This window comes from Kiloniella antarctica, assembly GCF_042682825.1.
Classification (GTDB): Bacteria; Pseudomonadota; Alphaproteobacteria; order Kiloniellales; family Kiloniellaceae; genus Kiloniella; species Kiloniella antarctica.
The window spans coordinates 788,006-1,018,691 of the sequence record NZ_JBHUII010000001.1 but is presented as its reverse complement, the minus strand read 5'-3'; the positions used below and the strand labels follow the sequence as shown (position 1 = coordinate 1,018,691).

Annotated in this window: 218 protein-coding genes, 1 tRNA gene and 1 riboswitch (2 of these 220 cut by a window edge); of the genes, 129 read left to right on the top strand and 90 right to left on the bottom strand. The window is 44.4% G+C overall.

The window, feature by feature from the left end; all coding sequences use genetic code 11:
• From ACFSKO_RS04850 to ACFSKO_RS04840, 3 genes are all read left to right on the top strand, one after another.
• Positions 1 to 489: the 3' portion of an aminotransferase class I/II-fold pyridoxal phosphate-dependent enzyme gene (locus ACFSKO_RS04850; RefSeq protein WP_380248975.1), read on the top strand. Its footprint begins 810 nt before the window's first position; 489 of the gene's 1,299 nt are visible here — the last part of the coding sequence; the start codon falls outside the window, past its left edge; it ends in the stop codon at positions 487 to 489.
• The gene (locus tag ACFSKO_RS04845) at positions 489 to 2,873 is read left to right on the top strand and encodes a DNA translocase FtsK (RefSeq protein ID WP_380248973.1); all 2,385 of its coding nucleotides are present in this window, start codon (positions 489 to 491) and stop codon (positions 2,871 to 2,873) included. The genes ACFSKO_RS04850 and ACFSKO_RS04845 overlap by 1 nt, the downstream gene beginning before the upstream one ends.
• A 90-nt stretch (positions 2,874 to 2,963) precedes the next feature.
• The gene (locus ACFSKO_RS04840) at positions 2,964 to 3,662 is read left to right on the top strand and encodes a LolA family protein (RefSeq protein ID WP_380248971.1); all 699 of its coding nucleotides are present in this window, start codon (positions 2,964 to 2,966) and stop codon (positions 3,660 to 3,662) included.
• A 14-nt stretch (positions 3,663 to 3,676) separates the two neighbouring features.
• Here ACFSKO_RS04840 and ACFSKO_RS04835 read toward each other — a convergent pair whose 3' ends face one another.
• Positions 3,677 to 4,504, bottom strand: coding sequence for a sterol desaturase family protein (locus ACFSKO_RS04835; RefSeq protein ID WP_380248969.1), 828 nt, complete (start codon positions 4,502 to 4,504; stop codon positions 3,677 to 3,679).
• Between the two features lie 192 nt (positions 4,505 to 4,696).
• On the opposite strand from ACFSKO_RS04835, the gene ACFSKO_RS04830 reads away from it, so the two are divergent.
• Together ACFSKO_RS04830 and xth are read left to right on the top strand one after the other, a co-directional pair.
• The gene (locus ACFSKO_RS04830) at positions 4,697 to 5,464 is read left to right on the top strand and encodes a gamma-glutamyl-gamma-aminobutyrate hydrolase family protein (protein ID WP_380248967.1); all 768 of its coding nucleotides are present in this window, start codon (positions 4,697 to 4,699) and stop codon (positions 5,462 to 5,464) included.
• Between the two features lie 525 nt (positions 5,465 to 5,989).
• The gene (gene xth, locus ACFSKO_RS04825; RefSeq protein WP_380248965.1) at positions 5,990 to 6,787 is read left to right on the top strand and encodes an exodeoxyribonuclease III; all 798 of its coding nucleotides are present in this window, start codon (positions 5,990 to 5,992) and stop codon (positions 6,785 to 6,787) included.
• A 74-nt stretch (positions 6,788 to 6,861) separates the two neighbouring features.
• Here xth and ACFSKO_RS04820 read toward each other — a convergent pair whose 3' ends face one another.
• Together ACFSKO_RS04820 and ACFSKO_RS04815 are read right to left on the bottom strand one after the other, a co-directional pair.
• Positions 6,862 to 7,323 (bottom strand): cyclic nucleotide-binding domain-containing protein, encoded by a 462-nt coding sequence (locus ACFSKO_RS04820; RefSeq protein WP_380248963.1) that lies wholly within the window; start codon positions 7,321 to 7,323, stop codon positions 6,862 to 6,864.
• A 21-nt stretch (positions 7,324 to 7,344) separates the two neighbouring features.
• Complete coding sequence (locus ACFSKO_RS04815) at positions 7,345 to 10,062, bottom strand: ATP-binding cassette domain-containing protein (protein ID WP_380248961.1); 2,718 nt, start codon at positions 10,060 to 10,062, stop codon at positions 7,345 to 7,347.
• A 530-nt stretch (positions 10,063 to 10,592) separates the two neighbouring features.
• On the opposite strand from ACFSKO_RS04815, the gene ACFSKO_RS04810 reads away from it, so the two are divergent.
• The 10 genes from ACFSKO_RS04810 (at position 10,593) to ACFSKO_RS04765 (ending at position 22,079) form a co-directional block, all read left to right on the top strand.
• The gene (locus ACFSKO_RS04810; protein ID WP_380248959.1) at positions 10,593 to 11,828 is read left to right on the top strand and encodes a glycosyltransferase family protein; all 1,236 of its coding nucleotides are present in this window, start codon (positions 10,593 to 10,595) and stop codon (positions 11,826 to 11,828) included.
• Between the two features lie 97 nt (positions 11,829 to 11,925).
• On the top strand, positions 11,926 to 13,152 hold the full coding sequence (locus ACFSKO_RS04805; RefSeq protein ID WP_380248957.1) for a glycosyltransferase family 4 protein: 1,227 nt from the start codon (positions 11,926 to 11,928) through the stop codon (positions 13,150 to 13,152).
• A 13-nt stretch (positions 13,153 to 13,165) separates the two neighbouring features.
• Positions 13,166 to 14,353, top strand: coding sequence for a glycosyltransferase family 4 protein (locus ACFSKO_RS04800; protein ID WP_380248955.1), 1,188 nt, complete (start codon positions 13,166 to 13,168; stop codon positions 14,351 to 14,353).
• Between the two features lie 6 nt (positions 14,354 to 14,359).
• On the top strand, positions 14,360 to 15,547 hold the full coding sequence (locus ACFSKO_RS04795; RefSeq protein ID WP_380248953.1) for a glycosyltransferase family protein: 1,188 nt from the start codon (positions 14,360 to 14,362) through the stop codon (positions 15,545 to 15,547).
• Positions 15,544 to 16,209, top strand: coding sequence for a histidine phosphatase family protein (locus tag ACFSKO_RS04790; RefSeq protein WP_380248951.1), 666 nt, complete (start codon positions 15,544 to 15,546; stop codon positions 16,207 to 16,209). Before ACFSKO_RS04795 ends, ACFSKO_RS04790 begins: the two co-directional genes overlap by 4 nt.
• Entirely contained in the window at positions 16,199 to 17,401 is a 1,203-nt protein-coding gene (locus ACFSKO_RS04785) for a glycosyltransferase family protein (protein ID WP_380248950.1), read from the top strand. The genes ACFSKO_RS04790 and ACFSKO_RS04785 overlap by 11 nt, the downstream gene beginning before the upstream one ends.
• Positions 17,394 to 17,945, top strand: coding sequence for a hypothetical protein (locus ACFSKO_RS04780; protein ID WP_380248948.1), 552 nt, complete (start codon positions 17,394 to 17,396; stop codon positions 17,943 to 17,945). Before ACFSKO_RS04785 ends, ACFSKO_RS04780 begins: the two co-directional genes overlap by 8 nt.
• Positions 17,946 to 18,007: 62 nt before the next feature.
• The gene (locus ACFSKO_RS04775) at positions 18,008 to 19,924 is read left to right on the top strand and encodes an ABC transporter ATP-binding protein (protein WP_380248946.1); all 1,917 of its coding nucleotides are present in this window, start codon (positions 18,008 to 18,010) and stop codon (positions 19,922 to 19,924) included.
• The gene (locus ACFSKO_RS04770) at positions 19,924 to 20,922 is read left to right on the top strand and encodes an ABC transporter permease (protein WP_380248944.1); all 999 of its coding nucleotides are present in this window, start codon (positions 19,924 to 19,926) and stop codon (positions 20,920 to 20,922) included. The genes ACFSKO_RS04775 and ACFSKO_RS04770 overlap by 1 nt, the downstream gene beginning before the upstream one ends.
• On the top strand, positions 20,919 to 22,079 hold the full coding sequence (locus ACFSKO_RS04765; protein WP_380248942.1) for an ABC transporter permease: 1,161 nt from the start codon (positions 20,919 to 20,921) through the stop codon (positions 22,077 to 22,079). Before ACFSKO_RS04770 ends, ACFSKO_RS04765 begins: the two co-directional genes overlap by 4 nt.
• A 40-nt stretch (positions 22,080 to 22,119) precedes the next feature.
• On the opposite strand, the gene ACFSKO_RS04760 is transcribed toward ACFSKO_RS04765, so the two are convergent.
• The 3 genes from ACFSKO_RS04760 to ACFSKO_RS04750 form a co-directional block, all read right to left on the bottom strand.
• Complete coding sequence (locus ACFSKO_RS04760; protein ID WP_380248940.1) at positions 22,120 to 23,442, bottom strand: adenylate/guanylate cyclase domain-containing protein; 1,323 nt, start codon at positions 23,440 to 23,442, stop codon at positions 22,120 to 22,122.
• Positions 23,443 to 23,598: 156 nt separating this feature from the next.
• Positions 23,599 to 24,429 (bottom strand): MBL fold metallo-hydrolase, encoded by an 831-nt coding sequence (locus ACFSKO_RS04755; RefSeq protein WP_380249442.1) that lies wholly within the window; start codon positions 24,427 to 24,429, stop codon positions 23,599 to 23,601.
• Between the two features lie 73 nt (positions 24,430 to 24,502).
• Positions 24,503 to 25,198, bottom strand: coding sequence for a response regulator transcription factor (locus ACFSKO_RS04750; protein WP_380248938.1), 696 nt, complete (start codon positions 25,196 to 25,198; stop codon positions 24,503 to 24,505).
• A gap of 641 nt (positions 25,199 to 25,839) precedes the next feature.
• Between ACFSKO_RS04750 and ACFSKO_RS04745 the strand changes: the two genes are divergently transcribed.
• From ACFSKO_RS04745 to ACFSKO_RS04730, 4 genes are all read left to right on the top strand, one after another.
• Positions 25,840 to 26,973, top strand: coding sequence for a GTP cyclohydrolase II (locus ACFSKO_RS04745; RefSeq protein WP_380248936.1), 1,134 nt, complete (start codon positions 25,840 to 25,842; stop codon positions 26,971 to 26,973).
• A 255-nt stretch (positions 26,974 to 27,228) separates the two neighbouring features.
• Entirely contained in the window at positions 27,229 to 28,221 is a 993-nt protein-coding gene (locus ACFSKO_RS04740) for a hypothetical protein (protein WP_380248934.1), read from the top strand.
• Positions 28,222 to 28,300: 79 nt separating this feature from the next.
• Positions 28,301 to 28,831, top strand: a complete 531-nt coding sequence (locus ACFSKO_RS04735; protein WP_380248932.1) for a L,D-transpeptidase family protein — start codon at positions 28,301 to 28,303, stop codon at positions 28,829 to 28,831.
• Positions 28,832 to 28,922: 91 nt separating this feature from the next.
• Entirely contained in the window at positions 28,923 to 29,495 is a 573-nt protein-coding gene (locus ACFSKO_RS04730; RefSeq protein WP_380248930.1) for a hypothetical protein, read from the top strand.
• 1 nt (position 29,496) lies between these two features.
• On the opposite strand, the gene ACFSKO_RS04725 is transcribed toward ACFSKO_RS04730, so the two are convergent.
• On the bottom strand, positions 29,497 to 30,177 hold the full coding sequence (locus ACFSKO_RS04725) for a YggS family pyridoxal phosphate-dependent enzyme (RefSeq protein ID WP_380248928.1): 681 nt from the start codon (positions 30,175 to 30,177) through the stop codon (positions 29,497 to 29,499).
• A gap of 84 nt (positions 30,178 to 30,261) precedes the next feature.
• Positions 30,262 to 31,089 carry a sulfotransferase domain-containing protein gene (locus ACFSKO_RS04720; protein WP_380248926.1) on the bottom strand — a complete coding sequence of 276 codons (828 nt, stop codon included), beginning with the start codon at positions 31,087 to 31,089 and terminating at the stop codon, positions 30,262 to 30,264.
• A 400-nt stretch (positions 31,090 to 31,489) separates the two neighbouring features.
• On the opposite strand from ACFSKO_RS04720, the gene ACFSKO_RS04715 reads away from it, so the two are divergent.
• From ACFSKO_RS04715 to holA, 5 genes are all read left to right on the top strand, one after another.
• The gene (locus tag ACFSKO_RS04715) at positions 31,490 to 32,554 is read left to right on the top strand and encodes a porin (protein WP_380248924.1); all 1,065 of its coding nucleotides are present in this window, start codon (positions 31,490 to 31,492) and stop codon (positions 32,552 to 32,554) included.
• 125 nt (positions 32,555 to 32,679) lie between these two features.
• Positions 32,680 to 33,213, top strand: coding sequence for a DUF3576 domain-containing protein (locus ACFSKO_RS04710; protein WP_380248922.1), 534 nt, complete (start codon positions 32,680 to 32,682; stop codon positions 33,211 to 33,213).
• A gap of 139 nt (positions 33,214 to 33,352) precedes the next feature.
• Positions 33,353 to 35,914: a leucine--tRNA ligase gene (gene leuS, locus ACFSKO_RS04705; RefSeq protein ID WP_380248920.1), complete on the top strand. Its 2,562-nt coding sequence runs from the start codon at positions 33,353 to 33,355 to the stop codon at positions 35,912 to 35,914.
• Between the two features lie 10 nt (positions 35,915 to 35,924).
• On the top strand, positions 35,925 to 36,458 hold the full coding sequence (lptE, locus tag ACFSKO_RS04700) for an LPS assembly lipoprotein LptE (RefSeq protein WP_380248918.1): 534 nt from the start codon (positions 35,925 to 35,927) through the stop codon (positions 36,456 to 36,458).
• A 70-nt stretch (positions 36,459 to 36,528) separates the two neighbouring features.
• Complete coding sequence (holA, locus tag ACFSKO_RS04695; RefSeq protein WP_380248916.1) at positions 36,529 to 37,560, top strand: DNA polymerase III subunit delta; 1,032 nt, start codon at positions 36,529 to 36,531, stop codon at positions 37,558 to 37,560.
• A gap of 37 nt (positions 37,561 to 37,597) precedes the next feature.
• Here the strand turns inward: holA and ACFSKO_RS04690 are convergent, their stop codons facing one another.
• From ACFSKO_RS04690 to ACFSKO_RS04655, 8 genes are all read right to left on the bottom strand, one after another.
• A complete protein-coding gene (locus ACFSKO_RS04690) occupies positions 37,598 to 38,530 on the bottom strand; it encodes a ParB/RepB/Spo0J family partition protein (protein WP_380248914.1) in 933 nt (310 codons plus the stop codon).
• Positions 38,531 to 38,625: 95 nt separating this feature from the next.
• Positions 38,626 to 39,465 carry a ParA family protein gene (locus tag ACFSKO_RS04685; RefSeq protein WP_380249440.1) on the bottom strand — a complete coding sequence of 280 codons (840 nt, stop codon included), beginning with the start codon at positions 39,463 to 39,465 and terminating at the stop codon, positions 38,626 to 38,628.
• A 13-nt stretch (positions 39,466 to 39,478) separates the two neighbouring features.
• Positions 39,479 to 40,117 carry a 16S rRNA (guanine(527)-N(7))-methyltransferase RsmG gene (gene rsmG, locus ACFSKO_RS04680; protein WP_380248912.1) on the bottom strand — a complete coding sequence of 213 codons (639 nt, stop codon included), beginning with the start codon at positions 40,115 to 40,117 and terminating at the stop codon, positions 39,479 to 39,481.
• The gene (gene mnmG, locus ACFSKO_RS04675; protein WP_380248910.1) at positions 40,107 to 41,975 is read right to left on the bottom strand and encodes a tRNA uridine-5-carboxymethylaminomethyl(34) synthesis enzyme MnmG; all 1,869 of its coding nucleotides are present in this window, start codon (positions 41,973 to 41,975) and stop codon (positions 40,107 to 40,109) included. The genes rsmG and mnmG overlap by 11 nt, the downstream gene beginning before the upstream one ends.
• A gap of 43 nt (positions 41,976 to 42,018) precedes the next feature.
• A complete protein-coding gene (locus tag ACFSKO_RS04670) occupies positions 42,019 to 42,213 on the bottom strand; it encodes a YqaE/Pmp3 family membrane protein (RefSeq protein ID WP_380248908.1) in 195 nt (64 codons plus the stop codon).
• Between the two features lie 208 nt (positions 42,214 to 42,421).
• A complete protein-coding gene (gene mnmE, locus ACFSKO_RS04665) occupies positions 42,422 to 43,777 on the bottom strand; it encodes a tRNA uridine-5-carboxymethylaminomethyl(34) synthesis GTPase MnmE (RefSeq protein ID WP_380248906.1) in 1,356 nt (451 codons plus the stop codon).
• Positions 43,778 to 43,891: 114 nt separating this feature from the next.
• Positions 43,892 to 44,158, bottom strand: coding sequence for a DUF6489 family protein (locus tag ACFSKO_RS04660; protein ID WP_380248904.1), 267 nt, complete (start codon positions 44,156 to 44,158; stop codon positions 43,892 to 43,894).
• 67 nt (positions 44,159 to 44,225) lie between these two features.
• Positions 44,226 to 44,972, bottom strand: a complete 747-nt coding sequence (locus ACFSKO_RS04655) for a phosphatase PAP2 family protein (RefSeq protein WP_380248902.1) — start codon at positions 44,970 to 44,972, stop codon at positions 44,226 to 44,228.
• A 148-nt stretch (positions 44,973 to 45,120) separates the two neighbouring features.
• On the opposite strand from ACFSKO_RS04655, the gene ACFSKO_RS04650 reads away from it, so the two are divergent.
• Together ACFSKO_RS04650 and ACFSKO_RS04645 are read left to right on the top strand one after the other, a co-directional pair.
• Complete coding sequence (locus ACFSKO_RS04650; RefSeq protein ID WP_380248900.1) at positions 45,121 to 45,630, top strand: methylated-DNA--[protein]-cysteine S-methyltransferase; 510 nt, start codon at positions 45,121 to 45,123, stop codon at positions 45,628 to 45,630.
• A gap of 85 nt (positions 45,631 to 45,715) precedes the next feature.
• Positions 45,716 to 46,699 carry a quinone oxidoreductase family protein gene (locus ACFSKO_RS04645; RefSeq protein WP_380248898.1) on the top strand — a complete coding sequence of 328 codons (984 nt, stop codon included), beginning with the start codon at positions 45,716 to 45,718 and terminating at the stop codon, positions 46,697 to 46,699.
• Between the two features lie 71 nt (positions 46,700 to 46,770).
• Here the strand turns inward: ACFSKO_RS04645 and rho are convergent, their stop codons facing one another.
• The 3 genes from rho to hemE all read right to left on the bottom strand — a co-directional run bounded on the left by rho (position 46,771) and on the right by hemE (position 49,815).
• Entirely contained in the window at positions 46,771 to 48,027 is a 1,257-nt protein-coding gene (gene rho, locus ACFSKO_RS04640) for a transcription termination factor Rho (protein WP_380248896.1), read from the bottom strand.
• Between the two features lie 289 nt (positions 48,028 to 48,316).
• Positions 48,317 to 48,760 carry a protoporphyrinogen oxidase HemJ gene (gene hemJ, locus ACFSKO_RS04635; protein ID WP_380248894.1) on the bottom strand — a complete coding sequence of 148 codons (444 nt, stop codon included), beginning with the start codon at positions 48,758 to 48,760 and terminating at the stop codon, positions 48,317 to 48,319.
• 23 nt (positions 48,761 to 48,783) lie between these two features.
• Positions 48,784 to 49,815: a uroporphyrinogen decarboxylase gene (gene hemE / locus ACFSKO_RS04630; protein WP_380248892.1), complete on the bottom strand. Its 1,032-nt coding sequence runs from the start codon at positions 49,813 to 49,815 to the stop codon at positions 48,784 to 48,786.
• A 608-nt stretch (positions 49,816 to 50,423) separates the two neighbouring features.
• Here hemE and ACFSKO_RS04625 point away from each other — a divergent pair.
• The 5 genes from ACFSKO_RS04625 to dnaQ are packed head-to-tail and all read left to right on the top strand — an operon-like array spanning position 50,424 to position 54,135.
• A complete protein-coding gene (locus ACFSKO_RS04625) occupies positions 50,424 to 51,245 on the top strand; it encodes a pyruvate, water dikinase regulatory protein (RefSeq protein WP_380248889.1) in 822 nt (273 codons plus the stop codon).
• Entirely contained in the window at positions 51,238 to 51,867 is a 630-nt protein-coding gene (locus ACFSKO_RS04620) for a Maf family protein (protein WP_380248887.1), read from the top strand. Before ACFSKO_RS04625 ends, ACFSKO_RS04620 begins: the two co-directional genes overlap by 8 nt.
• Positions 51,867 to 52,715, top strand: a complete 849-nt coding sequence (locus ACFSKO_RS04615; protein WP_380248885.1) for a shikimate dehydrogenase — start codon at positions 51,867 to 51,869, stop codon at positions 52,713 to 52,715. Before ACFSKO_RS04620 ends, ACFSKO_RS04615 begins: the two co-directional genes overlap by 1 nt.
• A 60-nt stretch (positions 52,716 to 52,775) precedes the next feature.
• Positions 52,776 to 53,414, top strand: a complete 639-nt coding sequence (gene coaE / locus ACFSKO_RS04610) for a dephospho-CoA kinase (protein ID WP_380248883.1) — start codon at positions 52,776 to 52,778, stop codon at positions 53,412 to 53,414.
• Between the two features lie 22 nt (positions 53,415 to 53,436).
• Positions 53,437 to 54,135, top strand: a complete 699-nt coding sequence (gene dnaQ, locus ACFSKO_RS04605) for a DNA polymerase III subunit epsilon (protein WP_380248881.1) — start codon at positions 53,437 to 53,439, stop codon at positions 54,133 to 54,135.
• Between the two features lie 102 nt (positions 54,136 to 54,237).
• Here dnaQ and secB read toward each other — a convergent pair whose 3' ends face one another.
• Complete coding sequence (secB, locus tag ACFSKO_RS04600; protein WP_380248879.1) at positions 54,238 to 54,738, bottom strand: protein-export chaperone SecB; 501 nt, start codon at positions 54,736 to 54,738, stop codon at positions 54,238 to 54,240.
• Positions 54,739 to 54,888: 150 nt separating this feature from the next.
• Positions 54,889 to 55,467: a histidine phosphatase family protein gene (locus ACFSKO_RS04595; RefSeq protein ID WP_380248877.1), complete on the bottom strand. Its 579-nt coding sequence runs from the start codon at positions 55,465 to 55,467 to the stop codon at positions 54,889 to 54,891.
• Positions 55,468 to 55,678: 211 nt separating this feature from the next.
• Here ACFSKO_RS04595 and ACFSKO_RS04590 point away from each other — a divergent pair, with 211 nt between their 5' ends.
• Entirely contained in the window at positions 55,679 to 56,224 is a 546-nt protein-coding gene (locus tag ACFSKO_RS04590) for a thioredoxin family protein (protein WP_380248875.1), read from the top strand.
• Between the two features lie 92 nt (positions 56,225 to 56,316).
• Here ACFSKO_RS04590 and ACFSKO_RS04585 read toward each other — a convergent pair whose 3' ends face one another.
• On the bottom strand, positions 56,317 to 56,823 hold the full coding sequence (locus ACFSKO_RS04585; protein WP_380248873.1) for an FxsA family protein: 507 nt from the start codon (positions 56,821 to 56,823) through the stop codon (positions 56,317 to 56,319).
• Between the two features lie 114 nt (positions 56,824 to 56,937).
• On the opposite strand from ACFSKO_RS04585, the gene ACFSKO_RS04580 reads away from it, so the two are divergent.
• The 4 genes from ACFSKO_RS04580 (at position 56,938) to ACFSKO_RS04565 (ending at position 60,268) form a co-directional block, all read left to right on the top strand.
• Positions 56,938 to 57,687, top strand: coding sequence for a Tim44/TimA family putative adaptor protein (locus ACFSKO_RS04580; RefSeq protein WP_380248871.1), 750 nt, complete (start codon positions 56,938 to 56,940; stop codon positions 57,685 to 57,687).
• A gap of 62 nt (positions 57,688 to 57,749) precedes the next feature.
• The gene (mltA, locus tag ACFSKO_RS04575) at positions 57,750 to 58,988 is read left to right on the top strand and encodes a murein transglycosylase A (RefSeq protein ID WP_380248869.1); all 1,239 of its coding nucleotides are present in this window, start codon (positions 57,750 to 57,752) and stop codon (positions 58,986 to 58,988) included.
• Between the two features lie 227 nt (positions 58,989 to 59,215).
• Entirely contained in the window at positions 59,216 to 59,824 is a 609-nt protein-coding gene (locus ACFSKO_RS04570) for a Smr/MutS family protein (protein WP_380248867.1), read from the top strand.
• A gap of 54 nt (positions 59,825 to 59,878) precedes the next feature.
• Positions 59,879 to 60,268: a helix-turn-helix domain-containing protein gene (locus ACFSKO_RS04565; protein ID WP_380248865.1), complete on the top strand. Its 390-nt coding sequence runs from the start codon at positions 59,879 to 59,881 to the stop codon at positions 60,266 to 60,268.
• Between the two features lie 136 nt (positions 60,269 to 60,404).
• Here the strand turns inward: ACFSKO_RS04565 and msrA are convergent, their stop codons facing one another.
• The 5 genes from msrA to hslV all read right to left on the bottom strand — a co-directional run bounded on the left by msrA (position 60,405) and on the right by hslV (position 63,637).
• Positions 60,405 to 60,911, bottom strand: a complete 507-nt coding sequence (gene msrA / locus ACFSKO_RS04560; RefSeq protein ID WP_380248863.1) for a peptide-methionine (S)-S-oxide reductase MsrA — start codon at positions 60,909 to 60,911, stop codon at positions 60,405 to 60,407.
• Between the two features lies 1 nt (position 60,912).
• Positions 60,913 to 61,359, bottom strand: a complete 447-nt coding sequence (gene msrB, locus ACFSKO_RS04555) for a peptide-methionine (R)-S-oxide reductase MsrB (RefSeq protein WP_380248861.1) — start codon at positions 61,357 to 61,359, stop codon at positions 60,913 to 60,915.
• Between the two features lie 176 nt (positions 61,360 to 61,535).
• Positions 61,536 to 61,712, bottom strand: coding sequence for a DUF1737 domain-containing protein (locus tag ACFSKO_RS04550; RefSeq protein ID WP_380248859.1), 177 nt, complete (start codon positions 61,710 to 61,712; stop codon positions 61,536 to 61,538).
• A gap of 21 nt (positions 61,713 to 61,733) precedes the next feature.
• Entirely contained in the window at positions 61,734 to 63,080 is a 1,347-nt protein-coding gene (hslU, locus tag ACFSKO_RS04545) for an ATP-dependent protease ATPase subunit HslU (RefSeq protein ID WP_380248857.1), read from the bottom strand.
• Positions 63,080 to 63,637: an ATP-dependent protease subunit HslV gene (hslV, locus tag ACFSKO_RS04540; RefSeq protein WP_380248855.1), complete on the bottom strand. Its 558-nt coding sequence runs from the start codon at positions 63,635 to 63,637 to the stop codon at positions 63,080 to 63,082. Before hslV ends, hslU begins: the two co-directional genes overlap by 1 nt.
• Before the next feature lie 395 nt (positions 63,638 to 64,032).
• Between hslV and hisB the strand changes: the two genes are divergently transcribed.
• From hisB to ACFSKO_RS04505, 7 genes are all read left to right on the top strand, one after another.
• Complete coding sequence (gene hisB / locus ACFSKO_RS04535) at positions 64,033 to 64,620, top strand: imidazoleglycerol-phosphate dehydratase HisB (protein WP_380248853.1); 588 nt, start codon at positions 64,033 to 64,035, stop codon at positions 64,618 to 64,620.
• A gap of 72 nt (positions 64,621 to 64,692) precedes the next feature.
• Positions 64,693 to 65,334, top strand: a complete 642-nt coding sequence (gene hisH / locus ACFSKO_RS04530; RefSeq protein ID WP_380248851.1) for an imidazole glycerol phosphate synthase subunit HisH — start codon at positions 64,693 to 64,695, stop codon at positions 65,332 to 65,334.
• The gene (locus tag ACFSKO_RS04525; RefSeq protein ID WP_380248849.1) at positions 65,331 to 65,885 is read left to right on the top strand and encodes a GNAT family N-acetyltransferase; all 555 of its coding nucleotides are present in this window, start codon (positions 65,331 to 65,333) and stop codon (positions 65,883 to 65,885) included. The genes hisH and ACFSKO_RS04525 overlap by 4 nt, the downstream gene beginning before the upstream one ends.
• A 12-nt stretch (positions 65,886 to 65,897) precedes the next feature.
• Positions 65,898 to 66,623 (top strand): 1-(5-phosphoribosyl)-5-[(5-phosphoribosylamino)methylideneamino]imidazole-4-carboxamide isomerase, encoded by a 726-nt coding sequence (gene hisA, locus ACFSKO_RS04520; RefSeq protein ID WP_380248847.1) that lies wholly within the window; start codon positions 65,898 to 65,900, stop codon positions 66,621 to 66,623.
• Positions 66,624 to 66,703: 80 nt separating this feature from the next.
• Complete coding sequence (hisF, locus tag ACFSKO_RS04515) at positions 66,704 to 67,465, top strand: imidazole glycerol phosphate synthase subunit HisF (RefSeq protein ID WP_380248845.1); 762 nt, start codon at positions 66,704 to 66,706, stop codon at positions 67,463 to 67,465.
• 52 nt (positions 67,466 to 67,517) lie between these two features.
• Positions 67,518 to 67,856, top strand: a complete 339-nt coding sequence (locus ACFSKO_RS04510) for a phosphoribosyl-ATP diphosphatase (RefSeq protein ID WP_380248843.1) — start codon at positions 67,518 to 67,520, stop codon at positions 67,854 to 67,856.
• A gap of 73 nt (positions 67,857 to 67,929) precedes the next feature.
• Positions 67,930 to 68,286 (top strand): histidine triad nucleotide-binding protein, encoded by a 357-nt coding sequence (locus ACFSKO_RS04505; protein WP_380248841.1) that lies wholly within the window; start codon positions 67,930 to 67,932, stop codon positions 68,284 to 68,286.
• Between the two features lie 78 nt (positions 68,287 to 68,364).
• On the opposite strand, the gene ACFSKO_RS04500 is transcribed toward ACFSKO_RS04505, so the two are convergent.
• Entirely contained in the window at positions 68,365 to 69,921 is a 1,557-nt protein-coding gene (locus tag ACFSKO_RS04500) for a PAS domain-containing sensor histidine kinase (protein ID WP_380248839.1), read from the bottom strand.
• Between the two features lie 375 nt (positions 69,922 to 70,296).
• Between ACFSKO_RS04500 and ACFSKO_RS04495 the strand changes: the two genes are divergently transcribed.
• Positions 70,297 to 70,536 (top strand): ParB N-terminal domain-containing protein, encoded by a 240-nt coding sequence (locus tag ACFSKO_RS04495; protein WP_380249438.1) that lies wholly within the window; start codon positions 70,297 to 70,299, stop codon positions 70,534 to 70,536.
• A gap of 27 nt (positions 70,537 to 70,563) precedes the next feature.
• On the opposite strand, the gene ACFSKO_RS04490 is transcribed toward ACFSKO_RS04495, so the two are convergent.
• The 4 genes from ACFSKO_RS04490 to ACFSKO_RS04475 form a co-directional block, all read right to left on the bottom strand.
• Positions 70,564 to 72,090: a YifB family Mg chelatase-like AAA ATPase gene (locus ACFSKO_RS04490; RefSeq protein ID WP_380248837.1), complete on the bottom strand. Its 1,527-nt coding sequence runs from the start codon at positions 72,088 to 72,090 to the stop codon at positions 70,564 to 70,566.
• A gap of 181 nt (positions 72,091 to 72,271) precedes the next feature.
• Positions 72,272 to 72,739, bottom strand: a complete 468-nt coding sequence (locus tag ACFSKO_RS04485; RefSeq protein ID WP_380248835.1) for a 2-thiouracil desulfurase family protein — start codon at positions 72,737 to 72,739, stop codon at positions 72,272 to 72,274.
• A gap of 212 nt (positions 72,740 to 72,951) precedes the next feature.
• Positions 72,952 to 74,523, bottom strand: coding sequence for a SulP family inorganic anion transporter (locus ACFSKO_RS04480; protein ID WP_380248833.1), 1,572 nt, complete (start codon positions 74,521 to 74,523; stop codon positions 72,952 to 72,954).
• A 248-nt stretch (positions 74,524 to 74,771) separates the two neighbouring features.
• On the bottom strand, positions 74,772 to 75,713 hold the full coding sequence (locus tag ACFSKO_RS04475) for a nitrilase-related carbon-nitrogen hydrolase (protein ID WP_380248831.1): 942 nt from the start codon (positions 75,711 to 75,713) through the stop codon (positions 74,772 to 74,774).
• 213 nt (positions 75,714 to 75,926) lie between these two features.
• Between ACFSKO_RS04475 and ACFSKO_RS04470 the strand changes: the two genes are divergently transcribed.
• Together ACFSKO_RS04470 and ACFSKO_RS04465 are read left to right on the top strand one after the other, a co-directional pair.
• On the top strand, positions 75,927 to 76,766 hold the full coding sequence (locus tag ACFSKO_RS04470) for a glycosyltransferase family 2 protein (RefSeq protein WP_380248829.1): 840 nt from the start codon (positions 75,927 to 75,929) through the stop codon (positions 76,764 to 76,766).
• A gap of 112 nt (positions 76,767 to 76,878) precedes the next feature.
• A complete protein-coding gene (locus tag ACFSKO_RS04465; RefSeq protein ID WP_380248827.1) occupies positions 76,879 to 77,865 on the top strand; it encodes a glycosyltransferase family 9 protein in 987 nt (328 codons plus the stop codon).
• 86 nt (positions 77,866 to 77,951) lie between these two features.
• Here ACFSKO_RS04465 and gshB read toward each other — a convergent pair whose 3' ends face one another.
• The 5 genes from gshB to rsmI form a co-directional block, all read right to left on the bottom strand.
• The gene (gene gshB / locus ACFSKO_RS04460) at positions 77,952 to 78,896 is read right to left on the bottom strand and encodes a glutathione synthase (RefSeq protein WP_380248825.1); all 945 of its coding nucleotides are present in this window, start codon (positions 78,894 to 78,896) and stop codon (positions 77,952 to 77,954) included.
• A gap of 20 nt (positions 78,897 to 78,916) precedes the next feature.
• Positions 78,917 to 79,834 carry a SirB1 family protein gene (locus ACFSKO_RS04455; protein ID WP_380248823.1) on the bottom strand — a complete coding sequence of 306 codons (918 nt, stop codon included), beginning with the start codon at positions 79,832 to 79,834 and terminating at the stop codon, positions 78,917 to 78,919.
• A gap of 72 nt (positions 79,835 to 79,906) precedes the next feature.
• The gene (locus ACFSKO_RS04450) at positions 79,907 to 80,572 is read right to left on the bottom strand and encodes a BON domain-containing protein (protein ID WP_380248821.1); all 666 of its coding nucleotides are present in this window, start codon (positions 80,570 to 80,572) and stop codon (positions 79,907 to 79,909) included.
• Positions 80,573 to 80,654: 82 nt separating this feature from the next.
• The gene (locus ACFSKO_RS04445) at positions 80,655 to 81,047 is read right to left on the bottom strand and encodes a YraN family protein (RefSeq protein ID WP_380248819.1); all 393 of its coding nucleotides are present in this window, start codon (positions 81,045 to 81,047) and stop codon (positions 80,655 to 80,657) included.
• A gap of 11 nt (positions 81,048 to 81,058) precedes the next feature.
• Positions 81,059 to 82,015: a 16S rRNA (cytidine(1402)-2'-O)-methyltransferase gene (gene rsmI, locus ACFSKO_RS04440; RefSeq protein ID WP_380248817.1), complete on the bottom strand. Its 957-nt coding sequence runs from the start codon at positions 82,013 to 82,015 to the stop codon at positions 81,059 to 81,061.
• On the opposite strand from rsmI, the gene ACFSKO_RS04435 reads away from it, so the two are divergent.
• From ACFSKO_RS04435 to ACFSKO_RS04415, 5 genes are all read left to right on the top strand, one after another.
• Entirely contained in the window at positions 82,006 to 83,433 is a 1,428-nt protein-coding gene (locus ACFSKO_RS04435) for a penicillin-binding protein activator (protein WP_380248815.1), read from the top strand. The two genes, rsmI and ACFSKO_RS04435, sit on opposite strands and share 10 nt — an antisense overlap.
• Positions 83,434 to 83,497: 64 nt before the next feature.
• On the top strand, positions 83,498 to 83,917 hold the full coding sequence (locus tag ACFSKO_RS04430) for an ArsR/SmtB family transcription factor (RefSeq protein WP_380248813.1): 420 nt from the start codon (positions 83,498 to 83,500) through the stop codon (positions 83,915 to 83,917).
• Positions 83,918 to 84,049: 132 nt separating this feature from the next.
• Complete coding sequence (locus ACFSKO_RS04425) at positions 84,050 to 84,613, top strand: LemA family protein (RefSeq protein WP_380248811.1); 564 nt, start codon at positions 84,050 to 84,052, stop codon at positions 84,611 to 84,613.
• On the top strand, positions 84,610 to 86,571 hold the full coding sequence (locus ACFSKO_RS04420) for a DUF2207 domain-containing protein (RefSeq protein ID WP_380248809.1): 1,962 nt from the start codon (positions 84,610 to 84,612) through the stop codon (positions 86,569 to 86,571). The genes ACFSKO_RS04425 and ACFSKO_RS04420 overlap by 4 nt, the downstream gene beginning before the upstream one ends.
• Positions 86,572 to 86,715: 144 nt before the next feature.
• Entirely contained in the window at positions 86,716 to 89,106 is a 2,391-nt protein-coding gene (locus tag ACFSKO_RS04415) for a heavy metal translocating P-type ATPase (RefSeq protein WP_380248807.1), read from the top strand.
• 7 nt (positions 89,107 to 89,113) lie between these two features.
• On the opposite strand, the gene ACFSKO_RS04410 is transcribed toward ACFSKO_RS04415, so the two are convergent.
• The 8 genes from ACFSKO_RS04410 to ACFSKO_RS04375 form a co-directional block, all read right to left on the bottom strand.
• Positions 89,114 to 89,959 carry a phytanoyl-CoA dioxygenase family protein gene (locus ACFSKO_RS04410; RefSeq protein ID WP_380248805.1) on the bottom strand — a complete coding sequence of 282 codons (846 nt, stop codon included), beginning with the start codon at positions 89,957 to 89,959 and terminating at the stop codon, positions 89,114 to 89,116.
• Positions 89,960 to 89,995: 36 nt separating this feature from the next.
• Positions 89,996 to 90,337 (bottom strand): hypothetical protein, encoded by a 342-nt coding sequence (locus ACFSKO_RS04405; protein WP_380248803.1) that lies wholly within the window; start codon positions 90,335 to 90,337, stop codon positions 89,996 to 89,998.
• Positions 90,338 to 90,430: 93 nt separating this feature from the next.
• Positions 90,431 to 90,955, bottom strand: coding sequence for a PAS domain-containing protein (locus ACFSKO_RS04400; protein ID WP_380248801.1), 525 nt, complete (start codon positions 90,953 to 90,955; stop codon positions 90,431 to 90,433).
• A 77-nt stretch (positions 90,956 to 91,032) separates the two neighbouring features.
• Positions 91,033 to 91,965 (bottom strand): ABC transporter substrate-binding protein, encoded by a 933-nt coding sequence (locus tag ACFSKO_RS04395; protein WP_380248799.1) that lies wholly within the window; start codon positions 91,963 to 91,965, stop codon positions 91,033 to 91,035.
• A 170-nt stretch (positions 91,966 to 92,135) separates the two neighbouring features.
• Positions 92,136 to 93,347 carry a radical SAM family heme chaperone HemW gene (gene hemW / locus ACFSKO_RS04390; protein WP_380248797.1) on the bottom strand — a complete coding sequence of 404 codons (1,212 nt, stop codon included), beginning with the start codon at positions 93,345 to 93,347 and terminating at the stop codon, positions 92,136 to 92,138.
• 135 nt (positions 93,348 to 93,482) lie between these two features.
• Positions 93,483 to 94,106, bottom strand: a complete 624-nt coding sequence (gene rdgB / locus ACFSKO_RS04385; protein ID WP_380248795.1) for an RdgB/HAM1 family non-canonical purine NTP pyrophosphatase — start codon at positions 94,104 to 94,106, stop codon at positions 93,483 to 93,485.
• Between the two features lie 69 nt (positions 94,107 to 94,175).
• On the bottom strand, positions 94,176 to 94,895 hold the full coding sequence (gene rph / locus ACFSKO_RS04380; protein ID WP_380248793.1) for a ribonuclease PH: 720 nt from the start codon (positions 94,893 to 94,895) through the stop codon (positions 94,176 to 94,178).
• A gap of 177 nt (positions 94,896 to 95,072) precedes the next feature.
• Positions 95,073 to 96,488, bottom strand: a complete 1,416-nt coding sequence (locus ACFSKO_RS04375) for an MFS transporter (protein WP_380248791.1) — start codon at positions 96,486 to 96,488, stop codon at positions 95,073 to 95,075.
• 161 nt (positions 96,489 to 96,649) lie between these two features.
• Here ACFSKO_RS04375 and ACFSKO_RS04370 point away from each other — a divergent pair, with 161 nt between their 5' ends.
• The 3 genes from ACFSKO_RS04370 (at position 96,650) to grpE (ending at position 99,359) form a co-directional block, all read left to right on the top strand.
• Positions 96,650 to 97,303 (top strand): helix-turn-helix transcriptional regulator, encoded by a 654-nt coding sequence (locus tag ACFSKO_RS04370; protein ID WP_380248789.1) that lies wholly within the window; start codon positions 96,650 to 96,652, stop codon positions 97,301 to 97,303.
• 315 nt (positions 97,304 to 97,618) lie between these two features.
• Positions 97,619 to 98,650 (top strand): heat-inducible transcriptional repressor HrcA, encoded by a 1,032-nt coding sequence (hrcA, locus tag ACFSKO_RS04365; protein ID WP_380248787.1) that lies wholly within the window; start codon positions 97,619 to 97,621, stop codon positions 98,648 to 98,650.
• A 67-nt stretch (positions 98,651 to 98,717) separates the two neighbouring features.
• On the top strand, positions 98,718 to 99,359 hold the full coding sequence (grpE, locus tag ACFSKO_RS04360; RefSeq protein WP_380248785.1) for a nucleotide exchange factor GrpE: 642 nt from the start codon (positions 98,718 to 98,720) through the stop codon (positions 99,357 to 99,359).
• 60 nt (positions 99,360 to 99,419) lie between these two features.
• On the opposite strand, the gene ACFSKO_RS04355 is transcribed toward grpE, so the two are convergent.
• Positions 99,420 to 100,043, bottom strand: coding sequence for an alpha-ketoglutarate-dependent dioxygenase AlkB family protein (locus tag ACFSKO_RS04355; protein ID WP_380248783.1), 624 nt, complete (start codon positions 100,041 to 100,043; stop codon positions 99,420 to 99,422).
• Positions 100,044 to 100,055: 12 nt separating this feature from the next.
• Entirely contained in the window at positions 100,056 to 100,334 is a 279-nt protein-coding gene (locus ACFSKO_RS04350; protein WP_380248781.1) for a hypothetical protein, read from the bottom strand.
• Positions 100,335 to 100,611: 277 nt separating this feature from the next.
• On the opposite strand from ACFSKO_RS04350, the gene dnaK reads away from it, so the two are divergent.
• The 4 genes from dnaK (at position 100,612) to dapB (ending at position 105,462) form a co-directional block, all read left to right on the top strand.
• Positions 100,612 to 102,525 (top strand): molecular chaperone DnaK, encoded by a 1,914-nt coding sequence (gene dnaK, locus ACFSKO_RS04345; RefSeq protein ID WP_380248779.1) that lies wholly within the window; start codon positions 100,612 to 100,614, stop codon positions 102,523 to 102,525.
• 73 nt (positions 102,526 to 102,598) lie between these two features.
• The gene (dnaJ, locus tag ACFSKO_RS04340; protein ID WP_380248777.1) at positions 102,599 to 103,726 is read left to right on the top strand and encodes a molecular chaperone DnaJ; all 1,128 of its coding nucleotides are present in this window, start codon (positions 102,599 to 102,601) and stop codon (positions 103,724 to 103,726) included.
• Between the two features lie 153 nt (positions 103,727 to 103,879).
• On the top strand, positions 103,880 to 104,518 hold the full coding sequence (locus tag ACFSKO_RS04335; RefSeq protein ID WP_380248775.1) for a LysE family translocator: 639 nt from the start codon (positions 103,880 to 103,882) through the stop codon (positions 104,516 to 104,518).
• A 137-nt stretch (positions 104,519 to 104,655) separates the two neighbouring features.
• The gene (gene dapB, locus ACFSKO_RS04330) at positions 104,656 to 105,462 is read left to right on the top strand and encodes a 4-hydroxy-tetrahydrodipicolinate reductase (protein WP_380248773.1); all 807 of its coding nucleotides are present in this window, start codon (positions 104,656 to 104,658) and stop codon (positions 105,460 to 105,462) included.
• Positions 105,463 to 105,541: 79 nt separating this feature from the next.
• Here dapB and ACFSKO_RS04325 read toward each other — a convergent pair whose 3' ends face one another.
• On the bottom strand, positions 105,542 to 106,528 hold the full coding sequence (locus tag ACFSKO_RS04325) for a DMT family transporter (protein WP_380248771.1): 987 nt from the start codon (positions 106,526 to 106,528) through the stop codon (positions 105,542 to 105,544).
• A gap of 296 nt (positions 106,529 to 106,824) precedes the next feature.
• On the opposite strand from ACFSKO_RS04325, the gene ACFSKO_RS04320 reads away from it, so the two are divergent.
• Positions 106,825 to 107,820 (top strand): adenosine kinase, encoded by a 996-nt coding sequence (locus tag ACFSKO_RS04320; RefSeq protein WP_380248769.1) that lies wholly within the window; start codon positions 106,825 to 106,827, stop codon positions 107,818 to 107,820.
• 163 nt (positions 107,821 to 107,983) lie between these two features.
• Positions 107,984 to 109,813 carry a translational GTPase TypA gene (typA, locus tag ACFSKO_RS04315; protein WP_380248767.1) on the top strand — a complete coding sequence of 610 codons (1,830 nt, stop codon included), beginning with the start codon at positions 107,984 to 107,986 and terminating at the stop codon, positions 109,811 to 109,813.
• A gap of 733 nt (positions 109,814 to 110,546) precedes the next feature.
• Here typA and ACFSKO_RS04310 read toward each other — a convergent pair.
• From ACFSKO_RS04310 to ACFSKO_RS04300, 3 genes are all read right to left on the bottom strand, one after another.
• Positions 110,547 to 113,393, bottom strand: a complete 2,847-nt coding sequence (locus ACFSKO_RS04310; protein WP_380249436.1) for a DUF2339 domain-containing protein — start codon at positions 113,391 to 113,393, stop codon at positions 110,547 to 110,549.
• A gap of 120 nt (positions 113,394 to 113,513) precedes the next feature.
• On the bottom strand, positions 113,514 to 114,047 hold the full coding sequence (locus ACFSKO_RS04305; RefSeq protein WP_380248765.1) for a DUF4269 domain-containing protein: 534 nt from the start codon (positions 114,045 to 114,047) through the stop codon (positions 113,514 to 113,516).
• Complete coding sequence (locus ACFSKO_RS04300; protein WP_380248763.1) at positions 114,044 to 114,937, bottom strand: phytanoyl-CoA dioxygenase family protein; 894 nt, start codon at positions 114,935 to 114,937, stop codon at positions 114,044 to 114,046. Before ACFSKO_RS04300 ends, ACFSKO_RS04305 begins: the two co-directional genes overlap by 4 nt.
• A 218-nt stretch (positions 114,938 to 115,155) precedes the next feature.
• On the opposite strand from ACFSKO_RS04300, the gene ACFSKO_RS04295 reads away from it, so the two are divergent.
• Positions 115,156 to 116,532 (top strand): AmpG family muropeptide MFS transporter, encoded by a 1,377-nt coding sequence (locus tag ACFSKO_RS04295; RefSeq protein ID WP_380248761.1) that lies wholly within the window; start codon positions 115,156 to 115,158, stop codon positions 116,530 to 116,532.
• Positions 116,533 to 116,593: 61 nt separating this feature from the next.
• Here the strand turns inward: ACFSKO_RS04295 and ACFSKO_RS04290 are convergent, their stop codons facing one another.
• The 10 genes from ACFSKO_RS04290 to ACFSKO_RS04245 form a co-directional block, all read right to left on the bottom strand.
• Complete coding sequence (locus ACFSKO_RS04290) at positions 116,594 to 117,556, bottom strand: tRNA dihydrouridine synthase (RefSeq protein ID WP_380248760.1); 963 nt, start codon at positions 117,554 to 117,556, stop codon at positions 116,594 to 116,596.
• A 158-nt stretch (positions 117,557 to 117,714) separates the two neighbouring features.
• Positions 117,715 to 118,692, bottom strand: a complete 978-nt coding sequence (locus ACFSKO_RS04285; protein ID WP_380248758.1) for a hypothetical protein — start codon at positions 118,690 to 118,692, stop codon at positions 117,715 to 117,717.
• A gap of 239 nt (positions 118,693 to 118,931) precedes the next feature.
• Positions 118,932 to 119,648: a phosphate regulon transcriptional regulator PhoB gene (gene phoB / locus ACFSKO_RS04280; RefSeq protein WP_380248756.1), complete on the bottom strand. Its 717-nt coding sequence runs from the start codon at positions 119,646 to 119,648 to the stop codon at positions 118,932 to 118,934.
• 4 nt (positions 119,649 to 119,652) lie between these two features.
• On the bottom strand, positions 119,653 to 120,408 hold the full coding sequence (gene phoU, locus ACFSKO_RS04275) for a phosphate signaling complex protein PhoU (RefSeq protein WP_380248754.1): 756 nt from the start codon (positions 120,406 to 120,408) through the stop codon (positions 119,653 to 119,655).
• A gap of 11 nt (positions 120,409 to 120,419) precedes the next feature.
• Positions 120,420 to 121,220: a phosphate ABC transporter ATP-binding protein PstB gene (pstB, locus tag ACFSKO_RS04270; RefSeq protein WP_417457269.1), complete on the bottom strand. Its 801-nt coding sequence runs from the start codon at positions 121,218 to 121,220 to the stop codon at positions 120,420 to 120,422.
• Positions 121,221 to 121,250: 30 nt separating this feature from the next.
• Positions 121,251 to 122,567 carry a phosphate ABC transporter permease PstA gene (gene pstA, locus ACFSKO_RS04265; protein WP_380248752.1) on the bottom strand — a complete coding sequence of 439 codons (1,317 nt, stop codon included), beginning with the start codon at positions 122,565 to 122,567 and terminating at the stop codon, positions 121,251 to 121,253.
• Entirely contained in the window at positions 122,560 to 123,942 is a 1,383-nt protein-coding gene (gene pstC, locus ACFSKO_RS04260; RefSeq protein WP_380248750.1) for a phosphate ABC transporter permease subunit PstC, read from the bottom strand. Before pstC ends, pstA begins: the two co-directional genes overlap by 8 nt.
• A 106-nt stretch (positions 123,943 to 124,048) precedes the next feature.
• Complete coding sequence (locus ACFSKO_RS04255; protein ID WP_380248748.1) at positions 124,049 to 125,080, bottom strand: PstS family phosphate ABC transporter substrate-binding protein; 1,032 nt, start codon at positions 125,078 to 125,080, stop codon at positions 124,049 to 124,051.
• A gap of 342 nt (positions 125,081 to 125,422) precedes the next feature.
• Complete coding sequence (locus ACFSKO_RS21055; RefSeq protein WP_417457141.1) at positions 125,423 to 126,877, bottom strand: ATP-binding protein; 1,455 nt, start codon at positions 126,875 to 126,877, stop codon at positions 125,423 to 125,425.
• A gap of 245 nt (positions 126,878 to 127,122) precedes the next feature.
• Positions 127,123 to 129,402, bottom strand: a complete 2,280-nt coding sequence (locus tag ACFSKO_RS04245) for an NADP-dependent malic enzyme (RefSeq protein ID WP_380248746.1) — start codon at positions 129,400 to 129,402, stop codon at positions 127,123 to 127,125.
• A 478-nt stretch (positions 129,403 to 129,880) separates the two neighbouring features.
• Here ACFSKO_RS04245 and ACFSKO_RS04240 point away from each other — a divergent pair, with 478 nt between their 5' ends.
• From ACFSKO_RS04240 to ACFSKO_RS04225, 4 genes are all read left to right on the top strand, one after another.
• Positions 129,881 to 131,311 carry a sensor histidine kinase gene (locus ACFSKO_RS04240; RefSeq protein ID WP_380248744.1) on the top strand — a complete coding sequence of 477 codons (1,431 nt, stop codon included), beginning with the start codon at positions 129,881 to 129,883 and terminating at the stop codon, positions 131,309 to 131,311.
• Between the two features lie 268 nt (positions 131,312 to 131,579).
• A complete protein-coding gene (gene mutS, locus ACFSKO_RS04235) occupies positions 131,580 to 134,246 on the top strand; it encodes a DNA mismatch repair protein MutS (protein ID WP_380249432.1) in 2,667 nt (888 codons plus the stop codon).
• A 166-nt stretch (positions 134,247 to 134,412) separates the two neighbouring features.
• Positions 134,413 to 137,181, top strand: coding sequence for a [protein-PII] uridylyltransferase (locus ACFSKO_RS04230; protein ID WP_380248742.1), 2,769 nt, complete (start codon positions 134,413 to 134,415; stop codon positions 137,179 to 137,181).
• Positions 137,182 to 137,290: 109 nt separating this feature from the next.
• Positions 137,291 to 137,845: a PAS domain-containing protein gene (locus ACFSKO_RS04225; RefSeq protein WP_380248740.1), complete on the top strand. Its 555-nt coding sequence runs from the start codon at positions 137,291 to 137,293 to the stop codon at positions 137,843 to 137,845.
• A 45-nt stretch (positions 137,846 to 137,890) separates the two neighbouring features.
• On the opposite strand, the gene ACFSKO_RS04220 is transcribed toward ACFSKO_RS04225, so the two are convergent.
• Complete coding sequence (locus ACFSKO_RS04220; protein WP_380248738.1) at positions 137,891 to 138,511, bottom strand: LysE family translocator; 621 nt, start codon at positions 138,509 to 138,511, stop codon at positions 137,891 to 137,893.
• 300 nt (positions 138,512 to 138,811) lie between these two features.
• On the opposite strand from ACFSKO_RS04220, the gene murJ reads away from it, so the two are divergent.
• On the top strand, positions 138,812 to 140,443 hold the full coding sequence (murJ, locus tag ACFSKO_RS04215) for a murein biosynthesis integral membrane protein MurJ (RefSeq protein ID WP_380248736.1): 1,632 nt from the start codon (positions 138,812 to 138,814) through the stop codon (positions 140,441 to 140,443).
• Positions 140,444 to 140,481: 38 nt separating this feature from the next.
• Here the strand turns inward: murJ and ACFSKO_RS04210 are convergent, their stop codons facing one another.
• Positions 140,482 to 141,081 (bottom strand): 2-hydroxychromene-2-carboxylate isomerase, encoded by a 600-nt coding sequence (locus tag ACFSKO_RS04210; RefSeq protein ID WP_380248734.1) that lies wholly within the window; start codon positions 141,079 to 141,081, stop codon positions 140,482 to 140,484.
• A gap of 295 nt (positions 141,082 to 141,376) precedes the next feature.
• On the opposite strand from ACFSKO_RS04210, the gene ACFSKO_RS04205 reads away from it, so the two are divergent.
• From ACFSKO_RS04205 to ACFSKO_RS04115, 19 genes are all read left to right on the top strand, one after another.
• Entirely contained in the window at positions 141,377 to 142,147 is a 771-nt protein-coding gene (locus ACFSKO_RS04205; RefSeq protein ID WP_380248732.1) for a DeoR/GlpR family DNA-binding transcription regulator, read from the top strand.
• Between the two features lie 138 nt (positions 142,148 to 142,285).
• The gene (glpD, locus tag ACFSKO_RS04200; RefSeq protein ID WP_380248730.1) at positions 142,286 to 143,803 is read left to right on the top strand and encodes a glycerol-3-phosphate dehydrogenase; all 1,518 of its coding nucleotides are present in this window, start codon (positions 142,286 to 142,288) and stop codon (positions 143,801 to 143,803) included.
• A gap of 53 nt (positions 143,804 to 143,856) precedes the next feature.
• Positions 143,857 to 144,951: an ABC transporter ATP-binding protein gene (locus tag ACFSKO_RS04195; protein ID WP_380248728.1), complete on the top strand. Its 1,095-nt coding sequence runs from the start codon at positions 143,857 to 143,859 to the stop codon at positions 144,949 to 144,951.
• Complete coding sequence (locus ACFSKO_RS04190; RefSeq protein ID WP_380248726.1) at positions 144,951 to 146,030, top strand: ABC transporter ATP-binding protein; 1,080 nt, start codon at positions 144,951 to 144,953, stop codon at positions 146,028 to 146,030. The genes ACFSKO_RS04195 and ACFSKO_RS04190 overlap by 1 nt, the downstream gene beginning before the upstream one ends.
• A 2-nt stretch (positions 146,031 to 146,032) precedes the next feature.
• The gene (locus ACFSKO_RS04185; RefSeq protein ID WP_380248724.1) at positions 146,033 to 146,902 is read left to right on the top strand and encodes a carbohydrate ABC transporter permease; all 870 of its coding nucleotides are present in this window, start codon (positions 146,033 to 146,035) and stop codon (positions 146,900 to 146,902) included.
• A gap of 3 nt (positions 146,903 to 146,905) precedes the next feature.
• Positions 146,906 to 147,703, top strand: coding sequence for a carbohydrate ABC transporter permease (locus tag ACFSKO_RS04180; protein ID WP_380248722.1), 798 nt, complete (start codon positions 146,906 to 146,908; stop codon positions 147,701 to 147,703).
• A 12-nt stretch (positions 147,704 to 147,715) separates the two neighbouring features.
• Positions 147,716 to 147,994 (top strand): DUF2160 domain-containing protein, encoded by a 279-nt coding sequence (locus tag ACFSKO_RS04175; RefSeq protein ID WP_380248720.1) that lies wholly within the window; start codon positions 147,716 to 147,718, stop codon positions 147,992 to 147,994.
• Positions 147,995 to 148,068: 74 nt separating this feature from the next.
• Positions 148,069 to 149,778 (top strand): ABC transporter substrate-binding protein, encoded by a 1,710-nt coding sequence (locus ACFSKO_RS04170; protein ID WP_380248718.1) that lies wholly within the window; start codon positions 148,069 to 148,071, stop codon positions 149,776 to 149,778.
• Between the two features lie 159 nt (positions 149,779 to 149,937).
• On the top strand, positions 149,938 to 150,462 hold the full coding sequence (locus ACFSKO_RS04165) for a GbsR/MarR family transcriptional regulator (RefSeq protein WP_380248716.1): 525 nt from the start codon (positions 149,938 to 149,940) through the stop codon (positions 150,460 to 150,462).
• 83 nt (positions 150,463 to 150,545) lie between these two features.
• Complete coding sequence (locus ACFSKO_RS04160; RefSeq protein WP_380248714.1) at positions 150,546 to 151,274, top strand: DUF4166 domain-containing protein; 729 nt, start codon at positions 150,546 to 150,548, stop codon at positions 151,272 to 151,274.
• The gene (locus ACFSKO_RS04155) at positions 151,258 to 152,748 is read left to right on the top strand and encodes a TIGR01777 family oxidoreductase (RefSeq protein WP_380248712.1); all 1,491 of its coding nucleotides are present in this window, start codon (positions 151,258 to 151,260) and stop codon (positions 152,746 to 152,748) included. Before ACFSKO_RS04160 ends, ACFSKO_RS04155 begins: the two co-directional genes overlap by 17 nt.
• Before the next feature lie 155 nt (positions 152,749 to 152,903).
• The gene (locus ACFSKO_RS04150; protein ID WP_380248708.1) at positions 152,904 to 153,839 is read left to right on the top strand and encodes an AraC family transcriptional regulator; all 936 of its coding nucleotides are present in this window, start codon (positions 152,904 to 152,906) and stop codon (positions 153,837 to 153,839) included.
• Entirely contained in the window at positions 153,836 to 155,602 is a 1,767-nt protein-coding gene (locus ACFSKO_RS04145; protein ID WP_380248706.1) for an amidohydrolase, read from the top strand. The genes ACFSKO_RS04150 and ACFSKO_RS04145 overlap by 4 nt, the downstream gene beginning before the upstream one ends.
• A gap of 292 nt (positions 155,603 to 155,894) precedes the next feature.
• On the top strand, positions 155,895 to 156,923 hold the full coding sequence (gene trpS, locus ACFSKO_RS04140) for a tryptophan--tRNA ligase (protein ID WP_380248704.1): 1,029 nt from the start codon (positions 155,895 to 155,897) through the stop codon (positions 156,921 to 156,923).
• A 332-nt stretch (positions 156,924 to 157,255) separates the two neighbouring features.
• Positions 157,256 to 158,173: a sulfite exporter TauE/SafE family protein gene (locus tag ACFSKO_RS04135; RefSeq protein ID WP_380248702.1), complete on the top strand. Its 918-nt coding sequence runs from the start codon at positions 157,256 to 157,258 to the stop codon at positions 158,171 to 158,173.
• Positions 158,170 to 158,937, top strand: a complete 768-nt coding sequence (locus ACFSKO_RS04130) for a TIGR02186 family protein (RefSeq protein WP_380248700.1) — start codon at positions 158,170 to 158,172, stop codon at positions 158,935 to 158,937. The genes ACFSKO_RS04135 and ACFSKO_RS04130 overlap by 4 nt, the downstream gene beginning before the upstream one ends.
• 4 nt (positions 158,938 to 158,941) lie before the next feature.
• A complete protein-coding gene (locus tag ACFSKO_RS04125; protein ID WP_380248698.1) occupies positions 158,942 to 159,466 on the top strand; it encodes a universal stress protein in 525 nt (174 codons plus the stop codon).
• 115 nt (positions 159,467 to 159,581) lie between these two features.
• Positions 159,582 to 160,145: a NifU family protein gene (locus tag ACFSKO_RS04120; RefSeq protein ID WP_380248696.1), complete on the top strand. Its 564-nt coding sequence runs from the start codon at positions 159,582 to 159,584 to the stop codon at positions 160,143 to 160,145.
• Positions 160,146 to 160,169: 24 nt separating this feature from the next.
• Positions 160,170 to 161,126, top strand: coding sequence for a glucosaminidase domain-containing protein (locus ACFSKO_RS04115; protein ID WP_380248694.1), 957 nt, complete (start codon positions 160,170 to 160,172; stop codon positions 161,124 to 161,126).
• A gap of 56 nt (positions 161,127 to 161,182) precedes the next feature.
• Here ACFSKO_RS04115 and ACFSKO_RS04110 read toward each other — a convergent pair whose 3' ends face one another.
• Positions 161,183 to 162,250, bottom strand: coding sequence for a polysaccharide deacetylase family protein (locus ACFSKO_RS04110; protein ID WP_380248692.1), 1,068 nt, complete (start codon positions 162,248 to 162,250; stop codon positions 161,183 to 161,185).
• Positions 162,251 to 162,696: 446 nt separating this feature from the next.
• Here ACFSKO_RS04110 and tsaB point away from each other — a divergent pair, with 446 nt between their 5' ends.
• The 26 genes from tsaB (at position 162,697) to ACFSKO_RS03980 (ending at position 187,653) form a co-directional block, all read left to right on the top strand.
• On the top strand, positions 162,697 to 163,404 hold the full coding sequence (gene tsaB / locus ACFSKO_RS04105; protein ID WP_380248690.1) for a tRNA (adenosine(37)-N6)-threonylcarbamoyltransferase complex dimerization subunit type 1 TsaB: 708 nt from the start codon (positions 162,697 to 162,699) through the stop codon (positions 163,402 to 163,404).
• A 5-nt stretch (positions 163,405 to 163,409) separates the two neighbouring features.
• Entirely contained in the window at positions 163,410 to 163,886 is a 477-nt protein-coding gene (gene rimI, locus ACFSKO_RS04100; RefSeq protein WP_380248688.1) for a ribosomal protein S18-alanine N-acetyltransferase, read from the top strand.
• Between the two features lie 162 nt (positions 163,887 to 164,048).
• Positions 164,049 to 164,462 carry a Ros/MucR family transcriptional regulator gene (locus tag ACFSKO_RS04095; protein ID WP_380248686.1) on the top strand — a complete coding sequence of 138 codons (414 nt, stop codon included), beginning with the start codon at positions 164,049 to 164,051 and terminating at the stop codon, positions 164,460 to 164,462.
• A gap of 134 nt (positions 164,463 to 164,596) precedes the next feature.
• Complete coding sequence (locus ACFSKO_RS04090) at positions 164,597 to 165,019, top strand: Fur family transcriptional regulator (protein ID WP_380248684.1); 423 nt, start codon at positions 164,597 to 164,599, stop codon at positions 165,017 to 165,019.
• 55 nt (positions 165,020 to 165,074) lie between these two features.
• Entirely contained in the window at positions 165,075 to 165,893 is an 819-nt protein-coding gene (locus ACFSKO_RS04085; protein ID WP_380248682.1) for a GNAT family N-acetyltransferase, read from the top strand.
• A 1-nt stretch (position 165,894) separates the two neighbouring features.
• On the top strand, positions 165,895 to 166,731 hold the full coding sequence (locus tag ACFSKO_RS04080; protein ID WP_380248680.1) for a lysophospholipid acyltransferase family protein: 837 nt from the start codon (positions 165,895 to 165,897) through the stop codon (positions 166,729 to 166,731).
• Between the two features lie 62 nt (positions 166,732 to 166,793).
• Complete coding sequence (gene miaB / locus ACFSKO_RS04075; protein WP_380248678.1) at positions 166,794 to 168,200, top strand: tRNA (N6-isopentenyl adenosine(37)-C2)-methylthiotransferase MiaB; 1,407 nt, start codon at positions 166,794 to 166,796, stop codon at positions 168,198 to 168,200.
• The gene (locus ACFSKO_RS04070; protein ID WP_380248676.1) at positions 168,197 to 169,246 is read left to right on the top strand and encodes a PhoH family protein; all 1,050 of its coding nucleotides are present in this window, start codon (positions 168,197 to 168,199) and stop codon (positions 169,244 to 169,246) included. The genes miaB and ACFSKO_RS04070 overlap by 4 nt, the downstream gene beginning before the upstream one ends.
• 35 nt (positions 169,247 to 169,281) lie before the next feature.
• A complete protein-coding gene (gene ybeY, locus ACFSKO_RS04065) occupies positions 169,282 to 169,908 on the top strand; it encodes an rRNA maturation RNase YbeY (RefSeq protein ID WP_380248674.1) in 627 nt (208 codons plus the stop codon).
• Complete coding sequence (locus tag ACFSKO_RS04060) at positions 169,901 to 170,842, top strand: hemolysin family protein (RefSeq protein WP_380248672.1); 942 nt, start codon at positions 169,901 to 169,903, stop codon at positions 170,840 to 170,842. Before ybeY ends, ACFSKO_RS04060 begins: the two co-directional genes overlap by 8 nt.
• A gap of 5 nt (positions 170,843 to 170,847) precedes the next feature.
• On the top strand, positions 170,848 to 172,470 hold the full coding sequence (gene lnt, locus ACFSKO_RS04055) for an apolipoprotein N-acyltransferase (RefSeq protein WP_380248670.1): 1,623 nt from the start codon (positions 170,848 to 170,850) through the stop codon (positions 172,468 to 172,470).
• A gap of 100 nt (positions 172,471 to 172,570) precedes the next feature.
• On the top strand, positions 172,571 to 173,053 hold the full coding sequence (locus ACFSKO_RS04050; RefSeq protein WP_380248669.1) for a helix-turn-helix domain-containing protein: 483 nt from the start codon (positions 172,571 to 172,573) through the stop codon (positions 173,051 to 173,053).
• Positions 173,054 to 173,257: 204 nt separating this feature from the next.
• Entirely contained in the window at positions 173,258 to 174,430 is a 1,173-nt protein-coding gene (metK, locus tag ACFSKO_RS04045; RefSeq protein WP_380248667.1) for a methionine adenosyltransferase, read from the top strand.
• Between the two features lie 26 nt (positions 174,431 to 174,456).
• Positions 174,457 to 175,164 (top strand): tRNA (guanosine(46)-N7)-methyltransferase TrmB, encoded by a 708-nt coding sequence (gene trmB / locus ACFSKO_RS04040; RefSeq protein ID WP_380248665.1) that lies wholly within the window; start codon positions 174,457 to 174,459, stop codon positions 175,162 to 175,164.
• A gap of 270 nt (positions 175,165 to 175,434) precedes the next feature.
• The gene (gene rimP, locus ACFSKO_RS04035; RefSeq protein WP_380248663.1) at positions 175,435 to 175,980 is read left to right on the top strand and encodes a ribosome maturation factor RimP; all 546 of its coding nucleotides are present in this window, start codon (positions 175,435 to 175,437) and stop codon (positions 175,978 to 175,980) included.
• Positions 175,981 to 176,107: 127 nt separating this feature from the next.
• Positions 176,108 to 177,646 (top strand): transcription termination factor NusA, encoded by a 1,539-nt coding sequence (gene nusA / locus ACFSKO_RS04030; RefSeq protein WP_380248661.1) that lies wholly within the window; start codon positions 176,108 to 176,110, stop codon positions 177,644 to 177,646.
• A 17-nt stretch (positions 177,647 to 177,663) separates the two neighbouring features.
• Positions 177,664 to 178,323: an RNA-binding protein gene (locus ACFSKO_RS04025; RefSeq protein ID WP_380248659.1), complete on the top strand. Its 660-nt coding sequence runs from the start codon at positions 177,664 to 177,666 to the stop codon at positions 178,321 to 178,323.
• Between the two features lie 17 nt (positions 178,324 to 178,340).
• The gene (gene infB, locus ACFSKO_RS04020) at positions 178,341 to 181,037 is read left to right on the top strand and encodes a translation initiation factor IF-2 (RefSeq protein ID WP_380248657.1); all 2,697 of its coding nucleotides are present in this window, start codon (positions 178,341 to 178,343) and stop codon (positions 181,035 to 181,037) included.
• A 41-nt stretch (positions 181,038 to 181,078) separates the two neighbouring features.
• Positions 181,079 to 181,546 carry a 30S ribosome-binding factor RbfA gene (gene rbfA / locus ACFSKO_RS04015; protein WP_380248655.1) on the top strand — a complete coding sequence of 156 codons (468 nt, stop codon included), beginning with the start codon at positions 181,079 to 181,081 and terminating at the stop codon, positions 181,544 to 181,546.
• Entirely contained in the window at positions 181,546 to 182,475 is a 930-nt protein-coding gene (truB, locus tag ACFSKO_RS04010; protein WP_380248653.1) for a tRNA pseudouridine(55) synthase TruB, read from the top strand. The genes rbfA and truB overlap by 1 nt, the downstream gene beginning before the upstream one ends.
• Before the next feature lie 36 nt (positions 182,476 to 182,511).
• Positions 182,512 to 182,781 carry a 30S ribosomal protein S15 gene (gene rpsO, locus ACFSKO_RS04005; RefSeq protein WP_380248651.1) on the top strand — a complete coding sequence of 90 codons (270 nt, stop codon included), beginning with the start codon at positions 182,512 to 182,514 and terminating at the stop codon, positions 182,779 to 182,781.
• Between the two features lie 235 nt (positions 182,782 to 183,016).
• Entirely contained in the window at positions 183,017 to 185,134 is a 2,118-nt protein-coding gene (gene pnp, locus ACFSKO_RS04000; RefSeq protein WP_380248649.1) for a polyribonucleotide nucleotidyltransferase, read from the top strand.
• A 154-nt stretch (positions 185,135 to 185,288) separates the two neighbouring features.
• A complete protein-coding gene (locus ACFSKO_RS03995) occupies positions 185,289 to 186,044 on the top strand; it encodes a glycerophosphodiester phosphodiesterase family protein (protein ID WP_380248647.1) in 756 nt (251 codons plus the stop codon).
• Between the two features lie 180 nt (positions 186,045 to 186,224).
• Positions 186,225 to 186,533 (top strand): DUF1272 domain-containing protein, encoded by a 309-nt coding sequence (locus ACFSKO_RS03990; RefSeq protein WP_380248645.1) that lies wholly within the window; start codon positions 186,225 to 186,227, stop codon positions 186,531 to 186,533.
• Positions 186,534 to 186,624: 91 nt separating this feature from the next.
• Positions 186,625 to 187,242, top strand: coding sequence for a pyridoxamine 5'-phosphate oxidase family protein (locus tag ACFSKO_RS03985; protein ID WP_380248643.1), 618 nt, complete (start codon positions 186,625 to 186,627; stop codon positions 187,240 to 187,242).
• A 9-nt stretch (positions 187,243 to 187,251) separates the two neighbouring features.
• A complete protein-coding gene (locus ACFSKO_RS03980) occupies positions 187,252 to 187,653 on the top strand; it encodes a GFA family protein (protein ID WP_380248641.1) in 402 nt (133 codons plus the stop codon).
• Between the two features lie 248 nt (positions 187,654 to 187,901).
• Here the strand turns inward: ACFSKO_RS03980 and ACFSKO_RS03975 are convergent, their stop codons facing one another.
• The 3 genes from ACFSKO_RS03975 to fabA form a co-directional block, all read right to left on the bottom strand.
• Positions 187,902 to 188,678, bottom strand: a complete 777-nt coding sequence (locus ACFSKO_RS03975; RefSeq protein ID WP_380249430.1) for an enoyl-ACP reductase FabI — start codon at positions 188,676 to 188,678, stop codon at positions 187,902 to 187,904.
• 84 nt (positions 188,679 to 188,762) lie between these two features.
• Positions 188,763 to 189,986, bottom strand: coding sequence for a beta-ketoacyl-ACP synthase I (fabB, locus tag ACFSKO_RS03970; RefSeq protein ID WP_380248639.1), 1,224 nt, complete (start codon positions 189,984 to 189,986; stop codon positions 188,763 to 188,765).
• A gap of 83 nt (positions 189,987 to 190,069) precedes the next feature.
• Positions 190,070 to 190,579: a bifunctional 3-hydroxydecanoyl-ACP dehydratase/trans-2-decenoyl-ACP isomerase gene (gene fabA, locus ACFSKO_RS03965; protein ID WP_380248637.1), complete on the bottom strand. Its 510-nt coding sequence runs from the start codon at positions 190,577 to 190,579 to the stop codon at positions 190,070 to 190,072.
• Between the two features lie 484 nt (positions 190,580 to 191,063).
• Here fabA and irrA point away from each other — a divergent pair, with 484 nt between their 5' ends.
• Positions 191,064 to 191,510, top strand: coding sequence for an iron response transcriptional regulator IrrA (gene irrA, locus ACFSKO_RS03960; protein ID WP_380248635.1), 447 nt, complete (start codon positions 191,064 to 191,066; stop codon positions 191,508 to 191,510).
• A 231-nt stretch (positions 191,511 to 191,741) separates the two neighbouring features.
• Here the strand turns inward: irrA and ACFSKO_RS03955 are convergent, their stop codons facing one another.
• Positions 191,742 to 192,305: an SH3 domain-containing protein gene (locus ACFSKO_RS03955; protein ID WP_380248633.1), complete on the bottom strand. Its 564-nt coding sequence runs from the start codon at positions 192,303 to 192,305 to the stop codon at positions 191,742 to 191,744.
• 256 nt (positions 192,306 to 192,561) lie between these two features.
• On the opposite strand from ACFSKO_RS03955, the gene ACFSKO_RS03950 reads away from it, so the two are divergent.
• Entirely contained in the window at positions 192,562 to 193,548 is a 987-nt protein-coding gene (locus tag ACFSKO_RS03950) for a 2-hydroxyacid dehydrogenase (protein ID WP_380248631.1), read from the top strand.
• A gap of 326 nt (positions 193,549 to 193,874) precedes the next feature.
• On the opposite strand, the gene ACFSKO_RS03945 is transcribed toward ACFSKO_RS03950, so the two are convergent.
• From ACFSKO_RS03945 to ACFSKO_RS03920, 6 genes are all read right to left on the bottom strand, one after another.
• A complete protein-coding gene (locus ACFSKO_RS03945) occupies positions 193,875 to 194,522 on the bottom strand; it encodes a glutathione S-transferase family protein (protein WP_380248629.1) in 648 nt (215 codons plus the stop codon).
• An 80-nt stretch (positions 194,523 to 194,602) separates the two neighbouring features.
• The gene (locus tag ACFSKO_RS03940) at positions 194,603 to 195,403 is read right to left on the bottom strand and encodes a transporter substrate-binding domain-containing protein (RefSeq protein WP_380248627.1); all 801 of its coding nucleotides are present in this window, start codon (positions 195,401 to 195,403) and stop codon (positions 194,603 to 194,605) included.
• Between the two features lie 129 nt (positions 195,404 to 195,532).
• Entirely contained in the window at positions 195,533 to 196,174 is a 642-nt protein-coding gene (thiQ, locus tag ACFSKO_RS03935) for a thiamine ABC transporter ATP-binding protein (RefSeq protein WP_380248625.1), read from the bottom strand.
• Positions 196,167 to 197,879 carry a thiamine/thiamine pyrophosphate ABC transporter permease gene (gene thiP / locus ACFSKO_RS03930; RefSeq protein WP_380248624.1) on the bottom strand — a complete coding sequence of 571 codons (1,713 nt, stop codon included), beginning with the start codon at positions 197,877 to 197,879 and terminating at the stop codon, positions 196,167 to 196,169. Before thiP ends, thiQ begins: the two co-directional genes overlap by 8 nt.
• Before the next feature lie 14 nt (positions 197,880 to 197,893).
• Entirely contained in the window at positions 197,894 to 198,910 is a 1,017-nt protein-coding gene (gene thiB / locus ACFSKO_RS03925; protein ID WP_380248622.1) for a thiamine ABC transporter substrate binding subunit, read from the bottom strand.
• 99 nt (positions 198,911 to 199,009) lie between these two features.
• A riboswitch (TPP riboswitch) is annotated at positions 199,010 to 199,120 on the bottom strand.
• 79 nt (positions 199,121 to 199,199) lie between these two features.
• Complete coding sequence (locus ACFSKO_RS03920; RefSeq protein WP_380248620.1) at positions 199,200 to 200,234, bottom strand: helix-turn-helix domain-containing protein; 1,035 nt, start codon at positions 200,232 to 200,234, stop codon at positions 199,200 to 199,202.
• A 109-nt stretch (positions 200,235 to 200,343) separates the two neighbouring features.
• On the opposite strand from ACFSKO_RS03920, the gene ACFSKO_RS03915 reads away from it, so the two are divergent.
• The gene (locus ACFSKO_RS03915) at positions 200,344 to 200,748 is read left to right on the top strand and encodes a hypothetical protein (protein ID WP_380248618.1); all 405 of its coding nucleotides are present in this window, start codon (positions 200,344 to 200,346) and stop codon (positions 200,746 to 200,748) included.
• Between the two features lie 88 nt (positions 200,749 to 200,836).
• On the opposite strand, the gene nhaA is transcribed toward ACFSKO_RS03915, so the two are convergent.
• Positions 200,837 to 202,030, bottom strand: a complete 1,194-nt coding sequence (nhaA, locus tag ACFSKO_RS03910) for a Na+/H+ antiporter NhaA (RefSeq protein ID WP_380248616.1) — start codon at positions 202,028 to 202,030, stop codon at positions 200,837 to 200,839.
• Positions 202,031 to 202,159: 129 nt separating this feature from the next.
• Here nhaA and ACFSKO_RS03905 point away from each other — a divergent pair, with 129 nt between their 5' ends.
• Together ACFSKO_RS03905 and ACFSKO_RS03900 are read left to right on the top strand one after the other, a co-directional pair.
• The gene (locus ACFSKO_RS03905) at positions 202,160 to 203,098 is read left to right on the top strand and encodes a hydrogen peroxide-inducible genes activator (RefSeq protein WP_380248614.1); all 939 of its coding nucleotides are present in this window, start codon (positions 202,160 to 202,162) and stop codon (positions 203,096 to 203,098) included.
• Between the two features lie 179 nt (positions 203,099 to 203,277).
• Entirely contained in the window at positions 203,278 to 204,459 is a 1,182-nt protein-coding gene (locus ACFSKO_RS03900; RefSeq protein WP_380248612.1) for a cupin domain-containing protein, read from the top strand.
• A gap of 27 nt (positions 204,460 to 204,486) precedes the next feature.
• Here ACFSKO_RS03900 and ACFSKO_RS03895 read toward each other — a convergent pair whose 3' ends face one another.
• The 3 genes from ACFSKO_RS03895 to ACFSKO_RS03885 all read right to left on the bottom strand — a co-directional run bounded on the left by ACFSKO_RS03895 (position 204,487) and on the right by ACFSKO_RS03885 (position 207,741).
• Entirely contained in the window at positions 204,487 to 205,155 is a 669-nt protein-coding gene (locus tag ACFSKO_RS03895) for an adenylate/guanylate cyclase domain-containing protein (RefSeq protein ID WP_380248610.1), read from the bottom strand.
• Between the two features lie 127 nt (positions 205,156 to 205,282).
• Positions 205,283 to 206,668: a CoA transferase gene (locus ACFSKO_RS03890; RefSeq protein ID WP_380248608.1), complete on the bottom strand. Its 1,386-nt coding sequence runs from the start codon at positions 206,666 to 206,668 to the stop codon at positions 205,283 to 205,285.
• Between the two features lie 305 nt (positions 206,669 to 206,973).
• The gene (locus ACFSKO_RS03885; protein WP_380248606.1) at positions 206,974 to 207,741 is read right to left on the bottom strand and encodes an isocitrate lyase/PEP mutase family protein; all 768 of its coding nucleotides are present in this window, start codon (positions 207,739 to 207,741) and stop codon (positions 206,974 to 206,976) included.
• A 138-nt stretch (positions 207,742 to 207,879) separates the two neighbouring features.
• Between ACFSKO_RS03885 and ACFSKO_RS03880 the strand changes: the two genes are divergently transcribed.
• On the top strand, positions 207,880 to 208,437 hold the full coding sequence (locus ACFSKO_RS03880) for a bifunctional transcriptional activator/DNA repair enzyme AdaA (RefSeq protein WP_380248604.1): 558 nt from the start codon (positions 207,880 to 207,882) through the stop codon (positions 208,435 to 208,437).
• Positions 208,438 to 208,618: 181 nt separating this feature from the next.
• Positions 208,619 to 209,389: a hypothetical protein gene (locus ACFSKO_RS03875; protein WP_380248602.1), complete on the top strand. Its 771-nt coding sequence runs from the start codon at positions 208,619 to 208,621 to the stop codon at positions 209,387 to 209,389.
• 218 nt (positions 209,390 to 209,607) lie between these two features.
• Here ACFSKO_RS03875 and ACFSKO_RS03870 read toward each other — a convergent pair whose 3' ends face one another.
• Positions 209,608 to 209,826: a hypothetical protein gene (locus ACFSKO_RS03870; RefSeq protein ID WP_380248600.1), complete on the bottom strand. Its 219-nt coding sequence runs from the start codon at positions 209,824 to 209,826 to the stop codon at positions 209,608 to 209,610.
• A gap of 309 nt (positions 209,827 to 210,135) precedes the next feature.
• Between ACFSKO_RS03870 and ACFSKO_RS03865 the strand changes: the two genes are divergently transcribed.
• Positions 210,136 to 211,056, top strand: coding sequence for an HNH endonuclease (locus tag ACFSKO_RS03865; RefSeq protein ID WP_380248598.1), 921 nt, complete (start codon positions 210,136 to 210,138; stop codon positions 211,054 to 211,056).
• Positions 211,057 to 211,243: 187 nt separating this feature from the next.
• On the opposite strand, the gene ACFSKO_RS03860 is transcribed toward ACFSKO_RS03865, so the two are convergent.
• Positions 211,244 to 211,690 carry a hypothetical protein gene (locus ACFSKO_RS03860; RefSeq protein ID WP_380248596.1) on the bottom strand — a complete coding sequence of 149 codons (447 nt, stop codon included), beginning with the start codon at positions 211,688 to 211,690 and terminating at the stop codon, positions 211,244 to 211,246.
• A gap of 217 nt (positions 211,691 to 211,907) precedes the next feature.
• On the opposite strand from ACFSKO_RS03860, the gene ACFSKO_RS03855 reads away from it, so the two are divergent.
• A complete protein-coding gene (locus tag ACFSKO_RS03855; protein ID WP_380248594.1) occupies positions 211,908 to 212,120 on the top strand; it encodes a hypothetical protein in 213 nt (70 codons plus the stop codon).
• 90 nt (positions 212,121 to 212,210) lie between these two features.
• On the opposite strand, the gene ACFSKO_RS03850 is transcribed toward ACFSKO_RS03855, so the two are convergent.
• A tRNA-Arg gene (locus ACFSKO_RS03850) sits at positions 212,211 to 212,287 on the bottom strand.
• Positions 212,288 to 212,697: 410 nt separating this feature from the next.
• Between ACFSKO_RS03850 and ACFSKO_RS03845 the strand changes: the two genes are divergently transcribed.
• Positions 212,698 to 213,327, top strand: coding sequence for a septation protein A (locus ACFSKO_RS03845; RefSeq protein WP_380248592.1), 630 nt, complete (start codon positions 212,698 to 212,700; stop codon positions 213,325 to 213,327).
• A 27-nt stretch (positions 213,328 to 213,354) separates the two neighbouring features.
• On the opposite strand, the gene ACFSKO_RS03840 is transcribed toward ACFSKO_RS03845, so the two are convergent.
• From ACFSKO_RS03840 to ACFSKO_RS03830, 3 genes are all read right to left on the bottom strand, one after another.
• On the bottom strand, positions 213,355 to 214,566 hold the full coding sequence (locus ACFSKO_RS03840) for a serine hydrolase domain-containing protein (RefSeq protein ID WP_380248590.1): 1,212 nt from the start codon (positions 214,564 to 214,566) through the stop codon (positions 213,355 to 213,357).
• A 66-nt stretch (positions 214,567 to 214,632) separates the two neighbouring features.
• On the bottom strand, positions 214,633 to 215,688 hold the full coding sequence (locus tag ACFSKO_RS03835) for an alpha/beta hydrolase (protein WP_380248588.1): 1,056 nt from the start codon (positions 215,686 to 215,688) through the stop codon (positions 214,633 to 214,635).
• A gap of 77 nt (positions 215,689 to 215,765) precedes the next feature.
• Positions 215,766 to 216,782 (bottom strand): ABC transporter ATP-binding protein, encoded by a 1,017-nt coding sequence (locus ACFSKO_RS03830; RefSeq protein WP_380248586.1) that lies wholly within the window; start codon positions 216,780 to 216,782, stop codon positions 215,766 to 215,768.
• A 206-nt stretch (positions 216,783 to 216,988) separates the two neighbouring features.
• Between ACFSKO_RS03830 and ACFSKO_RS03825 the strand changes: the two genes are divergently transcribed.
• The 4 genes from ACFSKO_RS03825 (at position 216,989) to ACFSKO_RS03810 (ending at position 219,735) form a co-directional block, all read left to right on the top strand.
• Positions 216,989 to 217,168: a zinc-finger domain-containing protein gene (locus ACFSKO_RS03825; protein WP_380248584.1), complete on the top strand. Its 180-nt coding sequence runs from the start codon at positions 216,989 to 216,991 to the stop codon at positions 217,166 to 217,168.
• Between the two features lie 166 nt (positions 217,169 to 217,334).
• Complete coding sequence (locus tag ACFSKO_RS03820) at positions 217,335 to 218,201, top strand: DUF4344 domain-containing metallopeptidase (RefSeq protein ID WP_380248582.1); 867 nt, start codon at positions 217,335 to 217,337, stop codon at positions 218,199 to 218,201.
• Between the two features lie 200 nt (positions 218,202 to 218,401).
• On the top strand, positions 218,402 to 218,944 hold the full coding sequence (locus ACFSKO_RS03815; protein ID WP_380248580.1) for an RNA polymerase sigma factor: 543 nt from the start codon (positions 218,402 to 218,404) through the stop codon (positions 218,942 to 218,944).
• A gap of 2 nt (positions 218,945 to 218,946) precedes the next feature.
• The gene (locus ACFSKO_RS03810; RefSeq protein ID WP_380248578.1) at positions 218,947 to 219,735 is read left to right on the top strand and encodes an anti-sigma factor family protein; all 789 of its coding nucleotides are present in this window, start codon (positions 218,947 to 218,949) and stop codon (positions 219,733 to 219,735) included.
• Between the two features lie 95 nt (positions 219,736 to 219,830).
• On the opposite strand, the gene ACFSKO_RS03805 is transcribed toward ACFSKO_RS03810, so the two are convergent.
• Together ACFSKO_RS03805 and ACFSKO_RS03800 are read right to left on the bottom strand one after the other, a co-directional pair.
• Complete coding sequence (locus tag ACFSKO_RS03805) at positions 219,831 to 220,175, bottom strand: hypothetical protein (protein WP_380248576.1); 345 nt, start codon at positions 220,173 to 220,175, stop codon at positions 219,831 to 219,833.
• A gap of 108 nt (positions 220,176 to 220,283) precedes the next feature.
• Complete coding sequence (locus tag ACFSKO_RS03800) at positions 220,284 to 221,606, bottom strand: molybdopterin-dependent oxidoreductase (protein WP_380248574.1); 1,323 nt, start codon at positions 221,604 to 221,606, stop codon at positions 220,284 to 220,286.
• 225 nt (positions 221,607 to 221,831) lie between these two features.
• On the opposite strand from ACFSKO_RS03800, the gene polA reads away from it, so the two are divergent.
• The gene (gene polA, locus ACFSKO_RS03795) at positions 221,832 to 224,612 is read left to right on the top strand and encodes a DNA polymerase I (protein WP_380248572.1); all 2,781 of its coding nucleotides are present in this window, start codon (positions 221,832 to 221,834) and stop codon (positions 224,610 to 224,612) included.
• A gap of 102 nt (positions 224,613 to 224,714) precedes the next feature.
• Here the strand turns inward: polA and ACFSKO_RS03790 are convergent, their stop codons facing one another.
• From ACFSKO_RS03790 to ACFSKO_RS03775, 4 genes are all read right to left on the bottom strand, one after another.
• Entirely contained in the window at positions 224,715 to 225,488 is a 774-nt protein-coding gene (locus ACFSKO_RS03790) for an HAD-IIA family hydrolase (protein WP_380248570.1), read from the bottom strand.
• A gap of 181 nt (positions 225,489 to 225,669) precedes the next feature.
• A complete protein-coding gene (locus tag ACFSKO_RS03785; protein WP_380248568.1) occupies positions 225,670 to 226,110 on the bottom strand; it encodes a hypothetical protein in 441 nt (146 codons plus the stop codon).
• A gap of 104 nt (positions 226,111 to 226,214) precedes the next feature.
• Positions 226,215 to 227,018 (bottom strand): HugZ family pyridoxamine 5'-phosphate oxidase, encoded by an 804-nt coding sequence (locus tag ACFSKO_RS03780; RefSeq protein WP_380248566.1) that lies wholly within the window; start codon positions 227,016 to 227,018, stop codon positions 226,215 to 226,217.
• 108 nt (positions 227,019 to 227,126) lie between these two features.
• Positions 227,127 to 228,146 carry an NAD(P)/FAD-dependent oxidoreductase gene (locus ACFSKO_RS03775; protein ID WP_380248564.1) on the bottom strand — a complete coding sequence of 340 codons (1,020 nt, stop codon included), beginning with the start codon at positions 228,144 to 228,146 and terminating at the stop codon, positions 227,127 to 227,129.
• A gap of 465 nt (positions 228,147 to 228,611) precedes the next feature.
• Here ACFSKO_RS03775 and ACFSKO_RS03770 point away from each other — a divergent pair, with 465 nt between their 5' ends.
• The 3 genes from ACFSKO_RS03770 to ACFSKO_RS03760 all read left to right on the top strand — a co-directional run.
• A complete protein-coding gene (locus ACFSKO_RS03770) occupies positions 228,612 to 229,310 on the top strand; it encodes a response regulator transcription factor (protein ID WP_380248562.1) in 699 nt (232 codons plus the stop codon).
• A gap of 69 nt (positions 229,311 to 229,379) precedes the next feature.
• Positions 229,380 to 229,892 carry a hypothetical protein gene (locus ACFSKO_RS03765; protein ID WP_380248560.1) on the top strand — a complete coding sequence of 171 codons (513 nt, stop codon included), beginning with the start codon at positions 229,380 to 229,382 and terminating at the stop codon, positions 229,890 to 229,892.
• 36 nt (positions 229,893 to 229,928) lie between these two features.
• Positions 229,929 to 230,686, top strand: the start of a protein-coding gene (locus ACFSKO_RS03760; RefSeq protein ID WP_380248558.1) for a stimulus-sensing domain-containing protein. Its footprint extends 895 nt past the window's final position; only the first 758 of its 1,653 coding nucleotides appear in the window; the start codon lies at positions 229,929 to 229,931; its stop codon lies off the right edge, out of view.

Here is a 230,686-nt window from a genome sequence, read left to right as displayed (position 1 = left end):
GACGAAAAATGGATATCAATGATTAACACCACCTGTCAGGTCGGAGGAGCAGGCGTTCCTCTTCCAATTCAAGCCGCAGGGACGCGTTTATGGCAAGACGAAGAGCATGTGGTTGAAAATCGGGCTCGTTATCAACAGAACTTCAAACTGGCTCAGGAAATATTAGGAAACACGATCCCCGTAGAGATTCCCGCAGGAGGTTTTTGCCTTTGGTTGGAAGTTGGTAACGGCGTTCAGGCCACCAGAAACCTTTGGCAACAAGCGGGTATTCGTGTCATGCCCGGCGCTTATATGAGCCATAAAGACGAAACTGGTACTACCCCCGGAGATCGCTACATCCGCTTAGCGCTTGTTTACGATGTGGACTATATGGCCATTGCCCTTAAAGCAATTAAAGAAGTTCTAGGCCAAACTATCGCGGTGGGGGGCTTAGCAACAGGAATCACCCCATCTTTAACCAACAAGAAACCTAAGGGAGACAACGCCTGATGGCTCGTTCGGCAAAAACTGGGAACGTACAGTTACTTCCAGAAGGCACAGGCACATTCTTCCGACGCCGAACCATCGAATTAACAGGCCTTGTCCTGCTTGTATTGGGCATAGCTCTTGCCCTCTCCTTGCTCACCTTCAATCCTATGGATCCTGGGTTTAACAGGGCCTCCGACAGCCCTGTGACAAACCTTCTTGGTGTAACAGGTGCTGAAACTTCAGGTTTTACCCTCCCTTTCCTCGGCCTTTCGGTATATTTTCTTCCTCTGATCCTCTGCGCATGGTGTTGGCGATGCCTCATAGATCACTCTCTCACCAAACCATGGGCAAGAGTTCTTGTCCTTCCAATAGTTCTAATCAGCTTATCCCTTTTATTTGCGACCCTTCCCGGAGCTGAAGGATGGCTTGGCGATGGGCAACCCGCTAGCCTTGGTGGAGCTGTCGGGCACGGTATATTGTCTCAAATACAAGCCAATGCCCCCTTGCCCAATTGGATGATCGCGCTCATTGCGCTTCTCCCTACAATTCCGGCTTCTCTCTACGCGATCGCCCTTAATCGTGACGAATGGAAAAGCATCGGCAGAGGGCTAATGTTTGGCATTACTTCCGCCCGGAAAATTGGAAAAATCTTTAATCCTGGAAATCGCTTTAAAGACACTGATATAGAAGACGAACCCGATCCTGATATCAGAACCAAACGTAAAAAAGCTATTCATAAACGCGCTGTTAAGGATCGTATAGAGCCCGTTCTGGAAGACGATACCAAGCTAGATTCAAGAATTGAAACGGCAATAAAATCGACCAAACCAAGCAAACGTGCCAAGGAAGAAGAACAAGGACGCCTCAACCTTGGAAATAATGACGGCGAGTATGAGCTTCCCCCTATCTCTATTCTCAGCACTCCACCTGCGGATGCGGGGAAAGACAACATGAGCAAGGATGCGCTTGAGAAAACGGCCCGGCTACTAGAGACCGTTCTCGATGATTTTGGCGTTAAAGGCGAAATCGTAACTATTCGCCCAGGCCCCGTCGTCACGCGCTATGAACTTGAACCTGCGCCTGGCACAAAAACCAGCCGCGTTGTCGGCCTTGCTGATGATGTCGCCAGATCAATGTCCGCAATATCTGTTCGTGTGGCCGTAGTTCCCGGATCAACGACCATTGGTATTGAGCTGCCAAACAGCAAAAGACAAACTGTTTACCTTAAAGAACTTATGGGCTCTAGCGACTACGAAAAAGATAAGGGTAAGCTTCCTATCATTCTGGGTAAGGATATTGGCGGAATCCCCTCAATTGTTGACTTGGCCCAAATGCCTCACCTTTTGATTGCAGGTACGACAGGGTCTGGTAAGTCGGTTGCCGTAAATGCAATGATTTTATCATTGCTCTACAGATTTACTCCCGATGAATGTAAATTCATCATGGTTGACCCTAAAATGCTGGAACTTTCTGTATACGACGGTATTCCACATCTCCTCGCTCCGGTAGTAACAGAACCCAAGAAGGCTGTTGTCGCTCTGAAATGGACCGTTCGCGAGATGGAGGACCGATATCGTGCCATGTCTCGCCTCGGCGTTAGAAACATCGATGGCTATAACGCTCGAATGGAAGAAGCCAGAAAAAACGGCGAAGTCCTGACCAGAAAGGTTCAAACTGGGTTCGACCCGGAAACCGGACAGCCCATCAACGAAGAGCAGCCTTTCGATATGAACGCCCTTCCATACATCGTCGTTGTGGTCGACGAAATGGCTGATCTAATGTTAGTTGCCGGAAAAGATATTGAAGCGACAATTCAGCGCCTTGCCCAGATGGCACGTGCAGCAGGGATTCACATCATGATGGCAACACAACGCCCATCGGTTGATGTCATCACAGGTACAATCAAAGCCAACTTCCCTACGCGCATCAGCTTTAATGTTACCTCTAAAATCGATAGCCGTACGATTCTTGGCGAACAAGGTGCAGAACAACTCCTTGGTCGTGGCGATATGTTGCACATGGGTCAAGGAGGCCGCATTCAACGTGTCCATGGCCCCTTGGTCACCGATGAAGAGGTTGAAGAGGTTGTTAAGTGGCTTAAGCATCAAGCTCAGCCAAGCTACGTTGAATCAGTTACCATAGAAGATGATGATAGCCCCGGTTTTGATAGTGCAGATCCCTCAAGCAGTGGGGGAAACGGGAGCAAGGCAGATGAACTTTACGATAGAGCCGTTGCAGAAGTCATCAAAAGCAGGAAAGCCTCAACCAGTTACGTGCAACGACGCCTTCAAATCGGCTACAACAGAGCTGCTACAATTGTTGAACGTATGGAAGATGAAGGTGTTATTTCATCAGCAAACCATGTCGGTAAAAGAGAAGTGCTCATCCCCAACAGGGATGAATAAACACGCCCCATTACACCTAATTAAACTACGAATTTTAAGCTCTCAACTTTAATGACACACACAATGTTCAGAATTTTTAAGGATAAACCTTTGACTGCCGTACTTCGAAAATCCGTATTCGGCCTAGGTATAAAGCTTGGTTTAATGAGACTAATTGTCTCTTCGTTTTTAGTACTTGTTGCTTTCGAAGCGCATGCAGCTTCTCCCAACGACGAAAAACCAGCCTTTGCCGGCCTCTCTCCCGACGAAGTTTCCATTGTCAGGCGCGTTGAAGGTTACCTTAACAAGCTCCAGTCCGTTTCATCTCGGTTTATTCAAGTATCAAGTAACGGGAGTCTTTCCGAAGGAAATCTCTTTATTCAACGTCCAGGACAAATGAGATTCGAATATGACGATCCCGTTCCTATAGTCATGATTGCAAACGGTGTTACCCTACTCTATTTCGATAAAAAATTGAAACAATCCACCTATCTACCTTTGTGGAAAACACCTTTGTGGTTTCTCATCAGAGAAAAAGTCGAACTCCATAAGGATATTCACATCTTAAGGGCTCAGGCCTCTGATTCTACCGTACAGCTTGAGTTGCGTGCCGATGGTGAATCTGATGGTACTCAAATGACTTTGCTTTTCAGTGACAATCCACTTTCTCTGAGAAAATGGGAAGTTGTTGATGCACAGGGTATAACAACACAGGTTTCTCTTATTGATCCTACTTACGACGGCTCGATTAATGAAGAAGTCTTCAAAACAGATGACTTAGACATGAAGAAAAAAGATTTATATGACTAAGGTTCCTATCCCGCTTATTTCTTTTTAAAGGGTCTGATCAACAAAGACATAAACGACTTATCTCGAGTCCCTTCGACACCAATACGCATGCCTGCCTTTCGAGGGTTTTGACTTCTGGTTTGAAAGAATGGATCCCACCAACTAAAAATGGTTCCATAATTACTATCCGTATCGACCTGAATTGCATGGTGATGAACCCAATGTATTTCCGGAGTTATAAAAATATAACCTAGAATTCTCTCAACAATTTTTTTAATTCTTACATTGGAATGATGAAATACCGTTGCAATTAAAACCACAGTCTCAAACACGACAATTGAAACAAAAGGAATATTGAGCAAAATAATCACGCCTGCCCGTGCCATTGCCGACAATAATATTTCTCCAAAATGAAACCGCAAAGCTGACGTTGTATCCAACGTATCATCAAGGTGATGAATTTCATGAAATCGCCAGAGAAATGGCACTTCGTGATTCAAACGATGCCACCAGTAGATTAGAAAATCCAAAATCAGAATATCAATTATTAACTCGAGCAGCAGTTCTGGCCATTCGGCCATTGAAAAGGGACGCCACTGTAATGAATGCTCTGTAGCCCATATCGTAACCTGGAGAATAAGGAGCGGAGAGAGAACAACATTAAACACCCAAAGGCCAGAATTTCGAAACACTCGAACCGGGAAAAATCGTGCAAACTTCGTTTTGCCCTCCAAAGCTTTCGCATCAGGACTTAGATCTCCTCTTTCTGCTGGAATAAGGCGTTCCGAGAAAAACAGTAGGGCAATCCACGTTAAAACAATAACGCCTTTGTATGCCAATAACTGTTCTGTAAGTGTTACCATTTTTACCTCTTTCCATTTCTCCTCTTGAAATATGAAACAGGAAAACATGAAGTAAAAGCCTTACTATCAATTTATCACTAGAAAGTGCAGAAGGTTGATAAAAATGAGGATACAGAGCTTGCACGGCTCAAAAGAATAGTTAACATCCGAAATTAGAAATCTCGTAATGATAAATTTTCCAGACGATAGACCATGTCCTATAGATCCATGCCTTTAGTTGGTGTATCAGCCTGTTTACACAAAGCTGAAACTCCCAAACCATACCACGCTGTTGATGATAAGTACCTTCGTGCCGTTTCTGATTCAGCAAACGCGATGCCATTAATCATCCCAGCTTTAGGAAACTCACTTGATATACCCAGTTTGGTGGCTTCTTTGGACGGCATTATGCTTACAGGAAGCAATAGCAACGTGTTTCCTGAACGATATCAAGCACACCCAACATCCGAAGCTGAGCCCTACGATCAAATGAGGGATCAAACAACCTTCGCATTAATACAAGAAGTCCTAAAACAAGAGGTACCACTGCTTGCTATTTGTCGAGGTTTTCAAGAGCTTAATGTTGCCCTTGGAGGGTCTCTACACCCTCAGGTAAAGAACATAGCCGGACGCATGGACCACAGTAGCCCTGATACCAATGACATGGAAATCGACTATGGCCCAAGCCACACGATTCTACTTAATCCTAGAGGGCAACTTTACAAATTACTCAAATCGGATCAAGCGACCGTAAATTCACTTCATTATCAGGCTATCGATCGTGTTGGGAAAGGCCTTATGATCGATGCTCATGCTGAAGATGGAACCGTTGAGGCAATCTCAATGCCTGACCAAACGTCCTTTGTTTTGGGTGTCCAATGGCACCCAGAATATAAATCCAAAGATAATCATGTCTCACAAAATATTTTTAGTTCTTTTGGTGTCGCAGTAAGGAATCGTGCTGAAAATCGTATTGGATGATACAAGCTTTGCTCACTTATAAACCAAGGGATTTCAACAATAATATCCTTTTATCTTCAAGGTATTTTGAAAATTCCTTAGTTTCTGTGGAGTCCCTCAAGTGTCGGTAATATCTTGTTAATAAATACTTATATATTTAAGAATAATTTCCCGATATTTATCAATTTATATGCTTATATACCTAACACGTAAATTTTATCCACAGGTACATTGAATTCCTCCCTAGATGGCTTATCTTAGAATTACGTCGCCTACTACCTCACTCTTGGCGACGTCTAGAGAAACTGGAATCCCCCCTCTAGTTTCTTGAAACTCTGCGAAGAAGCGGGAACACCTGGTTATCCCCCCAATCGGGTGTTCCTTTCTTTTTTTATGTAGCGTTATGATATAGTTAGGTGTTATCCTAATCACATAATCGCTACTATAAATTTTTCACTGATCACTCTGATCATTTCACCTCCGGAACATTTTGTGTTTATTTGTATCGAATACGAAATGAATTCGTTTCGAATATGGAACAAATAAATGACGCTGCGTATTGCCACATGGAATGTCAACTCTGTTCGCCAACGCCTTGGACACTTAAAAGACTTCACAGATAGTCATCAACCCGATGTACTTTGTCTGCAAGAAACCAAGGTGCAAAATTCTGAATTTCCAGAACATGACATAAAATCAATGGGATATAAAACTGTACTATTCCATGGACAAAAAAGTTACAACGGCGTCGCTATTCTCTGTAAAAAAGAAATTGAAATCAACAATCAGCTAATTTGGTGTAAAAAAGACGACTGCCGACACCTGTCCATAACATTAAAAGATGGTGTTCAAATCCATAATTTCTATGTTCCTTCAGGAGGAGCTATTCCGGATCCGGAACAAAATGATAAATTTGCTCATAAACTCCAATTCATCAAAGAAATGACAAAGTGGATTTCAGATCCAGCCCAAAAGAATGAGAAACTCGTCATAGTTGGCGACTTAAATGTTGCACCACTGGTTAACGATGTCTGGAATCACAAAAAAATTCAAAAATCAGTTGGCCACACTCCATTGGAATGTGACCTTATGGAAAAATTACGTGAAGCTGGTAACCTAACCGACGTCGGGCGTCATTTTGTTTCTGCAGATCAACCTTTATATTCTTGGTGGGGTTATCGCTACAAACCTTCTTTTGTAAAAAATTACGGCTGGCGATTGGACCATATATTAACCACTGAAAGCCTTAAATCAGCTTTACAGCACTTTGAAATCGTCAAAGATACCCGCGGTTGGGAAAAGCCATCCGACCACGTACCAAGTATTGTTGATCTTAATCTCTGATCCAGGATCTAAACTTAAAAGAGCTCTCTCATGCCTGGCTCACTGTTTGATCGTCGTGGCGAATCTTAAGGGCTTTATGATTTATCAGCTATCGCATTTCGAGCATCAGTTAGTTGACTCGTCGTTTTATCAATCCTGTGGGCAAGAACCCGCATTACTTCGACGCCCATCTCGGGGAAATCCATAACCATATTGAAGAATAGCTCTTTGGTTATTTTTAGAGTTATCAATTCAGACTTGGCTTTAATTGTCGCAGTTCTTGGTACATCACACAAAATAGCAATCTCACCAACAAATTCATTTTTCCCGAATGTAGCAACAACCAAAGGCCCATCATCCGTATCGACGATGACATCGGCCTCTCCATCAATAAAGATGTAGGCTGCATCTCCCGCATCACCTTGATGAAATAGTTCTTGGCCCACCTTGAATATTAAACGCTCACTGGCAAAGGCCATCAATTTGAGCCGGGAAGGCTCTATATTGGCAAACAAAGGTATGTTTTTTAAAGCTTCAACTTCTTGCTCAATAGACATTTTAACTTACTTCCTTACCCTTTATTCTGCTGCAATTAGGCTTTTAAGAATTTTGCCTTCGACATTTAAATCATTATAAGTTCCGCTCTCCACAATCCGGCCATTCTGCATCACAATGATATGCTCAAAATGACGGGAAAGTTCAGCACGCTGTAACGTCCAAACAATTCCCTGTTCGCCTTGTGCCTCCACAATGGCGGGAACAAGTTTATTCTGGCTTTGAGAATCCATGACGGCCGCAGCCTCATTTAGAATAAGTAAATCCGGCTTTTTGATCAAAGATCGGGCCAAAGCCAGTTTTTGTCTTTGCACCGCACTAAGGCGGTTTCCACCAACTCCAACATTATAACTTAATCCGACCTCGATGACATCCGGGCGTAAACCCAAATCATCCAAGAGTTCCGTCATCACACGACCAATTGTCTCTCCAGCTTCAGCCCTGCCATAAGCAAGGCGCCCAAAGAGAATGTTATCTTGGAGACTTGCCGCCGAATTAAAACGTTCAGGATTATAAAACTCAACCGCTTCAGGGTCTCTTTGCTCTAACTTTTCTGCTAACAATTTACGTGCAGAAATTACCTTAACCTCGACCTCTTCTGTTACAAGTCCGAGGCGATGTCTGGCTTCAACGTAATCAAAAGGCAGATGCATCAACGCTTCTCGATCCGCTTTTGAGATTTCGGAGAAGCTGCTTTTATCAGCCCGCTTCACAATCATACTAAAATCGGAAAGATCGTCTGCAGAAATAAAACTAAATTGTTCAAAGAAGGGATGAGTTGGTGGCAATCCGGTAAAGAGCTCAACCATGGTACGAGCGATAGAGAGACCCATATTGTAAATTGAATCTCGAAGTCCTGCTTCTTCAACTGCTTCGCGGAGGATTGGCATCGCCAACAGGCTGTCTCCAGCGTAGTCGCTATTACGAGGTGTACCAAAAAGTAGATTTTCACGTAATGTCGCGTTATTATTATAATGCCCAGGGTCAAAGGCAATAACGAGATCTTCTGCGCCAATAGACTTTAAATGTTCTTTCAAAGCTTCGCGAGCACCCAGAATAGATTCGGCAATATCGGGACGGCTATCGCTATCAACAATACCGCTCAACCCAAAACGATAAACGTCTTCTTCTAAATCCACGCTTCTCAATACATCGGTGACACGTGGAACCAATTCTACTGGGGCAAAGATACCTGCACTTTTATAATCAACCCACTCTCCTGACGGATTAAGAATGGTATTTCCAGTCCGTTCCGCTTCCAGCTTATCAAGAAGAGCCTCAGCTTCTGTCGCAGGATCACGGGGTGAATCGCTTATCATCCAATTTCGAAGACCATAGAATAAATTATCCATCACCGATAACGGAAACAAATAGGCATCCTGGCCAACGTACGATAAACGACGCCCAGTTATGGCAGAAGGCAGTTGATCTAATGATTTTTCTGCTATTCGAACAGACCCACTGGTGGGTCGAACCAAATTGGCTAACACCAGCCCCAAATATTCCTTACCACTACTGGCATTACCAACTATTGCAACTCTTTGATTCGCACGAAAAGAGAAACTGACCCCATCAAGAAGTTTGTTTTCGCTCTCATCGATAAGGGTCAGGTTACTCACGGTAACATCCCCTTCTAGATGTTCACTATTCCCCTCTTCAAGCATCTGTTTATCAGAATCAATCATTCCCAAAGGTTGGAACTGTTCAGCTACTTGCTCATACTTAATTTGAACATCGTTTTTCTGTTGATCCCAATTGATTAAATCTTTCACGGGGGGCGGCAGGTCCTTATAAGCAGCAAGAACTGCCACTAAAGTACCGATTTCAAATTGTCCCGTGATGACGAGATAACCACCCCCTAAATAGAATATGAAGGGCGTAATTTGTGCCAACAGGTTATTCAAAAATTTTACGAAAAATTTTCGTTGGTAAATTTCATAACGAATTTTAAAAATTTTACCCAGACGACGGGAAATTTCTGCACGTTCAAAATTACTGGTGTCATGTGCCTGAATTTCTATTGCCCCCCCAACAAGCTCACTTACGCGCCCAGCTAAAGCCCGTGCAGTAACTTGTCGTTGGCGACCCAGAGTCAATATTCGTTTGCGCAACTTTGGTATTACAAACGCCTGTACCAACACGATACTCATGGCCACTAAACCAAGCCAAAAGCTCTGTACCATGATAAAAATCATCGCCGTTAGAGCCTGTCCCCCCAGGAAAAATGGCGTTACAATCGCGTCGCCAATAAAACCACCAAGAGGTTCAACCTCATCCTTAATCATGGTCGCAATTTCAGCTTGTTTAATTTTTCGACTGTGCAGAATTGGGAAGCGCAGAATGCGATCAGCCAGTTCATAGCGAAGGCGGCGCAACATCCGCTCTCCAAGACGGCCTTTTAAGGTATTGATAACAAATTTAAAAATGCCATTTATCAATACTAAACTCAAAAAAGACAAGCATAGGGCAAGTAGGAGTGCCAGTTGGGTTAAATCAAATCCTTCAAAAAGAACAATTGCCCTTCCAAAAATCTCCTCTCCATAGGGTAATTCGAACCGCATAAATGGAAGTGTCGAGTTAAATCCTGCAAAATTCTCAGAGTTAACCGCTTTATTGATAATGCTTTTAGGCAGATCAAGGGATAAAAAATAGAACGGCATAGATGCCAGAACCAAAAAAAGGATTTTGATTTGATCCTTTTTACTGTGTTTCCAAATATACTTAAAAAGCTGTGGTTCCATTACCGCTTCATTTCTCCCGCAGTCGCCTTTTAGGCGTTCCTATTTTAGGATTGATATCTTTACACAGAACAATAACAAAGACTAATACGCCAAACAAAGTAGAAATAACGATCTTTATTGATTAACCCCTGTCTATTAATCAAAAATCATTAATTTAAGCCTCATGACCATACCCTACCTGACAAGAACCCATCCAAAGTATTTCAACTTAATCCAACATACTCTCAGTAAACTCTTTGTCATTTCTTGTGTGATGTCATAATGGTCAGGACATGCTAGATTGGTTTCTAACAATCGGTTAGATAACGTAACCTTTTTTCACGTAATGCATGAGAAACCAATCATGAAACAACCGTTTCAAAGTGGTAAGGTCGATATTTTCCCAAAAACGACATTGAATTTATAAAAATAGCATATTCTTTCTTGGGTCAAAGGAATGAAATGTGGCATAGTCACCTCGATTATCGAGGGGGAGTAGACCAATCACAAAAGACTTCGATCATACAGCTGATAGCCTAGAGCAAAAAGGTATGCGCGTTCTTATCTATAGCCATGACAGCTTTGGCCTCGGTCATCTACGACGGTGTCGTGAAATAGCACATACTCTGGTACAAAATAACAAGCACCTATCCGTACTGATCCTTTCAGGTTCACCAATCATTGGCTCTTTTGGCTTCAAGGCTCGGGTAGATTTTGTCCGAATTCCTGGTGTTATTAAATTGAGAGACGGGGATTATACCTCTCTCAATCTGCATATTGATATTGAACAAACCCTGGCCATTCGGTCTTCTATTATTAAGCATACCGCCGAATTTTACGATCCTGATCTCTTTATTGTAGATAAGGAACCTTTAGGTCTAAGAGGTGAGGTAGAAGATACTCTCCGCCTTATGAAAAGCCGTGGTACCCAATGTGTTTTGGGCCTCCGTGATGTTATGGATGACCCTGACCTACTCTCAACAGAATGGGAACGCAAAAACACTGTTCCCGCACTATCGGAATATTATGACGATATCTGGGTTTATGGTCTTCCTCAAATCTGCGACCCGTTGGAGGGCATAGAGCTTCCACCTTCTGTACAGAGAAAGATGACCTACACAGGCTACTTACAAAGAACCGGTGCCCATGATGCTCCGATGCCTGTTTTAGAAAAAATAGGTGAAGACACCCCTTATCTGCTCGTAACTGTTGGCGGTGGCGGTGATGGCGAAGAAATCATCGATTGGGTGTTATCTGCTTATGAAAGTGATCCTGATCTCCCCTACCCAGCTCTGTTTGCACTTGGACCCTTTATGAACAGCGAGCTTCAGCACGATTTTCAGGTTCGCGCCAGCAAACTGGATAATGTGGAAGCCATTACTTTCAATGCACAGTTTGAAAGCCTTGTCGATCGTGCCATCGGTATTGTTGGCATGGGTGGCTACAACACTTTTTGCGAAATTCTCTCCTATGACAAAAGAGCCTTGATCATCCCAAGAACCGTTCCGCGTATGGAACAATATATTCGCGCCAGTCGCGCACAAGAACTCGGACTGGTCAAAATGTTGGAAAATACCGGAGAGAGAGATCCTCTCACCATGGCCACTGCTTTGCGTAATATTCCCCAACAAAGCTTACCCTCAAGCGTTGTTGTTCCCGGCCTTCTTGATGGTCAAGAAAACGTGCTCAAACTCGCCAATAAGTGTTTCGAAGCAAAGCTATCCAGCCTCTCTACCATCGATATTACGGACCCAATTTTAAATACAAAAACAGCTTCCGATAGCTAAGATAAGCCCCAAACAGGGTAAAACGACATCATTTCACGTGATTATTACAAATTATCGGTAGTAATCACCTGCAGCAGCGGAAATAATATCAGACGCTATGAGCAAAAAAGTCACCGTTATCCTAAAAGGCTATCCACGCCTGTCAGAAACATTTATTGCCCAAGAACTTCTGGCTTTGGAGAAGCGTGGCCTAAAGTTATCACTGATTTCTCTCAGACACCCCACCGATAGCTCAACCCACCCCATACATCAGGAAATAAAAGCGCCAGTTAGCTATCTTCCAGAGTATGTCTATCAAGAACCTTCGCGAGTGTTAAAGAGTTGGTGGAAAGTTCGAAGCCTCCCGGGCTATAAAAAAGCTAGGTCTATATTTTTCAAAGATCTTAAAAGAGATAAAACAACAAACCGCATCCGGAGATTCGCGCAAGCCTGTGTGCTTGCAGCTGAACTTCCCGACGAGGTCGACTGGCTATACGCCCACTTTCTACACACCCCTTCTTCTGTGACACGATACGCCGCATTTATGCGAAATCTACCATGGTGTGGATCTGCTCATGCCAAGGATATATGGACAACGCCCGAGTGGGAATTACGTGAAAAGCTTGCTGACATCAAATGGCTCGCAACCTGCACAAAAGTAAATGTCGACTACCTAAGCAGCCTTTCTCCAGACAATGACCGAGTAGACCTCGTCTACCACGGGCTTGATTTTGATCGGTTTGATAAGGTTGGCAATGATCAAGTTCTACGGGATGGTACCGCAACAGATCAACCAGTCACCCTGATTTCTGTGGGAAGGGCTGTTCCGAAGAAGGGCTATGATGATTTATTAAAAGCCCTCGCCGTCTTACCAAAAACATTGAACTGGCATTTTGTCCATATCGGTGGCGGAACCTTGAGCAAGGGTCTCAAACTACAATCAGAATCATTAGGATTAACAGATAAAATCACCTGGATGGGTGCTCAACCCCAAGAGATCGTCCTTGAACAGTATCGGAAGGCCGACTTATTTGTTCTTGCCAGTAGAATCACAGAAGACGGTGATCGCGACGGGATGCCAAATGTCCTTATGGAAGCACAGAGTCAGGCTCTCGCCTGTTTATCAACGAGTATCTCTGCCATTCCCGAATTGATTGTGGATGGCGAAACAGGCCTTTTAGTACCACCGCAAAGTCCCAAAGAACTCAGTCAGGCAATTGAACGCTTAATTATCGACCCCAAGCTACGCTACAAGCTAGGTCAGGCCGGTGCCAAACGGGTTAGAGATGATTTTTCTATGAAACGGGGAATTGACCAGCTCATAACCCGTTTCATGGCCAGTTAAGCGAGTTGCCGGGATGCGTATCGCTTTTTATGCCCCGTTAAAGTCTCCCCGGCATCCAACTCCCTCTGGAGACCGCCACGTCGCCAGACTCTTAATCCAAGCTCTTGAATCTTATGGTCACGAAGTTGAACTGGCTTCTCAGCTGCGGTCACGAGATGCTCTCGGCAACCTCACGCGTCAACAAAGGCTTAAAAATATTGGTGCAAAAATAGCACATCGCTATCTACGCAAACTAAAGCAACTGCCTAAAGACAAGCGGCCTGATCTATGGTTAACCTACCACCTCTATTACAAGGCTCCTGATTGGATTGGCCCGATTGTGTGTCGTGCCTTAGAGATACCCTATGTTGTCATTGAAGCCTCTGTTGCAAACAAACGCGCTGATGGGCCCTGGGATCTCAGCCACAAAGCTGTTGTTGATGCATTAAATCTCTCAGAGTGCGCAATCAGTTTGAACCCTCACGATTCTTTATGTCTGCCTCCCGATCTGCGCAACTGGTCGCTTCCTCCCTTCATCATTGCAGATCCTATTACTGCCGCTCGTGAAAATTGGTCTCAACACCGACGAGATACCGCTAAAAATTATAACTTAGATCCCAACAAACAATGGCTACTCTCTATTGCCATGATGCGTGAAGGAGACAAGCTTGCTTCCTACCGCGTCCTTGCCAATGCCTTGAGAGGATTACCTGACTTACAATGGCAGCTTCTAATTGTCGGAGATGGTCAGGCTAGATCTGACGTAGAAACGGCCTTCAAATGGGCATCTCCAAGTAAGGTCGTTTTTGCTGGAGAACGTACTACACAAGAATTGGCACACATCATTCCTGCTTGTGATATCTATACTTGGCCCGCCATCAACGAAGCCTTTGGTCTTGCATTTCTTGAGGCTCAGGCAGGTGGATTACCCGTAATAGCAGGTAACACAGGCGGAGTCCCTGCAGTTGTTACAGATGGGGAAACAGGCATATTAACTCCCCCCGGTGATGCCATTGCTTTTGCAGCAGCCTTAAGAAGTCTGCTTTCTGCACCTGTGAGGCGAAGAGCCATGGGACAAGCAGCAGCTGAAAAGGTTAAGTTGGTACACAGCATTGAAAATGCAGGACGTCGCCTTGACGAAATTCTCGCGGCATCAAGAAAAGATCATATAAAACCGGGTTTACCCTTGTTCGATTACAGCAAGAATAACAACGCATCATAGGACATAATGAGTCAAACTAATCAGATAGATGTACTGTTTTATGTACAACATTTACTCGGTATCGGTCATCAAAGGCGTGCAGCGACCTTAACCCGTGCGATGGAACGTATCGGCATGAAAGTTGCCTTTGTATCAGGCGGGCTGGAAGTACCCGGTTTAGACACAGGCCCCGCAACCTTCTATCAACTTGCACCTGTGCGGGCAGATGGCATCTATTTCACAGAACTCCTTGATCAAAAAGACCGCCCCATCGATAAGGCTTTCAAGCAAAGTCGGGCCCAGCACCTTCAGGAAATTTTTAACAAAACCAAACCACGTTTGATTCTCCTCGAGATGTTTCCTTTTGGCCGTCGACAGATGCGATTTGAACTCGTTCCTCTCCTCGAAACCGCCAAGAACTCCTCGTCCCCACCAAAGATAATCTCTTCAGTTCGCGATATTCTGGTTAAAGCCCCCAAGCAAGAACGCATCGACGAGATGTTGACCTGGATAGAAACGTATTTTGACAACGTTCTGATTCACGGCGACCCCAACCTTATTCCCTTTGATAAAACCTTTCACCCTGCACGCGAGATATCGAATAAGATCCTCTATAGTGGCTATGTCGTTGATGAAAAGGTTGATGAAGCCCCTCACCCGACTGACGGAAAAGACGAAATCATCGTTTCTACTGGCGGAGGCGCGGTCAGCGAACGCCTTGTTAAAGCTGCCATTTCTGCCCGAGAGAAAAGTTCCCTAAAAAACAAAGTCTGGCGCATTTTCATCGGCCATAGCCTGCCCGAAGATCTCTTTTCCCAATACGCAAATCTGTCAGAAGATCGCTTAATTATCCAACGTTCGAGGGCTGATTTCACATCTTTACTCCCCAATTGTGCTCTATCCATTAGCCAGGGCGGCTACAATACAGTGATGGAAGTGTTGCGGGCTGGGTGTCCCAGGGTAATCGTCCCCTATTCAGGTGGCCTGGAAACAGAACAGACTCTTAGGGCTAAACTTTTGGCCGAAACCAATGCTCTCACCTATGTAGATGAAGAAAATCTTACAGGACAAATACTGGCTGATGCCATCGAACAGACTCTAAATACCAAGCAACGCCCCCCTTCAAGTCTCGACACCAATGGTGCAGAAAAAACAGCACAAATTTTAACGGCAATATTGTCGAATCAACCTCTCGATAAGTTTAAATCTCCATGAGTGAAATTCTCATCCTTCGCCATGGTCCAACGATCTGGAACCTAGAGAAACGGATGCAAGGCCGTTCAGATATTCCGCTATCACCTGAGGGCCAGAACCAGGTGGGACAATGGTCACTGCCGGATGAATGGTACAGCGTTCCATGGTACGTTAGTCCCCTTAAAAGAGCACAGAAAACAGCTCAAATTATGGGGAAAGATTCAATAACGACTGAGCCTCGGCTTTCGGAAATGTCCTGGGGAGAGTGGGAGGGAAAGCGCCTTCCTGAATTGCGTGAGAATCTTGGACCCCAGTTACAGAAAATGGAAGATATGGGGCTGGATCTTTTACCTCCGGGAGGCGAAAGTCCGAGACAAGTACAACAGCGCCTCGCCCCCTTTTTACTCGATCTAGGTCGTCAGAACCTGTCCGCGGTCTGCGTGGCGCATAAAGGCATAATACGGGCTATTTATGCCAGTGCGTCGGGTTGGAATATGCTCGGTAAACCACCGCAAAAGTTACAAGATAATTGCGCCCATCTCTTTAAAATCACACAATCTGGTCAAGTAGAGGTTTCTGTTATAAATCTCTCTCTCATGGAAAATCCCCAACGTTTTCCCTTACCGATTCACTCCACAAGATCAGAACTCGATAAAAATACAGGTAATCATAATGCGTGTTGATGTTTTTATTTATGTTCAACATCTCTTGGGTATTGGCCATCTTAAGCGGGCTTCTCTACTTGCCAAGGCCATGCACAAAATCGGCCTGAAGGTTATTTTTGTGACCGGAGGCCGTCCTGTCCCGGATTTGAATATGGGGAAAATAGAGACCTTACAACTTCCCCCTCTTCGCGCCGCAGATGACAGCTTCAAAGTCTTGATGGATATCGATGATCAGGTTGTCGATGAGGATTGGAAAAACAGTCGCAAAGAAACCCTGCTCGAAGCTTTCAAGACAACAAACCCCAAAGTTCTCCTGATTGAGATGTTTCCCTTTGGCAGGCGCCAAATGCGATTTGAACTGGATCCTCTTATCGCACGCGCCAAAGAGCAAGGGGTGCCTGTTGTCACGTCCGTAAGGGATATACTGACAACCCATAAAACTCCCGGCAAGGGAGAGTGGATTATTGAGCGTGTTCTCAAAGATATCGATCAAGTTTTGGTTCATGGGGATTCCAGCTTTATTTCCCTGCAAGACAGTTTTCCCCTGGCAGAAAAAGTTGCCCATAAAATCACCTATACTGGTTACGTTGTCGAAACATCAAATAATGACACGGTAACAACAGAGAAAAAAATAGCCTTCCCCCAAAATAAGGCCAAAGATAACACCCAGCACGGTACCCGAAATGGTGTCCTAATTTCAGCAGGCGGAGGTGCTGTGGCTCTGCCGCTCGCAAAGGCAGTCCTTGAAGCTAAAAATCTCTGTAAGTTAAAAGATATTCCTTGGCGATTGCTGCTCGGTGACAATCTTCCGGACAGGGATTTTGATGAAATTTCAAACAATGCACCGAAAGGGCTTACCGTCGAACGCAACAGACCTGATTTTCAAGCACTACTAAAAACGTCACAACTCTCTGTTAGCCAAGCTGGATATAATACGATCCTAGAACTACTAACGACGTTGACTCCTGCCATCGTAGTCCCATTTGCAGCCGATACTCAGAGCGAGCAGACAACCAGGGCTAAAAAATTGGAAGATTATGGTGTACTTACTGTGATCTCAGAAAAAGATCTATCTCCTGTTAATCTTGCGCACGCCATTGATGCTGCTATCGATCGACCAGTTACCAAGATAACCCTTGATTTGAACGGTACTGAAAATTCAGCACTCATTATTCAAAAAATCATTCAAAAGAATAATACACATGGATAAAATTACTCCTCATACATTCCGCTACCCTCTATTTGATATTTACTGGGATTATGCAAAAACTCTTTTTGGATTGGCAATTGGTGCAGGAGGACTGATTTACGGGTCAGAGAATATAATTTCACTACTCTTTTTTGGCACCATTATTGTAATATTTTGTTTCTTTGGGCTGCAGAGTTATCGTCGTCATAAATCTTTTGTCACAGTTGATCCTAATGGTTTGAAATTCACAAGCTGGAAGCAAGAATCAATTTACTGGGAAACAATTAAAAACATAGAGTTACGATATTTTGGACGTCCTATAAAAGACAAAGAAAGCGATCAGAAGCCAAAAGGAACTTTACACTTAACTCTAAAAAACGATGATCAAAAAATTACACTTGAATCAAATCTTTACGGATTTCGTTATCTCGTATGGTGCGCAACACAGGTTGCCAAAGAATACAACGCTCCGCTTGACCAAATCACCGTAGGGAATATGCTAGATATCGGACTGGATCCAGATGGTGATAGTGAAATGCCTGACCCACAGATTTCGGGACTATAACCCGTGAAATACAATAAAAGGTCAGGTCAACAGGGTTTTAACAGTGGGGTTAGGGTTAATCCGTGAACGATCTATTACAGGTCAATAACTTACGTGTGGCCTTCAAACTCCCAGAGGGAGAATTGAATGCTGTAAAAGGCGTTTCATTCCGCATCCCCAAAGGAAAAACCGTATCTTTGGTTGGGGAATCAGGATCAGGGAAATCTGTCGTTAGTCAGGCGATTATGGGCATTCTTCCCAAAGTTGCTCGTGTAGCTGGCGGTGAGATATTGTTTACCGACCCAAAGACACCCGGCCAAATCGTAGATATTGCCAAGCTTGATCGCGATAGCAAACAAATGCGCAAAATTCGCGGCGGCAGGATATCTATGGTGTTCCAAGAACCGATGACATCGCTCTCACCAGTTCATACCATTGGAAACCAGATCTGCGAGGCACTTGAACTCCATCGATCCATGAGTTCATCCCAATCTCTTGAAATGACCACTGATATGCTGCGCATGGTGGGATTTCCAGATCCGATCAGAGCGATGAAAACCTACCCCTTTGAACTCTCAGGTGGTCTGAGACAACGCGCAGTTATCGCTATGGCACTCGTCTGCCATCCCGCCCTTCTCGTTGCGGATGAACCAACGACAGCTTTGGATGTTACGATCCAAGCACAAATTCTTAAACTTATAAAAGATTTGCAAATCGAGTTGGATATGTCTGTCCTCATGATCACTCACGATCTGGGTGTCGTGACCAATATGGCAGATGAAGTCGTCGTTATGTATCACGGCGAAATTATGGAAAGCGGTACAGCCGAAGACATTTTCCGGCACGCCAGCCATCCATATCTCAAAGCATTGTTAAACGCAGTTCCTCGATTTGATATGAAACCGGGTGAACGTTTAAAGCCGATCAGAGAAATCAACCACGACAAAAACAACCCGATTCTGAAGGCGAAGCATCAACGTCGGGCAATATCAGATGAAGATCCACCTCTTTTAGAAGTTAAAAACATCAACAAATCCTTTTCCATTAGAAAAGGTGGACTGTTTACAAAAAACACTGAAGAAAAAGCACTGGCTGTCGACGATATCAGTTTTTACGTCAGGCGCGGCGAATGTCTTGGACTCGTTGGAGAAAGTGGTTGCGGAAAAACCACCCTGTCTAAAATTATCATGCGCGCCCTGTCCCCTGATAGCGGCTCTATTATATTCAGAGACCAGGAAAACAACCCAATTGATGTCCTAAACCTCGAAAAATCAGAGCTGTTTAACTTCCGAGAGCGGGTCCAATTTATGTTTCAGGACCCCTACAGCTCCCTAAACCCAAGAATGACAGTTCAGGAACTCATCGGAGAGCCCCTTCTTATACACGGTATGAAAGATGCCAGTAAAAGACGGGAAATGGTTGAGTGTCTCATGGATGTTGTAGGGCTGGCACCAATGCACATCAATCGCTATCCACATTCGTTCTCTGGTGGTCAGCGCCAACGCATTGGGATCGCGCGAGCTCTTGCCCTTCAACCTGATCTCTTGATTTGCGATGAACCTGTTTCAGCTCTGGATGTTTCTATTCAAGCTCAAGTCCTGAACTTATTGAAAGATTTAAAAGAAGCTCTGGGACTCACCTATATTTTTATCAGTCACAATTTAGCTGTGATTGATTACGTAGCAGATCGCATCATGGTTATGTGTCGGGGTCGTCTTGTTGAAACCGCCCCAAAAGAACTCTTATTCAAGAACCCGGTACATCCCTATACCCGCGCATTGGTTTCGGCAGTTCCAGATCCAGATTTAGACCGGCCTTTGGACCTAAAGCATTTGATTTCCAGCAAGGCATCGACACCAGAACAGTGGCCCGCTCCCTTTACCGTTAATGAAACAACCGAAATGCAAATGTTTGACCTTGGTGGCGGTCATTTTGTCAGAATTGGCAAAGACACCGATGATATACTTCTGTCTCACCTTGAAACAGAGGGAGCATCATAATGCTGAGCTATATCATCAACCGCATTCTCGCAATGATTCCCACGCTCCTGATAATTTCTGCGATCATATTTGTTTTAATTCAATTGCCGCCAGGGGATTTTCTTGAGACCCAAATAGCTGAGATGCAGTCTCAAGGTGAAAATGTTGATCAAGAAAAAATCGAGTATCTCCGTACAGAATATGGATTAGACAAACCTCTTTATATTCAATATTTAAACTGGGTTACAGGGTTGGTTACAGGGGACCTTGGATATTCTTTCGAACACGAACTCCCCGTAACCGAAGTAATTGGTGATCGTATTACCTTAACAATTATCCTCGCACTGGCTGCCACCTTATTTACCTATGCCCTGTCTTTTCCTATCGGTATATATACTGCTGTAAATCAATACTCAGTCGGAGATTACGTCTTTAGTTTTGTTGGATTTATCGGGCTTGCAACACCAAACTTTCTACTCGCGCTTATACTTCTATATTTTGCAAATGTGTGGTTTGGGACTTCCATTGGCGGCCTCATGGACGAACAATTTATTGGTCAACCCTGGAGCTATGAAAAAGCCCTATCTGTCCTCGAACATCTTTGGATTCCCGTTGTTGTTATTGGCACATCAGGTACAGCAGGCATGATCCGTCGACTAAGAGCCAACCTTCTTGATGAGCTTTCAAAACAATACGTCATAACCGCAAAGGCCAAAGGGCAGTCTCCTCTTAAAATCTTGATAAAGTATCCGTTACGATTGGCCATTAACCCCTTTATAGCTGATATTGGCTCAATCTTGCCCGATCTCTTATCTGGATCAGTCCTTGTCGCGGTTGTTATGGGGTTGGAAACAACCGGGCCAATGCTCGTCAATTCGTTGCTCAGTCAGGATATGTATCTGGCTGGATCCTTTCTCATTATTGAGGCATCACTTGTGGTCATAGGCGTATTTGTTTCTGATCTTATTCTTGCGGCTGTTGACCCTCGAATTCGCCTAGGTGGGGGAGCCGTAAAATGAGTAAGAAACCTTTAGAACATTATGTAAATCCGGCACCCTTTGATCCTCTGTCTGTAACAAAATTAACCCCGCAGCAAGAACGTTATTATACGGCCTCTCAGTGGCAAATAATGTGGTGGAAGTTCAGAAAACATAAACTGGCGGTCTATTCGGGAATCATTCTAGGCTGTATGTATCTCGTTGCGTTATTTGCAGAAATTGTTGCACCCTATAACCTGCATAATCGCGAAATCGATTTTATTTACGCGCCCCCTCAGGCCGTACACTTTTTCCATGAAGACGAATTTATTGGCCCGTTTGTTTACGGGTATGACTATACCCTCAACATGGAAAATCTCAAACGGGAATACACCTCTAATCCTTCCCAGGTAAACGAGTTACAATTCTTCTGTCGTAGCAATCAAGATTATGCCTTCTGGGGCCTGATCAGCGGTGATTTTCATATCGTATGCCCACCAGAGAATGGTACTTTTTTTGTTTGGGGTACTGATCGCCTTGGCCGTGATATTTTTAGCCGCATTATTTATGGTTCAAGAATTTCACTGACAATTGGGCTAATTGGCGTCTTTATCAGCTTTGTTCTTGGAACACTTCTGGGCGGTATGGCTGGATACTTTGGCGGATTAATTGACACTTTTGTCCTCAGAGCGATCGAAATTCTGAAATCATTTCCAACCTTACCCCTCTTTATGACACTCTCAGCCCTTTTACCCGTCACTTGGAGCCCTTTAGGGGTATTTTTTGGGATTTCCATTATTCTCGGCCTTCTCGATTGGCCAGGACTTGCCAGAGCTGTCAGATCAAAATTACTCAGTCTTCGGGAAGAGGACTTTACCACCGCAGCGCAATTGATGGGGGCCTCTCACGCGCGTGTTATCGGCAGACACCTCTTGCCATCCTTTAGCAGTCATCTGATCGCTTCGGCAACGCTTGCTGTTCCCATGATGATCTTGGGGGAGACCAGCTTATCCTTCTTAGGCCTTGGTTTACGCGCGCCCATCACGTCCTGGGGTGTCCTTTTGAACGAGGCTCAGAATATCAGCGCCGTCGTTCTTTATCCATGGCTTCTATTGCCTGTCCAGCCAGTGATTTTAGTCGTGCTTTGTTATAACTTCCTTGGTGATGGCCTACGAGACGCTGCAGATCCTTACAAATAAGCTTAACAAGCAAGGTTGGATGATCGAAAACAGTAGTTGACTACTCCGCAACCACCACAAGATCAAGAGGCTTGGAGATCCCCATTATATGGTTGTTTTCAAGCCTTTTCTTCTGGCTTTTAGGTTCATATCCCTGCTCCAGAGCCCGTTTATAAGCGGTATCATCCGCAAGAGCACGGGCACCAACATCCTTGTTATGTTTTTCAAGTTTTGCCGACAGATTAACCGCATCTCCAATAACGGTATACTCCAGTCTGGAATCATCGCCGACCGCGCCAAACAGAACAGAGCCCACCGCCACAGATCCATTTACCAGTGGTACTGCCAGCCCTTCTTCACGTCGCCAGTTCTTAGTGGCCTCCATAAGCTCATCCATCGCCCGTAAAGCGTCCGCTGCATAGGTTTTAGAAGGTTCCGAAGCCCCAAAGGTTGCCATGATGCCATCGCCCATAAACTTGTCGATAGATCCGCCATGTTTTTGAATAATCGGCACACAGAGTTGCTGATATTCGGCCAGCGTCCCCATCACAACTTCTACGGTCTCTTGAGAGGCCATTTTGGTAAAGCCTCGCATATCGAGGTTCATTATTGCAGCCTCGCGACGCTCAGCTATCCCCGCCATGATTTTGTCTTCAGAGTGTGCGATTTTTGCAGCAATCTCAGGAGAGAAAAAGCGCGACAATTCCTCAGCAGCCTGCCGCTCTGACACAGAATGTATCAATAGTCTTCGCGCGCGAATAAGGGCAACAGCAAGGATAAGAGTCACGATTAAGATCGAAATAATTTTATCGAATTCTGCCCCGAGAAGAATGGAATTTGATGTCATGTATTGCACGTAATTACGGGTAATCATGCTGTCCATGGAATCAATCTTGACCACATAAAGGATCATTAAGCCCCAACCAATAGCCGCAAATAACCCCGCAATAATGACAAATTTGGCTTCAAATCTTAACGCCCGAATGGCAATAAAAATAAAGACATAAAGAAGTGTTGGCACTTTTAAATAAAAACTTGGCGGCTGATTGTACTGAATATGAAAGCTCCAAATCAAAACCATCAATAAAGTCATATCAAACAAGGCTGAAAGAGCCAGTGACCAGTCCGGCATCCGTAAATTGTAGGACCAGACAATACGAATAATAGTCAGAGCAAGATATATCGCCAGCGCCCAAGGCACAGGAGCAAAGGTTACATCTTCATTGAAGGTTTTTGGTGATATCAGATACAGGGTTCCAAAAATCGTTACGACCGCGAGCTGAATCCAACCAATAAGCTGCTCTGTCTGGTTTTCCTGTTCATGGATGGCATTAAGAACGCGCTCTGGCAAAGCAGTTTCATTGACTGAGCTAAACCACTTCATCACGAATAAACCTCTGGTGAGTATAGAAGATCTCATAGGTAAGAACATCTTATAGATATTCTATACCTCAAAAGATCAAAGTACTGTCAGTTTTCCGTGATCCGGAATTGATCGACTTTACGATCCCAAAGATTCAGACAGCAAATCTCTTTTATTTCAAAGGGAAATAACCATGCCCTCTTTAGCAAAAAGAGTTCCTGGGCGTTGTTTTTCTGCGTCCTGAGCCTGCTTGTTTAAAAATTCGTCATCATGGCAAGGGTCATGATGGAACGCGACCAGCTGCTTTACATTTGCCTTTTCACACAAACGTACACCTTCCTGCCACGTTGAATGCCCCCAATCGACAAAACTTGGAAACTCTTCGTCAGTGTAACTACTGTCATAAACCATGCAGTCTGCCCCCTCGACCAGTTCGAGAATTTGGCGATCTGGTACACATGGTACATGCTCTGTATCAGTCACATAACAGAAAGACCGTCCTTTATACTCCAGACGATACCCTGTTGCGCCGTTAGGGTGATTAAGCGGGGTTGTTCGTATTTTAAAACCGGGATAGGGCTCTAAAATCTCTCCAGCGTTAAAATCGTGGAATGTTACATTGGCAGAGAAAACTTTTGGCGGCACAGGAAAAAGAGGCTCAGCCATATAGCGGCAAAGGATTTCATGAAGATTGCTATTTTGTTCTAAAAGATGCCCGGCCCAAAGTCTGACTTTGTTTTTTGGATAAAAATTGGGTCCAAAAAAAGGCATGCCCATAATATGATCGTGATGCGTATGAGAAAAGAAAATATCTATCTGTTTCTCATCACCACCACAGCATATATCTCGACCAAGAGAACGTATTCCTGTTCCTGCATCGAAAATGAAGTGATGATCTCCACACTTAACCTCTACACAGGAAGTATTACCTCCATATTGCCTATGGCTATCTTCCGGGCAGGGAATTGATCCCCTGACACCCCAAAACGTAACCGTAAAATCATTCACTATAGACAATTCTCAAAATCTCCCGACTCCCGTAGGAATCAAATACAAAGCAATCCTTAAATGCCTTCTTGTACTATGGCACCAAACGATAGCCGCCTGTCTCTGTTACTAATAGCTTTGCATTCGAAGGGTCAATTTCAATCTTTTGTCTCAATCTATATACATGAGTCTCAAGAGTATGTGTCGTTACGCCAGCGTTATAACCCCAAACTTCGTTCAATAGGGTGTCTCTACCAACGACCTGAGATCCCTTTCTATACAAATACTTAAGGATAGACGTTTCCTTTTCGGTCAGGCGAACCTTCTTCTGAGTTTCACCCTCGATAAGAATTTTGCCACTCGGTTGAAAAGTATAGGGACCAATGGTGAAAACGGCATCTTCGCTCTGCTCATGTTGACGAAGCTGTGCTCTCAAACGCGCAAGAAGTACGCCGAGGCGAAAAGGCTTGGTGATATAGTCATTGGCCCCGGCATCGAGACCTAAAATAGTATCCGCGTCAGATTCAGCAGCTGTGAGCATAATGATCGGGCTTTTAACGCCCGCACGTCGCATCAGACGACAAACTTCACGGCCATCAACATCCGGCAAGCCCACATCCAGCAAGATGGCGTCGTAATAATCCCCCTTAGCCTTCTCAAGACCCTCCATACCATTGATAGCTTCTGTCGTTTCAAATTCTTCATGTAAACGTAATTGTTCACTTAATGAAGAACGAAGAGCGTCGTCGTCGTCAACCAGTAGTATTTTACGCCCGTTCGAAGTTGTCATCCTTAGTGATCCTTTATCCGTTCCCTGTCATGTTCCAGAGTTTTATCCCCGTTTATCACTATCCAATTCGACGATCATAAAGTCGATTGTCTGTATTTTAGATAACACTGGCCTTAATCACATTCAAGTTTACCTATAAATTCATCCTCAATTACAAAGAACAAAAAGTCTTTAATGGAAGATTATTACAATTAAACTATTTAATTAATTATCTAAATTAACGGTCCCGATTAAAAATACAGACAAAATTTGTTTTTGCCTCATGTCGCGGTAACAATTCAATTACGGTAAAAACATCAAATATAATAAAGACACTGCGTAATACGGTATTAGGTTCCATTTTCAACAACCTTGTTTTATTTGACACACCCGGTATGAATTATTCAAACGACAAGATACCCCAAAGACATAATATTGCCTATTACGTTGAAACCTAGAGAAATCTTAGTGAATCTTGTCGCAAAAGTTAATACTCGCTTCGTAATTTCGCTCTTTCCATCAATCTTGCTTTGGTATAAGGACCAAACACTTTTTATTGTATTCCACTGGAATATCGCGATAGTGCCTCCTAAATAAGGGGCTCATCATTTATCTAAGTGATACAATATCTTTAATACTTAAGCCGTCGAGAGAACAAGTCAGTGCCAGCGCTAGAAGAAAATGCCGCAAGAATCCTGCCTGCCGTTGAACGCGCCATTGCTGAACTTCGGCGCGGCGCGGCAGTTATTATTCGACGCCCAGATGGGCAAGCCGCACTGATTCAGGCCTCAGAAACTGCTTCTACAGAGATCCACAACAATCTTAAGCATATTGCACAGGCAGAACCCTGTCTCTTGCTAACTGCCCGTCGGGCTGCCGCCATCGGGATTAAAGAAGCTAAACCCCTCATTACAACGACCGAAGTTATCGCTTTTGCCTTAGATGGGATGTCTTCAGAAGCCGTCTCCTACCTAGCTGATCCAGTTCACGATCCTCTTGGCATCAATCTTCGGCACGATAACTTCCTAACCACAGACGTGCCCGAAATACTCGCAAGAAGTTCAGTGCTTTTAACTAAACTTGCCTGTCTTTTACCTGCTGCCCTGTTTGTTAGCTTGCCAGATGGAGCTGCTGAAGATTTAAGTAAAGCTCATAATCTTCTTACCGTTAATGCCGATGATATTACGGGATATCGTAGTACAGCAGCCTACAGCTTAAAAAAAGTAGCTTCGGCGCAAATTCCGCTCGATACAGCGGAAAACACAACCGTTGTTGCTTTTCGCCCCAAAGATGGCGGTGTAGAGCATCTTGCTTTGGTCATTGGAGATCCCGATCCGAAACTCCCCGTTTTGGTTCGACTGCACTCAGAATGTTTTACAGGTGATCTTCTCGGAAGCCTGCGATGCGATTGCGGTGATCAGTTAAGAGGTGCAATCAAATTAATGAATGAGAACGGCGGAGGTATATTACTTTATCTCTCTCAAGAAGGTCGTGGCATTGGCCTTGTAAACAAGTTGCGAGCCTATGAACTCCAAGATCGTGGTGCTGACACATCAGATGCAAATGAGCTGGTAGGTTTTGACCCTGATGAACGCATTTATGTCCCGGCCGCTGAAATGCTCCGCCAACTGGGATTTGATGACGTTAGGTTGCTCACAAATAACCCAGAAAAGGTCAGTGCATTAATCCAATGCGGTATTGATGTTTCTCAGACTGTTCCGCATCACTTTCCATCCAACGGACACAACGAGTTTTACCTCCAGACCAAAGCAACCCGATTTGGACACACTTTGTAATTGTGTGATCCGGGTAATTGTGTGACCTGGGGAATTGTGCAATCCGGGTAATTTGGCAGATCTGGTAATTTATACAAACTGGGTAATTTAAGTATTTTGATATCGGCAAGGTTTACCTCGACAGAGGGAAGAGTCTGCCTCATCTCTCAAGATAACAATCTCCAGAAACAAAATTTTTCATTATAAACTCTACCTCACCAGAGACTGGCCTGAAATTTGCTTACTAATCAAGAGCAATTAACAGGTGTATGCAAAATGATGGATCAACTTTACGCGAACCAAACAACGGCGGGTAAACCGGCGAACGGTATTGTTGTAAATTCGCTCTCTCAAATAGGTTCATCAAATATTCCTCCAAAACACTCCGCCAGCTTCAAAGGGCAGTTAGAAAATACTCAAACTGCAAATTTAAACACCCCGACCTCTCTTCCAAACACAAACAATACCGAAGCCATACCTGAGAACGAGCAAGAATTTGGATTTTTGGACTTTCTCGACATTATTAACCCTCTGCAACATATTCCGGTTGTTTCTTCGATTTATAGAGAAATTACGGGTGATGAACTAAAGCCTGCAGCCCGTGTATTTGGTGGTATGCTCTTTGGCGGACCATCCGGATTCGTTTCTGCAATTGCAAATTCCATTGTTGAGGAAACAACGAGTAAAGACATTGGAGCAAATATATTTGAAGCACTTTTAGGGCCAGATGAAGCTCTAGACTCCGTACAAGTTGCAAAAATTAGTTCTCCAACAAATCAAATAGCTGCCTCCTCTCCTAAAAACGTCGCTGATAATCCAGATCTTTCTAATATTTTTGCCCCGTTATCCCCAACAACCGTACCAGCACCCACTTTTCTCCAAACTACTTCTGCTGCAACCACCCACCCCTTACATAATCCCCCCTTGGAAGGTAAAGCGGCACTTGCTGCAATTTATAATGATTTAGGAACAGTTAAAACCAAGACAAATCAAGACGTAACAACAAAAGCACTTCAAGTCGCTGAAGCACTGCCTCCAACGACAATTCCGCTTAATCATGGCATCGGAAAACCTGGGAAATGGTTTCCGCTAAATGGAAATAATGTGATCATGGCGCAAACCTCTGCTCCGCCATCGGTCTCAACAATCCCCGATGCTCCTGCGGAGCCTTCAAAACCAATTCAAGAACTCGCCTCCTCAGATCAAAGTGATTTCGCCCAAAATCTTTTGACTGGCTTAGAAAAATATCAGGAGCTCAAAAAGCCCTAACAGAGATCTCGACAAGACGGAGTGAACCTGTATGTTTGGTTCAAGTTAAGAAACATATTGCAGAGCACTAGATACGCACATGGAAATTATCGTCCAAAATATTAATGGTAAATGGCAGGCGTCCTACAGAGATAAAACCTGGGCCTGTACCATCGGTAAAAACGGGACTATTGCAGCACAAAATAAAATCGAAGGGGATGGAAAAACCCCTATCGGAAAATGGGCAATTCAAAAAGTTCTCTATAGAGCCGATCGTATTTCCCTCACAGATCGTGCCGTTATAAATCAAAGTCTTGAAATATTCCCGCTCAGTCAGAGGGATGGTTGGTGTGATGAACCGGAAGATCCATATTACAATCAAGCCGTGATTATTCCTTACACTTCCCGTTTTGAATATCTCTGGAGAGATCAGGAGAATACTTATGATCTCATTGCTATCCTCAATTATAACCTCGATCCCATAATTTCCGGCCGAGGATCAGCGATTTTTATGCACGTCGCCAAACCTGGTCTATCCCCCACCGAAGGGTGTATTGCTCTTGAACGGAATAATCTTCTTGAGCTACTTTCGTTGGTTACGAGTACTTCTGAAATCAATATTATTGAATAATATTTATAGAAATTACTTCTTGGAACCAGGAATGATGTTTAAATAAGAAAACACCTGAGTGGCTTAACACAATAGAAAAGAGTCAATTGAGATGGTTTCTATATTCCGAATTTTTGCATTTAGTACGTTATTTTTAACATTGTCTGCATGCCAAAATAACGGAGACTTACTTCGATCCACCTATTTTTCACTAGCCTATTCAAAAGGTGATGCATTACTCGCCGCAAATGGGCACGCTATCAAAATTAACGTCGTTACAAAAAATAACCGTGTAAATATAGAGAATAGTGTGGCTGCAAGCCTCATTCAGCACGGTCCCAAGTGGTTAAATGCAGACTATAGTCCGCAGACTAATGATACTAAAGACGAAAGCCCTTACCAAATGAAGTGGGCTTTTAATGTGCCAGAAAATGGGAATGCACTAGCATTGTGCAGAAAAAATCATTCAAACGAGATTGAGTTAGAGGCTCAAAAGAAAACAGATATCGTTCTTGCTGCATTTTGCTTACACAACAAAACACTAACGAGCCTAAGAGCAAGAATCCAATCAGAGCCTGGATCAGATGATTTTTCCCAAACAATTGGTTTAATTGGACGTAAACTACTTCCAAGTCAAAACCCTGAAAGAATTGGGGATTGTACAAGTTTTGATGATTGCAGCTAACTTAGGTAGGATAATTACGCGCGCCAAAAATACCAGAGCCAACCCTCACATGAGTTGCACCAAATCGAACGGCGAGTTCGTAATCACTGCTCATACCCATAGAAAGTTTAGGTATACCATTTTCTTTTGCCAACTTTGCAAGGAAAGAAAAATGTAGTGAAGGTTCTTCATCAACGGGCGGGATACACATTAACCCCGTAACATTTAAGTTCTCAGACTTACAAAGCTTCAATAAATCAGAAAGACCAGAAGGTAATACCCCTGCCTTTTGAGGTTCCTCGCCAGTATTCACTTGAATATAAAACTCTACAGCTCGATCTTGCTTTTTTAATTCCTTTGAAAGCGCCATTACCAGTTTAGATCTGTCCAAGGTTTGGATTACATCAAAAGTCTGGATAGCCTCTTTGGCTTTGTTGCTTTGTAATGGCCCTATCAAGTGAAGCTCAATATCTTTTTTGCCCGTACGAAGGTCTAAAAACTTGGCTTCCGCTTCTTGAACCTTATTCTCGCCAAACACTCTTTGCCCGGCTTCATAGGCTTCAATTACAGCTTCAACAGGCTTAGTTTTACTAACAGCAACAAGGATAACCTCTTCACTAGTGATCAACCCAGTTTGCCTAATACTTTCAATACTCTTTTTAATTTCTTTTAAATTTGAAGAAATATTACATTCGGAAGCCACAGTATTTTCCCTATTAAACAACGATATTGGTACTTAATATATCTATATAAGATTGAGTTTTGTCAGATTTTTAACTAGAAATATTTAGAGGTAACCAAATTTTTTCATCTGGGTCTTATGGTCTTTTTCAATTCGATATCGTTGTTTATCCGTTAACACTTCTCTCCAACCACCTGCTTTTCCAGAACGGAAGAATTTTTCGCTTTTATGAGATCGCTCTATAAAGCCCTTTTCAGCTTCCAATGCTTGAAGTTGTTTGAAAGATGAAAATTCCACAGCACGCTTTATACGTTCGTCATCTTGAGTAATTCCAAGTTTTTTTGCCAAGGCAATAAAAACCTTATGTGGCTCGCCCAACATATCTTCATAACGAATTACAATTAAGTTTTGGTGTTTAACTTGTGACCAAGATTTAACATGATTAGACCAGCTATTATAAATTTCATAAACTAGATTTTCATCCGCTTCACTACGAGCACCCGTTTTTGCCATGAGTTCAATTGTTTCATCAATTGATACTCCAAAATGATCAGCCCCTGAAACAGCGACGTCTCTTGGGTCTCGAACAATATAGATTGCAGCAGCTGTCGAACGCATAGAGCAAAGCGGCTTATCTAGGAATTCACCTAAAAAATTATGTGTCTTTAGAAGTACAACTCTTTTGTTAACTTCAACAGCTCTACGTTGTGCCAGATCACGAACATCCGCAATCTCTTGTTCAGTTTGTTCTTCCCAAGGCTTTTCATCCAAAAATGGTTTAAACCAAACCCTATTTGCTTCACTAATACAGATTTCGTTCGCTCTATTAGGAGACAAAGGTTCCTCTGCGTTCAATATCAAGTTTGCCAGAAAAACACGAACCCATGTATTACCTGATTTAGGATAAGAAGCGATCCAGAGAATTCCTGGCATCTAATATCTCCATTTTTAAGACCTAATATGACCCCACTAAAAAATGTGGATGTCAAAGTTTGAATTTGTAGGTGATTAAATATCAGGCTGCACAAAAGCCTGCAAGCAGATCCCAAATGAAGTTTTGTTTCCTCAGATTCTAAAGTTTAAAATGTAAGGCTCTGTATATGAAGAAGCATCGTTTCACATAATTTCTTGTTCGATGTGTTAATAAGATAACTGATTTCCTTAACCTTCTATCCTTGATAAGCAGACAAATGTTGCATCAATGTCACACTAGTACCTAAAAACAACAGTTACCAAGATTCCAGTATTGCACTTCTTTTTCAGCTAGTGCTACAAAAGCACACGTTAATTGAAGGCCTTGAGCCTGATTTATTTCTTTTGGAGATCGAATATAATGAAAAAAGTTCTGCTTGCTAGTTCAGCTCTCGTAGCTGGCGCAGCTTTCTCAGCACCAGCAATGGCTGCTGACGGCGAAATCGTATGGTCTGCGTTCACACAGTTCCACGTTTCTTCTACAGGTGTAGATGGTGATTCTGCTGGTGTTGGTGGCGACACTAACAAAGGTGTTGATTTCAACACAAACTCAGAAGTTGCACTTACATATACTGCAACTGCTGATAACGGCCTAACTTATGGTCTACACCTACAGCTCGAAGCTGACCAGAATACTTCTAACAACTCAGATGAAAACCATATCTTCCTCGAAGGCGATTTTGGTCGCGTTGAACTTGGTGACCAAGATTCTGCTGCTGACCGTTTGATGGTTTCTGGTTCATCTGTTGGCTTCCAGTTCGGTATGCTCGGAAACTACACTGGTTCTGTATTATACAATACAGGTTATACAGGCAGTGGTGCAGGTGCTCGTACAGCAGCTGATCTAAACGATTCTTCTGATAATACAAAGATCACTTACTTCACACCAACATTTAACGGCTTCAAAGCTGGTGTTTCTTTCGCACCTGATTCCGATAATGGTAATACTGCATCAGGTAGTAGTGCAGGTACAGACAACCATATCGATGGTGGTATCAACTATTCTGGTTCTTTCAATGATTTCTCAATTGATGCTGGTCTAGTTGCTAGTACAGAAGAACAGTCTGCGACTGGCTCTGACGACAACACTTACTACGGTGTTGGTGGCGGTCTAAAAGTTGGTTACGCCGGCTTTAGCGCTGCTGTGGGTTACATCCACGAAGACCTAGAAGATACTGCTGAAGTTGATACAGTTGACGCAGGTATTGCTTATGCAACTGGTCCTTGGAGTGCATCACTCGGTGCAGCTTGGTCCCAACGTGACAACGACGGCGGCACTGACATTGACTTCACAGCATACTCTGCTGGTGTTGGTTATGAAATTGCACCAGGCCTAAATACATGGGTTGCTGGTACAGTTGGTGAGTACGAAGGTTTTGCTGAAGACTTCACTAACGTACAAGCTGGTGTTTCCGTATCATTCTAATTTGATACTGAATACATTTAGTTCTAAAGAAGGCCGGTCCAGTTTGGATCGGCCTTTCTTTTTTCTGTACTTCACTACAAAGATTAGGTTAAGTATTCTCAGGTTTATTTAATCCAGGAAGAAGAATGACCTATAAAACCTCTTTCGTTCGTTTACTTGTAATAACATTGTTGTCAATTTCTATTCTAGCCTGTAGCGGCGGAAAGGAATCCGACCTTATATATGATAATAAAACCCAAGAGCGATACGCCAAAAGCGGGGGATCCATTTTAGGTGGTGAAGGAGGAATAAACCTCCTGGATTTGGGTAATAATAAACCGCAAGACGGCGGCGTTGGCATCGGCGTAAACTCTTTCCTTTGGCGCGCATCTTTAGATACTATTGCTTTTATGCCTTTAACGTCAGCTGATCCGTTTGGCGGTGTTATAATCACCGACTGGTACAGTCCGGAAGAGACAAAGGCGGAACGTTTTAAGGTTAATGTCTTCATTCTCGGACGTGACTTACGTGCTGATGGTGTAAGAGCTTCCGTGTTCAAACAAAAACGTGATGTAACTGGTGGTTGGATTGACGCAAAAGTTGATCCCAAAACAGGGACAGAGCTTGAAGATGCTATTCTAACAAGAGCAAGGCAGCTTCGTATATCTTCCAGTGAATAACATGTACTCCTCATAAAAATTGAGTTGAGTTAATTATTCACTTTTAAACAAAAGAGGCCACAGATAAGGATAATACCAACTGTGGCCTTTTATCTGATTAATCATTCGCCTTTAACCGCCCGTAAAAGTTAAGAGAATTATGACACGCTATAACGTCAAGGAAACTGAAACCAAGTGGCAAAAGGCCTGGGTTGATAACAATAGTTTTACCGTAGAGACCGACACGGATAAACCCAAATATTACGTCTTGGAAATGTTTCCGTACCCGTCTGGCCGTATCCATATGGGTCACGTGAGGAACTATACGATTGGCGACGTCATATCCCGTTACAAAAAAGCAAAAGGCTTTAACGTCCTGCATCCTATGGGTTGGGATGCTTTTGGCCTCCCTGCAGAGAACGCCGCGATGGCACGCGGTGTCCATCCAGGAAAGTGGACCTATGAAAATATTGCTGCTATGCGTGAGCAATTACAATCCATGGGCCTTTCCATCGATTGGGAACGTGAAATAGCAACCTGCCACCCGCAATATTACAAGCACGAACAAAAGATGTTCCTCGACTTTCTTAAAGCGGGTCTAGTAGAGCGCAAAGAATCTTGGGTTAACTGGGACCCTGTAGACCAAACCGTACTTGCCAATGAGCAAGTTATTGACGGTAAAGGATGGCGGTCTGGTGCCGAAGTCGAGAAGCGAAAACTCAGTCAGTGGTTTTTCAAGATCACCGATTTTGCAGATGAGCTCCTAGAAGGCTTAGAATCTCTCGATCGCTGGCCCGAAAAGGTCCGCACTATGCAACACAACTGGATTGGTCGTTCCGAAGGCGCACGCGTTTTCTTCCCTATCGTAAATTCAGGTGAGAGTATTGAGGTATATACAACACGCCCCGACACTTTGTTTGGTGCGTCGTTCTGCGCAGTATCTGCAAACCATCCCCTTGCAGATAAACTCTCTGTTGAGAGTGCTGATCTAAAAAGCTTTATTGCTGAATGCAATAAAATGGGTACGAGCGAAGAAGCTATTGAAAAAGCAGATAAAAAAGGTTTCGATACAGGGTTAAAGGTTACTCATCCCCTTGATCCATCTATCGAATTACCCATCTATGTCGCAAACTTTGTCCTCATGGATTATGGAACAGGTGCTATTTTTGGCTGCCCTGCTCACGACCAACGCGATTTGGACTTTGCCCGAAAATATAATCTGAGGGTCACACCCGTCGTTTTGCCAAATGACGAAAACTTTGATAATTTTTCAATCGCGAACGAAGCCTACACTGGCGACGGCAAGATGATAAATTCTGAGTTTCTTAATGGTATGGACAGTGACACTGCGAAGAAAACTGCGATAAATCATCTCGAAGAAACCGGAAATGGTAAAGGAACCGTTCAATTCCGCTTGCGAGACTGGGGTGTCTCAAGACAACGGTACTGGGGTTGCCCTATCCCTATCGTTTATTGTGATGATTGCGGCGCAGTACCTGTCAAAGCCCAAGATCTCCCAATTGAGCTGCCAGAAGACGTTTCTTTTGACAAACCAGGCAATCCAATTGCACACCATCCGACTTGGAAACACACAGCCTGCCCTTCTTGCGGAAAACCAGCCCAGCGTGAGACCGATACCTTCGATACCTTTATGGAATCTTCTTGGTACTTTGCACGGTTTTGTAGTCCACGTTCAGAAGATGCCTTTGAACGAAGTGATGTAGATTACTGGTTACCAGTTGATCAATACATCGGTGGCGTTGAACATGCTGTTCTGCACTTGCTTTATTCCCGGTTCTTTACCCGGGGCCTAAAAAAATGCGGTTATCTGGGCATGGAAGAGCCCTTTAAAGGCCTATTTACTCAAGGGATGATTTGTCACGAGACCTATCAAGACACAAACGGCGCTTGGTTATCTCCCGAAGAAATTGAAAAAAATGATGACGGCGGATACAAAACACTCGATGGAAGTTCTGTTTTGGTCGGACCCTCTATTAAAATGAGTAAATCCAAAAAGAATACTATAGATCCTGCTGATATCATCGGCAGTTATGGTTCCGATACAGCGCGCTTTTTCATGCTCTCTGATAGCCCTCCTGATCGTGATATGGAATGGACAGAGTCTGGCATAGATGGCTCCTGGCGCTATACGCAACGCCTCTGGAGACTAATTGATACGCAGCTTGATCAATTACCTGCTGTAAATACATCACAACCAGAAAAAATATCCGAGCAAGCAGTAGAGCTCCGCCGTAAAGTCCACAAAGCTATTGCTGGAATCAGTGAGAATATTGAAAGCTTTAGATTCAATGCAGCTGTGGCGAAAATTTATGAGCTAACAAACTATATTGTTCAATTTAAAATACAAACGAGCAATGATAACTGGGCACTTCGAGAGTCTTTTGAAATCCTGGTTCGCATTATCTCTCCGATGATGCCGCATATTGCAGAAGAGCTCTGGAACCGTCTTGGTCATTCTCAAATGCTTGTAAATGTTGCTTGGCCAACGGCCGATGAAAAACTTATAATTGCTAATACCATTACTTTGCCTGTTCAGGTAAATGGTAAGCTCAGAGCCAATATCACCATGCCCGTCGATGCTTCGGAAGATGACATTAAGTCAGCAGCTACAACAGAAGAAGCCGTGCAACGTGCTATTGGAGACAAGAAAGTTCGTAAAATTATTGTTGTAAAAAATCGGATCGTAAATGTTGTCATTTAGAGAATTAACAGTGACTTTAACCTCTTTCAGCGTAAGAAAATTGGTGGTCTCACTTGGTCTTGTAACAAGTATTATAATCTTGTCTGCCTGTGGGTTTCAGCCCGTTTACCGGAAAAATGCCGAAACAGGTTATGCATCTAACCAATATTTACAGACGGTCCGCATTACGCCTATTCCTGATCGCCCAGGCCAAATTTTGCATAATATGTTACGCGACAGAATGAACCCTCTGGGACAACCCAGACAACCACTCTACAGCCTAAACACTATCGTAGAAGAAAGTACAAAGGGTCTTGCAGTAAGGCTTGATAATACTGTCTCCAGAACAAACCTTACCATTGTAGTTAAGTATACATTAATAAAATTATCAAATCGGAGCTCAGTTTATACAGGCACTGCACGCGCAACCAACAGTTTTGACGAATTAGATGATCCTTATACCAATCTCGTAGCTGAAGATACCGCACGAGAACGGGTTTTAAGGCAAGTAGCAGATGATATTTCTCTACAACTTGGTGCTTACTTCACAAAAGCTGCAAAATAAACGCAGGTATATCTGCAAATAATTCACACGTACTTTTCTTTTCTAGTCTTTATAACCACGGATTTGAGATTTGAAGGTTCCTCCAGCCAAGGCTGACACATTTTCCAAATCGCCTGATTCTAATATCAGAGCAATTCTGGTTTATGGTCCGGATGAAGGTTTGGTTCAAGAGCGTAGCAAAAGTTTAGTGTTGTCCGTTGTGGACGATCCACTCGATCCTTTTCGCATTGTTGATCTTGATAATGACCAACTCAAGAAACAACCTGCGCTTCTATCAGATGAGGCCGCCGCCATTTCCATGATGGGTGGGAGACGTGTGGTTAAGATAAGAAGTGCCGGCGACGCACTTGCCAATTGTATAAAAGATTTTCTACAAGATCCAATCGGAGATGCCCTCATCATATTTGAGGGAGGAGATTTACCTGCCCGTTCCAAGTTAAGAAAAATATTCGAGAGTGAAAAGTCTGCTGCTGCGATTGCTTGTTACAAAGATGATGAAAAAAGCCTTCCAAATGTAATTCGTCAAACCGTTGAAAAAGAAGGACTTTTTATTTCAAATGACGCTCTCAGCTTCCTCGTTACAAACCTTGGTACTGATCGACGCTTAACGCGCCGAGAATTGCAAAAATTATGTCTCTACAAAGGAAAAAATTCCGGTAATATTGAACTCGAAGACGCCATCGCCTGTATTGGTGATACAGCAACGCTTACCTTAGATGATATCGCGCTCTCTGTTGCCATGGGGAATATCAGAAATCTGGAAAATAATTTACGCCGTGCTCAACAAGAAAATCAAAATGCAATCACTATACTAAGATCTGTTTCCAGGCATTTCCAAAAACTTCATATGATTTCAGGACTGGTTACCCAGGGCATACCTTTAGACAAAGCACTCGGTACTTTGCGTCCGCCTTTATTTTGGAAAGTTGCAGAACCTTTTAAAGCACAGGTTAGAAAGTGGTCTCCAAAAGCACTCGCAAAGGCTTTGAGTATGTTAATGGAAACAGAAGCTAATTGTAAAAAAACAGGCTCACCAGCTGAAATACTTTGTGCAAGAACCCTACTCGAAATTACTGCAAAAGCCCCGACGAGAATCCGTTAGTCAATTATTATCGGTTATAAACGCTGTTCAGCTGAACTTATTCAGTTGATTGAGTTAACTTATGCAAGACATTATCAAGTTGCTCTAAGGTCTCATAAGAAATGCTCAAAGCACCCCCTTGACCATGAAAATCTATGGTTACTTTAAGGCCCAACATATTTGATAAGTCTCTCTCAAGCGCAAGTGTATCAGCATCTTTTTGGGGGCCTGTGGCTGGTTTCAGCTTACTGCTAGATAGTTTTGGCTTAATAACTGGGATTTCTTCCCCAGTAACCAGTTCTTTTTTCATCGCTTTGGCTAAACGCTCAGTCTCTCTGACCGACAAACCTTTTGAAGTAATTTGAGAAGCCAGCTCAGCAGGATCTTCTGCGCCTACCAATGCACGAGCATGGCCCGCACTAATCTCTCCCTTCTCTACCAAAGTTTGAACATCTTCAGGCAGAGTTAAGAGCCTCAACATATTTGCAATATGACTACGGCTTTTGCCAATTATTTTGGCGACATCATCTTGTTTATGACCAAATTCATCCATAAGACGACGGTAACTGGTCGCCTCTTCAATTGGAGTAAGATCCTGACGTTGAACATTTTCAACAATGGCAACCTGTAGAACTTCGGCGTCATTTAGTTCGCGGATAACAACAGGAATCTCATGCAATTGTGCCCTCTGAGAAGCACGCCATCGGCGTTCACCAGCAACGATTTCATATTCAGTTGCATGTTCAGGATGTCTCCGGACAAGAATAGGCTGTAACAGCCCGGATTGGAGAATGGAATCCGCTAGGGTCGTTAAAGCTTCTTCATCAAAGTGACGACGCGGCTGTTTTGTGTTGGGATGTATATGTTCAATAGGAACCTGTTTAGTAGAACGCACCTTATCTAATGATGCGTAATCTTCATTTTCATCGCCAAACAGAGCAGCAAGTCCGCGGCCTAGATTAGTCCGTTTATCCTGTGGTTCACCCAACACTCTACCCTCTCAAATAACTGATGGAGATAGCATCCCCAATAATACTAATACTGAACGTAACAAAATTTTGGTTTACGACTTAGAATACTAACCTACTAAGCGACCGCTGCATTTGTAATAGAGATTTGTTCATTTCTCAAAATTTCACCCGCCAGCTTTATATAGGCCTGGGATCCTGCACAGGCGACATCATAAAGAAGTACCGGCTTTCCATGTGATGGGGCCTCGGATACACGTACATTCCTTGGAATCACAGTCTTAAAGACTTTATCTCCGAGAAAAGCCCTGACATCTGCTGCAACCATTTCACAGAGATTATTACGTTTATCATACATCGTCAGTACAATACCTTGGATATCAAGGCGTCGATTTAACCCCCTCTTCACCCGGTCAATTGTTCGTAAAAGATGAGATAAACCTTCAAGGGCATAAAATTCGGTCTGAAGTGGAACGAGGACAGCATCAGAAGCAACAAGTGCATTAAGTGTCAAAAGCCCTAATGCAGGCGGGCAATCAATCAGGATGTAATCAAACTTATCCAAGAGCGGACCGATAGCATTCACCAGTTTAAACTCTCGCTCAGCCATATTCACAAGTTCAAGCTCTGCCCCGGATAACTCGACACCTGAAGAGATCACACTCATACGTGGGACATCTGTTGGTCGAATGGCACTTGTTATCTCAATTCCTTCAATCATGACCTGATAAATGCTTTTCTGGCGAGCATCAGCTTGAACACCAAGCCCCGTACTTGCATTTCCCTGCGGATCTAAATCAATGATTAAAACTCTTTTCTTACAGGCTGCCAGAGCTGTTGCAAGATTGACCGTTGTTGTCGTTTTCCCCACACCGCCTTTTTGATTTGCGATAGACCAAACCTTGGCATGGGATTTTTTCGAACTTGAAATAATGTCGATATCTTGTAGTGACACGATCAATTCCCCCAATCTATAGTAATTTGAGGTTCAATATCGTCGCATCTGGATCAGACAGAGACTTGTACCTCGACATTTTCATAGTCCACTTTTTCTCAGCTTCGGTCAATTCCTGATCTACACTTCTACCTTTTAAGAGTAAAAATTCTGGATCAATTTGAGGTTTTGATACTTCAATAAAGGGTTGAGCAAAGTCCAATATTTTGTGGAGGGGCGCAAATGCTCTTGCCGTAAACACATTAACAGGAAAAGGTGTAATTTTTTCAATACGCTCATTATGAATTATTAAACCAGCATCTGTTTCACGTGAAACTTCTCGAAGAAAAGTCGTTTTTTTCAAATCAGATTCCATTGCATGCACTTCTCCAACACCCAAAATAGCAAGAATAAGTGCTGGAAAACCTGCCCCACTACCAAAATCAACAACTACTCTTTTGTCATTTGCAGTATGATCGGGAAAATAACTTAATAATTGAGCTGAATCTAAAAAATGACGATGCCACAAATCAGGAATTGTATCACGCCCGACAAGGTTTATCGCTTTATTCCATTTTGTCAGAAGTTTTGCATAGCAAATTAACTTCTCTTCTGTTTCACGTGAAACATCGATTATCTTTTTAAAGTCTTCAACAGAAAAATTATTATGCGACATAAATTATATCTAACCGTCTTACAAAACGAAGAAGAGAAACAAGGGCAGCTGGTGTTACACCAGATATACGAGATGCTGCCCCCAAGGTATCAGGGCGTGATTGACTAAGTTTTTGTACAATCTCGTTTGAGAGGCTGGGAATAGAAGCGTAGTCAAGAGAAGCTGGCAATTTTAGAGCTTCATCCTTTCTAAAAGCTCTAATATCAGCGTCCTGACGTTCTATATAACCTGCGTAACTTGCATCAATTTCAAGTTGCTCGATAATAACTGGATTAATAGATGCCAATTCAGGCCAAACTTTACTTAATACCTCAATCGTGATTTCTGGATAACGTAAAAGGTCAAAAATACTACGCCGTTGACCATCCTTGTTAACATTAATGCCATAGGAAATTAGTTCATTAGGAGTAGCATTATTATTTAAGGCGAAATCTCGGGCTAATTCTAATTCTTTAATTTTTTTATTAAAAATTAAAGACCGTTCATTACCAACACATCCAATTTCTTGACCTAGTTTTGTTAAACGTTGATCTGCATTATCAGCCCTTAATTTTAATCGGTATTCGGCACGACTGGTAAACATCCTATAAGGTTCACTAACACCTAGACTGACCAAATCATCGATCATAACACCCATGTAAGCATCTGCACGATCCAGAACAAAATCACGATTGGACCCAGAAGCTTTAAGCGCAGCATTTACTCCCGCAAGAAGTCCTTGGGCCCCCGCCTCTTCGTATCCCGTGGTTCCGTTTATTTGCCCCGCAAAATACAAACCCTGAATTTTAAGTGTTTCAAGAGTGGGTCTTAATTCTCGAGGATCAACATAATCATATTCAATGGCATATCCATACTGAATAATCTTTGCATTTTCCAAACCAGGGATAGTTTTTAGAAAAGCCTCTTGTACGTCCTCAGGTAATGATGTCGAAATACCATTTGGGTAGACATTAATATCATCCAGCCCTTCAGGCTCTAAAAATATTTGATGCCTATCTTTTTCTTTGAAGCGAACAACTTTATCCTCAATAGAGGGGCAATAACGAGGACCTTTACTTTCAATCTGGCCTGAATAGATCGGTGACTGCTCAATATTATCACTGATAATCTGGTGTGTCTCTGGGTTGGTATAGGTCATATGACAAACGACCTGTTTTTGCGTAATTTTGTCTGTCATATAAGAAAATGGTTCAGCAGGCTCATCCCCAGGCTGTTCACTCAATTGAGAATAATCGATTGTCCTGGTATCAAGTCTGGCAGGTGTTCCTGTTTTCAAACGCCCTAGTTCGAAGCCAAACCGTGTTAATGTCCTTGATAAACCAATCGCAGGCTCATCCCCTACCCGGCCAGCAGGAATTTTCTTTTTACCTAAATGAATAAGACCGTCTAAAAAAGTACCCGTAGTTAAAACAACTGCACCAGCATTATACACTGTCCCATCAGCTGTAATAACGCCACAACAAGCATTAGTATCATCAAGTTTTAAATCTTCGACAGCTGCTTCTAAAATTGTAAGATTTTTTTGTTCAGCTAGAAGATCTTTAATGGCTTCTTTGTAAAGTTTACGATCTGCCTGTGCACGAGGTCCTCTTACTGCTGGACCTTTACTACGATTAAGAACGCGAAATTGAATCCCGCCTCGATCAATTGCTTTAGCCATTAATCCATCAAGTGCATCAATTTCCCGTACAAGATGTCCTTTCCCCAATCCACCAATAGCTGGATTGCAAGACATTACACCAATCGTACTTTTTTTGTGTGTTACCAGAAGAGTATTTGCCCCAGTACGCGCTGCTGCTGCTGCTGCTTCGGTACCTGCATGGCCACCACCGACGACGATCACATCATAATTTTGCATTACAGATTACTTTATCTATTAAGCCAAATAACACTTGGAGAAGTTATAATTGATCTCGCAGTGCGTCTTTAATTTTTTGATCCGTTTTGTACTGACTTAAAGCATAGACAGACCAAATTGCTGCTATAGGCCAGCCAATCAGAGTTATTTGTAAGATTAAACAAATGATACCTGCAATCGGCTTTCCAATAGTAAAAAATTGAAGCCATGGAACCAACAAAGCTAATAGTAAACGCATACTTTTACCCTAACCAACAAATGTAAGTGAATAATTGAAACCTTATTGTATTTCAAAATAAGGTTTATCTGATCTTTCTAAATAAGATCATAAGCCATAGGTAATTTTGATATTCTAAGCCTTAATATAAAATGATATGGCTTAACGTAGTTTCACGTGAAACATCTGACATCAAAATAACGGAAAACATTATTTAATACAAAACGAGTTATTTTCCAATGCAAAAATCACGGAATATAACATCCAGAAGATCTTCTACATCAACTTTACCAGTTATACGACCTAAATGACGTGTGGCTAACCGAAGATCCTCAGCACACAATTCAGGAAGATCTATAAGAGATGCCCGAGACAAAGCATTCGACGTATCTTGTAGGGCTGATCTATGTCTTTGCCGTGTAATACCAGATGAAGATCCAATATTACCCATATTATCAATAACGGTTTGATTTAATAAGCTCAAAAGTTCATCAATTCCATAGCCTGTTTTAGCGGAAATTTGAAGGATTTCCATTTGTGATTTTAAAACTGGGAGGGAATTTGTATCAAGAATCTTCCCATCACATTTATTCAGTAATACTAAACTATCTTGATTTTCTAAAAGCTTTAGAGTTGAACTATCTAAATCTTCGTAGTCTTTAATATCAAACACTGCCAATAACAAATCAGCTGATTCAGCATGAGATTTAGCACGGCGAATACCTTCTAGTTCAACACCATCAGTTGTGTGAAGCTCAAGATCTCTTAACCCCGCAGTATCAGAAAGCAAGACCGGATAACCAGATAGGTCAAGGTGGACTTCAATTATATCTCGCGTGGTCCCTGCAACGTCTGAGACAATCGCTACATCTCTCCGTGCCAAAGCATTCAATAAAGAGGATTTACCAGCATTAGGCGGGCCAACAATCGCTATAGAAAAGCCATCCCTTAACCGTTCGCCTTTATGACCATCTTCTAAATGTTGATTAACATCTGAAATCAATGCCACTATATTGTGCTTTACCTTCTCTGAAATTCCTTCTTCAAGTTCTTCATCAGGAAAATCAATTTCAGCTTCAAGATAAGCTAAAATACGTATAAGCCGTTCTCGCCATCCTTCGATCAAACGTGAGAGCTCACCATCCATTTGACGTATAGCTTGTTTGCGTTGAGCTTCTGTTTCCGCGGCAATTAAATCAGAAAGACCTTCTACTTCTGTTAGATCCAACTTATCATTATTAAAGGCCCTTCTCGTAAATTCCCCTGCCTCAGCAGGTCGAAACCCAGGTAGCTTTGCTAAGGCCTCAATAGCACCATTAACAACTGCTCTGCCCCCGTGAAGATGTAATTCAACAACGTCTTCACCGGTAAAGCTTGCTGGTCCTGGAAACCAAAGTCCAAGACAACGATCTATTTCTGATTGGTCATATGGATCAGATAATTTAATCAAACTGGCAATACGAGGCTTGGGTTGATGCGAACACATCTTTTCCCACACCATTTTAGCCTCTGGACCTGAAACCCTGATCACAGCAACACCAGCTAATCCCGGAGCAGTAGAAAGGGCAAATATTGTCTCTGACATTACGTTTTACATTCAGAAAGATTAAGCAAAGTCGATTAACATAGGCCTACGATAATGCCAGGTCAAAACAGATTTTGGCATAGCAGAACTGCTAATTATCAACTTCTTCCACGGTTAATCATTTTTTGGTGTATTAGGCGATTTAGGCGAAAATTGAGACCAGAACATTTTTTGCATTTGATCTAAACCTTTCATGGAATCAGGAACTGAACTTGGCATCCAGGATTTCATTAGGGCTTCAGAATCACTTGATTGGATCATCTTTAGCATTTTTGTTCGAATTTCAGAAAGGGCTTCTTCTTGTAAAGCACTTACGTCTGGAAGGCCCAAAAAATGACGCGCTTCTTCTGGGGTACAATCAACATCAACTGTAAACTTCACAACACAACTCCTGTTTGATCTTAACTGACAAGGAAAAGAATTAATGTTTCCCGTGAAACATTATACCTTAAGATAGACGAGATGTAAGTTTATGAAAAAATTTCAATTTGAGAATTTTATCAACCCCCACCCTTACTAGAGATAAAAAGGGACTATAAATCAACCAAACAGAAATAAAACAAGCGAGCAGTAAACCACCAATCCAAACATCACCAAACCAATGACCGCCGCCAACCATTCTAGGTGTTGCATTAATTAATGCAAAGATAGTTAAGAATATCCCATATTTTCGCCCAAAGAATCGCCAAGATAAAATAACTGACACAAATGAAATAGCGGCATGGTCACTCGGGAAAGATTTTCTCGTACCTGTTTTAACATCTAACCAAGAAACAAGATCATTGATATTGATAAAAGGTTTTAAAATTTGAGAAGGACTTTGGTGATAATAATATTCGAACCCTTTTGATATAGAGATCATGATCAAAATAACAGAAATAACTAATAATAATGTTCTTGATAAGCGTTCTGCAAAAACGTTTTCACGATTTTTAAGCAGATAAACAAGACAAACGAAACCAAGAAGAACAGCGCTAAACGTATCAAATAATCGACTATTTGTGATCGCCCAATATCCATTCCAAATGTCTCTTTCTTCTTGAAGAGATCCATTCAACATAAAAAATATGGCTTCATCCCAGGGGGTCTTGAAATCATTTCCTATAAACATGAAAATGATAGATATAATTAAAACGTTAAAACCTATAAGCTTTTTGAAATTCCAACTCATAGATTTTATGTTAGCACTTTCCACTTTTTAATCCTTAATATTAAGAAGATGATGTTTGTCATATTTCAAGTCATAATTCTTACACAAAAAAATAACTAGTAAATAAATCTGACTTAGGTCTGTCAATTTTTTATGTCCTAACTTCTATTGCCAGAACAATCAGGAAGATCATATGCCCCAACTGACTTTTTTATCTCCTCAAGGATATCTCAAAATCGTCGAAAATGATGGAAATATTACCCACCTGAATTGGGTAACAGAACAAAGTATAGGTTTAGAAAAGTGCGTTAATACTGATCTTTTGCTTGAAACTAAAAAACAGGTGTTAGCTTATTTTGAAGGTAAAAAAACAAATTTTTTAGATCTACCCCTTTCTCCAAAAGGTACACAGTTTCAACAAAATGTCTGGACAGCGCTCAGTAATATTCAATACGGAAAAGTCAAAACTTACGGTGATATTGCGCGTGAAGTAGGTTCAGTCGCGAGAGCCGTTGGTGGTGCTTGTGGCGCAAATCCAATACCAATTATAATACCCTGCCACCGAGTTATTGCTGGAAACCAAAATTTAGGCGGCTTTTCAGGTGGTCAACAAGGTCAGGGAGACCAATCCAAAAAAGAATTACTACTTATTGAAGGATTCAAACTGTTTGAGGATAAACAGCCAGATCTTCCCGGTTTGTGATATCTTCAAAAGATAATTGTAATTGAAAATATAAAAATACCTACGATTGGTACTATCCATATTTTATCAGGAGTATAAAAAGATCATGAGCAAGGCTGTACAATTCTATAACTATGGCGGTCCAGAAGTCCTTAAATACGAAAACGTTGAAGTTGGAACACCAGCAAAAGGAAAAATACGTTTAAAGCAAACAGCAATTGGTTTGAACTTTATTGATGTATACCACCGGACAGGTCTCTATCCACAAGCAACTCTTCCTTCTGGAATTGGTCTAGAAGCTGCTGGCATTATCGAAGAAATAGGACCAGGCGTAACTGACCTGCATATTGGGGATCGAGTAGCCTATGGCACAGGCCCTATTGGTTCATATGCAGAAAACAGAATAATCCCCGCTGATAAGGTAATATTGATTCCTGAAAGAATTTCAGACAACCAAGCGGCCTCTATGATGTTACAAGGTATGACAACTGAGTACCTCATCAGAAGAACATACTGTGTACAACCAGGTGATATTGTCCTCTTTCATGCTGCTGCCGGTGGTGTAGGTTCCATAGCAATACAATGGTTGAATGCACTGGGGGCCACTGTAATAGGAACCGTTGGTTCACAAGAGAAAGCAGAAATTGCGAAAGCAAAAGGCTGTCACCATATAATCAATTATAAAACTGAAGACTTTGTGGAAAGAGTAAAAGATATTACCAATGGCAAAGGGGTAAACGTCGTTTACGATTCTGTTGGTAAGGATACATTTATGGGGTCCCTTGATTGCCTTAAAGTTCGAGGAACAATGGTTACCTTTGGTAATGCTTCAGGACCAGTACCAGCAATAGAACCCTTGATCTTAAATGGTAAAGGAGGTCTTTATTTAACAAGACCAAGTCTCGCCCATTATTGTGGAACTCATGCTGACATGCTGGCATCTGCAACAGCTTTATTTGATGCTGTATCGTCTGGTGCCATTAAAATCGAAGTCAAACAAAGCTACTCACTCTCAGATGCAGTAACTGCACATAAAGATTTGGAAGCTCGAAAAACAACTGGGTCGACAATTCTTATACCAGAGCATTAAATCGGTTTTGGATTTAAAACTAAATAGGGCCGCTTAATGCGGCCCTATTTTTACATTCTAATCAATAAAAATTAGTTATTCATTGAATCAAAGAATTCTTCATTCGTTTTTGAAGTTTTAAGTTTTTCGACCAGGAATTCAACAGAATCTGTTACACCCATTGGTGTTAGAATACGACGTAAAACCCACATTTTGCCAAGAGTCTTTTTATCAACAAGTAGTTCTTCCTTACGTGTACCAGACTTACTGATATCAATCGCAGGGTAAGTACGTTTATCAGATAACTTACGATCAAGTACAATTTCAGAGTTACCCGTACCTTTAAACTCTTCAAAGATGACTTCATCCATACGGCTACCGGTATCAATAAGGGCCGTAGAAATAATTGTTAAGCTTCCACCCTCTTCAATGTTACGAGCAGCACCAAAGAAGCGCTTAGGACGTTGTAGGGCATTAGCATCGACACCACCTGTCAAAACCTTACCTGAACTTGGCACAACCGTGTTGTAGGCACGTGCGAGACGCGTAATAGAGTCCAAAAGAATGACAACATCTTTTTTATGCTCAACAAGGCGTTTTGCTTTTTCAAGAACCATCTCAGTAACCTGAACGTGACGGTGTGCAGGTTCATCAAAAGTAGAACTTACGACTTCACCCTTAACAGAGCGCGCCATGTCAGTTACTTCTTCTGGACGTTCATCTATAAGGAGAACAATCAAGAATACTTCTGGATGGTTGGTCGCGATTGAGTGAGCAATATTCTGCATCAAGACTGTTTTACCAGTTCTTGGTGGTGCAACGATCAAAGCACGCTGACCCTTACCCAGTGGCGTAACCAAATCAATGACGCGTGTCGTCATATCTTTTGAGGTTGGATCATCTATTTCTAGTTTAAGTTTTTCGTCCGGATACAACGGGGTCAGGTTGTCAAAGTTGATCCTGTGACGAGAAGATTCCGGTTGGTCAAAGTTAATCGAGTTAACCTTGAGAAGGGCAAAATAACGTTCGCCATCCTTTGGCGCACGTATCTGCCCTTCGACTGTATCCCCGGTTCGCAAACCAAATCTACGAACTTGGCTCGGGCTGACATAAATATCATCCGGTCCTGGTAAGTAGTTAGATTCCGGCGCACGCAGGAAGCCAAATCCATCTTGAAGAATTTCTAAAACACCAGAGCCAAAGATTGGCACATCGTTCTCAGCCATTTGTTTAAGAATGGCGAACATCATATCCTGCTTACGCAGGGTACTAGCGTTCTCTACTTCAAGCTCTTCCGCAAGCTTTAACAACTCTGCGGGGCTTTTTAATTTTAAATCTTGTAAGTTCATATGATGGAAAGGTTCGGTTCAGTCGGAAATAAATTATTGAACGGGATGATTTTTAGAATGCAACATACTAGTTAAGAATTATTCAAGGGCGCCTAGACTTTTTAGAGGGTCGAGATTGAGACGCACCTAGTAAAATTGTAATGCTACATATTCTAAAGGTAGGGCAACGGACTAAAGAAGTGGTCCGCATTCGTTAGCGGGGTGAATTATAGTACCTCAAAAAGGAAGTCAAGTAAAAGAATTCCAAAGGATTTCTAATTTTCAGGCTGATTCCAAGATTAATTAGGTCTTAAAAAGGTTTAACAACCACAAAAATTACGATCAGGATCATCAATAATGTTGGGACTTCATTTGCAAAACGATAAAATTTTTCACTTTTAGTATTATTATCCGCTTGAAAAGTTTTCATCCATTTCGAAGACGTGCCGTGAAAACCCATCAAAAGAAAAAGAAATAGGAATTTTCCATGAAACCAGCCTTCACGAAAAGCCTCGGTATCTAAGACAAGCAGAATTCCAAATAACCAGCTGGCTGCCATCGCAGGAGTCATGATGAAACGGAAAAGTTTCCGCTCCATCACTTTTAAAATTTCTGAACGTTCAGAACCCACAGGTACTTGCGTGTGATAAACAAAGATCCTTGGTAGATAAAGTAGTCCTGCCATCCATGAGATCACAGAAATGATATGCAGGGCTTTGACCCAGAGATAGCCCTCTCCCAAAAATCCAGCCATATTTATCTTTTCCTGACGGTTAATCAGCCTCTGACGCGTTTGAGCATGTGTTCGACGTTTTCTATCGGTGTTTGCGGAACAATGCCATGGCCTAAGTTGAAGATAAAGGGGCCATCACTAAGATCAGAGAGTATTTTTTCAATAGAGCGATCTAGGAGCTCTCCACCAGCAACCAGAAGCAGGGGATCAAGGTTTCCTTGCACCGTAACATGTGGTTGAAGGTGATCTCTCGCCCATTCCGTAGAAAGAGTTGTATCCAGACCTAAAGCGTCTGCACCACTCTCTTTAGCAAAAAACTTATAACTATCCCCAACTCCCCTTGGAAAGAGAATAACTGGGACATCAGGATAAACGGATTTGATTCCAGCTATAATTCTTTTACAAGGTTCTAGACACCAACGTCGTAAAGCAAATTCTGGCCATATCCCGGCCCATGAATCAAAGAGTTGTACTGTCTCTGCACCATTTTCAATTTGTTTTATGAGGTAAAGAGTTGTTGCGTCTACTATCAAATCAATAATGCGATCAAATTCTTCTGGTCTTGAATAAGCCCAGGTTTTTGCTTTTGCATAATCTTTGGAAGACCCACCTTCAATCATATAACTGACCACAGTCCAGGGAGCGCCTGCAAATCCGATAAGAGTAGTTTCCTTTGGAAGCTCTTCTTTTAATCGTCCAAGGGTTTCATAGACGGGGGCCATATGGGTATGAAGGTTATCCAGCTTGAGTTTTTCCAAGTCTTTGATGGATTTGAGAGGTTCTAATTTTGGTCCCACTCCCTCTTCGAACCATACCTTCTGTCCAAGGGCATGTGGAATCACAAGAATATCGCTAAAGACTATTGAAGCATCAAAGCCAAAGCGGCGTATAGGTTGCATTGTAACTTCTACTGCGAGGTCGGGTGTGTAACATAGATCGAGGAAGCCGTTGGCTGAAGCTCTTGTTTTTCTGTATTCGGGTAGAAACCGTCCAGCTTGGCGCATAAGCCAAATTGGGGCGCGTTCTGTTTTTTCGCCTTTTAAAGCACGTATCATGAGCTTGTTTTCGGTCTTCACGATCTTATGAACCTCGCGTTAAGTGTTATCTCTATTAATATACTAAGTTTTAGTAATTATTTGTTGTTGTTGTAGATCCCTGTGAATCACGAGGACTGTTTAGTTATTCATAACTTGTCCGCAAGCTTCAAGCTTTCAATTAAACTTTCTGTTACTTCTGTGAGTCTTCGCGGGGATCAAAATAGCGACTCGTCAGAGAGTCATGGAGTCCTTAATTTTACTTAATTGTGTGAATTATGGGGATAACTTTTTTTATTTCTGGAGTCCTTTTACAGGTTTTACACAGGTGTGGGTATTGTCGCAAATTGTCGCATAAGACTAGGGAGTGCTTGAGAGACAAGGTGTGCAAAAAAGCAGTTTGTGTAAAAAACAGATAGTTATCCACAAAGTTTTACCCAGTGCCCACAGGGTTATTCACATATGGTGTATTGTGAATAATCTGTTGTTTAAAAAGCAGAACTTTTGATTATGATCGTTGTAAAATTTAGATGTGATTCAGGATAATGAGTATTGATCTTGTTGAATTACTAGAGGTTTCCCGACAAAGTCTTAATGTGTATGTATAGCCAGCAAAGATCAGTTTAGGGCAAAGGGTTCGGAATTAGATTATGTCACAATCCCACTTACATCTTGTATCAGATTCAACCGGTGAAACGATTAATTCGGTAGCCCGGGCCTGTATGGTTCAGTTTAAGGTTGAAGAACCTATTGAGCATGTTTGGAGCTTGATCCGAACAAAAACTCAAATGGAAAAAGTTCTTTTACAGATTCGACAAAAGCCGGGACCTGTTCTTTTTACAGTTGTTAATCAAGAGCTTCGTGAGATTCTGATTAGGGAATGTCGTCGTTTAGGGTTGCCTTCAATCCCCGTTCTGGACCCTGTTATTCATGCTCTGGCTAGTTATTTCAATCTTGAAATGTCAGGAAAACCGGGCCTGCAACACACATTGGATACCGAGTATTTCAATCGAATTGAGGCAATGAACTTTGCTTTGAATCACGATGACGGGCAGCTGCCGCAAAATCTGAATGATGCTGAGATTGTATTGCTGGGGGTGTCTAGGACTTCGAAAACCCCGACCTGTATTTATCTGGCAAACCGGGGATTTAAAGCGGCGAACGTTCCCGTGGTTCCGGGCTGTCCCCTTCCGAAAGAGCTGGATAGTTTGACAAATCCACTGGTTGTTGGCTTGACCAAGGACCCGGCCAGTCTGATGCAAATTCGCCGTAGCCGATTAAAGATGATTTCTAATGAAGAAGAGACTGATTATGTACATCTTGAATCGATCAGAGAAGAAGTAAAAATTGCACGCAAGCTTTGTAATGAACACAAATGGCCCATTATCGACGTCACGAGACGCTCTATTGAAGAAACGGCAGCCACGATTATAAAACATTACCATCATCACATGGGTATGGAGGATGAGTAATTTCATAATCGGTGATAATTTAGAAAAAATGGATATAATCCTGGCTTCTGCCAGTAAGGCACGACAAGAGTTATTGAAAAATGCAGGCGTTTATTTATCAGGAACGATACCTGCGTCAATTGATGAAAGTAGTGTCAAAGACTCTCTTAAAAATGAGGGTGCAACTGCTCTTCAGGTTGCTGAAACGTTGGCTGAGCTAAAGGCGCGCAAGGTATCTATTTCTAACCCGGAATGTTTTATTATTGGTGCTGATCAGATGCTCAATTGTAATGGCATCTGGTTTGATAAACCTGAGGATATGGATCATGCCGCAGCTCATTTGAAAGCTTTATCTGGGAAAACACATACACTTGAGTGCTCTCTATGTGTCGTGAAAAACGGACAGCGTATCTGGCATCACAATGAGACAGCTTTACTAACCATGCGTGTTTTGGATGATAATTTTATCAATACTTATCTGGAAGCTGTTGGTGAAGAAGCTCTATATTCAGTAGGGGCCTATCAGCTAGAGGGACTTGGAGCGCAGTTGTTTAATCGAATTCAGGGCGATTATTTCACAATCCTCGGATTGTCTTTACTCCCGCTTCTCAATTTTTTACGGCAAAACAGGATTATCGCCTGATGATTTTAACTGGGAAAGCCCGTCTTGCGGGTGTTGTAGGTTGGCCGATATCTCATTCAAAATCCCCAAGACTTCACGGTTATTGGTTGGAAAAACTCGCAATTGATGGCGCTTATCTTCCGCTTGCGGTCGAACCCGATAATTTTGAAGAAACTCTGCACGGATTAATGAATGCCGGATTTCAGGGCGTTAACGTTACGGTACCGCATAAGGAAGCTGCTTTGAGGTTCTGTAATGAGGTTGATCCTCTGGCGCGCCGTATTGGTGCTGTAAATACAATAATTTTTAAAAATGGACGTTCCTTTGGCTCCAATACAGATGCTTTCGGGTTTATAGAAAATTTGAGACAGAACTCTGATCAATTGAACTTTTCGTCAGCAAAAGTTGTTGTGCTTGGTGCTGGTGGCGCGGCTAGAGGTGTAATTGTGGCCCTCCAGGACGCGGGTGTATCTAATATTTTGTTGGTAAATAGAACGAAGACCAGATCTGAAGCATTGGCTCAGGGGGTGTCGGAAGGTCAGAACAACAAAATTCAAGTTTGTGCGTGGGAAGATCGAAATAATATTCTTTCAGGCGCCGATCTTTTGGTGAATACGACCAGCCTTGGTATGGCAGGTCAACCGCCTTTGGATTTAGACCTCACAGGACTTCCCCTCAGTGCGGTGGTGACAGACATCGTTTACGCACCTTTGATTACCCCCTTGTTGGATATGGCCAGATCTAGAGGTAATGAGATCGTTGATGGACTGGGTATGTTATTACATCAGGCTCGTCCCGGTTTTGAAGCGTGGTTTGGTGAAAAACCAATAGTAACCCCTAGATTGAGAGAGTTTGTTCTCGATGCGTAATGGCTCGTTCCTCATAATGACGAAAGGCAGCGAACTTCTAATATTCAAGGAGCAGCTTTGATGTATGTTCTGGGGTTAACTGGCTCAATTGGTATGGGAAAGAGTACGGCAGCAGAAATTTTTCGTCGCCTGAAGGTGCCTGTGCATGATGCTGACGCCGCAGTTCATCAATTGCTTGGTTATAAGGGGGCAGCTGTTAAGTCTATAGAAGCCATTTTTCCAAATGTTGTCCAAAACGACGCGGTGGACCGTAAAAAACTTGGAGACGAGGTTTTTGGCCATTCAAAAAAATTGAAACAGCTCGAAGCGGTTTTACATCCGTTGGTGAGAAAAAAAACGCATGAGTTTTTGGGCCGTAATGCCCATCAACGCCGCAAATTAGTCGTTTTGGATATTCCTCTGTTGTTTGAGACAGAAGGTTATCGCTTTTGTGATGGGGTGTTGGTGGTGAGTAGTCCAAGCTTTATTCAAGATCAAAGAGTAATGTCTCGCAAAGGAATGACCGCAAGTAAGTATGGTTCTATCTTAAAAAAACAAATGCCTGATTCTGAAAAAAGAGCGCTGGCCGATTATGTGATACAATCAAATCAGGGCAAGCGTCATAGCTATTTAAGGGTCAAACAACTCGTTGATGTCTTGAGCACAGATGTTATAGAAAACCGTGGTTTTTCCCCTCATCTTTCGCTTATTTGCCAATAAATTTATTACCGGATGGAAATTAATGCGTGAAATCATTCTCGATACTGAAACAACTGGTTTTAAGCCAGAAGAAGGCCACCGTATCGTGGAGATTGGTTGTATGGAAGTGTATCAAAACCTTCCGACCGGAAAATCACTGCAGCTTTATATCAATCCTGAGCGCGATATGCCTGAAGGTGCTTTTAAGGTACACGGAATTAGCTCAGAATTTTTGGCTGATAAACCGCTTTTCCCGCAAGTTGTCGATGAGTTTTTAGAGTTTATTGGTGATGATCCTCTGGTTATTCACAATGCGCCCTTTGATATGAAGTTTCTTAATTCAGAGCTTAAGTGGGCGGGAAAGCCAGCTCTGAAAAACAAGCCGATTGATACGGTTATAATTGCGCGTGAACTTTTCCCAGGGTCTCCAGTTAATCTGGATGCTCTTTGTCGCCGGTTTGAAATTGATAACTCCTCTCGGACATATCACGGGGCGTTACTTGATTGTGAACTTCTCGCTGAGGTTTATCTCGAGCTCCGTGGGGGGCGGCAGCATGGCTTTGACCTGAATGCCAATAAAAAGAACGATAGAAAAACTGGAGCAAAAGCTTCAGGGACAGGGCCTGTACCTTTAAGTGGAAAAGCTATTCGGGAGGCCCGGCCACACCTTGTTCCAGAAGAGGAGCTTGTGGCACACGAGGCGATGTTAGATCTTTTGAATGATCCACTTTGGAGAAAATAATGATCCTCGGTCTTTATTCTACTTCGACAATTTTATTAATAACAGGCATAGAAAAAGGGCAGCAAAAGCTACCCTTTTAAATACAAACCGATAAGTGGTTTATTATGCTTCTGCTGTTGTTTCGTCTTTTGCCATTTCTTCATTGGCAGATTGAGCAGCAGCTTCGTTTTTGCGTTGCATGAACATCTGATGAAAATCGATTGGGTTCATAATCAATGGCGGGAATCCACCGTCCCGTGTGATATCGGCTACAATATTACGTGCAAATGGGAAGAGGTAACGTGGAGATTCAACCATCAGAAGTAGCTCAATAATTTGAGCTTCGAGACCTTCAGCTAGTGTAACAACCGCGCCGTAGTCAAGCTCAACCATAAAGGCTGTTTTGTCGTCAATCTTGGCAGAACCACGAATGTTGAGAACAACTTCGTATGCTGTATCAGATAGTTGGGTCGGGTTTACATCTATATTAATGTCAAGCTGAGGTGCTTTTTCTGACATCATTGGATAAATCATCGGAGAATTTGGGTTCTCAAAGGATAGATCCTTGATGAATTGCATCTTGATTACCAGCGGCTGTTGCTGGGCTGTATTTTCTTCAGCCATAAAAAAGCTCCCTAAAAGTTTGCCTGTTTGGCTAGCATGCTTTGAAGGCCTGAACAACCAGGGATTAATGGATGGGATAATTTATCACACCCTAAAAGCCGGTCCTTAAATGGCGTATTTATAGAAATGTCTTTTAACTTATAGATCGACTTAATCTGCTCCGAGGAGAGTGTTTTCTGTCTTGTTCTCTGGATTGATGTCTAAAGAAGCTAAATTTACGTTCAAAATTTCACCATTTATCGTTTCCTTGCCCGTAAGGCTTCGAATAAAAGCCCAATGGCTAACCACAAGGGTTTTAGACCAGTCCCCAAGATCTAACATTTTTTGCTGGAATGCATGGCACCGTAATTTTACTTGGTGTTCTGTTTCATCCAAATCGGGCCACCAGTGTTCGTTTAGATTGTCAAAATCAAGGTGCGGCCAAGCTTTGGATAATTTTGAAGCGGTTGACCCTATGTCGCAGGAAAAAAATGCATGCTCGTGCACAAGCGATTCAATTTTAATAGGAATTTTTAAAATATCAGCAACAATATCAGCAGTTTGTAATGTTCTGGTATAAGGGCTGACAAGAATGTTGGTGATTTCTTTTTCCTTGAGACTCTCGGCAGCAGTACGAATTTGATTGCGACCTATGCTTGTTAGTTCCGGATCCGGAATGTTTGGGTCAATTTTGGTCTTGGAATAAGTGACGTTAAACTGGGATTGTCCATGTCTGAGAAGATACATCATTATTCCTAAGAATACGGGTGCCACTTAATTGGGATTAAGGACATAATATAGGTGATGTCATAATAAGAAAACTGCTGTTGATATATTTTTCTTAGGAATTTGAATTCATTGTTTTTTTGTAACATCAAGTTAATTTGATTAAGGAAAATTGGTGAAATTAGAACAGGCACCTATATATTTACCTTAATTCGACACGTCATCTAGGAATAACATGCTTATAGAAACACCGATTTGTGATTTTGGATGGAAAGCACCTGCGTTTTCACTCTCTGACTTCGATGGAAAAGTGTGGACGCTTGAAGATGTAAGTGGCCCAAATGGAACTTTGATTGCGTATATTTGTAATCATTGTCCCTATGTGAAGGCGATCATTGGTAATCTCGTTGCTGATGCTGAGAGACTACAAGCCGTAGGAATTGGTGTTGCGGCAGTTATGTCGAATGATTACCAACATTATTCTTCTGATTCTCCTGAGAATATGAAGTTATTTAGTCAGGAAAACAACTTCACTTTTCCTTATCTCATTGATGAGAGCCAAGAAGTTGCAAAGGCTTATGACGCGGTTTGTACGCCTGATTTTTTCGGTTTTGATACGGGGCTTGGCCTTCAATATCGTGGCCGTCTTGATGCATCAACAGCGAAGGTCATTCCTAATGCTAAGAGGGATTTACTTGAGGCGATGCTTGGTGTTGCTGCAACAGGTAAGGGACCGAGAGATCAAATAGCTTCTATGGGCTGTTCTATTAAGTGGAAATAATTAAGCTGAAATGATGAAAATAGAACCATTGTTAATGTAACGGCTCTACTTTTTTTGGTCAATGATGAGTTAAAATGATTGTTCTAAAACGTTCATTTTAATCGATCATGGTCATTTTTGGTAACGTCTTGAAAGTCACCATCGATAATATTGTTATCATTTTTCCAGGTGTTGGGACGGGTAAAAGGTGGCTGAGGGCTTGATTGCCCCGGCGATTGTTGACGCGCTTGGGCATTTTGCATTCTTGTGGAAATTTTTTTCCCCACGGTATTGCGTAAAATCTCCCGAACAGGAGGGAGTAGTAAACTAAATCCTATACTGTCGGTGACAAACCCGGGTGTTAGCAGTAAGGCACCTGCCGCGAGCAGGCAGATTCCATCAAAAATTTCCTGAGCGGGTACAGCGCCTTGATTAAGTTGTTTTTGTGCGTTCGCAAGCGTGGCAAGACCTTGAAGACGTAACATCCAGGTCCCGATAATTGCCGTGAGAATAATTAACCCTATGGTGCTCCACAGGCCAATTTGATCACCGACTTCTATTAAAACGATAATCTCCAACAAGGGGATACCGATAAAAAGAAAAAGGAAAATAATTCCCATACTTGCTCTTTCTTAAGCACTTGCTTATTTAAAGTATATATAGTGATTATTAATATAGGGGCTAAAACGGTCTCTAACTAGTAGTTGATCAATATTTATTGGAACAAATCACCCATGGGTAACGGTTTCCCTTTTTTTGAAATTGTTCTTCTCGCTGCTGTTGCAGTATTTCTTGTCTTAAGACTTCGCAGTACATTAGGTAAACGTACTGGCTTTGAAGAAAGACCTGATCAGGATCCTTTTGTACAGGATCAAAGAGAAAATGATAACGTCGTTAATTTACCGAATCGCGAAAAACGTCAATCTACTGATTCTAAATTTTCGGATGATTCAAACGAACCAGTCAAAGAAATTCGTACAGGTTCAATGCACAGCGGTAAATTGGCAGAAGACGTTATTCCTGCGAATTCGGAGCTTGCAAATGGCTTATCCGATGTTGCCAAAGCAGATCGGAATTTTGATTCCTCTGAATTCGTAAAAGGTGCAGGGATGGCATTTGAAATGGTCATCAACTCCTACGCTTCGGGGGATAAAAATACCCTGCGTGATCTCCTTGCCGATGATGTTTATAGTGGCTTTCAAGTTGCTATTGATGAACGAGAAGCTCAAAACCACGTTCATGAAACAGTGATGGTCGGGGTTTCTGATGCAGATATTATTGAAGCAGAAATGTCCGGAGACTATGCGGTAATTACAGTGAAATTTGTATCTGAGCAGGTCAACGTTACCCGTGATGCAAACGGTAATACCGTTGATGGTGATGCCAATCATGTCGTTAAAGTTACGGATATCTGGACCTTCTCTCGTGATACCCGTAATAATAATCCAAATTGGTTACTGGTAGAAACCCGCAGTCCCAATTAGACTTTGCCAATCGTTAACTACTTTTAACAGCTGATTCGCAAGGATTTGTTGGGAGATTGACATTGTCTTTTAAGGATTTTTCTATAACGCCACGCACTTGGTTTGGCCGCCCTCTTCTCATTGCAGTTGTTTCTGTTCTTTTAGTTTCTTGTGATCAGGTTGTGAAGAAACCTGCGCCAACGGGTACCTTGAAAGATAAGATTACACTGTCCAAAATCGCCTTTCCTGATCTGCCAGGGTGGCAGGATGACAAGGTTGTTGAGGCTTTTCCTGCACTTTCAAAAAGTTGCATACGTTATGCACGGTGGCCCGATGATAAAACTGTAGGGCCTGATGCTATTGCGGGAACAGCGGCGGACTGGAAGATTATTTGTGCCTCTTTATCCGATTTTATGGCGCATCCTGAGAACCACAAAGACTTTGGTGTCTGGCTTGAAGAGAACTTTGTTCCTTTCCTAGTTAAAAATAATGATGATCAAGAAGGCCTCTTTACAGGGTATTACGAGGCAGAACTGAAAGGTTCCTTTATTCAGGACGAGATCTATAAATACCCACTTTATGATGTTCCCAAAGACTTGGTATCGGTTCGGTTGAGTGACTTTGATGAACAGTTAAAGGGCACAACATTGGTCGGCAAGATTAAAGATAATCGTTTGGTTCCATATCATGAAAGAACCGAAATAGAATCCGGCGTTCTTAATGATCAAGGCCTAGAGGTTATCTGGTCTGATGATCCGGTGGATGTTTTCTTTTTGCACGTACAGGGGTCTGGCCGTGTAATGCTCCCCAGTGGAGAGGTAATCAGGGTTGGCTATGCGGGAAACAATGGCCATAAATTTTATGCCATTGGGCGTGCATTAATTGATGAAGAGATCATTCCAAGAGACAAAGTTTCTATGCAGGCAATCAGAACCTGGTTGAGAGAGAACCCTGAAAGAGCCAATGAAATCATGCAAAGGAATAAGCGCTTTATCTTTTTCCGGCAGATCACGGGAGAAGGCCCTATAGGCGCCATGGGGGTTGCCTTGACGCCTGAGCGTTCTCTCGCCGTAGATCCCCGTCACATACCTCTTGGTGTGCCTCTTTGGCTCGATACGACATGGCCGGGTACTGATGAGCCCTTGCAACGCTTGATGGTTGCACAAGATACAGGAAGTGCGATTACAGGACCTGTAAGGGGGGATTTTTTCTGGGGCCCGGGTGAGCCTGCATTAGCTCAGGCTGGGAAAATGAAGCAAAAGGGACGATACTATTTATTACTTCCTAAAGCGGTGGCTCAAAATCATGAGATAAGCGGATAAACCTGATATTTTTGTGCTAATACTGTAGGTAAAAAGGGCTGAGTTAGACAACGCTTCTTTTTACAATGGGCTTGCATTCCGCGATGAACTTCATTACCTCCGCATCAAGTTGTGAAAGCGAGTGAATCACCTTTTCCCGGTGGTACTGTGGTTGGTACATGGGAAAGTGGAGAGTCTTTCTTAACTTTTTTTACCCGATTACTCCCTAATGATTGTTGTGAAAACACGTGGCTAAAAAAGACAAATCTAAATCTTCTGTGAAGAAAGAACCTGATCTATGGCGTATGGTCTCTAAGACCGTTAAGCCACTGGAAAATCGGGATTACTATGTCTTTGGCCGCGTTCTCCCTCAGCCAAGTTTTGATCCTGATAAATTTGAAGCTGAATTTTCTGACAGTGATGCTGAGATTCCCTTTAAGCCCTATCGATCTGCACCAGCTAAATCCAGGCCCGTACCTGAATCTCTCAAGAAGAATTTAAGCCCGCTCTCTCATGGTCAAGTAGAGAACATGGACGGCAGACAGGCAGAACGTTTTACCAAAGGCAGAATGCCTATGGAAGCGATCTTGGACCTTCATGGGCAAACTCAAATTCAAGCAATGTCTTCTTTGACTTCTTTTATCCGTGACTGCAGAGCTAAAAATTTACGCAATGTTCTGATTATTACAGGCAAAGGTTCTGGCCCCCAGTCGCAAGGGGTATTGAAGACAATGGTTCCACGATGGTTGAACGATGAGACCAATAGAGGATCAATTTTAGCGTTCAGCCATGCGAAACATCATCATGGCGGCAGTGGTGCGTTATATGTGCTCTTGAAAAGGCGGCGGGAAAGTTAGAGACTGTCTAAGGCAAATCTCGCTACCTCTCTGTTTATACTGTATAATGTTCTTATGACACCCTTTGGACACAAGCTTCGCGAAATTCGTGCGGATCGTAACCTTACTCTTAAAGAAATGGCCAAAGGCTTGGGTGTGTCCTCAGCCTATCTTTCTTCTGTCGAGCATGGACATCGTGGGCAGCCGAGCCGGCGTTTTGTTCATAGAGTATGCCAATACCTGAATATCATATGGGATGATGCTGAAGAGCTTGAGGAGCTGGCGATCCGTTCAGATCCTAAAGTTTCGGTCAATACGGCTGGTTTAACGCCGAAAGCCACTTATTTGGCGAATTGTCTCGCCGAAAAGATTACCGATCTATCAGATGAACAGATCGAGGCGATGATGAGGATTATCAATGTTGATTTTAATAATGGTTCGGACCGGAACAAAACGACGGAATAAAGCAGAGCCATTCCTGTATCGAAATGATATCGCTTAAGGGGAATAAGCTTTATACAATAAAAAACAGGCGCTGTATAACGCCTGTTTTCTTATAACCGACTTAGTCAAAACTTATCATTTTAGTACTAAATTTTGCTTATTTAGTCACATCTCGTACGGGGAGCTTCCAATTCGGCCTTGGGAAATGGCAGGTATATCCAGCTGGAAAACGTTCTAAATAGTCCTGATGCTCTGTTTCGGCTTCCCAAAATGCACCAACAGGTTCAACTTCTGTAACAACTTTTCCAGGCCATAGACCGCTGGCATTAACGTCGGCAATCGTATCTATCGCTACCTGACGTTGGGCGTCACTGGTATAGTAGATGGCTGAGCGATAAGCTGTTCCACGATCATTCCCTTGTTGATCCGGTGTAGAAGGGTCATGAATTTGAAAAAAGAATTCTAAAATTTTCCGATATGAAATTTGTTCTGGGTTGAACAAAATTTCTATTCCCTCGGCATGAGTGCCATGATCGCGGTAAGTGGCATTTTCGACATCTCCTCCGGTGTAGCCAACCCGCGTTGTTTCTACACCTGGAAGCTGTCGAATAAGGTCTTGCATACCCCAGAAACAGCCGCCAGCAAGCACAGCTTGTTCAGTCATATTAAACGTCCTCTACTTGATCTAGATATTCGCCGTAACCCTCTGTTTCCATTTGGTCCTTTGCGATGAACCTTAAGGAGGCAGAATTAATACAATATCGCAGCCCGCCTTTGTCTTCAGGCCCATCTGTAAAGACATGACCCAAGTGGCTATCACCGTGTTTGGAGCGAACTTCGACACGTTCCATTGCAAGGGTAGTGTCTCTTAGTTCCGATACATTCGCGGGAACGATGGGTTTGGTGAAACTTGGCCAGCCACAAAAGCTGTCAAATTTGTCTGATGAGGCAAACAAGGGCTCTCCAGAAACAATGTCCACATAAATCCCAACGTCAGTGTTCTTGTAGTATTCCCCTGTATAGGGGCGCTCTGTACCATTTTCCTGTGTAACTCGATGTTGCTCAGGAGTGAGCTTTGCGATCGCCTCTTTTGTTAAAGTGTAAGTCTTCATTGCGACAAGATCCTCTTAAATCACCCTTTAGATTAACTTGGATATGGGGAGCTAAGATGAGAAATGCCAATAGCTCACAGTTAAACTTTACGTGAAATGATTTTTATTGCTCTGGTATATTAAAAAAGCAGGAGATGTTAGGCTCCTGCTTTTAAATTATAGCACTGATTTAAGGCTTATTTGGTATTTTTTTGTTCAAATAAAACGACAGCCTGTCCACAGACAACATCTGTTCCGTTGAACGTTAAAGCTGGAGAACCGTGGAGTTCATAGCCTTCTTCAAGAGCTTTTGAAACACGAAGACAAAACTGATCATCGTCTTTCCCGGTAATAAAGCGATAGCGTTGTTTCATTGTTTTCTTCAATTCACAATATTAGAGAATAAACTTCGACAAATCAGTATCTTTAGCAAGACTAGAAACGCGCTCAGTGACATCTTTAGCAGATATAATAACACTTTCTCCACCACGATCTGTTGCTGTGAAAGAGATCTCTTCAAGCAGCTTCTCAAGAACGGTATGGAGACGTCGGGCACCAATGTTTTCAACAGATGTATTGATATCGGCAGCAAGATCGGCCAAAGCATCTATCGCGGTATCTTCAAAGGAAAGAGTAAGTTCTTCTGTTCCCATCAAGGCGATGTACTGTTTGATAAGGCTATTTTCCGGCTCCAACAGGATGCGTTTGAGGTCATCTCTGCTCAACGCATTAAGTTCTACCCGGATCGGAAGACGTCCCTGTAGTTCAGGTAGCATATCTGAGGGCTTTGAAAGATGAAAAGCGCCTGATGCTATAAATAAAATATGGTCAGTTTTAACGGCACCGTGTTTTGTGCTGACGGTTGTACCTTCTATAAGAGGGAGAAGATCGCGTTGGACGCCTTCCCTACTGACATCTCCACCACTGCGTTCAGAACGGATGGTGATTTTGTCAATTTCATCCAAGAAGACAATGCCATTTTGTTCTACGTTGTGAATGGCATCGTGAATAACAGCTTCTTCGTCGAGTAGTTTGTCGCCCTCTTCCGCCATTAACAGTTCGTATGAATCTTCTACCCTCATACGTCGTTTTTTAGTCTTTTGACCAAGACTTTTACCGAAAATATCACCAAGATTGAGCATGCCCATGCTTGTGCCGGGCATCCCTGGGATATCCATGGTTGGCATTTGCATGCCGCTGGTGTCGTTCACTTCAACTTCAATTTCCTTGTCATTGAGTTGACCTTCACGAAGCATTTTCCTGAATTTTTGTCTCGTCTCTTCACTGGCACCATCACCAACAAGAGCGTTGAGAACACGGTTCTCTGCATTTTGCTCTGCCTGTGCGATAACAGATTTACGATGCGTTTCACGTGAAATCAAAATGGCTGCATCGACGAGGTCGCGGATAATTTGCTCAACATCACGACCAACATACCCTACCTCAGTAAACTTGGTTGCTTCAACTTTTAGAAAGGGTGCGTTTGCAAGTTTGGCAAGGCGGCGGGCAATTTCTGTTTTACCAACGCCAGTGGGGCCGATCATGAGAATGTTTTTTGGTAGAACTTCATCACGCATTTCATCTGAAAGCTGTTGGCGGCGCCATCGGTTACGCAGTGCAATTGCTACGGCACGCTTTGCTTCGTTTTGCCCGATAATGTAACGGTCCAGTTCTGAAACAATTTCACGTGGACTAAAGGCGCTGGCATGTTGAGCTGTTTGTTGGGTGTTTTTATCTGTCATTATTCGGCGTCCATACTTTCGACGGTCAAATTGGTGTTGGTGAAAACGCAGATGTCTGCGGCAATCCCCAAAGACTTTCGTGCTATCTCTTCGGCTCCGAGACCATCGATGTCGATCAGAGCTTTAGCCGCGGAAAGAGCGAAGGAACCACCAGAACCAATCCCCATCAGGCCATCTTCTGGCTCTAACACATCGCCATTACCGGTAAGGATCAGCGAGGTTGTGGCATCCGCGACAACCATCATTGCTTCCAGTCGACGTAGATAGCGATCTGTACGCCAGTCCTTGGCCAACTCCACACAGGCGCGTGTTAACTGGCTTGGATAGGTTTCCAGCTTTGCTTCCAAGCGTTCAAAGAGAGTAAATGCATCGGCAGTCGCACCAGCGAAACCGGCGATAACATCACCTTTTCCAAGGCGACGAACTTTGCGTGCATTTGCTTTGATAACGGTATTGCCCAGGCTCACTTGGCCATCGCCGGCGATTACCACTTTGTTACCTTTGCGGACGGACAAGATTGTCGTGCCGCGCCATTTAATAGGATCGTTTTCAGACATGTTTTTGAAATGGTCCATTCATTGCGTCGCGTCAAGGGATGATCTTACGGGAAAAGTGTGTTTCTGCTGTTATGAACAAATTATTGTATCTTTTAACCAGCAAATACCTCTCCTGAAAATTCGATTTTGTGGCTATTTCATACTAGGTCCTTTTGGGGATGACAATAAAAGGTGTTGGAGATAGCTCATAGGAATAACGCGTGGATTTGTGTATGGAATTTTTATTTGCAGTGATCAAAGCGCTTTTGAAAGATAATCGTACTGGCATGAACGGGGCTGACCTGCTACAAAAGCCGCGACTTTTCTTGTACTAGAAGAAGATCGGTTATCTATACAACTTTCGTTTAAGCTCTTTCGTCAAGAGCTGCGAATCAGTCATTGGGAAGGACCCCCCCGTGCGGCAGGCAAGTATTGAACGCAATACCAACGAAACGCAAATTACCGCAACGATCAATCTGGATGGTTCCGGTACGTATGATGTGCAAACAGGCGTGGGATTTCTCGATCATATGATCGAACAGCTATCCCGGCACTCTTTGATGGACATTACTTTGCGTGCGAAGGGGGATTTGCATATCGACTTCCACCACACGACAGAGGATGTGGGGATTGCTCTTGGTCAGGCTTTCAAAGAAGCATTGGGTGACCGTAAAGGGATCAAGCGTTATGGTTCGTGTCTCTTGCCAATGGATGAGGCTTTAAGCCGTGTTGCACTGGATCTGTCCAACCGACCTTATTTGGTGTGGAATGTGAATTTTGATCGCGATAAAATCGGAGATATGGATACTGAGTTATTCAGAGAATGGTTTCAGGCGTTCTCTTTTAACGCTGGCATGACGCTCCATGTGGATCAGTTACATGGGTTTAATAACCACCATATTGTCGAAGCCTGCTTCAAAGCCTTGGCACGTGCCATTCGTGAAGCCATTGAAATTGATCCGCGTAAAGCGGATGAAGTTCCCTCGACCAAAGGTGTGCTCTGATTCAGGTATTCCTGATTGGATGCCTAAAATCATGCCTAAAATCATGAGAGAGAACTTGATGAGGTACAATAAATGACGCTCGTGATCATCGACTATGGGTCAGGTAATCTTCGTTCTGCTGCCAAAGCTTATGAGCGCGCAGCAAGAGAATCTGGTTTGAATACACCTGTGCTTGTCACCAGTGATCCTGAAGCCGTTCTGACAGCCGATCATATCGTACTGCCTGGGGTTGGTGCCTTTGCGGATTGCTGGCGCGGTCTTAACGCGACAACGGGTATGATAGAAGCTCTGCACGAACAGGTCATTCAAAAGGGGAAACCTTTTATGGGCGTCTGTGTTGGGATGCAACTTATGGCGAGCGTTGGTCGGGAATATAAAGACTGCGAAGGCTTGGGTTGGATACCGGGCGAAGTGATCAAGATGGACCCAGAAGATCAAAATTTAAAGATTCCTCATATGGGGTGGAATGAATTAAAGGTTCTAAAAAAACATCCGGTTCTTGATGGCCTGGAGGATGGAACCCACATTTATTTTGTTCACAGTTATCATTATGTCGCTGAAAACAAAGAACACGTTCTTGCTGAAGTTAACTATGGCCATGAGATCACGGCTGTTGTGAGTAAGGACAACATGATCGGTACGCAGTTTCACCCTGAAAAAAGTCAGGAAGCCGGGCTAAAGTTATTTGCCAATTTCCTAAAGTGGAAACCATGACCTCTACTCCTACGATGCCAGACCTTCCGCCCACAGTTGTGGTTAATGAGCTAACCGAATTTCGCGGACCCGATCTCTATGATCTCTGTGATGCGACTGAAGCTGCTATTGAAGATGGGGGTGGTTTTGGTTGGCTACGGGTTCCGGAACGGGATGTTCTTGAGAATCATTGGCGGGGGACGTTGCTCATTCCAGGGCGGCAGATTTTTGTGGCACGGCTTGATGGTACAATCTGTGGTTCTGCACAACTTCATTTACATCCACGCAACAATGAAGCCCAAGCTCATGCGGGTAAGTTATCCTCTTTTTTCCTGGCCCCTTGGGCACGCGGGCACGGTTTAGCTTTGAAGATGGTTAAGGCAGTAGAGCAAGCAGCAAAAGAGCGCCATCTGTGTGTGCTAAATCTGGATGTTCGTGAAACGCAAAAGCAGGCGATTCGTGTTTACGAGCAAATCGGCTTCACACGTTGGGGAACGCAACATAGCTATGCCAAGGTCGATGACCAATGGGTAGCAGGTCACTTTTATAGTAAGTTATTGAATAATTCCTGAGGACGATAGGACATGATTGTATTCCCGGCAATTGATCTCAAGGATGGTGAAGCTGTTCGTCTTCTTAAGGGAGATATGGACACTGCGACTGTTTTTAATACCAATCCAGCCGCACAGGCTAAAGAGTTTGAAGACGCTGGTTTTGAATTTTTGCATATGGTCGACCTAAACGGTGCTTTTGAAGGGCGTCCGGTGAACCGTGGTGTGGTGGAAGAAATTATCCAAACGGTGTCAATGCCGACCCAACTGGGCGGTGGGATACGGGATCTCAAGACGATTGAGCAATGGCTAGAAACAGGTGTTTCCCGCGTAATCCTGGGTACTGTTGCTGTTAAAAACCCCAATCTTGTGATCGAAGCCTGTAAGGTTTTTCCGGGTAAAATTGTGGTTGGAATTGACGCACGCGGCGGCATGGTCGCAACTGAAGGTTGGGCTGAAACCAGTGATCTGGAAGCTACAGAATTGGCCCGAAAGTTTGAAGATGCGGGTGTAAGTGCCATTGTTTATACGGATATTGACCGCGATGGCCTGCTCCAAGGATGCAACGTTGAATCAACGGCTAATCTGGCGCGCGCCATATCTATCCCGGTTATTGCCTCTGGTGGTGTTGCTTCGGTAGAAGACATTAAGCAACTTAAGCTTGTCGAGGCAGCTGGTATTGAAGGTGTTATTTGTGGCCGTTCTATTTACGATGGCCGGATTGATCCGAAAGAAGCTTTAAGAATAGCTGCTGGATAATTGATTGAGCTGTACAATTTTCAGCTTTTTGTCTGGTCGTAATATTGGTTTGAGGGTCTTTGAAACCCCTGGAGAGTAACATGCTTAAGGCACGCATCATTCCATGTCTTGATGTCAAAGATGGCCGCGTCGTAAAAGGCGTGAACTTCGTTGGCTTACGAGATGCTGGAGATCCCGTTGAACAAGCACGGCTTTATGACAAGGCAGGTGCAGATGAACTGTGTTTCCTTGATATTACAGCGAGCCATGAAAAGCGCGATATCATGCTGGATGTGGTTTCCCAAACGGCTGAAGAGTGTTTTATGCCCCTCACAGTTGGTGGTGGTATTCGTACTCTTGAGGATATTCGGGCTTTGTTACTTGCTGGGGCTGACAAGGTTTCGATCAACACAACAGCGGTCACCAAACCAGAGTTTGTGAAAGAAGCGAGCGAGAAGTTCGGCAGTCAATGTATCGTCGTTGCGATTGATGCGAAGCAAGTATCCCCTGGAAAGTATGAGATCTTTACCCACGGTGGTCGTAAGGAAACCGGACTGGATGCTGTTGAATGGGCACAAAAAATGGAAAGCTACGGCGCTGGGGAGCTGCTTTTAACCTCCATGGATCGTGATGGAACGAAACAAGGTTATAACCTTCCCTTAACACGGGCGATTGCGGATGCTGTTCGTATTCCAATTATTGCATCTGGTGGGGTCGGCAATCTCGATCATCTCGTTGACGGTGTTAAAGAAGGTCATGCCACGGCAGTTTTGGCGGCATCTATTTTTCATTTTGGCACTTACACGATTGCACAAGCAAAAGATTATATGGCAAAGGCGGGTGTCCCCGTTCGACCAGTATAAATGATCTTAAGCTGGTTGGGTGAAAAGCAAGAATGAGAGCGGAACAGAAATAATGAGTACGACAAAGATATCTGCAGAGGTATTGGATGAGCTTTATTCGGTTATATTGAGCCGCAAGGGCGATGATCCTTCAATGTCTCATACTGCGAACCTTTTTTCCAAAGGGGTGAGTAAAATCGCCCAAAAGGTTGGAGAAGAAGCCGTTGAAACTGTGATCGAAGGTGTAAGCGGTTCAAAGAAAGAACTCGCAGCGGAATCAGCGGATTTACTTTATCACCTTATGGTGCTTTGGGCTGAGCGCGGATTGAAACCCGAAGATATATGGGCTTTGCTTGAAGGACGTAAAGGTGTTTCAGGAATTACTGAAAAGGCTTCGCGACCTAATAGTTAAGGTCTTTTGATTTTGACTTGATCCAATTATATCCCATTAATTACAGAGTAATTTTAAGAGGAAGTTTTAAGCCATGGCATATGATCAAAATAACATTTTTGCAAAAATCCTTCGTGGGGAAATTCCCTGTGCCAAGGTCTTTGAAAATGATCATGTACTTGCCTTTAATGATATTGCAGCAAAAGCACCCGTTCATGTGCTTATCATTCCCAAAGGTGCTTATATCTCCTTTGCAGATTTTTCTCAGAATGCTTCTGAAGAAGAAATTGTCTCCCTAAACCGTGCCATTGGGGAAATTGCACGTGCAAAAGGCATCGTAGAAACGGGCTATAGAGTGATTTCTAACCATAGTGAGCATGCGCGCCAAGAAGTACCGCACTATCATGTACACTTGCTTGGTGGAAAAGACTTGGGTGGTTGTTTTAATTAACAAAGATAGTTTTTGCGATGCTTAAAATAGATTTTGATTAAGAAGAGTTTTCGCCCCGTTAATTACCCTTTTTAAAATTTATATTTTGTCTTTGAGTACGGCCATTTCGGAGGGGAAATGGAGAATGGCGTTTGTTCCAACTCCAGTCTCACTGATCAGTTTGAATGTGCCTCCATTGATAACGGTGAGTGATCGTGAGAGTGGAAGGCCTAGCCCTGTCCCCTCGTATTTACGCTCTAGGCTGCTATCGACCTGGGTAAAGGGGCGAAGGGCGATTTCGATTTCAGACTGATTCATACCTATACCATTGTCTTCAATTTCAATAATAAATCCGTCATGTTTTGTGTAATTGGCAGTGATATTTACGGTCCCTTTGTCAGCTGTGAATTTAATCGCATTAGACAACAAATTCAATAAGATCTGCTTTATACTACGCTCATCTATTTTCATAGAAGGTAAGTCGCAAGACACGTTTGTCTGTAAGGTAATACCGGCGCTTATGGCCTTGGTCTGGACAATTTCAAAAGAATGATCAATGGCGGATTTGAGGCATATCTCTTTTTGAGTGAGGTTTAATTCTCCGGCTTCAATCATAGATAGATCAAGAATATCGTTAATCACACTCAGAAGGTGGCTACCGCTTTTGTGAATATCATTGACGTATTCTTGATATTTTGGATGACCGAGTTCGCCAAACAATTGTTGTTCCATCACTTCAGAAAAACCAATAATGGCGTTTAACGGGGTTCTGAGTTCATGAGTCATAGTTGACAGAAAGGCTGTTTTTGCCTGACTAGCACGTTCGGCATGATCCTTTGCTACCCGAAGAGCACGTTCAACCTTTTTGATTTCTGTTAGTTCCACATCGATGCAGTACATTTCATACTCGCCTTTACAGTTTACGAGCATAACGTGGCTTGAATAAACAGCGATCGGGCTTCCCTCTTTATTTCGGAGAGTAATTTCTCCAGAAGGAATTGGTTGGTTGCACTCCAGCCAGCGTTTATGGGCACTGATTATTCGTTCGTGTAAATGTTCGGGAACGATCAAATCTTCTAATTGTCCCCCCATTGCTTCACTCAGAGTGTAACCGTAAAGCTGCGTACTGGCATTGTTCCAATATATAACGCGTCTCTCTTGGTCATAGCCCTGAACAGCTATGTTCTCTATTTGATCAAATATTGCCCTGAATCTGACTTCTGGAACGAGGTTGATTTGCTCTAGATTAGAAGATTTAGCGAGAGGCTCAACATACCCTTCAAAGGCGATAATAGAGCCGTATCGATCTCTAATGGCTACACAGCTTTCACTTACCCATTGTGTTGTGCCATCCACCTTAAAGATTTGATAGACGATATGGCTTAATCGATCTTCTTTGCGAAGCCTATCGTATGTATCGCGTCGGAAGTCCAAATCAGTATAAAGCTGGCAATTCGGAGATTGAATGTAGTCAAAAAATTCTTCTGATGTTTCTAGTCCAAAAAGTTTTGCATAAGCAGGATTTGCGGCTGAAAAATATCCATCGAAATCCGTTCTATACATCCCATACGGAGAGTTGTTGACCATACTTTCGCATGAATCTAATTCACCTGCATTTAAATTAGAGGGTGGTTGTGTGTTGTTATATGCAAGCATTGCGAGTCCTATAAATTGATTAGGGGCAAAGGCACAAGTTGTTGCTTATTATATACACACTTAAGTTGTATTTCTTAGTAAATATTTTGTTAACAATTATTTTTTTAAAACAAATAAGTAAAATTATACTATAATTTCATTGAGTTAGGATGTAAAATAATGCAGTGAATATTGAACCAATAAGTCGCATTAATTTGGATTCTATTTATCTCAAATGCAAACTATATATGAAATTTTTAAGATGAAATTAATGAATATATGAATGCATTTTGAGACTGTTTCAGTAATAAAAAAATCGATGTTTTCAAAACTTGACCAGGAAAGATAGACTGGCAAACATAACAACATAATTAAGGACAGTATCTCTTGCTCAAGGTGCATATTCTGAAGATAGAAGACATTTACGTACCTACTGAACGTCGGAAAGAGCTTGATCCTACAAAAGTGGACCAGGTAGCCGAAGAAATAATTAGTGAAGCTGAAGAACGACCAATCAGTGTACGTAAGGGCAAAGAACGGTATGTTCTTTTACGAGGTATTCATCGACTGGAAGCCCATAAAGCGTTGGGAGAAACAACGATCAAGGGTTATATAATGAACGCGTTACAGCGCTAGTTTGGTGGCTGGTATACGTACTTAAATCTACCTTGATTTGTTTCTTCTGTACCGCAGAGCCTCTGCAATATGGTTGGTCTGGATACGATCTTGACCTTCTAAGTCCGCGATGGTTCGGGAAACCTTCAAGACTCGATGATAGGAACGGGCTGAAAGCTGAAATTTATCAGCGGCTTTTTGCATTATGTTTAACTCGTCGTTACCGAGCTCGGCTATTTCCTCTAAAATTTTACCCTCGGCTTCTGCATTCGCATGGGGGCGAATTTCTTTTGGATAGCTTGAAAAACGTCTTGTTTGGACGTTTCGTGCAGCTTGTACACGGGCTGCTATTTCCGCGCTACCTTCTTTGGGTGTGGGGAGAGAAAGATCTTGGGACCTGACAGGTGGTACGTCTAGATAAAGATCGATCCTATCGTACAAAGGGGCTGATATGCGGGCTTGATATTGAAGACTGCATCGTTGCCCACGCGCACATATTTGTGTGACTGGATCAACTTCCCCGCAACGACAGGGGTTCATTGCAGCAATCATCTGGACACGTGCAGGATAGGTAATATGCGCTTCTGCTCTTGCAATTGAAATTTTTCCAGTTTCCAGTGGTTGGCGGAGACTTTCCAATACGTTGCGGTTAAATTCAGGAAGCTCATCCAAGAAGAGAACCCCTCTATGTGCCAAGGATATTTCGCCCGGTTTTGCCTTTGATCCACCTCCTGCAATGGCAGGCGCTGATGCAGAATGATGCGGGTCTCTAAATGGACGTAAACTTTTTAATTCACCGTTCTTTAGTAAGCCTGCAAGAGAGTGAATCATGCTTACTTCAAGGATTTCTTCTGGTTCAAGGTTTGGCAATATTGATGGTAATCTTGACGCTAACATGGACTTTCCAGATCCTGGAGGTCCGTTAAAAAGGAGATGATGATTTCCCGCTGCTGCGATTTCAAGAACCCTTTTGGCTGTTTCCTGCCCCTTCACATCTTTTAAATCAGGCAAATGAGCGCGTTCATTTACATTACTGTTAATTACAGGCTTGGGTACTGTTAAAATTTGCCGCCCATTGATGTGGTTTACAAGGGCGAGCAAGCTCTGAGGTGCAATAATATCTAAGCCTTTTACCCAAGCGGCTTCTGTTCCTTGGTTTACAGGGCAGATGATCCCTTTGTCAGTTGCGTGGGCGTGAAGAGCCGTGGGAAGTACGCCGTTGACCCCTCTGATCGTGCCATCTAGTGCAAGTTCACCAAGTGCGACGTAATTGAAAAGCTCATTAATAGGCATAATTTCCATTGCGGATAGGATGCCCATGGCAATTGGGAGATCAAAATGGCTTCCTTCCTTTTGTAAATCAGCAGGGGCGAGATTAACGGTAATCCTTTTGGGTGGTAATGCGAGGCCAATAGCCGTCAATGCGGCTCTTACTCTCTCACGGCTCTCTGCGACGGCTTTATCGGGAAGACCAACAATATTAAAGGCAGGAAGCCCGCTAGAGAGTTGTACTTGCACTTCGATATCAACGACCTCAATACCTTGGAAAGAGACCGTGTTTATTTGAACCGTCATATAAATAATCGCCGATTAAATAGTTCGTTAAAGAACAAAGAGGGAACTTTAGTGTAGCAGGTATATGTACATGTAAAAGTAGAAAATTAAATATAGATCGGAAGGTGTGATAAATGAGAGAGTTATAGGAAGGAGCGGAGACCTAAACCAGAATAATGTAGAGTTTAGTTTAAAGGGGAAATTAGAGCAGTTTGAGTGCTTTATCTATTTCTATTTCGCTGAATACTCTGATGCCATTTGCTTTTAAAAGCTCTGTTACTTTACCCGCACCGTTAATTTTTTTGCCAGAAAAGGAGCCGTCGTAGATAAAATTACTACCACATGAAGGACTATTTTCTTTTAGTATTGCGAGTGAGATTCCGTGTTTTTGGCATAGTTCTAGGGCTTTATGAGCACCTAAAACAAAGGCCTGTGTTAAATCTTGACCATCTTCTGTGACGACCTGGTCGTTGTTTATTTCTGCCGAGGGGCGGGGTATGGGGAGACCTGCAGCCGTTTCTGGGCATAACAGGATGACGCGACCATCTTTTTGAAGCTGAATAAGTTGATCTGGCCCTTTGGTTGCGTAACGCCCATCATAGCGGACGGGTTGCCCCATAAGACAAGCACTAACAAGGATTCGTGTTTTTAGGGTTTTAGTTTGGTTCACTGTGCGTTTCTTTATAGATTCGTGATTTTTGGCTTATTGTTTTTTTTGTGAATACGTCCTGTTTATCTCTTTTCACCATTATGCACGAAGATTTTTTATATTGGATGATTTTAATTAAAGGAAATTACTCTTAGTACGTAGATTTAATATTAGCAGAGCGACAAAAAAAGGGAGCTAGAGCTCCCTTTTTAATAAACAGATTTATTAAAACGTTAGAGGCGAGCAGCTTCTGCTTCATCGTTTTCATGATACATCTTCGTATAATCCACGAGGACGCCGTAGTGTGGATCGCCTTCTTTGTCTTCCTCAATCATGCTGACTGATTTTTCGAGAAGGTGGCTGCAATCAGGACTCAAATGGCGGAGATGCAGGACTTTCCCTCGGCGGGTGTAGCGTTCGGCCAAGGCATCAATTGCTTCTAAACCGGAATGATCCCATACCCGGGCGTTCTTGAAATCGACCACAACATCATCGGCGTCTTTTTCAGGGTCAAACAGATCACGAAATGAGCTGATTGAGCCAAAGAAAAGTGGTCCGGAGATTTCATACACAGTTGTTTTTCCGTCTTCAGTTGTACCAATACGGGCGTAAATGTGCTTGGCAGAATTCCAGACAAAAACAAGTGATGAGACTAAAACACCAACGACTACGGCGATGGCTAGATCACTGTACACGGTAACACCAGAAACGAGAATGAGGACAAACGCATCTGATTTTGGGATGCGATGCAAGATACGGAAGCTCGACCATTCAAAGGTGCCGATCACAACCATAAACATCACGCCGACAAGAGCGGCCAATGGAATGAGTTCAATGAGGTCTGAGGCAAAAAGGATAAAGAACAACAAGAAAGCAGCGGCAGTGAAGCCAGAAAGGCGTGCTTTACCACCTGATTTTATATTGATCATGCTTTGGCCGATCATCGCACAACCACCCATACCACCAAAAAAACCTGTGACGACGTTGGCAACACCCTGCCCCACGCACTCTTGTGATGTCTGCCCCTTGGTTTCTGTGATCTCGTCAATCAAGGTGAGAGTAAGCAAGGATTCAATCAAACCAATCGCAGCCAGGATAAGAGCGTAAGGAAAGATAATATAGAGGGTTTCTAGGTTATACGGTACATTTGGAATGCTAAACTCTGGCAATCCGCCGCCAATTGAGGCCATACTGCCAACTGTCGGTATGTCCAGGCCGAAGCCAATGACAACAGCTGATACAACAACAATGGCAACAAGTGGAGCTGGCACCAAGGATGTAATACGCGGTAAAAGAAAGCTTATTGCCATGGTAAGAGCGACAAGACCGAGCATAATGTAAAGTGTTGAACCGCTGAGCCACTCACTATTCGGGTCTGTAGGATTAATAGTGAATTGGGAAAGTTGTGCGAGGAAAATAACGATCGCAAGTCCGTTCACAAATCCAAGCATTACTGGGTGTGGTACAAGTCGAATAAATTTCCCGAGCCTGAAAATCCCAGCTGCTACTTGTAAGATTCCCATCAATACGACCGTTGCAAAGAGATATTGCACCCCGTGTTGTACGACAAGAGACACCATGACAACAGCTAGAGCACCTGTCGCGCCAGAAATCATACCCGGACGCCCGCCTATTAGGGATGTAATAAGACCAACGATAAAAGCTGCATAAAGGCCAACAAGAGGATCGACCTGTGCGACGAAGGCAAAGGCGACGGCTTCAGGTACGAGAGCAAGTGCAACGGTTAACCCCGAGAGTACTTCGGCTTTGATATTGCGCGGGTCGCAAAAATTGTAAGCTTTCATGGTGTTCCGATCGGATCATTTAATCAATCGTCCGAAATCGTTCGGCGCGATCAAAATTAAAGGCGATCTAATCCTTTTGGAAGAACCGCCATATCTGTTTCTGGCGCGCTTTTAACAAATTTATTGGGATTAGAAAATAACTAATCGAATGAGTCGGGTATGTGCTGAGCTCATACCGTTCCAATTCAAGTAGATGAGGAGCTGAAAGCTATATGACCGCCTTGCTCTAATCACTCTTACATTCAGGTCTAGACTTCTTCAACAACAACATGATCGGCGGTCCAGCCGCCGGGCCAGACTTCGGCAGATCCGTTTCGAAGTTTTCGGATTTCTTCGATTGGGATATCTTTAGCCACGATTAAGGGACCAAGACCGACCGTTGTATCTGAAGGTGAAATTTCGGAGGCAATGCCTTTATGACCCAAGCTTTCTTCGCAAGGTAAATAAACTGCGGCAGCGGATGTCTGATTTTGACGTTTTTCGCCCAAGAAACTCGTTGCTCCAATGGGCCCAACAACCGCCACAGCAGCTTGTAATTCGATAGCGCGGGCTTTTGCGCATCCAAAGACGCGGTTATATCCTGCGAGCTTTGAAGTCATTGAAGGAACAAGGACAAGGTCAATATTTTGATCAGCAATAAGAGAAGACAGAGCAGGCATTTCAATGTCCAAGCATACCAAAATTGCCATTCGGACTCCACGCCAGGTGAAAACCTTGACTTTGTTACCCGGCGTTAGGTTCCAGGCCTGCAGGCTTCTTTCGTTAGGAGTGAGGCTGAGTTTGTCTTGGGTAATGTAGGGGCCATCGGGAAGAAATAAGTGAGCGCGGTTGTAATACCCTCCGTTATCATTAACGGGCTCTCCGGATAATTCGTCCTTTATATCAATCGCGACAGGAAAGGTTCCGGCCAGAATTGCGATGTCGTAATTGGAAGAGAGATCTTTCAGGAGTTCAATTGCTTCTGAAGCTTGCGTGGCCATCCAAGGGATCTCTTCGTCAGGGCAGATACCTGCTGGAGCAAACGACATCCATTGCTCGGACAGGTATTCAGGCATAACAAGAAGATCTGCACCAGAACTTTTAGCGCTTTCTACCCGAGTTCTAACTTGGCCAATCCATTCTTGAAGTGACTCTAAAGGAATTTCTAAATTTACAGCCCAAAGTGCGAGGGACAAATTACAAGTGGTCACATTTACTCTCCTGTGTTGCTTCTCTTATGGCATAGATTTTCACAGAAGAGGTAATCTTTACTCAAATTTAAATACTAAAGTTAATTGGCAGATAGGAATAACTGAATTAAAAAGACGGCAGCATTTGATCGTATTTTTCAAACTTACCGATAGACAATTCATGTTACTCGGAAATACTGCCCGGAATGTTCCCGGGTTTGTCTAGGAATAGCAATGGATCCCAAGATTAAGATCAGCCTTGTCATCACTACTTATAACTGGCCGGAAGCATTGGATTTTGTTCTGCGCTCGGTAGAGCAACAAACAGATAAAAATTTCGAAGTGATTGTTGCTGATGATGGGTCTAAGCAAGAGACTACTGATCTTGTCAACGATCACATGAAAAAATCATCATTAAGTATTAAGCACTACTGGCACAAAGATGATGAGTTTCGCGTTGCGGCGGCAAGGAACGGTGCGGTTGATTTATCGACAGGTGAATACATTATTTTTATTGATGGTGATTGTTGTTTGATGCCTTCGTTTATCTCGTCACATAGAAATCTTGCGGAAAAAGGTTGGCTTGTTGCAGGACGACGAGTTTATCTAAAACGAGGATTTACGACAAAGATGTTAGAGAAGAGGTGGGATTTTTTTCGTTGGTCCCGTGCTGGTTTATTTATCATGGGGCTTACCGGACAGTGTAACAGACCTTTCCAGTTTTTACCCTTACGACAGTCGGATGAAAAACGCAAAAAACAAGCAGATAGTTGGGACAAAGTTCAAACCTGTAACCTTGGGGTTTGGAGGGATGACTTTTATAATGTCGATGGGTTCGATGAAAATTATGTGGGCCATGGCTTGGAAGATTCAGATTTTACTCTCCGCCTTATTCGCAGTGGTATAAAGAGAATTACGGCGAACCATAGTTCCCCTGTCCTTCATCTGTTCCACAGCCGATCTATACCCGAGCGTGCCGATAAAGCGTGTTTAAACCCGAAGCGTTTTCAGTCTCTTTTGGAGAGTGATCGTCATACTGCAGTACTTGGAATTTCAAGTCGAAAGAATTCCTAAAAAAGTAAGTTCTAAATCAACCTTTCTGAGTTCACGGTATTGTTTATTGTTGCTCTAGCGGGTTATTTTGTCAGTCATCATTCATATTGTAGTATAAGGTCGTAAAACGAGTATGTCCGAATTAGGTAAAACGCTTGTCGTCACAGGTGGTGGACTGGGAGATACGCTCTTTCATCTACCCTTTATTCGTTCATTACAACAGCGATCTGAGGGTAATTCTGTTGTTCTTGCCTGTAAAAAGGGTCGGGAAATCAGTGAGCTTTTTTCCGAAATGGATATGGTAAGTAAGGTCTTACCCATTGCCCGGGATCAAGATGTTTCGGGCAAGGCTGATTTGGGACGGTTACGCCGATTGACCAAAGAAGCAGGGATTGAATCAGCATTTATTTTTCATAAATCCACAGGTATTGCCTTCGCCATTATGTTGGCTGGTGTTAAAAAACGTTTTGGCTATTTTTTCAAAGGTTCCTGGAACAGATTTTTTTTGAACAAGGGAACATTGGCCCCGAAAATCGTTCCTCTCCCTGCCTTTATGCATCATGCTGCGATGGTCATGGATGATGTTGGAATTCCATATGATTATAGTGATGTTAGGTTTCGTCAGCCAGATCATGTTATCCAAACCGCATTTTCTAATCTTGGTTTGAGTGAGAAGACCCGGATGGTCGCTCTTGGGGTGAACGCGAGCGCGGCGTATAAGCAATGGGGGGCAGATGGTTATTCTGCAATTGCTGAGCGGCTTCTAAAAGAGTTTTCTGGGCAAATTTTGTTATTTGGCGCTGACGATGTAAAGCACGTATCTGAAGAGATCCTTAAACGGACCAAACAACCAGAACGTTTTATTGACCTAACGACTAAAAAAGTAGCTCTGCACCACAGCCATGCCCTGCTGCAAAGATGTGACTTTTATGTTGGGAATGATAGCTTTGGTTTGAATCTGGCCGCAATGTCCAGCTTACCAGCCGTGGGAATCTTTATTAAGAGCTATTACTTTGCTTATTCGGATTGGATAAAGCCCGTGATCTCTAGCAGTGATAATATTGCTGATATCACGGCGGATATGGTTTGGGATGAAGTTGGGAAGTTGATCGCAAAATAGTGGGTAATGAGAGATTATTGTTTGAGAATTAAAGGGCAGCACAGAAACCGTTGGTTTGGAAGGTTTTTAGAGCTGCCCTATTTGGCTTACTTACTGAGTTTACGTTCTATCGCGTCCCAAATGTCGGCTTCGAGCTGTACGTTATTGAAGCGGTTTATTTCCTGAATTCCGGTAGGTGAAGTCACGTTTATCTCTGTCATATAATCACCGATGACATCAATACCAACGAAGATCAGGCCACGTTCTTTGAGAGTTGGCCCTATTGCCGCGCAGATTTCATGGTCGCGTTCTGTCAAACCAATGGGGTCTGGACGACCGCCGACATGCATGTTTGACCGGGCTTCGCCTTCGGCTGGAACGCGGTTGATTGCTCCTGCTGGTTCGCCGTCGATTAGGATGATCCGTTTATCCCCTTTGCGAACATCTGGCAGGTAAAGCTGCGCGATGATGGGCTCACGGTAGTGTTGTTCAAAGAGCTCATAGACGGAATTTAGATTTTCATCATCTGGTTTGATATGAAAAACCCCTGCTCCGCCATTTCCATAAAGTGGCTTGACGATAATGTCTTTATATTCAGATCTGAATGCCTTTATTTCATTCAGATCAGTGGTAATGAGAGTTGGTGGCATAAGCTCAGGGAACTCTGCAATAAACAGCTTCTCAGGGCAGTTTCGCACCCAACTTGGGTCATTCACGACAAGGGTTTTAGGGTGAACGTGATCCAGTAAATGGGTTGCGGTAATGTAGGACATGTCGAACGGAGGATCCTGGCGCATCAGGATGACGTTAATATCAGCTAAATCAATTAATTGAGCATCGCCTAAACGGGCATGGTTACCCTGCTCTCTACGAAACTCTACGGGTCTCATCCGGGCATAGACTCTTGACCCTTTCATGGAAAGATCTCGAGCCAGATAGTGAAACAGTTTGTATCCCCGTTTTTGGGCTTCTAGCCCTAAAATAAAAGAGCTATCACCATTGATGTCAATGGTTGAGACGGGGTCCATCTGGATGGCAACGGAGAGAGTCATGGATTTATTCCGTAGTTAAATCAGTTCAATTGTGCTTTTAGTTGTCGCAGGAGATTAGCGGCCTCTGGATGGCCTCTTGGATCTTCTTCGATCATTAGATAGTGTTCAAGTGTGTCAATTGCAGCCAAAATATTATTTAAAAAAGCCTGCAACATCCCGGCTTCTCGCCAAATTGACGGTTCCCGTGGTGCGATGAGAAGCATCTGCTGTAAAATCAGGAGTGCTTTTTCAGGCTCTTGAGCCTCGATCAGTCGGATTTTTACATTGTTCTGCAATCGTAACAAAATCCCCCTGTTGGTTACACTCCGCGAGTAATCAGAAGTGAGCTCAGCGCTTTTGCCTAAGTAGGATTTGAGTGTTGAACGTAGCCAAGGGGTGTTTCTGACAGCACCACGTTCAAAGGGGTCGATAATTTGACGATCTTTGCCCATGACAAACCGTAACAAGAAATGACCTGGAAAATTTAAACCGTCAACATTCCAGCCTAGAGATCGGGCAATGTGCATGTACAGGATACCTAAAACGATGGGTAATCCTTTGCGTTGATCAATAACAGAGATGATGTTGGCATTTTTCAAATCATTATAGTTATCTTTATCCCCTTTGTATCCATGTAGATCATACAGAACGGTTTCAATGATTCCTAAACAGTCGTTTATTGTTGGGTTATTGTTCTCGGCTTGATTACTCGTTTTATTCTGAGTTTGATTATACTGGGTTTGATTATACTGGGCCTGAATCTGAGATTTGAGAGATTGGGCGTCTTTCACCAGACATTTTAGATGATCTCGGTAACGATCGAGAGAAGCGGTGTTTTGTTCACTTGCTGCTAGAAGTAAAGCACACTCTGCTACGTCGATGCTATCGTCCTCGGCTTGTCCAATGGCCTGCAAAAAGGTTCCGATTTCAGCCTGGTCTAATGATTTTCTATCAAGCATTTACTATACGATATTGTTTGGGGACAGGTATTCAGCAAGAATAAACCGTTCCCTCGATTAAAGAGGTGCTATTTATTGTGTACGAGATGGATTGTCTTTGAGGACAACGTAACTGACGACCCTTTTTACGTAATCAATATCTTTGGCATGTGCAATTACACGGTTGATTTCACTTTCGTCCTGCCCAATACCCAAGAGATAAACACTCTGATTGACCGTATCAATATTGTAATTGATGGACGAAATTCTCTTATCGAAAATGAGGGCAGTCTTTAATTGCGTGGATATCCATACATCCCGTGCATAGTCTGTAATACCACTATCATTATTAATTTCGATTTCGTTGATAACTTCGCGTACACCTGTGGCTTTCCAGGCTTGTTTTACGGCTGTTATACGGTGTTCGGGAAGCTCAACATTTCCGCTGAGTAAAACCTTGCCTTCACTGACTTGTAGATTAACTTTTCGGAAAAGGCTGATGTTTTCCTGAAAGAGTAAGTCATTAATTTCAATTTGAATTTGTGTGTCTGTGATCGCTTTGTTAAAGGAGCGTTCTTCGGATGCAGTCTTGGCCGCTGCTGCTCCTACGCCTATGGCAGCGCCTGTCGCACTACAGCCACTTAAGGCAATAAGCCCCAGTAAGGACAAAGATATTAGGCTGGTCGTTTTACTTGCTGTTTTGAAAGTGTTCAAACGCTCATTAGACCTATTGTTAATTAATGTCCCCTTGTTGGTCATTGTGACCTCACTCCTATTATTGACCTGATACAGTAGTAAACTTCTTTAGAATGGTTTGGCAAAACAACCCGTTGTTTTGTGTTCAGTTTGTCTGCCAAGCATTTTGAATATGGTATGGAATAACTGTGGCGCCAATAAGAACGGCATCAAATCTTTGATTAAGCGGTTGGTAGTGTGAATGTTGATTTAAAAAACATTCGGCAGCACGGATGATTCGAGCTTGTTGTTTGGATGTAATTGCAGCGGCGGCTTCTGCCTTTGTGGCCCGTTTCTTAACCTCTATGAAACACAGAGTATTGGCTTTTCTTGCAATTAAATCAATTTCACCAACTTTGGTTTTGTAATTTTGGGTCAGAATTTTATAGCCCTTTAATCGCAAATACCAAGCAGCAGCTAACTCAGCGTATTTCCCCTTTTTCTGGGCCTTAACTTTCTTATTATCTGTATTCCGGCCAGCTTGATTTCTGTTCGTCAAAGGAGGCCTCTCTAATCGGGTTTATTCTTGGATAGCTCGAGTGCGCGTTGGTAAACTTTCTTTTTAGGGAGACCCGTTGCGGTACTCACAAGAGCGGCAGCGTCTCTTAGAGTGTTGTTTTCCATCGCATATCTTATCTGAGTGTCCAGGTCATCTTCGGTTAGCTCTACGGATTCAGTTGCGGGCGGACCAACAACAACGACGATTTCACCTTTGGGGTTTCCAGCGGCTAGATAATGTTCGGCGAGTTCTTGAAGGGACCCTCTTCGTACTTCTTCATACATCTTGGTAAGTTCACGGGTAACGGCTGCTGGGCGATTCCCGAGAACCTGAGCCATATCAACAAGGCTTGCAGCCAACCGGTGTGTTGATTCGAAGAAAATCAAGGTTGAGGGTATGGAGACAAGTTCCTTTAAGGATTTACAGCGCGCGCCAGTTTTGTTTGGCAGGAATCCATTGAAGAAAAAGCGATCTGTTGGAAGACCGGAGAGAACCAATGCCGTTATGGGAGCCGAAGCACCGGGAATAGTTGTGAGTCCGATTCCTTCTTCTACAGCTGTACTGGCTAATTTGTAACCGGGATCAGATATCAAGGGAGTACCTGCATCTGAGACCAAGGCCACAACATTGCCTTTTTTTACCTTTTCAATAAGGATTGGTCTTACTTTGTCGGCATTGTGCTCGTGATAAGCTATGAGCGGGGCTGTGAAACCAAAGGCCTGAGCAAGTTTACGTGTAACCCGGGTATCTTCACAGGCGATGAGATCGGCAGCGGCAAGGATTTTTTTTGCACGATCCGTAATATCCCCTAGGTTGCCGATCGGGGTTGCAACAAGGTAAAGTGCGGCTTCTGGTTTTTCTCCGATGGGAACATCTACGCTGTTGGCTTGTTCTTCTGGAGATGCTTTATTAGCCCGTGTTGTTTTATCGGTTGGTCGATTTGAAGAGGATGAGTGTTTTGAGCTCAACGTTGGCAACTTTCTTGTCAGGATACTTAGTTGTTTGGGGTCGCAGGGTTGTTACCCTACCCGTAATCGTCGTGGTTACATTGCTTGTTTCTGCCTGTCAGACAACCATGAAAACAGGGCCTGATGCAACGGCTGAAAAAACCACGGTTGAAGAAACCGTTGCGGATAATGAATCCGTGGATGATTCTTTAGAACCAATAGAGCCAGAAGTTATTGAAGAGCCAAGCGCTTTTTCTGATATTCCAACTGAGACAGTGATTATTTCTGAGCAAAGAACAAAGGTTGGTTTTTTGCTCCCCTTAAGCGGACGCCACAAGGAAGTTGGTCAGGCGTTGTTAAATGCTGCTCAATTGGCTCTTTTTGATGTGTCGGGGGAGAAGTTTGATCTCGTTGTCAGGGATACTGCGGGTACACCTACGGGCGCTAAAACTGCGATGGAATCTTTACTTTCTGAGAAGGTCGAGCTTGTCATTGGTCCTCTTTTTGCGACGTCGGTGTCAGCCATAACTCCCCTGGCCCGATCTGCCGGAATTAATGTGCTTTCCTTCTCAAATGACCAAGCTGTTGCTGGTGATGGTATCTATGTTCTTGGGCTTACACCGGAAGAGCAAATTCGCAGGGTTGTTGAATATTCTGCAGCACAGGGTATTCGGAAAATTGCCATTTTTGCTCCTGATACTGGATATGGGCGACGGATTGTCAGCTCCTTACAAATTCAGTCATATGGGGCAAGCTTTGAAATATCACGACTGGGATTTTTTAATCCGAATGATCCGGACCTGACCGATGAGGTCAAAGCGATTGCGGCTTACGATCAACGTCATCAAGCCCTGCTCTCTCATAAGGCGAACCTAAAATCCAGAGGGGACGCAGCTTCTCGTAAAGCTTTAAGAAGACTCAAAGGCCGAGATACTTTTAGCCCTCCTGATTATCAGGCCATTGTTATTCCAACGAGTGGAAAAACGCTTCTGGCCGTTGCGCCGCTGCTAAATTATTTTGATGTGGATCCGGGACAAGTAAAATATCTGGGCACGGCACTTTGGAATAACCCAAAACTTGGGCGGGAACCGGCTTTGGTCGGTAGTTGGTATGCAGCGCCTTCTCCTGAGCATTGGGATAGCTTTAACGATCGTTACAAAGTCCTTTATGGCAAGGTCCCTCCTCGGATTGTGTCGCTTGCATATGATTCTGTTGCCCTAGCAGCCGTTATCGCCCGTCAGGCCGAAAGCCAATCCGTGGCTGTAAATTATTCACAATCAGTTCTCACAAATACGCAGGGCTTTTCTGGGTTGGATGGTGTGTTCCGTCTTCATGCCGATGGTCGAAGTGAGCGTGGATTGGCGATTTTAACACTGGAAAGAGATCTCATAAACGTTGTCGATCCTGCACCAACAACATTTGCACCTCTGGTGAACTAGGCGCAAGAACTTACGGGTTTGTTATCTTTGCAGTGTTGAAAGATTTATTTTTTAGGATCTCGGTGTGAAAGAGACTAGTCATAAAGGCTGTAAACTTGGTCAACCGCCGATCTCGGCGAGTTTACCTGCAGCGGAAACGGGGCTGTCTAATATGGTTAAGCCAAAAGCTGATTGCTGTTTTGGTCTTCCAAATCTTGGGGATACAGGGCTGGTCAACCTCAGTGTGATCTTCAGGACGCTGGGAGATGAAGGGCGGTTGAGGTTGTGTTTGTGTTGCTTTGAGAGACCTTGTTCAGTAAACGAATTATCAGAAACAACAGGACAGTCCCAGTCTCTAACCAGTCACAACTTACGCCAGTTGCGGGACGCGCGGGTTTTGATCTCGCGTAAAGACGGGCGTCGTGTGCTCTATGAGCTTGCTGACGATCATATCCGCCACGTCATCGCGGACATGGCACATCATGTTCTGGAAGAACACTGTTAAGTGTCTGTTTAACTTTGTGAATTTAGCTATAGGGACTCTACGTACATATTATCTTATCCTCTATGAATTAAATGGCAGAGCTTTACACCCTGTGTATAGTGACATCAGATTTATTTCTATCAGGGAATGAAGATGATCTCACTGTTTACCTACCCGATGATTCTATTCGGTTTGTTCTGCCTTTGGGCAATTGTAATTTACAACCGTCTTGTACGGTTTCGCCAACAGGTGTCTGAGGGGTGGAGTGGGATAGACGTACAGCTCAAAAAACGCAGCAATCTGATCCCAAATTTGGTTGAGACGGTTAAAGGCTATACCAGGCACGAGAAAAATACTCTGACCGAAGTCATCGAATCTCGGGGCCAGTGCATAAAAGTCAAAAATGGCGGGGCATTGGAACGTGGAGAGGCAGAAGGAAAACTCACCAATTCTTTGGTGAATCTCTTTGCTGTTGCTGAAAATTATCCCGATTTAAAGGCCAATGATAGTTTTCTCAATCTTCAACATTCTTTAACCGAGATTGAAAACGATATCGAGATGACCCGCAGGTATTACAACGGGGCCGTACGTATCATGAATATCGGCGTAGAGACTTTCCCGAATGTTTTTATTGCCAAACAGTTTAGTTTTTATCGCGCAGACTATTTTCAAATTGAAGATCCAAAAGACAGACTGGCCCCTGGAGTAAAGTTATGAATTTTTTATCTGTACGATTGATTACATTTTGGTCTTTGATTCTGATTGTGTTCGGTGTTTCAAGCATTGCGATAGCAAATGATGAACGCATTACCCGCTATAAATCTGATATTGTTGTGAACAAGGATGGCAGCCTTCTCGTTACAGAAACCATTACCGTTCAGGCTCAGGGGCAAAAAATAAAACGAGGCATCTACCGGGATTTTCCCACAAAATACATCGTCGCAGGTAATAACTACAGCGTTGGTTTTGAGTTAATTTCTGTTAAGCGCGATGGTGTACCTGATTCTTATCATACAGAGAATCTACGTAATGGTGTTCGCATTTATGTTGGTCGAAAAGAGTATTTTTTACCGAAAGGAAGTTACCAGTACGAACTGCGCTATAAAACAACCCGTCAACTCAGCTTTCTTGAAAATGTAGATGAACTTTATTGGAACGTAACTGGAAATGGCTGGGATTTTCCTATTGATGAGATCGTAGCAAGGGTTCACTTACCAGAAGGGGCTGATATTATTCAGTCAACAGGTTCTACCGGATATGATGGGAGGAGTGGGAAATCTTATCAGAGTTCTGTGGGGCAAAATGTATTAACCGTTGAAACTACGCGAGTTTTGAAAAGCTATGAGGGACTGTCTGTTGTTGTTTCTTGGCCGAAAGGATTCGTTCGGGAGCCTACATCCTACGAAGAAACAGAAATGCTTGTCAGAGATAACTTTGGTGTTGTTGTTGGTTTTGCAGCATTGGTCTTTATGACATCCTACTATTTAATTACGTGGTATTTTTATGGACTGGACCCTAAAAAAGGAATCATCATTCCACAATTTACGGCACCTAAAGGGATGTCACCGGCTGCTGTTGGATATGTCTTAAATCATGGATTTCGTAATGGTTTTGACGTGAGAACGGCTTTTAGTGCTGCCCTTACAAGCTTGGCCACTAAAGGTTTTATAACAATTGATCAGGAGAACAGTGACTATCGACTACAAAGGCAGGATTTAGGGAGTGCGTCAAAATTACCTAAAGGCGAGAAAAAAATCCTAGAAATTCTTGTTTCTCAAGTTGGCGAAGAATTTGTGTTGGAAAGTAAGTACAATACTACTTTTTCATCAGCCTTCACAAACTTTCAGGAAGAAGTGAGGTCCGAATATAAGGCAGGATATTTTAACCTTAATATGGGGAAATGGCTTTTTGGATTCCTGATTGGTGTAATCGGGGCATTTACATCCCTGTTTTACTCTGCTGGTGAGGCCATGATACCTGGTATTTTTATCATGGTTTTTGTCGGTGTCTTCTCTGGTGTGTACTTGCCTGGAATTAGCCTTTTGCTTGCTTGGCTTTTAACATCAATAGGATTTCCCAAGCTTTTAGCCGAGAAAATCCCGCTTTTGATCTTCTTATTGATTCCGATGTTGGCTCTTACATTGATTGAGGAGATAACGGGGGAGATCCTAGCGATAGAACTATACAGTATTATAACTTTGATTTTTACAATAGTTCTTTTGTTTAGGCACCTTCTTGAAGCGCCGACAATGAAAGGGCGTAAGGTTATGGATGCAATTGAAGGGTATAAGCACTATCTGTGCGTTGCAGAGAAGGACAGGCTTGAGGTTGTCGGCAAGGAGCCTGAATTTAATGAAACTCTCTATGAACGGCATTTGCCCTACGCGATTGCATTGGGTGTAGAAGGTCAATGGTCTAAGCGATTGAACGGCTATTTTGCCTCTATGAATAAGGAGTCTGCAGAATATCAACCGGGTTGGTACAACGGAGATATTTATTCGCACGACTCCAGCTATGGTAGTTCCAATTTTGTTTCTGGCCTGACCAACGGCATTTCTCATACGATTTCTGCCGCATCGACGCCGCCGAGTTCTTCTTCTAGCGGCAGCGGATTTTCTGGAGGGGGAGGATCTTCGGGCGGCGGCGGCGGTGGTGGTGGCGGGGGAGGCTGGTAAGCCTTCTTTATAAATTTTGGCTCCAGAAGGTTTGACCTAAAGAGCTTTGGTCTGGGATTCAGCGGCGCTGAATCGACATGGGGTTGACTAGCTTGACATATGAAAATACATTCATATGAATAACTGTTCATGTATGGGTATCTTATGTCTTATCGTCTCTCACTCTCCGATTATATGCCGGAAGCGGAAAACTGTACCGATTGCCGCAAGCGAATTTTTGATCGCCTGAATGTGTTGCCTGAAATCTCGAATCTCGAAGTGACCCGGAAGGTCATCGCGTGGGTTGGGGGTGAAGAAAGTACATCGACAATTGAAACGGTTCTAAGGGAAGTAAGAGACAGCCATCATCATCGAGCCTGGATTGTCGGTGGTATGGATTGCCCAAGCTGTGCCAAGACTATTGAAAAGGCAGTTGAGCGAGCATCGGGGGTTCACACCGCACGCATTTCTTTTGCTCGGGAAAGACTGACGACGGATTTTGATCCAGAGCAAGTTTCAGCCCAGGATCTTGAAGGCATTGTAAAAGGTCTGGGTTATAGTCTGTCGGATGAAAATATTGATAAGGCACTACCGGTAACTCGGGAAAAATCAAGTTGCTGTTCTTCTAATGTTGGCGACCATGATCACAGTGCTCCCAAATCACAAGAACTGACCCAACCCCACTCGATTTGGCTTGATCAGGTGCAAAAGGCCTTGAATCAAAGCTGGAGCAAAGTTGCGCTTGCGGGTGGGTTTTTAATAGTCGCGGTGGTTTTGAGCCAAATTTGGCCTGAAAATTCTCGAATTTTTTATAGTATCTCTGCGCTTATTGGCATGGTGCCGATTTTCTTGAATACCCTAAGATCTATTCGTTTTGGTCAGTATTTTGGTATTCAAACCCTTATGACGGTGGCGGCGATCGGTGCTTTGTTACTCGGTGAGGCACTTGAAGCATCTATGGTACTCTTTCTGTTTTTAATTGGTGAGGCGCTGGAACAACGTGCGGCAAACAAAGCCCGCGAAGGGGTAACCCTTCTTTTGGCTCTCCAGCCTAAAATCGCCCGTTTGGTAAATGGAACGGATAGCCATGAAGTGCCTGCAGAAAGCCTTGAGGTTGGGGATGTCATTGAGGTACGTCCCGGCGAAAGGCTTCCTGCGGATGGCGTGGTTTTGGATCAAATATCAGTTTTGGACGAATCAGCGCTGACGGGAGAATCGATACCGTGTAACCGAGAAGAAGGAGAAGCGGCACTAGCAGGTGCGTTGGTATTGGAAAAACTTACCAGATTTCAGGTTTCGTCAGAAGCTGGGGATAATACACTTGATCGTATTATTCGCCTGATTGAAGAATCAGAGGAGCACAAGGCGCCTGTTGCAAGGTTTATTGATCGATTCTCTTCCTGGTACACACCAACAATGATGATTGTAGCGCTATTGGTCGCAGTTATACCACCCGTGTTTTTTGCTGAAATTTGGTCGGTATGGATCTATAAGGCTTTGACGTTGCTTATTATTTCGTGCCCTTGTGCATTGGTGATATCAGTCCCAGCAGCTGTCACTTCGTCCCTTGCTGCTTCAGCCCGTAATGGGCTCCTTATTAAAGGTGGAGCAGCACTGGAAATATTGTCTCGTGCAAAGTCGATGGCTTTTGATAAGACGGGAACGTTGACTGAGGGAAAACCGGAGGTCACGGATATTCTTTCGTTGGTTGATGAGTTGGAAATGATCACGCTTGCCGCAGCGGTTGAGAGGGGATCAGGTCACCCGCTTGCAACTGCTATTGTGGCCTATGCCGAGCAAAAGGGTATTTCCTTACCTGCGGTAAAAGATGCACAATCTATCACAGGAAAAGCAGCGCGTGGTGAGGTCAATGGCTTGGACGTTATTGTTGGGTCAACAGATTACCTTGCAGAAAAAATTAATGACAACAAATCGTTATCAGATCAGGTCGCTGTTCTTTTGAAACAGGGTAAAACAGTCGTTGCGGTAAGTGTCGATGGCACTTTAAATGGTTTAATCGCCCTGCGGGATGAACCCCGTAAAACGGCACAGGATGTTTTGATTGAATTAAAAAAGATGAACATCCAAACGATTATGCTAACGGGTGACAATCCTAAAACGGGAAACGCGCTTGGGCAACAACTTGGCCTTTCAGTTAAAGCGGGATTAATGCCCCAGGATAAGCTGGCTGAGATTGAAAAGCTACGCCAGAACGGTATCGTAGTTATGGTCGGCGATGGCATCAACGATGCCCCCGCTTTAAAGGTGGCTGATGTTGGTATTGCGATGGGTGGAGGCACTGACGTTGCTTTGGAAGCTGCAGACATAGCTTTGATGCAAAATCGCTTGGAGGATTTACCGCGATTGATACGCCGAGGTCGTGATACCATGGCTAATATCCACCAGAATGTTGCTCTTGCTTTAGGGCTGAAGGGAATATTCTTGGTTACGACGCTTCTCGGTTTCACGGGGCTATGGATGGCTGTGGTGGCGGATACGGGGGCAACAGTCCTCGTTACTTTAAATGCTCTCCGATTATTGAGAGATCGCCCTTAAACCTATTCTAGTCTGTGCTCGTAATATCTGGTAGGTCCGCAATGTGTTTGTATTTTTCAAACTGTAGAAGAATGAGGTTCAAGCGATCCTCTGGCGCAGGCGGATGCTCGGGATTAAATAGAGGTTCACAAAGAGGATCCAGTGCTGCATTTTGAAACTCAAGAGAGAGGCTTAAGCGCGGAGATTTTGCTGAGGCATGGCTTTTTCCTCCCCAATGAAACAGATCCTGCCGCCACCCTAAAAGAGACCCGGCCTTTGCGGGGAGACACAGCACATCCTGAAGTGGAATTTGGGAAAGATCGGTAATGGGGTTGTTGTACTGTCGTTCATAGCTGAGCGGGAGTAATGACATACAGCTATTTTCGGGCGTTGCGTCGGTTAAGGGTAGCCACAAGCTGAGAGACACCAGCATCTCTTGACCGTAAAGGTTGATGACTGAACGGTCAGCACTATCGCGGTGAGGTGGCCAACCCTTACCTTTTCCGGGTTCAATATACCAAGCCCAAAAGTGGGGAAGTATCTGGTAGTTATCACCGAGAAAGTTGCTCAGGAGGGTGCGTGCTCTGAGGAACAGTGTCCACGTCTCATCATAAAGATAGATAAAGGCCTGTGGAATTTGGCGCTGATGGAAGAGTTCCATCGCCGTACGGATGGGGAGAAGTTCTTGCTCTGTGTAAAGCGTCTGGCAATTCAAATACCCGTCGCGCCAAAGGGTGTCTGAAACGTTGCTCAAGAGATGTTCATTAATACTCGAAAGCGAATCACACTGGAGCTTCTTATTTGTAATGGATAGCTCAGGATTTAGAGTGCGCCAAAAGGACAAATCTTTAAAATTTTCCTGGATGATTTCCATATATTTCCTCCCGGAGAGAATTTGGGGAAATCTTAGTTATGGCATGATGCGGAGAAGAGCTGCGTCCAAAATCGAAGCGACCATGGCCCGAGCTGTATCTTCGAGAAGTTTGCCGTCGTCTGCTTTAGGTCCGGCAAGTTTTTCCAATACGTAACCCGAGGGTAGATCTTCTATGCCCGCGGCAATAACTTCAGGGTGTGATTTTAATTCATCAATAAGGGCAATGCAGCCCAACCATTTATGGGTGAGGGTCAAAACGACCCGGTTTTTATCCGGAGCCATTTGCTTCAGTTTTTCGGCAGGGCTCAAATCTGAAAATCCTGGCCGGCGCATGGCTTGTGAATAGATAACTTCGGCAGCTTTTTCCAATTTGATCATCGACCATTCCTCTATTTTGGATACCTTGTCTCAAATACCTGCCAGTGAGGCAACTGGATGTATGCCAAGAGGGTAATTTTATTAGTTAAGGCCCTATTGAACAGTGGAGAGTTGCCGGAAAAATTTAAACGATCCAGTGTCAGATGTTCTGGAGTGACAGTAGGTAATAAACAGATCTGGTTTACTGCTTATTGATTGTTTGTCACGAGAGAAAGGAAGTATGACTCGGTAATAGTCAAATTCACTCTCTGGTACAACATAGGAAATCTGCCAAACCATTGGTTTCGCTGTATCCAATGCGATCTTGAACTCTTCAAAATGCGATTGGTATATTTCGTTGGGTGTACCTTTTAGAATGCTGCATCCTGCGAGATCTTCGTTGGAAGCTGCAGATATTTCTGTACCATCAAGGCGATAGATAAAATCCAACGGTTCGTGCTGAATATCTACGACGCAAAGTCGCCCAAGAAAGTTTTTGAACGTCACAGGGTCAAGTTCGCTTTTTAATGGAAAGCTACCAGATGCCTTTAAGTTGTGCCAAATGCTCAAGAGGCTATGGATAGCTTCTGGTGTGGCGTCGAACTCAGAAATAGCTGCGGTATATTGAAAACTCGACATGAATCATTTCTGAATCTAATTCGGGGTAATGTCAATATATCAGTTCGATAATCCAAATGGGGTTAAAGACAGCTAAACTATCGGCTGTTTGTGGAACCTGATGTTAAATCCATATGAGATTTACATTTTCCCTCGAGCCATGATCGCCACTTTTGGGGGTGTGTTTCAAGCCATTTTACGGCAGCTTGTCGAGGAGTATAGCCTTCAATATTCACAAGATTTGAAAGCTCTTCAATCATGCTGTTACGGGCTTCAATTTTTTGTAGGATATTGTAAGCGCAGGGCCACTGGGTGGGGAACCCATGCCAGACAACCTTTTTAAGCCATCCGTCTTTGGGGTTGCCACAGTCATAGGCAAGATCAGGGTTTATTCCCCATGCGGGATTCATTACGCATTCTTTACTGTAGGGAGGGAACTCAACAAATTGGCCAGGATAGTAATTATCGATCCAATTTGGTGTCCAATTATGAATTAGTATAGGACGCTTTGCTTCGATATGTTTTTTGATTTCTACACGGAGTTCAATTGAATTTGTCAGGCGTTTTATGGTGAAGGGAAGGTCAAGTGCGAGTATTTTAAATTGCTCATATTTATCCCAAGGGCCTGTGATATAGAGGCCTTTGTCAGGGTCAGGGCTGCCTTTGAAAATTGTCGCGCATTTTCTGAGTGCTTTCCAGTCCGGTAGGCCGGGGCATAGGTCGGTGACGTAATCGGGATACCACCATTCTTCATGGGTGGTTGCTCTGTGAGTTCCAGCTGAGACAATCAATTTTTTGGCAAGCATTTGCTGAAAACGAAGGCTTTGTGATCCTTCCCAAACTTCAACCTGAACGTGGATACGTCCTCTACCAAGTGCGCCCCATTGTTCGGTTATGTCTATGGGCGCGAATATGACCCGGTACCCAACACTTTCAAGTACATTTCGGTAAACTTCTGATAATACGATCTGGCTGGACCAGTTATTTATGGCGATTACAATGGGGGCGTTTCGTTCTGTATGATTAGCCACAGCGGATGAATGGCCCGTGATGACAAGGCAGAAGGTTATAAAAATAATAACAAGAGGTCGCCAGATATATGTAATCATCACAATCAGGATAACATCAAAGCAGTTAATAAGTATGCTTGTTAATAATTGCGGTTTTCTTAAGGGGAATCATAAGCTGCGAGGGCGGAATTTTATGAGAGCAGGTAAGATAAAAGACTGTTTAGTCTTGTCCGACCAGAAGGGGTCGCGATGATTTTACCTGTGGTTACAACGACAAGCTTCTCTGCACAAAGTTGGTTCAGTTTTTTAGCGTCAACTAAATCATGCAGATTATCCCCGGTTTCGTCTTTTATGGCCTGAAGGTTAATACCTTCTTCGAGACGGAGGCCCATCATCATCATTTCTTCAAAACGTTCCGGGATCGAAACAGTACTATAGGTACGTGTCGCGTGTTCGGCTTGTTCTACTGTATCGAGCCAAATTTCGGGTACGCGATGCTGTCTGGTGGCCATTTTTTTGCCTAATGTACTATTATCAGCCAAGGTGAGACGTCCGTGGGCACCGGGGCCAATACCAATATAATCACCGTACTTCCAATAGGTTAAGTTGTGTCTACTCTCTTGGCCGGGGCGGGCGTAGTTGGAAATTTCGTAGTTCGGCATGCCTTTGTTCTCCATGATCTCGTTCGTTAGATCGTAGAGTTCTGCTGCTTTGTCTGGGTTAAGTTCACTAAGCTCTCCACGTCGTCTGGCACCGTGGAATGCAGTGTTCTCTTCAATAGTCAGTTGATAGAGTGAAAGGTGTTCCGTTCCTTCTGCCAGTGCACGTTCCAATTCTTTTCGCCATGAGACGACATCTTGATCGGGGCGTGCATAGATGAGATCAAATGAAAATCGGTCAAAATATTTTCTTGCGATATCAATGGCTTGTAAAGCTTCTTGGGCAGAATGTTCTCGACCTAAAAACCGCAAGTCGTCGTCGTTTAGGGATTGAATGCCGAGCGATACGCGATTGATACCTGCTTGGGAAAATGCAGAAAACTTTCCAGCTTCTACAGAGGTGGGGTTGGCTTCTAAGGTGATTTCAAGATCATTGCGGCTCGGCCAATGCTGCCTAATGCGATCAATCAGAGCGCCTGCCGTCTCTGGTGCCATAAGGGATGGAGTGCCGCCACCAAAAAAGACAGAACTGACGATACGCCCTTCGCCACCGCTCTTTTTTAAAATTTCAGCATAATGGTCGAGTTCTTGTAACAATGCCGCCCGCCAGCGTTCTTGAGAAACGTCCTCTCTGACGTGGCTGTTGAAATCGCAATAGGGGCACTTCTTCAGGCAAAAGGGCCAATGAATATAGATCCCGAATCCCCGTCTGGCCGCGGCCGGTAGGAGAGTGGATGATTGCATCGATGTAACCATTTATTTGCCCGACATAGAAGGAAGCAGGAACAGTTTCCGCTTTCCTTCTGCATTTACCACTCACTCAGCAATGTACTGAGGCGTGTTTTGTAGAAAATATGTATTACGGAAACCAGATGTAGCTTACGCCTTAAACTTCTCTTCGACCAGAAGCGCAAAAGCACGTGCGCGGTGGCTCATAGTATGTTTGCGGACCGGGTCCATTTCGCCAAATGTGATGCTTTCGCCTTCAGCCTGAAACACGGGGTCGTAGCCAAAGCCGGAGAGGCCGCGGGCAGGGTGAACAATGGTGCCATCGACCCGGCCTTCATAGACTTCAGTCGTGCCATCAGGCCACGCTAGGCAGAGGGCGCAGACAAAATAGGCTGCACGACTATTGTCACCTTTTGTTGCCGCATTTTGGAGTTTTTGTTCTACCTTTTCCATCGCCAGACCGAAGTCTTTATTTGGTCCAGCCCAACGCGCAGAAAAAATACCGGGATCTCCATTCAGAGCAATAACAGCCAAGCCACTGTCGTCGGATAAGGCTGGCAGGCCTGAACCCTTTGCTGCGGCAATCGCTTTTATTTCAGCATTGGCAGCAAAGGTATCACCGTCTTCTATCGGTTCTGGCAGGCCGAGATCACCCGCTGAAACAACATCTACCCCATAAGGAGCGAGCAATTCAGCAATTTCCCTGAGTTTCCCAGGGTTATGGCTGGCAAGAACCAACTTGCCATCGCGTAGTGATTTATCGGCCTGTGCCATGACCATCTCCAATAGAAAACTTCATTGCAGCATTTTAACCTAAGCGGCTAATTAGCCAACTCAGCTTTTTTACTCTGTACCGATTGTTTGTTTTTGTAGGACGACAAGCTCTGAAATACCTTTTTCTGCGAGATCAAGGAGAGCATTGAACTCATCACGTGAGAAAGGCTTTTCTTCTGCTGTACCCTGGATTTCTACAACACCAAGATCACCAGTGAGAACAAAATTGGCATCGGCTTGGGCGTTAGAATCTTCGGGGTAATCGAGATCGAGAACTGGGGTGCCTTCGAAGATGCCACAGGAAATCGCAGCGACATGATCTGTGAGCGGAATCTTGTCGATCATACCCAGTTTTTTCATGTGTTGGAAAGCAAGGTGCAGGGCGACGAATCCACCTGTGATAGAGGCTGTACGTGTGCCGCCGTCGGCTTGTAACACGTCACAATCGATTTTGATTTGACGTTCGCCAAAGCCTGACATGTCGGCAACAGCTCTGAGTGAACGGCCGATCAAACGTTGGATTTCTTGTGTACGACCGGATTGCTTGCCGCGGGCGGCTTCCCGGTTGGAACGTGTGTGTGTGGCGCGGGGCAACATACCGTATTCAGCAGTGATCCATCCCTTACCGGAGTTCCGAAGCCAAGGCGGAGTGCTATCTTCTACAGACGCTGTACAAAGAACATGGGTATCCCCAAATTTAATGAGGCATGAGCCTTCGGCGTGCTTGCTGAAATTGGTTTCAATAGTGACTTGACGCATTTGGTCTGGATTACGGCCTGAAGGACGCATGGTATACCCTCGAATAAGAAAAGATGTTTCGCGGAAGCTACCTTATGGTTCTTGGCAGGTCCAGAAAGATCGCCACAATTAATGTTAAAGCCGGCGTTAACGTCCAAAGAGAGAGTTACTCTAAATCCTAAGGTGCTGGCCAATAGTAGATCGCAACAAACTCTTACGTGGATTTTCTTATGTGAGTTCCGGGGTTGCTGTTATTTGGTTTGTTTCCATATCTCGCCGTTTAAGGCGAACCATGTGGACGGCGAGAATTGTTGCAATGGCAAGCACGGGGATAAAGATAGCGTGGACCCAGTAGGCGGTCTGTTCAATGACTTCCATTGTCGCATTTTCTCCGAACCCTATTATGGCTGCAGGGATTCCGGCGACAGCAGGTCCAAAAGCCCCACCACACATTTGTAGTGTTGGTATTGCACCGGATCTTCGGTCTTGTTCTTCCTGATTACCTGTTTCGATGACGACAGAAGAAAGATCAGCCCAAAAAATACCGAAGCCTGCACCCGCAAGGAATATAGCAATACTCAGGAGCCATAATGGTCCCCCGTATAGAGATATCGCGATGCCATACACCCCAAGCAGAGCAATGAATACACCGATAGGAATCAGATATAACCGCCAAGAAGTATTCTGTGGGAGCTTGGCGCAAAGCATTGCAGCTAACGACCAGGACAAAGATTCGACGGCGACCATAAGGCCTGCAGAAAGAGGGGAAAACCCATGCACCTTTTGTAAAATATAAGGACCGTAGACCATAAAAGAGACGGCAGAAATCATACTCAAAAAAACGATCGCGAGGCCTGTGCCTGAGGTGTGAAGCAGGCTCAGTCCATGACGCGGCAATAAAGTTGCGACGGCTTTTTTGTCCCGGTAAAGGAAGAGAGAAAAAAGTATAAATCCCAATATTAAAAGTAAGACAGCGTATTTCGGCAATAGATTTGCCATTGCTACGACCAATACAGAACTACCTAAGAGAGCCAAACGAAATATAGGTAAGGCAGATTTGTTGGATATTTTATTTTTACTGCTAGGTGAATGGTCCTTTGGAAAGGTTGTTCTAACAAGAACGATAAATAAAACGGCAAAGGCACAAACAACATAGAAACCACCACGCCAACCGATGGTTTCTGCAAAGAGGCCTCCTGCAAGAGGTCCGCCTATTGAGGCAATGCCCCAGACAGCAGATTCCATGGCGAACACTGTGGGCCACAAGTGTCTTGAAAAAAGATCGCTAATCACTGTGTAACAACTTGCGAGAATTAATCCGCCGCCTGCACCTTGAACTATTCTCGAAAACAAAAAGAGTTCCATGGATGGCGCGAGGCTTACGAGTAGGGAACCAATAGCAAAAACCGCCCCGGCTATTGTGAGAATCGCACGTCCGCCGATTTTGGATTTAGCGGTGCCTGTTGCTAAGGACGCGATCATGGCGGCGGTGGTATAAAGTAAGGCAGACCAATTGATAAACTCGACACCGCTCAAATCGTCGACGGCTGAGGGTAACAGGGTTGAGGTAATCAGACTGTTAAGCGCATACAGAGCAACACCCATGCAGATAATGACAAGATGTACGATATTCTTTGTTGTCATTTTGGCGTCACCAGGATTTTTATCTGATGTATGGCCTGATGTGGTGGTGTTCATCATTTTGCCTTTAATAGAAAAGTAATTTCTTTTTTTATTATGTTTATACGAGGTGATTAAAAAAGCAAAGTCTTTTATATTTCTGATTCTGGTTTATACTCATAAAAATGAAGAAAAATGCCAAAACTGAAGATGCTATTTTAGCTTTATTGAAGGCCCGGGGAAGTATGTCTGCAGTTGATCTGGCGGGCAAACTAAACATAACGGCTATAGGTATGCGCCAACATCTCAAACGTATGAATGAGATGGGAATGATCGCAGCAACACCTTTGATCGCATCAAAACCTAAAGGAGCCGGTCGGCCAGCTACAAGTTGGGAATTGACGACATTATCCCATAATAAATTCGGGGATTCGCACGCATTACTGACAAAAGACCTTATCGAAAGTGCCAGAGCTGTCTTTGGCGATGAGGGTGTTGAGCAACTCGTTGCCCACAGAGAAGATCAAACTTTAAAGCTTTACCAAGAGGCTATGTCTGCTGCGTCACCTCTTAAGGTCAAAGTCGCTCAACTTGTCAGGTTACGTGAACAAGAAGGGTATATGGCTGAAGTAGAAGAAGATGGTCAAGGTGGCTTTTTATTTGTTGAAAATCACTGTCCCATCTGTACTGCAGCGACGGTGTGCCAAGGCTTTTGCCGGGCAGAATTATCTATATTTCGCACAGTTCTTGGTCCTGATGCTATAGTGGAGAGGGTAGAGTACCTTCTCGAAGGGGGCCGGAGATGTAGTTATACTATTCGACCTAAATCCTTAAACTGAAGCGTTCCCAATTTTCACAAATTTGGTAGTTATTTGGTGTTCAGCGGATGGACTGAGTGATTTTGATACCCATGGTATAATATATTCGATAAGGTCATAAGTAGAGTTTGTCTTAAGGGCGTTCCGAAGGATACATCTATGGAGATGACGGCATTGAACACTGCTTGGATCGTCCCTACATCTAAATGTGAATTTTGTCTGAGTTATTCGTCTCGGATGTTAATCCGTTTGGTTCCAACGTGTCAGAAATAAAGGTTTAAGGATAACGTGGCCAAATTTAACGATACCTCCTTGCTACCCGTAGACGCGTCGGGGATGAGCGATAGATCTCGAGAGATTTTTCGTCTCGTTGTGGATGCCTATGTTGAAACGGGTGAACCGATAGGATCACGGACTCTTTCCCGAAAATTGGGCTTGGATCTGTCCCCTGCGACGATACGAAATGTGATGGCAGACCTAGAAGATATGGGGTTGTTATTTTCACGTCACACGTCTGCGGGACGGTTACCAACTGATGTTGGGCTTCGCCTCTATGTAAATGGATTGCTTGAACACGGAAATTTGAGTAAAGACGAAAGATCACATATCAAAGCGCAGTGCGCTGCGGGCGGTAAATCAATGCCTCAGTTACTGGAAGAAGCTACAGGGATGCTGTCAGGGCTATCGCAGTGTGCTGGTCTTGTCGTTGCGCCGAAGCTTTCAGAACCTCTTAAACATATTGAATTTGTATCTTTGGCTCCGGGTCGAGCGCTCGTTGTGATGGTTACGGCTTCTGGTTCTGTCGAAAATCGGGTCGTGAATATTCCCCTGGGATTGCCGCCTTCGGCCTTGGTTGAAGCCTCGAACTTTCTGTCTGCTCGATTAATTGGAAGGACGTTGGAAGAGGCCATTGTTGAGATTCACGCTGAACTCAAGGCCCATCAGGTGATGCTGGATGAATTATCCCAAAAGGTAGTTGAGCTTGGTTTGGCAACCTGGGCAGAGGATATTAATGGCAGCTCCCACGGAGCTTTAATCGTAAGAGGGCAAGCGCAGCTTCTGGAAGATATAAATGCTCTTGAAGATTTAGATCGGGTACGCCATCTATTTTCTGCGCTTGAAAAACGAGAATCGTTAGTCCGATTGCTGGAGATGACAAAAACTGCAGAGGGTGTGCAGATCTTTATTGGGTCAGAAAATGATTTATTTGCCCAAGCAGGTTGTTCTGTAGTAATGGCTCCTTATAAAAATACTCGTCAACAAGTGGTTGGTGCGATCGGCGTCATTGGTCCTACACGAATAGACTATGCGCGGATCATTCCCATGGTGGATTATACCGCCAAGATACTTGGTCGAATGGTTGGATAAATATCAAGGCTGAAATCTTGTGATATCCAGAAGATGGTAACTTAAGATATAGATTGGTTTACGGAAAATGACCGAAGCGGAAAAGATAAATCCGGAAGAAAATGGTGTTGCCGAAGATCAGATTCCTGACGATCTGGTCGCTGAGGAAACATCCGAAGGCGAAACGTCTGAAGACGTTGTCGAAGAGGCTGGTACTTCTGATGCTGTTAGAGTTGCAGAACTTGATGCTCAAAATGCACAGCTAACCGACAAATTGTTGCGGACTATGGCGGAAATGGAAAACCTTCGCAGTCGTACACGTCGGGAAAAAGAAGATACCGTAAAATATGCACCACAAAAATTGGTGACGGACCTGATCGGTGTGATGGATAATTTGCAACGCGCATTGTTGTCTGTGTCTGAAGAAACCGCAGAAGGTAATGAGGATCTTAAGAACTTACGTGATGGCATTGATATGACCAATCGCGAAATGTTGAAAGTTTTTAGCCGTCATAACATTACCGAAGTAGAAGCTCTTGGTGCTAAAATGGACCCTCATAGCCATGAAGCTCTTTTCGAAGTTCCAGACCCTTCTCAGCCTGAAGGTACTATCGTTCAGGTTATTCAGCCTGGTTTCCGACTCCATGATCGTTTGTTGCGTCCGGCTCGTGTTGGTGTTGCCAAGGGTGGCCCCGCTGCCGGTGCGGAAAAAGTAGATACAACAGCTTAAATATTTTTGCTGATGATTTGAAAAAGCCGATACATATTATGTATCGGCTTTTTTTGTGTCCTAGAGGGTGTGGATCTTAGGAGGCGTTACTCTTCGCATGGTGAGATTGATTCTGCCGCCATGTTTTAAAAGCTGGCTTGAGCCATGAAGAATCCGATCAACACCATGGTAAGCTTTTCTCGCTTTCCCTCCAAGTATGACAACATCTCCAGATGCGAGTTTAATAAAATTGGATGGTCCTTTTCGAGTCAAGCCACCGATTTTAAACATGGCGGTATCGCCAAGTGATAAAGAAAATACTGGCGCGATTTGATCTTCTTCATCTTCATCACGGTGCAGGCCCATTTTTGATTTTTCGTTGTGGTAATAGTTTAATAAACAACATTCTGGTTCTTCAGGATAGTCTGCAAGGTCATTCCAAAGTTTCAATAAAATATCGGGAATGGGTAGCCAGGGACTTTTTGTTGACGGATGTGTTGCTTGGTAGCGATAACCCTGATTTTTATCCGAAACCCATCCTAGAGAACCAAAGTTTGTCATTTTTACAGAAAAAGGTTTTCCTGTACTTGGCATTTGCGGTTCGAAAAGAGGATTCTGTTGAATTTTATTACGCAGTTTTTCAAGCAGTGACTTTTGCTCGTCTTTATTCAGATATTCGGGAAAATATTTAAAGCCTGGAATCATGACACCTACGCACTAGTTAATTTTTCTGACATCTCTTTTTTCGAGCAGTCGTATGGTTAGGAATAATAACCCGCCAATGATGGCGACGGTAAAACCGAACCACTGAACGGATCCGGCATTAAATTTATAATAGCCAACCAGCATGACGATAATTCCAAAAAAAACATCGCCGGCGGCGATCCACTTCACCATTTTTCGTATTGAAGGACTGGCTAGAGAGTTGCCTCGGTGGTTACTTCGAGGTTCGGATTGTCGTTGGGAATCTGACTTCTTGTTGTCTTTTAGGTTCATTTTATTTGGTGTCCTCGAGGCTTTTTTGTCTCTTACTCAAAAGTGCTGAATGCCTTTGTCAGACACCGTAACTAATTACCTTTGTTTTGTAACGCGATGCTGATTTTCTTAAAAACCTTATTTTTTTAAGCATATTGCTTCTTGCAGTCCGTGCATTGGCTGCATATATAGTGCCTGAGCCCGAATAAATGGACTTCATCCCTTAAAGGGACCAGCCCGGCAGTGCTTGCCAACAAGGCTGCCAAATCGGTTTGCTAAATTAAGTGTGAGGAAAGACATGAGCAAAGTTATTGGTATTGATCTAGGAACAACAAACTCCTGTATCGCTATTATGGACGGTAAAGACGTCCGTGTTATTGAAAATGCTGAAGGTGCACGTACAACACCTTCTATGGTTGCCTTTACTGCAGAGGAACGCCTTGTTGGCCTTCCTGCAAAACGTCAATCTGTTACAAATCCAACAAATACTCTCTTCGCTATCAAGCGCCTCATTGGTCGCCGTTTTAACGATCCGCTTACGAAAAAAGATATGGACCTTGTTCCATACAAGATCGTTAAAGCTGATAACGGCGATGCTTGGGTCGAAGCTAATGGCGAAAAATACAGCCCATCCCAAATCTCTGCATTCATTTTGCAAAAAATGAAAGAGACAGCTGAGAGCTATCTTGGCGAGCCTGTTACCAAAGCTGTTATCACTGTTCCTGCTTACTTCAACGATTCACAGCGTCAGGCAACGAAAGATGCCGGTAAGATTGCTGGGCTTGAAGTTCTTCGTATCATCAATGAGCCGACTGCTGCTGCTCTTGCTTATGGTATGGAGAAAAAAGGCACTGGTACTGTTGTTGTTTATGACCTTGGGGGTGGTACTTTCGATGTTTCCGTGCTTGAAATTGGCGACGGTGTCTTCGAAGTAAAATCTACCAATGGTGATACCTTCCTCGGTGGTGAAGATTTTGATGGCCGTATCATTGGTTATTTGGCTGATGAGTTCAAAAAAGAGCAGGGCATAGACCTGCGTAAAGACACACTTGCTCTACAGCGCTTGAAAGAAGCTGCTGAAAAAGCAAAAATTGAACTGTCTTCTTCTACTCAAACGGAAGTAAACCTTCCGTTCATCACAGCTGATGCATCGGGTCCAAAGCACCTTAACGTTAAGCTTACACGTGCTAAACTAGAAGCGCTTGTTGATGATCTGATTCAACGTACAATGGGCCCTGTTAAAGCGGCTCTGAAAGACGCTGGAGTTAAAGCTGCCGAGATTGATGAAATCATCATGGTCGGCGGTATGATCCGTATGCCTAAAGTTCACGATACCGTTAAGAACTTCTTTGGGAAAGAGCCACACCGTGGTGTGAACCCTGATGAAGTTGTTGCAACGGGCGCTGCTATTCAAGCTGGTGTTTTACAGGGTGAAGTGAAAGACGTTCTTCTTCTTGACGTGACACCGTTGTCTCTCGGTATTGAAACACTTGGTGGCGTTATGACCAAGTTGATCGATCGTAACACAACGATCCCAACGAAAAAGAGCCAGACTTTCTCTACGGCTGAAGACAGTCAGAGTGCTGTGACCATTCGCGTTTTCCAAGGTGAGCGTGAAATGGCTGCAGACAATAAAATTCTGGGTCAGTTCAATCTTGAAGGTATCCCAAGTGCACCACGCGGTGTGCCACAGATTGAGGTTACTTTCGATATCGATGCCAATGGTATCGTTAACGTTGGAGCTAAAGATAAAGCGACTGGTAAAGAACAGTCTGTTCGTATCGAAGCTTCTGGCGGCTTGAGTGACGCTGATATCGACCAAATGGTCCGTGACGCTGAAGCGAATGCTGATGAAGACAAAGCAAAACGTGAAGCTGTTGAAACCAAAAATCAGGCTGAAGGTTTGATCCATCAGACCGAAAAAACTCTTGGTGAAGTTGGTGACAAAATCTCAGACGAAGAGAAAGTTGTTATCGAAGCTGCGATTGCTGAGCTGAAGACTGCTCTGGAAGGCGATGATGTAGAAGACATCAAAGCGAAAACCGAAGCACTTGGTCAGGCCTCTATGAAGCTTGGTGAGGCACTTTATGCTGATCAAGCTGGTGCTGAAGGCGATGATGCCTCTGGTGCGCCGGAAGCAGAAGCAGATGACGGTGTGGTTGACGCTGACTTCGAAGAAGTTGACGACGACAAGAACAGCAAAAGCGCTTAACGCGGTTTTGAACTTTAAGGGGTTGGCGTAAGCCAGCCCCTTTTCACCTTCTTATTGAGGGAAAATCGTACTGATGTCCAAAAGGGATTTCTACGAGATACTAGGTGTTTCACGCTCGGCTGATGCCAAAGAGCTGAAAGCCTCTTATCGAAAATTAGCCATGAAATATCACCCGGATCGCAATCCGGATAATGCTGAGGCAGAGCAAAAGTTCAAAGAATTGAACGAAGCTTATGGTATTCTCAAAGACGAACAACAGCGCGCGGCGTATGATAATTATGGTCATGCAGCTTTCGAAAACGGCGGCCCTGGTGCTGGCGGCGGCGGTGGCGGCTTTGGTGGCGGTGGCTTTGCTGATATTTTCGAAGAAATGTTCGGTGGTTTTGGTGGCGGTGGCCGACAAGCTGGTGGTGCCCAGCGCGGTGGTGATCTTCGTTATAACATGGAAATTTCGCTTGAAGATGCTTACAAAGGCAAACAAGCGGAAATTAAAATTCCAAGTGCTATTTCCTGTGATTCTTGCGACGGCAGCGGCGCAGAAAAGGGTTCAACTCCTGTAACGTGTGGTACCTGTAAAGGTAATGGTCGTGTGCGCATGCAACAGGGCTTCTTCACTGTTGAACGGACCTGTCACAGTTGTCAGGGTGTTGGTCGAGTTATTGAAAACCCTTGTGGTAATTGTCATGGTTCCGGCCGTGTTGAGCAGGAAAAAACTCTGCAGGTCAACATTCCAGCTGGTGTAGAAGAAGGCAATCGCATTCGTTTGGCTGGTGAAGGTGAGCTTGGTAACCACGGTGGAACTCCAGGGGATCTTTATATCTTCTTGTCGATAGAGCCCCATCGAATTTTCCAGCGCGAAGGCGCTGATATCTATTGCCGAGTTCCGATCTCTATGACGAAGTCTGCCCTTGGTGGCAGCGTCGAAGTCCCGACGATTGATGGGGGACGTGCGAAGGTTACTATTCCAGAAGGTACGCAGAGCAGACAGCAGTTCCGATTGCGTAGTAAGGGGATGTCTGTTCTTCGATCAAGTTCTCGCGGTGATATGTACGTTGAAGTTACTGTTGAAACACCCGTTAATTTGACGAAACGTCAAAAGGAACTGTTGAAAGAGTTTGAAGGCGAAGAAGCTGATAACTCACCTCTGAGCTCCGGTTTTTTCAAACGTGTGAAAGAATTTTGGGAAGACCTGACCGAATAAATTGATCAAGTTGATCCAAGTTTAGTTATTTTAAAAGGCCTGTTGGAATTGTAACGATTCCGCAGGCCTTTTTTTATACGAATTATTATCTCTTGTAGAATCAGTGCCCTGTTCTGCTAATCTGCCTGCGAATAAATTTAGCCTGAGAAGAAAATGACGCTTCCGCCACTCGAATATCTTTTGGCCTATTGGTTGGCGAGTACGCTACTTGCCGCAACGCCTGGGCCAACCTGGCTTTACACGCTCACCATTAATTTATCGGACGGGTGGAGGAAATCGCTATGGATTCCTGTGGGGAACGCTTTGGGACTTCTTGCGCATCTCGTTGCTGCTTTGGTCGGATTGTCTCTACTTATTCAACAATCAGCAATCGCCTATGAAATTTTGCGATGGATCGGTGCGGGATATCTTTGTTTTCTTGCTTGGAAAGTTTTGACAGGGAAAGCAGACCTTAGCGTTGATAAAGACAAACCTTTAAAGACAAATTCGGTTTTGAAGGTCGTGCTTCAATCAGCGTTAATCAATATCACAAACCCTAAGGTTATTATCTTCATGATTTCCTTTCTACCGCAGTTTGTACAGCCGGAAATGGGAAATTTTCAAGAACAGATTATGATTTACGGGGCTATACACATATTGAATGCGGGGCTTATCATCAGTTTGGTTGTCCTCTGCTCTGAGAAGATGAAGTTTCTCTTTTCCGGCGCTGGACGGATCGCGCGATCTTTCAGGACTTTGGCTTCGATGGCAATGCTTGGGGTTGCTATTCGTGTTGCGCTAACGGATAGATAAAAGCCTTGGATTTGATGCCAAAAGCTTACTCTCTTTTAAGTTTACGTACTGGCTTGGATAAATGTGACATAACTGTTATGGCTGTTAACCATTTCAAAGTGTCGCTTGGGCAGTGTTTCTTTACGGGATAATTGGATATGAGTAACAAAATCGGGATCGTTGGCTGTGCGGGCCGAATGGGTCGTATGTTGACAGAGGTCATTGGCCGCACTGAGAACTGCACGGTATCTGGCGGAACAGAACTTCCTGGAAGTCCCGATCTGAACAAGGATCTTGGGGAACTGGCAGGAATCGGATCGCTCGGCGTGAAGGTTGGAGATAACCCCAAAACACTGTTTTCATCGTGTGATGTAGTGATCGATTTTTCAGTGCCTACAGCTACTCTTAATCATGCTAAGCTTGCGGCTGAAACCGGGTGTTCCCTTGTTGTTGGCACGACGGGGATGACTAATGAGCAAGTGGCGGAACTAGAAACTGCCGGGTCTAAAACATCGATCGTCTTTGCGCGTAATATGAGCTTGGGTGTTAATCTCTTGATGTCCATTGTTGAACAGGTCGCCGCCTCCCTTGATGAAGACTACGATATTGAAGTGGTTGAAATGCATCATCGCTATAAGATTGATTCGCCCTCTGGAACGGCGTTAGCGCTAGGTGAAGCTGCTGCGAGTGGACGCGGGGTTGACCTAGATAAGGTCGCGGACAAAGTCCGAGATGGTATTATTGGGGCTAGAAAACGTGGAGACATAGGCTTTGCAACGTTACGCGGGGGGGACGTTGTTGGAGATCACTCTGTAATTTTTGCTGCGGATGGCGAGCGGATTGAACTTGGTCACAAGGCTACAAATCGTGAAGTGTTTGCTCGAGGTGCTGTTAAGGCGGCGAATTGGTTAGAGGGTAAACCAAATGGCTTTTATGACATGCGCGATGTTCTCGGGTTAAAATAATGGGGGTTGCCTTATTATAAAAAAAGGGGCTATCGGCCCCTCTTTTTTTGTTCAAATACAATATGGTATATCGAAAATTTTAAGATTGGCGTGTGGCACGTTTACGCTCGCGATAAAGGGTATAAAGGCCACTGGCTACAACGATCAAGGCACCGGTGATGGTCCACTCATCGGGTAGTTCTTTGTAAAACAACCAGCCAAACAATGTCGCCCAGACCAAAAGTGTATAGTTAAAGGGCTGGACGGCTGATGGAGTGGCGTATTGAAAAGCAAAAATCAGGAAGAGATGGCCGAGGCTGATAAAGATGCCGCCTGCGATCAAAGCAATCCACCCGTAAAAATCTGGTTGTACCCAAAAGAAGGGTACCAAAAAAGTAACGACAACAAGAGGTACAATCCCTGTATAAAATTGGGAAACCTGCCCGTCATCATAGCGGCTGCTTATTCGTAGAAGTATTTGATAAAAAGCAAAGGCGATTGCGGCTAATAAGGGAAGTAAGAAGAGTTCATTAAAGCCTTCGAAACCAGGGCGCAGGATAATCATTACGCCTGCGAAACCAATAAGCACCGCTAACCAACGACGCAATCCTACTTTTTCTTTTAACCAAAGCGCTGATAGCGCTGTAACAAATATTGGTGCTACAGCAACGATGGAATGGACATCGGCAATGGGAAGAAGCTTAAAGCTCAATGTGAAAAGAAAGGCTTCTCCTACGAGAAATATCGAGCGAAAGATCTGAAGAGATAGGTTATTGGAACGGACTATCTTAACCACACCACCGGGGCCTTCGCGGTAAACGGCCATGCCGATGACAAGCACAGATAGAATCAAATACCGGATCCAGAGCAACTGGGGCAGGGGATATGTCTGTGCCACATGTTTTACGACGGCATCGCCTGAAGAAAACGCGGCCATGGCGATAATGGCCAAAAGAATACCTTGTCGTGTTGTGTCCGCGATCGTGGTCTCTTGTTGCAGCGTAGGATGAAACTGTGATTGTAGTTCAGATGACGCACTGTTTGAGGCGGCGGTGCTTTTTTCTTCGTTGTTAAGAGAACCGTTCATCGACGGGAATACCTTTGGGTTTTTCGTTAAATGAATATGGAGAGCTTGGACATGGCGCCAACCCTTTCGGCGTGACTTTGGTCTGAAATCCCTCATCGGGCAAGAGGCTTTCTTAAGCGAGAGCCATTCATGGCCTTACAAACAATTTGATTTTTCTAGAGGTGTGCACTGCGCATAGGTGCGTTGCGGCTTTGTGCTTGCCCAGAAAATGGAAGTGGCTATACTCCGCGCAAATTGTAATACGTCTGTAATCACTCCGGGCTTACGTACCGGAAGTCATAAATCGGAAATCACGCATGAGCGAAAACGCTACTCTTGATGTTGTTGGAATTGGTAATGCGATTGTAGATATCGTCGCGACAGCTGATGATAAGCTTCTTGAAGAACAGGGCATTATCAAAGGCGCAATGAACCTGATCGATCAAGATCGTGCGGATGCTCTTTATGATATCATGGGCCCAGCCATCGAACGCTCTGGTGGTTCTGCGGGTAACACAATGGCTGGTATCGCATCTCTGGGCGGTAAGGGTGGTTACTTCGGGAAAGTCCGTGATGATCAGTTTGGACAAATTTTCCGTCACGATATCCGTGCGGGTGGTGTTGAATTTAATACGGCACCTGCTACAGAAGGCCCTTCTACTGCACGTTGTTTGATTTTTGTAACACCAGACGCACAACGTTCTATGAATACTTATCTCGGCGCATGTGTTAACCTAACAGTTGAGGATATTGATGAAGAGATGATCCGTTCTGCCAAGGTAACCTATATGGAAGGTTATCTTTGGGATCCGGAAGAAGCTAAAAAAGCTTTTATTCATGCTTCAAAAACCGCACAAACTGCCGGTCGTCAGGTGTCTCTAACACTTTCAGATTCTTTCTGTGTTGGTCGCCACCGCGAATCTTTTTTAGATTTGGTTAAAAATTACGTAGATATCCTTTTTGCGAACGAAGAAGAGGCTATGGCGCTATTTGAAGTTGATAGCTTTGATGAGGCGTTACAACAGGTCAGAGCTTGTTGTTCTATCGCAGCAATTACGCGTAGTGAAAAGGGATCTGTGGTCTGTTCTGGTGATGAAGTTCACGTTGTTGATGCCGTTCCTGTTGATCAGGTGGTTGACACAACGGGTGCAGGGGACCTATATGCAGCAGGATTTCTTTACGGATACACGAACGGCTACAGTCTTTATGACAGTGGCCGGATCGGTTCAATAGCAGCCGCCGAGGTAATTTCCCACTTTGGCGCCCGCCCGGAAACGTCTCTGGCGGAATTGGTAGAGGAAAAACTTAAGTAGGTCATCGCACTGTCACACGACTGCGCTACAGACCTTATAGGTTACGTAGAGTAGTTGATACAGGTGTATCGATCAGGACGAGATCATAAGGATCACGTCATTGGATGACTGAAGGATAATGCGGGGCGCAGTCGCCCCTCTTAATACATGAGAGAACTTGGCAATGAGTACAGCGCTTCGTAACGTGGCGATTATCGCGCACGTCGATCACGGTAAAACCACTTTGGTGGATGAGCTTCTAAAACAATCTGGTACATACAGCGACCACCAAAAGGTCAATGAACGTGCAATGGACAGCAATGATCTTGAAAAAGAACGTGGTATCACGATTCTTGCCAAGTGTACGTCTGTTACGTGGAAAGAAACCCGTATCAATATCGTTGATACACCAGGTCACGCCGACTTCGGTGGTGAAGTTGAGCGTATCCTTTCCATGGTTGATGGTGTTGTTCTGCTGGTTGATGCCGCAGAAGGCCCGATGCCACAGACCAAGTTTGTGACATCCAAAGCTCTTGCCTGTGGCCTGAAGCCAATTGTTGTTATCAACAAAGCAGACAAAGCTGACGCGCGCCCTGACTGGGTTGTGGATCAGGTTTTTGATATGCTTGTGAACCTTGACGCAACTGAAGACCAGCTTGATTTTCCGGTTCTTTATGCTTCTGCGAAACAAGGCTGGGCTATCACCAACCTTGAAGATCCAAAAGAGAACATGGACACACTCTTCAAGTTGATGATTGATGTTCTGCCTGCGCCGACTGAAGAAGTTGATGCGCCGTTCTCTATGTTGGCAACCACACTTGAAGCGGATAACTTCCTCGGTCGTATTCTGACCGGTCGTATCCACTCCGGTATTGCTAAGGTGAACATGCCAGTGAAAGTTATCACTGCTGATGGCAAAACAATTCCAAATTGTCGTTTGTCCAAACTTTTGGCTTTTGATGGTCTAAAACGTGTCCCTGTTAACGAAGCCCGTGCGGGTGATATCGTTGCTATTGCAGGTATTCCAGACGCGACGGTTGCTGATACAATCTGTGATATGTCTGTGGAAGTAGGTATTGAGGCACAGCCGATTGATCCTCCGACACTGGCGATGACTTTCTCTGTTAACGATTCGCCTTTGGCCGGTCGCGAAGGTGACAAGGTTACCAGTCGTATGATCCGCGATCGTCTAAGTCGTGAAGTTGAAGGCAACGTTGCTATCCGTATTACGGAAAACGAATCGAAAGATGGTTTTGAAGTTGCGGGTCGTGGTGAACTTCAACTTGGTGTTTTGATTGAAAACATGCGTCGTGAAGGCTTTGAACTTTCGATTTCTCGTCCACGTGTACTTATGCACAAAGATGAATCTGGCACCACGATGGAGCCGATGGAAGAAGTTGTTATTGATGTTGATGAAGAACATTCAGGCGTTGTGGTCGAAAAAATGGCCGAACGTAAAGCTGAACTTACTGATATGCGTCCTTCAGGTGCTGGTAAAACCCGCATTACGTTCCTAGCCCCATCACGTGGCTTGATCGGGTATCACGGTGAATTCCTAACGGATACACGTGGTACAGGTATCATGAACCGTCTGTTCCATAGCTTTGGTCCATACCGTGGCGCCATTCAAGGCCGTCGTCAGGGCGTTCTGATCTCTAACGGTACGGGTGCAGCTTCTGCCTACGCTTTGTGGAACCTAGAAGATCGTGGCCTGATGTTTGTGAACCCTGGTGATGCCCTTTACGAAGGCATGGTCGTTGGTGAACACACACGTAGTAACGATCTTGAAATCAATCCACTAAAAGCCAAGCAGCTTACAAACGTTCGTGCTTCTGGTAAGGATGATGCAATCAAGCTTACGCCACCACGCATTCGTTCACTCGAACAGTCTCTTGCTTATATTCAAGATGATGAGTTGGTTGAAGTCACACCAAAATCCATTCGTCTGCGTAAACGCTATCTGATCGCGCATGAGCGGAAGCGTTTCTCACGTTCGAAAGAAGTTATTGGCTAAGTCTTATTTAGGCTAAGCAATGAATAAAGAAGGGCTGCTCTCGAGCAGCCCTTTTTGTAAGCGAATTAAATCAAAAGAAACTGTGTTTCAGTTCCAAGTTTTGATCGAACAAGTGTGTATGTATTTTTAATCTCAGAAATTCGTCCTTGATTTACATCAAAGATTGCCGCAATTTCATGTTGATATAGTCCACGTTTTAACAACTTAAGTACTTTAACGATTTGTTCAGGGGTCAATTTTTTTGACATCTGAGTGATCCTTCTTAAAGTGCCTATGATGATTTGCCACTTGCGCACATTTTGAAATATGTTATTTCTTGGTGTGCGATTTTCGTACACTACTAAGATGTAATTCTCGAGGCAAAACACTTCGGCGAGTTATAGAGTAAAGGCCGGGCTGTTACCCCGGCCTTGCTTTCGTGTAGATATGATACGAGTTACCTACACCAAGAATTTAATCACAATATATAGTTGTCGTCATCAGTATTTTGCGTATTGACACCATATTTTGTGTAATAATTGACAACAAAATACCTTGAGGAAATTCAAGTATTACCTTAACTATGGGGTGGTAATGTTTTGATTTAGAATACACTTCTTAAGCGTAATTATTTTTTTCAAACGTTTTTGTTTTGTTCTAAATATTCATGTCAAAACTTTAGAGAATCCATCAATTTTTGATATTTTCAAATTGTTTTGGCGATTCTTGAATTTATATATTTGTTTCCAGAAATTTAATTCGTTCCTGGGTTCTCCGTTGCCACTGATCCAATCGGATAGACAAAGCGCTGGTAAAGAAAACCAACTCCGATCAGGCACAGGCCAAGACCGATGAACGAGGCTACACGATAAAGGCCGCTTAACGCTGCCATATCCCACAAGAAGACCTTGCTGGTGACCAGAAGTACGAGGGCGAGGGAGGCGTGGCGGACTTTAGAAATATCCCGGAAGATACCAACAGCAAGTAATAACCCTGCGTAAAGCAACCATGCAGCGGAATAGCTGTAACCTTCTGCATTGAGAATATCACCTGATGCCATGGCTTCAGGGTGGAACACTCTTCGAACTTCAAGAGTAATATCCATCAAGACCCAAACAAGGGCTGTGCCGCCAAGCCAAGGCATGAGCTGGAAGTGTTTTTGGTTGCGAGCTTCGCGGTAGATAAAGACTGTGATCAGGCCCGGTAGTAAGTAGGCGAGGGAGAGAGTATTAAAGAGGGGCCAATTACCAACAAACTCATTGGTTAGAACGGGGTTATTAAACAAACTTTGTATGAGCAAAATCTGTAAAGCAGCCACACCCAGTAGAACTTTAGAACCCCATTCACTAAAGAGGCGGGGCGTGGTTCGATTGCGGTAATAGAGGAATGCCCCCGTGATCAACCAGGCGAGGGACTGGAGACTTTGTTCAAGCAGGCTGTAATGCTGGGCGTAGATATCGTTGTCGTTGGCAAAATACCTAATCTCCAAGCTGACGAGAGCAACCCCGATTGCTAAAGCCCCTGATTCCAAAACGGTAATAAGCTGATCGTCCTTTTCCTGAACGAAATAATAAGCAGCCACGGCAAAGGCGATCGCGGGAACGCCAAAGCTATATAGCAACCAGAGGGCATCGATTTCTATTTGGGGAACTAAGGGGTCAAAGTGGTTCATTGCCGTGAGCCTGAGGGCAACGATAACAGCAATAAATATGGCGCATGGCCTGATAAAGGGAATACGAATTTGAGACGCGACCCAACCAGCTGAAGGTAGGAGTAAGGCGAGGGCAATTGTAAGACCGCTTTTTTCAAAGGCGATGGCAAAGGCCAAACCTAAAGCTGCGAGTACCGCCAGTGCATAAATACCAAGAGCAGCTTCCATGCCGGGATCTGCGCGTTTGGGTAAGACGGCCTTTGCTGCCACAAAGGCCAAGCCAGCCAAGACCAAAGCAATAAAGCTCCAACCGAGGTCTGCGCCAAGTGCGCTGATGCGTAAATAGACAAACAGTAAGGCTATAAAAGGAACGGCAACAGAGAGAGCAGCGAGATAGGCTGGTGTTTTAGTTTTTGAAAGGCCTTTGAAACCAACGCCAGCGGCAACTACTGCGATGAAAGCTGAGAGCAAGAGATAGAAATTGAGCTCAGGCGGGATGATCGGATTAATCAGAGTTCCCGCGTCTTGCCCCGAGACATAAAAAGTTTCTGGGAGTTCGATTGATCCCGGGAAGGGATAACGTGCCACAATATAGAGGGCAACAAGAGCCAAAGGCACTAAAAGGGCTTCAAAGTGGTTTAACCTAAAGGCACCGTATCCAATGCTCCCAGCGATTAGGAAGTAAAAGATTAAAGATGGAGTCGAAAAGCTGTCAGATGAAAGCAAGACCAGCTGTAAAACAAAAACGCCGAGGATGGCGCTTAATCCCAGAACCTTTTCAGGGGATAATCGCCCTAAATCGAAGGGGTGTTTTAGGTCAGCGTTTGATTTGAGGAATTCTTCGTACCGAGGCGCAATAAAGAGACCGATGATCAGGATTTGATGCAAAGCGAGCGGATAGACGTCAGAGCTTTCCCACATCGTACTAAACCAGGCAAGTTGCCAAAACAGAGATCCGGCAAGCGACATCCAGCCCAACCACCACCAGTTTTGATAGCGTACCACCGCAAGGGCAGAAGCGGTAATAAAGGTCAGATAGCTAAAGAGCGTCCAGGCCGAGGAATTTCCGGAGCTGACTAGCAACGGGATCACAAAGGCACCAGCCATGCCCATAGCCGCGATTAACGGCCCCTGGAGCAGGGACAGCCCCAGTCCGGCGATAGCAACGAGGGTGAGCAGGATAAAGGCCAGTAGCGGCGGGATTAAATCATAGAGGCCATAAGCCGAGTAAATACTGCCATAGGTTATAGCGAGCCCGGCGGCGGTAAGGGCAGGGGGCACATGGTTGGGCTTGAGCGCCGCGATGGCGAGTTCAACTGGGCGACGGCGTAACCACTCACCACCAACCATTAAAGCAATACCAAAGAGCACGCCCATGGTGATTCTAAATCCGGGAGAAAGCAGGTCATTTTCAATTGAGTATTTGATCAAAAACACACCGCCGATCATAACGGTCAGACTGCCAAGCCATACCAACCATTGTCGGGTAAAGGCTTCCTCAAAGGATTTCCAGGGGCTTTCTTTGTTTTGAGTTTTTTCGGGTGTAGACGAGGACACGGAAGGAATGGCAGAAGGCTTTGTCGAAGCGGCAATGCTGTCGGTTTGTAGTTGATCTTCTGAGGTTTCTTGGGTTACAGGTTCTTCTTCGAGCGGTGGTGTCCGGCTTTCCTCTATTTGGTCCTTATCAATAGAAGCTGGAACAGATTTCTGTGGATCTGGAATATCAGCCGGTTTTGCCGGGTCCTCAGTCGAAGGCATGGCTGTTTTTGGGGATTGCGGGCTCTGCTCAGGTTGGCTCACGGCCGATCCCTCTTTGACCTGTTCTAGTTTTCTCATCGCCAATTTAAGAGAGGTAACCTCCCGGCGCAGGCCTCCTATTTTGGTCAGAGCTACACAGGCAAGAATAGGGCCTCCGAAAATTACGGCAAGACCGAGTAATACCAACAACACTTCGTCCAAGAGACCCCCTAAAACCAGCTATTAAAAAACACGTAAGGCTGGTTAATACAGAAATAAATTCACGGGATCATACCCTTTACATACTTCTGAAAACAACAACATCTTTATAAGTTAATTTAGATGTGATTGATAAAGCATTGAAAGTTGTTGATCAGATAAATTTTCTAATTTCAAAAGGTTAACATAAGGATCGCCTTTTATATTAAGTAGGTGTGCAAAAGCGGGTTCCGTTTTAATGTTTTGATTTTTGAGAGCAATGACAGCTTTTTTAAATGGTTCTCCTAATATAGCGAGCAAGCGCTTTTCGATGTTGAAATGCCGAACCCCATTTTGTTTATGGAGGGGCTGGTTTTGGATGAAAAATTCAATCTCCCAGTCTGAAAACTCAAAACTAATAATCAATGTAATACAGGGAGAGCTATCTAAAAAATGCGCACGATAGTTCTTTGATGAACCATAGTGTTTAGAAAAATGTCCATAGAGCTTTTTGGGACTTTGTGCATAACAGGCAATATCTATGTCACTGTTCGCAACATCAATCATGAGCGGTGGAGTGCCAATAAGTGTATGATTAATGGTTTTGAGAACTATATTGAGATCTAGATCATCGATAACTTCTAGATAATTAGGGCGTACTAGGTTCATTTAAAGCCTCGAAAAGGCATATCTACACTGCGGGTTAGCCAATTGGTATCTGGGTAGTCACAGGCACCATCGATCAGGTGAAGAGTGTAGGCTTGACGGGATCTATCCGATGTATTTGGCCCACTAAGGTGTGGAAGTTGGCCATGTAGAACGATCAATGAACCTTGTTTGACTTCTAATGGAACACGGTCTTCTTCGGGCCACGGGCTGTCATCAAGCTTTTCTGTGATCAGTTTGCCGGATGCATTACGATAGTGACGTTTTTTCAAGGGCGCTTTATGGTACCCTGGCAGACCCCACATACAGCCATTTTCCAAGGTCGCATCTTCCATGGCAAACCACATCCCGATACATGAATGGGGTTCGGTATAGAGGAAGGTCGTGTCTTGATGACAAATGACTTCACCGCCAATGCGGGGTTGTTTAAAGATATACATGGACTGGCTGAGTAGCGGCTTTTCCATACCTAGATCTTTGGCGACCTGTGCCAAATCAGGATTCCGAGAAAACGCCGAAAAAACAGAATCAAGATCATGTTGGGCATGACCTATCTTGTTAATTGACAGTGCCTTTTCTTGCTTCAAATTGCCGTGGTCATCAAAAGCATCTTCTTCAAAGAAACATCGGATTTGATCGCCGGATTGTTCAAAGTAGGTGTTGCCTTCATGGCTTTTGTTCGTGGTTGAAAAAATCGCCCGAAATTCATTGGGATCAAAGGCCTCAACGATAGACCCGGCCTGCGCCATAAGTTTTTCACAGGCCTCTTTGGATACAAAATTTTCCAGAACCAGAACGCCGTTGTCGTCAAAATATTGCTTCATATCAACAGTAAGTTCACCCAGTGATGGTGCCGGAAATTTGGCAACAGCTTGTGGGGATGTGTCTGACATGAATAAAAAATCCTGAACTTTGAAGGTAAAATATTTGCTGAAAAGGGTAACATTGAGGTTCTTTTAAAAATAGATGAAATTAATAAGCTGCGGTAAATACCTTATATGAAAATTATTGTTGCGTGACTTATGATCGCCTGAATTGTTAATAACTATTAGACGTGATGAATTTTGATGCTAGCGCTCTAATCGTATAACGCTTCAAAGAAAGAGAATTAATGACTGAGCAGAATACCAAGCTGAAACGTACTTGGGGTGAATCTATCCAAATTTACTTACACCCCAGAGTGCTTGGAATGTTATTTCTTGGGTTTTCTGCTGGGCTGCCATTTCTCTTAATATTTTCAACATTGAATGTATGGCTCAGAGAAGCGGGAGTTTCCCGTTCGGAGATTGGTTTTTTTGCATGGGTTGGAATTGCTTTTTCAATAAAGGTACTTTGGGCGCCTCTTGCTGACAATTACCGCCTTCCATTACTCGGACGATTAGGACGCAGACGATCATGGATGTTCCTTGGTCAAGTTGGAATTATCGTTGGGTTAGTGGGAATGTCGATGACAGATCCTACACAAGATTTAGCTCAAATGGCGATATTCGCACTGATTGTTGCTTTTTCGTCTGCGACCCAAGACGTCGGGCTTGATGCTTATCGAATTGAGGCTATTGGCATAGAACACCAGGGAGCAATGGCGGCTAACTATCAATTAGGGTGGCGTCTTGGCGCGTTAGTGGCCGGTGCAGGGGCATTGTATATGGCAGAATACTCTTCATGGTTCGCGACATATCAGGCGATGGCCGTTTTGATGAGTGTTGGAGTTATAACAGTTTTCGTCGTGCGAGAGCCTGTGATCGAAACGAACACTGAAGAGTCTCAACTTGAGTGGGAAGTAACTCTTCAAGATCGGTTATCCAAGGGTAGAGGCGCGGTAAAAGATATTGCTGAAATTACATATAGAACAGTAGGAAGACCTTTCTCAGAGTTTGTTGCTCGAAACAGATCTACAGCGGTAATTATTTTGGTTTTCATCTGTATTTATCGGATTAGTGATATCGTTATGGGCAATATGGCAGGCCCACTTTATGTTGATTTGGGCTATAGCAAGACTGAAATTGCTGATGTTACAAAAGTATTTGGTTTTTTTGCGACCATGGCAGGCGCTTATATTGGTGGTGCATTGTTAATGAGGATGGGCATGTTACAGCTCATTTTACTAGGCGCTGTTCTAGTGGTCATAACTAATCTTTTTTATGCATTTCTTGCTCAAGCTGGACATAACATGCCTGTGCTTGCATTTACTGTCGGTGCTGACAACTTTACCGCTGGTTTGGCAGGAACAGCTTTCATCGCTTACTTATCTAGCTTGGTAAATAAAAGTTTCACAGCAACACAATACGGATTGTTTAGTTCAATAATGACATTGCCGGGTAAGTTCTTTTCCGGATTTTCAGGTTTAATTGTTGATGCCACTGATTACACCACATTTTTCCTGTATGCGTCGGTAATGGGAATTCCTGCAATATTCATGGTTTTGTATTTGATACGCTTAGAAAAAAGGCAAAAGAGAGAATCTCTTTTGGAAAGAGTTTTTAAATAAATGTTCATCCTTGCAATTGGCGCTTGAAAATCAGTTTTGGCATCTGTTGTAAGTAAAAGGCCTAACCTGCTTTTCTCAAACTCATAGAATTGAGAGTCTCTGTAATAAGCTGTGGATCTTTTATACTTCTGATTTCGTCAAACAGTATTTGTGCTTCGGGATATTGATTTCTTAAAAATTTAAGCCACTGCTTGAGACGACCGGGACCGTGTTTAGGGGGGAGTTGTTGGCTGGCTTCGTAATAGAAATTTTGAACAATAGGCAGTAGCTGTTCCCACGCCATGGGATTAAGAGGTTGATTTTTTCGGTGGTTGGTAATGACCATTGCAAGGTCCGGCCAAGCCATTAGACCACGCCCGATCATAACGTCTTCACAGCCGCTGATTTCCCGACAGCGCAGGTAATCTTCGAGAGAGCAAATATCCCCATTGGCGACCACGTTGATTTTTAATGCTTCTCGTATCCGGGCGATCCACTCCCAATGGGCGGGCGGTTTATAGCCTTCAACTTTTGTGCGGGCATGAACGCAGACCTCCGTGGCACCTGCGTCTTGAATTGCCCAGGCATTATCCAGTGCCAAAGACTTGTCTTCGTATCCCAATCTCATTTTCGCCGTGACGGGGATATGTTCGGGGACCGCTTCTCGCACGGTTTTTATAATCGAATGTATAAGTTCTGGTTCTTTAAGAAGGACCGATCCGCCCTTGTTTCTATTCACGGTTTTGGAAGGGCAGCCAAAATTGAGATCAATGGCTGGTGCACCCAGCTTGATCGCAAGTGCCGCGGTTTCAGCCATAACAGGGGCATTGCTGCCAAGAAGCTGGATGGACACCGGCGTGCCAGAAGCTGTGCGGGCATTGTTGTGTAGTTCTGGGGCAAAACGGTAAAATATTTTTGGGGGTAAGACCAGATCGTTAACCCTGATAAACTCGGTCACGCAGCGATCAACCCCACCGATGGCGGTGAGAACGGCGCGTATTTGAGCATCGACGAGCCCCTCCATCGGGGCCAGGATTAACGTCACTATGTTAACTCGCAAAATTGATGTAAGAATCGACAAATAAACTGTGGAAAGTCATCCTAATGCAGTTCTCTGTCGTGAAGGCTTTTACCGCCCTATGCGTCCTAGAGTCAAAAATCAGAACTATAAATCCGTGTTGTCCAATATCTTTGTTCTCAAATTTATGATGACGGGCTGCCATTGCGGAGGCGGTTTAGTTCTCTCAGGAGAAGATAGAGCGTGTTGATATCTGCCTGACCATTTTGAGCACCCCCAAGGTCCTGTTGAGCCTCTGACGTTGCCGTCGAGATCTCGGTTGAGCTTTGGTCCAGATATCCCAAGTCGACCAGCAGCCTTTGCACACTATCTTTGGGAATCGGGGAGACATAGTTGAATTGTGTTGGGGCTTGCGGTGAGGCTGGTAAGTTCCAAAGCGCGATGGTTTGCGCAGAAATAGGATGATTTGGCGCGAGGGAGAGGCCAGTTTCTTCTATGATATAACGGTTCAGGGGACCATCACTATGCTGGGGGCACTTATTTTTGAGGGTATCGGATGGATTACACAAAGGGAAAAGTGCCTGTACATGTTCCCATCCGCGGCGATAACCCGCCACCATAGTCAGGTCTTGTCTGGTTACCTGATTGCGAACACCGACCCATCCTGTGTGATCTCCGAGCGGGAGAGAGAGACTGATCTGTGCCCAGTTATTGAGCATGGATTTCAAGTTTTGATTCTTTGGAACAAATCCTTGTGCAATTTGGTAACTTTCAGCAGGAGAAAAAATTGTTGAATCGTCCCTTTGATAGCCCGCAACAAAAACCATTTCCTTTGGCTGAAACCATCTGCCTTCTACCAAATCATAGAGACATGAAGCAGGAGCTAAAAGTTTGTTTTTGCCGACCATCACGCCATTACAAAAGTGGCGACCTGCCACATTTAGGCGACCAAGCGCACTCCAGGGATATTCCCTTGCTTCAAGACGCGCCATTTTATTGTCCGTGAGAAAGTAAGCATTTTCTTGTTGAGCTGTATCATTAGGGGAGGAAACCGTGGCCGAGGGTTGAGCCGACGTGGCTTGGGACTTTGGTTGAGAACCACATCCGGTAAGCAGAAACAGGGAAATGAAACTGCTTATGATCAGAAAATGGATATTCTTCACGATCTTACCTCTAAGATTTTGATTAGAAGGATAGGATAACAGAAGGAGTTGGTGTCATCCATATCGAGTGCAAGAAAACAATGAGTTATGTAGTGTTCGCACTATCTTCTGTATTCTCTTAGAGTGATGAAGCCTTGCTAAACAAAGAATAAAGATAAGACCATAAAATGGCTTATAAGCAAAAAATGGCCGTGATAAACACGGCCATTTTTTAGAAATTTTGATATGATTTCAAAGGGTCAAGCGGCTTTGGCTCTATCCAGAGCGTACCCAGCGGATCGTACCGTCCGAATAAGATCGAGTTCGGGACCTTCATTCAATACTTTACGCAGACGTCTGATGTGTACGTCAACGGTACGTGGCTCTACGTACACATCATGACCCCAGACTGAATCCAATAGCTGTTCTCGGCTGAAGACACGTCCTGGGTTTTGCATCAAGTGACGTAACAGTTTGAATTCGGTTGGGCCGAGGTGGACTTCACGCTCACCGCGGTAAACCTTATAGGCTGCCAAGTCCATATTTATGTCTTCAAATGCCAAAGCTTCAGTAACTGTTTCTGGCTTGCTGCGACGCATGATGGCGCGAATACGGGCAATGAGTTCTGCAGGAGAAAAGGGTTTGGTCATATAATCATCTGCGCCAGAATCAAGACCTCTGATCTTGTCTGTTTCTTCACCGCGTGCGGTGAGCATGATGATCGGGACACCCTTGGTTTCTGGCAAGCGACGAAGTTGTCTGCAAACCTCAATACCTGAGAGCAAAGGAAGCATCCAATCTAGTAAAATCAGATCTGGAGCTTCTTCTTTTGCACGGAGTAGAGCTTCTTCGCCATCATGAGCTTCGTTAACGCGAAAACCTTCTTTTTCAAGGTTATAGCGAAGCAAGGTTGTCAGGGCGATTTCATCTTCGATGATCAAAGCGAGAGGCTTCATGGAAAGGTCCTTTTTTTCCATTGTATTAAATTTCTATTTCGCTGTCATTATTATCGGGCGCATCACTATTTGGACTGAGCACCTGAAAGGAAGTACGGTCTCCCTTTGGTCGCTTGCCTTCTAGGCGCGCACCTGTGGATAGATAGTAAATAGTTTCGGCAATATTGGTGGCATGATCTCCCATGCGTTCGATGTTTTTTGCGATAAATAACATATGGGTACAGGCACTAATGTTGCGTGGATCTTCCATCATGTAAGTGAGAAGCTCACGGAACAAAGAAGTGTACATTTCATCAACTTCTTCGTCTCGGTGCCAGACGTCAATTGCTCTGTCTTTGTCGCTGTTAGAAAATGCATCAAGAGTATCTTTGACGATTTCTTGAACAAGCCGAGACATACGCATAATGCTTGTAACCGATTTTTGCGGGGGCATCTGATTGATGGCGATGCTGCGCTTGGCGATGTTTTTGGCATAATCGCCAATCCGCTCGAGATCAGAAGAGATCTTGAGGGCGGAAATAACCGCACGTAAATCGTTTGCTACGGGTTGGCGAAGGGCGATTAATTGCACAACTGCTGATTCTAACTCTTCTTCTAAGGCATCGATTTTTGCATCTTCTGCTCTTACTAACTCTGCCTTGGCACTGTCGCGTTGAACGAGAGCGTCAACAGCTTCAGCGAGCTGGTTTTCCGCCATGCCCCCCATACGAATAATGATTTCATGGATGGTGCGTAATTCTTTATCGAAAGAACTGACGATATGGTCTTTTGTATCTGGCATATCTATAATCCTTAACCAAAACGTCCAGTAATGTAACCTTGTGTACGGTCGTCTTGGGGGCTGGTGAAGAGTCTGTCTGTTTCACCGACTTCAACCACTTCGCCCATATGAAAAAAAGCAGTTCTTTGTGAGACCCTTGCGGCCTGTTGCATGGAGTGGGTTACGATTACAATCGTAAATCTCTTGCGCAACTCATCGATCAATTCTTCGATCTTTGCTGTGGCAATGGGGTCTAGAGCAGAACAAGGTTCATCCATAAGGATGACTTCAGGGTTGATCGCAATGGCACGGGCAATACAAAGGCGTTGTTGCTGTCCGCCTGAGAGACCGGTACCGGGTTTGTCGAGGCGATCTTTTACTTCATCCCAGAGACCTGCGCGACGCAAACTTTCTTCGACACACTCTTCGAGTTCCTCTTTGTTATTCACAGTCCCATGTAATTTAGGGCCGTAGGCGATATTATCATAAATTGATTTCGGAAAGGGATTAGGTTTTTGGAAAACCATGCCGACCCTCGCACGAAGCAGCACAGGGTCCAGACCGGAATTGTAAATATCAACGCCGTCCAGATTAATCCGACCTTCGACCACGCAATTTTCAATCACATCGTTCATGCGATTTAAACTCCGTAGAAAAGTTGACTTTCCACAGCCCGACGGGCCGATCAAAGAAGTTACCTCGTTGGCCCCTATATCCAAATTAATGGACTTTAAGGCTTGGCTTGCACCATAGAATACGCTGACATCACGAGCTGTTATTTTAGGCTCAGATGTAAGGGGTTCATTGATGGTGTTAAAGTTTTGCATATCCATAGCGTAGGACATTCCTATTTTCCTTAAAGCTTACCAGCGGCGTTCAAAACGTTTACGCAATATAACTGCGATTGCGTTCATAACGACAAGGAAGGCCAGCAGGACCATTATGGCTGCTGAAGTTTTTTCTACAAATCCACGTTCAGGGCTATCGGCCCAGAGAAATATCTGTACGGGGAGGACAGTGGCAGCATCCCCCATACTACCCGGAATATCTGCGATAAAAGCCACCATTCCAATCATAAGAAGCGGTGCTGTCTCTCCGAGGGCTTGTGCCATGCCAAGAATAGTTCCTGTCAGAATACCCGGCATTGCGAGTGGAAGCACATGATGGAAGACCGTTTGCATTCGCGACGCACCAATGCCCAGAGCTGCCTCTCGTATTGATGGAGGTACTGCTTTGAGAGCTGCACGTGAGGCAATTATAATTGTTGGTAAGGTCATAAGAGCTAATACCATTCCGCCGACGAGAGGGGCAGAACGGGGTAAGCCAAAAAAGTTCAAGAAAATTGCCAAGCCCAAAAGGCCAAACACTATTGAAGGTACAGCCGCAAGGTTGTTGATGTTTACTTCAATAATATCAGTCCATCTGTTTGTCGGGGCAAATTCTTCAAGGTAAATCGCGGTTAATACTCCGATTGGAAAACAGAGCGCGAGAGTGATGGCCAGAGTATAGAGAGATCCTATAACGGCGCCGAGAATACCGGCTTCTTCTGGTTCTCTAGAGTCTCCGTTGGTAAAGAAATCCATGTTAAATTTTTTGATAATACGATCATCAGTCTCGAACGTGTCGAGCCAGGAAAGTTCAACATCCTTTATCTTTCGATTGTCTTCGGGGACATCGCGGGAAATATAGCCTTTAAAATAGCTATCGACATCGTCGGAGGCTTTCACAGCAATGGTTGCCGTCGTACCCACGAGTTTAGGATTATCGAGGACGGCATCGCGGACATCATAATCAGCTGCGGTTCCCAAAATACCATAAAGCTGACGTTTTTCACGTCTGCCATCAATACCGGGGAACTGTTCACGAAGGGCATCACGTAAGAGACCCTTGTAACTGGCGGCAGCAAGATCTTCTAACCTGTTTGTCCCTTTCGGATCAATCGTCTGAGTGTTTAGGCGCACGTCAATAAGGATGTAGGTTTGCTCAAAGGCGGTATAACCTTTGGAGATAATTGACGTCAGTAGAAGGCAGAGCACCAATACAGCGGTGAGAACTGCTGTGAGACCGTAGAGACGAAAACGAGTCTCACGTGCATTCCGTTTTTTCAAAAGTAGAGGATTAATCTTCAAGGGGCTGGCCCCTGTGGACAAATCTTCGGGGTGTGGCGTGTTATCAGTCATATTTTTCACGATATTTACGAACCACTTTAAGGGCTACTACGTTCATGACAAGTGTGACGACAAAGAGCAGTAAGCCAAGGGCAAAGGCCGCGAGGGTTTTGGCGCTGTCGAACTCTTGATCGCCGACGAGAAGGGTTACAATTTGAACTGTTACGGTTGTTACGGCCTCTAGAGGATTGGCGGTTAAATTTGCGGCGAGACCTGCAGCCATTACCACAATCATTGTCTCGCCAATGGCGCGGCTCATTGCCAATAAAATTGCGCCGACAATTCCGGGGAGTGCTGCTGGTATAATGACCTTGGTGATCGTTTCTGATTTGGTTGCGCCCATGGCATAGGAAGCATCACGCAAGGATTGCGGAACAGAGTTCATAACGTCATCTGATAAGGATGATATAAAGGGGATGATCATGATGCCCATTACTGCACCTGCTGCCAGAGCAGATTCAGAAGAAACATCAAGCCCAATAAGAGTGCCTGTATTTCTAAAAAAGGGAGCAACTGTTAGTGCAGCAAAAAAACCGTATACGACGGTTGGAATGCCTGCGAGTATTTCGAGGACTGGCTTGGCAAAAGCTCTAAATTTTTTACCTGCATATTCCGACATATAGATTGCAGACATAAGACCAACAGGAATTGCGACAACCATACAGATAAAGGTTATGAGCATGGTTCCTGCAAAGAGCGGGATGGCCCCAAAGGATCCGGAACCGCCAACCTGATCACTTCTCAAAGCTGTTTGAGGGCTCCAGTGGGTTCCAAGTATGAAATCAAAGAATGGAATTTTTTCGAAAAAACGAAGGGTCTCAAAAATAAGGGAAAGCACAATCCCAAGTGTGGTCAAAATGGCTATCAGAGAAGAAATCATCATGACAACCGAGATAACCTTTTCGACCTGATTTCGGGCGCGAAGGTTAGGATTGATTTTTTTGAGGCTGCCAAAGAGAGTTGCCAATGAAACTGATATTGCGACAACAGCCATAGCAAAGTAACTGATTTGTTTGAAGAGTTGGTAACTCTCCGCGGCTTTTAGAATACTCGCATCTGGATCTCGGGTGAGAATGCCTCCCGATGCAAAGTTGATAACATCATTGATAAAGAGCGTAAGTTGGTCAGCCGAGAGAGAGGCATTGGCTTCTTTAAGCTGAGATTTAACTAAAATTTCAGCGATCTGGGGCTCGAAAATCATCCAGCCAGCCATTATTAGAAGGCTTGGTAGCCCGCACCAGATAGCTGTGTAGAGCCCATAGTATGGCAGTCTGGAGTGGAGAGGTTGATCTGATTGTCCAGATAACGCGACTGCTCGCCCTTTTCCCAGGATAAATCCCAGTACTGTGAGGAAAAGCAAAGCGAAGAAAAGAGCCAACTGTTCCATTTAATTACATTACCCGCGAGGGAACCTAGTTTAATAACTTTACTTTATTGCACCAGAAACTGGCGACTTGCAATCAAGCCACCAGTATTCCGGAAAGATCCGCAACTTACATGCTTAATGATGTAAGGCCACGTGCAGAGTTTTTAACCTGCTCACGATCAGCAGTAGGTAGTGGGATTAGGCCTTTGTCAGCCAAGTAACCCTCATCACCCCAAGCATCTTCGCTTGTGAAGGCTTTAACGAACTCTTCGATACCAGGTACGGAACCAACGTGTTCTTTCTTAACATAGAAGTAGAGCGAGCGGGATACGCCGTAGTCTCCAGCAGCGATGTTTTCGAAAGTTGGCTCAGCGCCTTCGACGATTGAACCCTGGATTTTGTCCGCGTTCTGATCAAGGAAACTGAAACCAAAGATCCCAACAGCTTTTGGGTTAGCTTCGAGTTTTTGAATGATCAGGTTATCGTTTTCACCAGCTTCAACATAAGCACCGTCTTCACGAATAGTGTGGGCGATCGTTTTGAAAGCTTTTTTGTCGCTTTTGCGAAGCGCTTTGAGGCTTTCAAATGTCTTAGCACCACCTTCCATGGCTAGCTCAACGAAAGCGTCGCGAGTACCAGATGTCGGTGGAGGACCAAGTACTTCGATTTTGCTGTTTGGCAGGCTTTTGTCGATATCGCTCCAGTTTTGATATGGATTATCAACCATTTTGCCATCAACAGGGACTTGTTTAGCAAGAGCGAGGAAGATTTGTTTCTTCGTGAGGGTCAGGCGTTCGCTCTGTTTAGAGTTCGCGAGAACGATACCATCGAAACCGATTTTAACTTCTGTAATGGAAACGCCATTTTTTGTGCACTTTTCGTATTCAGAAGCCTTAATTCGGCGAGAAGCGTTTGTAATATCGGGGTGTTCAACACCAACACCCGCGCAGAAAAGCTTCATACCACCACCGGATCCAGTGCTTTCAACAACAGGCGTTTTGAAGCCTGTAGTTTTACCGAAGGTTTCGGCCACTGTAGTAGAGAATGGGAAAACTGTTGAAGAACCGACGATGCGGATCTGGTCGCGTGCCTGAGCGGCGCCAGCTACTGCCATCATCATTCCAGCAAGTGCTGTCGCAGTGAGAACTTTTTTGATCACGTTCGTATCTCCGCTATATAGCGTTATTAAAATCTCAATACGCACATCCCGATTTTCCAGGTCTCCTTAAAGCAACCTTGTTTTCAAGTTGCCGGAGTTTCATGCGCTGTCGATCATTCGACGAGGCAAAACATATCTACCAACGACGATACTTCTGTGACTCTACTGTGACAGTTTAATTACACGAAAAAAGGAATATTTTTTGATTCGAGAAAAGAAAATAGCAGATAATGTATTGATAAATAATAGTTTATTTTTAATTTACATTGTTTTGTGTTTGAGGAATATCAAAACATGAAATTTGAAGGTTTTGTTAAATAGTATTTTGTTTGGCTCGATTCACTAAAAATCCAACTTTCGAGATCCAAGCTGTGTTGGCTTATTTTCAGTAATTACAGCTTGAGGTAAATAGACAGTAAAGGTTGAGCCTCTACCGACCTCACTATCAATGGTTAGTACGCCGCGATGCCTATTGACGATATGCTTTACAATTGCGAGACCTAAACCTGTTCCACCGAGTTTACGAGATCGTGCTGGATCGACACGATAAAAGCGTTCTGTCAATCGCGGCAAGTGCTCCCGAGCAATCCCATCACCTTGATCTATTACGGAAATCGCAAAAGAGGGGCGCCCCAACCGGCGCATGCCCTGGCTTCCTGGGCCATAGGATTTGCACCGAATTGTCACCGTTGTTCCATTGTGGCCATATTTGATGGCGTTTTCGAGCAGGTTTTGAAATACCTGAGTAAGGGCTTCGCTGTCGCCAAGAACAGGTATGACGTCATCCATGTCCCGACGGATTGTAATATCTTTACTTTCGATTTGGGTATGCAGACCCTCTATGATGTTGGTTATGGCCTCGCTCAGGTCTGTAACGCTTGTCGGTGGTGTGTGCTCCAAAAGCTCAATCTTCGACAGGCTCAAGAGGTCTGATACCAGTCTGGACATTCTTTCAGCTTGATCCTGCATGATCTTTAAAAATCTTTGTTGGGCATCGGGATCGTCTTTTGCGGGTCCTTTGAGAGTCTCTATGAAGCCCATTAAGCTGGCGAGAGGTGTTTTGAGTTCGTGACTAACGTTGGCAACAAAGTCTCCACGCATTTGTTCGACACGTTTTGCTGAAGTTAGATCATGTAAACTGACAATGATCTTGGTGCCATCCCAAGTTTGTTCGTTCATTCTGGCAATACGGGCTTGTAGGTAGCGCTCAACCCTACCGTGGATTTTGAAATCAACAAAGCGGGACACGTCTTTTGTACTGTGCTCAATTTCATCGATAGTGCTCAAAATAGAAGGGTTACGCAGAACGGTTGATAGCTCTTTATCTGCAAGCGTATCTTCAAATATAGCTTCAGCTGCGGGGTTTCCTCGAATGATCTTTCGCTTGCTGCCCAACATAATCAGAGGATCAGGAAGAGACTTTAAAATGGCCTCATTTCCTTCGGTGACAGCCTCTAGCTGACGTCGATATTGTTGACGTTCTTGCGCCATGCGCGCGAGTGTGATGTTTAATTCGGGATAGAGAAAACTACCGACTGCCGAAGGCGTTTCAGGGAGAGATTCTTTTCCTTTAAGCTGTCGAAGCGCTGTGATGTATTCTTTCAGTCGTTCGACATGATTGTAGTGGCTGGTGAGGATGTAACCTGTGCCAAAAAGAATTACTATTCCTGCAATGACGGCGGCCTGCCATGGCACTAAATGAAGGATAACCAAAGCAAATAGTACAGCTACGCTTGGCGAAGCAAGAATGAGAGACGACGTAAACAGTCGATTATATTTATCCTGTCGAACTGGCATAATGACCCGAGTATGTTTGCAAGGAGCGGCTATTTTTAGTGCAGCCTATTACGCTATACTTAGCCTGCCTTCATGACAGTTTGAAGACGAATATAGATAATGTTTAATTTTACTTATGTTTCAGTACCTTACGTAAAGTTATTTACTAAAACGCTACTGCTTCTGGCTGTCTAATGCCAGAAGCAGTAACTGATTTCATAAACTTGTAACGTTTGACTTAGGCGGTTCCAGCTTAAAGGGATGGCTTAATCTTGCTCATTGGTTATTGATTCATAGGCACCCAGAGCAGCCATGGTTACGAGGTCCGTGACTGTGGCTCCCATAGGAACAATTTGAACTGGTTTTTCCAAACCAACCAGCATTGGTCCAATAACCGCCGTGCTTCCTCCAGCTTTTTGAATAAGCTTTGTGGTGATGTTCGCGGAATGTAGAGCTGGCATGATCAAGATATTTGCAGGACCTGTTAAACGAGAGAAAGGGAACAGCCTTTTTTGTAGATCAAAATCCAAAGCTAGGTTTGCTTGCATTTCGCCTTCATATTCGAAGTCGACTGCCATGGTGTCTAGTACTGAAACGGCACGTCTGATTCGTGTTGTTGTCTCGCGTGTTGGGTTTCCGAAATTGGAGAAACTCAAGAAAGCGACACGAGGTTCGTAACCCATTGCTTGAACGTGCGACGAAGCCTGAATTGCTATATCGGCAAGTTGTTCTGAGGTAGGAACTTCGTTTACAGAAGTATCTGCGACAAAAATAGCTTTGCCATCTATGATCATCATCGACATGCCCATGGCACGTTTGCCTGGTTTACAGTTGATCGCCCGCATTGCATCATCCAGTGAGACAGCAAAGCTTCTGGTCAGGCCTGTGACCATAGCATCGGCAACGCCGTCCGTTACCAGACAAGAGGCAAAGATGTTACGGTTTTGATTTACCATGCGTTGACAGTCGCGATACAGCTTGCCTTTGCGTTGTAGACGACTGTAAATATAATCGGTATAACGTTCACGGTGTTCAGAAATACTGGCGTTATGGATTTCAATAAAATCACCGCTAACACCGATATTTTTCATCGTACTTTTTATAATGTCTTCACGACCGACAAGCAAAGGTGTTCCGTATCCTGCATTGTAAAAGGCGACGGCAGCCCGAATGGCTGATTCTTCTTCACCCTCTGCAAAGACGACACGTTTAGGATGGCTACGTACTTTTTGCGCAATACGCATAAAGGTGGTCGCTGCAGGATCAAGTCGAGCTGAAAGCTCTCGTTCATATGCATCCAGATCGTCTATATTTTTGCCCGCAACACCACTTTCCATTGCGGCTTCGGCCACAGCACGAGGGATTACGGCAACCAGACGGGGATCAAACGGTGCTGGAATAATATAATCTCTGCCGTATCTTAATTGACGACCAGCATAGGCTTTGCCAACTTCGTCTGGAACATCTTCTTTGGCCAGCTTTGCGAGTGCTTTGGCAGCCGCGACCTTCATTTCCATATTAATGCTCGAAGCGCGTACGTCTAAGGCTCCGCGGAAAATATAAGGAAACCCGAGGACATTATTGACTTGGTTTGGGTAATCAGAACGACCCGTGGCAACAATGGCGTCATCACGGACATTGGCAACGTCTTCTGGTGTAATTTCAGGATCGGGATTGGCCATGGCAAAGATGATGGGATTTGGCGCCATGCTTTTGATCATTTCAGAAGAAAAAGCCCCCTTGACTGATAGACCAAAAACCACGTCAGCATTTCTCATCGCATCGGTAAGACTACGATCATCACTCTTGACGGCATGAGCTGATTTCCATTGGTTCATGCCCTCAACACGACCTTGATAAATGACACCTTTGGTATCGCACAGCAGGATGTTGTCGTGAGGAACACCCAAAGCTTTGACGAGTTCTGTACAGGCAATACCTGCCGAACCGGCGCCATTGACGACCATTTTTATGTCTTTGATATCTTTGCCTGCGATATCGAGTGCGCTTAACAAACCCGCTGCAGCAATAATGGCCGTACCGTGCTGGTCATCGTGAAATACCGGAATATCAAGAAGCTCTTGTAACCTTTGTTCTATGATAAAACATTCTGGTGCTTTGATGTCTTCAAGGTTGATGCCGCCAAAGGTTTTTCCAAGAAATCGAACGCAGTTCACAAATTCATCAACGTTTTCGGTATCAACTTCCAGATCGATGCCATCGACATCTGCAAAACGTTTGAAAAGGACAGCTTTACCTTCCATTACGGGTTTCGAAGCTAGGGCGCCAAGATTACCAAGCCCTAAAACGGCTGTTCCGTTAGAGATGACGGCGACAAGGTTGCCTTTTGCAGTATAATCATAAGCAGCTGCAGGATTTTTCTCTATTTCCAGACATGGTACTGCTACCCCTGGTGAATAGGCGAGCGAGAGATCTCTTTGTGTTGTTAATGGTTTTGTTGCTTTGATTTCTAATTTACCGGGACGCCCCGAGGAATGAAATTCGAGCGCTTCTGCGTCTGTAGTCCGGGAATTGTGCTTCGGCACGGGTTTCTCTCCGCTATTTAAAAATAAGTGTCGTCATCTGGGTGCTTTAGGTCTGTATTTGGTGTGAAATAAACCTGTTTAACGGTTCTTGGTGGGTATACTGCATTGCAATAACCCTATTGGGAAGGGAAATTGTTCTAAAGTGTCTGAATATATAACCCCAAAGCTAATTATATTATTTGGATTCACCTATTGAGGGTAGATAAACTGGCTTATCCTAGAGTATGAACAGTCATTGTGGGAAAATTAGTAGCTGATTAAGTAATTATGATAGAAAATATGCTTTAAAGTATGTTGAAGAAGGGCTTTTTAGTAAGTTTTAGTACATTTTCTTAATTTTTAATACAGGGGGGCACTGTAATTTATTGCTTTCAATGGACTAAACTTAAGACATACTCCTTAATCAGGGGAAAGTTGAATAGAAGAGTTCGGAAAAAAATTCGATACAATGAACATGGTAACTTTGTGAACGATTTAGATGCTTAGACCGGTTAAAACCATAAATGCAAAGCTGCTGTATTTGATTGTACCGGCAGTATTTCTTGTTTCTATGTTCGAATCCTTCATAGACAATTATTTGGACTATGAAGAACGGCAGGTTTTGGTAACTGAACAGTGGCAAAACCTTGCGACAACACAGGCAAGCGTTGTCTCCGGGTATCTTTGGAATTTTGATCTTGAAGCAATCAATTCTCACCTTGAAAGTTTGGTGGAATTTTCTGAAGTCTATTCTGCAAAGGTTTACGACGAAAAAGATAATTTGATTTCTAGTGCTGGCTTTGAAGATGGTGGTTCCTTAAATCACCAAAGTTTCACGTTGGATATTGTTTATCAGGATTCATTTGTAAATCGTCGTATAGGTAAGTTTATTCTTATTGTTGCCCACACGGACATCACAAGCAGATTGTTGGATGGGTTCCTTGATGAGATACCTGAAAATATATTGTTGGTACTGGCCCTTACAGGAATTATTATCTTTGCTACGCGGAAGTTTCTGCTCATTCCGATGAAGGATCTAAGTCAGGGTTTTTTGACATTCGATCAAAAAAAGTTAAGACATAAAATTTCTGTCAAATCTACCGATGAAGTAGGTGATCTCATCGAAGGATATAACCGGATGATTGATAAGTTGGAGCAGCACGAAAAACAGCAACTTATTTATGTTCAAGGACTTGAAGCTGCCAACCGTGCAAAGACTTATTTTTTAGCTAATATGAGCCATGAACTGAGAACGCCTTTAAACGCGATACTCGGGTTTTCAGAAATGATAAAGTACGAAATGCTCGGCAAAATTGACGAACCTCGATACCGCGAATATGCAGATGACATCTATAGTAGTGGGACATTACTTCTTGATATTATTAACGATATTCTTGATATGTCTAAAATTGAAGCCGGAGAGTTAAATCTTCAAAACGAAGTTGTGGATTTACAGGAAATCACGGCCTCTTGCTTTAAGATCATGAACGGTCGTGCAGAAAGAAATCGAATAACCTTAAAGTCCAACATTACGCCAGACTGCCCTTATCTTTATGGGGACAATACAAGGTTGAGACAATTATTGTTAAATCTGTTGAGCAATTCTGTAAAATTTACGCCAGAAGGAGGAGAGGTGGTGCTTTCCGCTGGCGTGAATGCAAAGTCTCAAATTGAGATCATTGTTGAAGATAACGGCATGGGTATACCAGACGCAAAAATCGAAGAAGTATTAAAGCCCTTTATTCAAGTTGATAGTCATTTGACTCGTCAACACGAAGGTACGGGCCTTGGGCTTCCGCTTTCCAAAAGCTTTATGGAGCTCCATGAAGGGCAGTTCATTTTGGAAAGTAAATTAAATAAGGGAACAAAGGCCACAATGATTTTCCCATCTGAGCGAACAAGAAAGCCCTCTGAAGTCTTCGAAAATTAAGAAAAAAGATCACGGGTTGTTGTGTTTTTTGGCTTGGTTACTTTGCGAAGGATTATGACTGTGTTAGTTTCGGGATCTTGATCTTAAGGCCCAGTTTTTCTTTGTAGAGTATATCTTTTCCGTGATTGAAACGACAAGCATGCCCCAACGTACCGAAGTGCAAACTCAACCTGAATCAGCACTTTCTGATCGCCCCGAAACACCCGTAAAAATCACGGAAGTCAAATCTGGGAAAAACTCCAAAAAAGCGGCTGAAAAAGTAACGCCGATGATGGTGCAGTATCTCGAAATAAAAGAAAATCATCCAGACTCACTTTTGTTTTATCGTATGGGTGATTTTTACGAATTGTTCTTTCAAGACGCAATTGATGCTTCCGAAGCATTGGATATCACTCTAACCAAGCGCGGGCACCATAATGGCGCTGATATTCCTATGTGCGGTGTGCCTTTTCACGCAGCAGATGGATATTTGTCGCGCCTTATTCGTAAGGGTTTCAAAGTTGCAATCTGTGAGCAGATGGAAAATCCTGCAGAAGCGAAAAAGCGGGGACCAAAATCAGTTGTTAAAAGGGGTGTAGTACGGCTCGTAACCCCGGGTACGATTACTGAAGACGAACTGTTGGATGCACGCAGTCATAACTATTTGGTGGCCCTGACGGATGCGAGCGGTGAATACGGGCTGGCTTGGCTAGATATGTCTACGGGTGATTTTTATACCCAGCCTGTGCAGGCGAATGAGACCAATTTATCAGGAGTTCTTCTTGCTGCTCTAGCTCGTTTAAATCCAGGAGAGCTTCTGGTTCCTGAACGGCTATTCTTACGCGAAGGTTTGTCGGATATTGTCAACGAATGGCGGTCTATTGTTTCTCCTTTACCGTCGTCACGGTTTGATAGTGAGAACGCCCGTCGACGCCTTGAGGACGTATTTTCCATCAAGGCTCTGGATGCCTTTGGTGAATTTTCACGTGCCGAGATTGCTGCTGCTGGGTCCCTACTGGATTATGTAGAGTTGACTCAAAAGGGAAAACTGCCCCGTCTGTTCTCACCAAAGAGAGTTCGTACTGGTGCAGTCATGGAAATCGATGCAGCCACAAGGCGAAACCTGGAGCTTAGCCAGTCTTTGACAGGCGGTCGAAAAGGCAGCTTGCTTGCGACTATTGATCGTACTGTCACAGGCGCTGGTGCTCGGATGCTTGGTTCCCGTCTGGCGGCGCCTCTCACAGATCCGTCAGCTATTACAAGCCGTTTGGATATGGTATCTTGGTTCGTCCAAGAAGATGGTCGTCGCATGGACCTTCGTGCCAGCTTGCGCCAGTGTCCAGATATTGAACGTGGCCTTTCACGCTTGACTGTCGGACGCGGCGGTCCCCGAGACTTGGCTGGTATTCGGGATGCTTTGCGTGAGGCTGGGCGTCTTAAATCACTTTTATCCGCTGTAAGTTCTGATCAATTACCAGTAGGGGTTATCAATTGCATCGAAGGTCTTGGTGATCACAGTACGCTGTGTGGAGTTTTACAATCTGCTTTGCAGGACGATTTACCCCACTTAGCCAGAGATGGTGGTTTTATTGCAAGTGGTTATGCATCGGAGTTAGATGAGTACAAACAGCTTCGGGATGACAGTCGAAAACTAATTGCGGGCTTACAGGCCGATTATGCGCAGAAAACCGGTGTGAGTACCTTGAAGGTGAAGCACAATAATGTGTTGGGGTATTTCATCGAAGTCAGCCCGACGAATGCTTCTAAGGTAAATACTGACGCGGATTCAGAGTTTATTCATCGTCAAACTCTGGCCTCGGCCATGCGGTTTACAACAGTAGAGCTTTCTGATCTGGAGCAGAAAATTTCAGGGGCGGCAGGTAAGGCGCTGGCAATTGAATTAGGGCTTTACGAAAAACTTGTTCTAGAAGTGCTCAATCAGGTTGAAGGTATTGCGATTGTTGCCCGTACTCTTGCGGAATTGGATGTGACCTCAGCCTTAGCTGAGCTTGCGATATCCGAGCGGTGGAACAGGCCCAAGATAGATGACAGTTTGTCTTTTGATATCGTTGGCGGACGTCATCCTGTAGTTGAGGCCGCGCTGGCCAAAACCTCGGAAGGTCCTTTTGTTGCCAATAACTGTACTTTGGAAGATCAGCAGCGCCTGTGGTTAATTACAGGCCCTAATATGGCAGGTAAATCTACTTTTTTACGTCAAAACGCATTGATTGCCGTTTTAGCTCAAATGGGATCTTTTGTTCCTGCGGAAGAGGCTCACATTGGTTCAGTTGATCGTTTGTTCAGTCGTGTTGGAGCAGCGGATGATCTTGCTCGCGGACGTTCAACTTTCATGGTTGAGATGGTTGAAACCGCAGTAATTCTTAACCAGTCAACAGAAAGATCCCTGGTCATTCTTGATGAGATTGGGCGCGGTACGGCGACTTATGATGGTTTGTCAATTGCATGGGCCTGTGTTGAGCACTTGCACGAAGCTAATAAATCTCGGGCACTCTTTGCGACACACTATCACGAGCTGACAAGCCTGACCTCACAATTGTCGTCAATGTCATGTCATTCGATGCGGGTGAAAGAGTGGCAGGGAGAAGTTGTTTTCCTCCACGAAGTAACCTCGGGTGCAGCCGATCGATCATACGGGATCCATGTGGCAAAATTGGCCGGCTTGCCACATTCAGCGATTACACGAGCTGAACAGGTTCTTGAAACCTTGGAAAGGGATGGTCAGGCCGGTAACTTGGCACATCTAGCGGAGGACCTTCCTCTGTTTGCGCATTTGCCGACGACAGATTCAACTGTTGAAGATAGTGATGGTGGGAATACCATGGTTGATCATCGTCTGAAGGAAGTTAATTTAGATGATATCTCTCCTCGGCAGGCCCTAGATTTACTTTATGAGCTGAAGGCCATTGAGAAGGAGGAAACGAAATTAAAAGCATAGGCTAGAATACATTCTGGATTACGGATTTATAAGAAACTGATATAACTAACAAATCAGCGCAAAAACCAATCACTTGGTAATGTCCGGTCTGATGGTATTCCTCCATTGTTAAGGTGGAAGGTGCCATTTAAGGAAAGATAAATGAGCTCCAGAAAAGCAGGAATGCATGCCGATCAAATCTCTCGACTACGCTTACGATCATGACGTAAAAAACAAAAACGCAATTTTTCCCGCTGTTGATCTCGCAGAGAAAATATCTCTGATCAGTGCAGAGCAAAAAAACGTTCAAGCTAAACGCAACGAAGTTCTTGTTTTGTTACGAGATGCTCTGGGTAACGGGCGTGCAGAAGTTCGCAAACGCTTTGATGAAAAAGCTTCTGGCACGATGGTGGTTAGAGCTAATTGTTTTCTCGTTGATCAAATTTTGAAATTTGTATTTCGTTTTGTTGATGAAGAGCTGTATCCCGTTGGAGTGCCATCCAAAGGGGAAAGCATTACTGTCGTTGCTGTTGGCGGTTATGGGCGCGGTGAATTGGCCCCCCAGTCAGATGTCGACCTGCTTTTTTTGATGCCCTATAAGAAAGTACCCAGAACAGAACAGGTTGTAGAAGCCATGCTGTATTTCCTTTGGGATCTACACTTTAAGGTGGGGCATTCTGTTCGAAATGTAAAAGAATGCATTCGAGGCTCTCAATCGGATTTAACGATAAATACTTCGATACTTGAAGCCAGATATCTCTGTGGAGAACCGAGCTTATTTACAAAATTACGCAAGACGTATGACCGTGTTGTTCGTTCTGGAAACGGTGCTGCTTTTATTGAGCAAAAGCTGGCTGAGAGAAGTGAACGTCATAAAAAAGTTGGTGGGTCTCGGTATATTCTTGAGCCTAACATTAAAGAGGGTAAGGGGGGACTGCGTGATCTTCATACACTGTTTTGGATTGCAAAGTTTATCTATCAGGTTGATGACATATCCAGTCTGGTGAAAAAGGGAATCTTTACCCGTCAGGAAATTCGTCAATTTGAGAAGTCTCAGGCGTTTCTTTGGTCCTTGCGCTGTGCTTTACACTATCTAACAAACCGGCCGGAAGAGCGGTTATCCTTTGACGTTCAGTCCGACCTTGCGAACTGGATGCACTATACGGATCATGCTGGCACCAAAGGCGTTGAACGCATGATGAAACACTATTTCATCGTGGCAAAAGCTGTTGGCGGGCTGACACGAATTTTCTGCGCAACACTTGAAGCAGAGCACAATCGCCGATCAGGCTTTCGTCTTCCACTTCCTTTTCTTAAACGAAAACGGGCTGTTGAAAAATTCAGGCTTGAAGGAGACCGGCTTACTTTAAAAGATGTTGATTCGATTGAAAAGTCACCAATAGAGATGTTGCGTATTTTTCATGTCGCGCAAAAACATGATCTAGATATTCATCCGGCAGCTCTTCGAAAAATTACACAAAACCTGCGATTGATCAAAAAGGAATTGCGTGAAAGTGAAGCTGCCAGCCGTTTGTTTCTTAGCATATTGACTTCCCCAAAAGATCCAGAAAAATCGCTGCGTCGCCTTAATGAGTCTGGTGTTTTAGCCCGACTTATTCCTGATTTTGGTAAAGTCGAAGCTTTGATGCAATTCAACATGTATCATCATTATACGGTTGATGAGCACACATTGTTTTCCATTGGTGTTTTGCATCAAGTCGAAAAGGGGTTACTTAAAAAAGAAGCGCCGATTGCAAGTGAGGTTATTCATAAAATCATCTCTCGTAAGGTTCTGTATGTCGCGATGTTTTTGCACGATATTGCTAAAGGACGTAAAGGGGACCATTCGGTTGAAGGGGCCAAAATAGCTCTGCGTGTATGCCCGCGTATGGGGCTTACTCCAGAAGAAACAGAGACAGTTTCCTGGCTAGTACGATATCACCTGACGATGAGTGAAACTGCTTTTTCTCGAGACATTGATGACCCTAAAACAATCCAGGATTTTTCTGAAATAGTTCAGTCTCCTGAACGGTTGCGGTTACTTTTAGTCCTTACAGTTGCAGACATTCGCTCTGTTGGTCCGAATGTCTGGAATGCATGGAAAGCATCATTGTTAAGAGACCTCTACTGGCGTACAGAAGAATTATTATCAGGAGGACTTGCGGCGGAAGGGCAAGAACGCAGAGTACAGGTTGCTTGGGAAGAGCTTACCAAAGTTCTCTCAGACTGGTCTCCTAAAGACATTGCTGAGCACCTTGAGCGTGGAACGGTTTCCTATTGGATCTCGACAGACACGGAGACCCAGCACCGGCATGCCAATTTGATTCTCAAGGCCGAAAAAAGCAAATCACCTTATACCGCTGATGTACGCGTAGATCATTATCGCCAAATTACAGAAGTAACTATTTATGCAGCAGATCACCCAGGTCTTTTTAGTCGTGTTGCCGGGGCTTTAGCTGTTTCCGGAGCATCCATTGAGGGCGCGACTATTCATACTTTACGCAATGGTATGGCGCTGGATAGTTTTTATATTGCTGATGCACATAGTAAAGGCGCTATCAACGATACTGATCGGCTTGAAACCATTGCAACAGCTATCGAGCAATCTCTCACAGGAGAGTTAAAGGCTGCAAAGCTGCTGAAAACTTTACCGACCAGGTTACCAAGCCGTGTTCATAAGGCTTTAAAGGTAAAACCACGGGTTTTAATCGATAATAAAGCCAGTGCCAGCTATACGGTGATTGAAGTTAATGGGCAGGATAGGCCAGGACTACTTTATCATTTGACTCAAGCTTTAACCAAACTTGGATTATTGGTGCACTCGGCCCGTATTGCGACTTATGGCGTTCGCGCGGTTGATGTTTTTTATGTACAGTCGGCTTTGGGAGATAAAGTCTCTAGTGAGCAAAAGCTAAAAACGATTCAGAAAAAGTTACTCGAAGTTTTAAAGGTTTAAACCCTATTTAAAGCCGTCTTAACATTCGCTTGAATAATTTAAGTTAAACTATTTGGTGTGACTTAAATTATTCAAGCGAATGTGAGGCGACTTATCTAGGGAGTTCCTGATGAAGACAGGCTTTTCATTGGAATTTGAAAGTCCGCGATGCCGGCGGCTTCATGAGTATTGGTGGGAGTTGAGATACTCATCTGATCAAGCTGTCCCTAACAAATCGAACTTCAACCCAGCAGCGATTAAAAATATTTTACCTCATATTTTGATACATGATTTGGGAACGCCTGGGCGTTCAATTTTACGGCTGGTAGGAACAGGTATTGTTGAGCGTATGGGCTTTGACCCTACAGGTCATGACTATACTGAGTTTGTGGCTGAGGATCGAAGAGATGAAGCTTACAATGAACTTTTTAAAGCAGCGTCCTATCCCTGCGGCATGCGCGTTGTGATTGAAGGCCGCTATCAATCTGGGCAAGTTCACTTATCAGAAGCGCTTGGTTATCCTTTGGTCGCGGATGATGACGGACGGCCACTTTTTGTCTTTGTCGATGATTTGGTTGAAAAGCTAGAGTGGCATCAAAAAATTGATAAGCAGCTAGAATATTACAGGGTTAGGCAGCGAGATTACATTGATATTGGTTTTGGTGTTCCCTTAGCTCAAAAGTAGAGGGGAGTAATCGCCTATTGATAGTTTCGTATGATTACTTTCGGGTTATCTGCTTGCGAGTAGGGCACTGGCACTGATCAAAGCGCCACCACTGATCCGGTTAATCAATTTTACTTTTCCAGAACGTTTTAGAATCGGAACAAGTTGATTGCCTCCTGTGGCATAACTCATCAACCAAAATAGCTCTATGAAAACAAAAGTCCCGGACATCACTGCTAATTGTGGAGCTTGAGGAAGTGTTGTGTCTATAAACTGTGGAAGAAAGGCAGCAAAGAATATCATCGCTTTTGGATTACTGATGCCAACAAGAAAGGCCTGACGGTAAAGTTGTAGTGCACTGTATTTTGTTTTGGAATGTTCTCCTTGCTCGCTAAGGCCGATAGCTGGGCTGCGCCATGCTTTAATTCCGAGATACAAAAGGTAAGCGACCCCACCCCACTTGATGAACATGAAGGCCTTAGCCGAAGTTGCTAATACAGCGCTAAGGCCAGCAACTGAACCAAAAAGCAGGATAAGCATTGCTGAAACGCCACCAATTGAGCTTGCAACTGCCGCACGCTTGCCAATGTTCATGCCGACTGTCATGGAGAGCAACATGTTAGGGCCTGGTGTCATTGATGCAATGCACGTCGTAACGGCAAAAATGATCCAAGTATCAAAAGGCATTGCACTTCTTTCTAAGGAATAGACTATGTAAACGATGTTGAATAGATATCAATTACAAAGGATTCAAGGATTAAAATAGCTGGTTCGTACTTGAGACCTTGCCTCCAGTCTTCCTCTCGATCTGGATTGAGGTTTAAGTGAATAAGATATCAATTGAATAAGACTCTCTTCCCAAGGCAGCGCGCTTCCACTAAAAAGGTCGCTAGGGTTTTCAGCCCTTAGCAGTTTGGGGGTTAATCTTGCTCTCGATAACGGAAAACAAACCAATGGCCTAACATGCTTATTGGATGAGGTATCTGAATGTCGTTGGTTAAAAATCTGGCAACCGTTAGCGGGTTTACTGGAATAAGCAGAATTCTTGGATTTATTCGAGATATTTTTATCGCTGCCTTTATTGGCGCGGGGCCCATCGCGGATGCTTTTTTTGTGGCATTTCGTTTGCCGAACCTTTTCCGGCGCCTATTTGCAGAGGGCGCTTTTAATGCCGCGTTTGTTCCTTTGTATGCCGGGAAATTAGAGGCAGAAGGGCAAGAAGCAGCGCAAACTTTTGCCGAACAGACTCACGCGGTGATGTTCACCTTTATGTTAGTCTTGACCGGAGTTGCCATGGCAACAATGCCTTGGATTACATATGCCTTGGCGCCGGGATTTGAAGACTATGCAGTCAATATTACAACCAACGAGTGGTTGGAAATCAATCCCGGAACGTTAGAGGCATTATCTGTGATGCCAGAGGGATTTATTTCAAAGTTAAAATACGCAGAACAGCTAACATTTATTACTTTTCCCTATCTGTTTTTCATGGTTTTGGTTGCTCTATTTTCAGGCATGCTCAATAGCTTGGGACGGTTTGCCGCGGCAGCGGCGGCACCAATATTACTGAATATCTTTTTTATTTTTACCTTGATTGTGATCGTACCCAGAGTTGAAGACCCAGGCATGGCCATGGCTTGGACAGTGACTGCTGCAGGCTTTGGTCAGTTAATTCTCGTTTATATTTCTTTGAAACGCGCCGGCTTGAAAATGAAAATACGGTTGCCACGCTTTAGTAATGACGTAAAGACTCTGATGCGGCGGATGGTGCCGGGCGTTTTATCTGCTGGTGCTATGCAAATCAATGTTGTTATTGGCACTGCGATCTCGACCTTTCATGAAGCCGGGGTTTCTTTTCTTTATTATGCGGAAAGAGTTTATCAATTGCCGTTGGGGATGATTGGCATAGCTTTTGGCGTTGTGCTTCTTCCTGAGTTGGCACGAAGGTTGAAAGCAGACGATCACAGCGGCGCGATGCGGAGTATGAACCGTGGAATGGAAATGGCGTTACTGCTAACCCTGCCCGCGACGATTGCCCTGGTCGTTATTCCCTGGCCGATCGTGGTAACTATTTTTGAGCGCGGCATGTTTACCCGAGAAACAAGCGAAGCAACGGCTTATGCCTTGATGGCGTTTGCTTTTGGGTTACCTGCTTATGTCTTGGTGAAAATTTTACAGCCTGCTTTTTATGCACGGGAAGATACGGTTACGCCTTTTCGGTTAGCTCTGGTTTCTATCGTTGTGAATATAGGCTTGAGTTTGGTGCTGTTTCAGTTTCTGCAATACATCGGCATTGCCTTGGCAACAGCAATATCCTCTTGGCTGAACGTGCTGATGCTTTGGGTTGTTTTAGTTCGGAGAGGCCACCTTAAGCTCGACGGTCGTTTTGTCTCACGTTTACCTAAAATAATGGCCTCTTCTTTGGTTATGGGAGGTGTTTTGTGGTCAGGAATGCGGTGGTTACGTCCTTGGTTTGACGGAGTTCTTTATGAAAAGGTCATAGCCCTTTCTGTTCTCGTTGCAGGGGGGATCATTGTTTATGCTTTGTTATCTCTCATGTTAGGCGCCGTCCGCCCTGCTGATTTTTCAGAGATGTTCCGACGAAAGAAACCATCTTGATAAGACGCTTAAAAGTTTGAGCATATTTTTGAGATGCTTTACGTTTCAATGAGGGCGCGATCAAGGAAATCAATGCGATCCTGACCCCAGTAGTTTTCTCCGTTATAGACATAAGTAGGTGAGCCAAAAACATCTCGTTCATGTGCTTCAGCGGTGGTGGATTTATAGGCTTCGATCATGGCATCGCTCTTGGCCTGAGCAATGAGAGTCTTGGGATCAAACCCGCATTGTTGAGCGATTGCAGCGAGAGTTTCTTCATCAGCAATATTGCGGTCTTCGGCCCAGACTGCTGTTAACAGGGCGTCGCTTAGTTTTCCGGCTTTCCCGTTTGCGGCATTGACAGCGAGAACCATTTGAGCGGCGAGAGCTTGGTCTGCAGGCCAAAAGACAGGTTTCAGATTTATCGGTATATTGAGGTGTTTAGACCACCGTTTCAATTCATCCATACGAAACCGTTGTCTTGAAGGATGTCGCTTTGCGGGAGGGGTTCCGCCCATATTCTGAAAGGTATCCATTACTGAGATAGGTTTGTAGTTCACAACCGCCCCATGTTTTTCGACAACATCATTAAATCGGTTGATCCCTAAGTAGCTCCAGGGTGAAAGTAAAAAGTGATAGTAATCAATGGTTTTGGTCATGTGAGTTATCCATAACGATTTGTAATGAAGAAAAGTAGTAAGTTTCTATCTTACTAGCATTAGTCCGATTTTCTCATTGGTCTAGCCTGAATCGATCATCTTTACGTGAGAAAGCAATAATTCTTTGTTTGTGGTATGGGCTTAGGGTGAAATATTTTAAAGGGCTCAACTATAATTTACTTTCGATTTTCGAAAAGCGAAACCTTTAGTCTTTCGTTTTTCGTTTTTACGGATTAAACTGCTTATTAAATATAAACATAAAAATAAATTTAGATAGATTCAGGGGGAACTTGACGTGGATACACTTAACGCTCGGCAACGGGAAATTGTTGGGCTTGCCCGGGAAGAAGGTCGTGTTTTGGTTGAGGAATTGGCCTCTCGTTTTGAAGTTTCTCTTCAAACAATCCGTAAGGATCTCAACGAGATTTGTGCGCGGGCCATTTTGAAAAGAATCCATGGCGGGGCTGTTTTCGCGGCTGGAGTTGAGAATTTACGTTATGATGCGCGCAGAATGATTGCGCAGGATGAGAAACGGGGAATTGGTTCGGCTGCAGCAGATTTGATACCGGATAATTGCTCACTTTTTATCAATATTGGCACGACAACCGAAGAGGTTGCGCAGTGTTTGTTACGTAAAAAAGATCTTTTGGTTATTACGAATAACATTAATGTTGCCAATATATTACGGCCAGCTCCTTCCATTGATGTTATCATCGCTGGGGGGATGGTTCGTCGCTCGGATGGTGGTGTTGTGGGGGAGACGGCAGTAGATTTCATCAAGCAGTTCAAAGTAGATTTCGCTATCATTGGAACCTCTGCTGTAGATGAAGATGGGTCACTGCTTGATTTCGATTTGCGCGAAGCAAAGGTCGCTCAAGCGATCATTGAAAACGCTCATCACGTCATTCTTTGTGCAGATCAACTGAAATTAAAAAGAACAGCACCTGTAAGAGTCGCGGAATTTAATCAAATAAATACTTTTGTTACAGACCGCTTGGAGTCTGAAAACTTACGAAAAATCTGTATGGATCAAGGTGTTCGCTTAATTGAAGCAGGGGTGTCATAAAATCGTCATAAAAGTTTTCACTTGCGAACCCTTCAATCTTCAAATAGCGTTCGAAACGAAACTAAAAGGAAACCAGTTTCGAAAGATTCGAAAATTGCAGTGCCTGCATATAAAAGAGCATTGCGTCGAGGAGGTATCGTGGGCGGTCAAACTTATGACCTAGTCATCGTTGGTGGTGGCGTTAATGGATGCGGCATTGCAAGAGATGCTGTTGGACGTGGATTATCTGTGTGCGTTGTTGAACAAAGTGATTTGGCGCAAGCTACAAGTTCAGCGAGTACAAAATTAATTCATGGTGGATTACGTTACCTAGAGCATTACGAGTTTCGTCTCGTACGCGAAGCCTTGATTGAGCGAGAAACACTATGGGGAATGGCTCCTCATATTATCTGGCCGCTGCGTTTTGTGCTTCCTCATAACAAATCTCAACGACCCGGTTGGTTGATTCGTATTGGCTTGTTTTTGTACGACAACCTCGGTGGCCGTAAGAAGTTGCCGGCAAGTAAGGGGCTTAACCTTCTCAAAGATGAGGCAGGATCACCCTTAAAAGAGGGCTTCCTAAAAGGTTTTGAGTATTCTGACTGTTGGGTCGATGATGCACGTCTTGTAGCGCTTAATGCGATTGATGCGCGTGACAAGGGTGCTGATATTCACTGTCAAACACGGTGCACGGATGCCACGGTTGAAGATGGTGTTTGGAACTTAACCTGTGAGAACAGAAATAACGGCGAAAAGCAAAATATCCGGGGTAAAGTTTTAATCAATGCTTCAGGGCCTTGGGTTTCAAAATTTTTAAACGAAGAAATGGAAAGCTCGTCTCGCCATTCTATTCGGATGGTAAAAGGCAGCCATATTGTGGTGCCGAAACTCTTTGATCATGACCGGTGTTACATTTTTCAAAACGATGATAAGCGTATTGTGTTTGCTATTCCTTATGAAGATGACTTCACGTTAATTGGCACGACCGATGAGGACTTCCAGGGAGATCCGGCTGATGTTGCGATTTCACAGGATGAAATTGAGTATCTTTGCCGTCTTTCCAATAATTATTTTAAAACATCGATTTCTTCTAATCAGGTGGTTCATACCTATTCAGGCGTACGTCCGCTCTATGATGATGGCGCCAGCCAGGCTCAGGAAGCAACCCGAGATTACGTGTTAAAAGTCGACGAATTGGACGGGGCGCCTGCGTTGAATATCTTTGGTGGAAAAATTACTACCTATAGACGTTTGGCAGAATCCGCCTTGGAGAAACTATCCAAATATTTCCCTGAGATGGGCGAAACTTGGACAAAAGGAGCAACCTTACCTGGGGGCGATTTCCCTTGTGATAAAGCCGCTGATCAGGTCGAGAGGTTGTTAAAGGAATACCCGTTTATCGAGAAAAATCATGCAGAAAGATTGATTCGCAGCTATGGTACGCGCTTCTCTCTTTTGCTTGGTAATTCGACGTCATCCAAAGATTTAGGTCGGAATTTCGGAGCCGACCTTTATGAAATTGAAGTCCGTTATCTGATGATCCATGAATGGGCGCAGAAAGCAGACGACGTGCTTTGGAGGCGGAGTAAACTAGGGTTGCGAATTAAGGCAGCAGATAAAGAGGCACTGTCCGAATGGATGGTGTCGGAAATAAAATTACTGGCAGAAGCCAGTTAGATAAAAAAATTAATAAGCAGAATCAACAAAAGTTGAATTCGTGTGGGGTTTGAATGACGTTAACTCTTGAAAATGTCTGGAGGACGGTCGGAGACGAGGTACATATCGCTGAGGCTAATCTTAGCCTGGAGCGGGGTACTCTTAATACTCTTTTAGGACCGACACTCGCAGGTAAAACCAGTCTGATGCGATTGATGGCTGGCTTGGATAAGCCAACCAAAGGTCGTATCTTGTTTGATGGCCAAGATGTAACTGGGGTCCGTGTACAAGATCGCAGTGTAGCAATGGTCTATCAGCAATTTATTAACTATCCAGCTTTGACTGTATATGAGAACATTGCTTCTCCTTTACGCATCGCACGGGCATCTGCTGATGAAATAGATCGCAAGGTCCGTGAAGCCGCTGCTATGATGAAGCTTGAACCGATGCTTGATCGCACACCACTGGAGCTATCCGGTGGGCAGCAGCAACGTACAGCTTTGGCGCGTGCATTGGTCAAAGGGGCGGATCTTGTTCTTCTCGACGAACCTCTCGCAAATCTGGATTACAAATTACGTGAAGAATTACGCGAAGAGTTACCGCGGGTATTTGCAGAATCAGGTGCAGTGTTTGTTTACGCAACGACTGAGCCGACTGAGGCTTTGCTTCTGGGTGGAAATACCGTAACTCTGCACGAAGGTCGGGTGACCCAGTTTGGGCCAACACTGGATATTTATCGCAATCCTGGCGACCTTCTTACGGCTGATGTGTTTTCTGATCCACCAATGAATACACTTCCGGTGTCTATTCGGGGAGGCGTGGTTAGCCACGGTGAAAGATTCTCTGCCCCTGCAACGAATGTCCTCTCTCAGGTATCCGATGGTGACTATACCTTGGGTTTCCGCCCAAATCATCTGCACTTACACAAGCATAGTGAGGATATGATCCCCTTCAGTACCCGTGTTGCGGTAACTGAAATCACAGGATCTGAGAGCTTTGTCCACGTTGATTTCGCAAGCCACCGTTGGGTAAGTTTAACGCACGGCGTTCGGAACGTTGATATCGATAGCACCATTGATGTTTATCTGGAGCCATCTAAGTGCTTCGTTTTTGATGCTTCTGGCAAGCTTCTGGCAGGCCCTTGGTCATCAAGTGGGGAACAAAGCTAATGGCTAAAATTGAACTCAACGGTCTCGCGCATTCCTATATGCCTCAGGTTCAAGAACCTCAGGATTTTGCTCTCAAAGAACTCAATCATGTGTGGGAAGATGGCGGTGCCTATGCCCTGCTTGGCCCTTCTGGTTGTGGTAAAACAACTTTATTGAACATTATATCAGGCTTGCTCATTCCCACACACGGGGAAATTTTGTTTGATGGTAATGCAGTTACTAAAAAGCCGACTGAAGATCGTAATATCGCGCAGGTTTTCCAGTTTCCTGTCGTTTATGACACGATGTCTGTTTATGACAACTTAGCTTTCCCGCTCCGCAATCGTGGTGTTGGTGCCAGTGAAGTTGATGGCCGTGTCCGTGAGATTGCTGAACTGCTTGAGCTAAGTGACAGTCTTAAACATAAAGCAAGCGGCCTTACCGCTGATGCCAAACAAAAGATATCTCTTGGTCGTGGTTTGGTTCGTGCTGATGTGTCCGCAATTTTGTTTGATGAACCTTTAACGGTGATCGATCCTCATCTTAAGTGGCAATTGCGTTCTCAACTTAAACATCTCCATAAGCGTTTTAACTACACTATGGTTTATGTAACCCACGACCAGACCGAGGCACTGACCTTTGCTGATAAAGTCGTGGTTATGTATGACGGTGCGGTTGTCCAAATGGGTACACCTGAAGAGTTGTTTGAGCGTCCAAAACACACTTTTGTGGGCTATTTTATTGGCTCTCCAGGAATGAACGTCGTGCCCTGTCACATCGATGGTGACAAAGCGATGGTTGCTGGACACGCTTTTTCTATGGAGAAAGGCTTCTCTAAAGTTCCAGAGGGCGCTTCTTTGGAAGTTGGTATTCGTCCTGAATTCCTATCGCTTTCGCGCGAGGGTGATGGGCCTGCTGTGTCGATTCAAAAAGTGGAAGATCTTGGCCGCTTTAGAGTTGCGAGTGTTCGCTTAGACGATCACGAATTCAAAGTCATGGTTGGAGAAGACCAAGAAGTACCAACAGACGGGGCTCGGCTTATCGTGGATCCTACGCATGTGAATTTATATGCCAACAGTCATTTGGTAGAGGAGGACTGATCATGAATAAATGGTCTGACAACCGTGCCTGGTGGCTCGTGTTGCCCGTGGTGTTGATCGTTGCGTTCTCTGCTGTTATTCCTTTGATGACGGTTGTGAACTACGCTTTTCAGGATACATTTGGTAATAACGAATTTTTCTGGGCAGGCTTGGAGTGGTTTAGGGAAATTCTGCGATCTGATCGTTTCCATGGAGCCATGGGGCGCCAGTTTCTGTTTTCTTTCATCATTCTTTCAATAGAAATACCCCTTGGTATTGGTATTGCGCTGGCAATGCCCCGCAAAGGATTCTGGGTACCTTTCTGTTTGATCTTAATGGCCTTACCGCTCCTTATTCCATGGAATGTAGTCGGTACGATTTGGCAAATTTTTGGTCGGATTGATATTGGTCTGCTCGGCGCTACTCTCGATAATCTTGGTATTGAGTACAATTACACTCAAAATACGATCGATGCGTGGGTAACGCTTGTCGTGATGGATGTGTGGCACTGGACTTCGTTGGTTGTTTTACTGTGTTACGCAGGTTTACAGTCGATTCCTGATGCTTATTATCAAGCTGCAAGAATTGACGGCGCCAGTAAGTGGGCAACCTTCCGCTATATTCAGTTACCTAAAATGAACCGGGTTCTATTGATTGCTGTTTTACTCCGTTTTATGGACAGCTTTATGATTTATACCGAACCGTTCGTGGTAACAGGTGGTGGTCCGGGTAATGATACGACATTCCTTTCCATTGACTTGGTTCAAATGGCAATCGGGCAGTTTGATCTTGGTCCTGCTGCGGCAATGTCCTTGATCTACTTCCTCATTATTCTGCTCTTCAGCTGGGTTTTCTTTACAGTTATGAGCTATCTAGACAGAGCGGAGAACTAAGTTATGAAAACGAAAGCTCTCGTCACCGTTCTTTACATTGTCTTCTTGCTGTTGCCGATTTACTGGCTCTTAAACATGTCGTTGAAGACAAACGAAGAAATACTAAGTACCTTTAGCCTTTGGCCTCAGGATCTGACGTTCGCCAACTACATCGTTATTTTTACGGATCCGAGTTGGTATAATGGTTATATAAATTCCACGATCTACGTGGTGTTGAACACGATCATTACGCTCTTGGTGGCGCTACCTGCAGCCTATGCTTTCTCGCGTTATAACTTTATGGGCGATAAACATCTGTTTTTCTGGTTGCTCACCAACCGTATGGCACCACCTGCTGTCTTTGCTCTGCCGTTCTTCCAGCTCTACTCTTCTGTTGGATTGTTTGATACGCATATTGCTGTGGCGTTGGCGCACTGTCTGTTTAACATTCCCTTAGCAGTATGGATCCTTGAAGGATTTATGTCTGGCGTACCGCGTGAAATCGATGAAACGGCCTATATTGACGGTTATTCTTTCCCGCGTTTCTTTACCCGGATCTTTACACCGATGATTTCATCCGGGATCGGTGTCGCAGCGTTCTTCTGCTTCATGTTCTCATGGGTGGAACTCCTGCTTGCCAGAACCCTGACGTCTGTCGATGCCAAATCTATCAGCGCAACGATGACACGGACGGTTTCAGCCTCTGGCCTTGATTGGGGTGTACTTGCTGCGGCGGGGATTTTGACCATTATCCCAGGAATTCTGGTGATATATTTTGTTCGTAACTACATTGCCAAGGGTTTTGCCCTGGGCCGGGTATAAGGAGTCCGTATCATGGAATTGAACTGGATGGCCTGGACTTGGCCAACGGCTATATTTTTTCTCATTATTGCAACAACACTTGTTGTGATGACCGTATTGGCAATCAAATTTCCGGAAAGAGAACGGGTTGGAATTCTTCATATTCCAACCACGCGCGGGGATCGATTGTTCATTACTTTGCTTGGTAGCGCTTTTATTCACCTTGGCTGGCTATTCTTTTTAGATATTCAGCTTTGGTGGGCCCTCGTTGTAAGTGCTGCCTATGCGTTCATCGTGTTTCGGTGGGTGTAAGGCAAGAGGGCAATGTGTGGGGTAGCGAGAAAATAATTCTCGTTTACTGATTAAATAAATAGGGAGATATAATAATGAAGTCCCGTTATCTTGGTGGCGCGCTGACAGCCGTTGCTTTAGTCCTCTCAGCAGGAGCAGCTCAAGCGGATTCCGCTGCAGCAAAAAACTGGGTCGACAATGAATTTCAGCCTTCGACACTGTCAAAAGCTGACCAAATGAGTGAAATGGAGTGGTTTGCAAAAGCTGCTGAGCCTTTTAAAGGCATGGAAATTAATGTGGTTTCCGAAACCATTACGACGCACGAGTACGAATCAAAAACTCTTGCTAAAGCGTTCTATGAAATCACAGGTATCAAGGTTAATCACGACCTGATCGGTGAGGGCGATGTTGTTGAGAAACTGCAAACTCAAATGCAGTCTGGCAAAAACATCTATGATGCTTACATCAACGATTCTGATCTGATTGGTACGCACTATCGTTACCAGCAGGTTGTTCCTCTTACGGATTGGATCTCTGGTGAAGGTGCTGACGTTAGTAACCCTGATCTTGATCTTGGTGACTTTATCGGTACATCATTTACGACTGGCCCAGATGGCAAACTCTATCAGCTACCTGATCAACAGTTCGCAAACCTTTACTGGTTCCGGTATGACTGGTTCTCCGATCCAGATATCAAAGCTAAATTTAAAGCTAAACACGGCTATGATCTTGGTGTTCCGGTAAACTGGTCTGCTTATGAAGATATCGCTGACTTCTTCACAAATGATGTGAAGGAAATCGATGGTAAACCAGTATACGGCCATATGGATTACGGTAAAAAAGATCCATCCCTCGGCTGGCGTTTTACTGATGCATGGCTTTCGATGGCTGGCGCTGGTGACAAGCACATTCCAAACGGTCTTCCCGTTGATGAATGGGGCATCCGCATGGAGGGCTGTAGCCCAGTTGGATCTTCTGTTTCCCGTGGTGGGGCGACAAACGGCCCAGCTGCTGTTTACTCCGTATCCAAATATGTTGATTGGCTCAAAGCCTACGCTCCCCCATCTGCACCAGGCATGACCTTTGGTGAAGCTGGTCCTGTACCTGCTCAGGGCGCTGTTGCCCAGCAGATCTTCTGGTACACAGCCTTTACAGCTGACATGGTAAAAGATGGCCTGCCAGTTGTGAACGAAGATGGTACGCCAAAATGGCGTATGGCACCTTCTCCACACGGCCCTTATTGGGAAGAAGGTCAGAAGCTTGGTTATCAGGATGCGGGTTCTTGGACTCTGATGAAATCCACACCGGTTGACCGTCGTAAAGCTGCTTGGCTCTATGCTCAGTTTACTGTTGCTAAAACTGTTTCTCTGAAGAAAAGCCACGTTGGCCTTACTTTCATTCGTGAAAGTGACATTCAGCACGCTTCTTTCACAGAACGTGCACCTAAACTTGGTGGTTTGATCGAATTTTACCGTTCACCAGCACGTCTACAGTGGACTCCAACAGGTATCAACGTTCCTGATTATCCTAAGCTGGCTCAGCTTTGGTGGCAGAATATTGGTGATGCAAGCTCTGGTGCAAAAACACCACAAGAAGCTATGGATTCACTCGCAGCAGCTCAAGATAAAGTACTGGGTCGTCTGGAGCGCGCAGGCGTTCAGGGCGAATGTGGTCCTAAGCTGAACGAAGAAAAAGAAGCCAGTTACTGGCTGAGCCAACCGGGTTCTCCAAAAGCCAAATTGGCTAATGAGAAGCCTCAGGGTGAGACTATTGATTATGACGAGCTTGTTAAAAGCTGGAACTAATCGATCGATAAGCTTTCCCTTTTAATTAAAGGGCTGAGTTAGAGGCCCGGAGGAATATTCCTCCGGGCCTTTTTTTATGCTTAAAAGGTAAATTACATAGCTTGACTTTTTTCGTGTATTCTTATATTTCTGTAATAACAGAAATTTCGGAACTTAGCTATGATACTCACACCTACCATGGAACGCTACGTCTTGCATTGGGGAGAAATGGGCTCTCGTTGGGGGGTAAACAGGTCTGTGTCCCAGATCCATGCCTTGTTGTATCTCGCTGCAAGGCCAATGCATGCAGAAGAAATTTCCGAAACCCTGAATATTGCAAGGTCCAATGTCAGTACAAGCTTGAAAGAGTTACAGGGCTGGGAGCTTATTCATCTCCATCATGTCCTTGGAGATCGAAGGGATCATTTCGAAGCGACACACGATTTGTGGGAAATGTTACTGACAATTGCAAATGCGCGTAAACAGCGTGAGATCGCACCAACACTCTCTACATTACGGAAATGTGTGCTTGATGGTTCCGAGGAAAGCGACATACCTGCGGAAAGTTTAAAGCGCATGCAAGACATGCTCGATTTTATCACGAACCTGACGACTTGGTATGAACAGATTAGCCGGTTGCCAACAAAGACATTGATAAAAATCATGATGTTGGGGGCCACGGTCGCAAGATTCGTCGGTAAATAATCTAAAGGCGGGTGCTGTACTCGCCTTATTTTAGGTTTGTTGATTTCTGTTAAGACAGAAATTACAGAAATAGAGGAAATGAAATGCCAAATAAAAAACAGCATAGAAGAACCTCTCCTGTAGATCCGATCATAGTTTTAGAGTCCTTTCCGGGTCCATGTCTCAAGCCAACTCGAGTTCAGAATGATCCTTTACATATTCGTGCCCTGCTCGGTGATGCCGCGTGGTTGAGGCTACGTCCAGCCATTCGCAAGCGTTTTGGTCGTGACGCGAAACTGGGAAGTACACATATTTATCGCGGAAAGATGGATAGGATAGAGGCGACGTTGCTTGGGTTGATCATGGCACAGGCGGCGCGTTTAATCGGTACGCCTATGGCTTGGTCCCGGGGAAAGGATGTTCCTTGCGATGTGATTACCTTTGACGATCCTGATCGTGCAGGCGGGGTTGTTTGGGAGCGTCATTACTACTTTACGCCAAACAAAATACAAATAGCGAAAACGACAAAATTGGTCAGTCAAAAAGAAGGTTTATTGGAGTGTTTTGGAAAACACTTCGGCATGAAGCTGAGACTCCTAGAGGAAGGAGGTGCGCTTCACTTCATTTCTACAAGCTTTTATCTGCAAATGTTTGGTAAGCGCATTGCTCTGCCAGGCTTGCTGAGCCCTGGTAAGTTACGTGTAACACACCGGGATATTGGCGATAACTGGTTCCAATTCATATTAGAGGTCTGCCATCCATTGTTTGGAAAGCTTGCCTTTCAAAATGGCTATTTTAAAGAAGAGGAGATGAAAAATGCTACTCGTGCTTAGCTTACTGGTTGTCCAAGGAGTGATGGGCGCATTTGATAACTTCTGGCACCACGAAATAACCGAAGCTCTTCCGTCCAAACCCGGTGCGCGAAAGGAGCTTATGCTTCATAGCGCCAGAGAATTTATATACGCGTTTCTTTTCATCATGTTGGGGTGGGCAACATGGCATGGTTTGTTTGGTATATTTACGATGGTCTTATTGGTGGTCGAAGTAGGTATTACCTTATGGGATTTTATTGAAGAAGACATGACCAGAAAGTTACCGCCTCTGGAGCGTGTGCTGCATACGGTACTTGCGATGAACTATGGTGCTGTTTTGATTCTGCTCTTGCCAATTTTGTGGGAGTGGAGCCTGGATGCAAGTATTGTTAAGCCAGCAGACTATGGCGTGCTTTCATGGGTAATGACCCTCTATGCTATTGGGGTCTTTTTCTGGGGAGTGAGAGATTTTTACGCTGTGATCAAGCTTGGGCCACTACAGACCCCTGAATGCCTAAGAGATCCTATCTATGTGGGAGAAAGTAATGCTCGAAAAACAGTATTGATAACAGGGGCAACGGGATTTGTGGGCAAAGCATTGACTCGTGATCTACTTGCTCGGGGGGAAAGAGTAATTGTCCTGACAAGAGACGAAGCGAAAGCAAAGAATGCCTTTGGATCTCATGTGAGGGTAGTGAAAAATTTAGATGAAATTTCCAATGACTTCAAAATTGATCGCATTGTGAACCTCGCAGGAGAGGCGGTGATCGGCCTTCCCTGGAGTAAAGCCCGCCGAGAACGCATTTGTGATAGTCGGATTGGTACGACGCATGCGTTAATCGCCCTTATTGCCAGATTAGAAGATAAGCCAGAGGTGCTAATAAGCGCTTCTGCTGTAGGCTATTACGGCGATGGTGGAGAAAGATTGCTTGATGAGAAAAGTGAAGGTCAACCGGTTTTCATGTCAGAGTTTTGCCAGCAATGGGAAGCCGAAGCCAGAAGAGCAAAAAAATATGGTGTGAGGGTTGCCATTTTACGGTTGGGCATAGTACTTGGACGCGATGGTGGTGCCTTACCAAGTTTAACTGCACCGGTTCGTTTCGGATTAGGCACGATAATGGGAAGTGGCAAGCAGTGGATGCCTTGGGTTCATCTCCAGGATGTACTAGGCTTGATTAACTTTGCACAGACGAACCCAAAGGTAAGTGGCGTGTTCAATGCCACAGCTCCTGACTCAGTTCGGCATTCAGGTTTCATGAAAGCGCTAGGCAAAGCTCTTAATCGGCTCGTAATTTTTCCTGTCCCTGCGTTTGTGTTGAAAACAATGCTCGGTGAAATGTCCGGGATCTTTCTGGAAGGTCAGAAGATTTCGCCCTCAAAGGCAATTGCTCTGGGGTACAGTTTTGCTTACCCATCTCTTGATAAAGCGTTAGAAAGCTTATTCCTTAATCAAGAGAAATCAAAGGTAAGTACCAATATTAAAACACTAAAATGATTTTATTGTTAGAAAAGGCGGGCACTGGTAAAGGCGTCCTTATCAGTGTCCGCCAATTCGAAGAACCAGAACGTGGTATAGTTAGCAAAAATGGTCAGGTTTTTATAAATACGATCGCCTAGGGTGCTTTCAACGAAGAGGAGTGACCCAAGTTTATGCCATTAACGCCTGTCATATCTGTTAAGCCTTTGACACGTATAGATTACGAGCGTCGTCTTCAACGGGTGTTGGGATATATTCGGCAACATCTTGATCAAGAATTGAACCTGGCTCAGCTTGCGGATATTGCACATTTTTCACCCTATCATTTTCATCGAATTTTCCGAGGCTTGGTTGGGGAGAATCTTGGCAGTCATGTGAAGCGGTTGCGGATGGAAAGGGCGGCGAGTGATTTGCTTTATACCCAACAATCCGTGACGGAGGCCGCATTTGATGCAGGGTTTGAAACGCCGGAATCTTTCAGTCGCGCTTTCAAAAAATCATTTGGTGTCACCCCTAGTCGTTATCGGAAGGAAAGTGGTTTTTGCTTTCCTGATAAAGCGCCCAACGGGCTTTGGACCACAGCGATGGAATTTCAATTTGATCGCTTGTGGGATGATAAGGATGGACCCATGAAATTAAATGTTCAGATAGAAAATCATGACGAAATGCACATTGCTTTTGTCCGCCATCAGGGAGCCTATGAAGAGGTGGAACCTGTTTTTGATAAGCTCTATGCGCTTGCCGAGAAGGCCAATATACTATTATGGGATGATGCAGAGATCATTATGCTTTCTCATGATGACTCTAACATTACAGAGAGTAAGTACTTGAGAGCAGATGCAGGGATTGTGATTCCAAATTTGGTTTGTGAGATTGGTGAAATGCAAAAGCAAACGATAGAAGCGGGTCAATTTGCCGTCGCTCATTTTCAAGGGGCTTACGACTATCTTGATGAGGCCTATGACTGGATCTATGGAGGCTGGCTTCCTGATTCAGGGCGTGAAGCTGCAGATGGCCCTGCAATTGAGATTTACCACAATGACCCAATGAACGTTGTCGTGGCAAAACTCTTAACCGAAATCCGTATCCCTCTGGTGGCAAGATCATGAAGTTGTTCAATAAAAAAAGTCTCTCCGTAAATACGATTGTCCCGGAGGTCCTTAAAATTGGAACTATAGCCTCCCTGATGACGATAGGTCTTATTTCGAATGGGTATGCTGTCGATGAAGGCTACCTTATTGTAAATGCCAATATTTACACGGTTGATCGAGGCATGCCTTGGGCAGAGGCAGTCTTGGTTGAAAAAGGAACAATTACGGCAGTTGGTTCGGAAAGTGAACTTTTAAAACAGGTCGGGCAAAAATATGATGTTATTGACCTTGGCGGGAGATTGCTTATGCCAGGTTTTCAAGACCCCCATCTTCATGCCCTTGAAGCTGGTATAAATGAGACCGCGTGTTTCCTTCCCGCAGAAGGGAGCGCGGATACTTACCGTGAAGAAATTGGATACTGCCTGGAGGAACAAGATCAATCGGATTGGTTTATTGGGGCTGGTGTCTCCATGCCAGCACTGCTTGAGACGGTTGATTCTCCGGTTGTGTTTTTAGACGAGCTTATCCCGGATCGCCCCGCGGTAATCCTGGATAATCTTGGGCACGGGGCCTGGGCAAATTCGCAAGCTCTACAAGCGGTTGGTTATAGTGATTTACCAATTGATCCCCCCATAGATCCGCCCATAAATCCCCCGGGCGGCATTCTTGATCGAGATCTGTTAAGCGGACAATTAACGGGCGTCGTTTTTGAAAATGCTCAACAAAAACTGCGTAATGCGGCACTCCCGCCAACAGACGAGAACGTTGATTTTGCCTATAATAGTCTGATTAGTGCTCTGGGTGTACTGGCCGAGAACGGTATTACCACGGTGAGCGATGCGGGTGGATATTGGCCTCGTGGCCATCAGGAAGCGTGGGTGCGGGCTGAACAAGAGGGTGTTTTGACCGTACGCGCCAGTAACGCGCTTTACCTTTATCCTGATCTTCCCTTTGAGGAGCAGATGGCTGAGTTCGAAAAACGTTATATGAATGATCCTGATGGGCTCTTGCGGTTTAATCAGGCCAAAATTTATGTTGATGGTATCCTATCTCAAGCAACCGGGGCTCTTTACGCGCCTTACGAGCAGGCATTAAATCTTCCCCAAGAATTGGAAAGAGGCTTTCTATATTTTGATAAAGAAACTCTTTTTAAGTATGTCTCAAAGTTGGAAAACATTGGGTTTCAACTTCATTTCCATGCCACGGGAGATCGCGGGGTTGGCCTCGCGCTGGATGCCTTGGAGCAGGCTAAAAAGCAAAATTCAAAAACAGGTATGCGTCACCGTATTACCCACCTTTATCTAGTTGATGAAAAAGACGTGCCGCGATTTACCCAATTGGGTGTTGTCACCGATTTTCAGTTGGCCCCGAGTTCAACCAATCCGGAAACGAAACGGTACTTGGAAGGATTTATCGGTGCACGTGCCGAGGGGTTAATGCCTGCGCGTAAGTTATACGACGCGGGTGTTGATGTGGTTTTGAGCAGTGATTGGGATGCGGAAGACTTGTCCCCGCTTCTCAAAATTCAAGCTGTATTAACTCAGGAAAAGGATGCTTTTGAAGATATTGGATCTGTCGTGGAGATGATGACAATCAATGTTGCCAAACTCTTGCACCATGAGGATGAGACAGGATCCATAGAAGTGGGAAAGCAAGCTGATTTTGTGGTTTTGGATCGCGATATTTTTAATTTGCCAGTGCGTGAAATTGGCGAGGTGAGGGTAGAGGCTACACTTCTTGGGGGCGAACCTGTTTATGATCCCAACAACTTGTTCAATTAAGCTTATTTCTATTCTTGGCAGAATTGAAAATCGGAAGATAGAAAGGAGGATTGACTTAGTACATCTGTGCCGATCTTCCCTTTCTCTTAATGTATATGTTTAGACGGTGAGCTCTTGTAATGAACTCTTGGTTTGACACTTTGCTCTTATAGCCGGTGGTCTGCAAGACATTGACCTGTTTTTACTTGCTCTATCTGTCTCTAGATCCTGCCTCTTGACCAGGTGGTTTTGAACGGCGATAAAGCCTGCTCTAAAATTTTATAAATAACCGCTATTGAACGGATCTTTTCCCATGAAGCGTATCTTCTCGGGCGTGCAGCCTACAGGGAACCTACATCTTGGTAACTATCTCGGCGCTATTCGCAATTTTGTGCGTCTGCAAGACGATTATGAATGTATCTTCTGTGTTGTAGATATGCATGCCATTACTGTCTGGCAAGATCCAAAGCAATTGGTTGATAATACCCGTGAGGTGGTTGCTTCGTATCTTGCGGCAGGTGTTGACCCCAAAAAACATATCATTTTTAATCAATCTCAAGTGTCAGCACACGCTGAGCTCGGATGGATTTTTAATTGTGTGTCTCGGATTGGTTGGCTCAACCGCATGACGCAATTCAAAGATAAAGCAGGGAAAAATCGCGAAAAAGCTTCAACGGGGCTTTATGTTTATCCGAATTTGATGGCTGCGGATATCCTAGCCTATAAAGCGACCCACGTTCCCGTTGGCGAAGATCAAAAGCAGCATCTTGAACTGACACGCGATATTGCGATCAAGTTTAATAATGATTTTAATGTAGATCTTTTCCCCGTACCAGAACCCCTTATTTTTGGTGCGGCAACAAGAATTATGTCTTTACGTGATGGCAGTAAAAAGATGAGTAAGTCGGATCCGTCTGACTACAGCCGTATTACGATGATGGATGATGCTGATACGGTCGCCAAAAAAGTTAAAAAGGCAACCAGTGACCAGCATCTTATTCCTGGACTGGATATTTTGGATGAAAACGGTGTTCTTCCAGCCGAAATCCGTAAAGATCGCCCTGAGGCCTTTAACTTGCTTTCAATTTATGCAGCGCTTCAGGATCAGGAGTTGTCCGGCGTATTGAGCGAGTTTGAAGGCAAAGGCTTTGCTGACTTTAAAAAATCTCTGACAGACGTTGCGGTATCAAAGCTGGGACCTATGGGGGAAGAAATGAAACGGCTTATGGATGATAAATCTCATGTAGATGCGGTTTTAAAGGATGGTGCTGATCGTGCTGCGGCTCTTGCTGCACCGGTTATGAAAGAAGTTTTCGATGCGGTTGGTTTCCTTCGCCCTTAACAGAGTTACACTCAAAATTATAATACTCTGGTATCTGGTATGAATTTAAAAAAGGCATTCAACTTCGGTTGAGTGCCATTTTTTAAATGGTACGAGAGAGGTGATGTTTGAAATTTTGGGTATTTCAAAATTGGATAAAATTAAAAAACCTTTAATCAAAAAGTTGAAATACAACAAAAAAATCGAAACTGACCCCTTTTCCTTTTTGGCTAAGCAGGCTAGATTCTTTATTGAGTGAGCTATGATAGATTCACAAAAAAGGTTTACCGTCAAAACAAAGCCAAAATAGAGTAAAGCCATATGCAAACCTATTGCACTAACGGCTGATCGGGATGCAAGTATATCTGCCGATCGCTGAAATATCCGTAGACATCATACTCCTTCTTGCAATGGGAGGTGGCGTTGGTCTGTTATCAGGGATATTTGGTGTAGGTGGGGGATTCCTTATGACACCACTCCTCATATTTATTGGTGTTCCCCCAGCTGTAGCGGTTGCTACTCAGGCAAATAATGTAATTGCAGCCTCTGTTTCTGGTGTTTTTGCCCACTGGCGGCGGGGGAATGTTGACTTCCTCATGGGTTGGATATTGCTCATTGGTGGTTTTATTGGCTCCACAATTGGGGTTGGACTTTTTACTTTTTTGAAAAGTCTGGGGCAAATTGATCTCGTTATTAATTTATCCTATGTTGTTTTTCTCGGTACCATTGGCTTGCTGATGATGCTCGAAGGGCTTAAGGCTGTTTTTAGACGCCGAAGATCGGGCGGGGCGAGGCGGGGTAAATTACACGAACACAATTGGTTTCATGGATTACCTTTAAAAATTCGATTTCGTAAATCGCGATTATATATCTCAGCGCTATTGCCATTTGCGATTGGTTTCTTCGTCGGTGTTCTGTCTGCCATAATGGGTGTCGGTGGTGGCTTTATTCTTGTTCCGGCTATGATTTATATGCTGGGAATGCCAACCGCGATGGTGATTGGCACATCTCTTTTTCAAATTATTTTTGTTGCGGCTAACGTCACTTTTTTGCAGGCGGCCCAAAACCAGACGGTCGATGTTGTTTTAGCACTTTTGCTCTTGGTCGGATCTGTTCTTGGTGCTCAACTTGGCACACGTATTGGTGCTAAGATGCAGGGAGATTGGTTGAGGTTGTTACTGGGGATCATGGTTGTGATGGTCTGTGGTAAGCTCTTTCTTGATTTGCTTGTGACCCCTGCTGACCTCTATTCGATAGAGGCAAGGTTATGAGGAAAATTTGCGATGTATTTTCTCTTTGCCTAACACTGATATTAGGTCTTGCCAGTTTATGGACCGTAGGGGGCGTGAAGCAGGTAAACGCCATTGAAGCAGACTTGTCGAGCCATTTGGTTGCGATCAGGGCAGATTTTTCTGGGGATCGAATTCAGCTATATGGCAGTATTAATACTCCTGGTGATGTGTTGGTTATTATGCGGGGGCCAGATACCGATTTCAAAATGTTGAGAAAAAGCCGGGTAGCGGGTATTTGGATGAACACAGCAGGTATGACATTTGAAGGTGTGCCGAGTTTTTATGCGACGGCTTCCACGGGACCACTGGAGGAGATAACGTCTTCTGCTACCCGTGCGCTTAATAATATAGGATTTAATAATATTGGGTTGGACCTACCAGTCACCAAAGCTGCGGGCTCTCTTGCGCGGGACTGGAAAAATTCACTTATTCGTAATTTGATGCGATCTGGAAATTACCAGTTGGAGAGTGCAGAAGTCATTTTCCTGGGTGAACATTTGTTCAAAACTGAGTTTGAGTTACCGTCAAATGTACCGACGGGAACTTATTTTGTAAGTGTTTATCATTTACGCGATGGGCAGATTGTTGATGCAAGGACAACGCCGCTCTCCGTTTCCAAGATTGGACTTGAAGCCGAAATTTATGACTATGCACATCTTAATGGAGCGATGTATGGTATCATTGCGATATTCATTGCATTGATATCCGGTTGGATCGGTCATCTTGCTTTCCGTAAAGGGTAATACATTGAGTGATACAGACGCTACTGATCAGACAACTAAAGAAAAGATGTGTAGGGACCACGGTGCAAAAGATCGGATCTTTCTTGTTGTGGTCGATGAAAGTGAAGAAATGCAACAGGCCATGCGGTTTGCCTGTCGCCGGGCTTTGCACACTGGTGGGCGGGTCGCGTTGCTTTATGTGATCGAACCTGCTGAATTTAATCACTGGGCTGCGGTCGGTGATTTGATGCAGGAAGAAGCACGCGCTGAAGCCGAAAACCTGATGCAAAAAATGGGGGAGGAAGTCCTTGAGTATTCTGGACAAATTCCCGTGCTTTATATGCGTGAAGGGGACCGCCGGGATGAACTGGTTAAGCTTGTGAACGAAGACGACCAGATCTCGATTCTGGTGTTGGGAGCAAGTTCTGGATCCGGGGGACCTGGGCCTCTATTAACGGCCTTGATGGGAAAGCATATTGGAAAATTAAGGGTTCCTATTACTGTTGTACCAGACAACTTGGAACCTGCTGATATTGATGAAATTAGTTAGCCTAAATTTTTGTTCTTCGTCCAAGTTGAACAATGGTTTGTCACTTGGGACTTGAATGTGCACGGCAAGATTACATATAAGAACTAGAACTCCTACGAATATAAACGAGCAAATAATGTTTATTCAAACAGAACAGACCCCTAATCCTGCGACCTTGAAATTCCTTCCGGGATGCCCTGTCTTGGATGGCGGGACGGCTTTCTTTGAAGCTAAAGAAGCTGCTAGTAATTCCCCGCTTGCACAGCGTCTCTTTGACGTTGAAGGAGTGACGGGTGTGTTCTTTGGAGCAGATTTTATTACAATCACAAAATCTGAAGACAAAGAATGGTATATTTTAAAACCGTCCATTCTTGGTACGGTCATGGAACATTTCACCGCGGGTCGCCCTGTGATGGTCGATGGTGCCGAAAGTATTTCGGGTCATGCAGAGGCATCTGGTGAAGATGACGACGAAATTGTCTCTCAAATCAAAGAGCTTTTGGATACTCGGGTGCGCCCTGCAGTAGCGCAGGATGGGGGGGATATCGTATTCCATGGCTTTGAAAACGGCGTTGTATATCTTCATATGCAAGGCGCGTGTGCTGGTTGCCCGAGTTCAACCGCAACATTGAAAATGGGTATCGAGAACATGCTGCGGCACTATATTCCGGAAGTCACAGAAGTTCGGGCTAGCGCATAGTATCAAAATTATTTTTGAACCGAAATGATCTCTCGTCAATCTGGCAAGGGTAATACGATTGGTTTATGCGCCCAGATATCTGTCTGGGCGTTGATGATCGTGCTGCCGATTTATCTCGCATATCAATTAATCCCTCAAGATAATCACTCGTTAGGCCGCGACCTAATCAGACAGCCCGCAGGGCAATTAATAACGGCAAAGTCTCGTACAGCCTTGAAGGCATTGTTTGACAGACAAGACTATCTTCTCTCGGAAGTTAGAAGACAGAAAAAAAGCGTACCTCGGCTCTTTCTTAAAAAATTACCCAATGACTTGAATGAAGAAAAAAACATTGGGCTTAAAAAGAGTCTTTTTATTAGAGCTGTTCTGCCGCTTATTCTGAGGGTTAACGAACGTATTGTGGCGGATCGAGCCCGTGTTCTTGCCATTTCTAAAAATTTGAATGAGGGAAAACCTGTTAAAAAGGACGAAATTGTCTGGTTGACGATGCTTTCTGAAAAATATGGGTTTTCTTACAATGATCCTAAAAAATTGCTCGTACGATTAGATGTTATTCCCGTTAGCTTGGCTTTAGCTCAATCTATTCAGGAGAGTGGGTGGGGAACTTCACGGTTTGCACGGCAAGGAAATGCCTTATTTGGACAAAGAACGTGGTCAAGTGAGAGTGTCGGAATGCTTCCAGAAGCTATCGAAGAAGATGCAGGGTTCAAGGTAAAAAGTTTTTCAAAACTGTATGATTCGATTCAAGCTTACGCTCATAATCTGAATACAAATAACTCTTATCAGTACTTTAGAGCGCGTCGCGCAACACTACGGGGCAATCAAAATCTAAATGGTTACGCTCTAACGGGTGCACTTCTTGCCTATTCTGAAGAAGCAGAAGATTATATTTCAGCTATTCAGGTTGTTATTAAGAGCAATCGATTACAGGACTTTGACGGCGTTAGGTTATCTGATGATCGCGCGGATCAACGTTCTTAAAGGGTTGCTCTGATTAAATATCACAATAACTTTAAAGACTAACAATTTAGATTTCTCTATTGAGGAATGTAATATTGTTGTCCGAACCAGCGCCAGCGTCCATCTGGGCCGAGCATGGTACAGTTTACCCTTGCTCTTCCTGGTTCATAGGGAGCGGAGAGGCGGACTTCTATGCGTCCAGCTCCTAGTTGCTGCAGAGATATTTCGTTCTGTGAACTGTAACAATTCAGGCCTCTATAGGTGCCATCTTCCCGTGTCTTGATGCCTTCTGAAATCGTGAAGCCAAGAGAAGGAGGGTTGTGGGCGTCAGTCAGAAAGAGATCTTCCGGCAAAACGGCAGAAACAGGTAATGGCAGGCTGTTAATGGCCAATTCAAAGCGATCAGGGGTTCCGAAGCGGTTATTAAAAGGAAAACGGGGAAGCTGCATCAAGTCAGGCTGTCGGGATATAGCCCCTGAATTTTGACCAAAGGCAGCCTTGAAGCCTTTTGCACGAAGAATATTGCTGAGTTGAAGGCTAATTTCGCCGTAAGGATAAGCAAAGAGGCGAGGTCTTTTGCCAAGTGCGCGTCGGAAAATTTGATCGGATTTGTCGATGGATAAGGTTTGAGCCTCTGCATCAAGATCAACAATATGAGTATGTTGATGGGCGTGGTTGCCTATATTGATGAGACTGTCAGCGGATAGTTCTCTCAATTGAGACCAACTCATATACCCAGGGAGGCTTTTCTCAACAGGGGCGGTAGAGGTGAAAATGGTAACTGGAAGATTAGACTCTTTGAATTCCGGCCAAGCCTTTTCGTAAAAAGAGAGAAAGGCGTCATCAATACTAATGCCGATGGTTCTGTCGGGAAGTGGTTGATTATTAGAGATCGCATCGACAATATCTTCCAACGAGAGGACGTTGTAGGGGCCGCCTTTAAGCTCTTCAATATGAGCACGCAGGGTTTCCAGGCTCGTATTTGTGCTTGGGTATTTATCCTCATCAAATCGATGATACATAATGACGACAGCGCCATTCTGGATAGAAGGTTCCTGGGCAAGTGGAGTGTTGTCAGAGATGCTTGCTGAAAAACAAAAGGCCATTGCTGCAAGGGGGTATTTTAAGAAGGAGGACTTTGCCATGGCCAGATCTATTCATTTGTTTAAATGTAGTTCCTTTTACTGGCGAACCAGCGAGAAGAAAAGTAATTGGGTTGAGGGTATAGTAAAAAGAAAATGCCATTTTCGCTATAAGCAATTATAGCATTAAGGGGTCGACTGGATGCGAGCGGCGGCTACAATTTTAATTAAGGTATTTTAAAGTGTTCTCTCGCGGGATGGATAGCACTGAATAAAATGTCAATTTACATTAAGTGGCTTGCCAAATAGCTTTAGGTGATTAATGACACAGGACATGTTGTGCTATCTGAAAATGGAACCATGATTTTTGATCAGGTCAAAAGTATACCTGCATGATGCCAAGACACGAAAGTTGGGTTAATAAATTTGGACTATATTTCGTTGAGTCCTAAGCTGCATTGTATGATTGTCTCCTGATTATTGCTTTAACAAAAATTGAATGAGTTACTATGAATATTCCTGAGCATCCCACGTTACTTGGTTTGGATACGGCTGGTTCTTCATGCTCAGTGGCTGTGATGAAGAACGGCGAAGTTGTTGCAACGCTTCTGGAAGAAATGCGTCGAGGGCAATCCGAGCGTTTATTACCTCTGATTCATGACGTGCTGGACGATGCTGGTCTTGAGTTGATGGATATGGATGGTTTTGCCGTGACAACTGGCCCCGGCGGGTTTACAGGGGTGCGTATTGGTTTGGCTGCGGCTCAGGGATTTGCACTTGCTTGTGGCAAACCGCTTGTGGGGGTGAGTAATTTTGAAGTTATGGCCAGAGCAGTACCTGATTGTGAGAAAGACTCCGATCAAGTGTTGGCAGTCCTAATTGATGCCAAGAGAGCAGATATTTTTGTACAATGCTTTTCAACTGATCTATCGGCCTTAACTGAGCCATTTTCTATAGCACCAGAGAAAATGGCTTCACAGTTACCTGAAGGTAGTTTGTTATTATTGGGTGATGGTGTTGATCAGGTAGTATCCGCCTTGAGTGAGGCTGGACGAAAGATCGTCGTTTCCAAGGTTAATCCAAGTGTTGATGCACAGTATTTGCTTAATATTGCCATAGAGAGAAAATTATTTACGCACGACCAAGGGCGAATTAGCCCTCTCTATTTGAGGGCTCCTGATGTTTCTTTGCCAAAGCCAAAGCCTCCGGTGCGTTAGTTGAGATGCCAAGCTCATCTTTAGATACAGAATTTATTGTTAATGCTGGGGTAGAGCATTCTATAGTTCTAGCTGAGTTACATTTTCGTAGTTTCCCAGAGGCTGCTTGGGATAGTAAATCGATCTCGCGAATACTTTTTCAAGAGACAAGCAGGGGGCTTATTTATTGTATTAGTGGTGTGCCAATAGGCTTTGTTATTTGGCAGGAAGTTGTCGGTGAGGCAGAGATTTTAACGATTTGTATAGATCCAGAGTGGAGAGGAAAGAAGTATTCTCGCGCCTTGATTGAGAAAATGCTATTTTTCTTAAAGCAATGTAAAGTAAGTAAATTGTTTCTAGAGGTATCTGAAGATAATTTTACAGCAATTTCTCTTTATTCAAATGTAGGATTTAAAGAAGTTGGACGTAGGTTAAAGTATTATCATAAAACGAATGGTGAACTAGTTGATGCTATCGTTATGCAACTTAATATTATGCAGTAGTAAATAATTTTTTAAGAACTCATAGAGATATTGTCTTATTTGTAATATTTCTTTCTTGAAAAGCTTGGAAAATGACTTTAATTCGATTTTTAGTATGTTATAAAACAAGTAATGAAGCTTTACAGAGCAAGATAACCTTATATTTTGAAAGAACAGTCGTTTATGTCTGAAGAAAAATCCTCATTGGAACTCGTAGACCTGACAACGCGCCTTGTCTCCGCGCATGTTGCCAATAACTCTGTTGCCGTGGCTGACTTGCCGCAGCTCATTCGTGAGGTTTATGGAACACTTTCCACTTTGGGCAAAGAAGAGAAAAAAGAACCAGAACGTCCGATTCCCGTAATCTCTGTCAAAAAATCCATTACGCCTGAATTTATTATCTGTTTAGAAGATGGTAAGAAATTAAAAATGCTTAAAAGGCATTTGAAAACGGCCTATAATATGACACCTGAAGAATATCGTGAGCGCTGGAATCTACCGCAGGACTACCCGATGGTTGCGCCAAATTATGCGAAACAACGTAGTTCATTGGCGAAGCAAATAGGGCTGGGAACTCGTGCAAACAGAACTAAATAAGTTTTTTTGGTAATTGGTCCATAAATTTGAAAAAAAATGCATTTCAGGTGTTTGCTCCGGCCAACATCTTTGTGTACATTAGAATTGTTCAAAATTGGGCTGTTGCTTAAATAAACCACGATTTTAGGGTAGTCATGACATCAAAATTGGAAGTTCTTTGCGCTGAAAGAGGTCTGAAAATGACAGAGCAGCGCCGTGTTATAGCGCGTGTGCTCTCTGAGGCCGATGATCATCCTGATGTAGAGCAGGTATACCATCGGGCGTCTAAGCTTGATTCGAAAATTTCGATCGCGACGGTCTATCGAACTGTTAAGCTTTTTGAAGAGGCGGAAATACTTGAACGCCACGATTTTGGTGATGGTAGATCCCGCTACGAAGAAGTTACTGAAGAAGATCACGACCACTTAATCGATGTAAATTCTGGTGAAGTTCTCGAGTTTACAGATGCTGAAATACATACGCTTCTAGGGAAAGTTGCTGAAAAATTAGGCTATCGGTTAGTGGATCATCGATTAGAGCTTTATGCTGTCCGTGAAGGCTGCAGTGCAATAAAATAGACACAATTATCTGGCAAAGTCCTCGCCATGTATAATTTCAAGGAACATGCTGAGCATGATTGAGGGTACAAAGCGACCCGTTGAAGTGACGGCGGGATCTCTATCCATTCGATTGGCAGAGACAGAGCAGGAAATTTTAGCCGCACAAAGTTTGCGGTATGAAATTTTTTATCAAGAAAATTCGGCTCAACCAACCCCCGAAATGGAATCGTTGGGCCGTGATTTTGATAGCTTTGATTCCTATTGTGACCATCTTTTGGTGTTTGACAACGAGCTTGGTGATGGCCCCGAGGCTGTTGTTGGAACCTATCGCGTTATGCGTAGGTCAGGCGCGAAAGCCAGAGGCCAGTTCTATTCCGTTGATGAGTTTGATTTAGACAAGTTGCTCAATTTTAAGGGAGAAATCCTGGAGTTAGGCCGATCTTGCATAAATGCAGACTATCGCCGAGGCTCAACTATGCAACTTCTTTGGCGTGGTATAGCTCAGTATGTGTTCCATTATGACATTAAATATATGTTTGGTTGCGCGAGCTTGCAGGGAATTGACCCTGAAGAGCTAAAGTTGCCCCTGTCTTACCTGTTTCATAATCATCTAGCTAATCCAGAGATTTGCCCTAAAGCACTACCGGACAGATTTAGCTCAATGAACTTGATGCCTATGGAAGAGATTGACCCGCGTGAGGCAATTAGAGAGCTTCCGCCATTGATCAAAGGCTATCTTCGTTTGGGAGGTGTGATCGGCGATGGTGCGGTCGTCGATGAGCAGTTTGGAACGACGGATGTCTGCGTCATTGTCGAAACCAGTCGTGTGACAGATAAATATTTAAAACATTATAAGCGTGAAGTGGGGACTGCTGCGCAGCAGGTGGCCTAAAATGTCTGATATTGTTGTTGCATCTGGCTTGGGGTCAAACCTTCGAGCATCGTGGCGACTTCTGGCTTATCTTGGCTTTACCTTGAGCTTAATCCCACTTCAAATGTTGTTGTTGCTCTTGCGTCTGCCAGGTCGATACAGGCTCCCGCTGTGGTACCACGGCGCAACATGTTTTTTGACTGGCATAAAGGTTGTGACCAGGGGGCAGCGAAATCGTAAACAACCCACTCTTTTTGTATCAAACCATGTGTCATATCTAGACATCTCTGTGTTGGGGAGTCTGGTCGACGGTCACTTTGTTGCGAAGTCTGAAGTGGGGAGTTGGCCGCTCTTTGGCATCCTCGCCAAGTTATCAGGAACTGTTTTTATTCAACGTCGGAGGCATAAGTCCAACGAAAGCCGAATCAGCATGGCACGACGTTTGGGGGATGGGCGAGATCTCATGCTTTTTCCTGAAGGTACTTCAAGTGATGGCACTCGAGTTCTACCCTTCAAATCGGCGTTGTTCTCTGTGGCACAAGTGGCAGAAGGTGATCGCCCCTTGATGGTTCAGCCAATCTCCATTACATACACTCGATTGGATGGTATGCCGATGGGCCGTTTGTGGAGACCGTTTTATGCCTGGTATGGGGATATGGGGTTGCCGGGTCATTTGTGGCATGCGTTGGCGATGGGAACCTTAACTGTTGAAGTTGAGTTTCTTGAGCCAATAGAAGCGAGTAGTTTTACCAATCGAAAAGAAATGGCAGCACATTGTCATCGTTTGGTTTCTGGGGGAGTTTCGAAGGCTCTTGCCGGATCGCACTCTCGGGTAGCTTCTAGTCCTACTAAATGGTAATTTAACAAGGTGTTGGGGCGGTATTTATACGCGCCCATCATTAGGCTGAATTGGTAATTACGTTGGCTAAAAAGCTCTATATCAAGACTTATGGCTGTCAAATGAATGTGTATGACACAAATCGGATGACAGATGTGCTGGTACCTTTGGGGTATGAGACTGTGGATGGCCCAGAAGGCGCAGACATGGTTATTCTCAACACCTGTCATATTCGCGAAAAGGCATCTGAGAAGGTCTTTTCCGAGCTTGGGCAGTTGCGTCGTATAAAAGAGCGTCGCGAATCCAAGGGTGAGAAAATGCTTATTGGGGTTGCCGGGTGCGTCGCCCAAGCCGAAGGCGAAGAAATTTTACGCCGAGCCAAGCAGGTTGATTTAGTTTTTGGTCCGCAAACATATCACAGATTACCGGAAATGGTTACCCAAGCTTTGGGGAACACGACAGGTCGAGGCATCTCTGATACTGATTTTCCTGTGGAATCAAAATTTGATTTCCTTCCTGAAGAAAGTTTACCGCAAGGTTCATCAGCTTTTCTATCGGTTCAAGAAGGTTGTGATAAGTTTTGTACGTTCTGTGTTGTGCCCTACACGCGTGGGGCAGAGTTTTCCAGACCGGTAAAGTCGATCATTGAAGAAGCCAAGCGTTTGGTACTGAACGGCACGAAAGAGATAACGCTTCTGGGGCAGAACGTTAATGGCTTCCACGGCGAAGCGCCTGACGGCAAAAGCTGGAAACTTGGTCGGTTATTACGCGCGCTTGCTGAAGTAGATGGCTTGGAGCGTCTTCGCTATATTACATCGCACCCGAACGATATGGATGATGAATTAATAAAAACGCATCAAGAGCTTTCAACCTTGATGCCTTATCTTCACCTGCCGATCCAAAGTGGATCAGACCGTGTGTTGGAGATGATGAATAGGAAGCATACCGCTGACCATTATCGCAAAATAATTGATAAGCTTAGGGATGCGTGTCCAGAGATAGCTCTTTCATCGGATTTTATCGTTGGATTTCCGGGCGAGTCAGATCGAGATTTTGCTGAAACCATCCGTCTTATCACTGATATTAATTATGCTCAGGCCTATTCATTTAAATACAGCCCGCGTCCAGGTACGCCTGCTGCGGGTATTGATGCGCAAGTTCCTGAAGATATTAAATCTCAACGTCTGGCAATGCTGCAAGAACTCCTGAACGCCCAACAAATTTCTTTTAATCAAAGTATGGTAGGGAAAAATCTATCTGTTTTGATCGAACGTAAGGGCCGTGAAGAGGGCCAGTTGGGCGGACGTAGTCCCTATATGCAATCAGTGTTTGTACAGGCGCCTGAGCGTCTGATGGGGCATATTGTTGAAGTCAAAATTGAATCAGCCCAACCAAATTCGTTAAATGGATCTGTGGTAACAGGTGACTTTGATACTTTAGACAGGCATACTGTTAATGAGAAACAAACCGCTATGGAGGCACGCATTTGACAGCCAGAGCTCGCAACGGACAAACCACCGGTGGTGCACGGCAAAACAAATTATTAGAATTTGATAATAACAGTCTTCTCCCAATGCTTTATGGAGAGCACAATCAAAATCTAGTTCGTTTGGAGCAGCACCTTGGAGTAGATCTCGCATCACGCGGAAATCAGGTTTCAATCAGCGGTAATAAAGATTCCGTTGCGACAGCAAAAGTTGTTTTGAAGGCGCTGTACGAGCGTTTGGAAAAGGGCTTGGAAGTCGGAAATGGCGACGTTGATGCTGTTGTCAGAATGGCGCAGATTACGCCGGACTTTGAAGAGGTCGAAAAAGCTGTCGAAAGTACCCATGGTGATGAACTTGCGATTGTTACCCGTAAGCGCCGCTTGAATCCCCGTTCTCCCGGACAGGCGGATTACATCAAGGCCATGCAGCAACATGAATTGGTATTTGGTGTTGGTCCTGCAGGCACGGGTAAGACGTATATGGCTGTGGCCTACGGTGTGTCTCTCCTATTAAATGGAGAAGTTGAACGTATCATTCTTTCCCGTCCTGCGGTTGAGGCCGGTGAGCGTTTGGGGTTCTTGCCCGGGGATATGAAGGATAAAGTAGATCCTTATCTTCGACCTTTATACGATGCTCTACATGACATGCTCCCATCTGATCAGGTCTTGAGCCGATTGGAAAATGGTGAGATTGAGATTGCGCCTTTGGCTTTCATGCGCGGGCGTACTCTTTCAAATGCTTTTGTCATTCTTGACGAGGCTCAGAACACCACACCTGTACAAATGAAAATGTTCTTAACTCGTTTAGGTGAGCGCAGCAGAATGGTTGTTACAGGTGATTTGTCACAAGTCGATCTCCCGAATGGTCAACCCTCAGGGCTTCGTGACGCTTCAGACACGCTTGCCAAGCTTGAGGAAGTGGGGTTTGTCCAATTTGCCCATGCGGATATTGTGCGCCATGAATTGGTGACCAAGATCGTTCGGGCTTATGACAATCGCTCTAAATCAAATAGAGGTGCAGCTAAAGAACGTGATTTTTTTGATGGCTGAGCTTTGCCTGGCAACACACAAAGTATAGGTTCGCAGTGTCTGACTTGATTATGACAGAGGCTATGGAACGTTCTCTTGAAATAGATAACGATGCCTTTTCCACGATAGGCTTGGAAATTGGTGTTGAGGTCCGGGATGAACTTTGGGAAGAGGATCTCCCCCATTGCCGTGCTCTGATCCACCGTGCGGTTCTTTTGAGTTATGTTTTGGGAGGCTTTTCCTCTGAGGCTTCCTGTGTTGAGATCACGTCGATTTCAGAAGCTGAACTGTCTGTTGTTCTTTCAAACGATCCTGATATTCAAAAATTAAATCTCGAATACAGGGGAAAAGGCAAGCCAACTAATGTGTTGTCATTCTCAACACTGGATGACCCTGCAGAAGAAAATTTGGCTCATCAGCGAGGTGTTCTATCTCTTGGCGATATAATTTTATCTCGAGAGACCTTGATCTGCGAAGCAAAAACGCAATCTAAGAGGTTAGAAGATCACTTTACTCACCTGTTAGTGCATGGCGTTTTGCATTTATTGGGCTACGATCACTTGTCAGAAGATGAAGCATTAGAAATGGAAAGTCTCGAAATCGAAATATTGAGCAGACTCGGTATCAAGAACCCCTATGAGCTGGATGGTGATCGGCTCATAGAAGGTGCTATTGATGAGTGAAATATCTGATAACAGTAAAGTACTGCAAGACCAAGAAGCTGATGCTCCTTCTCGGGGGGGTGTGTGGAGCTGGGTAACGGGCCTTTTTGGCATCAAAGCAAGTGATTCCTCTCTTCGGGAAACCATGGAAGAGATTATTGACGAAATTGAAGGTAGTGAGGACGAACTTGAGTCCTCAACCCCTATTGGCGCTGACGAAAAAATGATGCTGGGAAATATTCTCAAACTCCGGCATCTTACCTGTTCTGATGTAATGGTTCCCCGGGCGGATATTGTTGCTGTTGATATTGATACTTCAATTAGTGACCTCATCGATATGATGAGTGATGCGGGGCATTCCAGGCTTCCGGTTTTTCGGGAAAGTCTTGATGACGTTGTTGGAATGGTACACATCAAGGATGTTTTGGAATATTCCAAAGGATCAAGGAATCCTAATCTCTCAACTATTGTGCGGCGAGTTTTGATCATTGCTCCTTCCATGCGTGCTATCGATTTACTTTTGGAGATGCGTATGTCGCGGGTCCATATGGCACTGATTGTGGATGAGTACGGCGGTATCGACGGTCTGGTTACCATTGAGGATCTTGTCGAAGAGATTGTTGGGGAAATCGAAGATGAGCATGATACGGATGAGGGGCCTCGTCTCTTTCCTCGGCCTGATGGCTCTTATGTTGCTGATGCGCGTTGCCCGATTGAAGAGCTTGAAGCAAAAATTGGAAATATCCTCACTGAAGACGAACGAGAAGAAGATATTGATACCCTGGGAGGGGTTGTCTTTTGGCTTGCAGATCGGGTCCCAGCACGTGGCGAGTTGATCGAACATGAAGACACTGGAATCATTTTTGAAATCCTTGAAGCTGATCCCCGGCGTATAAAGCGTTTACGCGTGTGGAAGAGCGAGGCAGTAATGGCCGAAGAAAAGGCTGAGGAATAGCTGAAATGATTGTGGGGAGAGGGCTGGTTGGTTTGTTCAGCCTGAGTGTAAGGCTACGTGGGTTGACTGGCTGGAAACGATACGCAATCTCCTCTTCTTTGGGTGCTGTTTCCGCAACCGCTTTTGCTCCCTTGTTTTTGTTTCCATTGCTTATTCCTGCCTTTACGGGGCTGCTCTGGCTTTTTCAAGGTGCTGAAAACCCTAAGAAAGCAGCCTTGGTCGGGTGGGCTTTTGGTGTTGGGCACTTTGCTGTTGGTTTGTACTGGGTTGGAGCCTCCTTTCTCGTTCACAGTGCGCGCCATGCCTGGATGATGCCTTTTGCTGTGTTGGGTCTAGCTGTCGGGATGGGGCTTTTTCATTGTCTTATTGGGTATGCGTTGGCACGCTTGAAATTTCGCGGAGCCGACCGCTTGATTGCATTTGTTGCTATTTGGTTGGCTGTTGAGTGGCTTCGGTCGTGGATTTTTACTGGATTCCCCTGGAATTTACTTGGATCTGTTTGGACTTTTTCTGATTCGATGCTGCAACTTGCAAGCATCACAGGGGTCTGGGGGCTAAGCATTATTACTCTTTTTGCCGCTGCTGCCCCGGCGATTTTATTTGAAGAAAAAAATCTTGATATTTCAGAGCTAAAGCGACGGGTTGCATTTGTTTTTATTGCACTCCTGTTCCCTCTTGTCGTCTGGGTTGGAGGTACCTTGCGGCTGAACGCTGTGCCTCCTGCCGGCGTGGATTATGTTGAAAATGTAAATTTAAGGCTGGTGCAGCCAAACATAAATCAGGCGGATAAATGGAAGCCCAAATTAAGAGGGAGTCATGTCGTCAAACAGATCGACATGAGCGTCAGTGAAGGATTTAAAGATGTTACTCATGTAATTTGGCCGGAAACAGCTGTTCCTTATATTCTTTCCTCCAATAGTGAATTGAGATCTTCGATCTCTCGCGTCGTTCCCCCCTCTGGTTTTCTGATCACGGGAGCTCCGAGGATAGAGGAGGTTACTTTGTCTGGTGAAGAGGGCGGAGTTGGTCGGGAGTTTAAAAACTCAGTTCATGTACTAAACCGGCTGGGAGATATTGTTGGAACCTATGATAAGTTTCATCTGGTTCCCTTTGGTGAATATGCGCCTTTAAAAGATTGGTTACCATTTGTTGAGAAATTAACCGCGGGTAGTTCAGATTTTTCACCAGGGCCTGGACCTCAAACCTTATCCATGCCAGGTCTTCCGCCCGTAAGCATGCTTATTTGTTATGAGATTATCTTTCCGGGAGCTGTTGTCGACTCTTCGAAGCGTCCGGAATGGATACTCAATGTGACAAACGATGGGTGGTTCGGTATCACAAGTGGTCCTTATCAACATTTCGGTATGGCACAACTCAGGGCTGTTGAAGAAGGGATCCCTGTTATTCGGGTTGCGAATACAGGGATTTCGGCTTCTATTGATGCTTATGGTAGAGTGATTAAAAGTATTGGTTTAGGAGAAGCCGGAGTTGTAGATACAAGATTACCAAAAACAACCTCTGCAGTTACTGTATTCTCAAGGATTGGAAATTTTTCAGTGCTTTTTATGGTGATTTTCCTGTTACTACCATTGGTAATCAAATCTAGAATCCGTGTAAAACTAAAATAAATACACTTTTTTATAGAAATAAGTTGACGGCATACGATAGTATGCATAACTATACTCGTATAGATGGTTGCTTGTGTGTGTAGTTTAGAGAGAGTGTATAATGGGACAAGTAAAAGAAAATGTACCAGTGCGTGGTAAAGGCAAACCGAACCCGGTAGATGTTCATGTTGGTAGTCGTGTGCGGTTGCGCCGTACTCTTCTTGGTATGAGTCAAGAAAAGTTGGGTGAAGCAATTGGGCTGACTTTTCAACAAGTGCAAAAGTATGAACGTGGTGCAAATCGCGTTGGTGCAAGCCGACTTTATGATCTTGCACGTGTATTAGAAGTTCCGGTTGGCTATTTCTTTGCAGATATGCCAGACGAAGTCGCTTCTCAATCTCCAGTGCGTCTTCGCGAAATGAGTGAAGAGAAAGTGGATACTTTTGTTCATGAAGCCGACCCGATGGCGAAAAGAGAAACGCTTGAATTGGTGAGAGCTTATTACAAAATCGTTGATCCTCATGTACGGAAACGTCTTTTTGAGATGACGAAAGCACTTGGCACTGCTGCGGAAGCTTCAGCAAGCGGTGTTGCTGCGGAATAAATTCTTTAATTAGGATTTGATAAATGGTCCAAGTGTCGCTTTTTCTACCAATTGACATTTAACCATTGCATAATAAGGCGCGATCAGGCATTGCTGATCGCGCTTTTTGCATTTAATTTTGCAATTGATCTGGCATGGGTCGCATAACGTTTTAATCCGGTGTCCTGATCAAGCTATTTATAATTTTTATAGGAAGGGGTTGTCGTGCGACTTGGCAGCTATCTTTTCACAAGCGAGTCTGTGTCTGAAGGACACCCAGACAAAGTTTGTGATCGTGTATCAGATTCTATCGTAGATCTATATCTATCTCATGACCCGCAATCGCGTATTGCTGTCGAAACGTTGGCCACAACAAACCGTATTGTGTTGGCTGGTGAAGTTCGTGGTCCTGCTGAGGTGACTCCAGAAGTCATTGAAGAAGTGGCGCGTCAGGCTGTACGTGATATCGGATATGAACAGGACGGTTTCCACTGGCAAAATATGGATGTTCAAAACTACATTCATGAACAGTCAGTAGATATTGCTCAAGGTGTTGATGCCGCAGGAAACAAAGATGAGGGCGCTGGTGATCAGGGCATCATGTTTGGTTATGCTTGCAAAGAGACCGAAGCTTTTATGCCTGCTCCGATCTTTTATTCTCATAACATTTTACGCTCTCTCGCTGAGGTTCGGCACTCCGGTGAAGAGCCTGGCTTGGGCCCCGACGCAAAGAGTCAGGTAACTCTTGAGTACGTTGATGGAAAGCCTGTTCGTGCTACGTCCATTGTGGTTTCGACCCAACATGCTGAAGGTGTTTCTTCCGAGGAAATTCGTGAAATTGTGCGTCGTCACGTGATGAAGGAGATGCCTGAAGGTTGGATGTGTCCCGAAGATGAGTTCTACGTGAACCCGACGGGACGTTTCGTGATTGGTGGCCCTGACGGTGATGCAGGTCTGACGGGTCGTAAGATCATCGTTGATACCTATGGTGGTGCTGCGCCTCATGGTGGTGGTGCTTTCTCTGGTAAAGATCCAACCAAGGTTGATCGGTCTGCGGCTTATGCTGCGCGTTACCTTGCTAAAAATGTTGTTGGTGCTGGTCTTGCCGAGCGGTGTACGATTCAGGTTTCTTATGCCATCGGTGTTTCAAAGCCTTTGTCTTTGTATGTGAATACACACGGTACAGGGCTGGTAGATGAGCAGAAACTTCCAAGTATTCTTATGGATATCATGGATCTTTCTCCACGGGGAATCCGTGAGCATTTGAATTTGAATAAGCCTATTTATGCCCGTACAGCAGCTTATGGACATTTTGGGCGTCGTCCTGAAGATGATGGAGGCTTCTCATGGGAGCGTCTTGATCTTGCTGATGGCCTTAAATCAGCTTTTAATCTGTAAAAGCTGTTATTGTAGAGACTTGTGTAATGAGCGATCCTGTTAAGCGTAGTATTTTTTATGGCCGCCGACAGGGTCGCCCACTACGAAAAAAAGCAACAGAACTCGTAGAGACAGTTCTGCCTAAGATTTCAGTTCCAACAGGTGATCTGGATGATATCAAGCTGATTGATTTAGATAATTTGTTTGGTAACTCAGGCCGTGAAGTCTGGCTCGAGATTGGATTTGGTGGTGGCGAACACCTTGCTTGGCAAGCTGAACACAATCCCGAAGTGAATTTTATTGGTGCTGAGTATTTCATCAATGGCGTGGCAAGCTTATTAGGGCATCTTGATGATAATGGCGCTCAAAACGTTCGCATTTATCGTGGTGATGTTCGTGATATGTTGCCGTTCTTGCCTCCGAGTTCTCTGTCAAAAGTTTTTATTTTGTTTCCTGATCCTTGGCACAAAGCTCGGCATAACAAACGTCGTATTGTTCAGCGCGAAACTCTCGATCGGTTGGCTGAACTTTTGGTCGATGGTGGAGAGCTCCGCATGGCGACTGATGATATGGGGTACTTGCAGTGGATGTTGGAGAGAACAGTTCCACACCCGGATTTTGAGTGGATTGCAGCTTCGAAACAAGACTGGAATCAACGTACCGAAGATTGGCCAAAAACCAGGTACGAAGAAAAAGGTATCAAAAAAGGCTGTAAGCCTGGCTATCTTCGATTTACGAGATTGCCGAGAAGTTGAAACTCTCCCTCTCGCGACTTTTTTGTGGCAGGATTTCTTTCTGGGGCGCAGAAAAACTAGCTCTGGTGACTTGCTGATAAAACCACTTGCGCTTGAAATGTGCTAGAGGTACAGTGCGCGCGGGACACACTTTGTTGTAGCCCGCTACATCGAAGTTTTGACAGCGGGCCTTATGGCCCATTTTTTGTACCTAAAATCAGCGTAAATTTCTGTTTATTTGCTATATAATAAGCAGTGAGCAGGCGCTTTAATACAAACGGAGTAAAGTTTTTGTCTGACGCTTCAGGAGGTTCCATACCTCTTCTTGCTAAAACGAGTGAAGGTAAGGCTGCCCAAATTGAGCAGATTATAGCCCCGACTCTGGCATCTATGGGCTTTGATATCGTTCGTGTTATGGTTACGGGTGGTGAAGAACGAAAAACCTTACAGGTCATGGCTGAGCACAGTGACCACGAGGCGACTATGACCGTTGAGAATTGTTCAGACATTAGTCGTGCAATTGAGGCGATGTTAGAAGTCGAAGATCCAATCGCGGGTGCTTTTCGTCTGGAAGTAAGCTCAGCAGGAATTGATCGTCCTTTAACACGATTGGCTGATTTCGCTCGGTTTGCTGGTTTTGAAGCCAGAATAGAGATGTCTATTAGCGTTGAAGGTCGTAGGCGCTTTAAGGGACGACTCCTTGGTGTAAAGGATGAAGCTATTCATCTCGATCTTGAGGACGAAGACGCTGAAATTTACTTACGCTTTCAGGATATGTCGCGAGCAAAGCTCATATTGACTGATGAATTGATTGCAGCAGCACAGGCTGGCGGGTAACGCGCCACTTGTAAAGAATGTGCGTAGTGTTGGTAAATCATACCTTCGCTATAGAATGAACATAGTAAACTGACTCTCCAGGATAACAGTAGCCTGGCATCAGTGTAGATTAAGGATTTTAGGGCGCATGGAAACGACTGCTCTTTACAGAACTGAACTTCTTCAGGTTGCCGCTGCCGTTGCGCGGGAAAAAAGCATTGAATGTGACGAAGTCATAGATGCGATGGAGCAGGCTATTTCTAAAGCCGGACGTGCAAAATATGGTCATGAGCGTGATATTCGTGCTGAAATTGATCGGAAGACTGGTGAAGTGAGACTGAGGCGCTACACAGAAGTGGTTGAGGAAGTTGTAAACGACCTGACCCAAGCGACTTTGAAAGATGCAAGAGTACGCCAGGCCGACATTGAAATTGGAGAGTTCTATTATGATGAACTCCCTCCGATTGATCTGGGACGTATTGCTGCGCAAACAGCGAAGCAAGTTATCGTTCAAAAGGTACGTGATGCTGAGCGTGCACGTCAATTCCGTGAGTACAAAGATCGCGTTGGTGAAGTTATCAACGGTGTGGTGAAGCGGAATGAATTTGGTAATGTGACGGTTGACCTCGGTAAAGCCGAAGCAATTATGCGTCGTGACGAAACTTTGCCGCGTGAAAACTTCCGCAATGGCGACCGTGTTCGTGCATACATTTACGATGTGCGTGAGGAACCACGGGGACCGCAAATTTTTGTATCTCGTTCGCACCCGCAATTCATGGCTAAACTGTTTTCACAAGAAGTACCTGAAATTTATGACAATGTGATTGAGATCAAAGCCGTTGCTCGTGATCCGGGAAGCCGTGCAAAAATTTCTGTACAATCGCAAGATTCGTCAATTGATCCAGTTGGCGCATGTGTTGGTCTTCGCGGTAGCCGAGTACAGGCAATTGTGACAGAACTCCAAGGTGAAAAAATTGACATTATTCCTTGGTCTCCTGATGTCGCGACTTTTGTTGTAAACGCTCTTGCGCCAGCAGAGGTGTCTAAAGTTGTTCTTGATGAGGATACAAATCGTATTGAGGTTGTCGTGCCTGATGATCAGTTGTCATTAGCAATTGGTCGTCGCGGGCAGAATGTTCGTCTGGCATCAATCCTGACAGGTTGGGATATTGATATCATGACTGATGATGAGGAATCTCGTCGTCGTCAGGATGAAACCAAACAACGTTCACAAAACTTTATTGATGCTCTGGATGTTGATGATGTTATCGCTCATCTTCTGGTCGCGGAAGGTTTTGAAAGTGTTGAGCAGGTTGGATTTGTTCCAGTTGATGAACTGGCCGCAATTCAGGGTTTTGATGAAGAGATTGCTGAAGAACTTCGTAACCGTGCGAGAGCACATCTTGAGGTTCACGAGAAAGAACTGGAAGAATCTCGTAAGAACCTTGGTGTCAGCGATGATCTTATGTCCGCCGAAGGCCTGACGAGTGAACAACTTGTACACCTTGGTGAGCAAGGTGTTAAAACACTTGATGATCTTGCTGATCTTGCCGGTGATGAATTGGTTGAAATGCTTGGCGCGGATCTCGTGATCACAGAGGATGAAGCAAATGCTGTTATTATGGCGGCGCGTGCGCACTGGTTTAAAGATGAAACTGCAGACTCCGAAGGTTCCGAGGACGCGTAGCTCAGGGGATCGATACTGTGGTTAAATCTGTATCTGGTTCTAAGGCTGGGGGAAAAAAGAAAGTTCGATGGAAGCGAAAGAGTGACCCCGAAAGGCGTTGCATCGCATCTGGAGAGCTTTTCCCCCAATCGAACTTGCTTCGATTTGTGGTTGGACCAGACGGTTTTGTTGTTCCTGATTTGTCTGGAAAACTGCCTGGACGCGGAATCTGGTTGTCTCCAAGCCGGGATATGTTAGAGAAGGCGTGTAAAAAACAATTATTCGCTCGTTCGGCTAAAGCGAAGGTCAAAGTTGCAGACGATATGATCGATCAACTTGACGCGCAGCTAACGAAACGTTGCCTTGATGCTCTAGGTCTGGCAAAACGTGCAGGACATTTAGTAGCAGGGTTTGAGAAGACTAAAGCTTGGCTTTCCTCTGGGAAAGTCAAGGTGCTGGTTCAAGCCGCTGATGCGGCAGAAGATGGGCGCGGTAAAATTCGTGCATTGGCCAGGGCTATAGACCCTGACATGCTAACAAACGAAATTTTTACTGCGCAGGAACTAGGGCAAGCGTTGGGCCGGGAAAGTTGGGTTCATATAGCGCTTAGGCCAAGTGGAATCGCTGATAAGTTCGTCGTGGATACGACGCGGTTGTCAGCCCTAAGAGGAATTGCGGGAACCCCCGCCAAAGAGTAAGTGGACGCCTGAAAGACATGACCTCGAGCAAGGACACCAAGCAGAGCAAAAAGCCGCTGACACTTAGTCGGCCAAATTCGCTTGAGTTGAAAAAAACTGTTGAAACCGGACAGGTTAAACAGAGCTTTAGCCATGGGCGGTCTAAGTCCGTTACCGTGGAAGTCAAGCGCAGTCGTACCTTTGAGCGTGGCGAGAGTGGACGGATGGCTGAAGTCACCACACCTGAGCCACAGCTTACTGAAGCGCCAAAGCCCAAAGAGGCTGTGGTTGTTAAAAAAGCGCCTGCTGCGAAAAAGCCTATTAAGCCTAAAGCAACTCAGGACAACTTGACGAATGCTGAAAAAGCAAAGCGTATGCAGGTTCTTACTGCTGCGCGCCAAGCTGAAGAAGGTAAGCGGCAAGCTGCTGAAGAAGAAAAGCTGCGCTTAGAAGAAGAGAATAAGCGTAAGGCTGTAATTCAAGCTGAAGAAAACGCCCGTCTTAAGGCTGATGAAGCTGAAAGATTAAAGCAGGAAACAGAAGCTGCTCGTGTTGAGAATGCAAAAAGCTCAATGGAGAAAGCTGAAGACGAAGCTAAAGTTGCTGCACGCGCTACGACGGAAGCTCGTAAAAAACGTGAAGCTGCAGAACGCGCACCTGATCGACGTCCTGCGCGTCAAGAAAAGCCAAAACCTAAGAAAAAACCTGCTGCAGCTCCAACAAGTGTTGGTGATGCGATCGCTCAAGAGCTTGGTGGCCGTGTTAAGCAAGGTAATAAGCCGAGCTTTACGCCTAAACAGGCTACTGACAAAAAAGAGAGCACTGGCGATCGCCGTAATAAAGGTAAATTGACTATTTCAAGCGCGACTTCGGATAATGATGGACGTCAACGTTCATTGGCATCTGTTAAACGTCGCCGTCAGAAAAAACTTCAGCAAGAGCGTGGCGGAAACCGTGCAGCTCCTATGAAAGTTTTACGTGAAGTAATTCTGCCTGAAACGATTACAGTTCAGGAACTTGGTAACAGAATGGCTGAACGGGCTACTGATGTTATTAAAGAACTGATGAAGCTTGGTGTTATGGCCACGATCAATCAGACGATTGATGCTGATACAGCCGAATTGGTTATTCAAGAACTTGGCCATACGTACAAACGAGTCACGGATGCTGACGTTGAACAAGGCATTCTTGGTGTCGAAGTCGATGACGAAGGCGATTTGGCCACACGTTCTCCTGTTGTGACGATTATGGGTCACGTCGATCATGGTAAAACTTCGTTGCTTGATGCGATCCGCTCTGCTGATGTCGTTCGTGGTGAAGCCGGCGGTATTACCCAGCACATCGGTGCCTATCAGGTGAACTTGAAGTCCGGAAATAAAATTACTTTCTTGGATACTCCGGGACACGCGGCTTTCACCGAAATGCGTCTTCGTGGTGCAACGGTTACAGATATTGTTGTTCTCGTTGTTGCTGCTGATGACGGCATCATGGAACAAACGATTGAAGCGATTAATCACGCGAAGGCATCAGGAGTTCCTATTATTGTTGCGATCAACAAAATGGATAAACCGGGTGCTAATTCTGACCGTGTGAAACAAGAACTGCTTCAACACGAACTCGTCGTTGAAGATATGGGTGGTGATGTTCAGACAGTCGAAGTTTCAGCCAAAGCTCAAACGGGTCTGGATAAGCTTGAAGAAGCGATTATGCTTCAAGCTGAGTTGCTCGAACTTAAAGCGAATTCTGATCGTGACGCAATCGGTACTGTGATCGAATCCAAGCTTGATAAAGGGCGTGGCTCTGTTGCTACTGTTCTGGTTCAAAAAGGAACACTTGTCGTTGGTGATATTTTTGTCACTGGTAGTGAGTGGGGTCGTGTCCGTGCAATGACCAACGAGCGTGGTCAACAGATCACAGAAGCTGGTCCTGCACTTCCTGTCGAAGTTCTTGGCCTAAACGGTACGCCGAATGCTGGTGACGATTTCATCGTTGTTGAAAATGATGCCAAAGCCCGTGAAATTGCTGAATACCGTGAGCAAAAGAAGAAAGATCTTGCTGCTGCTGCAGAAGGACGTGGTTCTCTGGAACAGATGCTTGCCAAATTAAAAGAAGGCCAAGCGGAAGAGTTGCCTGTTATTATTAAGGCTGACGTTCACGGCTCAATGGAAGCAATTGCGACCAGCCTACAGAAAATGAATACCGACGAAGTTAAGGTTAACATTCTTCACACTGGTGTTGGTGCGATTAACGAATCCGATATCACATTGGCTCAGTCTACGGGTGCTTTTGTTATTGCGTTCAACGTTCGTGCCAATCCGCAAGCCCGTGAAATGTCTCGTCGTGAGAACGTCGATATTCGCTATTACTCTATCATATATAACGTTGTAGATGATGTGAAAGCGGCATTGAGCGGTATGCTTGAGCCTGAACAACGCGAGAAATTCCTTGGTTACGCAGAAATGCGCGAAATCTTTAATATTACCAAAACAGGTAAGATTGCTGGTTGTATGATTACCGAGGGTATTGTTCAGCGTGGCTCAAAAGTACGTTTGCTTCGTGATAATGTTGTAATCCACGATGGTACTCTTAAAACTTTACGCCGCTTCAAAGAAGAAGTTAAGGAAGTTAAAGAGGGTTACGAATGTGGTATGGCCTTTGAAAACTATTTTGACATTCAAGTTGGCGATCAGGTTGAGTGTTACATCATCGAGGAAATCGCCCGAAAGCTTGATTAAGCTTTCGGCAGCGATGCCCAGCGATGAAGGGATGATTTCCGGTGAGTTCAAATTCTAAAAACCGCAGTGGTACACCTAGAAGCCAAAGGCAACTACGTGTAGGTGAAGAGATTCGCCACGGTATGTCTCAAATCTTGAATCGAACAAGTTTTAATGACCCTCATCTCGAGGGGGTCATTATTACTATTTCTGAAGTTCGACTTAGCCCCGACCTCAGGAATGCAACGGCTTTTGTTGTGCCTTTGGGTGGTGCTGATTTGGGTTTGGTTACGGAGTCTTTGAATAAGGCTTCGAGTTTCTTTCGCCGTGAATTAAGCCAAATGTTACGCTTACGAAGCTGTCCTCGGATTGGTTTTGAGGCAGACACATCGTTTGATGAAGCTGCTAAAATTAACACGATCCTTCAGAGTGATAACGTTCAACAAGATCTTCGTCATGATGACGATGACTTGATGGATGATTCTAACGATATCGAGTCGCACTCTGAGGATGGCGACGCCGAGGTATAATGGCCCGTAGGAAAAAAGGCTTACCCATTCATGGGTGGTTGGTCATTGACAAACCACTCGGTGTCACATCGACTCAGATTGTCGGAAAGGTTCGTCGCCTCCTTAATGCGCAAAAAGTTGGTCATGGTGGCACTCTCGATCCTTTAGCAACCGGGCTTCTTCCGCTTGCCTTTGGGGAAGCTACAAAGACAGTTTCTTATGCTATGGATGGTCGGAAAAGTTATCGATTTGCTGTAAAGTGGGGCGAGGCAACTTCTACCGAAGATCTTGAAGGCGACGTCATCGAGACGAGTACTCATAGACCCAAAAAAAATGATATTCTTCAATCTCTTGAGAGTTTTAAAGGCGAAATAAATCAAGTTCCCCCCAGATATTCTGCTATTAAAGTTGATGGGAAAAGAGCCTATGATTTAGCCCGGAGCGGGGATGAAGATTTTGAAATGAAGTCCAGAATTGTTCGTATTGATCGATTTGACTTGATCGAAATGCGAAACAAGGACGAAGCAGTATTTGAAGTTGATTGCGGGAAGGGAACTTATGTTAGATCTCTTGGCCGCGATATTGCCAAGGCACTTGGAACTTGCGCACATGTGACGGAGTTACGCCGTACACGCGTGGGACCCTTTACTTTGGAGCATGCGATTTCACTGGAATCTCTTGAAGAGATCGGGCATAGTCCCGCTGCCGAAGAGCTATTGCTCCCGGTAGAGACCGCGCTGGACGACATCTCGGCGTTGGCCTTATCAGAAACCGAAGCGACCCGCCTGCGACATGGTCAGCCGTTATCAATGATAGCTAGGCATGATCTGGAGCGGATCGGTGACTTGGTTAACGGAGACGTTTTTCTGGCAACAGAAAACGATAAACCGTTAGCTTTGGCCCGATTTGAAAAAGGTGAGGTGAGATCGGTGCGTGTTTTAAATCTCTAGGTTTTGTCCTAGATAGCTTTTAAAGAAGGAAAAGCGATGTCGATTACGGCTGAGCGTAAGCAAGAAGTTATTAAAGAATTCGCCACTATCGAAGGCGATACAGGTTCTCCAGAAGTACAGGTAGCTATTCTATCTGAACGTATCAATAACCTGACTGAGCACCTCAAAGATCACAAAAAGGATTTCCATTCCCGTCGTGGTCTCTTGGGCATGGTTGGTTTGCGTCGTCGTCTTCTGGACTACACGAAAAAGAAAGATCAAGCTCGTTACGAAGCTCTGATTAAACGTCTCGGCCTACGCCGTTAAGGTATAGGTAGTTTCTGCGACGCCCGGCCAACAGCGAAATTGATTTCCTGTTGGCCGGGTGTACCTATATTCATAGATTGGATTTCTCTCTTAATCTTCATGAATATTTCTTTGATATTGTTTCGGGGGTCGGGGCAATATTAAGTCAGAGCCGGTCCTGCGAAAGCTGTCTAGAAACAGACAGCTTTCGTAGGCCCGGCAAAGTTTAACCGGCCCATTATTGTAAGGAAAACTGATGTTTAACATCTATACAAAAGAAATTGAATGGGGTGGTCGTACCCTTAAGCTGGAAACCGGTCAGATTGCACGTCAAGCTGATGGTGCGGTACTTGCGACTTATGGTGATACTGTTGTTCTTTGTACCGCGGTTGGCGCACGTAGCGTTAAACCTGGTCAGGACTTCTTTCCACTAACTGTTAACTATCAAGAAAAAACATATGCTGCTGGTAAAATACCGGGCGGTTTTTTTAAGCGTGAAGCACGTCCTTCAGAAAAAGAAACATTGGTTTCTCGCCTGATTGACCGCCCATTGCGTCCATTGTTCGCTGATGGTTATCTCAACGAAACACAGGTTATTTGTACTGTTGTCAGTCACGATCTTGAAAATGATCCTGATATCATTGCTATGATCGGCGCATCTGCGGCTCTGACAATTTCGGGTCTTCCTTTCCTTGGTCCAATCGGTGGTTGTCGTGTTGGTTACAAAGACGGTGAATACCTTTTGAACCCATTGATGCCTGATTATCCGGAAATGGATCTTGATCTGGTACTTGCTGGTACACACGAAGGTGTGTTGATGGTGGAATCAGAAGCTCAAGAGCTTTCTGAAGAAGTAATGCTCGGCGCGGTAGCTTTCGGTCATGAGCAAATGATGCCTGTGATCAACGCGATTATCGAATTGGCTGAAGAGTGTGCAAAAGATCCACGTGAAATCGCTCCTATTGATCCAGCCGTTGCTGTTGTTAAAGAAAAACTGATCGCAGGTGGTATTCTCGATAAGTTTGCTGATGCTTATGGCGAGCAAGAAAAGCTTCAACGTCAGGTTAATATTGCTGCGGTTAAGGCTGCTGCACTTGAGAGTCTTGAAGGCGATGAGGTTTCTATTGCTGGTGGTTTGTTTAAAAAACTTGAAGCACAGGTTGTTCGTGGCTCTATTTTGAAAACCAGCATGCGTATTGATGGCCGTAACACCAAACAGGTTCGTCCTATTGTAGCCGAAGTTGGTAAGTTACCACTCACTCACGGTTCAGCACTTTTCACTCGTGGTGAAACTCAGGCGCTTGTGACTTCTACACTGGGCACAGGTCAAGATGAGCAGATCATCGATCAGCTTGATGGTAGCTATCGTGAGCATTTCTTGCTTCATTATAACTTCCCTCCTTATTCCGTTGGTGAAGCAGGTTTCCTTCGTGGTCCTGGTCGTCGTGAAATTGGTCATGGTAAACTTGCATGGCGTGCGATCCGCCCATTGTTGCCAACCAAAGAAGATTTCCCATACACAATGCGTGTTGTTTCTGAAATTACAGAATCAAATGGTTCTTCTTCTATGGCGACAGTGTGTGGCGCATCTCTTGCGTTGATGGATGCTGGAGTTCCTCTCGGATCACCAGTTGCTGGTATTGCTATGGGGCTGATTAAAGAAGGCGACGATTTCGCTGTTCTTTCTGACATCCTAGGTGACGAAGACCACCTTGGTGACATGGACTTTAAAGTAGCTGGTACCGTCAATGGTGTGACAGCTCTGCAGATGGATATTAAAATTACATCTATCACGCAGGAGATCATGAAGGTTGCTCTTGAGCAGGCACATGAAGGTCGTCAGCACATCCTTGGTGAAATGTCCAAAGCTCTGACATCTGGACGTGAAGGTGTATCTGAACATGCACCACGCATAACGACTTTCAGTATTCCAAAAGAAAAAATTCGCGAAGTAATTGGTACTGGTGGTAAAGTTATTCGGGAAATTACCGAAGAAACTGGCGCAAAGATCGATATCGACGATGATGGAACCATCAAAGTTGCTGCTGTTGATCAAGAAGCTGGTGATGCTGCTGTTAACTGGATTAAATCTATTGTTGCTGAGCCAGAAGTTGGCGTTGTTTACGATGGTAAAGTTGTCCGTTGTGTTGATTTCGGTGCTTTTGTGAACTTCATGGGTGCCCGTGATGGTCTGGTTCATATCTCTGAACTGGAAGATCGTCGTGTTGGCAAAGTTACTGAAGTTGTAAACGAAGGTGACATGGTTAAGGTGAAGTGCATCGGTGTTGAGCGTGGTGGTAAAGTTAAACTTTCCATGAAGCGTGTGAACCAGGAAACTGGTGAAGACCTTGAAGCAAACGCAGAAGCTGAATAAATATTCTGGTTAATTGATGTAAACTGGACTCATTACATCAGTTAAACTGGTAATTGACCTGTCACAAAAAGCAGGTATTAAGAAACGGATGATCCCCTGGGATTGTCCGTTTTTTCTTTGGGGTGCTGACCCGCTTGTGACAGGGAGAAGGAGCATGGCAAACGCCACTCCGAAAGTTATATTACCAAGGGTTCAGGCCCATCGTGGGGCAAAAGGTGTCCGGCCTGAGAACACTATGGCGAGCTTGCGTGAGGCTCTTGTGCAGGGTGCTTCTTGGACTGAGTTTGACGTTAAGTTGTCAAAAGACGGTATCCCGGTGCTCTATCATGATCAGGACCTGAAACGGACCTCCGGATTAGATGGGTTGGTAAAGGATTATACCTTTGATGAACTTCAGGCGATCGAGGCTGGCGCTTGGTTCGCCCCCTCATTTAAAGGTGAAAAAATTCCTTCCTTAGAAGAAGTTTTACAATTTCATATCGACAATGGGCTGCATGCCAATATTGAATTAAAACCCTCTGATGGCGAAGAGGCTGCAACTGCACGGGCTGTCGTTACTTTGCTCAACAGAGTTTGGCCGGATGACTTGGCAAAACCTTTGTTTAGTTCTTTTAAACGTGAAGCACTCGCCGTAGTTCGGGATCTTGCGCCTAGTTTTCCGCGCGGTCTTTTGCTTTATGATGACACCAGCGACTGGCAAAAACATGCTGCGAGCTTGAACTGCACGACCATTCATCTGTGGCATAAGATGTTTACGCCTGAACTCATCACCGAGATCAAACAACTCGGGTACGGCATCGCGACCTATACGGTCAATGACGTTGATCGTGCTAAGGAACTCGTTGCTATGGGTGTTGAGAGTATCATTACTGACTTTCCAAAGGAAATGATAGAAGCGATTGGTATTTAGCCGATCTACGCGTAGTCACAGGTAGGAAATATAAAAGTTAATTCCAAGAGACCACCGGCGTTAATTTTCCGAGACGAAGGCACTTTGCAAGAGGCCAAAATGGCAACTATTGACGTGTAACTGTCATTGTTGTCATTCGATCTATTCAACATAGTGTTTAAAACTCTTAGGAGATAAAATATGCTTGATCTACGCCCCAATTGCGAGTGTTGCGACAAGGACTTACCACCAGCTACTACCGAGGCAATGATTTGTACGTACGAATGTACTTTTTGTATAAATTGTGTAGAAAGTGTTCTTTCTAACGTCTGTCCGAACTGTGGTGGTGGTTTCTCGCCACGCCCTATCCGTCCTGCTATCGAACATAGAAAAGGTCTGAGTACGCTTCATCAACCACCTTCGAACAGGCGTGTACGGACGAAATATTCCAAAGAAGAGTTGAAAGCACTCGCTGATCCGATAAAGTCTCTACCACCTGAAAAGCGATAGGGTGAAGTCGAAAATACTGGCTGCCTTAATCGCTTTAAAGGAGAGAACGTTTTCCGGGTTCCCCAACTTTTAAATAGATTGCAGAGCAGTTATGTCCCATATCATTAAAACGGTCGAAGATTTACAGGCTATTTATGGCGAAAGAAGTCCAAGGGCCGATAAAAAAGTACTTTCCCGCTTGGATAAACATTGCCGCACGTTTATTGCTCATTGCCCGTTCTTGACCTTGGCGACTTCGAGTGAGGCAACGGGTACGGATTGTTCTCCCAAAGGAGATGCCCCTGGGTTTGTTAAAGTTCTTGATGACACGCGGCTTGCAATCCCTGATCGTCCAGGAAATAATCGCATCGATAGCCCTTTGAATATGTTGGATAATCCCCAAATCGGTTTACTTTTTATGATACCAGGAGTGAAAGAAACGTTGCGTGTGAACGGTAACGTGGAAATTTCGATCGATCCTGCGCTGTTAGATATCCTGTCCGTTGAAGGAAAGCGACCTCGGTGTGCTTTTATCGTGACGGTTAAAGAGGCTTATATTCATTGTGCAAAGTCGATCATGCGCTCTGATTTGTGGAATCCAGAAAAACATATCGAGCGTAAAACTTTACCATCAATGGGAAGAATATTAGCTGACCATATTGCAGAAGAACTGGATGCTGAAGCTTATGATGCCTCGATGGAAGAACGCTATCGCAAAGAGCTTTACTAAGGAACGGGTATGAAGACAAAATTCAAAACTGGTGGGTGCCTCTGCGGTGCGGTGCGGTACGAAATAAAAGGCCCTTTGCGTGATTCAATTGCCTGTCACTGTGTACAGTGCCGAAAAACCAGTGGTCACTACGTATCTGCGACGGCAGTTCATAAACTTGATTTTGAGATTATAGAAGATACCGGACTGAAATGGTACCAGTCTTCGTCCTATGCCAAGAGAGGTTTTTGTAGCGCATGTGGTTCCAGCTTATTTTGGGATATGGATGACCGTGATCTTATGGGTGTAATGTCAGGAACACTGGATGGGAAAACCGGGATTAAAACCTCGACCCATATCTATGTCGGGGATAAGGGCGATTATTACGAGCTGACAGATGATCTCCCCAAATTTGATGGATACGAAAAATAGAAAATTCCTGAAAATAAAATTGCCTGAATATCTCTAAGTAAGGCGCAAAAAGGGATTAGAGTTACATAAGCTTCACTTATCCAAAGGGATGGCTTTTATTCGGTAAAGTTCTGCCCTGTACCTGAAGTAAAGGGGCATAATTTATATGCGGTAATACAATATTAAACGTCTGAAGGGAGTGAAAAAAAAGGCCGCCAAACAGGCAGCCTTTCCCGAAAATAGGGTAAGTACCCTAATTATTGCACGTACTAATCACGTTTTGGACTTGGAATTGCAGTTACGTTGAAACCGGCATCAACAAAATGCACCTCACCAGTAACACCAGCAGATAAGTCAGATGCGAGATAAAGTCCGGCATTACCAACTTCTTCTAACAACACGTTACGTTTCAGAGGGGAGTTGTCCCGTGTAAAGCCATAGGTGTATTTTGCATCAGCAATAGCAGATCCTGCAAGAGTACGCATTGGTCCTGCAGAAATAGCGTTGACGCGGGTGCCAGTGGGACCAAGGTCCGCTGCTAGATAACGTACAGAGGATTCAAGAGCTGCTTTGGCAACGCCCATAACGTTGTAGTTCGGTGTTACGCGTTCGGATCCGAGATAGGTTAACGTTATCAAGCTACTGTTTTCGCTCAGGAATGGTGCCGCTTTTTGGGCGACTGCAGTAAAGGAATAGCAGGATATGGACATGGTGTTACGGAAATTAGCCCGCGTGGTGTCCACATAGCGTCCCTTAAGCTCTTCCTTGTCAGAATAGGCGATCGCATGGACTACAAAATCCAGACTACCCCATTGTTCTTTCAAGGTAGAAAAAACATTTTCAAGTGCTTCGCTATCTTCTACGTCGCACGGCAGGACCAAATTTGATCCTACTGATGCAGCCAGAGGTTCAACGCGTTTTTTAAATGCATCACCTTGGTAGGTGAAAGCGAGTTCTGCGCCTTGGCTGTGTAACGCTTGAGCAATCCCCCAGGCGATGGAGTGGTTATTGGCGACGCCCATAATCAGGCCGCGTTTTCCGTCCATCAATGCCGTTGTCATCGTCACGTTATTACCTTTCAGTCTTAATACTGCTTATATCGAGCTCTATCGATGTTTCTAAAACGTTATCTATTTGTTTAAGCGTTTGAAGACCAACGAAGCATTGGTGCCGCCAAATCCAAAGCTGTTAGACATGACGCAGTTGATATTGTCATCATCTCTACGCTCTAGAAGGATTGGCATACCTTCGCCTTCTGGATCGAGTTCTTCGATATTTGCTGATGCACACAAGAAGTTGTTGTTCATCATAAGCAGGGAGTAAATAATTTCTTGTACACCTGTGGCACCCTGTGAGTGACCAGTCAGGGACTTGGTGGAAGAAATCCAAGGAACTTTTTGTCCCTCAAAAGCTTCCTTGATCCCCTTGAGTTCTATGTTATCGCCAACAGGTGTCGATGTGCCGTGTGCATTGATGTAATCTACAGGAATGTTTCCAGCCTCATTGATCGCCATTTTCATACAACGGACGCCACCTTCTCCAGAGGGGGCGACCATGTCTGCACCATCAGATGTTGCCCCGTAGCCAACGAGTTCACCATAAATTTTAGCGCCACGGGCTTTGGCATGTTCGTATTCTTCTAGAACAACAACACCACCACCACCTGAAATAACAAATCCATCGCGGTTAACATCAAAAGCACGGGAAGCTTTGGTTGGGTTATCGTTATATTTGCTGGAAAGGGCACCCATAGCATCAAATAGAACGGTCAAGGTCCAGTGCAGTTCTTCACCACCTCCGGCAAAGACGATATCCTGTTTACCCATTTGAATGAGCTCTGCACCATTACCCACACAGTGTGCAGAAGTGGAACAGGCTGACGTAATGGAGTAACTATGGCCCTTGATCTTGAAGGCCGTGCCCATATTTGCAGAGTTTGTGGAACCCATTGCGCGTGGGACCATATAAGGTCCAACCCGTTTCGGACTCTTTGTTCTAGCAATGTCTGCGGCTGCTACTTGGTTGGAAGTCGACGAACCACCTGATCCCATCACAAGTCCGGTACGAATGTTGGAGACGAGATCATCTCCAAGGCCAGCATCTTTGATGGCCTCTTTCATTGCGATATAGTTATAGGCTGATCCGTCACCCATGAAGCGCCGGAGTTTACGATCAACCAAGGCATCAAGATCAATATTAATTGATCCGTGCACATGGCTACGGAAACCCATTTCAGCATAGGTTTCACAATATTCTATACCAGAGCGACCTTCCTTAAGGGAATCAATCACTTCTTCCTTGTTATTCCCGATGCTGGAAACAATTCCAAGTCCGGTGACGACTACGCGACGCATCTGCAGTGTCCTTACATTTGTTACGCCGCGAAATTATGTTCCGCGGCTGAAGAGTCAGGTCGAAATCAAGTTACTTGAAAGGATTAATCTGCCTGAAAAAGGCCGACTTTCATGTCTTTAATTTCAAAGGCAACGTTATCATCAGCCATTATGATGCCGTCAGATACGCCCATAATCAATCTACGATTAATGACACGTTTCATGTCAACTTTGTAGGTTACTTTTTTGATGTCAGGAGTGATCATACTTTTCAGTTTCACTTCACCAACACCAAGAGCGCGTCCACGACCAAGTAATCCGCTCCAACCCAGGAAGAAACCAGTCATTTGCCATACAGCATCTAAGCCCAGACATCCCGGCATAACAGGGTCGCCCTCAAAGTGGCATTTAAAAAACCATAGATCAGGGTTGATATCAAATTCAGCAATAATTTGCCCTTTTCCATGCTCGCCACCATCTTCATTGATGGTCGTAATCCGATCGAACATGAGCATTGGAGGCAAAGGTAACTGGGCATTTCCAGGACCAAAAAGTTCACCACGCCCACAAGTCAAAATTTCTTCGTAGGAGTAGCTGTTCTGGCGTTCGCTCAAAGGTTTATCCACCGTTTTTTATGTTGTTTTCCGAACCTCAGACCTAAGCGGCCGAATCCGGGCTGACTATAACACAGGCATACCGTGCCGTGGCAATGTTCTTCAAGTTGTAACAGGTCGTTTATTAAGGAATTTTTTACGTGATGTTACATGAAAGAGTAATATTGAACTGTCATGTGTTGTCTCCAGACTAAATTATCAATTGAAAATTGTAAATATTTTGCCAATTAACCCCTCCATTAATTTAGGGAATCCTATTTTGGAGAATATCCTTTGGGAGTATGGGATTGCTTTGTTGATTAAGAGCGTACTTATTCGGCTTTGTCCCTGAAATTTTGGAAATGGTCAGTAGCTGAAAACGACAAAAACGATGTCACCTGTAAAATTAATCTGAATAACGTATAACAGAGTGAATTAGAGTGATAATGAAGCTAGAATCTCTTTTTTCCTTTAATAGTGCGGTTTCTGGCTTATATTAGTTATTATGGAAAAGATACGCCCCTATACAGAATTAATAGATACGCTCAAAACTGCTGGTCTCAGACCGACACGGCAACGCTTGGCTTTGGCTAAGTTGTTGTACGCGCAGGGTGACCGTCATATTTCTGCAGAGCAACTTCATGTAGAAGCGATGGAATCAAAAGTTAGTGTGTCACTGGCTACTGTGTATAACACGCTCCATCAATTTCATGATGCAGGCTTGTTACGTGAGGTTTTAGTCGAAGCCGGGCGATCTTATTTCGATACCAACATAAGTGATCATCACCACATTTTTTATGAAGAAACTGGTGAGTTGATTGATATTTCGCGTGATAGTGTTCAGTTTAAGAACTTACCGAAATTACCAGCAGGTAAAGCGATCTCACGGGTTGAAGTCGTTGTCCACGTTGTGGACATTGATGATAAGGCAGAATTGACAGCTGCTGAATAAGCAGTTTCATACCGCTTCTAATCAAATTGGTTAATAGAAATTTTTTCTGACAATTCTTGCAGCTGACCGCGTACAGGCGTAAGCTTTTTGTGTTGGAAAAATCCGTCGTTACGGCAGAGCTCAAAAAATGAGCCGAGAGATGAGTAGGGCCAAGCTCTGATGAGTTTGGCCCTGTTTTTTCAGGTCATTATGCGTCGGGAGGTGTTTTCCTGATACATTCTGTGTAACGTTTTAATCGAAAATTTCACCTTTATAGCTACCATAAAGGGCAGAGCGTTGTAGCCAGCCAGTAATGTCTTTTATTTCAACTTGGCACCAGTCATTAGAATTACAGGAATCTAACTCTCCAATTACACCAGCTTCTGCTTGGACGACGGGACGGCTGGTAACCTCTGGATCATCGTAAATGGTTCTTACTGCTCCAGTCACCATCATACTTCGTTGTCCTTTGAGCATACTCTGATGAACCCAGCCTTCGGTTCCTTGCCAATCTCTAATTTGGCGCCATGTATCAAACTCATCTATGATCTCAACAGGTAATCGACGTCGATGGTATATCCAACTTATGGGGTAACGCGTGCCCGGACCTGCTCGCATATTGACTTCGCCAGATCTAAAGCTAACGAATCGGGGTAAGGGGAGACCGCTCGGGCCAACTTTTTTATCACCAGATACTGCTGATGCATTTACAATAGGGCTGTCGCTTAAAGCTAAGGAGCTTGTAGAGAGAAAAATTCCTAAAAGGAACAGTCCTATAATACGTCTTGGAGAGGCTATCTGTAACCGGAAGGTCATCTCGTTATCTCCGGAGAGAAGCAGCAGGACAAGTTTTTCATCATTTAATTAATTCGGTGTACTTCAGAAGTTGGTAAGTCCGTTATCGCCGAGATTACCTTTAGAAAACCCGACTGGCTAGAATTTATCGAAACAACTCTTTCTGTCTCTTGGCAAAGCCCTTGTTCACGGCATAAACTAACTTAGCAAACATGCAGGTCGTAAATACAATGATAAGACCTGCTAGTAAGGACCAGCAACAGGGCCCCATAGGCATATGACTCAGAAAAAACCCCTTGTAATCGTCACGCGGCGGCTTCCGGATGCGATTGAAACTCGGATGATGGAGCTTTTTGATTGTCGGCTTAATTTGGACGACAAACCTTTCTCTCAAAAAGAACTTATCGCAGCGGTCAAAGAAGCAGATGTATTGGTGCCGACTGTGACGGATCGGGTTGATGCGGGGGTTCTTGCGCAAGCGGGACCAAATCTGCGCTTAATTGCTTCGTTTGGAACCGGCGTGGATCATATTGACCTTAAAACTTGCCGCCAGCGCGGTATTACGATCACGAATACACCAGGCGTTTTGACTGAAGATACGGCAGATATGACTTTGTCTCTAATTCTCGCAGTATCTCGACGTTTAACCGAAGGTGTGAAACTGATCAGGTCGGGTGAATGGACAGGTTGGAGCCCAACCGGGATGCTGGGACATCGCCTTTATGGTAAACGCCTTGGGATTATTGGAATGGGACGTATTGGCCAAGCCGTTGCTCGGCGCGCTAAAGGTTTCGGTCTTTCAATCCATTATCACAACCGACGCAAGGTTCACCCTGATATCGAAGACGAGCTTGAGGCAACATACTGGGAAAGCCTTGATCAAATGTTATCTCGTATGGACGTAATTTCTGTTAACTGTCCCCATACGCCAGCGACCTTCCATCTTCTTTCAAGTCGACGCCTCAAATTACTGAGCGAACGCGCAATTATCGTGAATACCAGCCGTGGTGAAGTAATTGATGAAAATGCTCTGGCGCGTTTGATTAAAGCGGGAGACATTGCAGGTGCAGGTCTTGATGTGTTTGAGAAAGAGCCCGCCGTAAATCCAAAATTGCTAAACAGCGATAACGTTGTATTGCTCCCTCATATGGGGTCCGCAACAATAGAGGGGCGGTACGATATGGGTGAAAAGGTTATTATTAATATTAAAACGTTTGTTGACGGACATACGCCGCCTGACCGTGTCGTCGAGGCTATGTTCTGACATGGCGATGCATTAAAAATTCATATTTGAATAGAAAAATGGGATCAATACGATCCCATTTTTTTTGCCTAAGGGCCAAACTTAAAAAACAAGCTTTGAGTAAAATGCATAACAGTACTGAAGCTTAAGCGGTTGTCAGGTTAATAAACCTTAACTATGATTCTGAGATCTTATAAAGGTGTTCTCACATATTTGTGATCAGCATCGTTTGCAGTAGACTCCAGGGTCGTAGTATCATTAGAGCCTAGGATATTTCGTTCGATCTCCAATCAAACGTACCTGGAACAGAAGGCGGAGTTGTTTAATCAGCTCCGCCTTTAGCTTAATTAGCTACTTAGTTTGATTTGGAGCCAATCGTCGACCGCCATCGCATACTTCGAAAGTATTGGTTCTGCGATGGGGTGTTCTGACATCTTCATCTGCCAGCTTTCTATTTTTTGTGACAGAGTGAGCGGCATGTTGACTGCTTTAAACATTTTTGTTGCGAGTAAAATTGTTGGAGCAAATCCACAATCGGCAAGTGAGATTTGATCACCTGCGATGTAAGGTGAAAAATGTCCCATGCGCTCTAGCAGACTTAATTGTTGGTCGAGTTCTTGGTATTTTTCTTTAATTACGGCTTCTTGACGCTGGCTTGGAGACATGTGTTTAAAGAGAGCTCTGATGAGAGGCTCAAACTTTAAATCATGAAAACGTGAGAGCATCCGTGTTGTCGCACGGTCGCCAATTGTGATAGGAAGCAAAGCAGGCTTAGGGAATTTTTCTTCCAAGTATTCGTTGATGGTTTCAGAATCACTTAAAACCAAACCTTCGTCGATAAGGGCGGGAACAGTTCCTGTGGGAACAATGACTTTATAGTTTTCACTGCCATATCCACCGGGTGGGATTTGATGAATGGCTTCTATCCCCTTAAGAGCGAGTGCAAGTTCTACTTTAGCGCAGTAGTTACTCACGGGTACTGTGTAGAAGATCATCTTTGTGGCCTATAAATAGAGATGAGCATAGTGGGCAGTTGTCAGTCCACTATGCTCATTCGCCGTTGATCAAATGCTTATTAGTCGGCAAGGTCCCATTTCTTTGCCAGTTGTTTAAAGAAACCCTGTGTTTTCTTTAGCTCAATCCAATGGTTGAGATAGTTGATCCAAACTTGGTCATCTTGTGCCACTAGCATGGCAAGAGGCGTAGGTGATCTCGCTTCTTGAACCGGGACAATAGCCATTTGCTCATATTTTTTAACCAAGGTTGCAGCCTCTACGTTTGAGGTGATGTGAACCATGGCACGGCCAGAAAGCACTTCTTGAAAGTCACGCGCAGGTGCTTCAACTGATTTTAGTGTTGCCTTCGGGAAATATTCTTTCGCCTGTTGTTCCTGAACGGTGCCCAGTGTTGTTGCAACAGTTACATCTGAGTTATTAATATCATTCCAGGAATTGAATTTGGCCAAATGTTTTCTCAAAGTGAGAGGAACAGTTCCGACGTTGTAGTAACTATCGGTGTAACCTGCAACAGCCATACGTTTTGGATTCAAAGAAGCGCTGGTGGTCACGTCGTATTTATTAGCGACAATACCGTTGATCAAAGTCTTCCAATCCGTAGGGACGAACTTAGCTTCAACCCCCATGTCGTTGGCTAGTTCTGTGACGATATCAATGTCGAAACCTTCGTAATTACCCGTTGCAGTATTTTTTACCGTCATAGGGTTCCAGTCCCCTGTTGTACCAATGCGGAGCTCCCCAGCACTCAATATTTTATTGAGACGAGATTGTTCGGCGGCATTGGCCGTTGTTAGGTTTCCGGCAACGAGCCCTGCTATAAGAAGGGTTACAGTAGAGAGTAACGCGGGGATTTTAAGCATAAGAATTCCGTTTTTACGGCTATTTCAAGGAAGGACGAGGTGAACGATTGTAGAACACCTTAGCAAATTCTGCCAGTTTTAAGCGTAGCGGGCAGGTGCTCTTCTTCTTCAAAGGTTTGTGAAGATGACTTAGGAAAGCTGGATGACGCGATCAGCGATCTCATCTGCATCATCCGATAAGTGTGTCACCATTAGCGTGAGTAATCTGTGTTCGCAGTGAAGGTTTTTTACTAACTTCAACATCTCTTTTCTTAAAGCCTGATCAAGCGCACTGAAGGGTTCATCCAAAAGCAATATAGGGCGTTGCCGTACCAGGCATCGGGCCAAAGCCACACGTTGTCTTTGCCCGCCGGAGAGTTCCGAAGGTAGGCGCTTGTTAAAGCCTGAAAGACCAACGTCATTTAGGGCTTTGCCAATGGTTTGGCGGTCGAGAGAGGATAGGCGCAGTCCAGAATTAATGCCGAGGCCAATATTATCTTCGGCTGTGAGGTGCGCAAAGAGATTGTGTTCTTGAAAGAGGCTCGTGATTGGACGTTCTGCAGGAGGAAAAGAGCTAAGATCCTGTCCATTGTAGCAGATCGTACCGGATAGCGGGGTTTCAAATCCGGCAATCAGGCTTAGTAAGGTCGATTTACCAATACCAGAAGGACCCAGGATGGCGACCAGTTCACCAGACGAGACCTGGAAGTCGAATTCAAAGATTTCTTTCTGACTTGAATGTTTGAAAGAGAGCTGTTTGATTTCAAGCCCTGATTCTATCTTATTAAACACGGTTAGGAACATCCTCTTTTTGTGGCTTTAGACTTTTGGTTTTGGGAAATCCAAAGCTTGAAAGTGACCAATGTCCTGCAATTGTGCGTTCTATTACCGTAAAAAGGAGAAGGCTTTGCGTGCAGAGGAAAAAGGCGATGATTGCGGCATCATCCAGTCGATAACTTCCCATTTTCTGGTACATGAATAAAGGTAATGTCGTGAAGTCCTGAGTGCCAAAAAGGGCGATCACACTCAAATCTCCTGTAGATAACGCTGTAGAGAGGCCGAAGGTAAGTCCAAGCGCTTTCTTGTTTTGGGGCCAGTCGACGACGCGCACCCGGTTCAGGCTGTTAATGCCAAGACTTCGGCACAAAAGATCACTATTTTGAGCCGAAGTTTCAAAGCTTGGAATGAGAATGCGCAGGGCAAAAGGTAGGGCCATCAAAGAGTTTACGGTAACGACAAGAAAAGGCGCAAGTGCGGAAAGGTTGGCCATTCCTTTGAGGCTGATAAACAGTCCGGTGGCTAAAACAAAGGGAGGTAGAAGAAGGATAATACTTCCTGAAAAATCGGTTATTGCGGACAAAGGCTTTGCATAGTTTTTTTTCCCTAGTCGAGAAGGGAGTTCAAGGCTGCGTAACATGAGGGCGATACCGATCGCGAGTAACAGGGTGAGAGTTCCTGCAGCCAGAGAGATCATAAGACTGTTAAATGAAGCGCTCCATAATTTTTCATCCCCGAGGACAGTAAAAAAACGTGTGGAGAATGCCTTTTGAGCTGTGGCAAGCAAGGGCGGGAACACCAAAAGGCTCATTGCAATTAGCATGATTGTATCGATTGCTATCGCAGCCGGCTTTTTGGCGTCAAAACGCTTTGCTGGCTGCTGCTCAGTATTTCCCAGCGGGATATTGCGAGCAAAACGGCTGCCTATAAACAATAAAGTCGCGCAGAAGAATAGCTGAGTTAGGGCAAGGATTACGGCTTTGGGGATGTCGAAATCCAGTCTTATTGCCTGATAGATCGCAACTTCAAGTGTATTGGTTGAAGGGCCGCCGCCAAGAGCGAGAACGACGGTAAAAGAAGTAAAGCACAGCAGAAAGACAAGGCCACAGGACGCTGGTAATACCCGCCTTAACATTGGCCATTCGATGAGCTTAAAAATGTCTTTGCCTGACATGTTGAGTTGTGCCGTTGAGCGCCAATACTCTTGTGGTAAAGCTTCAAGGGTTTGGAGGAAAATTCTCGACAGCAGGGGAGCATTGAAAAAAACATGGGCAATTAATATGCCGATAAGGCCATAGAGATAGTTTCCTGCCGTAAGATCGAAAAACGATAGAGCTTGATTGAACCACCCGTTTCGGCCATGCACGGCAACAATGCCAAATACCCCGACAATCGTTGGTACAATCAAAGACAGTGATGCAAGTCGCAAGAACGACTTTCGCCCAGGTAAATTGGGGCGGCGAGATAACGCGCGTGCAACGGGAATAGCGATAAATGTTGAAATAACTGTGCTGAGTAGAGCTTGGTACAGGGTAAACCTAATAACGCGAAACAGATAGCTGTTGTTATAAATCTTCGAAAAATTTATCTCAAAAATTTGACTGAATAACCCTGAAAAAGCGAGCCCCAATATCAAAGAGATTACACATAAGCTAAGAAGGCCGGGCCATAAAAAGCCAAACCAACCATGGGATGTACGTGTCTTTGATATGGGGTTCATTAGATTATTCAGGATTAACGATCGATGGCGTTAAGCCAGTTATCAATCCAGGCTTGGCGGTTATTCTGAACATCTTCTGGGCTGAAAAGAAGGGCTTTTTCTGGTTTGGGAAGCTCTTCAAATGTGCTTGGTAGACCATCACCAAGATCAATGGCTGGATACATCCAGTTGCCTGTAGGGATTTGGTTTTGAAAATCTTTGGCGGCAATAAAGCTCATAAAATCTTGAGCCAGTTCAGGCTCTTTTGAGCTGGCAAGTTGGGCTGCAACCTCCACTTGAGTATAATGTCCCTCATCGAAAATTGCTGCTTTATACCGGGTGTTTTCTTCTGCAATGATGTGATAAGCGGGAGAGGTGGTGTAGCTCAAAACCATGTCTGCTTCACCGTCCTTAAACAAGCCGTAAGCTTCGCTCCAGCCTTTGGTCACCGTGACGATTTTTGGGGAGAGTTTTTTCCAGGATTCTGCGGCTTTATCTCCATAAACATTCTGCATCCAAAGCATAAGCCCAAGACCGGTTGTTGAGCTTCTAGGGTCTTGAATAATAATCTTTAGATCCGGAAATCCATTGATCAATTGATCAAGACTGGTGGGGGCGCTGGGTAATTTTTCGCTATTGTAAACGAAAGCAAAGTAGCCATAATCAAAGGGCACAAAGGTCTCATCGTTCCAGGGTATTGGAAGCGTGAAGTTTTGTAGGGAGACATTGCTCTTTACAAATAAACCTGTTTCAGCAGCTTCGGCTGTTAAGTTGGTGTCCAGGCCGAGAACGACATCTGCAGTAGTGTCTTTTCCCTCGAGCTTTAAGCGACTGAGAATACCAACAGAAGAATCAACAGCGACAAACTTAAGGTCACAATCACAATTGGCTTCAAAAGCCTTCTTAACCTTTGGCCCTGCACCCCAATCGGCGGCAAAGGCATCGTAGGTATAAATGGTGAGAGTTTTTTTATCATCGGCAGACGCTGAGAAATTTATTCCCAGACCGAAAGTAGTGACTGCAAGTGCAGTTATCATTGTTCGCAAGATCATGCGACGCTCCATATTTAGCGGGCGAGCCCAATTTATTGTGCAGGGAGGCTCCTGAAAAATCTGGAATATATTTAACAGATAGAACCATTGGTTCGTAATCTGTGCCCAGCTCTCAATTCCCTCCGCCGGTACTAACCGGTTCAGGTTCGACGGGTTTTTTTCCTGCTTAGGAAAATTCTCAGCCCTTTATGGGCACCCCGTTGAGACCGAAGCCGAGCTTAGACATTTTTTATTGCATCAGCAAGCCATTACCCGGTGAGCAAACCAGGGGTTTTTGCCTAAAAGTGTGTCAGGTGTTCGAGTGTAAGACATCTCTATATTTAGACGGGGTGAAACCACCTAATAGTTTGAATTCACGGGATAAGTGATGTCGATCAGAATAGCCCTGATACCAAGCGATATCGTCAATAGTATGTTCATCAAAAGTCAGAGCGATGCAAGTATCACGAAAACGGATGTGGCGGATGAGGGTTGCATACCCCGTGTTTAAATTTGTTAACCGTCGGGATAGGCTACGGGTTGAGATGCCAATGTGTCTGGCGGCAAATGGCATGGGTAAGTGTCCGCCGTCTTGGGATTTGGGCAGGGAAGTTATGCGAGAGAGAAGTTCTCGATCTGAAATCAGGTGCGTAAGGTCTTGCATGGCGGCGAGGTTTTTTTCCCGTAGGTGAATTAGAGGAGTTCCTTTGATGAGGATTTCAGAATCAGGCGTGAAATTTCTGGCAAGAAGTGGGTTAAAAACGAGTGTGCTTTGTAAATTCAATTTATAAGACGGGCTGTTTGGAGGATGCACCCATATTTCGACTGCTTGAAGGTCAAACAAAGCACAGGCGACACCACCGAGAACAGCGGGGCCAAAACAGCTCATGTTTGCGAGCGGAGAGAGGAACGGCCTTATGACGATCTCTTCAGAGGAGATTTGTTCTATAAAATAGTTATACCATGCCCTGTATTTCGGATGAGAAAATTTCTTACCTGAAGCGATAAGCCTGTTATGGGATTGAAGCTCAAGACAACTCGTCCATCGTAAGACCAATTGCCGAGGAGTTCTGGCAGAGGATAACGAAAAACTTATCGGATCAAAATTTATGTTTATGGCGGCCTGATAACTTAATTGCAGCACCGATTGATAGCCATGATTTTGAGATAATTTCAACAGTTCCTGCGATGCATTCATAAATTGGTTGGGCAAGGTCTGATTTATCTTGGCAGCCATAACACCGAGATTTTGAAACCAGGTTGACCATTGACGTGCGTAACTTTCTCCAAGGGGAGGGGGATTTATCTTCTTGCTATTTTGCGTTGTTTTGGCGTGGATTTTCACAAGCTCTAACTAAATTGCACTTAACATTGATTTTCCAATTGTCGGGGATCCTCTTTCCTGAGGCAAAAGAAATCCAAAACAAAGAAAATAATGACAGGGATATAATTCAATGTTGCAGAGATTGAGAACACAAATTTGTATCGTTAGCTTGGTCGTTGTGGGTTTGGTGACCTCCGTTCAAGCTGATACGGGGAGCTATATGACTGCAAAAGAAGTATTAGTGCTTATGAACGGAAATTCAATTTCCGGGGTTTTTGGAGATAATAAAGCTTATCGCCAACGTAATCATTCCAGTGGAATAGCTGTTGTTGCGATAAAGGGAGACCCGGTTCGTTTAATCCCCTGGTTTGTCGATGATCAGGCACGTTATTGTGAAGACTGGTCAGAATGGGGCGTTTTTTGCTTCAGATTTATGCGTGGTGATAAGGGTGGGGTTTTCATTTCTGAAAGAGCCAACGGTAAGCAAATGGAAATCAACTGGCATGAAGGCTATATTGACATTAACCACGAATAATTCAGATAGCTACTCCGTTTGATTTGAAAGACAGAGCCCAGGGAATTCCTGGGCTCTGTTATTATAGGGAAGCTAATATCTGTATGGGCTACTCTGCTTGTTGTTTGTTGTTAGGGCTGTTTTGATCGTTACCAAAGCGCAACAGACAGAAACCAGCAAGCGCGGAGAGTATAGAGCCGCTTAAGACCCCGATCCTTACCTGACCAGCGACGCTCGGATCTTCAAAGGCGAGGCCACCGATAAACAAGCTCATTGTGAAACCAATACCCGTTAATAGAGCTAAGGCATAGATTTGACGCCAGTTTGTTCCTTCGGGAAGACGGCATATTTTTGTTTTTGCTGCAAACCAAATAAAGGAAAAGACCCCGAGTTGTTTACCGATGAATAGACCCGCGGCAATACCGAGTGTGAGCGGAGCAATAAGGGTTTCGACTGTAATTCCCTGAAGTGATACACCCGCATTTGCGAAGGCAAATATGGGTAAGATCATAAAAGCGACCCATGGATGGAGGTGGTGCTCGAGACTTTTCAGAGGACTTTTCTCTTCAGGTGTTTTTCCTTTCAGCGGGATGGCAAACCCGATGGCAACTCCAGCAAGTGTAGCATGCACTCCTGATTTTAGAACGCATACCCATAAGATGATCCCGACCAAAACATAAGGCATTTTTGCCGTCACACCCACACGGTTGAGTATAAGAAGGCCCAGTAAGGCAGCAGCAGCAAATGCGAGCGAGATGAGAGAAAGTTCAGCGGTGTAGAAAAACGCAATAATTATAATGGCGCCTAGGTCATCAAAAATTGCAATAGCAGTCAGCAAGATTTTGAGAGACAGGGGAACTCTGTTGCCCAAAAGAGCCATGATACCAAGGGCAAAAGCAATGTCGGTGGCTGTTGGAATAGCCCATCCGTTCATATTGCTGCCTTCACCCAAATTTATTCCCACAAAAACAAGGGCAGGAATGAGCATACCGCCAACGGCAGCGATTGCCGGTAGGGCTATTTGATCAACAGAAGACAACTGTCCTTCTAAAATTTCCCTTTTTAACTCTAGTCCGATCAGAAGAAAGAAAATGGCCATAAAGCCATCGTTGATCCAGAGGAGGACAGCTTTGGAGAGAGCCCACTCACCTAGAGCGATGGTAAAGGGAACATCGAGCATACTTGTATAATAGGATGCTAGGGGAGAGTTCGAGGCAATGAGCGCCAGCAATGCAGCAAACATGAGAGTTATCCCGCCTGCTGATTCCATCTGTAGAAAATTTCTAATCATTCTGGTTGGCATAACAGTGGCTCCCAAGTTGCCAAGAGTTAATAGGTAAATTATCGCTTTCAGAAAGTGGTACCTATTGTTTGATATGTATAATCGATTTATTACTGTATATTAATAGCCTTAAGCTATCACGAGATATTTATGCCAAAACCAACAATCCGACAACTTGAATACTTTCTGGCCGTGGCTGAAACGCTTCATTTCAGAAAGGCCGCAGAAAGGTTGAACGTAAGCCAACCAACACTGAGTGATCAAGTGAAAGAACTCGAGTACCGTTTGGGCGTGGCCTTGTTGGAACGATCTCGGCAGACGGTTCAGCTGACGTCTGTGGGTGAGGAGCTGCTTAAACGAGCGAGATATCTGTTGCGTGATCTTGATGATTTGTGTGATGCAGCGCAATCGGCAAAGGGTATGCTAGGAGGGCGGTTACGATTAGGGGTTGCGCCGACTGTTGGTCCGTATTTGTTGCCGCATGTCATTCCACTTTTGCATCAAAAGTATCCTGAACTTAAATTACATATTCGTGAGGATCGATCCAGAGCTCTTGAGCAAACCTTACGGGAAGGATTACATGATCTTGTTTTAACAGCTTTGCCTGTCGAAGATGATAGTTTTGGGGTCATGGCTTTGTACGAGGAGCCTTTACTCATCGGTATGTCGAGAGAGCATCCACTCGCAAATAAAAAGGTGATTGAACTGGAAGATCTTCGTAATGAAGAGGTGTTATCTCTAGGAATCGGCCATCGGTTATTCGAACAAATCCAGCAACTTTGTCTTGAGTTGGGAGCCGTGGTTCAAGTTGATTACGAAGGAACCAGTTTGGATACACTACGTCAAATGGTCGGGATGAAGATGGGAATTTCCTTTTTTCCAAGTCTTTATGTGAGATCGGAAATGATTAATGATCCACAGGTGGTCGCTCGTGCGGTTCCATTAAAGGCCGCGCGGCGTAAGGTGGGGCTTGTGTGGCGTAAAAACTCTCCGAGATCTTCTGACTATCTCGCCTTTGGGGCTGACATTATAGGCGGGATCAAGGATAAAATTGATCCAAGTTTAACCCTGTTGTCAGATCAGGCATAGGTTTTTGATATTTACTGCGATTAGATAAATAATGTTCTAGAGCTGTGTGATTGTGATGAAAGGCTCTGTGTTTTGAAATTGAAGCTGATTAAAATAAAACGAAGGGTTTTTAAGCCCCAGCTTTCTATGTAATAAGCCCTTCTATAACTCTTTTACCGCCTTTTAAATCGGATAGATGAATGTCCAAAAAGCTTGCCATACTTGATACGATGCCTTCGCCTGGGGATTTTTACCGGGTCTATTGGAATAACCAACCTTTCGTCGTTCGGGGCGTTATATCTGAAGAAGAGATGAGCGGTTTGATAACCGCAGATGAACTTGCTGGGTTGTCGATGGAGGAAACTCCTCGATCTCGCATGGTCAAGACAGCTGGCGAGCTTCAGGATTGGAAATGCCGCTTCGGCCCTTTTACGGAAGACGATTATGAAACGGCTGGAGATCGGGACTGGAGTTTACTTATTCAGAATGTCGAGCAATTTCATCCAGATACATCGGCGTTACTTCGACACTTTAACTTTGCACCTCGATGGCTCCTGGATGACATCATGGTTAGCTTCTCGGCCAAAGGTGGTTCTGTTGGTCCTCATATTGATAGTTACCATGTCTTCTTAACTCAGGGAGAAGGTAAACGTCGTTGGAAAATCGGGCGTGAGGCGATAGAGGAAGAGGTTTACATTAAGGGCATAGATCTCAAGGTTTTAGATCAGGATTTTGAAGGCGACGAGATTGAACTGACGTGCGGAGATGTTCTTTATGTGCCGCCAAAATTTGCGCATGAAGGTGTTACTCTAGAGAGTGCTATGACATTCTCTGTGGGATTTCTTGGACCAAAAACATCAGATTTGTTTAGTGCATATTCTCAATATCTCTCCGAGTTTGAAGACTTGGATCAACGGTATGTTGGTGCAGGCCTTGATATTGATAGCTCTGGCTTTACCATGAGCGAGAGTGCTGTCGGGGATATTCGGAACATCTTTGATATTCAACTTCGTTCAGATAATTTTACCCAGTGGCTGGTTGAGTTTTTTACTGAATCATCTCATGAAGATTTTGGAAATTATTCTGAGCGTGAAGAGATGCTTTATGACGATGAGTTTGAAGGCGAATTACAAGAAGGTGCCAGCCTGATCAAACCTGAGTACGTGAAATTTGCGATAACGACTTCAAGTACAGGTGGATTTTGTCTCGGTTTTGATAGCCAAAGCTTTACTCTGGATGAACGGCTTTTCCCACTCATCAAGATGTTTATGAAAGAAGAGGTCGTAAATTCAAAGTCCTACCCTGATCTTTTCGCAGAGCCGGCCTACCTTGAATTCTTACTTGAGCTCTATAACCATCAGGCGCTGGAGTTTGCAGAATAAGAATTTTTACATTTTAACGTGACTGGATTAAGTATCTCCAGGGGACCACTTGAAAGCTTGAACGCGGCCAATATTTTTTAATTTTAACCCGCGTTGACCGTCTTCATCTGAAAGGTCCTTACAGGCCTTTTGGTATTCCGGAGGCAAAAGGTTTTCAAAGCGGTTGGTCATAAATACTGTTCCGGGATCCGCTCGTGCCTCGAGCCGGGCTGCCAAATTGACGATCTCACTGAGAAGGCTGAATCCTGGATAGGCGGTTGGCAGAGAGAGCAGAGTTACCGGACCATAGGAGAGTCCAATCCTTGCCCCTTGGGTTTCGATGACGCGATCAATGCTGTCTTGCCAAATTTGGGCGGTTCTTTGGGCTAAGCAGTGAATGTTGGCGGCGACCTTAAGAACCTTGGCCGCATCCACTTTTTCATGAACGCCCCAGACCGCAAGTAGGCCATCGCCTTGAACCCGATCGACGAGAGCACCACTTTCGATTAATACATCCCGTGCGCCATCACAAAAAGAACTGAGCATTTTATGGGCAAGTGCAATGTCACTGGTTTCCCGGACGAATGCACTATAGGAGCAAAAATCCATGGCCATAACACAGCAGTCTTCTATGGGCTTATCAAGCTTTTCGTCGAAGTTTTCCCAACCAGCTAAAGAGCCAAAATGGAACTCGTATAGTTCCTTGTCCACAGCCATATTCTTTCCTAACGTGCTCTATCTTTTTTGACGTTCTTTGCGCCATAGTTATGCGCGGCATAATAGAGTTGAAAAGCTATGAGTAAACAGGGGAAGTTCTTGAATCACAAAAATCTGATCGAGAAATTTATTTAAGCCAAACCGGAGCCGATGACCGAAGGTCTGAGGCGGGATAATTCCAGGAAGAAGGAATGTTTCTTAGCGTGAGGGGGAATTTTATCCGGTGAGCTGGCCCCCAAGAGGTTTCCTCTATTTTTGGGGAAATATCTGCGAGGGTTTCTGGCTGTAACCCTCCACTGAGGGTCGTGCGTTTACTTTGGCAAAGAAGATGCGCTACGCGTGCAAGCGACAGCCGGGCAGAGAGTGCTTTACCTGAGATTTTGATTTCGTTTAAGGCATAAAGTACCGCGCTGGCCAACAGATATCCCGTTGCATGGTCAAGAGCTTGAACAGGGAGAGGGGTCGGTTTATATGTCTCAGACTTGTGCATGCCGTAATCAGCAATGCCGGAACTCATTTGCACCAAACTATCAAATCCGCGCCTGTGGGACCAGGGACCGGACCAACCATAGGCATTTAAGGAAACATCAATAATGCTTGGGTTTATTGTGCGGAGGGTTTCTCTGTCATAACCAAGGTTGTTTAAGGCCTCTGGTCGGTAGCCATGAAGCAGGACGTCTGCTTCGACGATTAGGTTCTCAAATATTTGGCGATCATCTGGATTTTTTAAATTGAGACCAGCACAACGTTTACCGAGTGTGACTTCTGGAATAATACCTGCTTCTTCCCATGCAGGTGGATCGATACGTAGAACATCTGCGCCATAGGCGGCAAGAAATCGGCCAGCCACGGGGCCTGCTAATATGCGAGTTAGGTCAAGCACTTTTATATTAGCTAAGGGGCGTTTTTGGGCAAGTTTGCAAGCTTTTCTCTTCGCTATACCATGAGTTTCCCAAATGATCAGAGGTTCTTGAGAAACGGCAATCCCTTGAGGATGTTGTCCCCAATCTTCGATGCTGCGCATCGTGGCGGCACAACCGTTGGCTTGTACTATTGCCGTTTCAAGATCATCGGCATTCCACCTGGCAACGACAGGTTCCAATGTTGCGCGATCCTTATAGTGACCCAAAACAGAAAGCGCAGCGGCACGGTGCAAAGGAGCATTGGTATGCAGTCTGATCCAACCGTCTTTAGCTCTGTAATCACCAGCAATAGGGTCCCATGCTGGAGCCAGTTTCCAAGCCTTAGGACGCAAAGTCATATCAAACCAAAACGAAGCGAGGCGCTGGTCAATCTGAATCCGGTTATCTGTTGTTTGAAGTCGAATGGATGGGGGGGTGTCCGTAAAACGTGAAAGCATTAGACCTGTAGAGGCCATGGATGAAGCGGCTAAGTCTGTGACCTCAAACCAGGATGGTAAACTTCCTCTTCCAGTGATTGAAATGCTCTGCCGTTCTTTTGGTATATCAATGCCGGGAAAGGCTGATAAGATTTCTTCCAATAAGACAACCATATAAATTTGCCTTTGCCATTTTAAATAATCGCTGGGGAATTAATTGAACGCGGATGGACACTTTACGGTTTTTTTTGATAATACCTGATCCGAGATCAAGTAACAGATCAAAAGTTATTGTATGGGTACGGGCATTGTCATTGTCTGCGTTATCCAAGCCACAGCTGCCGTAAAATACGAGCACAAATTTTACTCTATAAGCATTGTTTTCTTTAATAAGCATGTATTTAAATGGATGCTTGGGTTCTATCCGGGAGGGTTGAATTGGAATAATTTAAACTTCCTCCCAAATAAAACCCATTTCTCTAGCTGTACAGTTTGTGACATTGGCTTTCGAGCAATTTCATAGCTGCTTGGTAAGGTCCTGGACCATAACTAATACGGGATACGCCCAGCTTGGTGAGTTCATTGTTCGTTGGGCAATCGGGCATAACCATAATGTTGATTGGAAGCGGGCTTGATTTGCAAAGTTCTTCGATTAAATCGGCATCTATGAGACCGGGAATAAAAAGACCGTTTGCGCCAGCGGCGAAGTAGGCCTTGCTTCGGGCGACAACTTCCGTAAAAAGTTTTGCGTTGTCGTCATCGGCATTTGCCTGAAGGAACACATCTGTTCGCGCGTTGATAAAGGCGAATATTTCCAAAGCATCTGAGACAGCACGTGCAGCCTTAATTCTTTTAGACTGCTCTTCGATACTAAAAAGGCTGGAATTACTAATATTCTGATCTTCAAGGTTAAACCCAACGGCACCGTTTTGGAGCGCGAGAGTTACAGTTTTCCCCACATTCTCGGGTGTTCTTCCGTAACCTGCTTCTATGTCCATTGTCACAGGGAGGTCGACGCTATCACTAATACGCTTGATGTTGGCAAGTGCAAGGTCAAGCGGTAGTTGTTCACCATCTGCGTAACCAAAAGCTGATGCCACTGGCCAACTTCCCGTGGCAATGGCTTGGGCGCCTGAGTTCGCAACCACTTTGGCGCTACCTGCATCCCAAATATTTTGTAAAATAAGTGGATCACCTTTTATATGAAGCTTGTGGAGTGTTTGTGCTTTGTAATGAGAAGTGGTCATCAAAATAATCCTGTGAGTTTGTTCCGGGTTAATAAGCCATTGCTTGAAACGTCTTAAAGGATTGAGTTCACGTTGGCTGGTCGGAAACGGACGTGGTCATTTATTCCGCATTACAAAGGCGGACTATTTTTGTAAATTATGATCATGTTGAATTTTGATGAGTGTAATGAAGCCCGTTTAATACGAGACCCGGCTTATGATGGGGTGTTTTTTGTTGGTGTGTTCACAACTCAGATCTACTGTCGTCCGGTGTGTCCTGCGCGGTTACCCCTGACTAAGAACGTGAAATTCTTTGAGACCGCGCCGGCTGCAGAGGTTGCTGGTTTGCGCCCTTGTTTGCGGTGCCGCCCGGAAACAGCGCCCTTCAGTCCTGCTTGGGAAGGATCAAAGTCAACGGTGAACCGGGCGCTTAAATTAATCAACGATGGTGCATTGGATGAGGGATCTGTAATTGAGTTGGCTGATCGCCTCGGTATTGGCTCCCGCCATCTTACTCGGTTGTTCAGCAAACACTTTGGCGCCAGCCCGTTACAGGCGGCTCAAACCTATCGCATTCAACGGGCAAAACGTCTTTTAAACGATACAGAGCTATCTATGACAGAAATAGCCTTCACGGCAGGTTTTGGCAGTTTAAGACGATTTAATGCGGTGTTTTCAAAGCTTTATGGCAGACCACCGTCAGCGATACGACGTTAATTCCTCTTACTTACTTATCCAAAGTGTTGAGGGTGTTTATGTGCTGTCGAGTGTTACTTGCTTTATAGGTTAAATCTATCAATAATTATCAATCATTAGGTGTTTAATGTGATGAGTCACGGTAACGGTAGAATAGGTCATATTAAATGTAGTTAATAAAATGTATAGGGAGGGAAAAGTAATGGTTCTTGCTGCAATTGCTTCGGCTATAGGAGTGACGGCTCAGACAGTTTTTACGCAAATGGTAACCGATCTTGCAAGTGCTCATCGACCTGTCGGTGCGGTTGTTGTGAACCGCTCATCTCAGGATTTCGTTATCTCAAGTTTTGATGAAACCCATGGTACATGGCGAAATCACGCTGCGAACGCAATATTGTCTCAAGACTCAATCACAGAGAGCTTTCGAACTGAAGCGGAAGAGCAACTTGGTAAAGATACTCTTACCGAAGAAGAATTGATCGACTATTATAGATCTCATTATCAGGTCAAAGGTATCAAAGAGCTCGGGCAAACCGCGATAACAGAGTTTTCTTTGAGTGGGCATGTTCGGGGTGCCCAAGGAGTGATTCTTTTACGCGCGGCAACTCTAGGCGGCGGTAGCCGAAGAATGTATTGGAATCACTACATAGCACTTATGATTCAGCGTAAGTTTAAGAGCTTTAAGGCTGGTGTACTTATCATGGATCAAGACCAACTTGATCATTTTGGCGGTGTCGATGTCGATCACAAAGCCAGCTACATTTTGCGAATGATGAAAAACTCAAAAGATGCCGATAACTGGAAAAAGGGCGCTTATGCGGTTCACGGAGATCAAGTTCTTAGAGAGCGGGCTGTGATGAAACAGGGTGCTTATAGTGAAGGTCCAACAGCGACAGCAACGGGATTTGGCTTGAGTGTAAAGTTTGCTGCTGCGGAAGTTATTGAATTTACAATAAGTGACGTGGAGAGCTAATTTTACTTTGGTGAAAATTCACCATGACAGGAGCTACTAGTGGGGTGTTGACCTTTTGTGGTCCGAGTTAACTGCTGCTAGGGATAAATTTATGATTTGTGCTTTAACTAACTCTATGCCCTATAGATGTAGCCATCACGACAGTCCATGTACCTTTAGAAGGCTTTCTGATCATGGAAGCCTTCTAAAGGTACATGGAATTTCTGCAGTATTCGGTTTTATTTAGCCTTGGCTTCTTGTTCAGCAGCCAATCTCAACGCTTTCAATCTGTCGGTTTTGTCTTGTATTTTTTTCTCTCTTGCTGCTTTTTCTTTGATGAGTTTGGTATCGGCATTTTTACCTGGGTTACGATCTTTAAATTGGCCGTCATCACCGCGCTCAATAGCTGCTATCATTTTGTCGTCAGCATTGTTTGGTCGTGTCGATCCTGATCCCATTACGCTACCTTCTTTGCTAAATATTTCTTACCAAGTTTAAGAGCATTTTCTAGCTTACTTGTAAACTAATTCAACGGGGCAGACCACTGTTGATATGTTGTTATTTACAAGCCATTTCCTGTTAATAGGGAACTCGAGGAATTGTATATGGCTTGAGTGTCTGACGCTATTGGATTTTAGATAACACTGTTTTTACTCAGGTAATCCTCCTTATTATTCGGGAAAGTTTATTGCAGACATTTTTTAATCTACATAAGATGATTTTTGTTTTATTCAATTATAAGTATTTATAAGAAAGTAAATCTGTTTATGGCAAAGGGTGTGTTCGTTCATCGTGCAGATTCAATATATGATGATTTCCCAGAAGAGAAATATCAATTTCCAAAGCGCTATCTGAACCGCGCGAACAAGTTTGAGAATGATTGGATCGTTTATTATGAACCTCGCGGTGGTGGTGGACGTCTTGGTTATACAGCTATTGCTAAAATAGATAGAATTGAACCCGATAACCTAAACGATGGTATGTATATCGCCCGTATTGCGCCGAGAACATTTCTTTCCTTCGAAGAGTTTGTTTCGTTCCGTAAAGAGAACGGCTTTATGGAATCAGATTTAGGGAAAAAAGATGGTTCCTTAAACGGTGGCTTGATCCAATGGGCTATTCGGCCAATATCTGATGCTGATTTTAATCAAATTGTTTTACAGGGCTTCCCTGAAGAAACCGATTTACTGCCTCGGGTAGATGAGATTGATCGGAATAAAAATTCGTTGGAATGGGGTGGGCTGTTAGAAAAAAAATCTGGTTTCTTTCATGAAACTGAACGCTTTCGCGTCGAACAAACCATTTCACGTATTCCCCGTGACCGTGTGTTTAGAAAACATGTATTAAAAGCCTATGACAGCCGCTGTGCTATTACGGGGTTGCAACTGATCAACGGTGGTGGTCGTGCCGAAGTTGAAGCAGCGCATATTAAACCTGTCGCTCAACATGGTCCTGATACTGTTCGAAATGGCATTGCCCTATCAGGAACAGTACATTGGATGTTTGATCGTGGATTGATCTCATTGAGTGATGAGTTGGATATTTTGATCTCAAGACAGGTAAATGATCCAACACAGATTGAACGTCTTGTGAATTCTAGTGGTAAAGCTCTGGCCCCAGAAAACCCAGCATTACGCCCTCATCCTAAGTTCTTAGGATGGCATAGAGAGAATTGCTTTAAAGCTTAAGAACTTGAAAGAGGTTACGGCCATCAAGACTCGCTTTAATCTGCACGTAGCGTCCCCATAACGTCCCCAAATATCCCCGGTCAATCAAACGCGGCTGCGGTAAACGTTCTGGTTGGTGTGACTGACCATATCGATGACGCCAACAAGATGGTGCCTCGCTTCAGTGGGGTTATTTTTTGTGGCTGGATTATAATTTTTTACATTCCAGCATCCAAACATTAGTTGCAAAGGATGATTGGTGGGTAAGTGTAGCTCTATAATGGCCTAGAGTGGGGTTCTGTTCTGCTTGTATGGCGATAGAGCTCATGCCGATAATGCCAGTTGAGATACCCCGTATATCCTTAAATGATGGTTTCAAGGTGTCATATACAATTTCACTGGTTATAGGGTCTTCTGATTCTTTGAGTGCAGTTATTGTTTTAATCGCAGTTATTGTTTTTTTTGATTCAATTATTTTGAAGTGGGAATTCAAATTTCTATTTATAAAGTCTGAACGGCTTTGGGCGTATTTACCTGTTTCTACGGGAGTTAATATTTGTACAACTTCGCACGTCATTACATCTCCCTCAGCAGCAAACGTATGATTATTCCCTGAGAAGAAAATGGCTAATACAACGAATAATATTCTCGACATGATGCACACTTTGTTTTTTCAATGACTACGTGAAATTTGATTGAGCCTACCAACCCAATTTCTCTTGACCAACTGCTAATTTGTTCTCGGTACGTTTTTATTGTGCTTGCTCACAACAAGGACATAGGAAATGAAAACACACAGCATCAACTACACCCGAAAGAATGACTATTTCAGATACTACACGTTTGTGCTATTTGATGATTGAGGGGTTGCTGTGAAGTCAGAGACAATTCTAAACCACGAACTAGAGATGCCTATAATTAAGTACGCACAGATAATACTTGCTGATTACGTGGGAGCTAGCGCGTCTGGCTTGGTCCGAACCACTGGTCCGGGATTTAATAAAGTCATTTGCCAGAACGAAGGTGATCTTGAGCCGATAGAATCTGATATTGGCGAGAGAGTGGGTGAGATGGATTGGGAGTGAATTTTAATTGTGCATCGCGGTAACCTACCCGATAGCGTCTCCAATTTTGGAAATCTGGTAATTAAAAAGCTCTGTAAATGTTGACTTTATTGGTGCACCCGTCGCGATTCGAACGCGAGACCTCTGCCTTCGGAGGGCAGCGCTCTATCCAGCTGAGCTACGGGTGCACAAAGAGCGGTCAATGGGCGGACATTACTTCAAGCCTTGGTGCAGGTAAAGAGACAAAATGACCTTAGCTAATTTCTCTTGGGCGGCTCTTTGATAAGCGATATTCCTGCTAAAGTTATGGGATACACATTCAATTGTTAAATGGTGACCTGATCTTATGTTGGCATTTTTACAGGTCACAGCATATAGCAATTGTTGTCACAAATGAGGGAACAGTATTGCTATGGTTTCTGGTGTTCACAAGCCAATGGTGGTTTTTCCTGAACACGTTTTTCCTTGAAAAGAAGGTGCTCTTTGTGGCTTGTTGTCCAACACGTTTTATCTGAAGTTGTTTGGAATTATCCAAGCAGTTGTTGTGTTAATCTGTTTTCAGCCCTTATCAAGGGTGAGAACTCAAGGGAGTTAAAGTATGTCGCGTCAAAAACCAAGTTGGATGGGACCCGCAATTGAGTATGGGCCTATCGCTGTTTTTTTCGGGATTTACTATGGCTATGACAGGATTGTAGAAGCCTATCCAATTGAACTGTTGCTTGAGACAAAATCCTTTATCGCGGCAACAGCCGCGTTGATGGTGGCGACGATTATCGGTATTGGATTTTCTCTCTTCTACGATGGAAAAGTGCCCAAAGTTCCTTTGTTTACGGCGATCATCGTGATGATTTTTGGGGGATTGACGGTCTATTTTGATGACGAAAGCTTCTATAAGATGAAGCCAACGATTGTTCAGGCCATCTTTGCGATCATTCTTCTTGGTGGTCTCTTTATCTTTAAGCGTCCGTTGATTAAACCGTTGATGGAGAAATCATGGAAAATGACGGATGAAGGCTGGTATATTCTGACAATCCGATTTGGCCTTTATTTTATCGTAATGGCGGTTTTGAACGAAATTGTTTGGCGCACACAGTCCGATGATTTTTGGGTAAACTTTAAAGTATTCGGATCTATGGGGCTGATGGTTTTGTTTATCTTTAGCCAATATCCGATAATTCAAAAATACCATCTGCCTGATGAAGATCCGGATAACCAAATTAAAAATTAACGTCAGATCGCATAAAGACCTTTGGGGTTAAAGGAGAGCCGCATGGACCAGAGCTTTAAGCTCTGGTCGGCTCGAATAGGTGCTTGATGGTACAAGCTGAGTGAAGAAGATAACATTGATTTCTTCAACCGGATCGGTCCACCAGAAGGTGCTTGCCAATCCTCCCCATCCAAAATCACCGACGGAACCAGGTGTCCGTTGTCGTGCGGGATCAAGTACAACTGAACCGCCGATGCCAAAGCCCATACCGTCCATCGGTGTTTCAGCAAACGAACTTGGTCCCATAGATGAAATATCACCTGGTAAATGATTGTTGCGCATGAAATTAACTGTGTTTGCAGAAACCAGTTTGTTCTCGTTCAAGCTGCCACCAAGGCGGATCATTTCAGCAAATTTCAAGTAATCATCAAGCGTTGAGACCAAGCCGCCACCACCGGAGAGGATGTTGTTTGCGCCCGGCTGGTAACGGTCGGATAAACTTGGGTCCATGGGAGTTAATGGGTTGTTTTTTGTGTAGAGATAGCAGTTGGCAAAGCGCGCGCGTTTGTCTTTGGGAACGGTAAAGCCTGTGTCGCTCATCCCTAGTGGTTCGAATATTTGCTGGTGAAGGAATTGGTCAAGCGGTTGGCCAGAGAGTACTTCTATTAAGCGTCCAATAATGTCGATGCCAATGGAGTATTCCCAACGGCTGCCGGGAGTGAATGCCAAGGGGATTAGAGTTACCCTTTTTATACGTTGTTCCAGTGTGTCATCACCAGGACCAAAATCGAGCTTATGTTTGGCGTAAGCTGAAGCAAGAATGCCTTCGTTAAAGCTGTAACTCAGGCCGCTGGTGTGGGTGAGGATTTGGTGGACCGTGGGCGCGGGGCAGGGTTTTGTCTGCTTTATTGATGTCGCGCCTTCAATCAAGGCAGTACTGTTGGAAAATTCGGGTAAGAACTGATCAATGGGTGTGTCGAGATGAAATAGTCCACGTTCCATCAACATCATCAAGGCGAGAGAGGTGATAGGTTTTGTCATGGAATAAATACGAACGATAGTATCGCGTTCGTAGGGGGTATTCTGTTCGATAGAGCGCAGGCCAGCGGTGGAAAAGTGAGCGACCTCACCATGTCTGGTGATCAATACTGATGCGCCGGGGAACTTTTTTTCATCCACATAACGTTGCATCCATTGATCAATACGCGCTAGGCGTGAAGCATCAAATCCCAACCGTTCTGCATTATCTTCAAATTCCATTTTGTGTTCTCCTACGAAGGCCTTTGTTGGGGTTTGAGCTTATCTGTTGCCCTCGTTTTTTTTAGGTTAGTTGTCGGTAAGAATGGTACCTTCTAGTCTTAGGGCTTGCTGTGCATTTTTGTCGGCGCCTGATGGCAGTGGTGAAAGAGGGCTTTGCACCCATGCTCTAATATCAGTAAGGACGGTTTCGGCCTGTAGATCGCGCAACAGCATATGCCAGCCGTTTTCATAAAGCGCGGCACGTTGGGAATCGTCAATGCCATTAGGAAGGCTCTTCCATACATCTCTTGTGGGCTCCCACGGCACGACCTCGTCTTTCTTTCCATAAAGTAGAAGAGACGGTATGGTTAAGCTTTTGGGTGATCCGTAAGCCGCATCCATGAGATCTGTGAGGCCATAAACACTGTCGATTCTTGTGTTTTTGATAACGAGAGGATCTTTGCCGAGTTCTCTTAACATTGGAATATTATCGGAAGCCTGAATTTTAAGGCCGCTTCCGGTAAAGCTGGCCCAAGGTGTGGTATGTGCGACTAACCAGAGAGAGGCCCTTTGGTAAAATGGCATGGTCTCTCGCGCCCACACAGCAGGAGCTGAGAGAATAACACCATCGGTATCAAGGTTAACCCCTGTGGCTGTTTGTTCTTGAAGAGCTGCCATGACAACGGCACCACCCATGCTGATGCCGACCGTGTATAAAGGCGTATTGGGGTGCTGTGCCCGTAGTAAACGTAACGCCGTACGGAGATCGGCTGTCATTTGCTTATGCCCACCCCACAGGCCGGTATGGGGGGCCGTGCCAAAGCCACGTTGATCGTACGCGTAGGTGGCGATACCGGATTTTGCCCAAAAACTTCCGGGACCTTCAAATGCATTGGAGTAATCATTAAACCCATGAAGACCAAGGATTATGGCTTCAGGTTTACCTTCTGGCAGCCAGCTTTTAAAGGGGAGAGAAAGACCATCATCGGTGATGAAACTGTCGTCATTGAGCGCCGCAGCATTGAGCGTGTCGCCAAGCGGGGCGAGACGGGGAGCACATGCAGCTAATAACCCAAGTAAAGCGATGGATAAGACCAGCTTAAAGGGATTTTTTTTCTTTAACGAACCGGAAAAGATCTTCATTCACAAAACCTTATGTTATCCGGTTCGATTATTGCGCCCTCAAGGCGGGGAGGCAAGCGGTGTTACTGCTACTCTTCTTAGCTGTGAGCGCCACGCGTTAGCTGTAGGAAGATATCTTCGAGATCACCTTGGTCTGTCATTATGTCTACAATGTTGAGATCGGCATCATTGGCAGCCTTGAGAATATCGGCAAGCTGTCCATCATCTGCTTTATAGCTAAAGGTAATTTGGCGCGGCGTTTTTTGCTCAACATGGAAGCGGGTGAAGCTGTTTGGGAGTTGATTAAGATCTTCAGACAAAGAGAGGGTGAGTGTCTTGCTTTCAATTCGTGCCAAAAGTGCTTGAGTGGTGTCACAGGCAATAACTTGACCATGATTAATAATGGCGATCTCATCACAAAGTTCTTCGGCTTCTTCGAGATAGTGCGTCGTCAATAAAATGGTCGTACCACGTTTGTTCAGCTCGCGCACATAAGCCCAGAGTTGTTGGCGTAATTCTATATCCACGCCAGCAGTTGGCTCATCCAGCACCAGAATCGGAGGGCTGTGAACCATGGCTTTCGCAACCATCAGACGGCGCTTCATGCCGCCAGAAAGGCTTCGGGTATAGGTCTTGGCTTTATCTGAAAGTCCCATTACTTCGAGAATTTCTTCGCTGCGGCGCTCACTTTTAGGAACGCCGTAAAGCCCAGCTTGTAGTTCGAGTAATTCAAGTGGCGTAAAAAAAGGATCGAAGTTTAGTTCTTGAGGAACGACACCGATAGACATACGTGCGGGACGCATTTCTTCTTTGATATCATGCCCCCAGATCTTTGCGGAGCCGCTCGTTTTATTCACCAGTCCAGCAAGAATATTGATCAATGTTGATTTCCCGGCACCGTTAGGGCCGAGCAGGCCAAAAATACTGCCGCGTGGAATCTTAAGGTCGACAGAGCTGAGAGCTCGTTTTTCTGTGGCTGTCCCTGCGGCTTGATAAACCTTGGTCAGGCCTTCTAGTTCAACGGCGTATGTTGGCATGCCTGGAATATCCTTTTGTATCTGCGCGACAGTTTCTTTTCTGGGCGAAGCGGTGGTATAACTGTGATCGTCGGGCATAATATTATATGTGCTGTTCGGTTTGTCGAAAAAATGGGTTAGTAACCGGAAAAAGGGGCTGGAATATTTCCGGACTGGGCGGTAAAAGAATTTCAGCATCAATACATAGTGACTATTGTCTCAATAATAAAGACCCACACAAGGGAACGATGGTAAATGTTATTCGAATTATCAATCGTCTCAGGGTAAAAAGTCAGGAAAGCGTCATGGCCGTATACGAAACGGAAGAGGTGGAAACCACTGTTGTAGCTTGTGATGGCGGAAGTGGCCCCAACGGTCATCCCCTTGTCTATCTCAACATGGAAGGCAAGAATGAAATTTCCTGCCCTTATTGCAGCAAACAATTTGTCCTTAAAGAAGGGGCAACCGGTACTGGTGGCCATTAGGATTCTAGGGGAGTTTTCTATAAAAGTAATTCCAGCGGGAGGCGGTGGAAATTCCCCGTGAGACTTGTGAGAATAGAAAGAGTCTCATGCATTATGTGTGAGGTTTTTTTTGTTTGTAAAATTCTGGCGTATAGTTCGTGAAGGTAAATGTTTTAGGATACCTGTCATGAAGTTGAGGGCGGAGCTTTTGGAAAGTTGTCGACGTAGGGCGATACATTATTTTCTGATTATTAGTACTGTGATTGGGGTGACTGGCTTTAGTACGCTTCCATCCAAGGCACAGGATGAATCTAAGATCTCAGCTCAGGAGTTTATTGCTGGAAATGTGCTTCTTACTCTTTACCATGAAATTGGTCATGCACTGGTTTCAATCTATGGTTTGCCAGTCGTAGGCAGCGAAGAGGATGCGGTTGATGTTTTTTCGATTATTGCGCTCACAGAAGAACTTAATAAAGGTGATTTGAGTCAGGAACGTGAATCGAAATTGGATAATTATCTTTTTTCCACAGCTCTCTATTGGCTGACTTTGAGCGAAGAAGAGGATTTTGGCGATCAGAACATCACCAGTGAGCACTCTCTGGATTCTGAGCGATTTCTACAACACCTCTGCATGGTTTACGGTTCGGACTTGGAGTTCTATCAGGATTTACCTAAAGACTTTGGGGTCGAAGATATTGTTACCAAGGAGTGTGAGACCCTTTATCAACGTAAGACATCTAAATGGCATGAAATTTTGGCGCCTCATTGGCTTGGGAATCGTTACCGGGTGAAAAGAATTGTCGTTGTCGAAGATGAAGCGGACCCACAGTATAAAGGCTATCGGCAATGGCTTCATGTGCATGGTATTCTCGATGAGTTTGAAAACTATGTGGAAAAGTCGTTTCATCTGCCGAAAAAAATTACCCTGCGCCTTAGATCTTGTGGTGTGGCAAATGCTTTTTGGAATCCTCAAACGTTGGAAGTAGTACTCTGTGACGAACAAATCGCTGAATATTATCATATCTACGAACGATTGTTGGAAAATAATAGCTAAGACCTTTATATCGTTTGATAAAAAATTCAAAGTGGGTTTTGAATTTTATGAGACCAGTGATATAATACCGTGGTAATTCAAAAGCGACACCTTGCACGGTTATTACTTGTGTGATCGAGGGTAAGTGCGGTGAATATGTACAGAAATACGTACATAGAGTAAAAGATGGGAACACCGTCTTTATAAGGTCAGGATAACGAGTGCTCCGTTCTTTTTTTGGTAGCCGCAAACGTATTGAGAAACTGATTCCTGATTTGAAGGCCTATGCTGTTGCGTTGTGTGGTGATCGGGATCTGGCAGATGATCTGGTTCAAGAGGCAATAACCCGCGCACTTGAGGCTAATAAAGCATTAAAAGCAGCTGATGATCTCAGGCCATGGTTATTTCGAGTACTTCGTAACTATTATTTTGATGAACAAAGAAAAAGATCTGTTCGGAGGGAATATTTTACCCAAGAAAAACGTTGGGTAAGTGAGAACAGCGAACAATCGCTTGATCCAGAAGATATCATTGCGATTAAAGATGCTTATGAAACTTTATCTGCGGATCATCGTGAAGTTTTAGCTTTGGTGGATATTTTAGGCATGCGCTATCAGGAAGTGGCGGATTTGCTCGATATTTCATCAGGTACAGTAATGAGTAGGGTTAGTCGTGGGCGTCAGGCACTCTTGAGCAAGCTTGTTGGGCCTAGCCAAAAGCAGAAACGAGATAATGTGGTGAAGTTTCCTTTGGAGAAGAGTTGACGATGTCCAATAAGGAAATCCCTGACTGGGAAACTTTAAACGCTTATGTGGATGGAGAGCTTTCTCCTGAACGCGAAGCGTGGGTGAAAAATGCCTGTAAGGGTAATCCGAATTTGACGTCGGAGATTGCCCGGTTGGTCATTTTAAAAAAAGCTCTGTCCAGTAAGCCAGCGATACATAAACGTGGCTGGAACTCTGATAAGCTGAAATGGAAAGTCGTGAGCGGATCTGCCGTCATGGTCATGTTGCTTATGGTTTTTTTGGGAATGTCTCAATTTGGAGGTTATACCTCTTCATCCTTTCAGAGTTGGGCCATGGAAAAACATGATGCCTTGTCTGAACGCAGCTTTGTCGTCAGCGATTTTGCCCATAAACCTTTAATTGCGGCTTCGATAAGGGGAGCTTTACAGGCACCTGATTTAACCGGAAGTAAGTTATATTTGGTGGATGTCACTATTCAACGCTTTGATGAAAAAGATGGAATAGTCATGCATTACAGAGGCTTGCGGGGGTGTCGGGTAAGCTTTCTTCTTGCTCCTAAAGATCAAGACACGGATAGCTTTGATACTGGTATTTCAAAAGAAATGCTTCTGTTGGGGAGAGGCGTAGCTTCTAACTTTTGGGAGAGCTCTCGCTTTAAATTTGGTTTATTGGCCTCAGGCATGGATGAGAAACGCTTTAAGTCTATTTCAAGCTATCTCAAGCTAAAGGGGGAGCTAAATCTACCAGCAACAAAAGAAGAGCAGTATGTTATGGATCAAGCCTATGAAGCTTCTGAGGTTTGTGCTTGAGCTTTGCCGAAAACCATCACCCAACTTGCGGCAAGGTGGCGTATTGATATAAAAAAGCTGAACTTAAAATCAAGTTCAGCTTTTTTATATCATAATTATTTTTTACCTGGAAAGTTGGGGCGATCCACATTGTAGTGTTTGGACAGATAGTCGAGGATCAGAGCTAAATCTGGCTCATCTATCTCACTCATTCCCTGATCTTCTACCATCCATTCAAGAGTTTCTTCCCAACCGGAACGCTTCATGCCTTGTTGTTGGACAATTCTTGTCGAATGACAGGCGGAACAATATATCAGAACTTCTTCTTGTCCGATGCCAGGGGCCAGCCCTTCAAATTCATCTTCTTCTTGGGCATTACTGGAGGTTGCCAGTAATAAGATGAAGGAGGCTGTAAGGGGAAGAAGACTCGTCATTTTCACAAGTCGTGTTGTTATTTTCATTACCTGATTTTCCGTAATATCTAAGACCCCTTTTAAATGGGGAAAACCTTGGAGAGGTTGCGAGCTCTCCAAGGTATAAAGCAGCAATAAGGGCTTCCTAATAATTAGTTAGGAGACTCTGACCGCAATACGGTGCATCGTATTGTTCAGATAACCCTTTGGGTTCCAATTAATAGCGTGAGGTTGGCTTTCATTATTAGAGTCTGTTGCCTTGGCCCAGACTTCGTAATAACCGCTTTGTGGGAAGGTGATTTGGGTTGACCAATTTTGCCAAGCGCCTGTGTTAACGGCCTTATCTAGTTTCACATTCTGCCATGTTGCGCCAAAATCAATGGATACAACAAGGGATGTAATATCTCGATCCCCGGACCAGGCGTGACCACGGACAATCATATCCTTGTCGGTTGTTTCCAAACCAGTTTGCGGGAAAGTGATTAGAGATTTAACGGGCATTCTTTCGATAATGGCAAAATCTTTTTTATCTACTTTCTCACCAGCTTCAACGGGGTGGTTTGGCACGCGATAAGCTGTTCCCGTCATTTTCGGGCCATCGTGTATTTGATCTCGTAACCAGATACGGGTAAGCCATTTTTGAGAACAAGACCCGGGCCAACCTGGTACAACCAATCTAAGTGGTGCGCCGTTCATAGGATGGATTGCTTCCCCATTTTGTTCAAAAGCAATGAGGATATTGGGATCCATTGCTTTGGCAATAGGAACCCCACGAGAGATTGGAAGCTTTTCAGGGTCACCGGAAAGATGAGTATCTGCACCTTCATGTGCTGTATAAACGACGTTACTTTTAACACCTGCGGCTTCGAGTACATCTTTTAAACGAACACCAGTCCACTCGGAACAGGCTACGGCACCAAGGGACCACTGGTTTCCTTTGGCAGGAGGGTTAAAATAGGACCGACCATTGCCCCCACATTCGATAACCAAGGCAAGAGTGACAACCTCAAATTTACTCTTGAGATCGGCAATACTTAATTTCATGGGTTTGTCGACCAGACCATCGATGGTCAAGGTCCAGGTGTCGACATTTACTTCTTCGGGGGGGACGCCATTATTACGGACGAAATGACGGTTTATTGGTGTAATGGTATCATCTAAAAGATGGGGAGGGGTTTCGGCATTAACCGGACGATCATTTAGAATGGTTAGGCCATCTTTACCTTCAATAATACCTGCTGTGTCAGCAAGAGCAACTGGCACAAGGCCCGAAGGCATATTCTTGCTGAAAGGAATAGCAGCTCCGAGCATTGCACCCATGGTGGCAAGGCCGGCACCCTTTAAGAAGCCGCGGCGATTTTGATCAGGAACACGGCCAAAAATTTTAAAATCAGCGGCTGCTGGATCAGAGCTATAAAGGTCAAATAGCTTAGGAACGCCAGATGATTTAGAATGGTTATTTGATGGTTTATCAGTCATTTCTTTTCCCCATGACAACTGTTTGTTGATTGTTTGTTTTTTTGTCTTGATTGTAAGGTCAACGTTCGGAGGGTCTTTTTTATTCCCTTGGGATGATAAAAAAGTTGAGGAAAATACTCGGGTTTGTTTGATTACTTAAAATTAGCGCTCCGATTTTTGTAAAAATCAGTGAGAATTTCGTCTTCTTCCTCGACTTAACAGAGTTGCTTGGGCATTCTGTGCCGCATGACTGATAACGTACCCTTTAAACATCTCTACCTCGTCGATGGTTCTGGATATATTTTCCGGGCTTTCTTTGGCATTCCTCCCATGCGGCGTCCTGACGGCACCCCCGTAAATGCTGTTTTTGGTTTCACGAATATGTTGTTGAAACTACGCGACGACATGGAAGCCGACGGCATTGCAGTTATTTTTGATGCTGGACGGCAGAGTTTTCGTAACGAGTTCTATGCTGAATATAAAGCTCAAAGACCTGATGCGCCGGAAGATCTTGTTCCGCAGTTTGCTCTTATCCGGGAAGCAACAGATGCGTTGAATCTGCCGCAGGTTGAAATGAAGGGCTATGAGGCTGACGATTTGATCGCGACTTATGCGCGATTGGCCAAAGAAAAAGGGATTGAAGTCACAATTGTTTCTTCGGATAAAGATCTGATGCAGTTGGTGGAACCCGGCATTTCTATGCTCGATCCAATGAAAAATAAAGCCATTGGACCTAACGAAGTTTTTGAGAAGTTTGGTGTTAAACCTGATCGCGTTATCGATGTTCAGGCGCTTGCCGGAGATTCTGTTGATAACGTTCCGGGGGTTCCCGGCATCGGAATTAAAACAGCTGCTCAACTGATCAATGAGTATGGGGACCTTGAAAGCCTGTTGGAACGCGCCGGCGAAATAAAACAACCCAAACGTCGGGAAAAACTGCAAGAAAATGCAGAACTGGCGCGCATTAGTAAGCGTTTGGTTGAGCTGAAGCAGGATGTTCCAGTTGAGATCCCTCTTGAAGGTTTTGCCACACGCGAACCTGTGATGGAAGTTTTACGTCCCTTCCTTGAAATCAATGCCTTTAGATCGCTGCTGGCAAAGATGTCGAAGCGATTTGGTGATGCACCATTGGAAGTTACCAACGAGTCCACTGCAATAGACGCTGAGCCGGAATACGAATTGGTTCAGGATGAAGAAGATCTGGTCCGTTGGATTGCACAAGCCAAACAAAATGGTTCTGTCGCTGTGGATACAGAAACCACATCTTTGGATGCAATGAAGGCAAATCTTGTTGGGATTAGTCTTTCAACAGGTGGTAATAAAGCTTGTTATATACCGCTTGACCATATTGCAATTTCTGAAGACAGCGTGGGCGGTCTTGATCTTCTGGGTGGTTCTGCTGACCGCCCAAAACAAATTCCTAAAGCCCGGGCTCTTGAGCTTTTAAAACCACTATTTGAAGATCCATCGGTTCTTAAAATTGGTCAAAATATTAAATATGATTCAGTGATCTTGGCCCAAGTTGGCCTCTCGGTAACACCGATAGATGATACTATGTTGCTTTCGTATGTCCTTGAAGGGGGTATGCATGGTCATGGTATGGATGAACTTGCTGAATTACATCTCGACCATACAACGATAAAATTCAAGGAAGTTGCTGGTACTGGTAAGTCTCAGGTTACGTTTGATAAGGTTCCTTTGGATAAGGCGCTTGATTATGCTGCCGAAGACGCGCTTATTACTTATCGCCTGCACGCAGCGTTAAAGCCGCGTTTGGTGCCTGAAAAGATGACCACGGTCTATGAGACGATAGAACGTCCTTTGGTCAAAGTGCTGGCTGATATGGAACAACGGGGTATCAAAACGGACCGGGCTTTCCTACACCGGTTATCAAATAATTTTGCTCAACGGCTGGTTGATTTACAGGGTGAAATCCATGAAATAGCTGGTGAGTCCTTTACCATTGGGTCGCCCAAGCAGTTGGGGGAAGTTCTGTTTGAAAAAATGGCTATTCCTGGTGGGAAAAAAGGAAAAAGCGGATCTTACAGCACAGGCGCGGACATTCTTGAAGGACTGGCGGCTGAAGGTCATCTTCTTCCGACGAAAGTTCTTGAATGGCGCCAACTATCAAAGTTGAAAAGCACTTATACAGATGCTCTTCAAGATCAAATTAATTCTAAAACCGGCCGTGTACATACATCCTACGCTCAGGCTGTCGCGTCTACAGGACGGTTGTCTTCATCTGATCCGAACTTGCAGAACATTCCTGTGCGAACAGAAGAAGGGCGAAAAATCAGAGATGCCTTTATTGCTGAAGATGGCTTTAAGTTACTCTCTGTTGATTACTCTCAAGTTGAATTGAGGCTTATTGCCGAAATTGCAGAAGAAGACGCTTTACGGCAGGCCTTTACCGAGGGGCAAGATATTCACGCGATAACGGCTCATCAGGTATTTGGAACGCCGATTGAAGGCATGGATCCAATGGTTCGGCGTCAGGCAAAGGCGATTAATTTTGGTATTATCTACGGTCAGTCTGCTTTTGGTCTAGCAGCGAGCCTTGGTATTTCACGTAAAGATGCCAAAGATTATATTGATGCTTACTTTGCGCGTTTTCCTGGCATCAAGCGTTATATGGAAGAAACGAAGGCTTTTGCTCATGAGCATGGTTATGTGAAGACCCTTTTTGGGCGTCACATTCATTTGCCGTCGATTAATGAAAAGAATCCGATGCGAAAGAATTTTGGGGAACGGGCTGCAATTAACGCCCCTATTCAAGGTACGGCAGCGGATATCATTAAACGGGCCATGATCCGTATGCCGGATGCTTTGGATAATGCTAATCTTAGAGCCCAAATGCTTTTACAGGTTCATGATGAATTGATTTTTGAAGTACCTGATGCTGAGGTTGAAGAGACGTCGGCTGTGGTTCGGAATGTGATGGAAACGGCGTGTGATCCGGTTCTTAAGCTCTCTATTCCGCTTACAGCAGATGCGGGCGTCGGACGCAGTTGGGGTGAAGCTCACTAGTCACTGTTTGTTCTGTACGATAAACAAAGCCGGGTTCAATGAGGACTCGGCTTTGTTTGGTTTTAAGTGTAGGTTTATGGTCTTGATTAAACTTTAGAAGCTCTAGCTAAAAAACAGCTTTTCTAGATCCTGATAATCTTCGGCAATCCAAGTGGGTTTAAACAGAGCGTCTTCGCCATCTTTTCGGCTAGCAACACCCGTTAAAATTAAAATAGATTTCATGCCTGATTTGTGGCCTGCGAGAATGTCAGTGAAAATATTGTCACCTATAATAGCGCAATCGGATGCCTGTTTCCCCAAACGTTTCAAGGCAGCATCCATAATTTGTTTTTCTGGTTTACCAAAAATTTCGGGCTCTTTTTCTGTTGCGGCTTGAACGGCTGCGACAATAGGGCCAGCTTCGGGAAGAATACCGTCTTCTACTGTTATTAGGCGGTCGGTATTGGTGGCAATAAAGCGAGCACCACCATCTATTAAGCGTAGCGCCTTGCCCAATTTTTCGTAATTAATTCCCCGGTCATAGCTCACAACAACGGCATCCGTGTCGCTGGATCCGTCAGTTATGATGACACCTGCATCTTCGAGTGTTGATGTCAGGCCTTCTTCGCCAAGACAATAAACACGGGTTCCACGATCCAATCCCATCGCGACAGCTTGTGCAGAGGTTAATACATCATCTGGCGTACAAGATATACCCATGGCGTTGAGTTGATCAGCAACTTCTTCGGGACGGCGGTTGCCACGGTTGGTAACAAAGAGAAAGGGAATACCACGCTCTTTTAGTTTTGTGATGAAATCACTGGCACCGGGGATGGCATCTGTACCGCGATAGACGGTGCCATCTAGATCGAAGAGAAGGGCGGAAATATCGTTCATGAAAATTACCTGTAGGATTTAATTTGGAGAGTAGGTAGCAGACTAAACCCTATCCGATCCAGATTTATTACAATCAAGTGTATTGAAAATAGAGCTATTATCCAGAGTTCGTACAAGGAAAAAGCCCGGTATTCCTACCGGGCTTTTGTATTGAGCTATGTGGCCAATTTTGGAGATCGAATCACATAATTTCTTTACTAAATTTAGGGTCTGTCCCCAGATGTTTCAAGAGGGGTACGTATTCATCCTTACGTAGGTACATAATAACAAGACCAGAAAACCATACGCCAACGGCCTGAATAAAGAGCTGACCTCCATCATTATAAGGGTCAATGCCTAAGGGGGTGAAGACGTGGAAGAAGATTGCTCCGGACATCAATGCAAAAGAAAGAAGCCCGCCCAAGGACTGAAGGCGAGGAATAAAGAGCAAAATGCAAGCTAAAAGCTCTGCTCCACCTGTGAGGTAACGCCCATGAGGCTCAAACCAGGCAAGGCCACTCCAGTCTTCAAGAACTTGAAATAAGTGGCTTCCTTTTGCGAATTTAAAAGGAAGGTAGCGTAAAAAAACATACGCCATAAAAATAGCCAGTAAATAAGGTAAAATCTTTTTGATCATAGACATTCGTTATTCCCCATAGTCTGTGTTCCTAGAGAGGATATGTCCTTTATCGTGATAAAGCACCAGTAACATTTACGACAGTAAATGTTACCTGATGATATCTGTTACTATTGTGATGCTTCTCTTGCTGATTTTGCCTGTGCAATCAAGGCATTTCTAGCGCTGTTGGCATCGGTTATCAATTGATCAAAAGGGCACCGGGCGTGTACATGCCCGTTGTGGAGATCCCACCCTTCAGGATCAATCCCTGTCATGCGCCATTTTTGCTTCTTCTCTAGCTTGAGAAGAGTTTCGGCAATGATGTTTATCGCATCCATATGATCTGAATTCATGTGCTCAACTATGGATGATTCTGATTCTAATAAATCCTGACAGGTCTCACAATCGAGCTTGAGCGCCGTAGAAGGAACCCAGGTTGCCTTGGCAAAGCCACCGATGAGATGGGCGGCATCGATTGTGTATTTGTAGAGACTAAAGTCCTTGAAGCCAGCATAAAGTTTAGAGGCTGGATGGCGGTTGAGGAAGCGTTGTAACATGCGATCATCCTCCACCTTGGTCATAGTGCCAACCAAAGTCACTCTCCCCCCGGCAAGCGGGTCTCTGTATCCCGCTGTCCCATCAAAGAGCATACCTGCCTTGGCATTAGCGGCTAAATTCTGGCTGTGATCTGCCAAATCCGAAAGCAACATATAAGGCGTCGCGTCGTGATCAAGGCAAATCAAAGAAAGCGAAGCATAAGGATAGTTACCGTCTGTTGCTGCGCTAATACTTCCGGCATGGCCGCCGGGGGCACCTGCATCTTTAAGATCAGGTCGAAGCTCTGTAGCCAGATAAGCTTTGCTGGCCCAACGCATTAAATTACGAGCTTTTTGAGCTTCGGTTAAATGGGGAGCATGTTTGATTTTTTTCATTTTAGGCATTTGGCCTTGTTATGTTTCACAGGAGATTTTGTACAAACATCATTCATGTCGCTGTGGCTGTAAAGAATACGAAATGTCACAGGAAAGTATAACTATTTTTTATTCCCCTGGAACTCCTTGGGATGTTGAATATTGGAAGTGTAATTCGTGATCGGGAAACACCAAGGGGTAGATGGCGTGTGCGGCCATGGCAGCTTCGGAAAAGCCACAGAGAATTAATTTGAGTTTGTTTTCATAAGTGGCGATATCACCGATAGCAAAAATACCTGGTTTTTGCGTTTGGCAAGTTGTCGGGTTAACAACGACATGATTACGTTCAAGTTCAAACCCCCAGTCGGCCATAGGGCCGAGGTCGGTTGCTAGGCCATAGAACGGGAGTAGGATATTTGCCTCCAAAGATCGTTCGTTTCCTTTGAGATCCTTGACGATTACCGCTTCCAGTTTGCCGTCGGTGCCTTCAAGTCCGTGGAGTTGATATGGAACCACCATTTCAATCTTGCCCATTTCAGCCAGGGACCGCATACGCGCGACGGATTCCGGCGCTGCGCGAAATTTATCACGTCTGTGAACCACGTAAACTTTCTTGGCAACTTCTGGCAGCGACATTGCCCAATCAACTGCGCTGTCGCCTCCGCCAGCAATAACAACTGATTTATCTCGAAAAGCTTCCCTACGTTTTACCAGATAGAAAACCGAGCTGCCTTCAAAGTTCTCAAGCCCCTCAAGGGGAGGTCGATTAGGGCCAAAGGCCCCTGCACCCGCAGCGATTATCACAGCTTTACAGGATATCGCCGTGCTCTTGCTCGTGGTAACGGTCCAGTTACCATTGCTTTCTTGCTGGAGACCTGTGACCTGCTGATCCAAATGGTACAGGGGATCAAAGGGGGCGGCTTGCTGTTCTAGATGTTCTATAAGTTCTGCCGCGGCGACGGTCGGGAAGCCTGGAATGTCATAAATCGGTTTTTCAGGATAAAGAGCAGTACATTGCCCACCCGTTGCTTCCAGAGCGTCAATAACGTGAGTTTTCATTCCCAACATGCCACATTGGAATATCGCAAATAGCCCTGTAGGACCTGCGCCGATGATGACAACATCTGTTTGGTGATTGTTTTTACTCACGAAGATAATTCCTTTGGCGGTCGATTTGATAAATATCGGCCTGTTTACAGGTCGCAATAACGGTCTCTCGTGTCGGTATTGTATTTGAGCATTAAGGTGTTTCAATAGCATAAAAACGGCGATTTTATACTTTTAAGCGGAATATTCGATTATTAAAGAGAAAATATAGACTGAAATTACAAAATGATGTTGCCTAACCATTTGATATGTAATCTGTAACTAGGGCTTTCGTTATATTTTGAGTAATTAAAAAGTGTAGTGTGATTGAAGGACTGCGTATTCAACATCGACCTATTGGCGCAAACATCGCTTCTCATAAGTGCCCATCCACGAACAAAATGCTGCCACAGTCACACTCCACATTGCTTAATGTGACAGGATACTTACTATTTAATCGCTTGAGCGAAACTAAGGGAGCCGTTCCTAACCAAGGGCGCGGTACCTGAATTTAATATGAGGAATGGTATGGAAGGCAATATTGTACTGGTTGACGACGACCGTAATATTTTAACGTCGGTTTCAATCGCGCTGGAGTCAGAAGGCTTTAAAGTGCGCACTTATACTGATGGAGCGGAAGCATTACGTGGTATGTCATCAAACCCGGCTGACCTTGCTGTACTTGACATCAAGATGCCGCGGATGGACGGTATGGAGCTTTTGCGCCGTATCAGAGATAGCAACGCTATCCCGGTGATTTTTCTGACATCTAAGGACGATGAGATTGATGAAGTCCTCGGTCTTCGTATGGGTGCGGACGACTATATAACCAAACCATTTTCTCAAAGGTTATTGGTTGAGAGAATCAGAGCTCTTCTGCGACGTGAAAAAGCCAACAAAGATGCGAGCGAGGGCAAAGAAGGTGAAAAACCGATCCAGCGCGGGGATATGATGCTTGATGCCTCTCGCCATCTCTGCACTTGGAAAGGTAAGCACGTAAACCTAACCGTTACCGAATTTTTGATCTTGAAGGCTTTGGCCCAACGTCCAGGACACGTTAAGAACCGTGATCAATTGATGGATGCTGCCTATGGCGATGCTGTCTATGTAGATGACCGTACAATTGATAGTCACATCAAGAGATTACGGAAAAAATTCAAAGAAACAGATGATGATTTTGGCCAAATAGAAACCTTGTATGGCGTTGGCTACCGTTACCGCGAATAACTGTATGGTCGAGGGCTTGTGGGGAAGACCTGATCTCCATGTTATCTCAAGTATGTAGGAGAGCTCTTGATGGATAAATTTGAACGTTTGGTATTTGTAATTGGGATGAGCCTTGTTGTTTTGGGCTTGATGGTTTTGTTCGAAGATGCTCAAGGGCATTCTAATCAATATTCTTTTCAGCAAAGCGCGATACTTTCATCGATGAAAGGTGGGCAGGCTGATAAAAGAAAACTGAGCGGACCAGAATTGCCTGCTTATGATATTATACTTTTTAATCGGGGAGATGTCAGCGGAGAACAAGTTGATCTGTCCGTGAGCTCTCAACAGGAAGAAATGATTAGGTTAGGGTTACGTCAGGCGGGAAGTGAAGTTCCTTGTGATTTAGAGGGTAAAAGGCCCGATCGGGTATTCTGGGGACAGAGGAGTGGTCAGAAGCATCCTGATAGTCTTTCGGTTTACTCAAAGGAAAGATTGATTTATCTCGGGAATTATTTAGAGGCTTGGAAAATTCAAGCTCAGGGTGGTTTCCTTGTCTGCTATCGTTTACCGGAACAGACCGCAAAGCTATTGATGTCACTATGATGAGGCGCAAGATAGCGGGTTATATTGGGGGAAGAATTGGCTGATCAAAGCCAGAAGCAACAAGCTGAAATTGCGCAAACGGTCAAACTGCACCGCAAAGGGCGCAAGCGTGGTTGGCGTTCGTCGCTGACGCATAAAATTTTATTGATTAATAGCTTGGTTTTGTTGATTCCGGTCGTGGGGTTGATGCATCTTGAACAATATCGTCTGAGCCTTATCGCCACAGAATTGGACGCGCTTTCAATACAGGGCCGTGCCTTTTCTCTGAGCTTGGGATCAACGGCCGTCGTTGCCAGTCAAGTCGGAGACGAAAAGCTTGTCCCCGAGCTTACACGAAGCTTAATGCGGGCGATGCTAAATGATATCGGCGTACGTGCTCGCATCTTCTCGACCAGTGGTGAAATGCTTGCTGATAGTCTTTATCTTGCCGGCATTGGCGGCCCTGTTGAAGTGGGAGAATTACCCGTGCCGGGTGGTGGCGGGATGATGGACCGCATAATCCGTTTCTATGAAGGCATCATTAACTGGTTACCGGGGCATGATGACTGGCCGCTTTATCGCGAAGCTCAAAATCAAAGTGCCGAAGATTACACAGAAGTTCTCATTGCTTTGAACGGAGAGCCTGCTGGGATGGTACGCACCGATACGGCAGGACGGCTTGTTTTGTCTATGGCTGTTCCCGTACAAAGATATCGTCAGGTTCTTGGCGCGTTAATGCTTTCAAAAGATGCAGAAGTGGTTACCAAGGCGGTCCAAGATCGCCGCAGGGATATTTTGGCGGTTTGTGGGCTGGC

Excerpts from the sequence above, each read along its gene's own strand:
- ACFSKO_RS04845 (WP_380248973.1), top strand. The coding sequence starts at position 489 with ATGGCTCGTTCGGCAAAAACTGGGAACGTACAGTTACTTCCAGAAGGC.
- ACFSKO_RS04835 (WP_380248969.1), bottom strand. The coding sequence starts at position 4,504 with ATGGTAACACTTACAGAACAGTTATTGGCATACAAAGGCGTTATTGTT.
- ACFSKO_RS04830 (WP_380248967.1), top strand. The coding sequence starts at position 4,697 with ATGTCCTATAGATCCATGCCTTTAGTTGGTGTATCAGCCTGTTTACAC.
- xth (WP_380248965.1), top strand. The coding sequence starts at position 5,990 with ATGACGCTGCGTATTGCCACATGGAATGTCAACTCTGTTCGCCAACGC.
- ACFSKO_RS04820 (WP_380248963.1), bottom strand. The coding sequence starts at position 7,323 with ATGTCTATTGAGCAAGAAGTTGAAGCTTTAAAAAACATACCTTTGTTT.
- ACFSKO_RS04815 (WP_380248961.1), bottom strand. The coding sequence starts at position 10,062 with ATGGAACCACAGCTTTTTAAGTATATTTGGAAACACAGTAAAAAGGAT.
- ACFSKO_RS04810 (WP_380248959.1), top strand. The coding sequence starts at position 10,593 with ATGCGCGTTCTTATCTATAGCCATGACAGCTTTGGCCTCGGTCATCTA.
- ACFSKO_RS04805 (WP_380248957.1), top strand. The coding sequence starts at position 11,926 with ATGAGCAAAAAAGTCACCGTTATCCTAAAAGGCTATCCACGCCTGTCA.
- ACFSKO_RS04800 (WP_380248955.1), top strand. The coding sequence starts at position 13,166 with ATGCGTATCGCTTTTTATGCCCCGTTAAAGTCTCCCCGGCATCCAACT.
- ACFSKO_RS04795 (WP_380248953.1), top strand. The coding sequence starts at position 14,360 with ATGAGTCAAACTAATCAGATAGATGTACTGTTTTATGTACAACATTTA.
- ACFSKO_RS04790 (WP_380248951.1), top strand. The coding sequence starts at position 15,544 with ATGAGTGAAATTCTCATCCTTCGCCATGGTCCAACGATCTGGAACCTA.
- ACFSKO_RS04785 (WP_380248950.1), top strand. The coding sequence starts at position 16,199 with ATGCGTGTTGATGTTTTTATTTATGTTCAACATCTCTTGGGTATTGGC.
- ACFSKO_RS04780 (WP_380248948.1), top strand. The coding sequence starts at position 17,394 with ATGGATAAAATTACTCCTCATACATTCCGCTACCCTCTATTTGATATT.
- ACFSKO_RS04770 (WP_380248944.1), top strand. The coding sequence starts at position 19,924 with ATGCTGAGCTATATCATCAACCGCATTCTCGCAATGATTCCCACGCTC.
- ACFSKO_RS04765 (WP_380248942.1), top strand. The coding sequence starts at position 20,919 with ATGAGTAAGAAACCTTTAGAACATTATGTAAATCCGGCACCCTTTGAT.
- ACFSKO_RS04760 (WP_380248940.1), bottom strand. The coding sequence starts at position 23,442 with ATGAAGTGGTTTAGCTCAGTCAATGAAACTGCTTTGCCAGAGCGCGTT.
- ACFSKO_RS04750 (WP_380248938.1), bottom strand. The coding sequence starts at position 25,198 with ATGACAACTTCGAACGGGCGTAAAATACTACTGGTTGACGACGACGAC.
- ACFSKO_RS04740 (WP_380248934.1), top strand. The coding sequence starts at position 27,229 with ATGATGGATCAACTTTACGCGAACCAAACAACGGCGGGTAAACCGGCG.
- ACFSKO_RS04735 (WP_380248932.1), top strand. The coding sequence starts at position 28,301 with ATGGAAATTATCGTCCAAAATATTAATGGTAAATGGCAGGCGTCCTAC.
- ACFSKO_RS04730 (WP_380248930.1), top strand. The coding sequence starts at position 28,923 with ATGGTTTCTATATTCCGAATTTTTGCATTTAGTACGTTATTTTTAACA.
- ACFSKO_RS04720 (WP_380248926.1), bottom strand. The coding sequence starts at position 31,089 with ATGCCAGGAATTCTCTGGATCGCTTCTTATCCTAAATCAGGTAATACA.
- ACFSKO_RS04715 (WP_380248924.1), top strand. The coding sequence starts at position 31,490 with ATGAAAAAAGTTCTGCTTGCTAGTTCAGCTCTCGTAGCTGGCGCAGCT.
- ACFSKO_RS04710 (WP_380248922.1), top strand. The coding sequence starts at position 32,680 with ATGACCTATAAAACCTCTTTCGTTCGTTTACTTGTAATAACATTGTTG.
- leuS (WP_380248920.1), top strand. The coding sequence starts at position 33,353 with ATGACACGCTATAACGTCAAGGAAACTGAAACCAAGTGGCAAAAGGCC.
- rsmG (WP_380248912.1), bottom strand. The coding sequence starts at position 40,117 with ATGTCGCATAATAATTTTTCTGTTGAAGACTTTAAAAAGATAATCGAT.
- mnmG (WP_380248910.1), bottom strand. The coding sequence starts at position 41,975 with ATGCAAAATTATGATGTGATCGTCGTCGGTGGTGGCCATGCAGGTACC.
- ACFSKO_RS04670 (WP_380248908.1), bottom strand. The coding sequence starts at position 42,213 with ATGCGTTTACTATTAGCTTTGTTGGTTCCATGGCTTCAATTTTTTACT.
- mnmE (WP_380248906.1), bottom strand. The coding sequence starts at position 43,777 with ATGTCAGAGACAATATTTGCCCTTTCTACTGCTCCGGGATTAGCTGGT.
- ACFSKO_RS04650 (WP_380248900.1), top strand. The coding sequence starts at position 45,121 with ATGCCCCAACTGACTTTTTTATCTCCTCAAGGATATCTCAAAATCGTC.
- ACFSKO_RS04645 (WP_380248898.1), top strand. The coding sequence starts at position 45,716 with ATGAGCAAGGCTGTACAATTCTATAACTATGGCGGTCCAGAAGTCCTT.
- rho (WP_380248896.1), bottom strand. The coding sequence starts at position 48,027 with ATGAACTTACAAGATTTAAAATTAAAAAGCCCCGCAGAGTTGTTAAAG.
- hemJ (WP_380248894.1), bottom strand. The coding sequence starts at position 48,760 with ATGGCTGGATTTTTGGGAGAGGGCTATCTCTGGGTCAAAGCCCTGCAT.
- ACFSKO_RS04625 (WP_380248889.1), top strand. The coding sequence starts at position 50,424 with ATGTCACAATCCCACTTACATCTTGTATCAGATTCAACCGGTGAAACG.
- ACFSKO_RS04620 (WP_380248887.1), top strand. The coding sequence starts at position 51,238 with ATGAGTAATTTCATAATCGGTGATAATTTAGAAAAAATGGATATAATC.
- ACFSKO_RS04615 (WP_380248885.1), top strand. The coding sequence starts at position 51,867 with ATGATTTTAACTGGGAAAGCCCGTCTTGCGGGTGTTGTAGGTTGGCCG.
- coaE (WP_380248883.1), top strand. The coding sequence starts at position 52,776 with ATGTATGTTCTGGGGTTAACTGGCTCAATTGGTATGGGAAAGAGTACG.
- dnaQ (WP_380248881.1), top strand. The coding sequence starts at position 53,437 with ATGCGTGAAATCATTCTCGATACTGAAACAACTGGTTTTAAGCCAGAA.
- secB (WP_380248879.1), bottom strand. The coding sequence starts at position 54,738 with ATGGCTGAAGAAAATACAGCCCAGCAACAGCCGCTGGTAATCAAGATG.
- ACFSKO_RS04595 (WP_380248877.1), bottom strand. The coding sequence starts at position 55,467 with ATGATGTATCTTCTCAGACATGGACAATCCCAGTTTAACGTCACTTAT.
- ACFSKO_RS04590 (WP_380248875.1), top strand. The coding sequence starts at position 55,679 with ATGCTTATAGAAACACCGATTTGTGATTTTGGATGGAAAGCACCTGCG.
- ACFSKO_RS04585 (WP_380248873.1), bottom strand. The coding sequence starts at position 56,823 with ATGGGAATTATTTTCCTTTTTCTTTTTATCGGTATCCCCTTGTTGGAG.
- ACFSKO_RS04580 (WP_380248871.1), top strand. The coding sequence starts at position 56,938 with ATGGGTAACGGTTTCCCTTTTTTTGAAATTGTTCTTCTCGCTGCTGTT.
- ACFSKO_RS04565 (WP_380248865.1), top strand. The coding sequence starts at position 59,879 with ATGACACCCTTTGGACACAAGCTTCGCGAAATTCGTGCGGATCGTAAC.
- msrA (WP_380248863.1), bottom strand. The coding sequence starts at position 60,911 with ATGACTGAACAAGCTGTGCTTGCTGGCGGCTGTTTCTGGGGTATGCAA.
- msrB (WP_380248861.1), bottom strand. The coding sequence starts at position 61,359 with ATGAAGACTTACACTTTAACAAAAGAGGCGATCGCAAAGCTCACTCCT.
- ACFSKO_RS04550 (WP_380248859.1), bottom strand. The coding sequence starts at position 61,712 with ATGAAACAACGCTATCGCTTTATTACCGGGAAAGACGATGATCAGTTT.
- hslU (WP_380248857.1), bottom strand. The coding sequence starts at position 63,080 with ATGACAGATAAAAACACCCAACAAACAGCTCAACATGCCAGCGCCTTT.
- hslV (WP_380248855.1), bottom strand. The coding sequence starts at position 63,637 with ATGTCTGAAAACGATCCTATTAAATGGCGCGGCACGACAATCTTGTCC.
- hisH (WP_380248851.1), top strand. The coding sequence starts at position 64,693 with ATGACGCTCGTGATCATCGACTATGGGTCAGGTAATCTTCGTTCTGCT.
- ACFSKO_RS04525 (WP_380248849.1), top strand. The coding sequence starts at position 65,331 with ATGACCTCTACTCCTACGATGCCAGACCTTCCGCCCACAGTTGTGGTT.
- hisA (WP_380248847.1), top strand. The coding sequence starts at position 65,898 with ATGATTGTATTCCCGGCAATTGATCTCAAGGATGGTGAAGCTGTTCGT.
- hisF (WP_380248845.1), top strand. The coding sequence starts at position 66,704 with ATGCTTAAGGCACGCATCATTCCATGTCTTGATGTCAAAGATGGCCGC.
- ACFSKO_RS04510 (WP_380248843.1), top strand. The coding sequence starts at position 67,518 with ATGAGTACGACAAAGATATCTGCAGAGGTATTGGATGAGCTTTATTCG.
- ACFSKO_RS04505 (WP_380248841.1), top strand. The coding sequence starts at position 67,930 with ATGGCATATGATCAAAATAACATTTTTGCAAAAATCCTTCGTGGGGAA.
- ACFSKO_RS04500 (WP_380248839.1), bottom strand. The coding sequence starts at position 69,921 with ATGCTTGCATATAACAACACACAACCACCCTCTAATTTAAATGCAGGT.
- ACFSKO_RS04490 (WP_380248837.1), bottom strand. The coding sequence starts at position 72,090 with ATGACGGTTCAAATAAACACGGTCTCTTTCCAAGGTATTGAGGTCGTT.
- ACFSKO_RS04480 (WP_380248833.1), bottom strand. The coding sequence starts at position 74,523 with ATGAAAGCTTACAATTTTTGCGACCCGCGCAATATCAAAGCCGAAGTA.
- ACFSKO_RS04470 (WP_380248829.1), top strand. The coding sequence starts at position 75,927 with ATGGATCCCAAGATTAAGATCAGCCTTGTCATCACTACTTATAACTGG.
- ACFSKO_RS04465 (WP_380248827.1), top strand. The coding sequence starts at position 76,879 with ATGTCCGAATTAGGTAAAACGCTTGTCGTCACAGGTGGTGGACTGGGA.
- gshB (WP_380248825.1), bottom strand. The coding sequence starts at position 78,896 with ATGACTCTCTCCGTTGCCATCCAGATGGACCCCGTCTCAACCATTGAC.
- ACFSKO_RS04455 (WP_380248823.1), bottom strand. The coding sequence starts at position 79,834 with ATGCTTGATAGAAAATCATTAGACCAGGCTGAAATCGGAACCTTTTTG.
- ACFSKO_RS04450 (WP_380248821.1), bottom strand. The coding sequence starts at position 80,572 with ATGACCAACAAGGGGACATTAATTAACAATAGGTCTAATGAGCGTTTG.
- ACFSKO_RS04425 (WP_380248811.1), top strand. The coding sequence starts at position 84,050 with ATGATCTCACTGTTTACCTACCCGATGATTCTATTCGGTTTGTTCTGC.
- ACFSKO_RS04420 (WP_380248809.1), top strand. The coding sequence starts at position 84,610 with ATGAATTTTTTATCTGTACGATTGATTACATTTTGGTCTTTGATTCTG.
- ACFSKO_RS04415 (WP_380248807.1), top strand. The coding sequence starts at position 86,716 with ATGTCTTATCGTCTCTCACTCTCCGATTATATGCCGGAAGCGGAAAAC.
- ACFSKO_RS04410 (WP_380248805.1), bottom strand. The coding sequence starts at position 89,959 with ATGGAAATCATCCAGGAAAATTTTAAAGATTTGTCCTTTTGGCGCACT.
- ACFSKO_RS04405 (WP_380248803.1), bottom strand. The coding sequence starts at position 90,337 with ATGATCAAATTGGAAAAAGCTGCCGAAGTTATCTATTCACAAGCCATG.
- ACFSKO_RS04400 (WP_380248801.1), bottom strand. The coding sequence starts at position 90,955 with ATGTCGAGTTTTCAATATACCGCAGCTATTTCTGAGTTCGACGCCACA.
- hemW (WP_380248797.1), bottom strand. The coding sequence starts at position 93,347 with ATGCAATCATCCACTCTCCTACCGGCCGCGGCCAGACGGGGATTCGGG.
- rdgB (WP_380248795.1), bottom strand. The coding sequence starts at position 94,106 with ATGGCACAGGCCGATAAATCACTACGCGATGGCAAGTTGGTTCTTGCC.
- rph (WP_380248793.1), bottom strand. The coding sequence starts at position 94,895 with ATGCGTCCTTCAGGCCGTAATCCAGACCAAATGCGTCAAGTCACTATT.
- ACFSKO_RS04375 (WP_380248791.1), bottom strand. The coding sequence starts at position 96,488 with ATGACAACAAAGAATATCGTACATCTTGTCATTATCTGCATGGGTGTT.
- ACFSKO_RS04370 (WP_380248789.1), top strand. The coding sequence starts at position 96,650 with ATGAAGAAAAATGCCAAAACTGAAGATGCTATTTTAGCTTTATTGAAG.
- hrcA (WP_380248787.1), top strand. The coding sequence starts at position 97,619 with ATGAGCGATAGATCTCGAGAGATTTTTCGTCTCGTTGTGGATGCCTAT.
- grpE (WP_380248785.1), top strand. The coding sequence starts at position 98,718 with ATGACCGAAGCGGAAAAGATAAATCCGGAAGAAAATGGTGTTGCCGAA.
- ACFSKO_RS04355 (WP_380248783.1), bottom strand. The coding sequence starts at position 100,043 with ATGATTCCAGGCTTTAAATATTTTCCCGAATATCTGAATAAAGACGAG.
- ACFSKO_RS04350 (WP_380248781.1), bottom strand. The coding sequence starts at position 100,334 with ATGAACCTAAAAGACAACAAGAAGTCAGATTCCCAACGACAATCCGAA.
- dnaK (WP_380248779.1), top strand. The coding sequence starts at position 100,612 with ATGAGCAAAGTTATTGGTATTGATCTAGGAACAACAAACTCCTGTATC.
- dnaJ (WP_380248777.1), top strand. The coding sequence starts at position 102,599 with ATGTCCAAAAGGGATTTCTACGAGATACTAGGTGTTTCACGCTCGGCT.
- ACFSKO_RS04335 (WP_380248775.1), top strand. The coding sequence starts at position 103,880 with ATGACGCTTCCGCCACTCGAATATCTTTTGGCCTATTGGTTGGCGAGT.
- dapB (WP_380248773.1), top strand. The coding sequence starts at position 104,656 with ATGAGTAACAAAATCGGGATCGTTGGCTGTGCGGGCCGAATGGGTCGT.
- ACFSKO_RS04325 (WP_380248771.1), bottom strand. The coding sequence starts at position 106,528 with ATGAACGGTTCTCTTAACAACGAAGAAAAAAGCACCGCCGCCTCAAAC.
- ACFSKO_RS04320 (WP_380248769.1), top strand. The coding sequence starts at position 106,825 with ATGAGCGAAAACGCTACTCTTGATGTTGTTGGAATTGGTAATGCGATT.
- typA (WP_380248767.1), top strand. The coding sequence starts at position 107,984 with ATGAGTACAGCGCTTCGTAACGTGGCGATTATCGCGCACGTCGATCAC.
- ACFSKO_RS04305 (WP_380248765.1), bottom strand. The coding sequence starts at position 114,047 with ATGAACCTAGTACGCCCTAATTATCTAGAAGTTATCGATGATCTAGAT.
- ACFSKO_RS04300 (WP_380248763.1), bottom strand. The coding sequence starts at position 114,937 with ATGTCAGACACATCCCCACAAGCTGTTGCCAAATTTCCGGCACCATCA.
- ACFSKO_RS04295 (WP_380248761.1), top strand. The coding sequence starts at position 115,156 with ATGACTGAGCAGAATACCAAGCTGAAACGTACTTGGGGTGAATCTATC.
- phoB (WP_380248756.1), bottom strand. The coding sequence starts at position 119,648 with ATGGAAAAAAAGGACCTTTCCATGAAGCCTCTCGCTTTGATCATCGAA.
- phoU (WP_380248754.1), bottom strand. The coding sequence starts at position 120,408 with ATGCCAGATACAAAAGACCATATCGTCAGTTCTTTCGATAAAGAATTA.
- pstB (WP_417457269.1), bottom strand. The coding sequence starts at position 121,220 with ATGGATATGCAAAACTTTAACACCATCAATGAACCCCTTACATCTGAG.
- pstA (WP_380248752.1), bottom strand. The coding sequence starts at position 122,567 with ATGACTGATAACACGCCACACCCCGAAGATTTGTCCACAGGGGCCAGC.
- pstC (WP_380248750.1), bottom strand. The coding sequence starts at position 123,942 with ATGGAACAGTTGGCTCTTTTCTTCGCTTTGCTTTTCCTCACAGTACTG.
- ACFSKO_RS21055 (WP_417457141.1), bottom strand. The coding sequence starts at position 126,877 with ATGCCAGTTCGACAGGATAAATATAATCGACTGTTTACGTCGTCTCTC.
- ACFSKO_RS04240 (WP_380248744.1), top strand. The coding sequence starts at position 129,881 with ATGCTTAGACCGGTTAAAACCATAAATGCAAAGCTGCTGTATTTGATT.
- mutS (WP_380249432.1), top strand. The coding sequence starts at position 131,580 with ATGATGGTGCAGTATCTCGAAATAAAAGAAAATCATCCAGACTCACTT.
- ACFSKO_RS04230 (WP_380248742.1), top strand. The coding sequence starts at position 134,413 with ATGCCGATCAAATCTCTCGACTACGCTTACGATCATGACGTAAAAAAC.
- ACFSKO_RS04225 (WP_380248740.1), top strand. The coding sequence starts at position 137,291 with ATGAAGACAGGCTTTTCATTGGAATTTGAAAGTCCGCGATGCCGGCGG.
- ACFSKO_RS04220 (WP_380248738.1), bottom strand. The coding sequence starts at position 138,511 with ATGCCTTTTGATACTTGGATCATTTTTGCCGTTACGACGTGCATTGCA.
- murJ (WP_380248736.1), top strand. The coding sequence starts at position 138,812 with ATGTCGTTGGTTAAAAATCTGGCAACCGTTAGCGGGTTTACTGGAATA.
- ACFSKO_RS04210 (WP_380248734.1), bottom strand. The coding sequence starts at position 141,081 with ATGACCAAAACCATTGATTACTATCACTTTTTACTTTCACCCTGGAGC.
- ACFSKO_RS04195 (WP_380248728.1), top strand. The coding sequence starts at position 143,857 with ATGACGTTAACTCTTGAAAATGTCTGGAGGACGGTCGGAGACGAGGTA.
- ACFSKO_RS04190 (WP_380248726.1), top strand. The coding sequence starts at position 144,951 with ATGGCTAAAATTGAACTCAACGGTCTCGCGCATTCCTATATGCCTCAG.
- ACFSKO_RS04185 (WP_380248724.1), top strand. The coding sequence starts at position 146,033 with ATGAATAAATGGTCTGACAACCGTGCCTGGTGGCTCGTGTTGCCCGTG.
- ACFSKO_RS04180 (WP_380248722.1), top strand. The coding sequence starts at position 146,906 with ATGAAAACGAAAGCTCTCGTCACCGTTCTTTACATTGTCTTCTTGCTG.
- ACFSKO_RS04175 (WP_380248720.1), top strand. The coding sequence starts at position 147,716 with ATGGAATTGAACTGGATGGCCTGGACTTGGCCAACGGCTATATTTTTT.
- ACFSKO_RS04170 (WP_380248718.1), top strand. The coding sequence starts at position 148,069 with ATGAAGTCCCGTTATCTTGGTGGCGCGCTGACAGCCGTTGCTTTAGTC.
- ACFSKO_RS04165 (WP_380248716.1), top strand. The coding sequence starts at position 149,938 with ATGATACTCACACCTACCATGGAACGCTACGTCTTGCATTGGGGAGAA.
- ACFSKO_RS04160 (WP_380248714.1), top strand. The coding sequence starts at position 150,546 with ATGCCAAATAAAAAACAGCATAGAAGAACCTCTCCTGTAGATCCGATC.
- ACFSKO_RS04155 (WP_380248712.1), top strand. The coding sequence starts at position 151,258 with ATGCTACTCGTGCTTAGCTTACTGGTTGTCCAAGGAGTGATGGGCGCA.
- ACFSKO_RS04150 (WP_380248708.1), top strand. The coding sequence starts at position 152,904 with ATGCCATTAACGCCTGTCATATCTGTTAAGCCTTTGACACGTATAGAT.
- ACFSKO_RS04145 (WP_380248706.1), top strand. The coding sequence starts at position 153,836 with ATGAAGTTGTTCAATAAAAAAAGTCTCTCCGTAAATACGATTGTCCCG.
- trpS (WP_380248704.1), top strand. The coding sequence starts at position 155,895 with ATGAAGCGTATCTTCTCGGGCGTGCAGCCTACAGGGAACCTACATCTT.
- ACFSKO_RS04135 (WP_380248702.1), top strand. The coding sequence starts at position 157,256 with ATGCAAGTATATCTGCCGATCGCTGAAATATCCGTAGACATCATACTC.
- ACFSKO_RS04130 (WP_380248700.1), top strand. The coding sequence starts at position 158,170 with ATGAGGAAAATTTGCGATGTATTTTCTCTTTGCCTAACACTGATATTA.
- ACFSKO_RS04120 (WP_380248696.1), top strand. The coding sequence starts at position 159,582 with ATGTTTATTCAAACAGAACAGACCCCTAATCCTGCGACCTTGAAATTC.
- ACFSKO_RS04115 (WP_380248694.1), top strand. The coding sequence starts at position 160,170 with ATGATCTCTCGTCAATCTGGCAAGGGTAATACGATTGGTTTATGCGCC.
- ACFSKO_RS04110 (WP_380248692.1), bottom strand. The coding sequence starts at position 162,250 with ATGGCAAAGTCCTCCTTCTTAAAATACCCCCTTGCAGCAATGGCCTTT.
- tsaB (WP_380248690.1), top strand. The coding sequence starts at position 162,697 with ATGAATATTCCTGAGCATCCCACGTTACTTGGTTTGGATACGGCTGGT.
- rimI (WP_380248688.1), top strand. The coding sequence starts at position 163,410 with ATGCCAAGCTCATCTTTAGATACAGAATTTATTGTTAATGCTGGGGTA.
- ACFSKO_RS04095 (WP_380248686.1), top strand. The coding sequence starts at position 164,049 with ATGTCTGAAGAAAAATCCTCATTGGAACTCGTAGACCTGACAACGCGC.
- ACFSKO_RS04090 (WP_380248684.1), top strand. The coding sequence starts at position 164,597 with ATGACATCAAAATTGGAAGTTCTTTGCGCTGAAAGAGGTCTGAAAATG.
- ACFSKO_RS04085 (WP_380248682.1), top strand. The coding sequence starts at position 165,075 with ATGATTGAGGGTACAAAGCGACCCGTTGAAGTGACGGCGGGATCTCTA.
- ACFSKO_RS04080 (WP_380248680.1), top strand. The coding sequence starts at position 165,895 with ATGTCTGATATTGTTGTTGCATCTGGCTTGGGGTCAAACCTTCGAGCA.
- ACFSKO_RS04060 (WP_380248672.1), top strand. The coding sequence starts at position 169,901 with ATGAGTGAAATATCTGATAACAGTAAAGTACTGCAAGACCAAGAAGCT.
- lnt (WP_380248670.1), top strand. The coding sequence starts at position 170,848 with ATGATTGTGGGGAGAGGGCTGGTTGGTTTGTTCAGCCTGAGTGTAAGG.
- ACFSKO_RS04050 (WP_380248669.1), top strand. The coding sequence starts at position 172,571 with ATGGGACAAGTAAAAGAAAATGTACCAGTGCGTGGTAAAGGCAAACCG.
- trmB (WP_380248665.1), top strand. The coding sequence starts at position 174,457 with ATGAGCGATCCTGTTAAGCGTAGTATTTTTTATGGCCGCCGACAGGGT.
- nusA (WP_380248661.1), top strand. The coding sequence starts at position 176,108 with ATGGAAACGACTGCTCTTTACAGAACTGAACTTCTTCAGGTTGCCGCT.
- infB (WP_380248657.1), top strand. The coding sequence starts at position 178,341 with ATGACCTCGAGCAAGGACACCAAGCAGAGCAAAAAGCCGCTGACACTT.
- truB (WP_380248653.1), top strand. The coding sequence starts at position 181,546 with ATGGCCCGTAGGAAAAAAGGCTTACCCATTCATGGGTGGTTGGTCATT.
- rpsO (WP_380248651.1), top strand. The coding sequence starts at position 182,512 with ATGTCGATTACGGCTGAGCGTAAGCAAGAAGTTATTAAAGAATTCGCC.
- pnp (WP_380248649.1), top strand. The coding sequence starts at position 183,017 with ATGTTTAACATCTATACAAAAGAAATTGAATGGGGTGGTCGTACCCTT.
- ACFSKO_RS03995 (WP_380248647.1), top strand. The coding sequence starts at position 185,289 with ATGGCAAACGCCACTCCGAAAGTTATATTACCAAGGGTTCAGGCCCAT.
- ACFSKO_RS03990 (WP_380248645.1), top strand. The coding sequence starts at position 186,225 with ATGCTTGATCTACGCCCCAATTGCGAGTGTTGCGACAAGGACTTACCA.
- ACFSKO_RS03985 (WP_380248643.1), top strand. The coding sequence starts at position 186,625 with ATGTCCCATATCATTAAAACGGTCGAAGATTTACAGGCTATTTATGGC.
- ACFSKO_RS03980 (WP_380248641.1), top strand. The coding sequence starts at position 187,252 with ATGAAGACAAAATTCAAAACTGGTGGGTGCCTCTGCGGTGCGGTGCGG.
- ACFSKO_RS03975 (WP_380249430.1), bottom strand. The coding sequence starts at position 188,678 with ATGGACGGAAAACGCGGCCTGATTATGGGCGTCGCCAATAACCACTCC.
- fabB (WP_380248639.1), bottom strand. The coding sequence starts at position 189,986 with ATGCGTCGCGTAGTCGTCACCGGACTTGGAATTGTTTCCAGCATCGGG.
- irrA (WP_380248635.1), top strand. The coding sequence starts at position 191,064 with ATGGAAAAGATACGCCCCTATACAGAATTAATAGATACGCTCAAAACT.
- ACFSKO_RS03955 (WP_380248633.1), bottom strand. The coding sequence starts at position 192,305 with ATGACCTTCCGGTTACAGATAGCCTCTCCAAGACGTATTATAGGACTG.
- ACFSKO_RS03950 (WP_380248631.1), top strand. The coding sequence starts at position 192,562 with ATGACTCAGAAAAAACCCCTTGTAATCGTCACGCGGCGGCTTCCGGAT.
- ACFSKO_RS03945 (WP_380248629.1), bottom strand. The coding sequence starts at position 194,522 with ATGATCTTCTACACAGTACCCGTGAGTAACTACTGCGCTAAAGTAGAA.
- ACFSKO_RS03940 (WP_380248627.1), bottom strand. The coding sequence starts at position 195,403 with ATGCTTAAAATCCCCGCGTTACTCTCTACTGTAACCCTTCTTATAGCA.
- thiP (WP_380248624.1), bottom strand. The coding sequence starts at position 197,879 with ATGAACCCCATATCAAAGACACGTACATCCCATGGTTGGTTTGGCTTT.
- thiB (WP_380248622.1), bottom strand. The coding sequence starts at position 198,910 with ATGATCTTGCGAACAATGATAACTGCACTTGCAGTCACTACTTTCGGT.
- ACFSKO_RS03915 (WP_380248618.1), top strand. The coding sequence starts at position 200,344 with ATGTTGCAGAGATTGAGAACACAAATTTGTATCGTTAGCTTGGTCGTT.
- nhaA (WP_380248616.1), bottom strand. The coding sequence starts at position 202,030 with ATGCCAACCAGAATGATTAGAAATTTTCTACAGATGGAATCAGCAGGC.
- ACFSKO_RS03905 (WP_380248614.1), top strand. The coding sequence starts at position 202,160 with ATGCCAAAACCAACAATCCGACAACTTGAATACTTTCTGGCCGTGGCT.
- ACFSKO_RS03900 (WP_380248612.1), top strand. The coding sequence starts at position 203,278 with ATGTCCAAAAAGCTTGCCATACTTGATACGATGCCTTCGCCTGGGGAT.
- ACFSKO_RS03895 (WP_380248610.1), bottom strand. The coding sequence starts at position 205,155 with ATGGCTGTGGACAAGGAACTATACGAGTTCCATTTTGGCTCTTTAGCT.
- ACFSKO_RS03890 (WP_380248608.1), bottom strand. The coding sequence starts at position 206,668 with ATGGTTGTCTTATTGGAAGAAATCTTATCAGCCTTTCCCGGCATTGAT.
- ACFSKO_RS03885 (WP_380248606.1), bottom strand. The coding sequence starts at position 207,741 with ATGACCACTTCTCATTACAAAGCACAAACACTCCACAAGCTTCATATA.
- ACFSKO_RS03880 (WP_380248604.1), top strand. The coding sequence starts at position 207,880 with ATGATCATGTTGAATTTTGATGAGTGTAATGAAGCCCGTTTAATACGA.
- ACFSKO_RS03875 (WP_380248602.1), top strand. The coding sequence starts at position 208,619 with ATGGTTCTTGCTGCAATTGCTTCGGCTATAGGAGTGACGGCTCAGACA.
- ACFSKO_RS03870 (WP_380248600.1), bottom strand. The coding sequence starts at position 209,826 with ATGGGATCAGGATCGACACGACCAAACAATGCTGACGACAAAATGATA.
- ACFSKO_RS03865 (WP_380248598.1), top strand. The coding sequence starts at position 210,136 with ATGGCAAAGGGTGTGTTCGTTCATCGTGCAGATTCAATATATGATGAT.
- ACFSKO_RS03860 (WP_380248596.1), bottom strand. The coding sequence starts at position 211,690 with ATGTCGAGAATATTATTCGTTGTATTAGCCATTTTCTTCTCAGGGAAT.
- ACFSKO_RS03845 (WP_380248592.1), top strand. The coding sequence starts at position 212,698 with ATGTCGCGTCAAAAACCAAGTTGGATGGGACCCGCAATTGAGTATGGG.
- ACFSKO_RS03840 (WP_380248590.1), bottom strand. The coding sequence starts at position 214,566 with ATGGAATTTGAAGATAATGCAGAACGGTTGGGATTTGATGCTTCACGC.
- ACFSKO_RS03835 (WP_380248588.1), bottom strand. The coding sequence starts at position 215,688 with ATGAAGATCTTTTCCGGTTCGTTAAAGAAAAAAAATCCCTTTAAGCTG.
- ACFSKO_RS03830 (WP_380248586.1), bottom strand. The coding sequence starts at position 216,782 with ATGCCCGACGATCACAGTTATACCACCGCTTCGCCCAGAAAAGAAACT.
- ACFSKO_RS03825 (WP_380248584.1), top strand. The coding sequence starts at position 216,989 with ATGGCCGTATACGAAACGGAAGAGGTGGAAACCACTGTTGTAGCTTGT.
- ACFSKO_RS03820 (WP_380248582.1), top strand. The coding sequence starts at position 217,335 with ATGAAGTTGAGGGCGGAGCTTTTGGAAAGTTGTCGACGTAGGGCGATA.
- ACFSKO_RS03810 (WP_380248578.1), top strand. The coding sequence starts at position 218,947 with ATGTCCAATAAGGAAATCCCTGACTGGGAAACTTTAAACGCTTATGTG.
- ACFSKO_RS03805 (WP_380248576.1), bottom strand. The coding sequence starts at position 220,175 with ATGAAAATAACAACACGACTTGTGAAAATGACGAGTCTTCTTCCCCTT.
- ACFSKO_RS03800 (WP_380248574.1), bottom strand. The coding sequence starts at position 221,606 with ATGACTGATAAACCATCAAATAACCATTCTAAATCATCTGGCGTTCCT.
- polA (WP_380248572.1), top strand. The coding sequence starts at position 221,832 with ATGACTGATAACGTACCCTTTAAACATCTCTACCTCGTCGATGGTTCT.
- ACFSKO_RS03790 (WP_380248570.1), bottom strand. The coding sequence starts at position 225,488 with ATGAACGATATTTCCGCCCTTCTCTTCGATCTAGATGGCACCGTCTAT.
- ACFSKO_RS03785 (WP_380248568.1), bottom strand. The coding sequence starts at position 226,110 with ATGTCTATGATCAAAAAGATTTTACCTTATTTACTGGCTATTTTTATG.
- ACFSKO_RS03780 (WP_380248566.1), bottom strand. The coding sequence starts at position 227,018 with ATGAAAAAAATCAAACATGCTCCCCATTTAACCGAAGCTCAAAAAGCT.
- ACFSKO_RS03770 (WP_380248562.1), top strand. The coding sequence starts at position 228,612 with ATGGAAGGCAATATTGTACTGGTTGACGACGACCGTAATATTTTAACG.
- ACFSKO_RS03765 (WP_380248560.1), top strand. The coding sequence starts at position 229,380 with ATGGATAAATTTGAACGTTTGGTATTTGTAATTGGGATGAGCCTTGTT.